The following is a 230686-nucleotide window of genomic DNA, read 5'->3' on the forward strand; positions in this document are numbered from 1 at the left end:
GCGTCATGTCCGTAGCCACCTAAGTATTCAGAAAAAGTGGACATTCCTTCATTTAACCATGACTCTTCGGCACCATCATTATCAGCATGGATTAAATGCTGCAGCTCATGAATCGTCGTTGCAAAAAAAGTAGATTCTAAGCGGGTCTCCCAGTTGGAGCTGTCTATCGTTACGATATTTCGATCAATATAATTTTCGATCGTTTGCCAGAAGAAACCTGCAACGAAAAAAGGATACTCCGGGTCTTCATAATTGTCATCCTGGATGTTATCGACGAGAATGATTGTTTTATCACTGCCTTCATAGTAATTATCAGGCAGCCCGACCATTTCTGGTAAAGTTGCATTACTGCCATCTAACGTATCAGGCATACCAAAAAATGATGTGTTTTTGGGATAAATATTACTATCAAATTCGTCTCGCAGTTTATCCACTTGTGATTGTGTGACAACATGGGCTGGCCTTGTATCGCCTTCAGGGAAAGATAAATCGTCAGCAACCCAGATTTCGACGTTGTCACCGACACTGCGTAATGTATAGGTTTTTAATGATAGGTTGCGATTTAAGAAGTATTTAGTACCACCGTCATAGGTGAATTTGGCGTCTGAAGCAGTTTGTGTAGTGGCGGCTTTCTCAGATGCAGGGAGCTGTCTCGCTTGCTTTTTCAGTTTCTGTTCCGCTTCATTGATAAAATTTTCGTTTTTAGATAGCTTGTTTAATTTTCCATCAATATCAATCCGGTCACCATAACGCTCGACATCCCAATCGGAAAGATCATTAGATTGTGCGAACACATTAGGTGCATAAAACAGAATCGAAAGTAAAACTACTACACTAGTAAATAATAACCTCGATAAAGCACTTCTTTTCATCTGTCATTTCCCCTCTCATCATATAAAATTGCATTTATTCTATCATGAGATGATGAGAGAAGGTATACTTATCAGCCAAGTTCATACAAAATATCTAGATGATGTCAGGTAATCTAGCAATAAAGTGAATCATATATCCCGGTTCAATTGAGAAGTGATAGAAGAGAATTTAAAGTTTAGTAGATAACGTTTGTGAATAATTTATTACCTATTGGATAAATTATCCATAAAAAAAGACTTTGAATGTAACGAAAACAAGTATTTCAATCCAGGTTCAATCGCGTCTTACCAAACGCCTTCCGGTATTCAGTAGGTGTTATTTTCTCGTGTTTCTTAAATAACCGCATGAAGTATTTCTCATCTTCAATTCCCACACTTTCTGCTATCACTTTAATGTTTTGGCGTGTACCTATAAGTAAATCCTTCGCTTTGGAAATCCGTAATGCATGAATATAGGATTGCAGTGTTTTCCCGGTTTTTTTCTTGAAATAACGTGACAGGTATTCCTTGTTGTAACTGAATCTGTCAGCTACAGTAGAAACGGTAATGCCGTTAAATGCATGAATACGTGCCCATTCTAAAATATGATTAATATTAATATCATTTTCATTGAAAGCGGATTCATGTATAGAAGAGTGAACAAAAGTCTGTTCGGAAAACTCGATCAATAGCGCAGTCATTAAATAATTGACGCTCATACGTGAGTAGTAGTTGGAATTATCCACGTCCAGTAATTGATTGGCCAAAATGTTGAGACGATCGGCAAACATCAACGATGAAAATTTCGGGAAATAAATACTTTTTATTTTTCTGCTCGCTTCTGGATTGGTACGAATGTGCAAGACCATATCATCGTTTATGGTGCATGCAGTCGAAATATTATCACATTCAAAATGAAACCAATAAAATGAAATGTGTTTATTGCAAATCTTATAGCCATTATGAACTTTATCTGGATACAAAAACAGGACATCTCCTGGTTGAACTTCATACTGCGTTCCGTCTTGTTCAATAAACAGTGTTTCGTTAACGCCAATGATCATTTCGTAGTTATTGATTGTCCTCCTCTTATGAGCCCAGTGTTGATCGGTTTCAAATAGTCCACCTGATATATAGTTAACAGGTGTTTCAATATCTAGTTTAATAAACGTCATTTATAGTAGACCTCACTCTCCGATTCTTTGTTTCATTATACCTTTTATAGCACCTAACTGAACAGTTTAAATGGAAAATTCAGCATGATCAGCTTTTATTTTATCCAGTCAAAAAAGTCCACATTTTGTTTGGATCTCGCTACTTACGTGATGCATGAACAATGCTAAAATGTTGTAAGCAAAAACAAATAGGATCTATCATCTTCATGTAAATCAGTAAAGGGAGTGGGAGTTTATGAGAACGAAAGAACAGACCTTATCTAAAATGAAGCCAATCCCATTAAAGGATGTATCGATTCATGATCCATTTTGGGGCCCATGGCAACAACTTGTGAAGAATTCTATCATTCCTTATCAATGGGATGCTTTAAATGATCGTATTCCAGGAGCAGAACCGAGCCGAACTATTGGAAATTTCGAAATGGCTGCAGATCGTAAACAAGGTACACACTATGGCATGGTCTTCCAGGATAGTGATTTGTATAAATGGATGGAGACAGTTGCTTTCTCTTTGCAAATTGATCGTGATCCTCACTGGGAAAACATAATGGATGACGTCATTGAATTGATAAAGGAAGCGCAGGAGGATGATGGTTACCTTCATACTTATTTTTCTGTCAATGAGCCAGACAAGAAATGGACGGATTTAAAAGAGGCACATGAATTGTATTGTGCTGGTCACTTGATTGAAGCGGCCGTGGCTTATTACAATGCGACAGGTAAGAAACAAATTATTGAGATAGTCAGTAAATTAGTCGACCATATCTCTGCAGTATTAGGGAATCGACCGAATCAAAAGAACGGATACCCGGGACATCCAGAGATTGAACTAGCGTTAATGAAACTGTATAACACAACAAAAGATCAAAAATACCTAGATTTGTGTCAATATTTTATCGAGGAAAGAGGGCAGCGAAATCCTGTTCATTATTATAATCAAGAATTAGAGCAAAAAGGTGTCGTTAAAAAATTAGATGATCGAAATTATGATTATTATCAAGCTCATTTACCGGTAAGAGAGCAAACTACAGCAGAAGGTCATGCCGTAAGGGCAACTTATTTATACAGTGGTATGGTCGATTTAGCTAATGAATTGGAAGATGAAGAGTTATTGGAAGTGTGTCGAGTCTTATGGGACAATACCGTCAACAAGCGGATGTATGTAACCGGAGGAATCGGTTCCTCTTCTCATGAAGAGCGTTTTACAGTAGATTATGATCTGCCTAATGACCGTGCCTATACCGAGACATGTGCTTCTATTGCTTTGATCATGTGGGCGCATCGCATGGTGCAAATCGAAGCAGACCATCAATACACTGATATTCTAGAGCGAGCATTATACAATGGGGCATTGAGTGGCATATCATTAGATGGTAAAGGATATTTCTATGTGAATCCACTGGAGGTCTGGCCACATACAGCAAACTGCCGCCATGATATGCAAACAGTCAAAACAACGAGACAGCAATGGTTTGGCTGTGCATGCTGTCCACCGAATATTGCAAGACTATTAGCATCACTTGGTGAATATATTTATTCAACGAATGATAAAGGGATATTTGTCCACTTATATATTGGTGGTCATACATCCTTTGAGATGGATGGACAGCGAGTAAATTTAGAACAAACATCAGAATATCCGTGGGATGGGAGAGTTACTTTTACCATTTCAACTGAGAAACCCACAACATTCACCTTATCCCCCCGAATTCCAGGCTGGTGCAGAAATGCTAAAATCGTCGTGAATGGCAAAGAAGAGACGGTACCTGTTAACAAGGGATATGCCAGCATAACAAGAGAATGGGAGGATGGAGATTCTGTTGAATTATTATTTGAGATGCCAGTAGAAGTAGTCCGAGCACATCCTGATGTTCGTAATAATGCTGGAAAAGTAGTATTACAGCGAGGGCCAGTTATTTACTGTTTAGAAGAAAACGATAATGGTTCAAATCTCCAGGATATACAGTTAAAGACAGATGAGCCCTTTACCGTACAGTATGAACCGGAATTATTAGAAGGCGTCAATGTGATAATCGGAAATGCTGTACAAACGGTAAGAAAATCAGTTGAAAATAACTTGTATTCGACGCAACGATATCCGGTCACAGATAGAAGCATAACCGCAATTCCTTACTATGCATGGAGTAACCGCGGAGAGAACGAAATGACAGTCTGGATACGAGAATTTTAATAAATGAAGAGAAAGGAACGGTTCTTTCGTTATTATTCGAAAGAACCGTTCCTTTTTTGTAAGCCAAAAATAACGTTCATTAAGAGAAATTCCAGAAGTGAAATAAAATCAAGATTTGAACAAGGAGTTCTCATAATACGGATTATGTAAACTAGCTGCATAGTGGTCATTTTGAATTGTTTCATCTGCTTTGATACCGCTCCGGCCAACCACTTCGCGTCCTGCGGGGTACGGCTGAAGCTAACTTTGTGAAGAAAGGCACTTCACAAAGTGGATCTTCAGCACCTGCACGTCCCGCGGGAGTCTACGTGGTTGGCCTACGCTACTGTATAGATTGTACAACTAATGTATGAAGTAGTATATTGATTCCTATCCTCATGTAACTATCTATAATAGCTGCTTACATTCTCAAATACGTTATGCATAGCACTGCTGCTTTTAGCTGTTCCTTACGTTGTAGAACTTCCCTTAAGCGTAGGAAATATGCGGAGACTCCCGTGGGATCAGTCGTATCCGAAAATCCCGCAGGAAAGCGGGTTTCTTTCCGAGGAAGTTGAGGCCGCCCCAACAGGACGCGGAGCATATTTCCGAAGCTTTGCTACACACATATGTCAAAATCACCAAATTGTAATACCTCCACTTTACATAATCCGTATTATAGTTAGCTTTATACATACTGGAGGTTTTTCTTGTTTTGTATAAAAATTGCGCTTTGAGGGAAAACAAGGATGAACTACTATAAAGATAATTGAGGGATTACTATGGTGCGAGCATCATTCTTTCAACGTTTAAGGACTAGAAAACAAGCCACGGAATCTTCAGATAAAAAGGTGATTTTGAGTTCACTCAGTCACAACTTAGATGATAATCTGCAGAATATGAAGCGGGTGCTTGGTGACTCTAGTGATTTGATAGTAAGAGAACTGCTTATTGGAAATTTGAATCAACGAGCAGCTATTATTTATCTCAGTGGAATTACTGACGAGAGAAGAATTAACAATAATATTCTGCAAATGATTCAATCTAATGTGAAATCGTTTGGAAATAATATTTTGGATGACATTGAGAAAGAAGTAATTTCCGTTACAGATACCCATCAGTCGGATGATCTGGATGACATAGCATTTAGCATCCTGAATGGCAATACTGCGTTTTTTATGGATGGAATTGAGCGCGTATTATTAATGGGTACTGCTGGAGGAAAAGAACGGGCGATTGAACAACCAGATTCGGAAACATTAATTCGTGGACCGAGAGAAGGATTTGTTGAAAGTATTCAAACGAATCTAGCCTTAATACGCCGAAACATTAAAGATCCGAATCTTCGTTTTAAAGAATTTGAAATTGGAGAACGGTCAAAACAGAAATTAGTTCTTTGTTATATAGAAGGTATTACAAATGAAAATATAATTACGGAAGTAAACAGAAGATTGGAAACGATAGATATTGATTATGCTTCGGATTCTGCTACTGTGGAGCAATGGATTGAGGACAGTTTCTTATCTCCATTTCCACAGCTTTTAGATACGGAACGTCCCGATCGGGTGATTTTTGAACTAATGCAAGGCAGAATAGCTATTCTGCTTGATGGTTCTCCTTTTGCGTTAATAGGACCTATTTCGATTGCGGATACCGTTCATTCTATGGAAGATTATAACCAGCGATGGTTAACCTCAAGTTTGTTGCGGCTGTTACGATTTTTGACTGTTATTATTTCACTTATCTTGCCAGCTTTATACATTGCACTTGTATCCTATCACCCAGGGATGATACCGATAACTTTAACCTATTCCATAGCTGCTACCAGGGAAGGAGTAGCATTCCCTACTGGAATTGAAGCCATCTTGATGGCTGTTACATTTGAAATATTACATGAAGCAGGGGTTCGCCTTCCGAAAATTATTGGTCAGACAATCGGAATTGTTGGAGGTTTAGTAATTGGTGAATCAGCAGTGAGTGCAGGAATTGTCAGTCCAATTATGGTTGTTGTAACAGCTCTGACCGCCATTTCATCTTTTAGTATTCCGATTTACAGTGCGACAGCGTCATTCAGAATCTTACGGTTTGCTTTTATGATAGCAGCCTCTTTTTTAGGTTTGTATGGAATTGCTTTAGCTTATATCATGGTAAATATTCATTTTGTCAATTTAAAGAGTATTGGTATGCCTTATTCGGTTCCATTTTCACCAGTATTTTTTAAAGATTTGAAAGACGTCGTGATACGTGCGCCAATTACTAATTTAACGCGACGTCCACGTTATTTAAAGCCGTTCGATAATCAATCAAAAAACACTAACCTTAAAAAAAGGAAGTAACGTGAATGAACACCTTCAAATATGCAGATGAGAAAATTAAAAGTAGCGATATTTTGATTGCTATTCCTGCTGTGGTGATAGGGATTGGCATATTACCGTTTCCACGTACACTTGCGAAAGAGATGACGACTTCAGATGGATGGGTCTCTATCCTGATTGCTGGACTTATTGTGATTGGAATTGTCTGGGGACTTGCAAAACTAGCCTCACAATTTCCGAATCAGTCCTTTATGATTTATGCATCTTCGTTAGTGTCAAAGCCGGTAGCAAAGATTTTAACCTTTCTTTATTTTATTTTTGGCATTTCCTTAACTAGTTTAGAGCTTCGTTCGGTAGCAGATGTATCTCATCAATATTTATTTGATCGTACGCCGATGGAAGTAATTATACTTACTTTTCTTTTAGTAGTGGTCAATGCTGTATCTGGCTCAAGAGCTGGGTTATTTAGACTCAACGCATTGTTTTTACCGTTTATTTTTTGCGTGACGGCTCTTTTAGTCTTGCTTTCCATTGGTTACATGGAAACCAAAAATCTATTCCCTGTTTTTAAAACAGACATGAAAGGATACCTCAAAGGTATTTCAGATAGTGGTTTATCATTTACAGGAATAAGTATTTTGCTTTTTTATATGTCACTAGTAAAAAATCCAAAGAAAGCTCCAAAGATGGCTGTATTCGGGATGTCTTCGGTAGTCGCGTTTTATATCTTAGTTTATATAACATGTATAGCGGTATTCGGTGACAGAGCAACAGAAGTGATGCGTTTTCCCATTATAGAGGTAGCGAAGACGATTGAGGTACCAGGCGGATTTTTTGAACGAGTGGAATCGATCTTTTTTGTTATTTGGTTAATGTCTTTATTTACTACAACAGCTATGGCATACGATATTGCCGTCATGGCAATGAATGCTATTTTTCCAAAAGTAAAAAAAGTTATGATAGTATTCATACTATCTCCTATTGTTTTTTTTATCTCAACCATTCCTAATAGCTTCATGGAAATTGTCAAATTTGCAAATTGGATTTCTTATTTTAGCTGGGCTCTAAATTTGCTAACTCTATCTTTATTATGGATCGCTTATTGGATAAAGGGGGCGAAGCAGCGTGAAACATAAATGTGTTACCATATTCTCTGGTATCATCATGTTGATGCTGCTCACGGCATGCTGGGATACTGTTGAGCTGGAGGACAGAGCATTTGTAGCTGGACAAGCTTTAGATATAGCGGAGCAACAAGAACAAGGTGATCAAACTACCTTTGAAATGACAGAACAATTAGTGGTTCCATCTGGTTTAGGGACAATTCTTCGACCAGGTGGTGGTCCTGCATTTCGAAATATATCAGAAGCAGGGCAAAGCTTATATGATATGGACACTAAAATTTCCAGGCAGATTAATCGGGTTAGTAATATTGAGCATTTAGAAATATCGTTGATTTCAAAAGAGATTGCAGAAAAGGAAGGTTTATTTCCGAAGATACTAGACGTATTTACTAGGCATCAGAAAATGAGAAGAGGTCTATTAATAGCTGTTACCGAAGAAAAAGCTGCAGACTATTTAAATGTTCAGCCGGAGCATGTGAAACTGCCCGCACGTTATCTTAGTGAACTGCTGGAGAATAAACGGGTACCCGTCACAACGGAACCTATTCGCATTGGGGATGTTCAGGAACATCTACTGAATAATCAGAGCTTTGTTATCCCGGTTCTTCAAATTGTCTCTGATAAAGTAGTTGAATATAAAGGTCTAGGAGTATTTCGTGGGCAGTCAGGTCAGATGACCGGTGTTCTAGCGGATGATCATGCGAAAGGTCGAAACATCATTGTAGGCGAAAATCAACAGGGAACTATCACAACAACTCTACTCAAAGAACCTATTACGTATTTTTTAGATAATGGAACTAGTAAATTTACATTAACGAATAGAGTGAAAGATAATTTACATTTTACTGTGGAGATTCATTTAAATGCAAGAATAGCTGAATATTTTGGATCAATGGAAATGTACAGCAAAAAAAATCAAAATAAATTAAAAAAGGCATTGGAGAAAAGAATCGAGAAAATAGCGCAGGACGCAGTAACTAAGGTGAAGGACGATTTACAAGTAGATATATTTACTTTTGATGATTACCTTCGTATCCATCACTACGATTTTTGGCAAGACATTAAACAGAATTGGGATACAGGAGAAAACTACTTTTCTAAAAGTACAATCAAGGTAGTAGTGGATGCCGATATAGAACAACCAGGAAACACCTACCAAGTGAAGAATAAGAAAGAAAGGAATTAATATGTGGAATCTAATTTCAGAAAGAATGCCATCCCTATTTACGATAGTCTGTACATTATTAGCATATGTAGTTCCTTATCTCATATATAAGATTAATCAACAAATTCATAAGGCATTGGATCCACCATGGAAGAAGGAAGATAAAAATAAGTTGGATCAATAATATAGGTGGAGCAGTTCAACAACATGAACTGCTCCATTTTTCTAATTATTGTCACTATCCATAATAGGAAGTTCCAACAATGATAAGAAGAATAAATAACACAACGATGAGGGTAAAGCCTTGACCATATCCATGTTCTTCACTCATTTACGATTCCTCCTTTCAACTATAATTATTATAGTTTATGTCGAAGGAAGTGTGCCGTTTAGTACATTTAATACTTAAAGCGCCTAATTTCTTAGTGTGTAGTATAAGCTGAATCAGCGCTGATGAAATAAGAAATGCAGGAGTCTTGTGTGAACTTCCTGATATCAAAAAACAGTATACACTGATCAAAATAAACAATTATAATCTCCATTATCATCAAATACAATAACATACAAGAAACAGATACAAGGTGCAGGTGCAATTGAACAAAGTGATAAAAGGAAGGATGAAAAGGATGAAAACAAAATTTTTTAGTCTATTTTTTTTAGTGTTATTAGTATTAGTCAGTTGCAGCAATAATGAAAGCGCTTCTAGTGGTGAGGGTGATAACACTGATAACGAAGACCGTCCAACGATTCATTTTATGACCAATTTATTAACACCGAATGTACCGAATGATAAGATTCTAACAAAGGTGGAAGAGGCTACTGGTTATAATTTAGAAATCGATTGGGTACCTGACAATAATTACAATGAAAGACTGAATACTGCTTTTGCAACAAACTCCTTGCCAGATGTAGTCGGGATTGGATTTCAACAAATTGATCAGTTTAAAGAAGCGATTCGCGATGGTCAGTTTTGGGAGATCGGACCATATTTAGAGGACTATGAGAATCTAAGTAAGTTGAAAGATGAAATAATTGATAATTCAAAAATAGATGGCAAAGTTTATGGATTATATCAAGGAAGACCTTTATCACGTTCTGGCATTATTTATCGAAAAGACTGGGCCGATAATCTTGGACTTTCAGCACCTACTACAACCGAAGAATTCTTTGAAATGGCCAAAGCATTTACCGAAGATGATCCGGATGGGAATGGAGAGGATGATACGATTGGTCTGACGGATCGAAGTGATCTGATATATGGTTCCTTTAAAACCATCGCTTCTTGGTTCGGAACACCGAACTATTGGGGAGTCAAAGAGGATGAAATCTTACCGCAATTTACGTTTCCGGAGTATATGGATACAATGAATTTCATGAAAGCATTACGCGACAATGGTTACATGAACAAAGACTTTCCGGTGACCAGTAAAGAAGATCAGACAGAGATGTTTAAAAATGGAACGGCTGGGCTTTATGTTGGTTCTATGTCTGATGTGAAGTCTATGTATGAAGATGCATCAAAGATTAATCCCGATGTAGAATATGATGTGCAAAATTATGTGGAAGGTCCTGATGGGGAATATGGGGTTTGGTCGATACCTGGATATGGTAGTTTAATGTTATTTCCTAAGTCCTCTGTCGAATCTGAAGAGGAACTAAAGGATATATTGACTTTTTATGATTATTTGATGACACCTGAAGTTGCTAACTTAGCATTATGGGGCGAAGAAGGGATGCATTATGAATTGATCGATGGGCAGGCGAAAGTGATTGATCAGGACAAATATGATGCAGAGGTAAGACCTTATAAAATATTTGAAATTGGTGAACCAGAAACAAGCGGAAAATATGAAGGTTATAATGATTATGAACCAGCTCTTAAAGCCAAAGAATTAGAAAAAGATAACGAAAATTACTTGATCGAAAACCCTACGGTTACGCTTGACTCGGAAACTTATGCTGCAAAAGCAGGAGAATTAGACCAAATTATGACTGATGCAACGTACCAATATATCCTTGGTGATATGGATGAAGAAGGATTCGAAGCAGCTATCGGGAAGTGGAAAGAAGCAGGAGGACAGGAAGCATTACAAGAATTTAATGAGAGCTATCAAAAGTAAAGAAACGCTGATGTGACAAAAGATTTTCAGGCAGATTAAGAGCCCGACATAATAAGAAATCATTCATGTTATGTTCGGACTCTCTCTCATGTCGTATACTGCGGATTAACTTCGTGTTTATTCGTAAAAAGTTTGAATTTATCCTTGGGGAAAATACTCTATTTCCTTTTAGTAATTTTGAACATTTCTGGAAAAGATCCGGAAATATGCTCCGGGCCCTGCTATTCTTACACAATAAAAATTTCAAATAGTCTCAACTGCATTAATTGAAAGTGTGGCAATAGAGAATGATATCGTTATTGTTTCCTGGGAGAATCCCTTCTGTTAAGTCCTAGCGTCGTTTTGGAATAAGGAAGATGAATGTTAGTTTGAGACGTGCTTCTTTCTGAATTCTGATGGGGTCATTCCTGCATATTTTTTAAAGGTTCGATAAAAATGCGGTGTGCTTTCAAATCCGATTTTATCTGCTATGAAGGCTATTGTATGATTTGTATGTAATAGTAATTCTTTGGACTGTAGGATCCGTTTTTTATTGATATATGCAGTTGGACCCATTCCGGTTAGCTGTTTAAAGACTCTGCTGAAGTGAGCGGGACTGACTAAAGATTCTTTAGCCAAGCTTGATAGGGAAATGTTCCGATTTATATTTTCTTCAATGTATACTAAGATGTGTTGCATCCAATCATAGGGCATATTTGTTTCTCCAGGTTTATCACGACTCTGATTTGCTTTAATTCTCGTCAATTCTAATAGGATGTGCTGTGTAAACAGCAGTGAGGCGTGAATGGATCCGATTTTTCTGGAAGATAACTCTTTATCAATATTACTTAAGTGATCCTCCAATATTAATTGCTCATTTTCAGTGAGCTGTATCTTGAAATTTTTCTCTTTTTTAACGGTTTCGATCAGGTACAAATAGGAAAAAGATTCATCGATTGCATTAGTATGAACCAAAGCTGAACTAAAGAAAATGACAGAAGAAGTGATTAAGTCGTTCTTGTCTGGCTTAGCGTGGTGTAACGTGTCTTTAGGGATAATAAACACATCCCCTTTGTTCATTTTGTAGAGGGTATTGTGAATGAAAAATAATCCGTTCCCATCGTGAACAAAAATAATTTCATGAAAATGATGTATATGGTCTGGTAGTTCATTTTGAGGTTTTTTACTGTTCTTATAGGTAAACGAATAAGGAAACAATTCATTGATCCTTGAAAGTTCAAAAGTAGATTTCACGTGATCACCTTCCCATTAATGAATAATGAATAGAAAAAAGGCTAGGAATTATTTATTTGATTATACCAAAAATGTTATCGATTACATATATGTTTACTGGAAGATTTTGAACTATGCAACAGAAACAAGAAACCGCCTAATTTAGGTCAAAAATAAACAGATGGGTAACAATATAGGCAATGTTATTTCGATTGATTACTGCTATGTTGAAGTTATTCATGAGTAAATGACGGGAGTAATTAACATGGAATGTATTGTATGCGAACAACCGAATAGTTTGGTGCAAACGAGCAGAACAACGCCATTAAAAGAAAAGGGGCAGGCAATAATTAATATCAAACGGATAGGAGTTTGTGGAACAGATCTTCATGCATATAAAGGAAATCAACCATTCTTTCAATATCCTCGAGTATTAGGGCATGAGTTAGCAGGAACAGTAGAATGGATTGATCAACATGCTACTAATATAAAGGAAGGGGATCGGGTTAGCATCATCCCCTACCTTGAATGTGGTACTTGTATCGCCTGCAGAAATAATAAGCCTAATTGTTGTATGGATCTGAAGGTTATCGGCGTGCATCTGGACGGTGGGATGTGTGAACAAATTTCCGTTCCCATTGAGCATTTGCTCGTAACAAATGATATATCTTTAGATGAGGCAGCGGTACTTGAGCCACTTAGTATTGGGGCACATGCTATCAAACGTTCCAGTCTAATTGCCGGTGATACGGTACTTGTTATAGGCGCAGGACCAATTGGCTTAGGGGTGATGGCTTTTGCCAAACAAGAAGGTGCTGAAGTTATTGCAATGGATGTAAATACAAATAGATTGGGTTTCTGCAGTGATTGGGCTCAAGTTGACCATCTTATCGATGCCGGGCAAGCGCCGTTGGATACCTTGTATGATTTAACAGGTGGAAATTTGCCATCCATTGTATTTGATGCAACAGGTCATTGTCTTTCAATGATGGAGGCATTTCAATATACTGCGCATGGCGGTGAATTAGTCTATGTAGGCTTAGTAAAGGACCACATCACTTTTTTTGATCCGGATTTTCATGCGAAGGAACTTTCTTTACTAGCTAGTCGAAATGCTACGAGGGATGATTTTGATTATGTTAAACGTTTCATACAAATGAATAAAATAAATATAGGTAACTATATCACACACCGTACAGCATTTAAATACACAGTTAACACCTTTAATGAATGGTTAGATCCTGAAACTAACGTGATAAAAGCAATAATAGAATTGTAAGTTATTAATTAGATGGAGAGGAGGGCATGGAAATGAGAATAGACGCACATCAGCATTACTGGAAAATTAGTCGAAATGATTATGGCTGGATTACACCAGAGGTTCCCACACTTTATCGTGATTTTTTAGAAGAGAATTTGATTCCACACCTGCAGAAACATAAGATTGACAAAACAATTGTCATTCAGGCAGCACCAACTATTGAAGAAACAGAGTTTATTTTATCCCAAAGTGAAAACTCGGAGGTCATTGCTGGAGTAGTAGGCTGGATAGATATAGAAGATCCTTCTTACAAAAGGCAACTTGAGTTATTTCTAGATCATCCAAAGTTTGTCGGGATACGCGTAATGATACAAGACATGCCTGACGCAAAAGTTATTTTAAAACGGAAATATATCGACGCATTCCATCATTTTGGAGAATTGGATTTACCTGTTGATTTATTAGTACATTCCAATCAACTTTCAGCCGTGGTTAAGCTACTTGATCAAGTGACAATTAGAGGTGTAATCGATCATATTGCAAAACCAGTTATAAAAGAAGGTACAACAGAGCCCTGGAGAAGTCATATGACAGAAATAGCAAAGCATCCAGCCATTTATTGTAAGCTATCCGGCATGGTGACAGAATCTGATCATACTCAATGGAAGTTGGAGGACTTTATTCCATATGTTCAGCACATAGTGAAGGTATTCGGATTGGATCGTTTGCTGTATGGTAGTGACTGGCCAGTTTGTCTACTGGCAGCAAGCTATGATGAAGTTATCCAAATTATCGAAAAAGTATTACCTGAAAATTTAACTGAGTCAGATAAGGTGAGGATTTTTGGTGAAAATGCTAAAACCTTTTATAAATTAGATGTTTAATTAGAATGTAATTCCAGGAGTGGATATCCATGAAATATCGAAGATTAGGTGAGACAGGTTTAGATGTTTCTGTGTTAAGTTTTGGTGCCTCCTCGTTAGGCTCTGTATTTAGAAAAGTTAAGGAAAAAGAAGGAATAAATACAGTGCATCGAGCATTTGATGGTGGAATTAATTATTTTGACGTGTCTCCATATTATGGTTTGACCAAGGCTGAAACGGTATTAGGTAAGGCAATGGAAGGTATGCCGCGAGATCAATTTATTTTATCAACGAAAGCAGGTCGGTATGGAGAGAATGATTTCGATTTTTCAAGACAAAGAATCATACAAAGTGCAGAAGAAAGCTTAACCCGTTTGCAGACAGATTATATTGATATGATGTTCTTGCATGATATTGAATTTGCCAATCATGCACAGATCATCCAAGAAGGAGTTCCAGCTCTTCAACAGCTTAAGGAAGAGGGAAAGATTCGTTACTTTGGCGTTTCGGGCCTTCCATTAACCGCATTCGAAAAAGTGTTAGCGCGCACAGATTTAGATGTTCTATTGTCTTATTGTCATTACTCGTTAAACGATACGTCCTTACTAAATATAGTATCATTATGTGATCAGAGAAAGGTGGGTTTAATTAACGCATCGCCAATTTCAATGGGATTGTTAAACGCACGTCCAGTAGCAGAGTGGCATCCGGCGGATAAGGAAATTATCTCCATCTGTAAGCATGCAGCATCATTCTGTGCAACGCAAGGTGAGGATTTGGCGAAACTTGCTATTCAGTTTGCAGTCCAGAATGAAAGAATTCCGACAACTCTAGTCAGTACGGCGAGTGAAGAAAATATTACAAATAATATTAAATGGATAGAAGAACCAATTAATCAAGATCTTCTAGGAAGTGTGTTAGATATATTAGAACCTATTCATAATAAAACGTGGTCCAGTGGTAAAGAAGAATGGCGTTAATGTTGATATAATAAATTAAGGACACTTTTAACAAATCATAAGAGGTGGTTAAACTTGCATCCAAATAATAAATGTTTATGGTATAAAGAACCTGCTGGTAACTGGAATGAAGCATTGCCAGTAGGGAATGGCCGAATAGGTGGTATGGTTTTTGGTCACGTTTCTAATGAAAGGATTCAGTTAAATGAGGATTCAATCTGGTATGGAGGACCAAGAGATAGGCTAAATCCTGATGCTTTTTCCCATTTGAATAGAGTTAGAGAGTTATTGGCAAATGGGAATTTATATGAAGCAGAAGAACTGGCTAAATTGAGTATGTCTGGTATTCCGAAGTCACAAAGACACTATGAACCTTTAGGTGAAATAAACATTGATTTTGATGAAATAAATAGATACAAAAATTATTATAGAGCGTTAGATTTAAATACTGCTATTGTAAATACTGAGTTTGTCACTAATAATATAACCTATCAAAGGGAAGTGTTTACTAGTTATCCGGATCAAGTGATGGTAATAAGGTTATCAGCAACGGAACAAAATTCTATATCCTTTCAAGCTAGTCTAGACCGGGGAAACACTAGAAACCTTGATACGACAGAACAGCTGTCTTCATCAAGTATTGTAATGGGTGGAGAAACTGGTGGAAGAGACGGTATTGCGTTTGCGGCGGTCTTAAAAGTTATAGCAGAGGATGGAGATGTCAGAGCATTAGGGAATCGTATATGTGTTAATCAAGCTAGTGAAGTTACCATATTGTTAACTGCTGCAACGACATATCGATTTGAAGATCCAAAAGAACAATGTGTCCATACGATATCTTGTGCTGCTAGAAAAGGATACTATGATTTAAGAAAAACACATATAACAGATTATCAAACATTATTTCAACGAGTTGAGTTAACACTTGCAGATCATTCCACATTGAAAAAGGATTTACCGACAGATGAGCGACTTAAATTACTGCAACAAGGAAAAATAGATCTCGGCCTGATCGATACATATTTTCATTTTGGCCGTTATCTGATGATTGCATCGAGCAGACCAAATTCTTTACCGGCTACTTTGCAAGGGATTTGGAATGATTTAATGTTCCCGCCCTGGGATAGTAAGTATACGATCAATATCAATGCACAGATGAATTATTGGCCGGCAGAAGTGTGTAATCTATCCGAATGCCATGTGCCTTTATTAAAGCATATCGAAAAAATGAAAAACTCAGGCAGAATAACAGCTAAGAAAATGTATAACTGCCGTGGATTCACCGCACATCATAATACGGATATTTGGGGAGATACAGCTCCACAGGATATTTATCCTCCGGCAAGTTATTGGCCAATGGGAGCAGCTTGGCTATGCTTACATTTGTGGGAACATTTTCAATATTCAACAGATGTCCCATATTTAAAACAGGCTTACGAAACGATGAAAGAAGCAGCTTTATTTTTTGTTGATTTTCTAATTGAGAACAACGATGGCTACTTGATTACAACGCCTTCTGTTTCTCCAGAAAACACGTATATATTACCTGATGGGGAGAAGGGCAGGTTATGTGAAGCGCCTTCTATGGACAGTCAAATCATTGATGCGCTTTTATCCAGTTGTATAAAAGCAAGTGATATATTAGGGATGGATAAAGAGTTTTCTCAACAACTATCAGAGTTAAGAGATAAGTTACCTCCAATAAAAATAGGAAAGCACGGTCAAATTCAAGAATGGCTAGAGGATTATGAAGAAGCTGAGCCTGGTCATCGTCATATCTCTCATTTATTTTCCTTACATCCCAGTAATCAGATTTCACCGATTACTACTCCTGCATTAGCCAAAGCAGCAGAAGTGACATTGAACAGAAGGTTAGCGCATGGTGGCGGACATACCGGCTGGAGCCGAGCCTGGATTATCAACATGTGGGCTCGTTTACATGATAGTGAAGCTGCTTATGACAATGTAGTAGAACTGTTAAAATCGTCTACACTGCCCAATTTATTCGACAACCATCCACCATTCCAAATTGACGGAAATTTTGGTGGAACTGCTGGCATTATAGAAATGATTGTGCAGAGCCAAAATGACGAAATTCATTTTCTTCCTGCTATTCCAAAAGCATGGGAAGATGGATATGTAAGGGGAGTAAAGGCTAGAGGAGGATATGAATTAGAGTTTGAATGGAAGCAGCATCAATTACAGTATATTAACATTCATGCTGTACAATCAGGAACCGTACGTATACGAGTAGATGCACCTGTAAAGGTTGACAACCAAGTAGTCACACAAAAGGATCACAATTTGTATGAGGTGTTAGTAGAAGCTGATCAAACTTCGTGTATTTTATTACATCCCGTTAGAAAGGTTATGAAATAAAAAGAGGCTGGGCATAAAATGTGTAAGCTAACAAACGTAATGATATAAAATTGTATTTTCATTTGGTGATTTTGACATTTTTACTGTGCTAAGGAAAAGCTCCGGAAATATGCTCCGCGTCCTGTGGGGCACGGCTTCAGCTAGGCTACTACTTGAACAATTTCTTTGTTGCCTTGTGCCGAGGAAGCTTAGTTCGAAGCGATACTAGTAGACACAGGCAAAGTGGATCCTCAGCTCGTGCTGACGCATGAGGAGTCTCCGCATATTTCCCACGCTTAAAGGAAGAGATACAATGCATGGAACAGCTAAAAGCATTGGCGCTAAGCAGTTTATGTACTTATATTAAATACTTTTGCAATAAATTGGTATAAACAGACCAATATGCTATCTCTTGCAACCGTTGTAGAACATTAACATTAGAGTAGGTCAACCAAATAGACTCCCGCGGGATTGTGCAGGTGCTGAAGATCCACTTTGTGAAACGATCTTCTTCACAAAGTTAGTTTCAGCCGTGCCCCGCAGGACGCGAAGTGGTTGGCCGGAGCGGAATTTTAGCACACTATATATGTCAATATGATCTCAAAGCTGATCATCATGTTCATTTTTCACGATTATATACGAAGTTACTTCATCGTTTATAGATAAGGTGTAAGAAGAATGCCGTACACTACATTGGTTTTATATAATCATAATCCATGTAGTGTGCGGCTTTTATTGAGGTTTAATCTTGTTCTCTGGCTCTTTCTGTTATTCGGTTAATCCTTCTTTAATCGTTTGGATATTCCATTTCATCATATCAATATAAGTATCTCCATCTTCACCGGTTTTTCCTAATGAATCGGTAAACACTTTACCCATAATCGGTACATCTGTCTCTGCCGATACTGCTTCCATACTGCGGGGGTCAATACTTGTTTCAAGGAATAATCCTTTTATTCCTTTATCGCTAATAATGTCAACAATTCTAGTAATTTGTTTAGGTGTTCCTTGATTCTCTTGGTTAATCTCCCAAATATATTCAGCCTGGAAGCCGTATGCTGCACTAAAGTATTTAAATGCACCTTCACTAGTCACTAATACACGCTCTTTTTCGGGGATTTCATTGTATTGCTCAATTGCATCCTGATGCAGCTCTTTCAATTGTGTGATATATTCTTCGGTATTTTTTTCATAGACGTCTTTATTGTCGGGATCGACTTCGATTAATCCGTCTCGTGCATTCTCCGCATATTGGATACCATTTTCAATATTTAACCAAGCATGTGGATCTTCTTCACCCTCATTCCCTTCTGTTGTTAAATACATTGGTTCCACGCCTTCACTCATTAGAAATACCGGCGCATCTTCTTCATCTTTTTCTGCTGTTTCCATTAAACGATCGAACCATGAATTACCTGCTTCCAGGTTTAATCCATTATAAAAAATGGCATCGGCATCTGTTGCCTTTTGGACATCTTCCGGTAGTGGGTCATATTCATGCGGATTGGATCCAATCGGTGCAAGGCTATGAATGTCAACTAAATCACCACCAACATTTTTAACGATGTCATAGATAATCGAATAAGTAGTGACCACTTGTACCTTCTCTTCGGTCTCTTCATTATTTGCATTTCCGCTTCCTTCACTTGTATTGCATGCAGTGATCAGCAGCAGTGTACATATACTTACAAAAAACGGTAAATAACTTCTTTTTTTCATAATTTCATTCCTCCTAAAAAAAGATTAATAGTTTAAGTCAAAGAGGCTTTTTTTCTTTTAGCTTTTATCGTTTTCCAAATTAAACCGTGTTTTGGTGCGAGCAAGAAGGCGATAATGAAAATGGCCGTTGACGATAACACAATCGTCGCTCCTGATGCTAGGTTATAAGTAAAACTGAAGAACAAGCCGACAATCGCTGATAAGACACCAATGCCTGCTGCAATAAAAATCATAACCCATAATCGCTCTGTCAACAGATAGGCTGTGGCAGCGGGAGTAATCAACATTGCTACAACTAATACAATACCCACTGTTTGCAGGGAAGCTACTGTTACCATGGTCAATAGCGTCATCAGGAAGTAGTGAATCAGTCTGACTGGCAAACCATAAGCTGCCCCCATGGTTTGGTCGAAGGAGGTGACCAATAGTTCTTTATAGAATAAATAAACTGCTAGGATGACAAATACACCGATTCCTAATGTCGTCCACATATCAGAGGAACGCACTGCTAACACATTGCCAAATAAAATATGGTACAAGTCTGTACTGCTTTTTAGCAAAGTAATCAGGATAATACCGCCAGCAAAGGCTGCTGTGAACATAATCCCGATCGATGTATCGTGCTTAATGCGACTGTTCTGTGAGACAAATCCGATAGCAAGTGCCGTTAAGACACCACTAAATACCGCCCCAAAGAAAAAGTTAATGCCAAACATATAAGAAATCGCTACTCCGGGAAGTACGGCATGAGAAATGGCATCACCCATCAAAGCCATTCCTCTTAAAATAATTAAGCAGCCGATCACACCACAGATAATACCAACCATGATGGAAGTAAATAATGCTTTTTGCAGAAAACCATATTCAAGTATAGCGTGTAAAAATTCCATTACAATGTCACCCCGATTTCATTCATGAACGCAAATTGCCCTTGATAAGCTCTCCCAATCACTTCCGGCTGAAATACTTCGTCAACAGAACCAAAACCGATCAATTCTTTATTCAATAGTATTAATTGATGAAAATAGTCGTTTGCCTTACTAAGATCATGGTGGACAACAATCACTGTTTTTCCTTGCTGGCAAAGCTCTTTCAGAATTTGGATTATCGTTTCTTCGCTGGAGACATCGACGCCTACAAAAGGCTCATCCAAGAAAAAAAGATCTGCTTGTTGTGCTAATGCTCTCGCAAGAAAAACGCGTTGCTGCTGTCCTCCTGAGAGCTCTCCGATTTGTCTTTTGCTAAACTCTTTCATTCCGACTTTGTCTAAACATTGAATCGCCCATTTCTTATCTTTTTTGCTAGGCCTTCTAAATAATTTTAAGTGTGGGTACGTACCTAGCAATACAGCATCTATGACGGTAATGGGGAAATCCCAATCAATATCAGAACGTTGCGGAACATATGCGATTTGTTTACGAGTATCTTTGATGGCTTTGCCCATTACCTTAACGCTGCCTTTGTCTCTAGGAATCAGATTCAGCATAGCTTTTAATAAAGTGGATTTACCTGCACCATTCGGTCCGATAATGCCGACTAGATTCCCGGAGTTAATAGATAAGCTAACTCCTTTGATCGCTTCATTCCCATGATACGAAACATGAAGATTATTGATTGAAAGTGCCTCACTACCCATATTCTTTCTCTCCTTTAAAAATTAGTAGTATATAATTTAATTTCTCTTTAGAAATAATATGTTATTAATCTAATTAAAATTCATTAAAGATAAAAAGTTTCCTTGATGAAAATTATATGCATAAAACTAAAAATGTCAACTGTTATTTGAAAATATTTTGTTGAGATCATGTGAAGTATGAGCAGGAGTAGCCCATTGTGAAAAGTTGATAGAGGGAAGAGCTGCTGTTGAATATGCTCAAAAATTAGAAAAAGGACAGACTATACCGCTTCCAAATCAGGTTAAGTTGGAATATAATGTACATATAAACGTTTTAAATTATCATTTTTAGTGATACACTATAAAATAGAATAGCTAATAATTAGAAAAGTTACGGACGAATCGGGTTCGTCTTCTTTTCAGTAAATCTTATCGAGTAAGGAAGGTAGAAATGAGCGACTCACATATGAAAACAGACGTGATTTTAATAGGTGCTGGAATTATGAGTGCGACATTAGGGTCGATGTTGAAAGAACTAGATCCTGATATGGATATTACTGTATTTGAAAGACTGGACAAAGCAGGGGATGAAAGCTCGAATGAATGGAATAATGCAGGTACCGGGCATTCTGCTTTGTGTGAGTTGAATTATACGAAGGAAAATGCGGATGGTACGATTGATATAACGAAGGCTTTGAAGATCAATGAACAATTTCAAGTTTCGAAACAGTTTTGGTCTTACTTAGTTAACAATCAACGCCTTACACGTCCAAGTGAATTTATTGAACCGTTGCCTCACATGAGTTTTGTTCGAGGTGAGAGCAATGTAAGGTTTTTAAAAAAGCGTTTTGAAGCGCTTTCCGAGAATCCGTTGTTTGAAGGGATGGAGTTTTCGGATGATCCGGAGAAATTAATGGATTGGACGCCATTAATGATGAAAGAGCGGAATAACTCAGAACCAATTGCGGCAACGAAGATTGATACTGGAACAGATGTGAATTTTGGCGCTTTAACGAGAAAGATGTTTGATCAGTTAGAAGAACAAAATGTATCGGTACAATATAAGCAAAATGTGGACGATATTAAACGGACAAGTGATGGTGGCTGGGAATTAAAGATCCGTAACGTGGACAGTGGAGAAGTTGTACGCCATACAGCTAAGTTTGTTTTTATTGGTGCAGGTGGAGGTAGTTTACACCTGTTACAGAAATCAGGTATCCCGGAAGGCCGCAATATCGGTGGTTTCCCAGTAAGTGGCTTATTTATGGTTTGTAAAAATCCTGATGTGGTGGCACAGCACCATGCAAAAGTATATGGGAAGGCAAAAGTTGGGGCTCCACCAATGTCTGTACCACACCTTGATACGAGATTTATTGAAAACAAAAAATCATTATTATTCGGACCTTTTGCTGGATTTTCGCCGAAATTCTTAAAGACTGGTTCAATGTTCGATTTAATTACATCAGTGAAGCCTGATAACCTGTTTACCATGTTAGCGGCAGGTGCGAAAAACATGTCGTTGACGAAATATCTTATTGAGCAAGTGATGTTGTCGAAGGAAAAACGAATGGAAGAGCTAAGAGAATTTGTTCCTGATGCCAAAAGTGAAGATTGGGATATTGTGATAGCAGGTCAACGGGTCCAAGTTATTAAAGATACGGATGCAGGAAAAGGGACATTGCAATTTGGAACAGAAGTGGTACATTCCGCAGATGGGACAATTGCTGCGTTACTAGGTGCATCACCAGGTGCTTCCACAGCTGTATCAGTCATGCTGCAAGTAATTAAAGAATGCTTTCCACATAAAATTGATGAATGGGAACCGAAGTTAAAAGAAATGATCCCTTCTTATGGTGAGGCTTTATTAGAAAACCCAGATTTAATTGAAGAAATCAAAACCACCACTGCGAAAGCATTGCAATTAAATGAGAGACCACAGTCAACAGACGATAACGATATTTTACAAGAAGTATAACTTGCTATAATAGCAAGTTGTACTTCTTTTTTGCACTTAATTGTGGAAAAATACTTATAATACGGGTTATGTAAACTTCATGATTTGCTCTTAGATCATTTTGAAATAGGACATCGGTTTTAGCAAAGCTCCTAAAAATTGCTCCACGTCCTGTGGGGATCGTCTAGTTTCCATAATCCGTATTATATCAATTGAATTTTGGACAATGATATATTTTTTGTTATCGAAAAATAAGTAAGAGAGAATGGATCTGGTTGAGACTAGTCAGGAGTATTCAATTAACCTGTGCTTATCTGAAGCGAATAGAAATATAGACGGCAAATTAGGATAATAAATAGATGAATTTCGTTATAGGTATTCTATGCATATTTAGTACAATAGAGGTATAGCAGAGCATCTTTCGCGAGTTAACTATAACAGGAGGGATCGTAATGAATTTGGACATGTTTCATCCAGCTGATCAATTAATGATGTTTATGGAAAGAATTTATCAAAGTGGACTGACAACAACATCTGGAGGCAATATTTCGATTAAAGATGAAGAAGGCGATATTTGGATTACACCTGCAGGAGTGGATAAAGGCAGCTTAACAAGAGATGATATGGTGTGTGTCAAACCAGATGGAACGAAGGAAGGTCTTCATAAGCCTTCAAGTGAATTTCCTTTTCATCAACTTATTTATCAGGCGAGACCAGATTTGAAAGCGATTGTACATGCGCACCCACCGGCACTTGTAGCATTTAGTATTGTGCGAAAAGCACCTAATACTAAGATTATGGCAAATGTGTATCAAACATGTGGTGAAGTCGCAATTGCCAAATACGGATTACCAGGCAGTAATGATCTAGGAGAAAAAATTGCAGCAGAATTCAAAAAGGGCTACCAATCCGTTATCCTTGAAAATCATGGTGTGGTAGTGGGAGACGATAATCTGTTTGATGCTTTCAAACGATTTGAAACATTGGATTTCTCGGCTCGCATTGAAGCAGAGGCTAATCGAATGGCTCCTGCCAAAGGGCTAGACACCGATACAATTGCCAAACACCAACACCAAAGTGAACTTGAAGAATTTGCTCCTGAATCATACAGCATTAAAGAAAGAGAGTTGCGTGCGAAGATGTGTAAGTTAATTCACCGTGCTTATAAACAAAAACTCTTTACGAGTACACAAGGCACTTTCTCTCAACGATTGACTGACGATTCGTTTTTGATAACTCCATATGATATCGATCGTCATTATTTAGAATCAAGTGATATTGTACGGATTGAAAAGGGAAAAAGAGAGCGTGGAAAGATACCAAGTCGATCTGCTCGTTTGCATCAGTATATTTATGAAAAACATCCGCATATTGAGTCGATCATTTTGGCCCATCCGCCTCATGTAATGGCTTTTGCGGTGACAGATGCTGTATTGGATTCGAAAACGATTCCGGAGAGTTATATTTTAATGCGTGAAATTCCAAAATTACCTGCAATTTCACCACATACTGATCCCGAAAAAGTAGCGGATGTATTCACACCTGCAACACCAATTGCTATTGTGGAGAATGAATGTGTTATTGTAACAGGATCTGATTTATTAAATGCTTTTGACCGCTTAGAGGTAGCAGATTACAGTGCTCGTGCATTAATTGTCTCAAAGGATTTAGGGGAAATTGTTCAAATAGATGACCAAAGTATTCACGAGCTGGAGAAGGAATTTGGTTTACCGAAATAAATAGAAAAAAAGCGATTTTTCGAGCCATTGCAACGAAAAATCGCTTTTTGTTTATCTCATGGATAACTTTTCTTTATTCTGTGGTAGTTTGATTTTCAGATGTAGAACCTTCGGTTGGTTCAGCTAATCCAAGTTCTGACTTCAGTTGTTGTGATGCTGTTCGTAAACCTTCTTCTGTTGGAACAAAGTAATAGGAACCACCGATTACTTGATCCGATCCTTCTATTTCGTATGTTTTAATGCCAGAAGCATTCATAGAAGAGTAAGATTGTTGTAATTGATAAATCTCTGTCGCACTTAGACTGGTTGTGATATTTTCACCTAAAATATCAGAAATTTCGCCAACCTTGAACAGTGTACCAGCAGAGATCGCCTGATCAATGGAAGCTTGTATAAATTGACGTTGTCTTTCCTCACGTGAATAGATCGCATTGACATCGCGTTTTCTCATTCGAACAAACGCTAGCGCTTCTTCTCCATCTAATTTCTTTGTTCCTTTTTCAAAGTAAATACGAGCGTCATTATCGTAGAAATTCTTCTCCCAGAAAGGTTCTTTAATATCTACAGTAACACCACCTAGAGCATCAACTATCTCTTTGAAACCATCAAAGTTAACCGTTACATACTCATCAATTGGTATATCTAATTCTTCTTCTACTTTTTCGACGGTTAATTTGTTAGCTCCATAACCTGTAATCGAACCATACGTATATGCGGCATTAATCTTGTGAGAACCAGCGTACTGACCAGCTTCCTCCTCGGTAAATTCTACTTGCGTGTCACGCGGAACAGAAGTCATTGTCATTTGTTCTGTATCAGGGTTAAGTGTCACAACAATTTGTGTATCAGCACGACCATTTTTACCATCTGTTTCATAGTCTTCCACACCGATTAACAGAATCGAAATCGGATCATCACCGATCGTTACTGCTTCTTCTCTTTTCTCTGACTTACCTTCAGGTCGATTCAATTCTTCATGAGAATCTTGAGCTGCGCCAAATACATTCGTTAAAATATAAACTCCAAATGCGATAATTACTAGGACAATGAATAATAAAAACCAAAGGATTCTTTTTTTCCATGACTTCTTCTTTTTACGTTTATCAGTTCTAAATTCAGCCAAATTACATACCTCGCTTACAATCTATTATTATATGAATTGCTTTTTTTCAGTAGAAACGTGCTTAAGTATACGCAATATGCGTAAACAAATCAAGTCCTTCCACAATAATTCTACAATATTGTAATAAAGTCTCCACTAATTATTCGACGAAATACTTCGAAAAAGGTTACAGTTTTACATAAAAAAATTCTTAATATACATATTAGCTCTGTATTTTTGCGGATTGGGGGTGTTTGCATCTATTTTTTATCAAAACTTGTTGTAATGGATGCCCATTGGGTTTTGAAACGTATCGAGATACCGTTATTTTTATTTAAAAGTATCTGGAATCATGTTAAAATAAAGCATATTATTCTCACTTGTATAATAGCAGGAATATGGCCTGCGAGTTTCTACCGGATTACCGTAAATAATCTGACTATGAGTGAGCAATGTCGAAACATGGTGAAGAACCCAAAGAACATTGCTCATCCTATGTCGAGAGCACTGTTTTTTTGGGTTTTTTAATTTTTTTAGAGGAGTGACAGCGATGGAATTATTACAAAAGAAAATTATAAAAGAGGGTATAGCCTTGTCGGATACCGTGTTAAAAGTGGATAATTTTTTAAATCATCAGATTGACCCGCAATTAATGAATGAAATAGGAAAAGAATTTGCTGCTCGTTTTAAAGGAGAAGGTATCACGAAAATTGTAACTCTTGAATCATCTGGGATTGCACCAGCTGTTATGACAGGCTTAGTACTTGATGTACCAGTTATTTTTGCACGTAAAAAGAAGTCTTTAACATTGACGGAAGGCTTAATCACATCTCAGGTGTACTCCTATACAAAGCAAGAAACGAACGATATTTCAATTGCGAGCAAATTTCTGAATGATCAGGATCATGTTCTAATTATTGATGACTTCCTGGCAAATGGACAGGCTGCTCTTGCGCTAGTTGATATTGTAGAAAAAACAAATGCATCCATAGCAGGTATAGGTATTGTCATCGAAAAAGCTTTTCAGGATGGTGGCAAATTTCTCTCAGAGAAAGGGTGCCGAGTGGAGTCACTAGCACGAATCCAATCATTAGCCAATCAAACGATTGAATTTGTAAATTGGGAAACATCAGTGAAGTAGCATTCTGTGCGTGGAGATGAAAAAGCAAAGGTAATGGTGTTAATAATACGGACTCTGTCAACTAGCTTAGTGGTGATTTTGAAATGATTCGTGTGCTTGGATACCGCTCCGGCCAATCACTTCTCGGGGCACGTCTGAAAATCCTGCGGGAGTCTACGTGATTGGCCTGCGCTATTGTGTTGGCTCTACAACTTATACAAGAGCTAGCACATTGAGCTGCTTATAATTGCCATGATAGCATTCGAATTCTACATAACAATATGCCTAGCACCACTGCTTTTTCTGTTCCATACATTGTAGAAATTCCTTAAAGCTTAGGAAATATGCGGAGATTCCGCATGCGTCAGCGCGAGCTGAACATCCACTTTGTCTGTGCCTGTGTCTACAAGTATCGCTTCGAAGCGATTTTACTCGGTACAAGGCAGCAGAGAAGTTATTTATCAAAATAAGCAGATCGAAACAGTTTACTTTACATAATCCGAATTATAGAAAGCTTTTTAAAATGTTAAGTTTAGATAAGGCTAAGCGGGTTTTACAAAAGTCTAACATGTAGCTATGATAATGCCCTCTCTGATCTATGAAATGATTTTTCCTGGTGTTGGTGCTGTTGGGTATGGTGGCACAAATTGCGACAAAATATATTGATAGATAGCTTCTGAGACTGTTGTTTTTTCATTTCGTAAACCTTGATTACCGAACAATACATTAAATTCGAGAATATAGTAGTTGCCATTGCTTACGAGTACGTCAAATCCGGCATGATTAACGGATAATGTTCTGGCAATGGACAGTACTATATCAAGTGCATCATCAGGTATAAATTCGTTACAAATATCTCCACCTCTTGCCACATTATGGAGAAATTCTCCCTCTGCGCCTACACGCCAATAGGCAGCGTGAATTTGATCACCTATGACACAAACACGTAGGTCTTTACCGTCATTCGGTAAGAATTCTTGCACGTACAAGGCATCATTTTGTTCTGCATAAGTGCGGAATTGCGCCTCATTTTCTATTAAAAACACACCTTGTCCCATTGAATTCTTTGCTTCTTTTGCAACGAAAGGATAAGGGAAAGTTTCTAGTATATTTCCTATATTTTGAGCTGTGTTTGCTAGTATTTCTGTATAAGGAACATGCTGTGGAGTGATGGCTTGTAATACTCTGGTCATTTCGATTTTATTTTCGCCAAGTAGCATTGTTTCCACATTAGGGAAGATAGCTTTCTTTAAACCATAAACGAGTGTTGGGACTTGCCAGGTTTCTGGAAATAATAATACGTCAGCGTTTTTGATCACTTCTATTTCTTTAAACATATGATCCGGTTTAATATAAGTGACACCTGGGATACCAATGGTACGAAAAGCATTAAACGATACTAATTTCATTTTTGTTCTCTCCATCTTTTTCACTTTATCAATCTTATAGTAGCACGTTTTCGAAAAAAAGCTAGATGCTATTTTTGCTAAAATTGTAAATTATTTGTGATGTATTGTGATGTATTAAAATTGGGTATAAGCCTACAGCTGTAGCATTACTTTCTAAATTGATGGAAGTTCTATATAATATAGTGAAGTAGATATTACTGTTTGGAGTGAAGTCCTTGGTTAATGAAAGATGGAATAACAATGATGAAGCAATCGGTATTTCCTTGCCGGAGCAAATTGCGAAATACATACTAAAAAAAATTATGAAAGGAGAGTTGGTACAAGGAGACAAAATTGTAGAAGAATATATTGCCTCTGAGCTTAAGACTAGTCGTGCCCCAGTAAGAGAAGCATTATATCTGCTGCAGGTTGATAATATTGTAGAACGTATTCCTAGAAGAGGTACAATCGTCAAATCCTTCACGGATAAGGAAATAAAAGAATATGCAGAAGTCATGGCCGGATTAATTCAAATGGCTTTCGATATGTCCAAAGACAATTGGAGAAATCCAGCCGTTGTCGCAATCCTTGACCAAAAACTAGACGCATTGAATGAAGTCTTTGTAAAGCGGAAGCTGATAGACTATCAACAGAAGGCGAACTTATTGACCAGCTATTTCTTCGAGGTAGCTGACAATAAAGCTTTAAGCAAATTTTATCATGAGTCCGTTTATATTCTGAACGTATTCGCTCAAGTAAAATGGAAGGTAGACACGATGGAACATTTTCATCCGCAAATCAGCTGTATTGTCGCTTTACTAAAAGCCTCAAAAATTGAAGATGCCAAAGCCATTGTGCCGAATTTATTAATGGATACATTAGAGTAGGAGAGGTCTGAAACCTCTCTTTTTTTACTGCAAAAAAAATATAAAAGTACAGTCATAGAAGTAACCATACTTAACAGGAAGATGGGTTCTTATAATATGGATTATGTCAAGTAGAACTGTCTGACATTGTGGTAATTTTGATAGATTTCATCTGCTTTGCAAAGCTCCGAAAATATGCCCCGCAGGACGCGAAGTGATTGGTCGGAGCGGTATCATACAACTAAAAACATTTCAAAATGACCTATCCGCTAGTTGACATAATCCATATTATAAGTAGTTGTATATTATTTTGTTAGTTAGGACCTAGTGGGCTTTCCCTGTTTTTTCTTACTGCAAAGAAATTATATAGTCACCACTTAGAACCTTAGCACGAAAGTTTTCGATCAAGATTGAGAAAATAAAAGTGTAGGTTCTTTTAATATAGTTTACATAATTTGTATTTTAGGTAGAGTTATATAATTTTTATTTATCGCTAATAAATAGCAGGTAACTAAATAACACAAACAAAATTGTCGACAATCTACAAAATGTACGATAAACTAGATATTGTTTCAAAAAAGGAGATGAGGAAATGGATTTCAATGGGAAAGTTGTATTAATCACGGGCGCAGCTGGTGGAATAGGAATTGCTGCTGCGAAAGCCTTTGCAAACCAAGGTGCTAAACTAGCATTAGTAGACTTATCAAAAAAAGCGATCGAAGCGAAGGCTGCTGATCTTAATACCGAAAATACGTTAATTCTTTCAGCAGACGTTACCAAGGAAGAAGATGTTATCCAATATGTTGAAGAAACAAAGAATAAATTTGGCAGCATAGATGTATTTATCAACAACGCTGGCATTAATGGAAAATTCGGCAATCTAGACGAACAGACCGAAGACAATTTTCAGGCAGTATTTGGGGTTAATGTGTTAGGTGCATTTTTGGGCTTAAAACATGTATTGCCGGTTATGAAGCAACAGGAAAGTGGTGCAATTGTCAATACTGCATCCAATGGTGGCTTGTTAGGTGCACCAGGGATGGGGATTTATGCGGCTTCCAAACATGCGGTAATTGGATTGAACAAAACAGCAGCACTAGAAGCAGCTTCATATGGTGTACGTGTGAATGCGGTGGCGCCATCAGGAGTAGATACAAAAATGATGAGATCGATCGAAACCAATGCGATGCCAGGCAGTGAAGAAAATGCGAGAACACAATTTGAAGCGAGTGTACCGATGAATCGTTATGCCACTGCGGAAGAAATTGCAGATCTAATGGTGTTTCTGGCATCAGATAAAGCATCTTTTATTTCCGGTGCATATTATCGAATTGACGGTGGTCAAGGCGCTACATCTGTATAAATGTAAATTTAATGATGGGGAGAGAATAAAGTATGATTCAATTAGAGGGGAAAGTAGCTGTAGTTACCGGAGGAGCATCTGGTATTGGATTAGCAACTGTGAAAGCTTTTACGAACAAAGGGGCTAAAGTTGTTATTGCAGATTTTAATGAAGAAGGGGGTAAGAAAGCGGAACAGGATTTAAAGGAACAAGGTTTAGATGTATTATTCGTTAAAGTAGATGTAGCAGATGAAGCTTCTGTTGAAAATATGGTTGCTGAAACGGTTAACACATATGGAACAGTACATGTTTTAGTGAATAATGCTGGTTTTGGTTCTATGAGTGCTTCACACGAGAGAACGTATCAAGATTACTTAAACATTGTGAATGTAAATCAAGGTGGTGTGTTCTTAGGATCAAAACATGCAATTAAAGAAATGTTGAAAAATGGTGGAGGTTCTATCATTAACACAGCTTCCATTCTTGGCTTTGTGGCTCAGCCAGAAGCATTACCGTACAATGCGGCAAAAGGTGCAGTTATCACTATGACAAAATCATTAGCAGTGGAATATGCTGATAAAAATATTCGTGTTAATGCTGTAGCACCTGGTTTTGTTGAATCAGGAGCAGTAAACAAAGAGGCACTAGGTGATTTCTACGATGGCTTAGTTGCTAAACATCCAATCGGACGACTTGGTGACCCGGAAGAAATTGCCCATGCGGTTATCTTTTTAGCAGAAAATGAATTCGTAACAGGAACAACTGTTACTGTAGATGGCGGGTATACAGCTATTTAATATAGAAAGGGGGCTGGTTATGTAGCCAGACCTCTTTAAAAGGCTGGTAAAGTAAATGTTTGTTCATTCCACACTTAATTGCCATTGTACGCCGAATTGATCGGTTAGTTTTGCGAAATGCTTGGTCCAAAAGGTTTCCTGTAATTCCATTTCGATGTTACCATTTTGCTTCAAAGTTTCATACGCATGTGTAATGAAATCTGCATCATTGCTAACAAGTGTTAAGTTAATATTATCGCCTTGGACAAAGGAACTATTGGGCATTACATCAGAGATCATGATTGGTGTACCATCCACTTCAATTTTAGCATGCAAAATGAGAGCTTTTGCCTCAACCGGGATATTACTTGTATCTCCAGGCATTTCACCATAAGTTTGCATCGAATCAGCTTCCGTTTGAAAAGCTTCTTCATAAAAATGTATGGCTTCACGTGCATTTCCATTTAACATCAAATAAGGATTAATCGGCATTTGTTTTCCTCCTTTTACAATAAATTCTCCATTAAAAGATATCATAGTACGGGCCAATTAACTAATATTTGTCATCACATTTTTGAAACCAATCATATAAACATTTCGTATCTGTTAATATAATAAGCGAACTATTTATATCGAGGAGTTGTCTGCATGTTTGATGTCATAATCATTACCGTAGCACTATACCTTTTCGTAACCATTATTGCTGTTCCATTTCAATATCGTTATTTGGTGGGTGTACTGGAAGAACAGCAACGCCTTAACCAATCAACAATAGAATATTATGAGAAGAAAGAATTCAGTGAACAACTGCTTCATGCCAATGCACAAAGTGGCTTTCTCATTTTGGCTAATTTGATTGCCTATCTGATATTGAAAATGAAAAAGCCAGTTCTATAATTTAATTAGTCAATGTAAATATGCATTGACGCCTTTGTGGACAAACATGTCAATCATCTCGGCAATCTGTTTTGGTGTTTGTTTCGTATTATTGGCTAGCCAGTCTTTAATAACCTGCATCGCACCACTTATTAAGAATGAGCTTAAATAGGCTGCCTCTTCTGATCGCATGTTTATTTTATGATCCATTACAAATTGTCTGGCAATGATGATAATACGATTCTCAAATTTTGTATCAGAATGTTTATTTAACAACGTCTGACACATGTTTTTTCTTTCTTTTATATATTCTAATAATTTTTCAAGCGTTTTTAATGCATCATCCTCTGATTCAACGCTAAATGCATCCAGATAACGATGTAAATCCTCCACTAACTCCTCTTCGATCTGCATCAGTAAGTCCGTTTGATCCTGATAATGTGTGTAGAAGGTAGAACGGTTGATATCTGCTTTGACACAAATTTCTTTCACGGTAATCGCAGAAATTGGTTTGTGCTGCAGTAAGTTTATCAGACTATCCTTCAGGACCATTCGTGTATATTTTTTTCTTCTATCAAGTTTCGCTGTCATGCGATAACCTCCTCTAAATTGTGAATTTTTTGTAACATTCCAACAAATCCTAGTAAATGTGTTGCTAATTGTACGTTTTTTCCAAAATTGTTTGTTGAATATCCAACACAGTGTCTATATAATATTAAAATGGACGATTGAAATTTGCAAGAGAGGATGAGCCATGATTGACCTTTCAACAAAGATAATTCGTTATAAAAAACCAATCGTAATTATATTCTTTATCCTGACGATAATCAGTGCCGTGGCAACATTAGGTGTCTCGATCAATTATAATATGGCTGATTACCTTCCGGAGGACTCACCATCAATGAATGCAGTTGATTTAATGGATGCAGAATTTGAATCAGGAGTCGAAAATGCACGTGTATTGCTAAACGATGTGAGCGTGCAGGAAGCGTTGGATTACAAGAAACAACTAGAAGAAATTGATGGAGTAAACGAAGTGATGTGGCTGGATGATGCCATTGATCTTAAAAAGCCGCTCGAAATGGCAGATAAGGATACAGTAGAAACCTACTACAAAGAAAGCAACGCATTAATCTCCTTACATATTCGGGAAGGTGATGAAGTAGCGATTACTGATAAGATTTATGAGTTGATCGGTGATGAGAATGCATTGGCTGGGGAAGCTGTAGATACTGCTTCTTCACAAAAAATGGCAGGTCAGGAGTCTGCCTATGCAGCCATGTTACTAGTGCCTATCATCATTATTATCCTGATTGTATCCACCAACTCATGGATGGAACCTGTATTCTTCTTAACCGCAATTGGGGTATCGGTGCTGATCAATCTCGGAACGAATATTTTCCTTGGAGAAATATCATTTGTGACCCAGTCCGTCGCACCAATATTGCAGCTGGCAGTCTCGCTCGATTATGCGATCTTTCTGTTACACAGTTTTTCTAATTTCCGTGATCGAGGCGAAGAACCAACTACGGCGATGCGCTCAGCGATGAAACAATCATTCTCTGCGATAACTGCAAGTGCCTCTACTACCTTCTTCGGTTTTATCGCACTAACCTTTATGAATTTTGAAATTGGTGCAGATTTGGGTGTTAATCTAGTAAAAGGTATTGTACTCAGCTTTATCAGTGTAATGGTCTTCTTGCCAGCATTGACGTTAACCTTTTATAAATGGATTGATAAAACACAGCATAAAGCGATCATTCCTCGTTTCAAAAATGTCGGAAGCCGTGTGCTGAAACTAAGAGTGCCTGTATTATTGTTCATTTTGTTACTGATTGTTCCTGCCTTTTTGGCACAAAGTAATACCAACTTCATTTACGGTACAGGAACACAACCGGAAGACACTCGAATTGGTCGTGATGATGCGATGATTGAAGATGTATTTGGAAAAATGACACCAATGGTATTACTAGTACCGCGTGGTGATGTTGCGAAAGAGGAAGAACTTGTTCAAGAATTGAAAGACATAGATGATGTGTCGAGCGTAATGGCTTATGTTAATACGGTTGATCCAGCCATTCCACCTGAATATTTGGGGGATTCTGTAACAAATCAATTTTATTCGGATAATTATGCCAGAATTATCCTGAATACAACAACAGATTCAGAAGGTGAGGAAGCATTCTCCTTAATCGAAACAGTAAGATCTGATATGGAAAGTTTTTATAATGGAGAAGGCTATTTGCTCGGTGAGAGCGTCACGTTATATGATATGAAAAGCGTCGTCCAGAAAGATAATGTAGTGGTTAACTTATTAACAGTTATTTCCATCGCGCTTGTGTTGTTAGTCACCTTCCGTTCATTAACGATTCCGATCGTATTACTGTTGACGATAGAAGCAGCTGTATGGATTAATTTAGCCGTTCCTTATTTTATGGATACATCACTGGTGTATGTCGGTTATCTGATCATTAGTACAGTCCAGCTGGCAGCAACGGTCGATTACGGGATTCTATTAACAGAAGCCTATAATGAAAACCGTAAAAAGATGCCAGCATTGCAGGCGATTAAGAAAACCATTAATGAGAAGATTTTCTCCATTATAATTTCTGCATCGATTTTATCAAGTGTTGGGTTCATATTATGGGCGACTTCTACCAATCCGATTGTGTCGTCCATCGGTCTGCTACTTGGACGTGGCGCATTACTGGCGTTTATCATGGTAGTAGTCTTCCTGCCAGCGATGCTTGTAATTTTTGATAAAGTGATTAAAAAAACGACATGGAAATCAAACTTTTATGAGGGGGAAGATAAATGATGAAAACAAAACGATTGGCTGTAATTGGTATGGCGACGCTATTAGTTTTTCCTGTCTCTCCCGTACATGCGCAGGATAATGTTGAAAAGGAAGAAGTTGTTTATGCAACGTTAGATCCAACTGGTAGTCAGAACGATATGTATGTCGTCAATAGCTTTGAATTATCTGAGCCAAGTGATGTGACAGATTACGGTGATTATACGAAAGTACAAAATTTAACAGATCAGACGGAGATTGCGAAAGACGGAAATGAGATGTCATTTTCTACTGATAATGATCAGTTCTACTATCAAGGTGACTTGGAAGACAAAGCATTGCCATGGAACTTTGACATTTCCTATACGCTAGATGGTGAGTCGATCAAGCCGGATCAATTACTTGGCAAAGATGGTCATGTGAAAATTGAGATAACACCCTCTGTCAATGAAAATGTTAATCAGGTGTTTAGTGAGAACTATTTGTTGCAAATTTCTGTAACAGTGGATGCTGCTCTATATCAAAATTTACAAGCACCTGAAGGTACACTGGCAAATGCAGGGAAAAATAAGCAAGTTTCATTTACGATGATGCCCGATCAGGTAAAAAGTTTTGTACTTGAAGCAGATGTCGAGAATTTTGAGTTAGAAGCAATTGATTTTTCAGCTGTTCCATCATCCATGTCAATCGAATCACCCAATATGGATGATGTGACCAAAGATTTTAAATCATTAGCAGATGCGACTGCGGAAGTGAATGATGGTGTCGGTGAGCTTGCAAATGGGATCAGTGAACTGAATAATGGTGTTGTACAGCTGCAGGATGGTTCTGCAGCGTACAAAAACGGCATTACTGAGCTTGATAATGGCTCTGATCAACTAGTGAACGGTTCTGCTTCTATTAAGAATGCATTAAATACAATGAAAAGCTCCTTAGACGTAGAACTAGGCGGAGCCGATTTTAGTGAACTGCAGAATGGTTTAGAAGAGATTGCAAAGGGATTAGATGAAGCAGCAGGCGGATTGACGCAATTGCAGGAAAATTATCAACAGGCGTATAATGCGCTGGAAGAGTCGATTAATGCTATTCCGTCCAACGTCTCAGAAGATGAAATGAAAGCTCTACAAGCGGCTGTAAAAGATAATGAGCAAAACGCTGCAGCATTAAAAAAGTTATTAAAAACGTATGAAGCAGCTCAAGCGGCTAAAGGGACATATGATCAAGTAAACAAAGCGTTCTCAGCGGTCAGTCCAACGCTAAAAGAAGTCGACGGTTCATTAACAAAAATGGCAGAATCAATAAGAACAATGGCTTCTGAGATGGCAAAAGCAACGGAAGATATGAATATTGAATCGTCCATTAATCAACTGACAGAAGGAATTACTCAACTTTCTAATAAGTATAATGATTTTCACTCCGGATTGGTTGAGTATACGAATGGTGTTGGTGAATTATCCAATGCATATGGAGAAGTGCATAGTGGTATTACGGAATTAGCTGATGGCACGCAAGAATTAGAGAACGGGGCTAACGAATTACATGATGGTACAACGGAATTAGCTGATTCTACAAGTGATTTACCAGATCAGGTACAACAGGAAATTGACGATATGATCAATGAATACGACAAATCTGATTTTGAAGCAGAATCATTCGTTTCTGATAAAAATGAAAATGTGAAATCTGTGCAGTTTGTTATCAAAACCGAAAGTATTACCTATGATGATGAGAATGAAGATGAAAATAGCGGTGAGTCAGAAGAAAAGAAAGGGATCTGGCAACGATTTTTAGATTTGTTCAGATAAAACAGTTTAATGTAATAGGAAGGCTGGAGAAGAACTAGCCTAATAAAAGTACCGATCGTTTTGGTGACGATCGGTACTTTTAGTTTGATGAAATAGTAGTGCGATGAAAATATAATTGTGGGTAATAACTTTAAGTGAAATACTGGCCAGCCGAAGAAGATAGTTCTTCAGACGGAAGGCGAGCCAGAAAAGGATCAGACGTGTGAAGAAGGCGCAACTTCAAGCGGAAGCCAGCCCAAAAAGGAATCAAACGTCTGAAGAAAGTGTAACTTCAGACGGAAGGCGAGCCAGAAAAGGATCAAACGTGTGAAGAAGGTGCAACTTCAAGCGGAAGTCAGTTCAAAAAGGAATCAAACGTCTGAAGAAAGTGTAACTTCAGACAGAAGACGAATTAGAAACGAATTAAACACATGAAAAATGGCTTCTTCAGCTGATGGATGCAAAAATCTTTAAAGAGATCAACTCGATTAAATCAGCTCAATAAAAGAAAGAAATACAATTTGCTGACCGATTTAATCAAACACCTTTTGAGCATAAGCTAATTTGTTTTCTGAACTAGGTATTCCTTATACACTAGAGGAAAGGAGAGTTGCACAATGAAACTAAGCGTTTTAGATCAGGCACCAATCTCAAGAGGGGATTCGCCAGATCTGACTCTTGCACATACACTCGAACTGGCACAATGGACAGAAAGCCTTGGGTATCACCGCTATTGGATTGCGGAACATCATAATACCAACGGATTAGCCAGTTCCTCTCCAGAAATAGTAATGACAAGGATTGCTTCTGTGACGAATTCAATTCGTGTCGGTTCTGGAGGAGTACTTTTGCCGCAATATAGTCCGTATAAAATTGCTGAAAATTTTAAAACGTTAGAGGCGTTTTTTCCAGGTAGGATTGATTTAGGTGTAGGCCGGTCTCCAGGGGGCTCACAATTAACACGTTCAGCGCTGACGGATAATCAGAATAAAAGTATGAAGGATTTTCCGCGGCAATTAACTGATTTACAAGGCTTTTTGCATAATGCATTACCGAGAGAGCATCCATTTCGTTTGGTGAAGGCAGGGCCGAGAATTAATCATTTGCCGCCGATTTGGGTGTTAGGTCTATCGGAAAGAGGCGCGATTCATGCAGCAGAAATTGGAGCAGGATTCGTATTCGGACATTTTATTAATCCAAAAAATGGCCACGCATCCATTCAAAGTTATAAAAAACATTTTCAACCCTCTGAAACGATGCCAGAACCGAAAGTTATAGCGTGTGTGTTCGTCGTATGTGCCGAAACTGAAAAAGAAGCAGAAGAATTAGCAATGACACAGGATAAATGGCTTTGGAGCGTTGGTAAAGGAGCAGATACAAAAGTACCTTCCATAGAGGAAGTGAAGAAAAAAGCATTTACAGAAGAACAAGTCTCTATGATACAACAAAACCGTGAACGATGTGTGATCGGAACACCCGATCAAGTAAAATCAGCATTACAAGAGTTACAGCATAAATACCAAGCCGATGAAATAATGGTGATCACCAACATTCACGATTTTGAAGCAAAAAAGAAATCTTACCAATTATTAGCTGAATTTGTTCAGCCTTCATAACTTTGCAGGTCTTGTAATGCCGGATATTCGTATAATCTGCCTTCATAAATCAATTCAAGTCTGTCATGGCTGCGAAAATGATCCGGTGTTACCATAGCAGGTAAAGTATCCCACAATTGGATACCTGACCGGTAAAGAATTTCAGCGACAAATTGGGAACAAAAATAAGAATTACTGAATTCAATGGGTTCTTTTAAAGACACACCAATGACACCTAGAATGTTGTATAAAAATTTCTGATCTTTTTTAATAAATACGTCCAGTATTCGTTTCATTTTGGAAAATTCCCGTTGCGTCACCTTTAGCCGATAAATCACGCAGGTAGTATTGGGATAGCGGCTGTATGTACCTGTGAGAATATCTTCCTTTACAAACCCGCCATGCAAAGGGTTCGCAGGTTTTTTCCGTCCGAAACTGTACATTTCCTTCAAATCCGGATCGAAGGAAAGAGAAGCATGATTATATGGCGCCTTTGTATAAGTTTTAATGACATTTGTAAAGAGTGTACCCGTATTGGATAACATAATATACACATATCGTTGTTCTGTCATCATGATCACCAGCTTTTTGCGAAAATTCTAGCCTTTTCATTATAACGTAAATACTGTAAAATGAATGCAGTTTTAAAAAAATAGGTGATCATATTGGGTGAAACGTACTGGATATTAATTGTAATAGGCTTGATCATGCTGGTGACTACCACTGTCTTTCATTTCGTTATGAAATGGCAATCTGCAAGGGATTTCTCATTAATCCGTTTTCGGATCAAGACGTGGTGGGGGATGTTTGGTATTTTTTGTGTGGCTACTTTATTTAATTCTACTATTTCGTTATGTGCTATTATGGTGCTTAGTTACTTTGCTTTGAAGGAATACTTTTCCATGATGAAGACGAGAAAGTCAGATCGACGACTTTTTTTATGGGCGTATCTCACAATTCCAATTCAATTTTATTGGATATACATTGGCTGGTATGGCATGTTTATTGTTTTCATTCCAATCTATGTTTTTTTATTTTTGCCATTACCAAGAATCATTGGAAAAGGGACAATAGGCTTCTTGCGATCCGTTAGTGTCACACAATGGGGCTTAATGCTGATGGTATTTGGTCTAAGTCACCTTGCTTTCTTCTCGGTAGCATCACCGGAATATGGAGCAAACCTTGTATTGTATCTGATTATATTGACGCAAATTAATGATGTCGTACAATATCTGGTTTCTTTATATATTGGCAGAAAAAAAGTGGCTCCAACAGCAAATTCTTATATTACCTGGGAAGGTCTTGCGGCAGGTGTTATAGCCACAATGTTGACTGCTTATCTTATTTATCGTTTTGTAACCCCATTTGATCTTCCTTTCGCTGTTCTTATGGGGTTGTTAATAAGTGTAGTCGGCTATTTTGGCAGTTTGACGATTTCTGTACTAAAAAGGGATCTATTGATCGGTAATAGGGAAAAAATGGAGCAGTTAAAAGGAAGGTATCTTCACCGAATCGACAGTTTAGCGTATACAGCGCCTGTCTTCTTTCATGTCGTACGATATTTTTTTGATTTTATGTAATAAGAAGCATACATCGATAACACAAAAAAGGCATTGCTTAGTTCGATGCCTTTTTGAATTTTAATGAACCATCATAGAGCTGCTTGGGTATGTAAGATGTTGTTTCACATTATTAATAGCGGTTTTCGCATTAGGTCCTTCTACAATAATTTGTATTTCATTTCCTTCATTTAATAAAAGAGAGAAGGTTACTAATTCCGTTAAATTGGTCAGTTCTACGATCTCATGATTGGCTAATAAATAGATGTCACCGTTGTAATTTTTTTGATAGGAGTGTATCGATATTGCTTCATTAACCGTTAATGTTTCCTGAAGTTGCAATTTTTCTGATAAAAATTCTTTCATGTTGTTTCCTCCTAGATAATTTGATAGTTAGTTATAACCCTTTTTGCTTTCGTTGAAACATACAAATTTAAATGGATTTACACAAGCCGATTATTATAAAAATGTCGACAGGTACTATATAATAGTATCTTAGTGATAAGGAGTGATAGGTATTAAAGAACAAGCTTTACATAACCCTACAGGAAAACAGCGACTTGGCCTTGCACTGCTTCTAGGGATGCTCGCGATGATGGGGCCGTTTAATATTGATATGTACTTACCAAGCTTACCGCAAATTGCAGATGATTTAGATGCACGTACATCGATCGTGCAATTAAGTCTAACTGCCTGTCTGATTGGTCTGGCACTTGGTCAGTTAGTTATTGGTCCAATTAGTGATGCACAGGGACGTAGAAAGCCAATTATATTTTTTCTTTCGTTGTTTGCTGTGTTCTCACTGGTTTGTGCTATTGCGCCAAACATTTATGTGCTGATTGGTGCAAGATTTCTGCAAGGTTTTACTGGGTCTGCAGGGGTTGTTCTGTCTCGGGCTGTCGTTCGGGATGTTTTTGACGGAAGAGCATTGACACAATTTTTCTCTCTATTAATGGTCATTAATGCAACTGCTCCTATGATAGCGCCGATATCAGGCGGTGGTGTATTATTATTACCAAATGCGACTTGGCATACAATTTTTATTTTCTTATGTGCGTTGGGTATCGTTATGGTAACCATTACTGCATTTAAATTACCAGAAACATTACCAGCAGAGAAGCGTTCTCCAAGTTCTATTTTAAAATCGGTGAAAACGATGGGAATGCTGATGAAAGATAAATCGTTTATAGGGTACGCTATCGTTGTATGCTTTGTACAGGGTGGGACGTTTGCCTATGTATCTGGAACACCTTTTATCTATCAGGATTTATATCATGTTTCTCCACAAGTATTCAGTATTTTATTTGGGGTAAATGGTTTGGCGATTATTCTGGGGAGCTTTTTAGTTGGTAAATTAAGCGATCATTTCGCTGAAAGAAATCTGCTTAGAACGGGGGTTATCATTTCACTTTGTGCTAATACTGTATTGTTGTTAGCGACGATCTTTCATTGGCCATTGTATATGATTGTAATTCCACTGTTTTTCCATTTAAGTTCTGTTGGTATTATTCTGACAAGTAGTTTCTCGCTAGCAATGGCAAATCAAAAACAACGTGCAGGTACTGCCAGTGCGTTATTAGGTATGCTGCCTTTGTTAATGGGAGCATTGGTCTCCCCTCTGGTAGGGCTTGATGAAACAACAGCAGTGCCAATGGGGGCAGTATTATTTACGAATTCCTTTATTGGTGCTATTATTTTCTTTTTATTTACGAAACCAGATATAAAACGGAGTTGATTTCTATCAACTCCGTTTTTTTGCAAATTCGGAAGTATAAAACTTTATCGGTGAAGAAGTTCGAGGATTTTAACTTTAGTATTCAATTTTATCTATTTTACTATCCCATAAATCGAAAGGAAGTTTTTCACTGTTTACATCGATTTTTCTCATATCTAAACTTCTGCTTTCAATATCTAATGCAATTTGATCATAAATATATTGATCATCAAACCCTATTCTGGCAGCTTCTTCTCTTGTGTTATAGTAATAAACCACTTTGGGACGAGCCCAATAAATGGCTCCTAAACACATCGGGCAAGGCTCACAGCTTGTATAAATTTCACAATCTGTTAATTGATAATCGTTTAAGTTCTTACATGCATCTCGTATCGCACTAATTTCTGCATGTGCAGATGGATCATTTGTAGATGTCACAACATTCGTTCCTTCTCCAACGATTACGTTATCCTTGACGACAACTGCTCCAAAGGGACCTCCTTTATTTGCTTCTACACTTCCGAATGCAATTTCCAAGGCATGTTTCATAAATTCTTTTTTCATCTTCCTTTCCCCCTTATAACCTATCATCATACTAAACTACTTATTATCATTATATGAATCATTTGTAATAAATGCTGACATAAAAATATCCAATTATCTCAATCTAATAATGATTCTTTAGATTAATCCCGGCCATTATAAGAGTTATTTACATAAGTCGACATATAGCTTATACTAAAAGAAAAAAACTTCAGAAAAAATTAGAAAATTGTAGAAATCTTGATCCCGACATAGTATAATATATGCAGAAAGGACCTAGCAATGAGAAATATTTATAGGTATGCGAACCTACTTAATGAAGAAAAAAGAACTACAGTATGGTTTTTGTGGTTATTTTATATCATATTCTTTGGGTATGAAATTATTAATAATTTTATGTTACCACAGATTCCTTGGGGTAGGCTTCCTGAACAACAAAACTTTTTAGACGGTGTACTCTACATAGCTATCATTTCATTGTTACCAATAGCTATTTTCTTATTGAAAAAGGATCGTCCAACAAATGTTAAGTATATCATTTTTTGTACTTATACTATTTTAAATTTATTAAGCGAACTAATTTATTATTTGAGTACAGATAATATTTATGCAAGTGGAAATATAGTTGAAATAGTTATTATAATATTTTCTCCTATTTTTGTTAACAAAAGATTTTTCTATCTAGTAATACTTGGTACAATTAGCAAATTTGTAGTTGTTGGTTTAATCTTAAATGATTCCGTTGTTTATTTACCTATAGTTATATTAATTTTACTGTCCATTGTAGCCTTTATTATTCTGAACAGATTTTTAGGGTATGTAGAAGCTTTTAAAGAAACATATGATAAGCAATTAGAAGGTATTGTGAAAGGTGTCATAGCGACATTAGAATTAAAAGATCCATACACAAGAGGGCATAGTGAAAGAGTAGCGGAATATGCTAATATTCTAGCAAAGGCTACTAAGTCACTGAATAGCAGTGATACAAAATATTTTTATTTTGCTTGTCTCTTGCATGATATCGGGAAAATACATATTCCGGATTCTATTCTGACTAAACCTGGTAGACTGACAAAAGCTGAATTCGATACTATTAAAGAACATCCTTCCGTTGGAGCTCAAGCAGTAAAACAAGTAGAAGGAATAAGTGAATATATTGCGGTTATTGAACAGCATCATGAAAGATGGGATGGAAATGGATATCCTTATGGTCTACAAGGAGAAGCAATAGATTATTTAGCTAGAATTACTTCAATTGCTGATGCATTTGATGCCATGACATCTTCCAGATCTTATCGTGATGCCATGCCTTTGGAGAAAGCGTATCAAAATATCATTGAAGGTAGTGGCACTCAGTTTGATCCGAATTTAGTGGAAATATTTAAAGATGTTTATCCAGACTGGGTCCGTTATCATACAAGCTATCAGGATTTAACTTAAAATCTAAATCTATTTGTAGAGGGGGGTTACTGCATGAGGATTAAAAAACTACAAAAATTAAAAGCTACTTGCTGGTGGTGCTGGTGGGGAACAGGAACTAAAATGTAAAAAGGGTGCTGTACTAGCATCCTTTTTTATTTAAAAGGATGATAAATTATGAAACTATCATTTGATACAAAGATACTGTTACATGAGCTTCATTACCGTAAGGAGAAAAAACATTTTATCGTGGAGAAGAACAGTACAGGTGATTTTTATGAGATGCCTGAAATATGTATTGAAGCGATAGAGAAGATCAACCAGCAACAATCACTTAAGAAAATTGAAGAAGACCTGATTTTGGCGTATCCCCAAGAAGAAGTCGATCTACTTTCCTTTGTGCAACAACTAATTGAGCTGGAACTTGTGAAAGAGGTAGATGGCGAAGAAGTATTTCATGACGGAATAAACCAAGCGGTAAGCGGATTTACCTGGTTACCGAGTAGCTTTGCTAGAATACTTTTCAACAAAGCAACTATCCCCTTACTCCTGCTATTATTTCTCGTTAATTTATTGTTATTTATAACCGATCATCGTTTAATGCCCCATTATACAGATATATTTCTGTTTCAATCGATGATTTCTAATATGGGATTATATATGCTTATTTCTCTAGTGTTAATCATTCTGCATGAACTTGGTCATATTCTTGCTCTTCGTTCCTATGATCTGCCTGCAAGTGTATCCGTAGGTCATCGAATGTATATTCTTGTGGTAGCAGAAACGGACTTAACAGCGGCTTGGAAATTAGAAGCACCACAACGCTATCGTTTGTTTTTGGGAGGAATGTTTATCGATCAGCTGCTATTACTGGCGGCAATTCTTACCAAGCTATCAGTGCCGGCTGGGGAAGAACTGTTTGCAGGAATCATTTCTATCGTTATATTAGACATCTTTATTAAAACGATATATCAATGTTCCATTTACATGAAGACGGACCTCTATTACGTATTGGAAAATGCAACGAGATGTTATAACTTAATGGAAAATGGTAAAAACGATTTGGCAAACTGGATTCCTTATTTAAAGAAAGATTCAACCACTGCTACATTTGAAGGGGAAGAAAAGATGGTAAGGATATATGGTATATTTTCCTTGATAGGTGTCTTATTTACCTTCAGTTTATTTGTTTTTTATTTTATACCTCAAGTGACATATATATTGAAAACGACATTGCCACATTTAGTTGACCCTGTTGATAATCCTTACTTTTGGGATGCTGTTGCAATCGTTCTGCAACTGTTGATTATGGCCGGTTTATTACTTTTCACTATTATTAAATCAAAAAAATCATCTTCCGTTTAGACGAACGTAAGTTACTATTTTCTCGATCTTGAATCTACTGTAGTAAGGAACTGTAGAGGAGGGGGAAAATGGATACTGCGAGAATCACCCCGTTCCGAGTGAAAACCAAGATGGAACAGATTGACAAGATTCCAGAAGGAATAAAAATGATCCGTGCACCCGCTAAATGGAAGAAAGGGTATAAGGGAAAAGGAGTAGTAACGGCCATTATCGATACTGGATGCCATACATCCCATCCTGATTTTAGCGGCAGAATTATCGGAGTGCGAAATTTTACAAAAGATGGCGACGATCGCGATGTGACCGACTATAACGGGCATGGTACACATGTAGCTGGTACGGTTGCAGCTAATTTTAATAAAAAAGGTGTTGTGGGCGTGGCCCCGTTATCAAGACTGTTGATCTTAAAAGCATTTAATAATGAGGGTGATGGCAGGCTGGATGACATAATCAATGCAATAGAATATGCGATTCATTGGCGTGGTCCGAGAAATGAAAAAGTTCGTATTATTTCTCTGTCATGTGGTACAACAGTTAAAGATGCCAGATTGCACCTTTCCATTCGAAGAGCTATTGCTAATAATATTATGGTTATTTGCGCTGCTGGTAATGAGGGGGACGGATACGTTAGAACGGATGAAAGAGTTTACCCAGGTTATTATAGCGAAGTAGTGCAAGTAGGTGCGGTTGACTTTAATGCCAATATGGCAGGATTTACGAATACAAATGATCAAATAGATCTGGTAGCTCCAGGTGTAGATATTGTCTCGACGTATTTAGATGATAAGTATGCAACCTTGTCTGGAACATCAATGGCAACACCGCATGTAGCAGGTGCAGCTGTGCTATTGATTGAACAGATGGAAAAAGAATTTGGACGGGCGCTCTCCGAACCAGAAATATATGCACAGTTGGTTAAATCTACTATGTCTATACGATACAGTAAAAGAGTGGAAGGTAATGGTCTGATTATGCTGGATGTTGAACAACAAGATTATTATCCACACTAAAAAAATCGAGCAGCAACTGCTCGATTTTTTCTTTATACTACCACTTCATTAATAATTTTCATTTCTTCGTGTTCTAACATATTTTTAGGAACAATATCTGTAACTTCTTTGCTCATATTGTGAACTAGATCTTCTGCTTCGTCTTTTTTGCCGACAATATAAATATGTTGCCAGTTGCGATTTTTCGCTACCTTATCCAGTGTTGAACCAATGCTTTTGTACCAGCGATATCGATTAGCTTCAAAGCGTGATTCAAATTGTTCTTGCTGGTTATTCTTACCACCTGTTCCCATAGATACACCTGCGCCATGTGGTCCGGTATGCTCTCGCCAATCCTCTGTATCCAAGTCCATTTCATATAGCTTGGTATCTTTTAATGTCCCTAGTTCTGTATCTAAGATTTTTATAGCCTCTTTTTGTGTTAAGATAATACCTGTCTCTGGGAATTGGTTGTACATTTCTTTCAATTGCTCTAACTTAGGCTGTTCCTCCCAGCTGAATTCAGTTTTCACAGGCATTTGAAATTTGTGAGCGAACCAGACTGATTCATCAGCATTTGCGATAATTACGACACTTTTGGCTAACTCTTGTTCATTATCATGCATGAATTGTTCTACTTTCTCTTTCACCGCCCAATAGTTTCTTTTTTCATCAGAATCGCCGTCTTCTTGCAAATAGTTCTCAAAGCTATTTAAGCCATTTTTTAAATGTAACTTCCATTCACCGCCTTGCTGATCAGGATCGGACGGATCTGTATTTAAATACATCGTAAATACTCGTTGTGGTTTTTCTAAATAAATTTGTTCTAATTTTTTGATCTCTTTATTAATATCCATCTTTCGAGCACTCTCCTTTAGTTTTGTTAACTTGTATTAGTGCTCTAACCGTTCTCTGCAAATATAAAACATCCAAGTCTTTAAATGAGTATTTTTACCTATGCACCTGAAATTATTTCCTTGGAAATGCTCAATAGTTTTGATACACTTTATCTAATTTAAACTGAAATTGATCAAGATGCACAATTCTAGCCTCCCGCAAGTATTCTTTTCCGTTAACGAATAATAATAATACTGGAGCTGTGAATATTGAGAATTTGCTTGCTAAGGAAGGTATCTCATCCACGATAACCTGACGTGTCACTATGCGGGGATATCTTTCCATGATTGTTTCTATTTGAGGAAGCAAGCTATGGCATACACTACAATTGTTCTTCGAAATATAAAGAAAAAATATATCTTCTTCTTGTAAGAAAAGGTTAATATCTTGTTCGCTTTTTAAAGTTTCAAACATACGTCTCACCTCGATGCTAAGTGTAGCATAGTGGTTTAATAATTGGAAAAGGAAGTGATCCAGATGTGTGGCAGATTCACTTTGGAGACATCGAAGGAAGTAATCGAGAGTGAATTGGGAATTGAACTGTATGACTACATTCCAAGTTATAACATCGCACCGACTCAGCAAGTGCTAGCATTGGTTGGTACAACTGAGGGGAAAAAAGCAGGATACTTACAGTGGGGATTAGTTCCTAGCTGGTCCAAAGATCCGAAGTTTGGAAGTAAAATGATCAATGCAAGAAGTGAAAGCGTAGATGAAAAACCTTCATTTAAACAATTATTAACTCGCCGTCGTTGCCTGATTGTAGCCGATAGTTTCTATGAATGGAAAAAAGATGGAGAAGAAAAACAACCTTATCGAATCACAGTTAATGATGGAGGATTATTTACTTTTGCCGGATTATGGGATAGGTGGCAGCAAGAAGATCAAATGCTAGTAACATGTACGATATTGACCACCAAGCCGAATGCGTTAATGGATTCCCTACATCACCGGATGCCAGTGATTTTGGGAGAGCAGGCACAAAACGACTGGCTTGATCCGAATATAGAAGATAAGCACTATTTAAAAGGGTTACTGCAACCATTTGAATCAACCACAATGGCAGCACATCCCGTATCTAAGCGAGTGAATAATCCCCGAAATAATGATCATGCATTAATAGAACCAGTTTCATGAAGACTATAAGAACAAGACGAAAAACTTGGCGCTTACCAAGTTTTTTTCTTTGTTCAGCAGAAAGTATATCATTAATGTAATGAAGAGCATTACGGAAATGAATCGTGTTCAAATGATAAAGTATAAGTGCTTATAATACGGATGGAACCTCATGACAATATATGTAATTTAGATAGGTATTCTTCACAAAGTTAGCTTCAGCCGTGCCCCGCAGGACGCGAAGTGGTTATCCTATCTCTAACACCCATTTCAAAATGACCACTAAGCTAGCATTACATAATCCGTATTATAGGTAGTCTTTAAAATACTCCTTATAAAAAGATAAGCTGTTCCCTTGACTAATGATACATTAGGGGGGTATAGTATATTTATAAACGCAAAAGGATGTGATTATTTGACAGATTCATTGCATCAGCACCCAAGTAAACCAAGGTCTAATGATGAAAAGCAAGCGGTGGTGAATCGATTAAAACGTATAGAAGGACAAGTTAGGGGTATACAAAAAATGATAGACGAAGATCGCTATTGTGTCGATATACTCGTGCAAATAAGTGCGATCAATGCTGCATTAAAAAAGGTTGGCTTTTCCATCACAGAAAGACATATTAAACATTGTGTCAGTGACGCCATTCTTTCAGGTGAAGGCGATCAGACAATTGAAGAGTTAATGGATGTTATGAAGCAATTTTCCAAGTAGGGGGGGATGAGTCTCATGTCTGACATACAAGAGATGCGTTTCGAAGTAACTGGAATGACATGCGCAGCTTGCTCCAATCGAATCGAAAAAGTTCTTAATAAAATGGATTATGTAGAGGCTCAAGTCAATTTAACGACGGAACAAGCAGCCGTATCGTATAATCCTGAAACAGTTACCTTTGAGGATATTCAAGCAAAAATTGAAAAAATAGGGTATGGAGTTAAGTGGGAACAGATCGATTTGGCGGTTGAAGGCATGACATGTGCAGCATGTGCAAATCGCATTGAAAAAGTATTAAATAAGCAGCAAGGTATACAAAAAGCAACGGTCAATCTAGCAACAGAAAGTGCATCTGTCCACTATCAGCCATCCATTATGGATACCGGCGATATGATCAACCGTATTCAGAAGCTAGGATATGATGCCAAAGTAAAAGAAGACAGTCGTGAACAAAGCACGCAAAAAGAAAAAGCACAACAGCAATTAAGAATGAAATTAATTATTTCTGCTGTGTTGACAATACCTCTTTTTGCGACAATGCTCATTCATCTATTTAATATACCATTACCTGGTATTCTTATGAATCCATGGTTTCAATTGGTGCTTGCCACCCCTGTTCAATTTTTCATAGGTTGGCGCTTTTATCGAGGAGCCTATAAAAATCTTCGTAATAAAACGGCAAACATGGATGTGCTGGTGGCATTGGGAACAAGCGTAGCTTACTTTTACAGTTTGTACGAGACTCTTCAGACTGTTAATCAGAAAGCGTATGAGCCACATCTTTATTTTGAAACGAGTGCTGTGATTATTACATTGATTCTTTTTGGTAAATATCTAGAAACAGCGGCTAAGAGCAAGACGACTACTGCGCTTAAAGCTTTGCTGGAATTGCAGGCAAAGGAAGCAAGAGTCATTCGGGAAAACAAAGAACACATGCTTCCGGTTAGTGAAGTAGTCGTTGGTGATCATATCATCGTAAAACCAGGAGAAAAAATACCGGTAGACGGTACCATAATCAAAGGACATACCTCCATTGATGAGTCGATGATTACTGGTGAGTCAATTCCAGTAGAAAAAAGCGAAGCAGACCAAGTGATTGGATCCACCATTAATAAACACGGATCGATTACTTTAGAAGCAACAAAGGTAGGGAAAGATACGGCGTTAGCTTCCATTATTAAAGTAGTGGAGGATGCCCAAGGATCAAAAGCACCGATTCAACGATTGGCTGATGTAATTGCTGGCTATTTCGTCCAAATCGTTGTGGCTATTGCTATCGTGACATTATTAATTTGGATGTTGTTTATTAGGCCGGGTGAGCTAGAACCAGCGTTACTTGCGATGATTGCGGTACTGGTGATTGCTTGTCCATGTGCTTTAGGATTAGCCACACCAACTTCTATCATGGTAGGGACAGGAAAAGCAGCAGAACTTGGTATTCTCTTTAAAGGCGGCGAGCACCTGGAACGAACACATCAACTGGATGCTGTTATTTTTGATAAGACCGGTACGTTAACAAATGGCAGACCTGAAGTGACGGATTATCAGGGAGATCGCCAAACATTGCAATTACTGGCAAGTGCTGAATATTATTCCGAGCATCCGTTAGCAGAAGCAATTGTAACTTATGCCAATCAACAACAATTAACACTGTCGGAACTTGATTCATTTGAGGCAGTACCAGGGAGAGGTATCCAAGCGGAAATAGAAGGTGAAAAGCTTTTAGCCGGGAATCGAAAATGGTTAGCGGAAAATGGTATTCAAATCGACACGATGGACGATACTGTGAAGGAGTATGAAAATGCTGGGAAAACGGCGATGCTAATTGCAATAAATGGTTCCTTAACAGGGGTAATTGCTGTTGCTGATACGATAAAAGATTCAGCGTCAGAAGCAATTCGCCGACTGCATGCACAGGGGTTAGAAGTTATGATGCTGACTGGCGATAACCAGACGACAGCCGAAGCAATTGCTGATCAGCTAGGCATCAAGCACGTATTCGCCGAAGTTTTACCAGAGCAAAAGGCGGAGAAAGTGAAAGAAGTACAACTATCAGGTAACTCCATTGCAATGGTAGGCGATGGAATCAATGATGCACCAGCACTGGCAGTTGCTGACATTGGTATTGCGATTGGAACGGGTACCGAAGTAGCAATTGAAGCTGCTGACGTTACAATCCTTGGTGGTGACTTATTATTACTTCCAAAAGCTATTCAGCTCAGTCATGCAACAATTCGCAACATCAGGCAAAACTTATTTTGGGCATTTGCCTACAATAGTGCCGGAATACCGATTGCAGCTGCTGGAATTTTAGCGCCATGGATTGCAGGCGCAGCAATGGCATTTAGTTCCGTCAGTGTAGTGACAAATGCACTTCGGTTAAAACGAGTAAAAATTTAATTTTGTAATAAGGAGAGATAGATAATGGAACAAACAACATTGCAAGTACAAGGTATGACATGTGGTCATTGTAAAGCTTCTGTAGAAGGAGCCTTAAAGGAATTAAAAGGTATCACCACAACAGAGGTTCATCTTGATAAAGGGACAGTAGATGTATCTTATGAAGAGAATCAAGTGAGTGTTGATGACATGAAAGAGGCAATTGAAGAGCAGGGGTATGATATTCAATAAGGCAAAAGCTGAACCATTGATTGGTTCAGCTTTTTTTATTAGAGTATATAGTAACTATTATAGATGCTAGTATCGCTACCAAGCTAGCTTTCTCGGCTACATCTTGTAGTGTTCAGCTAGCATTTCTTTTATGGCATAGCTGACCCCGTTTTTTAGATTGGTTTTTGTTGTATGTGTACAGGCCATTTTAATGTCGTCGTCGGCATTGCCCATCGCTACACCACGACCGGCTATCTTAAGCATCGACAAATCATTATAATTATCCCCGATAGCCATTACATCCTCTAACGCAACGTTTATCTGTTCCGCATAAGTTTGTAATGCTAACCCTTTTTGAGCATTGACATCGTTAAATTCCAGGTTAGAATGGCCGGATGAAGTTATGGTAAGTGTCTGTTCACCTTGTAAATCATTTGCCACTTTATCTAAATTCTTTTGTTCTAATGAGAAGGCTAATATTTTATAAACTTCTATATCCGAGCGATTAAACAACGCATCAAAATCATCCGTCATGATCATTTCTTCTTCTTGAAAACGGTCTGTAGCACGCTTTCGTAATGCATCAGTATCAAGATCAGGAAAGGCAGATTTGTTGATATCTACCATCACTTCAATGAATTGATCACGGCTTTTTGAGAAACCACCCTGATTCGTAAATACTTCAAAATAAATACCTTGAGTTTCGCAGGCTTGTTGAATGACTTTACAGATGGCTTTATCTAATGGGGCGGTTGATAAAATCTTTCCAGCTTTATTGTGCACCTTGGCCCCGTTTAGACAGATGATTGGACAGGATAAGCCGGCGCTTTCCAGAGGTTTTTTGGCTGCATTATAAGATCTGCCAGTGGCAACAATAACTTCTATACCATTATCTTTTGCCAATTGGATTGCCTCCATATTTTCTTGGCTTATTTCATGCTTTTCATTCAGTAAAGTTCCGTCTAAATCTGTGGCGATTAATTTCATATTATGTCCCCTAACTTTTTTTATACAATTATCATACTAGAGTAATGAATAGATGTCTTGTGTATTGTCTTAATGATGTTTTGGAGGTTGAGGCAAGCAAAGATGCGTCAAGAATGTCTCCTAGATGCAAGGAATACGAAATAGAAGAATACTGCGAAGTAATGACAATTTGTTGAGACTTCTTATGCTGACAAGCGTTGAAGTTATCTTGACAGATTTAGTGTGCTTGAATACCGCTCCGGCCAACCACTCCTGCGCTATAGTTTTTCTCTACAACTGATATACTATAGCTAGTATATAGATTGATATCCTTTAATGTCTAGTCAATACCTCATTCTTATGATGTATAATGTCTAGCAACACTGCTTTTTCTGTTTCAATCGTTGTAGGTTAAATTGATAACGCTTACTATATTTGCGGTTTTACGTGTTGACTTTTAATAGAAATTATATTATATTACTAAAGGCGAATGTTTAGTGAAGGTCAATAATAAAAGTTCGCCTTTAGGAGTGAATGACATGGAAAATGTATTTGATTACGAAGATATTCAATTAATTCCCGCAAAATGTATTGTGAACAGCAGAAGTGAATGTGATACTTCTATTCAATTTGGAAAACACACATTCCGTTTACCAGTAGTCCCTGCAAATATGCAAACCATTATAGATGAAAACATTGCACTATACCTTGCCGAACATGGTTATTTTTATATCATGCATCGTTTTGAGCCCGAAACAAGAAAGGCTTTCATTCAAATGATGCATGAGAAAACATTAATCAGCTCCATTAGTGTAGGAGTAAAAGAAGAAGAGTACAGCTTTATTGAAGAACTAGCAAACGAATCCTTGATTCCTGATTATATAACAATTGATATTGCTCACGGTCATTCAAACGCCGTGATTAACATGATTCAACATATAAAAAAACACCTGCCAGTCAGCTTTGTCATTGCTGGAAATGTCGGTACACCAGAAGCCGTTCGCGAATTAGAGAACGCTGGTGCTGATGCAACCAAGGTTGGTATTGGACCAGGGAAAGTATGTATTACCAAGGTAAAAACAGGCTTTGGTACAGGCGGTTGGCAACTGGCAGCACTAAGATGGTGTGCGAAAGCAGCGACAAAACCTATTATCGCTGATGGAGGTATTCGTACACATGGTGATATTGCCAAATCTGTGCGTTTCGGAGCTTCTATGGTTATGATTGGTTCCTTATTCGCCGGTCATGAAGAATCACCAGGTATAACGGTCGAACAAGATGGTAAGCTTTTTAAAGAATATTTCGGTTCCGCTTCCGAATTTCAAAAAGGCGAAAAGAAAAACGTTGAAGGTAAAAAAATCGTAGTTGAGTATAAAGGAAATTTGCAGGACACATTAACAGAAATGGAACAAGACCTGCAATCTTCTATTTCTTACGCAGGCGGTACTTCACTGCAAGCAATCGGAACTGTTGATTACGTAGTAGTGAAAAACTCTATTTTCAATGGTGATTGATTTGAAGAACAAATAAGCAACATGTGTCTGCTTCAAAGGTTTTTTAGTAAAATCTAAGCCGCAGATAACACGAATTGTGTTATCTGCGGCTTTTCTATTGTCACATGCTGCGAAGTAACTTTTTAAAAACGGCTCTATTATATATGTTGGGGTTTGAAAAAATTAAGCATAATAAAACACGCAAGCTCCTATATCCTTTACACTTGAATGGACTAGAAACAAACCAAAGGGATAGGAGATGCGTGTACATGCAGTTTAACATGAATTTACCAGGATTAGAAAGTGTTATTGTTACTAAGATGGAGGAGTTGGAGGGGACTTTTACTTACATATAAAGTTGCCTGTTAAGAAACACCGTTGTCCTGCTTGTGGGGAAAGAACAAGCCACGTCCATGACTATAGAATACAAAAGGTACAACACTTAAAGCTCTTTGAACGAACATCTTATCTGTTTTATAGGAAGCGAAGATACGTTTGTACTTGTGGAAAGAGGTTTCCTGAGAAAAACCAAGTTGTAGGGCGATATCAAAGACATTCAAAGGAATGGAATCAAGCCCTAGGGCTTCGTGTTATTCAGGGAAAAAACTTTAAAGATACTGCTGGTCAGTTCAGAACTTCTCAAACAACAGCTATTCGTCGATTTGATCAACTAGCAGCTACTAGTTTAAAAGAAGTGGACACGTTACCACCAGTAATAGCTATCGATGAATATAAAGGGGATACAACAGAAGGTAAATACCAAGTAATCATCGCAAATGGAGAAACAGGTGTCCCGCTTGATATATTACCGAATCGCTCTGTACGTACGATTAAAAAGTACTTAGCTAAAAAAGGATCTCAAGTAAAGATGGTTGTCATGGATATGAGCTAAAGCTTTAAGTCAGCAGTTCAAAAGGCTTTGCGGAACCCCATCATCATTGCAGATCGCTTCCACTTTTGTCGGTATATTTATTGGGCTTTAGAACGAGTGAGAAGACGTGTTCAAAAAGAATTCCATGATTACGACCGCAAAAAGTGCAAGCGTATGAAACACATTTTTTATAAACGATATGAAGAACTGAGTAGTAAGCAACACTGGTATTTAGACAGATATTTAGGCTTGTCGGAGGATTTACGACAGGCCTATGGTTTAAAGGAAGCATTCCGCTCCTGGTTTGAAGGAGCGAAAAAGGTTGGAACAAAAGATTTAGGTGAAGTAAAACAAGGACCGTATAACTATTACAAACAGGTAGAAAAAGCAGGACTAGATGAGTTCATCAAAGCCGCTGGTACACTCAAGAACTGGCAAGCAGAAGTTTTAAATAGTTTTGCCTTTGACTACAACACTGGATTTGTGGAGGGCCTAAATAACCAAACAAAGGTTATTAAACGTAATGCATTTGGCTTTAAACGATACGATCGATTAAGGTTACGTGTATTACTGCATCATCAATTTAAAAACCTAGATTTTCAAGTTGGTTAAGGGATAGGAGCAAAGATTCCTACCCCAACATTTGACGCAGAACCTTAAAAACAATCAAGCTAGTCAGAGACGTGTCAATTATTTATCAGGACCGTTTTAATCGTGTTGAGTGAACGGTTAGCTTTTATCCCATTATTGGGAGATTTAACAGAGGAAAAGCAGGAAGTGTTGCCTGACAGGTTATTACAGCAGCTTAACCAATCGGATTATCTTTTACCGCGGTAGAGAAAATGGAAGGGGAAGGGATGCACAAACTGAACAGCTTCATTCAAATGGTGCAGCTTTTAGGGTCCGAGTCAGTGATATCGTTTAATCCAATTCGAGTCCAAATTGTCAATGGATATGAAGGTTTCTCATCCATACAAAAAGCAAATAGTGTACAAGCTGCCATTAATCGTTTTTATTTTTCGTAATGTGTAATCTATTTTTCTATGTTATACTGTAGAATGTTACATAAATAATATACAAATCTGTGCATACAGGAGAGGTTCTAGCTATACCCTCTATAAAAAACTAAGGAGAATCATACCTGCCTTAGGTATGATTTTTTTAATATTTCGGGGTGTATCGGTATCTCTTTTTCAATAGGAAGGGGAATTAATTTTTTATGGAAAAAAATAATCGTGCAGTTGTCGTTTTTAGTGGGGGACAAGATAGTACAACTTGTCTGTTTTGGGCGATGAAACAATTTGACCACGTGGAATTGGTCACCTTTGATTATCAACAACGACATCACGCTGAAATAGAGGTGGCAAAAGAAATTGCCAATGAGCAAGGTTTAACACATCATGTATTAGATATGGCATTACTCAACCAATTAGCACCTAACGCACTAACCAGAAAAGAAATAGAGGTTTCCAATGAGACAGAAGATGAAGTACCGAATACATTTGTACCTGGTCGTAATCTATTATTCTTGTCCTTTGCAGCAATTCTTGCGAAACAGATTGATGCGAAGCATATAGTGACAGGAGTTTGCGAGACTGATTTTAGCGGATATCCGGATTGTCGCGATGTATTTGTGAAGTCGCTAAATGTGACACTTAATTTATCGATGGCAGATCAATTTGTCTTACATACGCCGCTAATGTGGTTGGATAAAGCACAGACTTGGGAACTGGCCGATCAATTAAGTGTATTGGAATACATCCGGGATAAAACGTTAACTTGTTACAACGGTATAAAAGGCAGTGGTTGCGGTGAATGCCCAGCCTGCCAGTTAAGACAAAGAGGATTGGATAAATATATGCAATCGACAGATGGAGTGAATAAGTAATGTTTGGTTTTCAAATTGTGGAAGAATTACAGAAAATAGATCAGGATATTAAGCGTGAACAATTAAAATATCATCGTAAACGCGTGATGGTAAGTAAAGAATTCACGTTTGATGCTGCTCATCATCTACATTGCTATGAAGGCAAATGTAAAAATTTGCATGGACATACCTATAAAGTGATTTTTGGTATTAGCGGTTATGTGAACGATATTGGTATTGTCATCGATTTTGGTGATATCAAGAAAATTTGGAAGGAACAAATAGAAGTTTTTCTGGATCATCGCTATTTAAATGAAACATTACCAAACATGAATACAACGGCAGAGAACATGGTAGTCTGGATTTTTGAAAAAATGGAAGAAGCATTAGCACATGATTCGAACGAGTGCAGAATGGAATTTGTCCGTTTATTTGAAACACCGACAAGCTATGCAGAAGCAAGACGGGAGTGGATGATAAGTGAATAAAGTGCCTGTCCTTGAAATATTCGGTCCAACGATTCAAGGTGAAGGGATGGTTGTTGGCAGAAAGACGATGTTTGTCCGTACTGCCGGCTGTGATTACAGTTGTGCCTGGTGTGATTCAAAATTCACTTGGGACGGTAGTGCAAAGGAGGACATAAACATGATGACAGCAGATAGCGTCTTTCAACGGTTGAAAGAGTTAGGTGACAATCAGTTTGATCATGTCACGATATCTGGAGGAAATCCTGCATTATTAAAAAGTATAGATGGTTTGATCGAAATTCTTCATGCAAATGAGATAGAGGTGGCACTTGAAACCCAAGGCAGCCGTTGGCAGGATTGGTTTGTCAAAATAGATGATTTGACAATCAGTCCCAAACCACCAAGCTCAAAAATGAAGACGGATTGGTCTGTATTAGATGATATTTTCGAACAATTAAAAGAACATCAACGTCTGAATCATACGAGTTTGAAGATAGTCGTTTTTGATCAAGAAGATTTGCATTTTGCTGAAGAATTGCATCAACGTTATCCTGCGATTGCTTTTTACTTGCAGGTAGGAAATGAAGATGTAGAGGAAGCAGGCACTGATCAGATCGCCAGTCGTTTACTGAACAGCTATCAGTGGCTTATCGATCAGGTGATGTCCAACGGGCGGTTAAATCGTGTTCATGTATTACCACAGCTTCATACGTTAGTGTGGGGTAATAAAAGAGGGGTATAGACTTTCTAAAGCGTGAAAGTGACATTGGGAGAGTTCAAACGTCTGAAGATAGGTTGAGTTCAGGCAGAGGGCGCATCAAGCGGTAACCACATCAAATATATCACAACTACATGAAGATAGCACCACTTCACTCGAAAGGAATACCAAAAGTATCTTGAAGATTCCTGAGCAGAAAAAATGCCTTAATGAGTTATCATTCAGGCATTTTATTTACGCTAGAAAAGTATAAAATTTTTACAATGAAAAGCTCGACGTAGTGGAAATTTATAGTACCAATTATAAGAAAAATTACGGCATTCGCTAATAGACGAGGCGAACACCGAGTTTTTCTAATAATTAGCGGGATTGAATTCGGTAAAGGTCGTATCTCTTTGTTCAGGATAAATGGTTTTACCTGCTATTTCATTGATGATTTGGATATTTCGATCAACAGCTAAGCCTAAATTCGTTGCGCCAGTACCGTGGGAATGCTCTAAGTTCGTTAACGTATAAAAATGATGATCGCGTTGGTTATCATCTTTGAAAGCAAGCTTGAATTGCTGATTTACTTTGTAGCGTTTATCATCTTCCCAAATAACTTTATCGCCGAATCTCTTGTAAAACCAGTCAGGTATGTTCGGTTTATAGCCGGTAGCTAAAATTAATTTTTCAGTCGAAAACGTAAATTTTTCATCTTTTTGCCATTGATTCGCTTTAACCTTTACCCCGAACCCTTCATTTTCAGCATGTTGAATTTCGGTTAGTGGTTGAATCGTAATGGGTAATTTCTTGTTACCTACCGAACGATGATACAATAATTCATGAATTTTATGTAACGTTTCGCCATCAATTCCTTTTCGCAATTGACCAAGGTGCTCCAGCGAATCCACACGCTCTTTGTAGGAAAGATTATGAAAATAATCGACATAGTCAGGGGTGAATACCTCCTGGCCAAGCTTCGAATTATCGAGCTGAAGAAAACCAGGGGAACGTGTATACCATGATAAATGATAATCAAAATGTTCCTGCAGCTTTAATAAATCATAAAAAATCTCGGAAGCACTTTGTCCCGAACCAACCACTGTAATATGCTTTGCTTTAATGGTGTGATCTTTATGATAGAGATATTGACTGGAGTGAAAGGCTTTTTCTGATTCTGTCTGATCGAGATCAACAGGAATGACAGGCTCGCCACCAGTTCCCATTACGACATGCTTTGCATAGTAAGATTTTGTCTGCTGCAGTCCCCAGTGATTAACAACAACCTCAAAATGATCACCATGATCAATGACATCTATTATTTCTGATTGGAAGTTACAGGTTGGCAGCTGATTGGCCACCCATTTTAAATAATCCGCATATTCCTTCCGCGGCATCTCAAATTTATGAAAAAAGAAAAATTTATATAAGCGGTTTTGTTCATGTAAATAATTTAAGAACGTATACTTACTAGTGGGATTCGCCAACGTGACCAAATCGGCCAGAAAGGACACTTGTAAATCAGTACCATTGATTAACATTCCAGGATGCCAAGCAAATTCTCCATTCTGGTCAAAGAATATTGTCTTCAAATCTGATCGTTCCGTCGTTAATGTTGCAAGACCGAGATTGTAGGGGCCAAGGCCGATCCCGATAACATCATATTGTTCCATATAATTCCCTCATTTATGTTTATTATCTCATAGTATAAACGGTATAAAAAAAATTATCTAATAATAGTTATAGAATGACATGGATCAATAAAAGAGGAGGTGAACGGAGTTGAGCAGCAGTGATGAACGATTGTTTGCCATGTTAATTTACTTACTTAGTTTTTTTACCACCATTCTCGGACCCTTAATTATCTGGTTGATGAAGCGAGATGAATCTGATTTTATTGACTATCATGGGAAAGAATATTTCAACTTCTTTATTTCATTTTCGATTTACGGCATTGTTAGCGGCATGTTGGTTTTTGTAGTAATAGGGGTAGCACTTCTTCCTCTAATCGGAATTGCCGCATTTGTTTTAACGATTATTGCACTAATTAAAGCGTATAATGGTGAAAAATATTCAATACCTTTAGTCATCCATTTGATTAAGTAATAGAGACTAAGCTATGCAAAAAGGTTCCACATCGGTATTGGATGAACGGAACCTTTTTTCCGGGAATGACATCTTTCTTACTCGCTAACTTCCACTTCTGTTTCCGTATGTTCGTGTAAACCGTCCTCATCATTAACATGAACGGTCATATCGTATGTGCCTGATTCAGGAAAGGCGAAAGTTCCTTTATATTCTCCGGCACTGACTTCTTCTGCATCTATCCATTCGTGCTTCTCGCTGCTCAATACGATTTCATACCGAACGCGTGCTCCTTCGTAAGCTGTTCCATCAGACATTAGCTGTACTGTTATTTCTTTGTCTTCATTAGCGGTAACACCATTCAATGGCTCCACTTTGATTTCAAAGCCGCTAGAATGTTCATGCTCATGTGACGTTTCCTCTTCTTCATGAGCTTCTGATTCTTGCTCGGTATTTTGCGCCTTTCCAGTTACAGAGATAGCTTTTTTCGGCATAGAGTGAATACCGTTAGCGGTAGTGTGAGCATAAAGTTCGTAATCTCCAGGTTCTGTAAAAGTAACTTCTGCTGTATATGTACCATCCTCATTATTCGTAGATTCTACCATTACCGAATTTTCTTCATCTTCAACATTCCAATATTCAAACATCATTTCTTCAGCATCCGTCACTTTTTCGCCGTTAGTCGTTGTAACCGTGGCTGATAGGGTGACGGCTTCGCCAGTTTCAGCTTGTTCAGGTAGAGCGAAGTTGACTTCTATTCCTTGTACTTCATCTTCTACTGTAGTGTCCTCTGTGTTGGAATTATCTGCACATGCGGAAAGAACAATAATTGCGCTTAACATTAACCAAAATAATTTTTTCATGCTTCAACCTCCGTCATTAAAAAGCTTATTCAAAAATACTATACGCTTTTTGAAAGCGATATTCAATGAAAATTGTATGACATTGAAAAATCAAATCGTAATTATTACTATTTACAAGATGTGAAGAATAGGCTATAATAACTTGTGTTGTTCAAACAAATACTTTGGGTTTTAAATCGTAATGATTATTATTTATTTTTAGTTGGAGGAGTAGTTCGATGAGAAAATTAATTGTATTATTATTTTTGCTGGGAATGGTTTTAATGGGCTGTAATACGGAAACTTCTGAATCAAATGGGGACGGCAGTTCGTCAGATAACGAGTCTATTAAAATATATGCAACATTATATCCTTTAGCATATTTTGCTGAGGAAATTGGCGGGGAACTAGTAGATGTAGAAACAATTTTACCTGCTGGAGCCGATCCACACAGTTATGAACCGACATCTAAAATGATGGTGGATATAGCAGCTAGTGATCTGTTTTTGTTTAATGGCGCTAACCTTGAATCCTATGCTGGTGAAATTGAAGAAGCACTGAAAGATGAGGATGTCTCGATGGTGGAAGCTGCAGATGGGGTAACCAGTATGGAGCACAGCCATTCACATGAGGAAGAATCAGAGCATGAACATGAACATGAAGAGTCTGAACATACAGAAAGCACAGAAGACGGCCATAATCATGGTGATGTAGATCCGCATTTGTGGCTGGATCCGGTTCGTGCAATTGAGATGGCGCGTAATATTAAAGATGCATTAGTATCTCAGGATCCTGACAACGAAGAATTCTTTACAGATAATTTCAATCAGTTAGAATCAAAGCTAACAGAATTGGATGAGTCTTTTCATAAGCAATTAGAGCAAGCTGCCAGTCATCAGATATTGGTCACTCATGCTGCCTATGGTTATTGGGAACAAAGCTATCATATTGAACAAATAGCTTTAACCGGATTATCGCCATCTGAAGAACCATCACAAAAAGAATTAGAGCAAATCATTGATCATGTGAAAGAAACCGATATTAACTATTTATTGTTCGAACAGAATGTCGAACCGAAAGTAGCGCAAGTTATTCAGTCTGAGACAAATTTGGAATCATTGGAATTGCACAACCTATCTGTTTTGACAGAAGAAGATATTGAAAACAACGAAACATATTTCACTTTAATGGAACGCAATTTAGAGGTATTAACCAAAGCATTGAATGATTAACGGAGTGGAAACACTTCGTTTTTTTAGCTTGGAAAGTATATAATTGCAGTCATTAAGGTGAATGGAAGATGAAAATTGTGTTCAAGTTTGGAAACAATAGGTGCTTATAAAATGGATTATGTCAGCTTAAATGGTAATACTGAAATGGTTTATGTGCTAGGATGTCGCTCCGGCCAATCACTTCCTGCGGGGCATATTTCTGGAGCTCTGTTAGTATATTACATATGTGTCAAAATAACCACAACTATAAAGTTTACATAATCTGTATTATAGGTAGCTTGATACATACTTAATTTAGATTTAATCCGGTTTTTACTTACGATAAGTCGCGAAAAAGCACTTCCCTGATACTCAAAATATACTGTTGTTTGTAACTATTTATCCATTGGAGACGACAAATCCAATAAAACAATGGAGGTAGATACTCGTGAAATATGTGATTTATTTAGTAATGCTTTTTGCTCTTGTAGCATGTGGTACGGCGAGCAACGGTAATGGCAGTGATGAGACACCTACGTCGACCGATCAAAATCAAATGATTGGCTATGTTTCCAAATTTGAGAATAACCGAGTATTGGTGACAGAAAATTATATTGCATCACAAACAGAAGAGATACCGATTGAAGAATTGTATGAACAAGCAGGAAATGCAATCTTTTTTAACCTTGAAAATATCGATAAAGAAGTAAGAGATTCATTGGCAATTGGTGAAAAAATTACAGTAACACACGGACCAATTGCAGAATCCTATCCAGCTCAAAGTAGTGCAACTGATATTGCAAGAGTGAAGGATTCAGACCATGATTTGATAGAGACACATGGAGAATATGAAAATTTGATTCATTTGGAAACATTTAGACAAGCAGTTCAGAATCAGCAAGTCAGTCACTTACGATTAATACGTCATACGACAGAGGGTGATCCAATCTATTACAACATTTCTTATGATGGCAATGAATTTAATATTTCTCGTGATAGTCGTAAAGACAGTTATGCTGGCTCAGGTGATATTATGAACGGTTTTACCTGTAAGCAATTGGAGAATTCATTAACAGAAGAAAATAACATTCGCTTTGACTTTACCAGTTGTGATCAACAAGAAAAACTTTCTTTTGAGGTGCCATACGTTGAGATAATGGTACCAAAGCAAACATATCAAAGTCTGGAGATAATCGTAGGTGACCAAAAAATACTAGAGAGTGATGATAAGGAGAAAATTAATAAAGTTATTGAGAAAATTAGAACAGGAACTCCAAAATCAGTTATGATCATGACGAAGATGGCTCCTGCGGGCGAATTGGTGTTAAAAGGAGAACAAGCAAACATTCGTTTCGATTTTTACAAGGATGGGAATCTGATTCGCTATAACACATTTATCGAAGCTGGAATAACAGTTGACTAAAAGATCCATATTAATCGTTATTTTACATTGGTTTTTGAATGCTATCAAAATATCAGCAATTGTTTTGAAGGTATCTGGTCTGAGCTAACTATTTGATAGAAAAGATTTAACCGTGTTACTATTACACTATCTCAGAATCGAGATATTGTGTAATTCCGTACGAATCTGGGAAAACTCCAAATGGAATCAATACAACGAGAAGGGAAGTAGAGAAGTGGTAAAAGTAGCAGTTATTTATTATAGTTCAACAGGTACTAATTATAAGCTGGCGAATTGGGCGGCAGACGCAATCAAGGAAGCTGGCGCAGAAGTGAAGGTTGTTCGTGCACAAGAAACAGCACCAAAACCAGCGATTGCATCAAATCCAAAATGGGAGCAGCATTTGCAAGATACTGAACATGTTCCTGAAGCTAGCTCTGACGATATTGAATGGGCGGACGCGATTATTTTCAGTATGCCGACTCGTTTCGGTGGTGTTCCTTCACAAATGAAACAATTTATTGATTCACAAGGTGGTTTATGGGCTGCTGGTAAGACAGCCAATAAAGTGGTTAGTGCGATGTCTTCTGCATCTAACCCACACGGCGGCCATGAAGCAACGTTGTTGAACTTTTATACATCGATGATGCACTGGGGAGCTATTATAGTCCCACCAGGATATACAGATCAATCAGCCTTTACATCAGGTGGAAATCCTTATGGAAACAGTGTAACACACACGCCGGATGGTGACTTCGTAGAAGATGTAGAGAATGCAGTGAAACATCAAGCTAAACGCGTTGTAGAAGTAGCAACAAAGATTCACGGATAATATACAGTATAAGGCGAACCTCAAACTAGAATGAGATTCGTCTTTGTTATACGTTTAAAAGTATAAAATTTTAGCGAAGCAGATCGACGTAGTGAAAATTTAGAATGTACAACGTATAAGTAAAACTTCGGCATTCGCTAAAGATAAGGCGAATGCCGAGTTTTTCTAAACAGGTAAGAAAGTATAAAATTTTAAGGTTTCGTACCGCTTTCTAACATGAACAGCCATGTCCAGCGCAAGCGCCCAGATACTAGGTGGCTTCCTACATCGCCCTACGATAAAGAAGACTTGCCGATTGGTGATAACCAGAGGCCTAGTCGACCTTATGCCCTTGGGCGAAAGTCATCAACATCACTTGCTCACCGTGATTCCTTTATCTCAGTTAATGCCGTCCAGTCGCTACGTTTCTAAACGGGCGCTTGCGCTTTTCTAATGCACTGAAGCAAAGCTGAGTAAATAAAACTTGAAGAAATGATCGAAATATGTCAAAGTAGATAATGGAAAATTAAATAGGAGATGTAGGGGGACCGGTGTTGCCGGTTGAGAAAGTTTCCGTGAGTTACTTGACCCTTAGAACCTGATCTGGTTAGTACCAGCGTAGGGAACATATGAGATAATTGAATCTATATGCGCCCTAGTCTGCTAAGTCTTGGGTGTTTCTTATATGTTCCCCCAAAAAAGAAAAAAGGGGGATTTTTTACGTGAAAAAAATAATATTCGCAGCACTTAGTGTATGTTTGGTGTTGGTAGGGTGTGGAGAAGAAGACAGCTCCTCAGAGAAAATGGAGGACGTAACTCTCGTTTTGGATTGGACACCAAATACCAATCATACTGGATTATATGTGGCCCAATCAAAAGGGTATTTTGAAGAGCAAGGAATGAATGTAGAAATTGTGATGCCAGGTGAAGCGGGGGCAGATCAAACCGTTGCTTCTGGGAAAGCTGAATTTGGTATCAGCTACCAAGAGTCTGTCACAGAAGCTAGAGTCCAGGATATTCCACTAGTATCGATTGCAGCAGTGATCCAGCATAATACGTCAGGTTTTGCTTCTCCGGTTGATAAAGGAATTACCTCACCAGCCGACTTTGCCGGGAAAACTTACGGTGGCTGGGGAGCACCAGTAGAATCTGCTGTGATTGACTCGTTAATGAAACAAGAAGGTGCATCTGTAGAGGATGTAGACATCGTCAATATGGGTAATACTGATTTCTTTACTGCGGTAGAAAGGGATATTGATTTTGCCTGGATTTATTATGGCTGGACAGGAATCGAAGCAGAATTGCGTGGAAAAGAATTAAATATGCTTTATTTAACCGATTATTCGGAGAACCTAGATTACTATACACCAGTCATTACAACAAATGAAAATATGATAGAGGAAAATCCGGAAACGATTAAGAAATTTGTAGTAGCTGTAAGCAAAGGATATCAATTCGCAACCGATAATCCAGACGAAGCTGCAGATATTCTGATTGAAGAGGTACCTGATCTAGATGAGGAATTAGTATATGCCAGTCAAAAATGGTTATCACCGAAATATCAAGATGATGCAGATAGATGGGGTGAGCAATCACAAGAAGTATGGCAGAATTATGCCGACTTTATGTATGAAAATGATCTGTTGGATCGAGAACTAGACGCAGAAGCAGCCTTTACCAATGAATTTTTACCCGAATAGGAGGGAGTATGATGGCAGAAGCATTAGTGAGTATACAAATTATACCAAAAACACCGAATGGAGAAGAGTCGATTCCATTTGTCGATGAAGCAATTTCTATTATTGATCAATCGGATGTTAACTACCATGTAGGACCATTAGAAACAACGATGGAAGGGGAGTTATCCGAGTTGTTCGCTGTTATCGAAAAAATGAATCAGCGCATGCATCAGTTAAATTGCCCCAGTGTAATATCGCAAGTGAAAATTTATTCGCGTCAAGATCGCCAGGCATCGATGACAGAATTAACGAAAAAATATCGTTAGAATGGAAAGTGGCCATAAAATGGGCGAAAGTAACCATAAAAGTATAAAGAGTGGCCATAGAACACTTGAAAGTGGCCATGAAAAAATTGAGGTAGGTTTTATGTGGAGAAAGTTATCATTACCAGTCATTATGATCGTCGGTATTCTACTTGTCTGGGAAGGATCCAGCCGATTTTTTCAAATACCTAGCTGGATTCTTCCTGCTCCAACAGAAATAGTGACAGAAGCAATACAAGGCTGGACGAATTTTCAGCAGCATGTTTGGGCGACGGTAAGTCTTACAACTGGTGGTTTTATTATAGGTACCGTGTTTGGTCTGGCGATCGCAATGCTCCTTCATTTATTGCCAAAAGTTAGAGAAGCTGTTTATCCATTGTTGATTTTATCTCAGAACATACCAATCATTGTTCTTGCTCCGCTTCTCGTTATTTGGTTCGGCTTTGGAATTACGCCAAAATTGCTCATTATTACGTTAGTTTGCTTTTTTCCAATTGCTGTCTCCACCTTAGACGGCTTCAATCAAACAGAGGCGGAATTGATTCATTATATGAAAATGGCTGGTGCAACCAAAAAACAAGTATTTACCAAGTTAGAATTACCGCACGCTGTACCGCAGATCTTTTCTGGTTTAAAGATATCGGCTACGTACAGTGTGATGGGGGCCGTAATATCAGAGTGGCTTGGTGCCAATAAAGGAATAGGTGTCTATATGACGTTGGCATCTTCTTCGTTTAGAACGGACCGCGTATTTGTAGCTATTTTTATTATCATGTTATTATGTTTTGTTTTCTTTTCGATTATTATTGGCTTAGAAAAAATGATTTTAAAATGGCGTCCATCTAAGGAGGAGTCATTATGAGTACGTTAGAATTAGTCAACATAAGTAAGAAGTTTCAGTCACAACAAGTGCTTTCTAATGTCAATCTAAAGGTTCGAAATGGTGAATTTGTGTCACTGTTAGGACCTTCCGGGAGTGGGAAGAGTACCATTTTTCATTTGATAGGTGGGTTATATTTACCTGATCAAGGAAGCATTCGTTTAAATAATCAGGAAATAAGCGGTCAAAAAGGATCGATTAGTTATATGCCACAGACGCCGTCCTTATTGCCGTGGAGAACGGTTTTAGAGAATGTTATACTTGGGGCTGAATTGCATCAGAAACCGGATAAACACAGAGCCGAGGAAATGCTTGAGCGGGCAGGATTAATTGAATATAGCGAAGCATACCCTCATGAATTATCAGGGGGGATGCGGCAGCGAGTTGCATTTGTGCGAAGTATCTTAAGTCCGCAGCCGTTCATTTGTCTGGACGAGCCTTTCTCTGCACTGGATGAATTTACGAGATTGGACATGCAAAAGTGGCTATTATCGATCTGGGAGGAGGAGCGGCCATCCGTATTATTTGTCACACATAATATTGAAGAAGCCATCTTCCTTTCCGATCGTATTCTGGTATTGGGTGCAAAACCTGCTCAAGTTAAAGCCGAATTTACAGTGGATTTTGCACGTCCCAGAAAAGAAGGAGTTACGTTAACGACAGAGTTCTTGCAATTGAAAAAGAATATTTATCAAACATTGCGTGGTGAATTAGATGATTGATAGCCATATTCATCTGGACTGGTATCAGGGAGATGAACAGAAACAAATACTGAAGAGCAAATCTATTGAAGGGTTCATTGCTGTATCAAGTGATTTGAAGAGTTGTCAAAAAGTGGCGCAGTTAGCTGCTCAACATGCTTTTGTTTTTCCCGCTTTTGGATGGCATCCTGAACAGCCTCTTCCAAATGAAGTGGAATTACAAGCGATTTTTGATTTAATCAGAGAGCACGCTGACCAGATTGCAGCTATCGGAGAAGTTGGTCTGCCCTATTACAGTAAGAAAAAGAATCCATCTCTTCCGATTGATCCTTACATTTCGATTTTGGAACGTTTTATCATAAGTGCAAAAGACCTCGATCTCCCTATCGTATTGCACGCCGTTTATGAAGATGCTGATATCGTTTGTGATCTATTAGAAAAGCATCATGTGGTTCGTGCTCATTTTCATTGGTTTAAAGGGTCAGCTGCCACCATGAACAGGATAATAGATAACGAATATTTTATCTCGGTTACTCCTGACTGTCTCTACGAAGATGAAATACAGCAAATAATACGGTGCTTTCCATTGGAGTTAATAATGATAGAAACAGATGGACCATGGCCATTTGAAGGTCCATTCGAGGGTCGCATGACACACCCTGAAATGATGAGAGACTCTCTTACTACCATTGCTGCAATTAAACAGCTTCCAGTGACCGAGGTGGAGGAAATAATAGAACGAAATACACGGGCGTTTTATTGTCTTGAATAAGACCGGATATCATTTGGCAGCAATCATCTTGCTATGATGATTGCTGCTTTTTGATGGATGATAATTTTCTATAATCAAACGGAAGAGACTACTCCCACAGCGCCGAACGCCTGTACAAGGCACATCTTCAAGCGTGTCAAAGTGCCAAGCGTCAGAACAAGCACAACTTCTTGCGGGATGGACTTCCCAAAAGCGTCATATGTCTGAACATTGACTAACACCAAAACCGCTGAACTAGCCTAACTAGAAACAGTACGATTTCGGTTAAGCCTAAAATCATTCACATGCGACACCATCAAGATCTCGATCCAAATGTTTTCCATATCCCTTATCTCCCTGATATAAAGGAGTGACTTCTGCTGTTTCTGCCTCTGAACAACTTCTATATATTTTTTCATCGGCATCAGTTTCTTCTATATGATGGAAACCATCCTCAGTTACATAATCCTCTATACTCCAAATTCCAATTTCATCAGCTTGAGCCTCTTGCTCCGCCTGTTCCATCCAGGTTTGATGGGTATAAGGAGGGTCATACACATATGCGTATCTAGCAAGACCATTTTCTAATAATAATTGATTGAAGTTTTCTCCATTTATCCAAATATAACCGAGCAGACGATCATATTTATCTCGTTTCGGTCCATCGAATTCCACTTGAACGGTTTCTCCTGCTAGTATTTCTTCTGCAAAGTCTGAAGCTTCCTCTCCGAATGGCTGTTTTGGTAAATCAGGATGTTTCGTTTCAGGGGTTCCACTAAAAGCAATCGAATATTCTCCTCTTTACCGTCTATTTCAATTTTTATCGTATCACCATCCACCACACGAATAACCTTCGCCTCAGCATCATACGCACCTTCACTGATGCTTTCCATTGTAGCGAGGTCGCAGCTGGTAAGAAAAATACCAGTTAGAAGTAATAATGTTAACGCTATTTTTTGAAACATGCTTGCACCGTCCTCTATATCTTTATACGCATTGAAAAATAGTTTACTATAGTACATGACAATTGAAAAGATAAAGTGAGGACTATGATGAAAAAATGGTTGCTGATAGTGTTTGCTGTTTGGTGTCTATGGTTCTTTATTCCTACCTCATACATAGTGATCGATGGATGGACAGATGAGAATAAGAAAGGAGATCTTGGTGTGGTATTTGGCAATAAGGTTAATGAAGATGGTAGTTTGTCGGATCGTTTAAAAGCAAGATTAGATAAAGCACTTGAATACTATCAATCAGAAATGATCGAAATAATACTTGTAAGCGGCGGAGTAGGTAAAGAAGGCTATGATGAAGCAAAAGTGATGGAGGAATACTTGATTCGCAAAGGAGTGAATTCAGAAGATATTTTTGTTGACAGTGAGGGATATAATACAAGAATGACAGCAGAAAATAGTTATCGTATAGCTAATGTGAATCAGCTGCCGGTTCAAAGTGTAACGGTTATCACACAATATTTTCATATTACTAGAGCGAAATTTACTATGAAGCAGGCTGATTTTCAAGATGCTGCAGGGACTCATGCGGAATAGACGTCTATTCGATTATACGTGAATTTCCCGCTTTCTATAAATACTGGCTATTGTCAGAGTAGATTATGAAAATTTTGTGAAGGTTGTTAAACATCGGTAGTATTTCCAATTAGAATCGTTATAATGGTAAAGTAGATATTGTTAGATTAAAAAGGTTCTGTTCTGGATATAAATGTATAATGTTACATAAGAACAGACTTGAAAGGAGCTTATATTGATGAAAAAACTAGTCCTAATATGCTTAACTCTTACACTTGCTCTGATTTTAGTAGCTTGTGGTGCCGGGGAAGAAGACAATGCCAGTGATAATAACCAGGATTCTGCAGCAACTGGCAGCGGCGAAACGGTTGATCTGATTGCGACGAACTGGAAATTTGATCAGGAAGAATATACAGTGCCAGCAGGTGAAGTGACGGTTAATCTCACGAGTAAAGAAGGGTTTCATGGTATTGTGATTGAAAATAGCGATGTGTCTATTGAAGGGGAAGGATCAGCTACTACAACGCTTGAACCTGGTGAATATACCATTAGATGTTCTGTTCCATGCGGCACGGGTCACAGCGAAATGACCGCTACACTTGTAGTACAATAAACTAATAGTAAAGGGATGGATTCTGCGTTGTCACGGCAACAAACAATCCGTCCTTTTTTGTGCTAAACAAGTAAAGTATATAATTACCTCATTAAAGCAGAATACCAAAGTTAGCTAAAATCGTGCCCTACAGGACGCGGAGCATATTTCCGGAGCTTTGCTATGCATATAAAATATTTCAAAATTACCACATTGTAATATAGTTTCACCTGACATAATCCCTATTATTTATAGATAGCCTTATATATGCTTAAGTTAGTTATGACTGTGTGGGGTTAAATCCGGCTTTTATTACTATCCGTATCAAATTACCAAATAGGAATGCGTTGATGCCGGGAACAGGATGATGTTAAACTGTATAGTAGGAATGGAATATTCGAAGGAATGAGGTTACTATGAGTATCGAAATTTTGTATGAAGATAATCATTTACTGATGGTTGAAAAACCGGTCAATTTGCCGGTTCAACAAGACCAAAGTAATGATGATGACTTATTAAATATATTGAAAGATGATATCAAATACCGCTATCAGAAACCTGGAAACGTCTACTTAGGGCTTGTTCACCGTTTAGATCGGCCAGTTGGAGGAGCGATGGTCTTCGCAAAAACATCAAAAGCAGCTTCCCGACTATCCGATACAATTCGCAAAAATGAAATAGACAAAACCTATTTGGCGGTTGTCAGAGGAGTTCCGGATGAAGCAACTGGCTATCTTGTTGATTATCTGGTAAAGGATAAAAAGCGAAACAAGGTTTCGGTGACATCATCGCAAACGAAGCAGGCAAAAAAAGCAGAGTTAGGCTACGAGCTTTTAGCAAGTGAAAATGGATTAAGCTTAGTGAAAATTCATCTTTACACGGGAAGGCCACATCAAATCCGTGTTCAGTTTGCTTCACGTAATATGCCGCTTTTTGGAGACCAAAAATATGGATCCAAACAAAATAAACCTGGACAGCAGATTTCATTATGGTCGCATCGGTTACGTTTTTATCATCCTGTTCGCCAAGAAGAAATTAGCAAAAAATCATTCCCTCCAGACAAGTATCCATGGTCGAAGTGGAATGATATTTTGTATGCATAATGGGAGAGGATGAAAGAAATGGAATTAGGAATTTATAGCCTGGGAGAATTATTATCGAATCCCAAGACAGGTCGCATCATGTCAGCCAATAACCGTATTAATGATCTTGTTGAAATGGCACAATATGCTGATCAGTCTGGAGTGGACGTATTTGGTGTCGGTGAACATCACCGGCTGGATTACGCCGTATCTACCCCGCAGATGCTGTTATCTGCCATATCACAGAGAACTGAATCGATTAGACTGACAGCATTAACTTCATTATTAAATACAGCAGATCCAGTCCGTTTATTTGAGGATTTTGCAACATTAGACCTTTTATCTGGTGGACGAGCAGAATTTACTGCAGGAAGGGGAGCGTTTGTAGAGGCATTTCCTTTATTCGGTTATAATGAAAAGCATTATGATGAGCTGTTTAGCGAGCATTTAGCTCTCTTTCTGCAGCTTAATCAACAGGAACAAGTTACTTGGGAAGGGACTTATCGTTCGAAATTAGATCAAGCAGAAATAGCGCCGCGACCTCTACAACAAGCTTTACCAGTATCGATTGGTGTAGGAGGTACGATCGAAAGTGCTGAACGTTCCGGGAAAAATGGATGTGGTTTAACAGTTGTAATGATCGGTGGGATTGCCAAAAAGTATCAGCCACTTGTTGCTCGTTATCGAGAAGTATTTAGCGGAGAGCAATCACCACACGTTGCAATTGCAGGGCATACGATGGTCCGTGAAACATTAGAGGAACTAGAAGAAGACTTTTACAGCTATTATGCGCATTATTGGGAGCATTTGACCAAACAGGGAATTGGTGGAGCGATGGGAGCAGCACGTACTGACATGGACTTTATTACAAGTGAAGAGTCAACATTAATGGTAGGTACTCCTGAACAAATAATTGCCAAAATCAAATACCAGTATCAATTATTTGGTCATGATCGTTTCCTGGCGCAAGTCGATTTTGGTGGACAACCAATCGAATCGGTAAAAGAAACGATCGATTTGTTAACGAAGAAAGTCATGCCTTATCTGCAAAAATAACGATGCATATGTTCCTTTAAGAGCTAATATGATAAAATAGAGCTTATCTGTAACCGCTTAACAAGAGAGGAGAAAAATATGGGTTCCAATAAAATACGCATTCCGTTACTAGTCGCATTAGTGATATTGATGATTTTAGATTTAACTGGTATTATATATGTTCCCGGTATCATCATTTTTATCATTGCGATTGCTCTTATATGGTATAACATACATATTAGAAGAAATCATAATCGTAATTGAAAGGACAATTAAAGTTGTCCTTTTTTGTTTGGATTCCTTTTTTATGGGTAAGTTAATATTATTTAGGAATGGAAGGTGACGTATTTGAATAATCAACGAATCGACTGGCCAACATTTATTGGGGCCCTTCTTTTATTAATCGCAGTTACAGTTCCTCTCGTTCTATTCCCTGAGGCGGGTAAAGAGTTCGTCAGTATGGCAAATACATTCTTAACGACGAACTTTGGTGTATTATATTTAGCGATGGGTTTGATTGTTTTTGCTTTTCTTATTTATGTAGCGTTCAGTAAAAATGGACATGTAAAACTAGGTGATGAAGGACAAAAGCCTGAGTTTAATTCTTTTTCCTGGGCAGCCATGCTCTTCGCTGCTGGTATTGGATCGAGTATTTTATATTGGTCCGTCATTGAGTGGGTCTATTATTATCAGGGACCACCCTTCGGTATTGAAGGAGAATCGAATGAAGCGATTCAATGGGCAACTGCTTACGGCATATTTCACTGGGGGCCGATTGCGTGGGCGATCTATACGTTACCAGCATTACCAATTGCTTACTTCTATTATGTACGGAAAAAACCAGTATTGAAAGTAAGTGAAGCAGTAAGACCGGTACTTGGACAATGGGTGGATGGCCCGATCGGTAAATTGATTGATGTACTGTTTATATTTGGTCTGTTAGGTGGTGCGGGTACTACGTTAGCATTAGGTACACCAATGATTGCTGAAGGTGTTCATTATTTGACAGGTATACCGGTAACATTAGGCATGCAGGCTTTGATTATGTTAATTTGTACCGTTATTTTTGCGATCAGTGCATATTCAGGACTGCAAAAAGGAATAAAGTTATTAAGTGATGTCAATTTATGGCTAGCATTATTTATTCTGGCCTTTATTTTTATTTTTGGACCGACACGCTTTATCATAGAGACGACTTTTAACGCAGTGGGAATATTGTTAGATAATTTCTTTAAAATGGCAACCTGGGTAGAACCATTCGGTGATCTGGCAGGATTTAAAGAGACAGGCTTTCCAGAAGGTTGGACCGTCTTTTACTGGGCATGGTGGCTTGTGTATGCACCCTTTGTTGGCTTATTCGTAGCTCGTATCTCCCGAGGTCGGACGATCAGAGAAATGATTATAGGGACAATGGTATACGGTACATTAGGCTGTGTATTATTTTTCGGAATCATGGGAAATTTTGGTCTGCACTTACAGCTGACAGGTCAATTTGATGCGATCAGTTATATGGATGCTAATGGGCCAGCAGCAACCATTATTGCTGTTATTGGACAATTACCGTTACCAAATCTAATGATTTTCCTATTTACAATTTTAGCTATTATTTTCCTCGCTACAACATTTGATTCTTCTTCTTTTATTTTGGCATCTGTTGTCCAAAAAGAAGTTGGGGATGAGCCGTTTAGGTGGAATCGTCTGTTCTGGGCTTTCACTCTTTGTATCATGCCGCTGGTATTAATGTTCTTGGGTGGATTAGATACGTTACAAACGGCCAGTATAGTCGGCGGTTTTCCATTAATCTTTATTATGTTCTTGTTGGCATGGTCTTTCATGAGAGCCTCGAACCGGGATATTACAGCTTCTGATGATTATGAATCACCAACCATTCATATAAAGAGATGGAAGAAAAAGAAGAAAAAATCCGCATTGGAAGTGTTGAAAGAAAAAGATCCAGATAAAAAGAATGATTAATCTGAAAGAGACAAGATCACATCGATGATCTTGTCTTTTTAATAAGGTAAGGGAAAGTATAAAATCCGTGGTACAAAGGGAATTTTAATGGGGCAAAGGAAAAAGTGCAGGTTCAGTGAGAGTAATTATTTAATCGTACAGTGCGGCTCAATCGGACAAAATTGAGGGTGGGAAGAGGGTGATTGGCCGATAGCAGAGCCTAATCGGACAAAACCAAGTTTGAGAAGCGGTGAAACGTCCGAAAGGCGAGCCCAAACGGACAAAACCGAGTTTGAGGAGTGGTGAAATGTCCGAAAGAAGAGCTCCATCGGACAAAATCAAGGCAAGCAGTAATAAAATGTCCGATAGAACCCCTCAATCCCCCAAATAAAAGAGCTGAGGCAAATGTCCGATAGATAAAACTTCCGTCAGATCAGCATCCGACGATCCTTCATCATCCTCTATAAAAACACACTCAGCTCCATCCCTGCTGCACCGTTAAAATGCTACAATAAAAAATAATAGAAAATGGATACTGACTTTACATATATTTTTCATAAGTGTCTTTACACATGTATGAAAATGTGTATAATAAAACTCATGACACGAAAGGTTAGGTGAGAGTAGTGAATCAGAAAGAGAAAATATGGGGACTGGTGATTTTGATCATCGTTTTTCTTGGATACTTCATTCCATATGCATTTTTGAGAGATGTAACAAAATGGTATGGAAGTTTTTTGATATGGTCGATTTTAGCTATCATTGTCATCATCGCCAATTACTATCTAGCGAAAAATTGGGGTGAGGAAGAATGAGTACGACCTTAGTTTGGTCAAGTATTTCGGTATATGTTGTTATTGCTATTATTATTGCTTATTTATCAAGAAGTGGTGACCAGAAAAGCATGGCAGGATATTTTCTGGGTGAACGCAAGCTGAATGGATTTGTATCCGCCTTAAGCTATAGTGCGACCACTTATAGTGCCTTTATGCTGGTAGGACTTGCAGGTTTGACCTATAACGGTGGAGTAGGCGGATTTGGATTTGAAATTATTTATTTTATGGGTGTTTCACTTGTAGCCATTTTTGGTCCAAGATTTTGGTTAGTAGGCAAAAAGTATGGCTATGTTACACCTTCGGAAATGTTGGGAGATCGTTATCAAAGTAAATGGGTAGCAATTGTCACTGCTATTTCGAGCTGTCTGTTTTTAATTCCATACAGTGCGGTTCAATTAACAGGTATCGGGTATCTGTTAGCGGGTGTCACGGACGGTGCCATTTCATTTACAACAGGTGTCGTGATTGCAACGGTATTAGCAATTGTTTTTTCTTATATTGCAGGTATTCGCTCTGTTGCCTGGACAGATTCATTGCAGTCGTTACTAATGATCACGACTTCTACATTAGTAGTGATCGTGATCATAGTCCATTTAGGCGGCATTGATGGCTTTTTTGATGCGATTGAAGCAAAAGATCCACAAGCATTAGCCGTTCCAGGTAATGGATTCTTTAATTTTTGGACATTTTTAGGTTTAACAATCCCGTGGTTTTTCTTCAGTATTTCTAATCCACAGGTTAGTCAACGACTCTTTATGCCTGCTTCCTTAAAAAGCATGCGACATATGTTGTTAGGGTTTCTAGTGTTCGGTTTTATCTATACGATTGTTTCTGTCGTCTGGGGCTTTTCCGCTTCTGTGTTATTTCCTGATTTAGAAAATGCTGATTTAGCTACACCGACACTCTTATCATCAGAGGTTGTACCACCTGTTTTAGGTGTGATTGTGATGGTTGGAATTATGGCAGCTGCTATTTCGACCATTGATTCGATATTGTTAACATTGTCTTCTTTATTTTCAAGAGACGTTTATCGCAATGTCACCGATCAGGCAGATGATAGTAAACAATTAATGGTAGGGAAGCTGGTCATTCCGGTAATTGCTGTTCTGGCATTTTTATTCGCGAAATTAGAGTTGGATTTAATTGCGGTCTTGTCTGTAGCTGCTTCTTCAGGATTGATCGTGGTTGTTCCGGCAATCATCGGCAGTTTCTTCTGGAAAAGAGGTACCGCACCTGGTGCAATCAGCAGTGTTGTACTGAGCAGCTTGCTCGTTATCTGGATTGAGTCAACAGATGGATTATTACTTGGCTTAAAATCTGGTATATGGGGACTTCTAACGGCAACCTTGTTATTCATTGTTGTAAGTCTTGTTACAGAAGCTCCGAAACAAAAAGCAGAAGAATTCACTCAATATGTTAGACAAAATATGAGAAGCAGTCGGTCATAATGAACGGCTGTTTCTTTACTTTTGTCGACAATTCGATTATACTGTGAAGGGTGAAATTATTTACCTGGGTAAATAATTAGGAGGGAATATATGGACACAAGTCATTTGTTGCACTTATATAATCAAAAATTGCGTCTGTTTCAAAATGAGCTAAATGAACAATTGAAGCCATTTGGTTTATTTCACTCTCAGTGGACGATATTGTATACGTTGTTTCAAAAGGAAGAGATGACACAGACAGAAATCTGGCAATATTTAAAAGTAGAAGCACCTACTATTACAAGAACACTAGTCCGCATGGAGAAGAATGGCTGGGTGAATCGGTCAATCGGACAGGATAAACGGGAACGTATTGTCACATTGACAAACAAAGCAAAATCTACTTATCCCGAAATAATGAAGCAGATAAAAGGAACAGAAGTGCAATTTTTGCAAAATCTGTCGCAACAGGAAAGACAACAATTCCAACAACTTCTAGAAAAACTATCATTAGAGAGAGGAATAATATGACAGAAAACAAAATCTGGACGAAAGATTTTATTAGCTTAGCAATCGTGAATTTATTCGTATTCATGAGCTTCTACACTTTACTAACAACCTTGCCATTGTTTGTAATGAATGAATGGAACGGTTCAGAAGCAGAGGGTGGCATGGTTGTGACTGCGATGTTATTAGCAGCCATATTGTTACGTCCATTCTCTGGGACTATTCTCAGTAAATATGGAAAGACGAAAGTATTGCTGATCAGTAATATATGTTTTGCGGTCACGATGGTTGTATATATATGGGTTGATTCCTATTATGCTTTACTGTTACTTCGTTTTATTCATGGCTTTTCTTTTGCCATAGTAACCACTGCGACTTCAGCATTGGCAGCGGATATTGTTCCAGCAGCAAAAAGAGGGGAAGGACTTGGCTATTTTACGATGTCGATGAACCTCGCTATTGTACTGGGACCATTTTTCGGGCTGAGTTTCATCCAAATTACTTCCTATAACAATCTATTTATCATTTTATCTATCTTTTCGATTTTGAGCGTGTTATCCACATTCTTGTTAAAAGTAGAGGATCCACCTGAACAAGAAATTACACCGTTTAACTGGAGAGAGTTACTGGAACGCCCCGTGTTACCGATAGCAGCAATAGGTTTATTAATATCATTTGCCTATGCAAGTATCGTTTCTTTCATTTCTGTTTTTGCCTCAGCGAGAGGACTTGATCAGGTTTCCAGCTATTTCTTTGCTGTCTTTGCGATTACGATGCTTTCCACCCGTCCTTTTTTAGGAAAACAATTTGATTTGAGAGGACCGCGAGCAGTTATCATCCCTTGTATGCTTTTGTTTGCAGCTGGATTTGTACTATTAAGTTTATCGCAGAACGCTTTTACCTTCCTGCTGGCGGCTGGAATAATCGGAATTGGCTATGGCTCGTTATTGCCTTTCTTCTTATCTATCTCTGTTTCAAAGGTTTCCTTATCAAGAAGTGGACATGCTACTGCAACGTTTCTGACCCTGTATGATGCTGGTATTGCTATAGGTTCCAGTGTATTAGGGATTGTTGCTTCGATGCTTGGATTTACACAAATGTTTATCCTTTTAGCGGTGTTTGTCTGCCTGATTATATGGATATTCTCCGTTTATATGACGAGGTCAACAAAGAAGATAACAGAGTAATTTTTAAGTTTTTGCAAATCTTTGGTCAGATGTTTGAATTTTCTAAAAATTAATTGAATCTCTATCATGGTTCCCCTAAAATAGAATTAGGTAATATAGAGGGGAGATACGCGCATGAGTGGGCAAGGTTTATTCGGAGAATTTGGCGGCAGTTACGTGCCGGAAGAATTAGGGGAAGTATTAGGTGTATTAGCAGAGGAATTTGAACAAGCTATCAAGGACCCGGCGTTTATTGAAGAGTTTAAAGAAGTATTGGCGGATTGTGTTGGAAGGGAGAATCCATTGACATTCGCCAGAAATTTGTCCCAACAACAACAAGGGGCAAAAATCTATTTGAAACGAGAAGATTTAAACCATACCGGTGCCCATAAGATTAATAATGCGATCGGACAAATATTACTTGCAAAGCGCATGGGAGCAAAACGAGTAATCGCTGAAACAGGAGCAGGACAACATGGTGTAGCAACAGCAACAGCTTGCGCAATGTTTGGGATGGATTGTACGATATACATGGGAAAACATGATATGAAGCGACAAGCTTTAAATGTGTTTCGGATGGAATTGTTAGGTGCAAAGGTAGAAAGTGTCGCAGTTGGTCAAGGAAGATTAAAAGATGCGGTCGATGCCGCTTTAGCAGATTTAGTGGAGAACTATGAAAATACGTTCTATTTACTAGGCTCTGCCGTAGGTCCACATCCTTTTCCTACCATGGTGAAATTCTTTCAGTCCGTGATCAGTGAAGAGTCAAAACGTCAGATTATTGATAAAGAAGGTAAGCTTCCGGCGGCAGTTGTAGCATGCGCAGGTGGTGGCAGTAATGCAATCGGTGCATTTGCCCACTATATTGAGGAAGAAACTGTCCGCCTGATTGGTGTAGAACCAGCTGAAGCACCATCATTGACGGAAGGGGTGCCAGCGGTTATACATGGCTTTAAATGTTTAACATTACTTGATGAAGAAGGCAATCCAAAGCCTACCTACTCTATAGCAGCTGGTTTGGATTACCCGGGTATTGGGCCGGAGCACAGCTATCTCAAAGAATCAGGACGGGCAGAATATGTAACGATTACGGGAGAAGAAGCGTTAGCTGCATTTAAATTGTTATCCGAAACAGAAGGTATCATTCCCGCATTGGAAAGTGCCCATGCTGTTGCATATGCCATCAAGCTGGCAAAAGACTTAGGGACAGAGGAGAGCATCATCGTGAATCTGTCAGGACGCGGTGATAAAGACGTTCAGCAAGTCTTTGAGATGGAGCATGGTGCCAAAGAGCAGGAGGTATAAAAGTGGCAGGTATTAAATTTGAAATTATCGAACAAATTGCTGTATTGTCAGAATCACAAAAAGGATGGCAGAAAGAAGTCAATCTTATCAGCTGGAATGATCGGGAACCAAAGTATGACATACGTGATTGGTCACCTGACCATGAAAAAATGGGAAAAGGCGTAACTCTGACAAAAGAAGAATGGCAAACTCTAAAAAATTTATAAAAAAACAAGCATCCTCTCTAAAGGATGCTTGTTTTTTGTATAACCTCCAACAAGGATGACGGCGGTTTTCAGCGATGATGGCAAAAAAAAAGATCACTTATATAGGCAGCAAAATTATTAAAAAAAGTTTGTCAGATTTTCTTACAATGTTATCGACGGATATTTGGGTTAGCGTGTAGGATAGTGAATAACAAGTGATGTAAAAAATAGTTACATGGAAAAGGGGAAATGAAAGATGGCAACAATAGCTCCAGAGAAAACATTGGACACCGTGGAAAAGTTAGAAGCAATTAAAGAAACTATTAAAACAAAAAATGTTGAATTATTACACTTACAATTTGTAGACATCGAAGGAACGTTGAAACAAGTTACAGTTACAGCTGAACAACTTGATGACGTAGTAGAAGGAGAAACAATGTTTGACGGTTCTTCTATTACAGGTTTTACACCTATTAACCAGTCTGACTTATACTTATTACCAGATTTAAATACATTTGCCGTGTTACCTTGGACGGAAGAAGAGGGATATTCTGAAGCACGATTCTTATGTAGTGTAACAAATCCGGATGGTACATTATTCGAAGGTGATCCACGTAATATATTAAAAAACACTGTAAATAAAGCAAAAGAAAAAGGTTTTTCTATTAATGTCGGTCCAGAACTAGAATTCTTCTTATTTGAAACAGACGAGAAGAATCAACCGACACAAACAGTGCATGATCAAGGTGGCTATTTCGAGCCTGCACCATACGATTTAGGCGAAAGAGTTCGTTTAGAAATCTATAAAACGTTGAAAAAAATGGGCTTTACTATTGAAGCTTCTCACCACGAAGTAGCAGAAGGTCAACACGAAATTAATTTCAAATTTGGTGATGCTTTAACAACGGCAGATAATGCCACTACTTTCAAATGGGTCGTAAAAACAGTAGCACAACAATTCGGATTGCGCGCAACTTTCATGCCGAAGCCTGTATTTGGTGCAAATGGTAACGGAATGCACGTAAATATGTCTTTATTTGATGAAAATGCTGGGAAAAACGCATTCTTCGATGATTCTGATTCTCGTCAATTATCTGAAACAGCCTATTCGTTTATTGCTGGATTACTCCACCACGTACCGTCGTTCGTAGCATTAACTAACCCATTAGTTAACTCTTACAAACGTCTAGTACCTGGTTATGAGGCACCTTGCTACATTGCATGGTCTTCGTCAAACCGTTCCGCATTAGTACGTATCCCGGCTACACGTGGAGCAGGTACTCGTGTTGAAATTCGTTGTCCAGACCCAAGTGCCAATCCATACTATGCATTTGCTAGTATTGCGGCTGCAGGAATCGACGGTGTGGAAAAATCATTACAAGCACCAGAAGAAACAGTTGATGATATCTTTAGCATGGATTTAGCAGAACGTGAAGAGCGTGGGATTGAAAACCTTCCAACGATGCTTGGTGAAGCGATAGAAGCTCTGAAAACAGGAGAAATTGGTAAAAAAGTTCTTGGAGATTTTGCTTTAAATGAATATGCTTCATTTAAACAAGATGAGTGGGACAGTTATCGAATCGCCGTAACGGAATGGGAACTTGATCGCTATCAGGCCAAATTTTAATGAAAGTAATAAATAGTCTGAATTCCAAACGGATTCAGACTATTTTTTTTGATTAAACCGTTTGCCACCGTTACAATAAATGTAAGGAGAGGAGAATGCACATGGATCCTTTAGATATAATGATGCATGTAGATAAAATAAAACCGCATTTTCAGGCAATTTTCAGCGCTGACAGCCATGAAGTGGTCGGTTATGAAGTGCTGGGACGACTGGAATTGGACGATCAATCTATTCGTTTAGGTCCTTTTTTCCGCGATCCTAATGTTCCCGATGATTTCAAAATGGAAATGGACCAAAAAATTCAAGATCTTGCGTTGCAGCAATATTTGGAACAAGGAATGGATGAACAGCTCTATATTAATGTTCATGCAGATTATTTTGCTTCCGACAAAGAGGATGAATATTTAGAGCATTTAATTGCTTATCAAGAAAATGGCCTTGACCTATCGAAAATCATTATAGAAATTACGGAGCACCATTTTGCAGGAGATATCGAAATTCTGTTACATACGTTTAAATACTTAAAAACATTGGGTATAAAGATAGCAATTGATGATTTAGGCAGGGGATCGAGTAATTTAGATCGGATCAGCTTAATGGAGCCGGATATTCTGAAAGTCGACTTAGAAGCATTGCAGAATGAATCCATGTCTACAGCGTTCCACGGTATTATTTACTCTCTATCCTTACTTTCACGTAAATTGGGTGCTGAATTATTATTTGATGGCATTTCATCTAACTACCACTTCCATTATGCTTGGCGAAATAATGGTCGCTATTATCAAGGTAGTTTTCTAGCTGAACCTGCTAATCAATTTGTGGAAAAAGGTCGTCTCAAAGAACGCTTTCGGCATGACATTCAGCAATTTATTCAAGTGGAACGAGCAAAGCTCACGACGAAATTTCAACTTACAACAACATTAAATCATCAAGTGCAGGAAAAATGGAAATTAATTAAGAAAAGTAAAAGTCTTGATGAACAGGTAGATGATTTAGCCAAAGAAATGGAGCATATTTTCTTTCGGATCTATGTGACAGATGAAGACGGATTTCAAAAAACAGTAAACTTCATCCATCTTGGACATGACTGGGTATGGGACGAAACCGTTAAGGGGAAAAATTGGAGTTGGCGCCCTTATTTTATCGAGAATGTAATTCGGATGAAGGAAGAAAAAACAGGTTTTTTATCTGAGCTCTATAATGACATTGAAACAGGAGAAAGAATTCGCACATTTTCTTTTCCTTTAGATGAGACTCTTTATTTGTTTATGGATGTCTCACCAATGTACTTAGATGAGCATCAAGACTTGTTGTGGTAAGAGGGAGGTACCTCAGTTGGCATCTCAACAGGCGATGATTATTGTAAATCCCAGTTCGGGCAGGGAAAAAGCACAACAATACAAAGATGATATAAAAGAGATATTGCAGCAACAAGATTACGAGGTTTCAGTAAGAGAGACGGAAAAAGCGTATGATGCCTTACAATTTGCCGAAGAAGCAAGTCAGTCAAAAATAGGTCTCGTCTCTGTTTTGGGTGGGGACGGAACTGTTAATGAAGTGATCAATGGCTTGGCAGAGAAGGAGTATCGGCCAATGCTTCATATTATTCCATTAGGCACGGTAAACAATTTCGCTAAAGCACTCAATATTCCTTTAAAGCCGGAAGAAGCTAGTCATGTGTTAAATGAAATGAATGCAAGGCCAGTCGATGTTGGTAAAATAAATGATCATTATTTTATGAATTTAGTTAACATTGGTGCCATTGCGGAAGCTACCTATCAAGTATCAGCAGATCAAAAATCAAAATTGGGACCACTTGCTTACTTTATTGAAGGAGTCAAGAAGTTTTCGGAACATGATATCTTTGCTGCGGAAATAGAGCATGATCAGCAAAAAGAAGCGTACCAGGTGATACTTATTATTATCGCTGTTACGGATACGTTAGCTGGAATCCAGCATGTATTATCTGAAGCAGAAGTGGACGATGGTTATTTACATGTCTATGCGATCAAGGATTTAACCAATTTGGAAAGTGTCTCGATGCTGACGCAATTTGTGAATGGTTCGTTAAAGGATCAACAACAGGTAGCTTATTGGAAAACAAAAGAAATTTCTGTTCACACAACCCCTTCAAAAATAACGAACATTGACGGGGATGAAGGAGAGTCCACACCGATCAAACTTTCCGTTTTAAAACAGCACATCAACATCTTGACATAAAACACCTGATACTTGTCAGGTGTTTTTATTTGTACCCAAAGAATGCATATCACTACTGTCATTATGGGGAAAGGAAGTAGTGTTGAAAAGTGAAAAAGTAAATGAAGGTTCTATGTAAACTATATAGTTGTGGTTATTTTGACATACGGAATGTGCTAAGTAAAGCTCCGGAAATATGCTTAAGGAAGTGCTAAAACGTATGGAAGAGCTAAAATCAGTGGTGCTAGGCATCTTATGTAGAATTCGAATGCTATTATGGCAATTATAATCAGCTCAATATGCTAGCTCTTGTATAAGTGCTTAGCTAGCATAATCCGTATTATAGGTACCTATATAATTTGACTAAATCCGGACTTGTTTTTTCTTCCTGTCTTGAACTAAGGGGTGTGGTGTTGTAGTGATACAAGCAGATATAGGTACAATCAAGTGGACTTGCAGACTGGATTCTATTTTTATACGGTTTTGTTGATGTGCATACCAGCAATACTTTTTTGCATGTATTTCGAAGAGACTTGAAAACGGTCATGATGGGACATGAAGATTATTTTATGTATAAAACAACACATTTTTGCCCTGTATACAGACATAGGGTTTCTAAAGAAATGGTTCATAATACGGATAGCCAAAAATCCTTTTTTGTTAGGTAAGGCAAAAAAGTATCATTGTTGGAAAAGAAGAACGATGCTATTATTTTGAAAACGCTTCCTGACAAAGGTGGAGTAAGGAGGAATAAAAAAGCATGCGAAACAATAGCCATCATTTCATCGATGCTAACCAAGCAAAGTCCGAAGTTTATAATTTTAATTATGAATGGCGGTTTAAACTGGCAGATTGTTTTCCGTTACAAGAGGCACTGGACACATGGAAGGATAAGAACGGAAGATGCTTTTATGAGAAGGAATACGAGGAACAAGATTGGCAAACTGTAGGTGTTCCTCACACCTATAACGATAAAGATTTATTTGTTTCAAGAATAGAGGATACCGGCAGTGGGCAGAAACGAACCTTTGCATTCTACAGAAAATGGTTTAAGTTGCCTGAGAAGCATTACAACAAAAAGGTCATGATTGAATTTGAAGGAATACGTCAAACTTGTTATTTGTATGTCAATGGCAAAATGGCAGGCTATTATGAGTCAGGTGTCGCCCCGTTTGGGTTCGATCTTACACCATACATCCACGACCAGAAAGACAATTTAATTGCTATTGCGACGGATAATACATCTTCCAGAAATTTAGATCACTTTGCTGCGGAAACTCCGAATAACGATGGAGCGATTCCAGGGGGGTTCATTGCATCGCTTCAACCAGATTCGATTTCAGAGGATAAACGTGGAGTAGGTTATTTTTGGAACGCCAATGATTTTAATCCGAGTATTGGTGGCCTTACGAAAAACATCAGGTTACACATTAAGCCTACGTTACATATTACCTTACCGATATACAGTAACCTCCAGACAAAAGGGGTGTATATTTATGGTTCTGATTTTGATATAGAGAATAAAAAGGCAATGATACATGTTCACGCAGAGATAAGAAATGAATCAGAAAGAGCGGAAGAAGTATCATTAGTATCCATTATTTATGATCATAGCGGTAAGGAAGTAGCAAAGGCATCTTCAGGATGTATAACAGTACAACAGACAAAGGCGCTAACTCCTTATTCACCATTATCGATTGTTCCAAGTGATGCTTATAAAAGAACGGGAAGGGGATATACGCCTGTACCGGAAGATCAAGTAGCTCCGACGGATACCGATTCTGTAGAGATCACACTTATAAAAAGCAATACAACTGGCTCTGATCTGCGCTTCTGGTCGCCGGATGACCCTTATTTATATACGGTTCAAACCTATTTGTTCTGTAATGGAGAAGTGCTAGATCAGGTAACGAATACTACGGGTTTTCGAAAAGTTTCCTATGATTTTGAAACTGGTCTGAAAATAAATGATCAACGAGTATGGTTAACCGGCTATGCGCAACGCGCTGCAAATGAATGGGCAGCCATCGGGACTGCGGTAGATTGGCTAAAAGATATTGATGCGCAGTTAATTCGTGAAAGTAATGCGAATCACATCCGCTTTATGCATGTAGCAGGCAGTCCGGCAGATATTCGGTCATTTGACCGGTATGGAGTGGTTTGTACACAACCTGCTGGTGACAAGGAAAGAGAAAATTTTGGCAGACAATGGGACCAACGTGTGGAACTTATGAGAGATGTCATCATTTATTTTAGGAATAATCCATCCATTTTGTTTTGGGAAGCTGGCAACAATTCAATTAATGCCGAACATATGAGAGAAATGCGATTATTAAAAGAAAAGCTCGATCCTTTCGGTGGCAGATACATGGGGTGTCGAACATTAAACACAGATGAACTTTTACAAGAGGCTGAATATGTAGGCACTATGCTAAATCGTCATGCTGGTCGTTATCAGTCTGAACAAATGCCTGTCACCGAGACAGAATATTTACGAGAAGAAGCACCAAGACGCGTCTGGGATGATTTTTCTCCACCAGATTTTGATTACGATAATCTTTGGTTGGGGCCAGGTGGACGAAAGCAAGTGGGAGCGGATTGTCATGACCTTACTTCAGAGGATCTCGCACTATATGCGGCAAAGGGTTATGCAGAGTTTTTCCACGATCGCATTGGTGGTGCTTCTGGAAAGAATTATTATACTGCTGCGGCTGCGTTATGCTGGACAGACTCTGCTCAGCACGGAAGGCAAGCAGCGAGCGAAAATGCCAGGATGAGTGGTCGTGTTGATCCGGTACGAATTAAAAAGCAAAATTTTGATGTATTCCGAACAATGCAGTCACCTGAAGCAACGGTCCATATTGTCGGACATTGGAATTACCCCGAAGAGAATGGAAGTAACTATCGTTATTCAGTAAAAGAATTTGATGGTACTTATTGGAGAAAAACCGGCAAATTTCAATATAGAAATCCACGTGACAAGACCGTGTATGTGATAGGCAGTTACGGTATAGCCAAAATTGAATTGTATATCAATCACCAGTTTTTGGCAGTATGCGATCAACCGTTGGATACATTTGTGTTTGCTTTCTATCATATTGATATTACACAGTCCGGTTCCATTACTGCTGTTGGCTACGATTATCAAGGAGAACAAGTGACGAATGATACAGTGGAGACCGTCTTGGAACCAACAAAAATAAAGCTTACTGCCCATACTGGTAATAGAGGATTATTAGCAGACGGAACCGATATTGCCTATGTGGACGTGGAAGTGGTAGATGAACATGGACGGATACATCCATTAGCAAATGACAAAATCGAATTTGTGCTTGAAGGAGGGGGTATTTTTCTTGGTGGTTATAATAGTGGCAGATTTAACGGCTATGGAAAAGCAGATAGTGTGATCCATCAGCATCATGTTTATGCAGAGTGCGGCAGTAACCGTGTATTTATACGGTCAACAAATCAAGCAGGAGTAGTAAAACTAATAGCTAAAATGAAAGGGATATCTGATCAAACGGTCGAGATTATCAGTCAAGCTGCCGATAGAAGAGCACTGTCACTTGAATACCCACAATATGAAACAGCATCTGTTGTGCAACCCAGTAATCAAAACTATCCATTCGAAGCAATAGCAGAAGCAGATGCTGTTAAATATCAGGAGCCGGATCATATATATTGTAAGGTTGTCGTCAACGGGCAAGAACCGAACACCTATGGCATTCTCAGTATCTATGAACATGGAAGTGTGTACAGCCCGATATTGTTTATTCTTGAGAGTATGAAAAAGGATTTTCCCCATTTATTTGACTATCAATACGATGAACAGAATGGGATTTTAACGATAGATTCATATGGTCGAACAATTGTAGCGGAGCAAGGCAGGACACATCTTTTGGTTGACGGTGAAGAAAATCTGCTGAATGGGGAGCCATATAAAGATTCAAATGGTGCTCTTATCGTAGAAATTAACGCGGTTATTTCTTATATCAAAGATGTCATTTCTTATTATGATGAGAAGGCGAGTTTGTTCCGAATAAATATACCTGTTTAGAAGGGAGTAATAAACAATGTCAAATAAAGTGAATGTATATTGGTTAGATCAAAAGCCAGTCGTCAACAGAGGCGTAACATGGGGAATACCTTGGGAAAAGGGACATTTAAAGAAAACAGATTCCTTAACCTTAACGGATAATCATGATGCGGAGATTCCTCTTCAAACATGGCCGACCGCATACTGGCCAGATGGCAGTGTGAAATGGACGGCACATGCGGTATCCTTAATGGATGATAGGTTGTCAGAAACCTATCAGGTGAAAAAAGGATTAGCCATCATCCCTGAGAACCCACTGACTGTAGAAAAGTCCGATGAATCGATTCAAATTAACACTGGGCATCTGATTTATAAAGTAAATACGTCAGGTGAACAAATTATCAGTCAAGTACACAATGGTGAACAACTTGTGTGTGAAGGTGGGTATTTGAAAGGAATAAAGGAATCCTTCACTGATACTGATGGCGTTGTAACGACAAGGCAAGAAGCTTTCTATAGTGATATAAATAGTGCGATTGTTGAACAAAGTGGTCCAGTTAGAGCTGTCGTGAAGATAACAGGACGACACAAAGTTGTTTCTGATCAACGTAAATGGCTGCCCTTTACGTTAAGGTTATATTTTTATGCGGGTCAATATACGATGAGAGCGGTGCATACGTTTATCTATGATGGTAATCCACATCAGGATTTTATTAAAGGGATCGGGATTGATTTTCGAATACCAATGCAAGGTCCATTATATAATCGGTATGTACGATTTGGAGGAGATGAAGGATTCTTTCGCGAATCACCAAAAGGGATGCTTACCTGGCGGACAAAAGGACATTACGAAACACTTTATCAAGACCAGATGGAAGGTAAGCCGATTCATTTTCTGGAGGAGGATCAAGCCTTTGTCAATTTGCTTGATGATGCTGCTACTTGGGAAAATTATAAATTGGTCCAGCAATCTGCTGATAGTTATGCTATTTCCAAACAAACGAAACATGGATGTTCCTGGGTTCATGCCGTTTCCGGAAATCGAGCAAATGGTGTCGCTTATATTGGAAGTGAATCAGGTGGAATGACCATAGGGGCACGTAATTTTTGGCAGAAGTACCCTTCCTCTTTTGAGGTAAAGGAGTTAGCTAAACAAACAAGTACGTTGTCCACATGGTTCTGGTCGCCTGATGTACCTTCGATGGATATGAGGCATTATGATACAGAAACACATGTAAAATCCTCCTATGAAGGTGCAGAAGAATTTCGCAGTACACCTTATGGAGTGGCCAATACAAATGAAATCACCGTGGGATTTTACTCATCTACGCCTGATCAAAAGGAGTTGCGGTCATTTGTTCGTGAGAAAGAATCTCCTGCGTTGTTGGTATGCGAGCCAACTTATTACCATCGAACAAGTGCATTAGGCGTTTGGAGTGTGAAGGATGCAAGCACTCCGACAAAAGCTAAACTGGAGCAAGCACTGGATGAAGTGGTGCAATATTATATGAATGAAGTGGAACAACGAGGCTGGTATGGTTTTTGGAATTACGGTGATGTGATGCATAGCTATGATCCAATCCGTCACGTATGGAAATACGACTTAGGTGGCTGTGCATGGCAGAACACAGAATTAGCTCCGAACTATTGGCTTTGGTACATGTTCTTACGATCAGGCCGTGATGATATTTTTCGTTTTGCTGAAGCGATGACAAGACATACAAGTGAAGTCGATGTATACCATATTGGTGAATATGCAGGTCTGGGCTCCAGGCATAATGTTGTCCACTGGGGCTGTGGCTGTAAGGAAGCACGAATTGGTGCAGCCGGTTTGCATAAAATCTATTATTATCTCACAGCGGATGAACGAATCGGAGACATTATGGACGAAGTAGTTAATGCTGATTACACGACAGAACATATACCTCCTATGAGGGCATATTTTCCCAAAGATCATTTCCCGACTCACGTAAGAAGTGGTCCTGATTGGGCCGCGTTTTGTTCCAATTGGCTAACACGGTGGGAACGTTATGAGGATACATCATTCCGTGATAAAATGTTGACAGGAATTAACTCGCTGAAAAATATGCCCTATCGCTTACTGACAGGACCTGTTTTCGGTTATGAACCTAGAACTGGTGATTTAATGTTCTTTGGTAATGAAAACCACGGACACCACTTAATTATGAGCATGGGTGGTGCACAGGTCTGGATGGAATTGGCGGAGGTTCTGGAAGACCCGGAATGGCTGGAAATGCTAGCTGAGTTTGGTGCATTTTATAATTTGCCAGCAGATGAAAAGGCAAAAAGGACAGATGGTGCAATCACAGGTGACAAGCCATGGGGAACGTCGATGCTTTCCTCAACGTTAGTAGCATTTGCAGCAGCATATAAACAAGATCCACAATTGGCGAAAGAGGCGTGGCAATATTTATTAGAAGATGATACACACTGGCAGATCAAATCACCGTTAAAATTAAATAAAACAAACGATTACGTAAAACCAATCTCAGAAGCGAAAAACATATCCACAAACACAGCTTCCCAATGGTCGCTAAATGTGATTGTATGTATGGAACTGATTGAACAGTACTTAGAACCCGCCATGCAAGAAAATACAACTTTGGCAAATAAGTATTAACTAGTAAAAAAATAAAATACGGTAACATTCAAAAATTGCATATTGCAGGAAAGGTATTCGCCCTTTATAGTGTCACTATAGTTGATAGAGGGAGAGGGGGAATGCCTTTTTTCTGAGAGATAAAACGAGGAATATAAAACTGCTCTCGATACAATTTATCAAGCAAGATGACTTTTATGGATACCACTCAATATGCTTCTCTTACAAAAATTGTAGAGCGGTATCCTTGTACAAAAAATTACAGCAAGGCTAGTAAATATAATTTGTATCTAATATAAATCTAACTTGGTAGAATCAAAAGTTCTTCTGTAGGTTTATACATGATGCAGCTATGGATTAGTTGTTGTTTTGTAAAACAATTTTAAATCTTTTCCCCACCTTGTGTAAAAGCGCTTACAATTGTGGTAATATAAATGTTGTGAGGTGGGGAAAATGGATTTCAAAAAAGTGATGAGAAATTGGAAATACTGGTTCTTAAATCGCTGGCAAAGCAGTTATTTTCGCAAAAGTTTTCTATTAATTCTTTTTATTACATCGATTCCAGGCATTATTTCAGGTATTGCTATTTATACATTTGGATTAAATTCTACTGAAAATGAATTGCGAAAAGTGCACGTAGAAGAAATAGATGAGCGCGCACAAAATATTGATGACCAATTAAACTATTTGGAAGAATCATTAACGTATTGGGCGTATGAACCAACATTTAATTATCAGTTGATTACCACAGATTTTGTTTATGAATTTCAAACGACAAGAGATATTATGCAGAAATTATTAATTCTTGAAGGCAGTCAGCCATTGATTAGCCATGTAGATCTCTTTGTAGAAACACACGATGGTCCGGTACTGTTTACACCGTATATGAATAAAATTACTAGTCAGGAGCAGCAAGAGGCTTATCATAGTTTTTTAGAATCATCAACTAACATATCGTGGTATCACAACGAGAAGCAGTTTGAGGAGACAGAATATGCAAATAATTTATTACTAGCTCATCAAATACCTGGAGTTGTAAATAGTTCATTCGGCGCGATTGTTGTTTCACTCGATAAGAAAAGCCTTACGCAAACATTGGAAACGTTAACACCATACAGTAACGGTGTAACTTTGTTAATGAACGAAAATGATGAAGTATTATTGTCAACGGAGAAAACAAACGATCAAGCATTTACGAGTAAGCTAGTCTCGATGTTTGCAAATAAGCAACAATCCGATCGTTCCTTTCAAATGGATTGGGATGACAAAACGTACTCCGTTTCATTCGGTACTTTTAATCGAGTTGGTTCTGAATGGACTTATGTTTCCGCTGCACCGATATCAGCTATTACGACCCCGATAATCACTATCTCTAAAGTTATCCTGATTGCCAGTCTTACGGTGTTAGGCTTAGCGTTTCTGCTAACATGGTTTGTATCAAACCGTTTGTATCAGCCGGTCAGAAAGTTAGCTAGCAGCTTTACTAATACAAATTCTGCGACACAAAAAGGCCCGAAAGACGAATTTAAACAAATTAGAGACCGGATTGATACTTTAACCTTTGAGAGTGAACAATTAGAGCGAAGAATAACGAAACAGATACCACAATTAAGACAAAACTTTCTCATTCAATTAACGAAGGGATATTTATATGATTTCGATGAATATGCTCTAAAGAGAAGAATGGAGAATTACAGATGGAAAGTGGACAATACGTCATTTGTTTTACTCGACATCCAATTAACAGGGATCGTTGCCAATGAAGAAAGGAAATACGAAGATGATAGTTTGCTAGCCTTTGCAATGGCAAATATTGCAGAAGACGTAACGAAAGAGTACATAGAACAATATGCCGTTCTTAATCAATATGACATGACAGCGACAATTTTTTTAATTGTTCCTGATCAAATATCAAATGTATCCGAATTATTACGAAGTCTTAGTGAAGACATAACGACTTCCATTAACCGTGTCTTAGCACGATATGTCACGATTACGATCAGCTCAAAAACACCTAAAATCAAAGATATTAATTTTCTGTTTGAAGAGATTGGAAGGGTCAAACGTTTCCGGGATTTTCACAAACAGAATCAGATTCTTATGTTAAATGAAGTCGAACAGAATGTGACGGGACATCAATTATTCTATCCATTTGAAATGGAAAAAGAAATTATCCAATCGATTAGAAGAGGAAAAATTAATGAAACAGAGACGTTGATTCTTCAATTCTTTGATCAGCTACTCGACAATAGTACAAAGGAAGTTAGTGTGCAAGCTGGCATGATGCAGCTGTATAGCGCCATTCAACACGAAATATTACTGTCAGGAGTGGATCCGGTCATTTTATTCAAGGGACGGAATATGTATGAAGAATTAGCACAACTTCGTGAAATGGAATGGGTAATCAAATGGCTGATCGAGCAGGTCATAACACCCTATGTTCACTACTTAGAAGATAACATGAATATGGAAATGAAGATGGTTGTCGATAAAATCGTAACGTACATCGAAGAGCATTATATGGAAGATATATCACTGGAGAGTTGTGCAGAGTATGTCAATGCCACATCGTATACGATCAGTAAAGCGTTTAAGAAAGTACACGGTGTTAATTTTATCGATTATTTAACTAAGCTAAGACTTGATAAAGCAAAAGAACTTTTATTACAAACGAATATGAAAATAAATGAAATTGCAGAAGAAGTGGGGTACAGACATAGTTATTTTAATAGGATATTTAAAAAACATGTAGGCTTGCCTCCAAGTCAATATCGCAAATCGAGGGCAAGCAATACTTAGGAGGAATACAAGTGGATGCTTTATATCAACAATTTCTTCAACCTGCAACAGAGTTTGCTCCAATGCCGTTCTGGTTTTGGAATGATCGTCTGGACAAAGCTGTGTTACGGGAGCAAATAGCAGATTTTCAACAAAAAGGGGTAGAAGGCTTCGTATTACACCCGCGTAAAGGGATTCCGGAACAGACGAAATATTTGTCAGATGAATTCATGGAATATGTCCGGTTCGCTGTGGAGGAAGCAGATCAACGGAACATGCACGTGATTTTGTATGATGAAGCGATGTACCCATCCGGTGCTGCGAATGGGAAAGTAGTGGAACAAGAACCCCGATTTGCAAGTCGAGGATTAAAGGTGCAGGAGATGAATGACTGGGATCAATCGATAGAAATCCCATTGGAGTCAGATGATCGAGTAGTTGCTGTATATTTAGCATTGAAAAATGAAAGCGAGGGATATGATGTTGACCATACGACATGTCTCTACCCATTAAATGCCCAAGTGGTTATGATTAACCGAGAGAAAGCAGTGGTGCCGGCTGAAGTGATCGATTCTTTCTTCCAAGCAAACAATCGGAAAAAAGAAGAATATGCTTGTCTATTTTTAATAGAAGGATATACGGAAGGAACGATTCGTGGTGTACATCCGGAACAGGATGATGGTGAGACGCATGCACCTCGCTCTGCAGATTTATTAAATCCGGCGGCAGTGCAATCCTTCATTAATTTGACTCATGAAAGATATAAAGAAATAGTAGGGGATTACTTTGGTAATACCATCTTTGCCATGTTTACGGATGAACCGGACATAACTGGAAGAAATTCAAAGCCTGGTTATCTGGCGTGGACGCAACATTTTGAAATCTCTCTGTATCATGAAGGGCTTCATGTCGAAGATCTGCCTGGGTTATTTTTTGATATTGGAGAGAAAACGTCTAGGATCAGGCAAACGTATCAAAAAGCAATCGACAAACGAATGCTCGAAAGCTACTACATACCAATTGCAGAATGGTGTAAAGAAAATCGATTGCATTTAACTGGTCATCCTGCGAAAAGTGATGATATCGGTTTGTTGAAGCCTTTTACTATTCCAGGTCAGGATGTTGTTTGGAGATGGGTTGCGCCAGAAGATGATCAAGGAATTACTGGTGAACACACCACTGCTGGTAAGTGTGGCAGTGATGCGGCCAGGCATTATGGCCGCAGAAGAAATTTAAATGAATATCTCGGTGTTTGTGGGGTGGATAACAGTTGGAATTTATCTGCATCTGATATGAAATGGTATACCGATTGGTTAGCGGTAAGAGGCGTTAACTTGTTTTGCCCTCACGCCTTTTACTATTCCGTTGAGGGTAGAGAAAGAAGCCATGAACGTCCGCCAGATGTAGGATTGAATAATGTGTGGTGGCCATACTATTCCTATTTCAGTACTTATATCAAACGGATAAGCTGGCTGATGACAGATAGTGTTAACCAAGCAGGTATAGCAATTTTGGCACTGGACCATTATTTACCATGGAAAGTGGCAGCTGCTTTTTATCAAAATCAAATTGAATTTAACTATGTACATGAATCGTTATTTAAAGACGAGAAGGTTACGGTAGAAAATGGGCGGCTAGTGATTGGTGATCAAAGCTATCAAGCTGTCTTAGTGGATGATATGGAATGGTCACAGCTTGATAGCAGTGTTTTGAAACAATTAAAGCTTTTTGCTGATCAAGGCGGCAAAGTCTATGTTGTTTCCGACACACTTCAGCAACCAGACTTTGAAACAATTTATGTAACCAGTGACGATAATAAGAAGTTAGCAGAACAGTTAGCCATGCATCGTTATACTGAACTAACAGGAGATCATCAAAACATTCGAATAACGAAAATTAATAAAGGTGGTCGACTGTTTTACTTTATGACAAATGAAGGAGAATCCAACTATAAAGGCGGCATCCAATTTGTGACAGATCAACCTGTTGAAGAATGGAACCCTTGGACAGGTGAAAGAAGTTTACTGATGAAATTAGATGACAATGACTACTATTTACATCTTCCGAGAAGAGAATCCATTATATGGGCAGTTGGTCATGAAGATGGCACGATTGAAACGAGGGCAAAAAGAAAAGCTGTCACTGAGGAATGGACGTCTACATTACAACCCCAAAACAAAGAGGGTGCATGGAATCGTTCAGAACTGTTGGACTGGAGTATGTGTGAAGAATTGCGGTACTTCTCAGGTACAATGGAATATCTATTCTGCTTTGAATATGACGGTGAAGATGTCGAGGAAATTGTTATTGACCTTGGAGAAGTCCATGAAATAGCGGAAGTAACGCTTAACGATTCACCATCAAAGGTGAAAATGTGGTCCCCTTATGACGTGACATTCTCATCTGATTATTTGTTGGATGGAAAGAACACTTTGCACGTTTTTGTTACCAACAACAGTGCAAATAAGATGGATCAGCAATTATTGCCATCAGGATTAGTCGGGCCAATAAAAATAATAGGGAAAAGGAATGAGTAAATGAATTCGAGTATTTTTTTGGCAAGTGACTCTACTTGCCAAACCTATACAAAAGAGCAAGCACCCCAAGCGGGATGGGGGCAATTTTTGCCCGAATATTTACCAGAATACACGATTTGCAATCACGCCATAGGTGGCAGGAGTTCACGAACGTTCATTGAAGAAGGTAGATTAAAAGATATCGAAAAAGAAATACAAAAAGGTGATTATCTGCTGATCCAAATGGGTCATAATGATGCAACAATACAAAAACCGGAAAGATACACCGATCCCTACACAGATTATAAGCAATATTTAAAACAATATATCGAAGTAGCGAGATCTCATTATGCCACTCCAGTCCTGATTACGCCAGTGGCACGCTTGCATTATGTATTAGGTGAATTTTTAATAGATTTCAACGATTATTGTAATGCAATGAAAGAAGTAGCGGAAGAGGAAGAATGTATCTTGCTGGATTTAATGTCGCTGAGCATTGCACATCTGACAGATGTTGGATTGGACCAAGCTACAACCTACTATATGGTAGATGTAAATGGAACAGATTATACTCATTTTACAGAACAAGGTGCGAACCAAATTGCTGCAATCATTGCGAAACAATTGCACTTGATTGTTACAGCCTGAGGATTTTTATACCCCTTACCAGCAAAGTAGGGGGATTTTCTTTCTTTTAAAGCAATGACAATACATACAATTTTGCATGGATACGGAGAACCACCTCCATACAAGCGTTTCGCGGTACTGTGCAAGAAAGTGTTAATCCGCTATAAAAGTGATATTTTTCTAATGTAAACCCTTATAACACTAGGTAGATCGATACAAATTGGGAGCCAGACAAAAATTGAATATTGATGGAAAAATGAAAGCGTTTTATATTTGGTTCATCGACACACATTACTTCCTTTCCAAATTTCAATGAAGAAAGGGTGGATGATGAAAGGCAAAAAAAAGAAATAAGTAATGTGCTCGTCAAAAACTTGTCAAACTATGGGAGGGTCAAGATGAAAGCAAAATGGTTTCGTTACGTTATTTTAGCATTTTTAGTCGTAGGGATTTTATTAGTCGCTGGTTGTAGTGATGATAGTGAAACAGCAGGCAATGATTCAGGTGGAGATTCAGATGGAGAAAGCTCTGGTGAAAAAATGAATTTGCGTGTTTTCGTACCAACTTTTTCTACAGAACCTCCAACAGATGAAAGTCCTGTATTAAAGAAAATTGAGGAGTACACGAATAAAGAAATCACAATGGAATGGGTGCCAAACAGTAACTTGGAGGATAAGTTTAACATTACGTTATCTTCCGGAGATCTTCCGCATGTGATGTATGTACCTAGTAAATCGCCAAGTTTTATTAGTGCAGTAGAAGATGGAGCATTCTGGGAGTTAGGACCTTATTTAGAAGATTATCCGAACTTAAGTCAAGCAAATGATATCATCTTAAATAATAGTTCTATTAATGGCAAGGTTTATGGTATATACCGTGCACGTGATTTAGGACGAAATGGTGTAATTATCCGCAAAGACTGGCTAGAGAATTTAGGGTTAGAAGAACCGAAGACGGTTGATGAATTCTATAATATGTTAAAAGCGTTTAAAGAAGAAGATCCTGATGGAAATGGACAAGATGATACGTACGGTATGGTAGTTTCCAAATATGAAGGCCCATGGGATGTAATGCAAACATGGTTCGGCGTACCTAATAAATGGGGTGAAGACGAAAATGGAGAGCTTTATCCAGCCTTTATGGATGATAACTATATGGAAGCCTTAGATTTCTTCAAAAAATTGTATGATGAAGGGCTTGTCAACGAAGACTTTGCGGTAATGGACCCTGCACAATGGTCGGAACCAGTTGTAGCTGGTGAAGCGGGGGTTCAGGTCAATGTACTTGATGAGGGTCACCGTATTCAAGAGAAAATCGTGGATGCAAATCCGGACAACGAGGATCCAATTACCGTAATAAAAACGGTAGAAACAGATGCAGGAGTACACAATTTACCAACTTCTGGATACTCTGGTATGTTGGCAGTATCGAAAACATCAGTAAAGTCTGAAGAAGAATTGAAGCAAGTATTAGATTTTCTTGACAAAATGAATGATGAAAAAGCACAAATTCTAGCAGAAAATGGTATCGAAGGACAACATTATGAAATCGTTGATGGAAAATACGAATCTAAGCTAGCTGATGATGCGGCTCTTAAAGCAGAAGTAGACGGTTTTAACCAAATGCTTATGTACCTTCCAGAACCTAAGTCACTAAAAGCAGAATCAACTCCTTTACGTGAGTTAGAAGAGAATTTAAAAGTCGAGAATGAAGATATCGTCGTACCGAATCCAGCAGAATCATATATTTCGGATGTTTATTCGAAGAAAGGTCAACAGCTGGACAATATCATTATCGATGCTCGTATTAAATATATTGTCGGTCAAATTGACGAAGCTGGACTTGAGGAAGCAGTGGAACGCTGGAAGAGCTCTGGTGGTACAGAGTACATGGAAGAAATCAACCAACTACATCAGGATGCTCAATAATCGATGCTGAACAGATAAGATGATAAAAGCAGGTTGGATGGCCTGCTTTTATCCTTATCAGCATGAGACATTCAAATTTTAGAGTAAGAGGGGATTCGATGGAAAATGTACAAGAGCAAACAGTAGATCAGCCTAAAAAGAAAAGTAAATGGAATCAAATCCTAAAGGAAAAATGGCTCTATTTCATGGTTCTGCCTGGGTTAATTTACTTTATTTTATTTAAATATGTCCCGATGTGGGGGATTGTCATCGCTTTTCAGGATTATTCACCCTTTCTTGGTGTATGGGAAAGTGAATGGGTCGGATTTGAACACTTTCAATATTTCTTTTCCAATCCAGACTTTTTACGATTACTGAGAAATACGTTTATTTTAGCACTTTATGATTTGGTGTTCTTTTTTCCAGCTCCAATCATTTTATCGTTAATGCTAAATGAAATTAGATTAAGTTTCTATAAGCGTACTTTACAAACTTTAGTATACGTCCCGCATTTTATGTCTTGGGTAATCATTGCCAGTGTCAGCTATGTTTTCTTAACTACTGGTGGTGGTGTCGTTAACGAATTACTTTCTGGTTTAATTGGTAAAGAAGTGAATTTCCTGTCTAGTCCGGATTGGTTTAGACCGATGATCATCGGACAAATCATGTGGAAAGAAACGGGCTGGGGTACCGTTATTTTCTTAGCAGCATTAGCTAGTGTCGATCAAGAACAATATGAAGCTGCAATCGTTGATGGTGCTGGTCGATTCCGTAGACTATGGCACGTAACTTTACCGGCTTTACGCAGTACTATTGTAATCTTGTTAATCTTGCGACTTGGTAACTTCTTAGATACAGGTTTTCAACAAATCTACTTAATGTCAAACTCGTTAAACCGTAGCGTTGCCGATGTATTTGATACGTATGTTTATTTTGTCGGTATAACGGAAGGGGCATTCAGTTATAGTACGGCAGTAGGTTTGTTTAAATCGATTGTCGGTATCGTATTAATAGTCGGTGCAGACAGATTAGCGAAGAAGGTTGGCGAGAGTGGGTTATTTTAAATTAGAAATTGAACGAATGGAACTGGAGGTATGAAACATGCACCGTATGCATAATACTGGCCCAGGTAGGGTTTTTGATATTTTTAATCACGTATTTTTAGCAATTGTAGGGATTGTCACCGTCGTTCCCTTTCTATATGTTGTTGGTGGTTCATTTGCAACGGAATCAGAGCTTGCGACCAGATCGTTTTTTATCATACCAAATGAAATTACAACCAATGCCTATGATTATATTTTTTCAACGAATGCCGTCCTGCGCAGCTTAGGTGTATCGATCCTGGTAACGGTAGTAGGAACAGTGATCAGTATGATTCTAACATTGACAATGGCTTATCCATTATCAAGAAAAACGATGGTAGGACGAAATTTAATTTTGAACCTGATTTTATTTTCAATGTTATTTAGTGGGGGAATGATTCCTACCTATCTACTTGTAAAAGGTTTAGGTTTACTGGATTCGATTTGGGCACTGATACTGCCACTTGCGATTAATCCTTTTAACTTGATCATCGTAAAAACATTCTTTCAACAATTACCTGAAGAATTAGAAGATGCTTCAAAAATTGATGGTTGTACTGAGTTTCAAACATTTTGGCGTGTCATGCTGCCATTATCGAAACCAGTTATCGCAACATTTACCTTGTTCTATGCTGTATTTTACTGGAATGATTTCTTCCAGGCATTATTGTATTTGACCGATACGACGAAATGGCCGATTCAATTATTATTACAACAATTAGTCATGGTAGCAAACACTGGTTTAGGTGATCTGCAGGAAGCTTCCTTGTATGAACCGCCTGAAGAGTCCGTGAAACTTGCCGTTATTGTGGTTGCGACGGTTCCGATATTATTATTTTATCCATTCTTACAGAAACACTTTGCCAAAGGTGTCATGCTAGGCTCTGTGAAAGGATAATACCAATGTATAAAAGTTAGCTCGGGCAGAAGATTACAACATTATTCTGCCCGGGAAAAGAAAGATTAGAACAAATGACTATCAAACAGGGCAGGGCAGGTAGTTGTTTGTTTCCGTCTTTCTATGAGGATGTTAAGGAGGGAATCAATCATGTTTAAAGTAGAAGAAATAATTTATGAAAATAGTCTGATAGGGGAAGCTGCAGTAGAAGATTGGATAACAGAAGGTCAAGTAAAAAAGACGACATGGAACGATAAACTATTGCTGGAGAATACGTTGGATCCCGATAAACATGGTGATCATGCTCACTGGCTACTGTGGTGCCCTGTTGAGTTTCCTGATCGAATTATGATTGAATGGGATTTTTACCCATTAGAAGAACCTGGTCTGTGTATGTTGTTTTTTGCAGCAAAAGGGAGAGAGGATAAAGATTTGTTCGATCCATCCCTTCCAAAGCGAACTGGCTATTATCCTGATTATCATTCTGGAGCGATCAACACGTTACATTTATCCTATTTTCGACATAAGCATGCAGAAGAAAGAGCCTTTCGCACATGTAATTTACGGAAAAGTCATGGATTTCATTTAGTCACGCAAGCGGCTGATCCATTGCCACCAGTAGATGATGCTATCTCTCCTTATCATATGAAACTCATTAAATATAACGAGTATGTCTTCTTTTATATTAATGATTTGCTTGTATTAGAGTGGGAGGATGATGGATCAACTTATGGTCCCGTTTATCAAGGTGGAAAAATCGGATTTCGTCAAATGGCTCCGATGAAAGCAGCTTATGCGAATTTATCAGTGAAAAAAGTACGAATGGTAACAGAATAGGAGGATCATCATGTTGGGGAATGGCTTTATCAGCAAATTTTATTTTTTCGGAGAAACTGTACTGCTTCTGTTATATGTGAATTTTTTGTGGGTGTGCTTTACATTAGCTGGTGCTGTGGTATTCGGTTTTGGACCAAGTACGGTTGCCATGTTCACCATTTTTAGAAGATGGTCGCAAGGGGAAGAAGATATTCCTGCATTTAAAGTATTTTGGCGGACTTACAAAAAAGAATTTATTCGCGCAAACGGATTAGGAATACTTATTTTGCTGTTTGCTTACATGCTATATATTAATTTTCATTTTTTACAGCTGGATAATGCAGCGCTGCAACAAGTAATGGAGAAAGTATTGATCTTTGTATCTATTGTACTAGGGATAATGGTGATTTATATTTTTCCAATGTATGTACATTACGACAACAAATTATATAATTACGTAAAAAATGCGATCCTGATAACGGTCTATTCCCCTATCCGAACGATTTATCTCGTCTCAGCATGTTTAACTTTATACTATTTATTTTTTAAATTACCGGTATTTCTCTTCTTCTTCGGAGGGAGTTTATCTAGTTTAGTCATCATGTGGATTGCTCATCGAACTTTTTTGCGATTGGAAATAAAACAAGAGCAGCTTCAGGAAACAGAAGCTTTATAATGGAGGTTAGTAGTGCATGACAGCAAAAACAAAGGAAGCGAATTTACTAGCGACACTCGATTTATCGAAAGCAGGGAAAAACTGCAAAATGTATCTAGGTGATTTGACGGGCAATGGAAGAATGGATGTACTGATGGTACAACCGAATGGTGGGATTGATGATCGTTATGTGCCACACCAGGTGGAGGCGATGACTGCATTTGATTTGAATGGTACGATGTTATGGCAAGTTGGTACGCCTAGTGAACAACCTGGCGGACCTGGCAGTGATTATCCGATTCAAATTTATGATCTTGATGGTGACGGTAGTAATGAAGTTCTTTGTGTGATGAAGGATCGATTTCTGATGATTAATGGGAAAACTGGCGTGACGAAAAATCAACACGTCTTACCTGATAGGTTTGCCCATGATTGTATTGTTATTGCCAATGTGTCTGGACATTCGTATCCACAGGATATCATTTTGAAAGATCGTTATCATCAAATGTGGGTGCTTAATAATCAATTTGAGTTGCTTTGGACGCACAAAGGCAACATAGGACACTTTCCCTGGGTTTTCGATTTCAATCAAGATGGGCGAGACGAAGTGATGGCTGGCTATGATTTTCTAAGTGCGGACGGTGAGCTGCTTTGGTCTTGTCATGATTTAGATGAGCACGCAGATTGTATTTGGGTAGGTAAAGTACAGGCAGAAAGTGATCAATATCAGTTAGTCATAGGTGGCAGTGTAACCGTACTTTATGATTGGCATGGTAATGAATGTTGGCGCTATGATGGATCAATTGAGTCGCAGCATGTCTGTTTAGGTAAATTTCGAAATGATGTGGATGGGTTGCAAGTAGCTGGTTTGGATCGGATTATCCGTGGGAAACATGCTTCCGACGGTAGAGATGGCATCTTTTTATTAGACGCAGATGGGAACGAGATTTGGAAGGAAGACCGAAAAACAGGTGGATGGTTAACAATTATTGATACGATCCGCAATTGGGATGACCATGAGCTGGATTATATTATCGCTTATCGCCGTGGTGGAGGTGTTCCTCCAACGATTTATGATGGCTATCAAAATGTTGTGACTAGTTTTCCTGTTGATGGTTATATCTGTTATGGTGATTTAACCGGTTCTGGTTATACCCAGGTTATTGTCTATGATCAAACGACTGCTTATGTTTATGGAAACAGTCAGGTGGATTTAACACAAACTGCGATTCACGGATTAACACAAACTGCGATTCACGGATTAACACAAACGAAACGGGATTATTCTGTAACGCTTTATCCAGGTGGGGAGTACTTAGACTAATACATACTCCAGAGTTAGCTCCCGTGTTGTTTTAAAATAATAGTTCTTTAGTCATTCGGTGTGATATGAAATCAGTTAAAACTCAAATCAAAAAGGTTCCGATCAACGTAATCGGAACCTTTGAATTGTAGAAATAATCCCCCAATAACCGGGCGGGATTAAGCCCGGTTTTTCTTACTGCTGCAAATTTTTATTATATTTTAAACTTACGCATCATATTTTGTAACTCTTCGGATAATTCTTTTAGCTGGTCAGAGGTTGTAACCAGTGATTCACTTACTTTTAACTGTTCTTCAGTTGTTGCAGAAACTTCCTCGCTAATGGCACTGGACTCTTCCGCAGTTGCACTGACTTGATGGATAGTGGATGTTAACACTTCCTGAGATTCGCGTAATTGCTGAATCGACCGGGTCACTTCCTGTATCTTTCCAGTAAAGGTGCTCATGCTGTCTCCAACACCATTTAAGATTAATTGTGTATCTTCTGCTTGTATTACCTGTTCTTTAAATCGTGGGGTCGCAGCTTCTAAGACTTGTAATGTTTCATTTACTTCATTAACAATACCTGTCGTGATTTCATCGACTTTATCAATGGAATCCTTCGATTGGGTGGATAATTTTCTAATTTCATCCGCCACGACCGCGAACCCTTGTCCAGCTTCACCAGCACGTGCTGCTTCGATTGCTGCATTCAAAGAAAGTAAATTTGTTTGCTGCGCAATATTAGTCAGCATTTCCATCACCTGGTTGATTTGTTCTGTACTTTCTTTCAACGTGTCTACTTTTGCCGCTAAAGCATTGGTCATTTGTTCTCCATCTTTAGTCTTTACTACTAATTCATTCATTTTTTCTAAACCTTCATGGCTGCGTTCCAATACTTCTACTGCATGATTTTCCATGACGCCATTATTTTGATAGACGTTTTCTACTTCATCATGAATGCTAGCTGCCAATGTGTTGCCTCTTTCTGCTTCGTCAGTTAATCCGGTGGCACCGCTGGCTATTTCCTCTGACGCTGCAGCAACCTCTTTAGCGGACTGGGATTGCATTTGTGAGATATCTGTTAACTCGATTGCGGCTTCCAGTACTTTATTAGCAGATGTTCTCGTCTGATTCATCATTACTCCAATATTTTCTAACATTTCATTAAAGCTGCTCGCAAGTAAACCAATTTCGTCCTTACGACTTCCTGCCTGCGAACGGACGGTAAGATCACCGTTTTTAGCAGATGCCATTTGATCTGAAATGGTCGCAATCGGACTAGCAATTAACTTGACTGTCCTTCGGGCGATAAATATGGATATTATAACAGCTAACAGGATGATCCCGATTGTCACGTAAAAGATATACGCTGTGTCCTTCGTTAATGCTTTTTGGGAAACGGATCCAACTAAATACCAGTCAGATGCTTCCGAAGCACTTTGGAACACTAATTGTCCATCATCGTTTATCATGTTCGCTTCAGTCTTAAAGTCTACTTCATAAGGATAGTCTTTTGAGATTTTTTCTAAATCTTGAGAGAAGACGATTTGGTTATTAGTATCAACAATATTAGCATCTCCATCTTCACCGAACTGGACTCCTTCCAGTGCAGTGGCGAACACGGCAGGGGTTAATTCAACGATTAATATATAATCTGTACCACTTATTCGTAACTTCTGAGCAAATGAAATCGTTGGTTCTTCGCTTGTTCCGGATACCCCTTTGCTTAAACCGCCAATCCATGCTGTCGGTCCATCATAATTAACTGCTTCTTTATACCAGTCATTAGCAAAAATTTCTTCCTCACTAATCGTTTGAGTTGAGGAGATAATACGTTCTTTTTCAGTATGTAACAAGTATAGACTGACGTTACTATCCACCGTGGTAATTTGTGTCAAGGCATCATCTACTTTACTTTTTAAGGAAAAATAATCGAAATTATTTGTTTTTTCATACGTATCAAGTTCACTTAACGTATTACTGAAGTTATCTGCCATTAATATTTCGGTAACACGATTTTTATACTGATTAATTAAATAGTCCAGTTTATCGGCTGATTGTGTAATCGTCTGTTCCGAAGCTTCCGTCACTTTTTCTTTTATAATTGCATTTGAAATAAAATAGGAAGCAATACCTACAATACATACACTGATTAATACCGTAGATAAAATATTAAATAGAATTTTTCTGCTGATAGAATGTTTTTTGGACACTGTAGCGTGATTTACAGCTGATTCTGTCTCCACAACATTATTATCCGCTTTCATTTTTTTCTTGCTAAAAAAAGAGAGTTTATTCCTTGTTGAGTTAAGAAAGTCCTTGGTTTTCCTGATCCCCAGCTTGTTTTTTCCTTTCCATTTCTTCGCCATCGTCCATCCTCCGCATTTAATAATTTAGTAAGTGCTTACAAAAGTAATGAATCTTTACAAATTATAAGCTGAATAATAAAAAAGTAATAGTACAATATGATTATAACATTAAACGGACTAAATATACGATAAGAAATTATTTTTTTAATTTTTTGTAAAAATACAAGACTATAGAACTATAGGAAAGTCATGAAAACTTAAGTCCACACTTATTGTAGTTTTGAAAAAAAGTTTGATACAATCAATTTAATATACTTGTTTCTGAAGAAAATCCACTATCATTCCTGAAGGGTGTATGATGACTAAACATAGGATCTATACGATGAGTTTCGCAGCTGTCTATCCTCATTATATTACGAAAACGGAGAAAAAAAGGTCGTACAAAAGCAGAAGTCGATGAAATTATTGGTTGGTTGACAGGTTATAGTCAGGAAGAGTTAGATGCGCATCTGGAAAAAAAGACAAACATTGAGAACTTTTTTTCGGAAGCTCCCCAAATGAATCCTTCACGTAATCTAATCAAAGGTGTTATCTGCGGTGTGCGAGTAGAAGATATCGAAGAACCATTGATGCAGGAGATTCGCTATTTGGATAAACTGATAAATGAGTTAGCAAAAGGAAAAGCGATGGAAAAGATTTTAAGGAAGTAATTATTATAAAAACTGATAAGATGTACTCTTAAATACAAAAAACGGGCTTGATACCTTTTATGAGATATCAAGCCCGTTTGATTTGTTTCAAGTTTATTTGCAACCGTCTCCGTCGCAATAGCTGCCTTGCTCTGTATTTAGACTTTCAAATGGCTGTTTTTTTTCTTCTTCCATTACTTTCTCAATTGCTTGCATAAATGTTTCAATTGGTTGCGCACCTGAAATAGCATATTTTTTGTTGAAGACAAAGAATGGTACGCCAGTTACACCTAAGCTTCTAGCTGTTTCTTCATCATTTCTGACGTCATTTGCATAGCTTGCTTCATCTTCGAGAATAGCTGCAACCTCATCATGATTAAAAGCTAATTCGTCTGTAATGGCAAGTAATGTCTCTTTGTCACTTAGATTTTTTGATAACGTAAAATAATTGTAAAGCATCGTGTCAACATATTCTGCTTCTCTATCTATCGTTGCTGCATATTTACTGATACGATGAGCATCAAACGTATTACCAGGCTTCATAGTGTCAAAAACAAAATCCAAGCCGACAGCTTTTGCTTGTTCACCGATCTGCTGATTAGCCTGCTTTGCCTGATCTAAAGACATATTGTATTTTTTCGCTAACATTTCATGTATATTTCCTCCTGCATACTTAGGTGTATCAGGATCAAGTTCAAAACTTTTATAATCTATGGTTACATCAATCGGATGTGGAAAGCGTTCAATCGCTTGTTCAAGTCTTTTTTTACCTATATAACAAAAAGGACATACAAAATCTGACCAAATTTCAATTTGCATGATAACACCTCACTTTGAATTCTATCCTATTCTGACATAAATACATGCCTCAGAAAAGGAATATGCTTAAGAAGAGGTATTATTTGTGTTGTTTATCGTCGTCTTCCGTGATTTTCTCAATGATTTCATCTTTGATCTCATCATAAATCTTATCTTTGAAATCATCATACAATTCATCTTTAAAATCTTCATAAAAATCGCTTTTCATATCTTGATATAAGTCGTCTTTTACATCATTACGAACATTATCAATGAACTCATCTTTAAAATCCTCGGTAAATTCATTTTTGAATTCACTTTTGACCCGTTTTTCTCTTCTGCGCCTTTTCAACCGCTGATCTATCTTCCAATCTTTGCCCAGTGTGATGGCGATCGATATGATCATGAGTATCATGATGATCGCGAACGGTAAAGCAGCTATGATGGAAGCGGTTTGTAATGCATTGAGTCCACCACCGCCACTAAACAATAACACGCTTGCTGCACCTGCAATTAATAGTCCCCAGACCACTTTTACTGACATTTTCGGTTCCAAATCACCGTTCGAAGTCATCGATCCAAGCACAAAGGAAGCAGAATCGGCTGAAGTGATAAAGAAAATCAAAATCAAGATTATTGCTAAAGTGTTGGTTATGAAGCTTAATGGCCACTCATTTAACATCGCAAACAGGGCTAATTCAACATCTGAGTTGATTAACTCATTAAGTCCACCAGCACCATACATTTCAACATTTAAACCGGTACCTCCAAAAGTTGTAAACCAAAGGAGCGCTAATAATGAAGGTACAATTAAAACACCTGCCATAAATTCTCGAATGGTACGTCCTTTCGATATTCTGGCAATGAAAATCCCCATAAATGGAGCCCATGATATATGCCAAGCCCAAAAGAAAATTGTATTGGTTCCGAGCCATTCACTTTCAGAAAATGGTGTTAACGTTAATGCCATTGGTACAACATTTGTTATATATCCACCGAGGGTGGTAACGAAGCTTTCCGCAATAAACAAAGTAGGACCTACTATGATAACAAATAAAAGCAGTAGTCCTGCTACAACGAGGTTGGCATTACTTAATATTTTGATCCCTTTATCCAACCCTCTGGCTGCTGATATTAAAAACAATACAGTCACAACACAAATGATAACGAGTTGTGTCCAAGGAGTGTTCGGAATTGGCGTAATATAAGATAACCCGCCAGTAATCTGCATCGCACTTAAACCGAAAGTCGTTGCAACCCCTGTACAAGTAGCGATAACAGCTAGCGTATCAATTGTTTTTCCTGCCCAGCCGTTGACACGATCTCCTAGCATTGGATAAAAAGCGGAGCTGATTAAGGCAGGACGGTCTTTACGATACTGTACGTAGGCTAGAGTCATCCCTACAATCGAGAATATTGCCCATGGATGCAGTGACCAGTGATAAGATCCGTAACGTAAACCTGCAAGAGCCGCTTCCCTTGTGCCGGGTTCATAACCGAGTGGAGGATCCATATAATAAAGTACAGGTTCGGCAACACCCCAGAAAACAAAGCCAACTCCAATTCCGGCAGCAAAAAGCATTCCGATCCAGGAAAACCAAGAATATTCAGGTCTGTCATCCGGCTTGCCAAGTCGTATTTTACCGTAAGGACTTAATGCCAATACAATAACGAAAAGCACAAATAGTGCAGTAATGAGCATATAGAACCATCCGAAATTGGTGATCATCCATTCTAGTCCAGTACTGGCAGCATCACTTAATGAGCTTGGAGAAAGTGCGCCCCATAATACAAATATCGCCACTAAAATTGCCGAAGCGATAAAAACAAATCCTATTTTTCCTGCTTTTTTGTCTAATTGATTAGTTGTCATATGTATGTCAGCAATAGGATAGCTGACAAGTTCCCCCTTTCAATTTAGTTATGGATTTCTAATTTCTGTTAATGAATATACACTTCTTGTACCCTAATTGTAGTTAAATAATCATCAGAATATGAAAATTGTTAACTACTTTTGTACACATTCCACTGATTATAGTAATGAGAGGATTACATGTCAAATGCCAAAGCAACTTCAGGAACTATCGCATAAACTACAGTGAGCCGATCATTTATCGAATGCTTTCGTGAGTGAAGACTCATTATCAAATCAGAGGAGGTGTTCAGGATGCCAGAAATTTTATATGCTTTAAAAGAAGATTTCTATTTCATAGTGCCTGCACTATGGTTTATCGGTTATGCCTGCAAAAGAACACCCTTTATTCCTGATTGGTTGATTATTTGGATTTTGCTGTGTATAGGCATACTCGCGTCAGGCAATTTGTATGGATGGACCATACAATCTATGGCAGATGGAGTCATAGTAACTGGCATGGCAGTGTTCAGTCATCAAATTGTAAAACAGACTTATCATAGAGATGGAAAAATATAAAAAGGAGGAAATAATATGGCAAAGTTTAAAGGGTATACGATTACTAGTCCGTATGGAAATCGGTCACATCCTATATCCAGCAGTAGTGATTTTCATTCTGGTGTAGATTTAGTGAAGTACCACAAGGCGCCAATTTCAGCTTTTACTTCTGGTACCGTAATTTATGCAGGTTTTGGAAATAATGGTACAGGCTTGGGCGGATATGGAAATGTAGTTTTGCTAAGAGATCGTAATAACAGGGAGCAAATGTATGCACACTTAGATTCAGTGGTGGTAACGAAAGGGCAAACAATTGCGCAAAATCAAGTGATAGGTTATCAGGGAAGTACAGGTTACGTGACAGGATCACATTTACATTATGAAGTGAGGAAAATAGTAGAAGCAAAACCGCCATATGGTTATCGTCCTGATAAGAAGTCATCTACACTCAATCCGATTCCGTATTTGAATAATTTTGATCTGGATGGCCTTCTGGAAACTGGAGACTCAGGTTCAGTGGTAAGAAAATTACAACGTGATTTAATAAAATTAGGTTTCGCACTACCTAAATACGGTGCAGATGGTGTATTTGGGCAAGAAACAGAATCTGCTGTTCGTTCCTTTCAATCGGCAGAAAATCTGGCGGTTGATGGGATTGTAGGACCCAACACAAATGCCAAGCTAGACAAACAAACTACCTTAGTATCTAATTATCCCGGCATCATTAAAAATGGTAGCAGAGGCGACGTTGTACGAATTATTCAGCGCCGGGTGTTTGCAAAGGCAGATGGTATCTTCGGAACACAAACAGAAAAAAAGGTGAAAGAATACCAACAACGAAATGGTCTAAAAGTAGATGGGATTGTTGGACCTAAAACATGGGGGAAGTTATTTGGGTAATTCTTCAGAAGGATGGCTGCTATTATGGCAGTCTTCTTTTTAACTTAAAAAGTCCATTTTCCTGTTTACACAAAACAGGATTATACATACGAAAATAAAAGAATAATAGAGAAAAATGAACATAAATGCGTTTTTTTACTGGTTTAATGATTGGCGTAATTATGGTATGATTCGATTTGTTCATTACGGCAAGTTTCTCAGATGCGATCTGAGAGTAAACGAATAGAAAGAGGTGCTTCATGAACTTATCGAAAATAAGACAGGATTGGTTCAGCAATATAAAAGGTGATATATTGTCCGGTATTGTTGTTGCGTTAGCATTAATTCCAGAGGCTATAGCCTTCTCTATTATTGCTGGTGTCGATCCAATGGTTGGTTTATATGCTTCCTTCTGTATGGCCGTTATCATTTCCTTTGTAGGAGGAAGACCTGGAATGATTTCAGCAGCAACGGGAGCAATGGCATTATTAATGGTGAATTTAGTTGCTGATCACGGATTGCAATATTTATTTGCAGCAACAATTCTAACAGGAATTATTCAAATTGTATTTGGTGTTTTTAAATTAGCAACGGTGATGAAATTTGTTCCACGTTCCGTGATGGTAGGGTTTGTCAATGCACTTGCTATCCTGATTTTTACAGCGCAACTTGACCATTTCAAAGGGGAAGGATTCGTGATGTATGTCCTAGTTGCATTGACACTTGCTATCATATACCTTTTTCCTAGAATAACAAAAGTGGTTCCATCAACTTTGGTAGCTATTATTGCTGTAACTGCTATTTCTTTATATTTTGGTTTTGACGTTCGAAGTGTAGGTGATTTAGGCAATTTAAGTTCTGATTTGCCAGCATTTCTCATTCCCGACATTCCATTAAATTTTGAAACATTAGCTATCATTTTTCCTTATTCCCTTTCATTAGCAGTAGTAGGCTTATTAGAATCATTGCTAACAGCTAATATAGTGGATGATATGACAGACACTGAAAGTAATAAAAATCAAGAAAGTCGAGGACAAGGGATTGCTAATATTGTAACAGGCTTTTTTGGAGGTATGGCTGGTTGTGCTATGATCGGACAATCTGTTATTAATGTCAAATCAGGTGGACGTGGAAGGCTGTCCACGTTTGTGGCAGGTATCTTCTTAATATTTTTAATATTTGTTTTAGGAGATGTTGTCGTCCGTATTCCAATGGCTGCTTTAGCAGGAGTCATGTTTATGGTATCCATTAGTACCTTTGACTGGTCATCCATCACCACCCTTCACAAAGTACCACGAACAGATGCAGTTGTAATGGTTGTAACAGTTCTGTCTGTGGTGATGACTCACAACTTGTCTATTGGTGTACTAGCAGGCGTGCTGTTAAGTGCGATTTTCTTTGCAGCGAAAATATCCAAGGTACAAGTAACCCAGATTATTGCGGTAGAAGGACAGAAAAGAATATATAAAGTAGATGGTCAAATTTTCTTTGCATCTGTTAATGATTTTGTAGACAAATTTAATTTTCAAGATGATATTAAGGAAGTGGAAATTGACTTAACCCATGCTCACTTGTGGGACGATTCTGCGGTAGGTGCTCTAGATAAAATAGAAATGAAATTCGAACAAAATGAAGTAAACGTCCAGTATGTCGGTTTAAATGATGAAAGTAAGTCACTGAAAAAGAAAATCGGTGGTTTATCGAAAGCTTCAGGCCACTAATCGATAAATGAGGTGAACGGATGTATCGAATAATATTATTAGCTTCTGACGGCTCCGAGCATTCATTACGTGCCGCATCACATGCTGTAGCATTAGCGAAAATTGAAAATAGCAAAATAGATGTTGTTTACGCAGTCGATGGCAAAACTTCAAAAGAAGATGTGTTACATGGTTTGGATAAATATCAGGTGTAGAAAGAGAGCTAAAATTAAAACCAGTGTTAGATGTGATGAAAGAGACAAGCATTGTATGTGAATCACATGTCATACACGGTGAACCTGGGCCTGCTATTGTCTCGTTTGCCAACGATCATTTCTACGATGTCTTTATAGTAGGAAGCAGAGGCTTGAATAAATTGCAAACGATGATTTTAGGAAGTGTCAGTTATAAAATAGCCAAACGAGCTCATTGCCCGGTACTAATCGTAAAATAATTCGATAAAAACAGCTAGCAACTGAATAGTGCTAGCTGTTGTTTTGTATGCACGACTGACAGACGAGAAATTCAACCAAAATTGAAAAATAAAAAGGATGAATTCTTATAATACGGATTATGTCAACATAGTGGTAATTTCGAAATGATTCTTGTGCTGGAGCGATTTCCTTGCAGATAACACATTTCAAAATGGTCATATCGATAAATTGTCTAGTTGACATAATCCGTATTATAGGTAGCTTGATTTATATATAAGCATTAAAGATGCTTTACTTCTTTCTATTCAAAGACCCAAATAATAGGTAATAAGACTTAACTTATCTTAAGGTATAGTAACGATCTGTGACATGTGGTAATATAGACTGATGCGAAAGATACTAGAAAAAAGAAGGGGACAACTATGCGAAAGTTACGACAGTTACGATTTAAGTTACCTGCTACTATGATTTTGTTACTCATTATCCCAATAAGTTTCGTTGGGTATATATCCTACCAACAGACAGAAATTTTAGAAAGAGCAATAGTACAGAAGGATGATATCGTTGAAATATCACCTAAATACAATAAAACCTTCGATAAATATGAAGCATTTTTATCTGACTTGTCTACATTAGAGGAAATAAACTATCAGAAGGTGCAGACGTCAGATCTTGAGGAATCAACTTCTTCTAATATGCCTGTGATGAACAACCCGAAATTAACGAGATTTTATGAAGCCTTTTTATCAGAACAAGCTAAAAATATGGAATATATACTTAATCTATATGTTGCCACACCTGATAATGCACTTTATATGGACAAAAATACAGATAATGCGGATTTATCTGGTTATAAAGCTACTGAAACAGATTGGTATTATAAAGCTACTGCTAATCCGGACCAATTAATCTGGTCAAAACCTTATTTAGATACGGCAACTGATAAACCAACTATTACATTAGCTCAAACCATTCAAGGAGATGATGGTTCCATTATCGGAGTAGTAGCTCTAGATTTTGATATGTATACCTTAGTATCTGATATGAGACAGGACCTTCTCCAATCTACCTTAATTACAATGGCCATAGCGGTTGTGATTGGGCTTTTAATCGTACTCCTTATTGTGAGATTAATTAATCGCAATATTGCCGTCGTTAAAACCGAGCTCAATTATTTAGCACAAGGTGATTTGTCCAGACCGGATGTTAAAGTAGAAGGAAAAGACGAATTTGAAGAATTAGCACAAGCTATGAATACATTGAAAGATAATCTATATGGAACTATTAATCAATTAATGATGGCAACTGGCCAGGTGTTAGGACAAAGCAGTACATTAAAGCAGTCCTCTGAACAAGTAAAAGAGGGCAGTGAACAAATAGCTGCAACAATGGAAGAATTATCTTCTGGAAGTGAGTCACAAGCAAGCCATGCTTCTGACTTGGCAAGTGCAATGGATCAATACAACCAGAGAGTGAACAGTGTTGTCGAATATGGGAACCAAATCGCAGGTGAATCAGCACAAGTAATGGATTTAAGCCAGCAAGGAAAACAAGCCATTGATAGTTCAGTTAATCAAATGAGAACGATTCATAAAATGGTACAGTCATCCTATCATAAAGTACAAGGATTGGATAAACGGACAGAAGAAATTGATAGTATTGTAGAAGTAATAAAAGAGATTGCTGACCAAACGAATTTGTTAGCGTTGAATGCAGCAATAGAAGCAGCAAGAGCGGGTGAATCTGGAAAAGGGTTTGCTGTTGTAGCTGATGAGGTAAGAAAACTGGCAGAACAAGTCACGAATTCTATTGCGGATATTACGAATCTGGTAGCAAATATTCAGACAGAGTCAAATCAAGTAGCACAATCGTTAGAAGCGGGATATCAGGAAGTAGAAAACGGTACGGAGCAAATGCGACATACAGGTGATAACTTCTCTACGATTAATCAATCGATCGCAGAAATGGTAAACCGTATCAAGCAAATGGGGAATAACTTAAAAGAGGTCAATGAACACAGCGCGGAAATGCATCGGTCAGTGGACGAAATTGCTGCTGTTAGTCAGGAATCTGCTGCTGCAGTTGAGGAAACAGCTGCATCAGCTGAAGAAACAAATCATTCAATGGAAGAAGTTTCGCGTAGTGCACAGGAATTAGAAGCTTTGGCAGGATCTTTAGAAAAGCAAATAGAAAAATTTAAAATAGTCTAAAAGGTTGAGCAACAGGAGCAGATCCATCACTTTATGACAAGTCTGCTCCTTTTTCTGATTAAAAAGCACTGTTAATTTGCGGTTATTTTTTTGTTTTTAGGTATAGTGTCCTAAGGATGGATATGGTATGATAATACCAACTAATATGATGTCAGTGAAACTAGGGGTGGCGATAGTGAAAAGCGCACTTCGAATTACGAGTGTCTATGTTTTGATTGGTGTTTTATGGATCCTTTTTTCTGACTTTTCCAACATAATTCTACAACGGTTAGCTTCTGCTTTATGGATAGATCAACATACATTCATGCATTTGATTTTCCTCACCATAACATCTTGTTTACTTTATTATTTAATACGAATACTAACAAAAAAATATGAAAAAGAATTACAATCACGAATTGTAACAGAGTTACTTGCTACAGAATCACTGGAAGAGAACCAAAGATTATTACACCTGTTTGACCAAATTTCCAGTGGGATAATTTTAGTTGATCCTGATCAAGCGGACGATCCCATCGTCTATGTGAATAAAGGATTTGAAGAGATTACCGGCTATACTGCAGATGAAGTGGTAGGACGGAATTGCAGGATTCTTCATGGTCGAAATACGCGGGAAGAAGATATTACCAGCGTTCAAAAAGCTTTAAATCAATTCCAATCAGTTCAGGTAGAAATAAAAAATTATAAAAAAAATGGCGATGAATTCTGGAATGAACTTAAAATTAAACCAGTAATGAATAAGGAGAAAAGATTTTTAATAGGCATTCAAAATGACATTACGGAAAAAAAGAATCAGTCTGTTCTAGTAGAAAACCAATTTCTGATCGTTAAAAAATTACTGGAACAATCAGATAAACAAAAAGCCTTTCGAGAAGTTTGTAAAATCGTAGATGAACAGACAGGCTACCAAAGTTTAATTTTTCAGAAGGACATTCAGACAATGCAATTGCGTACATATGCTACTTATTCCTTGCCACAGGAATTTTTAGATGAACTAATTGACTTCCCCATTAAAAAGAAGGAAGGAATTAGCGGGGAAGCCGCATTCTATAATAAAACTATCATCATCGATAATCTGTTATCACTTGAAAATACAAAATATGTAGATTTATCACAAAGGTACGGAATTCAGACAATCTGGTCGACACCAATCAATACAAGTACAGATGACGTCATTGGTGTCTTCACCCTATATCGCAAAAATCTTCATACTCCTTCGGAACAGGAAATAAGAGCGTTGGAAACCTATGCTTATATTATTGGACAAGTGATGGAGAATTTAAATTTCCAGGAAACGATTAAAGAGAGTAATTACCGTTTCCGATTAATTGCTGAAAATACTACAGATATTATTTGTCTGATCAATGCGAAAAAAGACTTGCAATATGTTTCACCATCGATCAAGCAATTAATAGGCAATAACATTTCACGTCATAATATTGAGAAAATGTTTAGTGACACTTCAAAACAGACGATTCAATATCTTATTCATTATTTATTATATGTTAAAGAAGAGGATAATACTGAAATAGAGGTAACAGATCACCGTGGTCATTTGAAATGGCTGGATGTGAAAGGAAAGCGTGTGGTTGATCAAAACAATGAAACAAGTTTGTTGTTTTTAGCAAGGGATGTAACGTCCAGAAAGCAATATCAGGAATCTTTAGATAGAATTCTTTACTTTGATCCGGTAACACAATTACCTAATAAATATAAGCTGAGAAAAGAGTTGGACTATCTAGTACAAGCAAAATATCGCTTTAACCTTCTGCTACTTGATTTTGATCAGATGAAAGAAATCAAAAGTATGTACGGAATAAAGGCTTGGGATTATGTGATGATGGAAATGTCAAAAAGGTTAAGGGACCACTTTCAACCAATCGTATTAGCACGGAGTGGGGAAGATGAGTTTTGTCTGATTACGAAACTTACTAAGAAACAGCTGGAACGGGTAATGCTGAAATTTTTCGACAAATTGAGACTCCCTTGGAGATATGAAGAGCAAGAATTTTTAGCTAGCGTATCGATAGGTGTGGTTTGTTATGAAAAGCAAACAGCAGATATGATGATTTTACAAGGGCAGGAAGCATTGCAGATAGCTAAAAGCTTTGGCAAAAATCAATTTTATTTTTATTTCAATGATCAAGCCAATGATAAAAACCGAGAGTTACATATTAAGCGATATTTATACCAAGCAATGGATCAAAAAGAATTGGAGTTATATTATCAGCCGCAAATCGACCTGAAAAAGGGTGAAATTACAGGGTTAGAAGCATTGTTACGATGGAATAATCAACAATTAGGTGTGGTATCACCAGGGGAATTTATTGGTGTAGCTGAAGAGACCGGATGGATCGTGCCAATAAGTGATTATGTGATGGAGAAAATCGTTGATGATATTGTAAAATGGAATAAACAGGGACATTATTTCCATGTGTCCATTAATATTTCTTACAAGCAAATGAAAGAAGCTGATTTTGTTGATAAAGTCAAAAATTTATTAGGAAAAAAAGGTTGTCCTGCACAACAAATCAGTTTTGAAATTACAGAGAGCTTATTATTAGAGGATTTAGAACTTTCCTTACATCTTCTGCATCAACTTCATACATTTGGAATTGGAATAGAGGTTGACGACTTCGGGGTTGGTTATTCCTCCTTAGCTTATTTGAAGAAATTCCCGATTGATGTATTGAAAATTGACCGGTCCTTTGTGATGGACCTTTTTCAAGATCATAAAAATACAGCGATTCTGCAAGCAATTATGGAGATGAGTAAAGCGCTTGAATTGAGCGTGATAGCAGAAGGTGTCGAAAACTTCGAACAAATAAAATTATTAGAAGAACTTGGTTGTCAGATATTCCAAGGTTACTGGTTTTCAAGACCGGTAAAACAAGAAGAACTTATATCAACTATACATTATATTAATCAAGAGAAACTAACAGCTTTTAGTTTATAAGAAACTGGGATAAAACAAAATGTTTATACTAGAGAACGACAATTAAGATATGACTGGGGAGTGTTCCAGATACATGTAATACAATGTTGAAGCGAACTGGGAAGTAATGACAAGTTTGTCTCAATAAGCATTGCGTTCATTTTGACAGACTATATGGAAATAGAGTTTTTTTCCTAACCATTAGATCGGATCGTTTTAAGAAGTGGAATAGCCGGACATAACGTGAATCTTTCATTCTGAGATGATGTTATGTTCGGCTTTTATTTTGACGAAAAATCGATCTAGTTTCTTTCTCCATCGGTAGTGAAAGAGACGCTTTTGTTATTGAAACCAAAGTCATGAAGTACTAAATCTCACCTTGCTTTTTGACCAAATTGAGCGGGGAACGTTCTAAGATAACATCCTTGATCATAACCTGCATGATAAAACATGTAAGTTTGTTCAATTATAGAATAAAGGTTGGTTTTGCCCGTTTTTCCTTAATTTCAGATATAAATCCAAAAATTACATCTTTATATAACTTTATTTATGTTTGTTTCTGTTTGACTTTTTGGGTGAAAAGGTTTATTCTTTTTTTAGTAAGTATAATGAAAGCGTTACAAAAGAGGGGGAGGAGAATAATGGTCCGCAAAGGCTTTTTAATGAAGGTGTACCCAGATATGCATGAAGAATATGAAAAACGCCATAACGAAATATGGCCAGAAATGGTAGAAGAATTGCATCGTCATGGGGCTAAAAATTATTCGATTTTTCTTGATAAAGAAACTAGCACGTTGTTTGGTTACGTAGAAATCGAAGATGAAGTGTTATGGAGCAAAATAGCCACCACTGAAATTAATAAAAAATGGTGGGACTTTATGGAACCAGTTATGGAAACGAATACAGATAATAGTCCAGTAACGACTGATTTACAAGAAGTATTTCATATGGACTAACACATATCATCTAACGGAGGTTTAACAAATGGGGAAAGCTATAAAAAGAAAAGAAACAACAGGATGGTTAGCAACAATAGCGATCGCTATGGCAAATTATATTGAAGCTGGGGCTATTATAGCTGCAGCCAGCAGTTTAACGTTATGGCAAACATATCTTGGCATTGACAGTGTAGGAGTAGGTTTACTAAGTGCATTAAGTGCAAACGCTTTAGGAGCTGCTGTTGGTGCACTTTTAGGTGGGTATATTACGGATAAATACGGTCGAAAAATCGTTTTTAATTACGATTTGCTAGTTTATATGTTTGGTATTTTATTAATTATGTTATCGTTTAACTTCCCGATGTTACTAATCGGTACAATTATTACTGGTGTCGCTGTTGGGGTTGCAGTACCTGTATCTTGGACTTACATCGCAGAAGAAGCACCTTCTAAACAACGTGCAGCACGAGTAGGAGCTTCACAATTAGCTTGGTCTATTGGACCGATGATTACTTTTGCGCTTGCAGTATTACTCGAGCCATTAGGATTATTAGGTTCTCGTATCATTTTCTTTCATTTGCTTGTGGTAGCCTTTGTCACATGGATTTTAAGACGTGGTTTACCAGAATCACGAATCTGGACAGAGGATAATTTGAAAAGACAGCAAGAACAGAAAAAGACTAAAATAAAGAAAAGCTCTTTAAAAGAGTTGTTTTCATTAGCAGTTAACAGACAAGCTTTATTCCTGCTAATCGGAATTTATTTATTCTGGAATTTAACTGCTGGTGCAATGGGTTACTTTATGCCGTATATTTATGAAAATGTAGGCGGTTTATCGAATGGACAAGCTAACTTACTTCAGGCATTCTTATGGATGTTTACCGTTCTGACAACATATTTCGGTTTTATGAAATTGGCGGATAAAGTAAGTCAGCGCTTCCTTTTTGGATTGGGTGCAGCAGTAGGTGTAGTAGCTTGGATCATTCTAACTTTTATGCCAATGAACTGGGTTTCATTAGTATTGTTTGTGGTGTTGTGGGGTTCAGCTGCAGGTATTGGTGCACAAGCATTTTATGCCCTGTGGACAAGCGAACTATTTATTACGCGTTACCGTGCTAGTGCGCAAGGTTTTATGTATTTCTTAGTACGTACCGGTATTGCTATTTGGTCCTTTATTTTGCCAATTTTAATGGATGCACTCAGCTTCACAGTAGCTGGTGTTGTAATGATTATATTCCTGGTTATTCATTTGATTATTGGTATAGCATTAGCGCCAAAAACAAGAGGAAAAACATTAGAACAAATTGAAGAAGAACGGTATGGGGTATAAAAACCATTGATGAAGGCGCTCGCTCTCGTAGCAGGCGTCTTTATATGTTAGATAAGGAAGTAGATAGCAACTGACATTATATTGATTGGCAGATGAGGATACCGTTAAACATTGTCTGTGTATTATAGGTAGCTTAATTAATGTTAATTGGTTTATGCTCAGCTTTTTTACAAAAGATTCTTATTAGATTACTAACTTGACAAAAATACCAACAGGGGTATATGATAAGTGTTGAGTGTTGTATTATTTTCCTCATTGCGACTCATTTAGTATGATAGAGATATATTTGATATAGAAAGGGGCGTCTTCATCATGGAATACGATGCAAAAGTAATCAACCGAATGAAACGGATTGAAGGACAGATCCGTGGATTAATTAAGATGATGGATGAAGGCAAGGATTGTAGAGATGTCGTTACGCAGATGTCTGCTTGTCGAAGTGCACTAGATAGAACGGCAGCATTAATCGTTAGTACAAATCTTGAAAAATGCATTCGAGAGGAACAGGAATCTGGTCAAAGCTCGGAAGATTTGATAAAAGAAGCGGTAAATTTACTAGTAAAGAGTCGTTAAATAATAAGGTAACTGTCTTATACGTTATATCTATTTTTGCGGGATAAGGCAGTTTCTTTCCATATTTTAATATACCTATACAGGTACAGGTAGAATGGGTGGTAGATATGTCAAACAAGAAAACCACGATAGTATTGTTCATGGAGACTATGATAAAGCGATGGCTGCCTATATTATAGCAAACAGAGCTGCTGCTTATGACCATGAGGTGGTCATTTTTCACACATTTTGGGGATTAAATGCGCTGCGAAAAGATGAACACCTTCATGTAAAAAAAGGATTACTAGAAGAAATATTTGGAAAAATGATGCCTAAAGGTGCAAACAAAATGGGATTGTCAAAAATGAATTATTTAGGCTTGGGACCACAAATGATTAAACATGTAATGAAGAAGCATAATGCTTTACCAGTACACGAGTTGGTGGAAATGGCGCAGGCGCAAGAAGTGAAATTGATTGCTTGCACAATGACAATGGATTTACTCGAATTACAAAAAGAAGAATTATTAGAAGACATTGAATATGCAGGGGTTGCAGCATATATTGATGATTCAGAAGATGGAAATATTACATTATTTATTTAAAATTGCTATACTAAGGATAGATAATTTATGGGAGGTATCAACATGAACGAAATTCAACCAAATCAACTAGCTGAAAAATTAAAAGAAGGAGAAAAACTTCATATCGTAGATGTTCGTGAGGATGAAGAAGTAGCACAAGGGATGATCCCAGGAGCAATACAAATCCGTTTAGGAGAAATACCAGATCGGTTGGATGAATTTGATCAGAACCAACATTACTATATGATCTGCCGTTCAGGTGCAAGAAGTGGACGTGCTACAGAATATCTAGAAGCAAATGGTATTAAAGCGACAAACATGACAGGTGGCATGCTAGCGTGGGAAGATGAAGTCGTATTACCATAAGGTGATAGCAGAGAAATCAGTTCGTGTTAATCGAACTGATTTCTCTTTCATGTATAGAAAGAATTTATTAAATAAATATCAAATGATATTGATTGTTTGATACTATTTATATTAAAATGGATAGGAATATAGTTTTGATAGAACTAAATAATTGGAAAGAAATGTGATAAAATAGTACTATATAATTAGAAAAGGCAAATCTATTGAAAAATAGAGACGCAAAACCACAGATCTAAGGTGAAATTTCACGACGATGGCTGGGTTACCTGATAAATATCACAGGGGAACCTATACATTTTTGTATGGGTTTTTTAGATGACATAATTTATATCCTCCTGTATGAAATATGTGAGCTAAGGTAATCAACTTCATTTTAATAGTATCTTAAAACGGTAATACCAGACAAGGAGCTTAGAATAATGCGCAATAGAGATTACAAGCTTGTTAGTTTATTTTTTTTTATACTTGCGTTGACTGTCATGGCGCAATATCTTTCCATCCCTTTGATCTTCGGTGTTACATTAAGCTTTTCGTCAATCCTCTACCTAGCTGCTATACGCATATTCGGTGTGCGATTCGCTCTTCTGTTAGTAAGTGTAATGAGCGGTATCACTTACTTCACGGGAATGGATAACGGCTTTGTTTTCTATAGCATAATAGAAGTATTACTAATTGGTTCTTTATATGTGACAAAAAGGAAAGACTTGTTCACCTGGAGTTTTGCGTATTCTTTATTGATATTTTTAGTATATTCTTTAATCGTCTTATTTTATTCAGATCTATTACCTCATTCCCGTGAATTGACAGATTTTCTAGTTGTACAATCGGTGACAGAAATATTGTTTGCTGCACTTGTTGCGGATATAGTTTGTGATTATCTACCTCTTGTACCGAAATTTAAGAAGTACTTTCGGCATCAGCATCGCTTATATTTTGGGCAAGTCATTTCACATATATTAATCTTTTCTGCAGTTCTTCCATTACTGATCATTATTTTAGTGAACACCAAAGAGATGGAGAATGATTTATATCAGCTTTATCACGAAGAGCATCAGCAGTTAATAGAGCAGGTTCAATATAAAATTGATGAAATGGATTCCACTGAAATTCAAAACTATGATTTGAATGCGATATCGGAAAAAGCAAGAATCAAGGAAGTATTTGATCATTTTATCGGACATACAAATAAACGAATTTTCATTCTAGACAAGGATAATCAATTATGGGTAGATGCTAATCAATTGACAGCTAAAACGAATATTGAATATTTTACAACTGGTTTTGTGAAAGAGATACATACGGATGGTTCCATTTGGCTGCCGATAAGAACTCCCACTATCTTTGATTGGGCACAAGGTTATTACATAGGTGAAATGAATTTTTTGAATAAAAGTACCTATCTGGTCATTCCGACGCAAAGTGAAGTATTGGAATTAACTCGTAACTTAATTGATTATTTACTATTTGCATTATTCGTATTGTTTGTGGCTTTATTCTTTGGCATGCTTGTCAATAGAATTTTATCAAATTCCTTAACTCGTCTTACCCAAATGACGAGTGATCTTCCTGAAAAAATGCAGCGACAGGAACGGTTCTTCTGGCGTGATACATCTATTTTTGAATTTTCGAAATTAGGATTAAATATTGAAAAAGTGGCAAATCGTCTTCAGTCGATGTTTATCGAAGTCAGAAAGAAAAATGAGCTATTAACTGCCCGAACAGATCAATTGATGGCATCAGAAGCAAAACTATACCAATTAGCACACTTTGATACATTAACTAATTTACCAAATCGGCATTCCTTTCACACGGATTTAAGTGAATGTTTAGATCGTGAGATCCGCGAAGAGCGCCTTGCTATTATTTTTATAGATTTAGATAAATTTAAACAAGTAAATGATACTCTCGGCCATAGTGGTGGGGATTTGCTTTTAAAAGTATTGGCAAAGAGATTAAAAGAATTTCAACGATCAAAGCCCGTTATTTTTTACCGTTTGGCCGGTGATGAATTTGTAGGTATTGTAGAAATAGCACAGAATGAAGAAGTCGACCAACTATGCGAAGAGTTACTATCAATTATTCAGCAGCCACTTCTGATTAATCAAAAAGAAATGCTTCTATCTGCCAGTATCGGATTGAGCTTCTTTCCGGATCACGGAAACACAATTGACGAATTATTGCACCATGCAGATACGCTAATGTATGAAGAGAAAAAGCTGCATCATAGAACGCTGGAAACAGCTAAGAAGACAGACAGTTGAAGGACGTTGGTAAAATGGATTTGCAAATGTTACTGAGCTGATTTGTAAGCCCTTTGTTTTCTGCGATGTTTGTGGTGGCAAGGTGCATCACGTATGAACAATTTTAGGTGAGCATTACAAAAAATTTGTCAGACACAGAATAGACTCGTATATATTAATCTTGCTTAGCAGATGCTAAGTGAGAGGTGATAAGAATGAATCCAAATAAAAAAGCAAAAGTCGGAGAAAAAAATTATCAACCCGACGATTATAAGCAAACAGATGAACTTAGCAAAGGTTTAGCAGAAACACATGAACAAGCCATTGACACTTTAAAAGAAGGATATAACGAAGAGGCCGAGAAAAAGGATTTCTAGTCAAATAAAAGCCGAACATAACACAAAATGTCATCAAGCATGCCTTTTGTTATGTTCGGCTTTTCTCTTTTGCTTTTTAAAATGCCGAGAAGTAACAGCTTGCCAAAGTATCAAGCTGAGTGCTCATCCAACGCTCCGAAAAACTCCCTTTCCGAGGGACTGCAAACTTTGAAAAGAAGATCGCTTTCCAAAGTGGAGCTTCAGTTCGCACTTTTTTAAGCAGAGTTTGATCCATGTTTTGGCGTGGTCCATCATTCAAAAATAACATAACATAGATGAAACGTATTTTTTTATCAAGTCCGACTGAGAATTAGAGACTGTTCCGAAAGAAATTGCTTGATTCGTATATTTCAGATATAATATTTTGTGCATTTTATGATATGATTAAGAGTGTGTTTCTGAAATTATTTTCTAAATATCGAATTAACGTCATATAGTATAAGTGATGTACGAATGTTATAAGTTGAGATTGAAAAGGGAGCGTTCAATTGTGTTTATCGAAGTCGGTCAATTAAACATACATTATAAACAAACTGGAGAGGGGCGCCCGATTGTGATGCTGCATGGTTGGGGAACGAGTCTCGATTTATTTGATGACCTGCAGCAGAAGCTGAGTAACCATTTTCAGGTTACTTCACTTGATTTTCCTGGATTTGGAGCGAGTGATGATCCGAGTGAATCATGGAATGTCGATCAATACACCGATTTTTTAGAGAAGTTTCTGCAAAAATTACAAATAACCAATCCTATTTTAATTGGTCATTCTTTTGGCGGACGGGTATCGATTAAGTATGCTGATCGTCATCAGCAAGGTGTGCACAAAATCATCTTGATAGGCAGTGCCGGAATCAAGCCGAAGCGCAAAGTAGATTATTATGTGAAAGTATACAGCTATAAAACATTAAAGAAAGTGCTTAGTTTACCGGGCATTAACCGGTATAAAGACGATATTATTGCGAAATATCGAGGAAAAGCAGGTTCGGCTGACTATCAAAATGCTTCACGTGTGATGCAGCAAACATTAAGCAAAGTCGTGAATGAAGATCTGCAGCATCATATGCCAAATATTAAAGCACCTACTTTACTTATTTGGGGAGCAAATGATACTGCTACACCCGTTAGTGATGCAAAGGTAATGGAACAGCTGATCCCTAATGCGGGTCTGGCCGTCATTGAAAATGCTACTCATTACGTGTTTCTTGAACACAAGCAGAGGGTAGCCATTATTATAGATACTTTTTTAGAAGAAGATAAAGGAGCAGTTTGATCATGCAAATCGTTTTAAGCCTATTGAGTGTCATATGGATCGCCTATCTGTTCTTCCGGGTAAAACAAGGCCTTCATATGTTGCAATTAAACAGTTATTTCAATAATCGTCTATATCGATGGATGACAGGGCATCGCATGCGTGTTTTTCCTATTAATGAATGGCTTGCGTTAGTCGTTTCCATTATTTATTATTTCACGGAAAATTGGATTGTCTTTTTGATCGTGTTATTAGGACTTTTCGTACCAAGAAACAAACAAGAGAAGAAAAAGCTTGTTGTAACAGCCCGTGTAAAACGTCTGATTATTACAATCTTCATTATTTATCTCTTTTTGATTGCTACTAGCTTACATTTTATCTGGAATGATTACCCATTAAGCTATGCTGTTTTTGTAATCGTATTAGGATCATTGTTTACATATGGTATTATTTTATTAGCAAATTTGATAAATCGTCCGATCGAAAATAGAATTAAAGAACACTATTATCAGGATGCGAAACGAATTATTGACAGTGCGACGAACACAGAAACGGTTGGTATTACAGGAAGTTTTGGAAAAACAAGCACGAAATTTATCTTGGATACAATCTTATCCTCTCATTTTAATACGTTGAAAACACCAAACAGTTTTAATACAAAAATCGGGGTTACTATTACCATCCGTAATTCTCTCAAGCCGTATCATGATGTGTTCATTGCGGAAATGGGCGCAAAAGAGCCAGGCAATATTCAGGAAATTTGTGAGCTCGTTAGTCATAAATATGCGATTCTAACTGCCATTGGTGAGCAGCATTTAGAAACCTTTAAAACATTAGAAAATATTAAAAAGACAAAATTTGAAATTGTCGAATCGTTACCAGAGGATGGTATCGCCTTTTTAAATGGTGATGACGAGAACATTATGTCTTATACGCCAAAGAATCCATGTCGCAAAGTTTATTTTGCGATTGATGATCAATCAGCTGATTATGTGGCATCTAACATACGTTTTCACAATAAAGGGACGACATTCACCGTTTCTAATAAAGCAGGAACATTGCATGCTGATTTTGAGACGAAATTATTAGGAAAGCATAATGTGTACAATATTCTAGCGGCGATAAGTGTTGCCTGGGAAATGAATGTGCCGTTAAATAAACTGCAGCTAGGTGTAAAGAAAATCCAAGCAGTTAAACACCGAATGGAAATTAAGAAAGGCTTCGGTAATTTGACAGTAATTGATGATAGTTTTAACTCTAATCCGACTGGTTCCCGAATGGCATTAGAAGTACTAGGAACAATGGAAGGCTTTAAAGTCCTTGTGACACCAGGTATGGTTGAGTTAGGTGATAAAGAGTTTGAATATAACAAAATGTTTGGACAGTATGCAGCCGATGCCTGTGATTATGTTATTTTAGTCGGTGCGAAACAAACCAAACCAATTCAGGATGGCCTTCGTGAGAAAAATTATCCAGAGGACCAACTGTTTATCGCTACAGATTTAAATCATGCAATATCTCAAATCCAGGCGTTGAATCGTCAGGACGCTATAATTTTACTAGAAAATGATTTGCCGGACACGTACAATGAGTAAACGTGTCTGGTTTAGAAATTGAAGGAGGAAAAGACTGTGAAAACAAAAGTAGCTGTCATTTTTGGTGGTGTATCAGTAGAGCACGAAGTATCGGTTATTTCGGCGCTACAGGCAATCAATGCCATGGACTCATCTAAATATGAAGCAATCCCAGTATATATAAGTAAATCACGTGAATGGTATACAGGTGATGTATTAAAAGATATTGAAAATTATAAAAATTTGGATCAGCTTTTTAAAGACGCTGACAAAGTCGTATTTGAACAGGAAAATGAGAATACAATTGTATTAAAGAAAAAAGAACGTTCTATGTTTTCCAAAGGTCTAATTACGAGCGTAGATGTGGTTTTCCCAGTTATTCATGGTACTAACGGGGAAGATGGTTCTTTACAAGGCTATTTGGAATTATTAGGCATTCCTTATGTAGGTTGTGATGTAGCTTCTTCTGCTGCTGGAATGGATAAAGTGATGATGAAACAAATTCTAAGAGATGCAGGTGTTCCGATCGTGGATTACCAATGGTTTTATGCAAGTCAGTGGCATGAAGACCAGGAGAAAATCAAGCAATTAGCGGAACAAGTAGGCTATCCAGTTATCGTGAAGCCTGCTAACTTAGGTTCAAGTGTCGGTATTTCCAAAGCGGCAAATGCAGAAGAATTGGAAGAAGCTATAGATCTCGCTGTTTCGTATAGTTTTAAAGTGATCATTGAGAAAATGGTGACAGATTTAACAGAAGTAAACTGTTCTGTTATCGGAGATTACGAACAGGTCGAAAGCTCTTTTTGTGAACAGGTGTTAAGTACAGACGAGATTCTCTCCTATGCTGATAAATACCAAAGCGGAGGAAAAAACGGTGATACGAAAGGGATGGGAAGTGTTAACCGGGTTATTCCTGCAGAAATTTCTGAAGATGCAACGATTAGAGTAAAACAATTAGCTGAACAAACATTTAAATTATTAAACGCTAGCGGTGTGTCCCGGATTGACTTTTTGTTGAATCCGGAAGGTAAAGTATTTGTTAATGAAATTAATACCATTCCTGGTTCTTTATCATTTTATTTATGGGAACCAACCGGTAAAAACTTTGAACAGTTAACTGATCAATTGATCCAGCTCGCATTAAAAAGGGAAAGAGAGCGTCAATCGATTCAATTCTCCATCGATACCAACCTTTTCTCTCTTCATAGTAAGAATGGTGGGTCAAAAGGGAAATAAAACGAAGCACAGAAAATCAATATGCATTTTCTGTGCTTTTTTATGACCAAAATAATAATTACTCTCAAAAGGGCAGAAGTAAATCTCGCTAAAGCTTACAAGAAATTCTTGTACTGATAATACGGATTATGTGAAGTGGAAGTGTAATGTCAACGTGGTAATTTTGAAAGTTTTATCTGCGTAGCAAGCTCAGGAAATATGCCCCGCAGGACGCGAAGTGGTTGGCCTGATCCGTATACAAGCACATGAATTATTTCAAAATTACCATTAAGTTGACATAAACCGAATTATTGGAAGTTTTGCTTAATGGATATTTATGTTAACATATTCTTGTCAAAGCCAAAAAGGAGAATGAATGGTGTTACAAATTAGTTTGATTATAGCAATGATTATTTCCATTATATACGTTATCCGCAAAAGGAAAAAAGCTGGTATCAAAGGGGTTAAGAGTTTTTTAACACCGTTCTGTTTTTACTTGAATGCAATCATCTATCTGATCGCCTACTGGTTTGATTCTATCGGAATAATCAGCTGGATGCTCATGATTCTTTTATTCATGATGGCTGCTTATTTTTCAAAATTCACCTCTGCATCTGCTAGCGATGGAAGTTGATGCGAAAGCACGATGTAGTCCGGGAAAAGGAATGAACCTTTGGAAAGTCTCCTCATAAAAGAGATTATAAAATTGCTAAACTACATAACAAATGAGTAAAAAGTATAAAAGGAGAGTTAAATGAAGTTCTTATATTTATTTCTTATTCTTATAGGTGTGATGTTTTTCGAAAAAATAAGCAATAAACTCTTAGGCATAAAGCCGATAAAGATTTGGAAAAACAGTGGGGGAAACTTGGACCGTTTGGGCAGGTTTATCATTATGTTCATTTTTCTTTGTGTTTTACCTTTTCTGGTTTGGAATGATATTAATATGAAATGGTATTGGATTACTTACTTCACTGTAATCATTGGATTTAGAGCGGTCCTCGAGTGGTTATATGTTAGAGAAACGAAGCAATATCGGACAACGATTCTTTCACTTGTTGTTGGGATCATCCTATTTATCAATTTAGATTATTTCATTCCAGGAGTATATTGAGTGAGGAGAGATAGCTAAATGGAACAGGAATTACTGAAGGTGTTTGACGAAAACGAAAAGCATACAGGAATTGCTTCTCGTGCAGATGTACATACATATGGTTATTGGCATGAAGTATTTCATTGCTGGTTTATCAGTAGAGAATCGAATACAGATTACGTATATATACAATTACGGAGTGATAGCAAAAAGGACTATCCAGGCCTTTTTGACATTACTGCAGCAGGTCATTTATTAGCGAATGAAACGGTTGAAGATGGGGTTAGGGAAATTGAAGAAGAATTAGGTGTTACACTTCGTTTTGATCAATTAAGTTCCTTAGGTATCATGAAGTATACCAATGTACAGCAGCATTTTATCGATAAAGAAATGGCAAATGTATTTTTAAATCAAGGATCCTTTGATTTGGAGGACTTTACGCTTCAGGAAGAAGAGGTAGCAGGCATAATAAAGGTCACTTTAAAGGATTTTGAGGATTTATGGCTCGGAGAAAAAGAACAGATCCACATGCAAGGTTTCACTGTGAAAGATAATACGAAAAAGTGGATCGAAGGGAACATTGGAAAAAATCATTTTGTACCACATCAAAGTTTGTTTTATGAGTCAGTAGTTGAACGAATCAAGCATCATATGGGTTAATTATTAATTATATAAGGGTGAAACGAGGAGAATCAGTTGGAAATCAAAAAAGATAATTTACAGGGGACAGAAATAAAAGAATTAATTATCGATCATTTAAAAAGCATGACATTGCATTCCCCACCGGAAAGTATCCATGCCCTAAACCTAGACGAATTACGAAAACCGGATATAACGTTCTGGGCGGTGTGGGAGGGGGAGCAATTACTTGGGTGTGGTGCATTAAAGGAGCTGAATGCGACAAATGGTGAGATAAAATCGATGAAAACCTCGTCTCAACATTTGCGAAAAGGGATCTCAACACATTTGTTGCAATTTATAATCGAAGAGGCGAAACGCAGAGGATATGCACGTCTTAGTTTAGAGACAGGTTCCATGGCTGCATTTGCCCCTGCGAGAAAGCTCTATAAAAAATTTGGTTTCCGTTATTGTGAGCCGTTCTCCGATTATAGAGAAGATGAGAATAGTGTTTTCATGACAAAAGAAATTAATGTCTGAACAGGTATACAACAAAAGGACGAGGATGATAGCATGTTAAAGTTATTACGCCAATTTATCGCAGTTATCGTTTTATTTACTTCTTTGTATAGTATTTTTTTAATAATCACACCGTTGTCCCATACATGCTATTTGGCCTTGGTATTTTAATGTTGATAATGGGTGTCGAAGGATGGAATGAACAAAAAGCCAAGGCATGCCTTTACTTTACTACGGCTATCCTTACGATGACTGTACTCATCCAAGATATTTATAGAATGATCAACATGTAAGGACCCACTATCCTCGGTAGATTTGCTTTAAATAAACTGAAGGGGACATCCCGGTAATTTTTTTAAAAACACGGCTGAAATAAAAAGGGTTCGCGAAACCTAACAGATCACTGACTTCCGATACATTATAATTTTCTTTTCGAAACAATTGAATCGCTTTTTCTATTATCCGCTCATTTTGATATTGAGTAATGCTCTTGCCTGTCTGTTGTTTAAATATTGTCGACAGATAGGCATAGTTCATGCCAAGGGTATCGGCAATTTCATCACTTGCCAGTTTATGATCATCATGATCATCCATTAATTGAATCATTTTTGCTACCATGCGATTAGATTTCTTATTGGTATAAGCTTCAAGGCGCTGTGTATATAACTCCAAAAAAAATTGATGAGCATGCATCGATAACAGCATCGGTCTCATTGGATGATGAGATTCATACCACTCGATTAATTGGTCGAGCTGTGTTTCTGCATACCCGGCATGTGCCACTTTACCATTCTTCGGCATCGTTACTTTCGTCTGATATTCATCCTGATGGATTAGAGAAGTTTTTCCGAAGGTATTATATTCAGGCAGCGATTGGTCTGGTTCGTTGTCGTAAAAATGTATAAAATACCAGTTCGAGCCTGGCTGATAGAAATCATCCCCCCAATGATGGACATTCTTTCTAAGAAAAAGATAGCTTCCTTTCGTTAGAATATATTCTTCTCCATCTTCGATAACTTGAAGTCTTCCCTTAGTTACATAAATAAATACATGTAAATCAGGCAGGACACGATCAGGGTGTTTTAAAATACCATCCCTGTCTTCCATTAGAGCAATTTCTTGAATGAGTGGGAGAGAATGATTGCAAATTGCTACGGAATGTTCCATGATTATCAACCTTTCTTTTACTGTTAATCATAGTCTATCATAATTCCAAAAAAAAGATATGTAATCAGATTAATAATGAATGTACTTTTGGTGAGATTCACTTCATACTAGAGGCAACGTTTCATTTTGGAGGTAGGTATTTATGCAAAATATTCGATTATTAGAGAGTATGTTTAATCAATCACAGCTTAAAGGTAAAGAGTATTTACTCAATTTAGATGTTGACCGTCTTATTGCGCCCTGTTACGAAGCAGCTGGCCAACAAGCGAAAAAAATACGTTATGGCGGATGGGAAGAAAAAGAAATAGCAGGGCATTCACTTGGTCACTGGCTATCAGCAGCTGCTGCTATGTACAGTGTCACGGAAGATTCTCAATTGAAAGAAAAAATAGATTACGCGCTAACAGAAATAGCGAACGTTCAATCCTTTGATGTGGATGGCTATGTCAGCGGTTTTCCAAGAGACTGTTTTGATCGAGTCTTTACTGGTGATTTTGAAGTGGGACATTTTAATCTGGGAGGATCATGGGTTCCGTGGTATTCAATTGATAAAATTTATGCGGGATTAATTGATGTTTATCAATTACTTAAAGATGATCGTGCACTGGAAATTGTGAAAAGGCTTGCTGATTGGGCTTATAATGGTTTAAGATATTTGAACGAAGAGCAATTTCAAAGAATGTTAATTTGTGAACACGGTGGGATGATGGAGGTTTTTGCTAATTTATATGTGTTAACAGAAGAGAAGAGATATCTAGAGTTAGCCGAACGCTTTTATCATCGGGCTGTGTTAGATCCGTTAGCTAACAAACAGGATGACTTAGAGGGGAAACATGCCAATACCCAATTCCCTAAAGTGATCGGGGCAGCTAAATTGTATAATATTACTGGAAATCAAAAATATAGAACAATTGCAGAGTATTTCTGGGATCAAGTCGTTCATTACCGGACTTATGCAATCGGGGGCAATAGTATAAGAGAACATTTCGGACCAGAGAACAATGAAGAGTTAGGAATTTTGACAACAGAAACTTGTAATACGTATAACATGCTAATTTTGACGGAATTACTATTTGAATGGAATCCTTCAGCTCATTACTATGATTATTACGAGCGGGCATTGTATAATCATATATTGGCTTCTCAAGATCCGGATTCAGGAATGAAAACATATTTTGTTTCGTCACAGCCTGGTCATTTTAAAGTATATCATTCTCATGATCACTCTTTTTGGTGTTGTACGGGAACTGGCATGGAAAACCCAGCAAGATACAATCGCCGAATTTTTGAAAGGATTGACAATCGTCTCTACGTTCATTTGTTTATTCCAGCTGAATGGAATGACGGTGAACTTATAGTTAATCAGCAAACCAAATTTCCTTATCATGAATCTACTACCATTCAAATGGAGAAGGCTGATGAGGGAATCAAGGAAATAGCAATTCGAAAGCCAACCTGGGCAGCTGGAGATATAGTAATTAAGCTTAACGGGCGAGTAGTAACACCTGTTGAATCTAATGGGTATCTGTTGATTCGAGCTGATTTTCGAAATGGTGATCAAATCACATGTTCACTGCCAATGAACCTGCACCGTTATTATGCTAAAGACGATCGTACAAAACAAGTTCTGATGTATGGACCGATTATTTTAGCTGGTGCATTAGGCAGAGAGAACTATCCTGAGAGAGATATATTGGAAGACCACTTAGCTTTAAACCATCATCCGTTAATCAACGTACCAACACTAGTTACAGACAGTCCACTGGAGGAACAAGTAACTTGTACGGATCAAGGCAGACTTTATTTCGAAACAGATGCGATTGGTTATCCCGGTCAGCAACGGATGAAGCTAAAGCCATTTTATGATATTCATCATGAGCGATATACAATTTATTGGTATGTGATGTCACATGCGCTTTATAAAGAGCGTGGAGATGCAGAATTAAAGCGAAAGGCGAAAGAGCAGCAAATTATTGTGGATGAAGTAACGCCTCATGAACAACAGCCAGAGATCGAACATCATATGCAAGCAGTCCGTTCAAGCTCCGGCTATAACAATGATGTGCATAGTGGTTGGCGTGATGCGCGAGATGGTGGCTATTTCAGCTACCAATTGAAAGTAGAGCAGGATCGGGAAATGTATTTATATGTTACGTATAATCGGGGTGATTTCACCATGGAGGAAAATGGTCGAAGTTATCAAAGACACTTTGATATTCTGTTGGAAGGAGAAGTTATTGCAACGGAGCACTTTACAAAACCAAACATCGGAGCATTATACGGAAAAAGGTATCCGATCCCATCACGTTTACTCGCAGATAAAGACTATGTAACCGTGACATTTTCTGCAAAGGAAGATGCTATTGCCGGTGGAGTTTATCATGTTCGAATGTTAAATGAAGCATCTTTTTTCTCCTGAAATAAATAAGAAGATCCCCCTTAGGAAAGAAAGGGGATCTTCTTTTTAGGTGGAGTAGGGTACCCTGCCTCTATTTATATTAGCTATAGAAAGAAGCACCAACAATAATTAACAAAATGAATAGTACAACGATTAAGGCAAAACCGCTGCCATATCCACCGCCGTAACCATATCCACTACCGTATCCACCGCATGGATTGCATCCGTAGTAACTCATCTAAAATCAACCTCCTTGTGTGTTATCACTATATAATGTATGTCTGTCATGGAAATAAGTTAGGGTAAATGACCATATTTTTAAAAAATGGGCGGTGAATAAGCCTGAAAAAAACATTGTTAGATATATTAACAAAAGTGTATTGGTATATAAATTCCTTTGTTATATTATATGTAACTTATTAGTTAGTGAATGTGGAAAGTTCATTAATTAATACAATACATGTAAGCCTAAAAATTAGTCCACTTTAGCCTGCTTATATGTATGATAGCTTGTTGCTCCCCTATCCATTTAAGGTGTCTGTTTTACAAAACACAAAAAAACCAGCTTTTGAAAAGAAGCTGGTTTTTTTGTGTGCTCTTATATCAGCGAAGATAGTATATAATCATCATTTGAAAGTAAAACATCTGCCCCCACAGGACGCGGAGCATATTTCCGGAGCTTTGCTAAGCACGTGAAAAATTTCAAAATAGCCAAATTGTTAAACAGTATCACTTTACATAACCCGTATTATTAAACTTAACTTATAGGATTTTTTAGTTACACAATACCAAGCGTTGCGAGTCCGTTGTAAATACCGGAGTCTTCAACGGAGGTTGTTTTATACTTAGCATAGGCAAATAATTCTGGATTGGCATTTCCCATTGCAAAGCTGTACTCGACGGCTTGTAACATTTGCTTATCGTTCATGCCATCACCAAATGCAATGGCTTGAGACGGTTCTATAGCTAACTGCTTCAAAGTATGTTGAATCGCAAAGCCTTTATTGACATTTTCACGAATGACATCATAGTTGTGTTCAAGTCCTTTGACATTAACTTGAGAAAAATAGATATTCTCGTTAGCAAGGTCATATAATACCGGTTCGTGCGGTTTCACATTCATGACGGTAATTCCCAGGATATCATCGCGAAAGTGCTGTTCATATAATTGACAATCCTTAAGATGGAAATAGTTGATAAATTCCTTTACATATTCTTTTGTCCTATTGGTTAACAGATTTAATCCCTTAGTATACAATATCATTTCATGTTGCTGTTGCTTGGCGACTTCCAGATAATGATCAATCATTGCGCCATCTAATGGTTCGTTCACCATGGTATTGCCGTTATAAATCGCATAGGCACCATTATAACCAATCAACGAATCGATTTGTAAGGTGTCGGCAATTTCATCAATCTCATGAAGTGGACGACCAGTAGCAAGAAAAACTTCTATTCCATTTGTCTGAGCTTGTTTCACTGCTTTTTTAGTAGATGCTTCTATGGAATGATCCTGCTTTAGGATAGTCCCGTCAATATCTAAGAATAAAGCTTTAAAGTTGTTCATCTTTTTCTCCTCGATTGTTGGATATGCTAAAATGTAAAGTTATTTAATTGCTCTCCGCTGGATTCCTCATAGCCTTTCATGTATTTAATACGGCGTTGGGCAGATGATTGATTGACCTGTTCATCAGCATGATAGGAAGAGCGGACAAGCGGTCCTGCTTCACAATGCCTAAAGCCTTTCGATAATGCAATCTGTTTTAATTCTTCAAATTCGTCTGGGTGATAATAGCGTTCTACATTTAAATGTTTCTTTGTTGGTTGCAAATATTGGCCAATTGTCATGATATCTACATTGTTAGCACGTAGGTCATCCATCGTTTCGATGATCTCCTCTTTTGTTTCTCCTAATCCTACCATTAGACTCGATTTGGTAGGTGTATTAGGGGCAATCTCCTTCACGCGACGCAATAATTCTAATGAGCGATCATACATGGCAATAGCACGAACTTTTTTCGTTAATCGCCGAACGGTTTCGATATTGTGGTTAAAAATATCAGGGGCACTGTCCATCAAATTATGTAAACTCTCATAATCCCCTTTCATATCAGAAGGTAATATTTCTATCGTACAGCCAGGTACTTTTGCTTTTATCTGTCTAACTGTTTCGGCGAAAACAGCGGCACCGCCGTCCTTTAAATCATCACGTGCAACCGCGGTTACTACCACATGCTTTAATCCCATAATTTCAACAGATTCAGCAACTCTGGCAGGCTCTCCCCAGTCTAATTCATTAGGGAGACCTGTTTTTACTGCACAGAATCGGCAACCTCTTGTACAAGTATCACCTAATATCATAAATGTAGCGGTTTTTCGTTCACTCCAACATTCATGTATATTCGGACACCTTGCCTCTTCGCATACAGTATTTAATCGTTTATCTCTCATTAAATGCTTCAAACGGTTATACGATTTGTTTGTATTAATTTTTATTTTGAGCCAATCAGGTTTACGCACATGTTCTTCTTTCTTCGCCATGACTTTCACTCCTATCTGGAAAGATTCCATTCATTCTGTAGATATTTGTTACGCATTAATGTTTCTATTTCCTGTTGCTGTTCTTCATTTAAGTGGAAGGCTTGCAATTGTATATCTAAGCCTTTTTCAAAACCGTTCTTGAAAGCATCCTGCGCTTCTGCCATCGAAATATTACGTTTAGCAGCATCGTTTAGTGAGATCGCTTTTCCTTGAAATGCTTCTCGTGCTCTTTGTTTGACTTGTTCATTCCGATAAATAAATAGATCATAGAGCTGGTGGTTATCGACTGTAAGTGGTATGGAACCATGCTGTAAGATTACTCCGTTTTTTCTGGTTTGTGCACTTCCTGCAGCTTTTTTACTGTCTACTACTAATTCATACCAGGAAGGTTCTTCGAAACAAACTGCCGATTGTGAGGATGACCGTTTGTCTTTAGGTATCGAAAAATCTGCTTCAATTCCTAATTCTTGAAAACCATTTAACAAGCCTTTGGATAGTACTAAGTACGCCTCTTTAACCGATCGAGGCATTTTAGGATGATCTTCTGAGACAATAATACTGTAGGTTAATTCATTATCATGCAGGACTGCTCTGCCACCAGTAAGTCTTCTGACCAAACCTATGTTGTGCCGATTTATGGCTTCCAAATCTATTTTATTCGTTGTCTTTTGGAAATATCCAATCGATAACCCAGCGGGCGTCCATTGGTAAAATCGAATAATGGGAGGAATCAGCTTTTCACTGTGCCATCGTAATAAACATTCATCTACCGCCATGTTATATGCAGGCGATTGTTTCCCTGTATCAATAAAGTACCAAGTTTCCGTCATCATATTCTTTTTTTCTCAAAAATTGTAGAGAAAAAAACAGTGCCTCCCTTCCTTTTATTATCAAATAAATCCATAATTTATGGTACATCCTGGATAACTATCTGTCAAAAAATTGAGATCATTATGAATATTATATCAATATGTTATAGTGGAATAGTCAGAGATGGGAGATAGAGATCATGAATGGTTTTAATGAACAATTTTTCATATCAATTGTTATCATTGCAATTGGTTATCTATTGAAAAGAATGAACATTGTAAAAGAAAAAGATGGAGAAGGTATTGCACGAGTTATCTTTAATTTGACGTTACCTTGTCTCATTATTGTTACTTTTAATGATATGGAGTTTACCCCTTCCTTATTTTATTTAATTGTTATCGCTTTTATTTATGGTGTCTTCAATGCTTTAGCAGGACTGTTTGTTTTCAGAAAACATAGCAAGGATATGAAAGGTACATTTGGTATGATGGTACCTGGTCTGAACATTGGTTTATTTGCTTATCCACTTGTAGAAGGTTTATTTGGCTTTGAAGGACTTCAATATTTTGGTATGTTTGATGTGGGAAATGCCTTTATTGTATTTGGTCTAAGCTATATCATTGCAGGAGTCTATGCTGGAAATGCAGGGATGTTGGAGACACGTTCGATTATTTTGAAACTGGCTAAATCGATTCCGCTACAAACCTATTTGATTATGTGTTTACTTAATATTTTCAACTTTTCCTTGCCGGACGAGGTATTGAATGTGACAAGTGTTATCTCTGTGGCGAATATGCCGCTGTCTTTATTACTGTTAGGGTTATATTTAAATTTTTCATTTGCGAAAGGTTATGGTAAGCTGCTGAGTAAATTTTTGTTAACCAAATATGGCATAGGGTTAATAAGCGGGTTCGCTTGTTATGTATGGTTGCCAGTGGAGGATATGTTTAAATTCACATTATTGATTGGCTTTATTTTGCCAACACCTGCATCGGTATTACCTTATGCGATTATGTTTGGTTATAATCAGCGAATGGTTGGTACGGCTTCTAACCTGACAATGATGATTAGTTTTCTGCTAATCTGGTGTATCGTGAATATTGTAGTTTAATAAGTTCATGGATTAATAGTGGAATAGAGGTGAAGGAATGAAAAAGCGTATTATATTTATTACAGGCGCGACAAAAGGCATTGGTCGTAACATGGCGCTTTATTTTGCCAAAAGAAATTATATTGTAATAGGAGCCGGTCGTGATGAGCAGCTGTTGAATGAAGTTCGTCAACAACTGCTTACGTATTCGGAAGAACACCGCATGGTAGCAATGGATGTGACGAAAATTGAAGAAGTCCATACAACGCTGTCTTATGTGTTGGATACATTTGGGAAGATCGATGTATGGATAAACAATGCTGGTTCTTTTCAGGCGATAGGACCTACATGGGAAGTCGGATCGAATGAGTTCACCCAGGATATCATGACCAACGTGATTGGAACGTACCATTGCTCTTCGGTGGTTACGCAAGCCATGCTTGAACAAGGTACTGGTAAAATTATTAATATTATTGGTGGTGGATCACGAACCGATTTTCCATACGGGAATGGTTATAGTACATCGAAGACCGCGATTGCAAGGTTCACAGAAAACTTAGCAGTCGAATTAAGCGATACAAATGTTGATGTATATGCCTTTGAACCAGGTTTGAATGATACAGACATGACCATGCACATAAGAAATAGTGAAGCAGGGAAGCAGTACTTATCAAAGGTGTCAGAACTTTTTGCGGAAGAGAAAGATGTAGCAGCACCTGTTTGGATAGAACGAATATTAGATGATCAAGTACTCGCATTTCAAGGTAGAATCATTACTGTTGATGATGAGCCGGACCAGCTACTCGAAACGCTAGATGAAAGGCAAGATTATCGATTGTTAAGATAGTGTTAAAAAGTGAATAATGAGGTGTTGCACATGTTTGATTTAACCGTTATGGAATGGATTATTATTATTTTTTCTGCTTTATTAATTGGATTTGCCAAAGCAGGTGTAGCAAGTATGGGTATTCTGGTAGTCACCATTTTTATGATGCTTTTCCCTGCACGTGAATCGATTGGCATTTTACTGCCATTACTTATCGTCGGTGATTTATTCGCAGTGATCTATTATCGTAGAAATGTTGTTTGGCGGTATTTATTTTCCCTTGTTCCTTGGGTACTGATCGGAATTTTAATAGGCTATGTTGTATTATTTTTTATTAGCAGTGAGCAATTGAAGCCTCTGATCGGAATTTTAGTACTTGCATTAATTGTTTTACATATTAGTCGTGAGAAAATGGGAGAGCGGTTCGTGGAAATGCTGCCTAAATCAAAATTGTTTACCTTTCTAATGGGAATAACAGCTGGTTTTGCCACAATGATTGGTAACGCAGCAGGAGGGGTCATGGCGATTTATTTAATCGTCAAAGGATTACCAAAGAAAGAATTCGTTGGTACAGGGGCTTGGTTCTTCTTATTTGTGAACTTAGTGAAAATGCCATTTTATTTATCATTAGGGATAGTGACCTGGGAAACGATAGCCTTTAATAGTAAACTTGTACCAGCAATTATTATTGGTGCATTAATAGGAGTAAAGGTGATCAAAATCATGCCACAAAAAGTGTTTCAAGTTCTCGTATTAGTCTTTGCTGCATTGGGTGCAATTCGGTTGATTATGGGTTAAATTGAAGCCGGAGTTAACACGGATTTATATTTTATATGTTCTTTTATTACCGATGAAACAGATTGATAGTGAAAATTTAGAACGTACAAAGCATAAGTAATGCCCTGGCACTCGATAAAGACAAAGCGAATGCCGGGTTTTTCTAATGAGAAAGTATATAAGTACAGTCATAGAAGTAATCATGCTGAACATGAAGATGGGTTCTTATAATATGGATTATGTCAACCAGCCTAGAAGTCATTTTGACATGTTTTTAGTGGTATGATACCGCTCCGGCCAACCACTTCGCGTCCCGCGGGGCACGGATGAAGCTAACTTTGTGAATAAGGTCGCTTCACAAAGTGGATCTTTAGCACCTGCACGTCCCGCGGGAGTCTACGTGGTTGGCCTACGCTGTGAAAGATACGCTACAACTTTTGTAAGAGCTAGCAAATTGAGCACATCCATAAATATCACAATATCATTTCATAACATAATGCCTAGGACCACCGCTTTTAGCTGTTTTATACGTTGTAGCACTTCCTTAAGCGCAGGAAATATGCGGAGACTCCCGTGGGATCAGTGCGAGCTGAAGATCCACTTTGAAAAGAAAAGAATTTTCTTTCCAAAGTTAGCTGAAGCCGTGCCCCACAGGACGCGGAGCATATTTCCGGAGCTAAAAGTAGAAAGCGGTGCCACGAGATTTGTATCGTTTAAAGAGAAAGGAAACAAAAGTGGGGAGCAGTCACCAAAGATTAGTATCGTTTAGCGAGAAAGGAGCCAAAAGTGGGGAGCAGACACCAGAGATTTGTAGTGTTTAAAAAGAAAGAAGACAAATGATGGTGTTTCCCGGCTGGTTTTGTCTCCTTCAAAAGTCTGTTCCATAGCCGCAGGCCGGCACATAGACTCTCACAGGGCGGAAAGTGGCTGGCAAAGGTGTCCTAGCACATGAATCATTCCAAAATGACAGCTATGGGCCACTTAACATAATCCATATTACAGGTAGTTGTATATTATTTATGTTTGTTAGGACCGGGTGAGCTTTCTCGGTTTTTCTTATATTGGCGTTAACCCCGGCTATTCTTGTATACTTGATCCTTATCATGCGAAATGGCAGGTTACAAAAGTATCAAGATGAGTGCTCATTCAACACGAACACGCTCCGGAAGGCAAGAGTATGCAGTCTTCCGGAGCGGTATCCTAGCCTCCAATAGATGCTCACCAATTTATCAATGTTTTGAAAAGGAACATGAACATATTGGTGTCCTGGCTTGTTTATGCTTATTTCGAAATGGATTCTTTAACACTGACTGTCAGGCTGTTGGTGATATCTGTTAGTAAATCATTAACGTCTTCTACGCCTACCGATAGACGGAATAATCGGTGACTAATACCTCGTGCTTCTCTTTCATGTGGAGGCATTGCTGCGTGAGACATTGTTGCAGGGTGGGACAATATCGACTCAACTGCACCTAAGCTGACGGCAAAGACTGGTATTGTCATATTACTTACAAATTGTTCAGGATCGATATGTTCTTGTAAAGTAAACGAAAGTACTGCTCCCGCACTTGTCGATTGACTGGCATGAATGGCAGCGCCAGGATGATTCTTTAATCCCGGATAATAGACATGGTCAATGCCTTCCAGCTCTGTTAAGTTTGAGGCAATTTTTTCTGCGGAGCTGGCACTTTTTTGAAAACGCGGTTCCAAGGTTTTCATTCCTTGCAGTAATTGATAGCAATCCTTTGCACCTAAGATAGCGCCGTACGTATTTTGAACAAATTTCAGTCTGCCAGCAAGTTCTTCACTTTTGGTCACTGCTAAGCCGGCTACAATATCACTGTGTCCTGATAAAAATTTAGTAGCACTGTGTAAGACGATATCAACACCTAAATCAAGTGGCTGCTGATATAAAGGCGTCATAAAAGTATTATCCAGAAACGTAAAACAGTCATTTTCTTTCGCTAATGATACAACAGCACGGATATCTGTTATTTGTAATAAAGGATTAGCAGGTGTTTCAATATAAATAACTTTAGTATTCGGCTGAATCGCTTCCTCCACCTCTGATAAGTTTGTCATATCGACAAAAGTATGTTCAATTGAAAATTGTGCTAACAATTTGGTGACAAATCGGAATGTACCACCATATACATCCTTACTGATGACAATATGATCTCCAGTTTCTAATAGCATAAATGCAGAAGATATAGCCGCCATTCCGGACGAAAAGGCAAAACCAGCAACCCCATTTTCCAACTTAGCAATCGTTGCTTCAAGCTGATCACGAGTTGGATTACCTGAGCGGCTATAATCATATGGGCCGAATTCATGTAACTCTTGCTGGTGGTAAGTAGAAGATACATAGATTGGTGGATTTACTGCTCCTGTATATTTCTCATGATAACCTTGCTGATTTCCTCCATGGGCTAATAATGTTTCTTTTTTATGTGTCATTTATTTCCCTCCTAATGCTTGATCTAGATCAGATTTAAGGTCTTCAATATTTTCAATTCCTACCGAAAAACGTAGTAATGTGTCGCTAATACCTCGACGTTCTAATTCATCTTTCGGGATATCAGCATGCGTCTGAGTTGTTGGATAGGTGATGAAGCTCTCCACACCTCCAAGACTCTCGGCAAAGGAAATGACTTTTAATTGTTCCAGAAACGGTGCAATTAGGCTATTATCAGTAACGCGAAAACTGATCATTGCTCCTTTTCCGGGGTATAAGACATCTCTCACTTTGTCATGTTCACGCAGAAAAGCTGCCAGAATCTGAGCGTTTTGCTGTTGGCGTTCTAATCGTAACGTCAAGGTTTTCATTCCTCTAATCAGTAACATACTATCCAATGGAGATAACACCGCTCCAATGGCATTATGTAAATAAAAAAGCTGCTCACCGAGCTCATGATCCTTGACAGCAACAAGTCCTGCTAAGACATCGTTATGGCCACCAAGGTACTTCGTTGCAGAATGTATGACAATATCTGCACCTTCCGTTAATGGCTGCTGCAGATATGGTGTATAGAACGTATTATCTACGATCAGCAAGGCATCATGCTTTTTGGCAATTGCCGCTATATACTGGATATCGATCTCCATTAACAATGGATTAGTCGGTGTTTCAATAAAGATTGCTTTCGTATTTGGGGTAATATGTCGTTCCACATTCTCCGGACTGACATATACTGGTGTAACTTGATAAGATTGCTGTAAGTGTTGAAATAAGCGGTAGCTGCCACCATAAATGTCTTCCGTTACGAGAATTTCGTCTCCATGTTTAAATAAGGAAAAGACTAATTGAATGGCAGCCATACCTGAAGAACAGGCAAATCCTTGCACACCTTTTTCTAATGAAGCGATTGCTTCTTCCACAATTTCCCGGGTAGGATTCGCTGTTCGCGTATAATCGTACCCGGTTGACTGTCCAAGCGTTGGATGCTGGTAAGCGGTAGATAAATAGATTGGTGCTTCTACTGCACCTGTTCGTGGATCTTTTCTGTTGCCAATTTGGGCAAGAATGGTTTCAATTTGATTCATATTATGTACATCCTTTCTATAAATAAAAAAAGAGGTCTTCGATAAGTAGAAGACCTCCTTTATGTCAGGCAGCATCTCTTATCTTTGGCAAAAACCATCTGGAATTAGCACCATACAATAGTTTGCTGGTTGCTGAGGTATCATCGGGCCAGTCCCTAAACCTCTCTTGATAAGATTATATTTTCATGGAAATTTAATACATTAATTGTACCTTATTTAGGAAGAAATTACAACAGTGATACAAAAAAATATTTTTATGGAACCCATTGACAATCCTTGTTCTATCTATTATAGTAAGTACAACACAAATTTAGTGGAAAATTATGAAAATAGTATAGCATCTTATCGAGAGAGAAGGAGGGAACTGGCCCTATGAATTCTCAGCAACAGGCTTTAAATGCACTGTGCTAAATCCAGCAGGTATAACTTGACAGATAAGTGGAACAGACTCCTACTTCATCGTCAAGTAGGATTTTTTATAGGTATTAATCCGAGTTTTCAGATGGGTAATAGTGTAATAGTATTAAAAATTGATAGACAATAGCTGAAAGTTGGGATGAAAGATGTTAACGTTCGTTGCGATTTTAGCTGCATGTTTGTTTGCCTTTAATATAGGAGCAAGTGGATCAGCAGCAAGTATGAGTATTGCTTATGGATCAAAAGTAATAAAAAAGCGAAAGCATGCATTATGGATTGCTGGAGCAGGTGCCATAACGGGGGCTGTTCTAGGAGGGGAGCATGTAACGAAGACGCTTGGTAAAGGAATAATTCCGGAATCGATATTGGATGTGAAAGTAGCCTGTATCATATTAGTCGTATCTGCTTTTACATTACTCATTACAAATTACATCGGCATCCCGCTATCGACTAGTGAAGTGACCGTAGGAGCTATTATTGGTGTTGGGATAAGCTATCAACAATTACATTTTCAAAACATATTAATGATCGTTTCTTTTTGGTTGATCGTTCCTTTAGCAGCTTTTCTGATTACATTGAGCTTAGAGAAAATTAGAAATAAATTTGCCAATCGTTTTACGATCCGGCCACCAGTAAAAGTATTAGCATGTTTATTGATTATAACTGGTGCGATTGAAGCGGTTGCTGCCGGTATGAATAATGTTGCAAATGCATTAGGCCCCTTGGTGGGAGCTGGTATTGCATCGATGGAAACGGGCTTGCCATTAATGGCGCTGGTGGTAGCGTTGGGAAGTATTTTTTTCGGGGGCAGAGTTATCGAAACCAATGCAAAAAAGATTACCTCCTTGTCACTTGGGAATGGTGTGGTAATTTCAGGAGCTACAGGTGGTCTTGTTGTCGCTGCTTCTTTACTTGGTGTCCCAATTCCGATGACACAGGTTACCACATCTGCGATTGTTGGTATCGGAGCGAGCAAAGATGTATCCTCGATTTGGAAGCAAAAGGTGATTCATCAAATTGCGAAAGTATGGGTTACCTCACCGATTGTCTCTCTTGTCATTTCCTTTATATTGACAGAGATTATCGTACAACAAAGTTTTGAACAGGTCGTATTAGTAGTATTATCGATCGTAGCAACTTATATTTTAGTTAGATACAGAGAAAAACCTGCAAAAGCAATTACAGGAAAAGGATGGGATCAACATGGGGAAAGTGTATTTAGTGGGAGCAGGACCAGGAGATGAAGAATTAATCACGGTAAAAGGTGTTCGAGCGATCAAGGAAGCAGATGTGATTCTGTATGATCGGCTTGTTAATCATTCATTATTAGATTATGCCAAGGCAGATGCTGAGCTGATTTTTTGTGGGAAAATGCCTCGGAAACATGGATTGATACAGGAGAAAATAAACGAGCAATTGATTTATCATGCTAAAAAAGGTAAAACGGTTACGAGATTAAAAGGAGGAGACCCTTTTATCTTCGGCCGTGGCGGGGAAGAAGCGCTACATTTAGAAGAACATCAAATAGAGTATGAAGTAGTACCAGGCATCACATCTGCTATAAGTGCTGCTGCCTATGCAGGAATACCTCTTACGCACAGGACGATCAGCGGTTCAGTAAGCTTTATCAATGGTTCTGACCCAGACGGAAAAACGGATGAACAATGGCGACACTTAGCACTTGGTGCTGATACACTATGCTTTTATATGGGAGTGCGAAAGTTTCCAATTATTTGTGAGAAATTAGTGCAAGCTGGCCTTGTAGAAACAACGCCAGTATCAATCATTCATTGGGGTACGTTTTCGCATCAGAAATCAATTGCAGCTGATTTGGCTACGGTATCTGAAAGGTTAGATGAAATCAGTAATCCGTCGATGATCGTGGTTGGGGAAGTCGTTAGATTAAGAGAAAAAATCCGTTGGTTTCAAGAACAAAAGGAAACCATTCAAACTTTCAGTTAAAAAGGATGACTAGTGATTTTATCATTACTAGTCATTTTTTGTTGCGTTTCGGAGTTGTTCCTGGTCTTTATCGAAGTTCCACGTTGGGTTTAGCCTATCGATTAGCTGTTGAAGCTGGACTTCATTTAAATCCTGTTGACCGGTGGAATGGTTAAGATAAGACTTTAATTCCCATTCTCCGCCTTTTTTATTTTCAAGCGCTTTCCACTTTACGGTAAATACATATTCCTGATTGGCAATGATGGCGTGGAATAGTAAGATGTCATTATGCAGAATAAAATTACTTAATTCCAATCAAAACACCTCCTTATCATCAGTATAGCATATACCGGAATCGTTTACATAGGAAGTTGGCCAATGGATATTCATCATTTTAGTGTCCCTGAATATAAAGGGAATAGAGGGAAGTATTCTTTATGACAGTAATTAAGGCAAACGATGCTGATGTGAAATTGTTGGCAAGATTGATGAGAGCAGAAGCTGAAGGTGATGGCCAGCTTGGAATGTTAATGGTGGGTAATGTTGGCGTTAACCGGGTGAAGGCAGCTTGTTTAGATTTTACTGACATTAATTCGATTAACCGGATGGTATATCAGAGTCCTGGTGGATTTGAAGCGACACAGAAAGGCTATTTTTATCAAAGGGCAAGGGAGAAAGATATTCGCTTAGCGAGAAGATCGATCGATGGTGAACGCACACATCCTGCTTCTAACTCATTATGGTTTTTCAGACCTGAGGGGAGCTGTCCAGCACAATGATATGGACAATGGAATTCCGGGCGTTTTAAAAGCCATTGCTTCTTCTCGCCGACCGATGCCGAGTGTCCATCTGTTTTTCAAACATTTTAAACAAAGAACCGGGATATTCTTATGGCGCAAAATATCCCTGTTCTTTAAGGTTTACAGAAGTGCTTATTTTCTTTTTAAGTAGAATCATTATTATCTACGCTTACTTGTGGGAAAAACCAAAGAATAATGAATGTTAACGTTCCGATCACGAATAGTCCTGTATAAACAGTATGTAATGCATAGGTTAAACCTTCCTGCATTGCTTCTAGTGTCTCTGCAGTAATTGACTCACGCATACCTTCATCTAACAATACATCTGTACTGGCAATGTCAAGATCTTCACCTTTTTGCTGATAATAGCCTTTTAACTGGATATTTAGAATACCACCGAGCAAAGCTGCACCAACCGCACTTCCAATAATTCGCATAAACATGTTAAGACTCGTAGCTACTCCTCGGGCATGCCAGGAGACTGTATTTTGAATCGAGACAATGAAGGTGGTAGAGGATAGCCCCATTCCAACTCCAACGATAAAGGAACTTAGCCCAGCATAAACAGGGCCTTTGTCTGCATCCAAAAGAAAGAATAAGAATGTACCGATGAATAATGCGAATCCACCGGCGAATGCCGTAAGTCGAAAGCCAATCTTAAGTACGAGATGTCCTGCCAGCGTCGCGGAGATAGGCCAGCCAATGGATAATGTACTTAATGTAAATCCGGCCACAATGGCGGATTCACCCATGACCCCTTGTACATATGTCGGAAGAAAACTGGACAAACCTAATATAATCATCCCAGACAGCAACGTGGCTAGATTAGCGATTACAATCAACTTGTTTTTCCATAAGTAAAGAGGCATCATTGCTGCTTTTGCTCGGTTCTCTTGCCAAATAAATAAAGAAATGGACACGAGAAACAAGATGATTAGACTAATATTCTCAAGAGATAACCAAGCCCAGCCAGAACCTGCTTGTACAAAGACGATAATTAAGGCTGAAATGGCAACGAAAAAAAGGCTTGATCCAAGATAGTCAACAGACTTTTGTTCAGTGTCAACTTTCTCATGAAAGAATAATACTACACCGAGTAAACCAATTATTCCGATAGGTATGTTCATCCAGAAAATCCAGGCCCAGTCAATAAATTGTACGATAATGCCACCAATTAAAGGCCCAACTACTGAAGAAATTCCCCAAACACTAGCAAGGTATCCTTGTACTTTCGCTCGTTCTTCGACTGTATACATATCACCAACAATGGTTGTAACAATAGGCTGAATTGCACCCGCGCCTAGTCCTTGTATAAGCCGGAATACAATTAGTGCTCCCATTGTTGGAGCAAATCCACAAGCAGTAGTTCCAAATAAGAAAATGAGCACACCAATGATAAATACAGGCTTTCTGCCGAATAAATCTGCTAATTTTCCATATATCATTGTGGTTACTGCCTGCATTAATAAAAAGCTTGAAAACACCCAGCTGTACAAGCTGAATCCACCTAGATCCGCTACAATGTTCGGCATTGCAGTTGCGACAATGGTACCTTCAATAGCAGCCATAAACATGGATAGCACTAATGAAGCAAGTACTAATGGTCGTTTCGTTTGCTGATCCACCATGATTCATCTGTCCTTTTTTAATAGTCTTTTTCCATTGTAACAGATATTCACAAATAAGTAGCTGATGAAGTAATTTAAAGGGTATGCAGGAAAGATTTATGATATGCTTAAAGAAAGCGATAACAAAAAAGGAAGGATACATATGTTACAGACACGATTAGATCATTTATTAGAGAAATTTGTTGCAAACGGCCCAACTGGTGTCGGTTTATCTGTTCAAAAGGAAAGTCAGGTTATATATGAGAATTATATCGGTTATGCCAATCTGGAAAAAGAAAAAAAGGTCACTGCCAATACGATCTATCGAATTTATTCGATGTCTAAAATCGTGACCTGTGTGGCAGCGCTTCAGCTGTGGGAGAAAGGTGAATTTCTGTTGACAGATCCGTTATCGGATTATTTACCAGAATTTAAAGAAATGGATGTACTGGTAGCTGGCAAACTAGTTAAAGCAGAAAGTCCGATAACTATTAAAGATTTATTTACGATGACATCCGGTATTACTTATGGCGGGGATGGATCAGAAGTAGAGCGGATGACAAGTCAGGTCATGCAGGAAGTACATGCTATTGAACGGCAGAAAGAGGTATCGCAGCTGCGATTATTTGCTGAAAAAATCAGTAACAATCCACTTGCCTTCCATCCCGGTACTCATTGGAGATATGGCTTAAGTCATGATGTCTTGGGTGCTTTGATTGAAGTGATTACAGGACTTTCCTTCGCTGAATATTTAAATACGTATATATTTACGCCACTGCAAATGAAGGATACGTTCTTTCAGGTTCCGATAGAAAAGAAGCATCGGCTTGCGACTTTCTATCAGCGTGATGAGGACGGTGTGCTGATAGAAAATACGTGGATTGACGAGCAAGCAGAGCCGGTGCCTATTATGGAAAGTGGTGGGGCGGGTCTTCATTCTACACTTGGTGACTATCAAAAGTTTGCTCATTGCCTAGCACTGGGAGGAAGTTATGATGGAGCGAGAATTATCAGCAATCCCACTCTCGATTTAATGGTACAAAATCACTTGCCAGAAGAGATGTTGCCTGAATTCGGCCTTCATTATCAACACGGTTATGGCTATGGACTTGGTGTGCGCGTTATGATAGACCAGACAATGGGTGGCAGCAATAGTTCAATAGGGGAATTTGGCTGGCCTGGTTTTGCAGGGACATATACGTCTATTGATAGAAACAAGCAAGTGTCAGCTGTCTATATGCAACAAATGCTTCCAAGTCTGGAATTCTATCATCAGCCTAGAATCCGCAATGTGATTTATAGTGCAATAGAATAAGAGGAGGAGAGCTATATGGCTTTATTGAAATGTGATTTTTTCTCAGAATTGTTGATGATAAGTACGTCAATGACAGTGATTTTGCCAGAAAATACGAACAATCAGATCGGCTTAAAAAATAATAAATACGATGGTAAAATCCCTGTACTCTATTTGCTTCATGGTTTAAGTGATGATCATACGGCTTGGACAAGAAGAACGTCGATTGAACGTTATGCTGCTGAATATGGGATCGCGATTGTCATGCCACAAGTCGATCATAGTTTCTATACTGATATGGCATTTGGCAAGCAATACTGGACATTTCTTTCCGAAGAACTGCCGAATGTCGTGCGATCGTTCTTTCCGATTTCTGACGCAAAAGAGGATAATTTTGTGGCGGGATTATCGATGGGAGGATATGGTGCATTTCGCTGGGCATTACGCAAACCAGAACAATTTACAGCCGCTGCCAGCCTGTCTGGAGTGATGGATCTAGCCTCACATGCAAAGCAGAAACAAGCGGATCAAAATCCGATAGCTAATGTGATGTATCTTGCATTCGGCAATCGTGATCTAGCCGGCACAGACCACGATTTATTTGCGTTATTAAGAAAAGAAGAAGAATTACCTGCATTATATCAGGCATGCGGGACAGAGGATTTTTTGTGGGAGGAGAACGAGAAATTCGCTCAATTTACCAACGAATATAATATCCCTGTGACTACTTCTTTTTCAGCTGGTGCACATGAATGGGGATTCTGGGATGAAAAAATTCAAGAAGTACTGGCATGGTTACCGTTGAAAAGCAAGTAATGTGAAAGGATGCTGCATGGCCAACCAATTTTTGTATGACGAAGCTTGAAGCTATAGAGCATCTTCGTTGTTGGCCTGCACATTGCTGATCAAACCGTTACACCTTTAGACAATTTAGGTTAATTATACCTTATAATTTATTAGTAAATAACACAATATTAAAAATCTCGAATGAAGATAAGGGGCTAGATGTAACACAACATCCACATCGCTACAAATTCGTGGTTTTAAAAAGAGAAGGTATAACTGCAATCATAAAAGCCAGGTGTAGAAGTAAGCATACTTTAAATGAGTGTGGGTTCTTATAATATGGATTATGTCAACTGGATCTATATGACGAAGTGGTAATATTGACATTTTTATAGTGCGTAACAACGATAGAAACAGCTTAAAGCAGTGGTGCTAAGCATTATGAAATGTTTAATTGTAGTATGAACACTTAATATGCTAGCTCTTGCATAAGTTGTAGAGTATTCACCATAGCGTAGGCCAACCACGTAGACTCCCGCGGGACGTGCAGGTGCTGAAGATCCACTTTGTGAAGCGCTCTTCTTCACAAAGTTAGCTTCAGCCGTGCCCCGCAGGACGCGAAGTGGTTGGCCGGAGCGTTATCCCAGCACATGAATCATTTCAAAATGGACATGATGATCTGTCTAGCTAGTTAACATAATCCATATTATTGTAACCTTTTTATATATTTAAGCTAGGGGTGTACAAGTATAGGAAAAACATCGGCACTCGCTAAGGCGAAGCGTATGAATGCCGATGTTTTTCTAACTTTCTTGCAGCGTACAGCTATTTTATTTTTCGTTAAAAATATCTGCTACAATCTGATATGAGTTTTTTCTCGCCTCATGATCGTAAATTTGTGAATTAATGATTACTTCATCTGTTTCTGTTTCTTCAATGAAAGTAGCTAATTTTTCACGCACTTGATCTTTATCACCAATTATTGTCGACTTACTATTTACAGATTTCTCAACAGATGCTTTCTCATAAATGGACCATTCGTCGTCAATGTTATCAATAGGAGGCATTAGTTTCGATGGAGCACCTCTGACTAAAGATAAGAATTGCTGCTGCTGTGACGTTGCTAACCACTTTGCTTTCTCTTCTGTTTCGGCAGCGATGATATTTACCCCTACCATTGCGTTCGGTTTACTTAACTGATTAGAAGGTTTAAAACGGTCACGATACAGACGTAGTGCTGGTATAGTGTAGTCCGGTGAGAAATGACTGGCGAAAGCAAATGGTAAGCCTTTTTCAGCAGCAAGGCGTGCGCTGAAATCACTGGAACCTAATAACCATAACGGTACATTTGCCCCCATGCCAGGAACAGCCTTCACTCGTGCCTCGCCAGCAAAGTATGCTTCAAGCTCTTCCACTTGATTCGGAAAATCATCTGCACTGCTGTTTAATGTTCTTCTTAAAGCATATGCTGTTGCTTGGTCACTCCCTGGAGCACGGCCTAAGCCCAAATCAATCCGGTCCGGGTATAATGCATCGAGAGTACCGAATTGTTCTGCGATCACTAATGGTGCATGATTTGGCAGCATAATACCTCCTGAGCCGACTCGAATCTTACTGGTGTGACTGGCAATATGACTGATAATCAAAGAAGTAGCGGAACTGGCGATGCCGGGCATGTTATGGTGTTCTGCTAACCAGTACCGATGATAACCTAATGATTCTACGTATTGTGCTAAATCTGCGCTGTTTTGAAAGGATAAACCTGGTTCATGTCCTTCGAGTACAGGTGCAAGGTCTAACACAGAAAATGTCACATTAGAAAAAGGATGAGACATTATGATCACTCCTTATAGATAAATTATATATTGTATGAACCTTGGACATTGTAATTTGTCTCAATGTAAAAAATGATACGCCTGTTTTCATACTTCGTCTAACAATTTGCTTATTTTTGATGTTGACAAATGTTTTATAGCAAATGAAACGGGTACAGCTTATATATCAATCTATTAAAATTACGAATGCTCAGACAAGGAGAGATAGAATGAAAGCATCAGAAGCTGTGATAGATATATTCAAAGAATGGAATATTGCACATGTTTATGGATATCCAGGTGACTCGATTAATCATTTAATTGAAGCCTTACGTACAGCAAAAGATGAGATTAAGTTTATTCAGGTTCGCCAGGAGGAGGTGGGCTCACTGGCTGCCTCAGCAGAAGCGAAATTAACCAATCATGTTGGTGTCTGCTTATCAATTGGAGGGCCTGGTGCTATTCATTTATTGAACAGAATGTATGACGCCAGAGAGGATGGGGCTCCATTAGTAGTAATTACCGGCCAGGTCTCCCATGATTTAGTTGGAACCGAAAATTTTCAGGAAGTTAATTTAGAAAGAATGTTTGATGATGTAGCGATTTTTAACAGAAGGGTAACATCACCTGAATTAGTACAGCCGCTGCTCAAGCAAGCCTTCAAAGAAGCCTATACTCAAAAAGGGGTAGCGGTACTAAGTATTCCAGACGATGTATTTAGTCAAACAGTCAAAAAAGATAAATTGCGCTCGATTGTGCATAGTAATTATCGACTTTTTCCAGATAAAGAGGATGTAAAACAGGCTGCTATGCTTCTCCAACAATCAAGAAAGCCAGTAATTCTTGCCGGAAAGGGAGCTATACCGGCACGTGAAGAGTTAGAAAAATTTGCTGAAAAGATTGCCGCACCTGTTGTTGTCTCGTTAAGAGGTAAAGGTGTGTTACCTGATGAACACCCTAATAATTTAGGGAATTTAGGCCAAATTGGTACCAAACCAGCTTATGAGGCAATGGCTGAAACTGATTTGCTGATTTTAATTGGTACTGCCTTTCCATACCGTGAGTTTCTTCCAGATGATGTATCAGCTATACAAATCGATATCGATCCTAGCAAAATTGGAAAATGGTATCCAGTCGACGTAGGGCTTGTTGGTTCCTCAAAAGAAATATTGGCAAGATTTAATGAGCAGCTGTTTTATGCGGAGAACCGTTCATTTTTAGAAGCTTGCCAAGAAAACATGGCTAATTGGTGGAAGCATTTGGATGGAATTGTCGCTGATAAAGAAGCATTACAAGGACCACAAGTGATTCACCAATTACAAGCTTTTGTGGAGGATGATGCCATTCTTTCTGTTGATGTAGGGAATGTAACGTCTTGGTCTGCACGATTTTTTAGAATGACCAATCAACAGTTTGTTATCTCAAGCTGGTTAGCTACGATGGGCTGTGGTCTGCCAGGTGCTATATCCGTAAAATTAACCCAACCAGAAAAACAAGTGTGGGCGATATGTGGTGATGGCGGCTTTTCGATGGTTATGCAAGATTTTCTGACAGCAGTCAAATACCAGTTGCCTATTACAGTACTCGTACTAAACAATGAAAAAATCGGTATGATCAAATACGAGCAAGAGCTAATTGGTAATATTCCGTACCAGACAGATATTGAACCGATGAATTATGCTGCGTTTGCTGACATATGTGGTGGTAAGGGGTATAGCGCCACTACTCAAGACGAACTACAGTCTGCTCTTGCAGCGTCAAAAGAAGATCAATTACCAACCATTATTGATGTGGAGATTGAGGATCGTGCTCCATTACCAGGAAAAATTGAATGGAATCAAGCAAAGGGTTATTCCAAGCATGTATGGGAAAAGCTTGTCGAACGTGAAGGAGAGCTTGACATGCCTTCATTAAAAACAGTACTGAAGCGGTTATTTTAAAGGAGTAATTGAATGAAAAGCTGTATTTATCTTTTGTTCATTACCAGTTTGTTAGTAAGTGGCTGTGATATTCGAGTATTAAATCCACAAAGTGATACAGCAGAAGCGCAAAGTAATCTTATTTACTTTAGCTTTCTGCTTATGCTTTTGGTTTTGATCGTTGTATTTGTAATGATGTTCCGTTTCGTTTCGAAGTATCGTGAAGAAAAAGTATCCTATGAAATCCCGAAACAAGAGGAAGGTAATCGAAAACTGGAGTTAACCTGGACGATTCTTCCTGTCGTATTATTAATCATCTTGGCTGTACCTACGGTTATTGTAACCTTTAATCAGTCTCCTAACGGCGATGTGCAGACTGAAAAATACAAAGATGCTGTTCATATCAAAGTAACGGCTAAAAGATATGAATGGCAATTCACTTATCCAAATGGAAAGAAAACTGTGAATGAATTATTTCTGCCTGCAAATAAGACGGTACGGTAGTTTTTCATTTGCGCTCAGAAGATGTTATTCACTCATTTTGGGTCCCTTCACTCGGTGGGAAAGTAGATGTTCGGCCTGATCAGGAAAATACACTGGTGTTAACCAATTTGAAATCAGGTAGCTATCGGGGAAAGTGTGCTGAATATTGTGGCACAAATCATACACTAATGACGTTTACGACAGAAGTAAAGCCGGCAGATGAATTTCAAGATTTTGCAGAGTCTTCATAAATCATGATAAAGAAGGAATGTATAGACATAGCATGGAAATCGCTGGGCAATCTTTATATCAACAATCAGATGTGGTCGCTGCATGGGCGTTCTCCATTATCGGTTTTGCGTGTATACTTTACTATCTTACAAAAAAGAGAAAATGGGGCACAATATGGAGTTACGTAACCACTACTAATCATCGGAAAATTGGGATGATGTATTTGCTTAGTGGCGTTATTTTCTTTCTTCGAGGTGGAATTGATGCTTTATTAATCCGAACGCAATTAATAGCTCCTGACATGAACTTCTGGGTTTTTCAGGGTGATAAATAAAATGGGCTTTTTACCACTCATGGTACTATTATGATATTTTTTGTGGCGATGCCTCTGTTAATCGGTTTAATGAATGTCGTGGTACCGCTTCAAATCGGTGCAAACGATTTAGCATTTCCGGTGATGAATTCCTTAAGCTTCTGGCTTTTTTTCAGTGGTGCAGTACTTTTTAATTTGTCTTTTTTCTTTGCCTCACCACCAAATGCAGGCTGGACAGCATATGCTCCATTAAGTGTTGCTGAATTTACTCCTGGAGCTGGAAACAGTTTCTACATATTCAGTCTGCAAATTTCTGGTATAGGCACGCTGTTAACTGCTGTTAATATGATGGTTACCATCTTGAGATTAAGAGCTCCTGGGATGAGAATGCTGCGAATGCCATTATTTACATGGGCGACCTTTGTGACATCTGCGTTGATTATCATCGCTTTTAGTGCATTATCTGTTGCGCTCTATCTACTGATGTTTGACCGAATGTTTGGTACAAGCTTTTTCGGATCAGATGAAGGTTATCCTGTATATTGGCAGCATTTGTTTTGGATTTTTGGTCATCCGGAAGTATATGTACTGGCACTTCCTGGTTTTGGGATTTTCTCAGATGTTATATCGACATTCTCAAAGAAACGGATTTTCGGCTATTCGTCCATGGTTCTTTCTATCATTCTTATAGGGTTTTTAGGCTTTATGGTCTGGGTTCACCACATGTTCACAGTGGGACTTGGACCAATGGTGAATACTTTTTTTGCAATTACAACGATGTTAATTGCGGTACCTACGGGGATTAAAGTATTTAATTGGTTATTTACAATGAGGAATGGAAGGATTCAATTTACCGTGCCGATGTTATTTGCGATCGGTTTTATCCCGTCCTTTGTGATGGGTGGGGTGACTGGTGTGATGTTGGCAGTTCCAGCAGCGGATTTCCAGTTTCATGACAGCTATTTTGTTGTAGGGCACTTTCACTATACTATTTTAGGTGCTACCGTTCTTGGAATTTTTGCAGGAATTTATTATTGGTATCCTAAAATTACCGGCAAAAAATTAAATGAGACATTAGGAAAATGGCATTTTTGGTTATTTGTGATCGGTTTTCATTTAACTTTCTTCCCGGTGCATTTCTCTGGATTGCAAGGAATGCCACGTCGAGTCTTCACTTATACAGAGGAAGATGGACTGTTTATATTTTAATTTCATCAGTACAATCGGTGCTTTCTTGATGGGAATAGGTATGTTGTTTTTTGTCTGGAACATCTATAAAACCTATCAATCTGGGAAAGCAGTTCGAGCAGATTGCTGGGATGGGAGGACGTTGGAGTGGACAGTTCCGTCACCGCCGACAAAAGAATTATTTGATCCACCACCAGTTGTGCCTGCGATCGATCCGCTATGGGATAGTAAAATCAATAAAAAACCGCTATCTCAAGCTGATCAGACTCGTCCAAGTCCTGTCTCAACAAAAACCATGATTACTCCAGTACTGGCAGGGATGCTTTTTATCTTCAGTCTCTCCATGATTTATCACTGGTTTTATCCTGCTATACTGACAGCGGCAGTAACATTGGCTGTAATCATTATCTTGTCATGCAAAGATAAACGTAAACAGGTGTATCAAGAAATGAGTGGGGAAGATAATAAGGAGTTGTTCCAGGATAAACGAATTGGTTTCTTTTTATATCTCATTATTGATATCACGATGTTTGCGATTCTGTTTGCTACTTACTTTATCTATACCCCGGGATCCATTGGGCCGAAACCTGAAGAAGTATTTGAAACAAAAACAGTAATTCTTTCCAGTGTATTTCTGCTGTCAAGTAGCGCTACTTTGCATTACAGTGAAGTGCAATATAGGAAGAAACAAAGCGGGCGCTTTTATATTGGCTGGTCGCTGACAGCATTATTAGGCTTAGCTTTCTTGAGGGTGGAGATCGATGAGTTTCATAAATATTGGACAGAGGGCTATCAAATAGACACCAATGTGTTTTTAGCTTCCTTCTATGTGCTGGTTGGACTTCATGCCGCACACGTAACGTTTGGTTTAGGTTGGATGATGCAGCTGTTAACCCAGTGGAGGCAAGCAAAATTGCCTTCGAGATTATATATGGAAAAACAGAAAATCTTCGGTTATTATTGGCATTTTGTAGATAGTATCTGGGTGTTTATTGTGTTGATTGTTTATCTGCCATACCTTATTTGAAAGGAAGTAAAAAATGGAAACGATACTTACAATTATATTAATTTGCCTTTTCATTATCGTGATTGTTATTCCTGCTCTCATGTTAATCAGGTTATATCTTCACGATAAAAAACAAGAGGAACATTCCGTCTTGCAAAATTATCCTATACTGGGGAAAATGCGTTATATCCTTGAGAAAATGGGGCCTGAATTAAGACAGTACCTGTTCAACAATGACAGAGAAGGAAAACCTTTTAACAGAAAACAATTTGAATACGTTAGTAAAGCGGGTAAATATCAAACGAGTTTAATGGGCTATGGAGCGGAAAGAGATTTTGATCAAGATGGTTACTATCTTGTGAATCATATGTTTCCAAGCTTGGATGAGGAAATGAAAATAACGCAGGAACCCACTATCAAAACAAAAATATATCAAATCAGTGAAGAAAATTTATTTAGCAGGAAGGAACAGTCGCAAGAAGTCGAAATAAATCCAGCATACTTGTCTGATGAAGATATGGTTGTACTTGGAAAAGATACAGTTCGACAACCTTTTCGTTTAAAAGGGATAATCGGTCAATCTGCCATGAGTTATGGATCGCTTGGCGAACATGCTATAACGGCATTGTCAGAAGGTTTAGGAATGGCTGGTGGAACGTGGATGAATACAGGTGAAGGAAGTGTTTCCCCTTACCATTTAAAAGGGGATGTTGATATTATTATGCAAATCAGTCCTGGATTGTTTGGTGTACGAGACCACGATGGCCATTTCTCTTGGGAGGAATACAAACATCATGCTGATACGGAACAAATAAAAGCCTTTGAACTTAAATTAGGGCAAGGTGCTAAAACACGTGGAGGACATGTTGACGGTGGAAAAATAACAGGAGAAATTGCCGAAATTCGTAAGGTGGAAGTAGGGAAAGATATTAATAGTCCTAATCGCTTTCGTGGAATTAGTAACCCGGAAGAACTACTTTCATTTCTGCAACAGCTGCGAGAAACAGGAGGAAAACCAGTAGGCATCAAACTAGTCGTCGGAAATCAAGTGGAAGTGGAGCGGTTAGCAGAAGCAATGAAGGAAACAGATATTGTCCCTGATTTCATAACGATCGATGGTAGTGAAGGTGGAACAGGAGCTTCCTATTATGCACTCGCCTATTCGGTGGGATTACCTGCATTTGCTGCAATACCAATGGTCCATGATTGTCTGGAAAGGTATCAATTGAGAGAGCGGACTAAAATTATCGCATCAGGAAAATTATTGACACCTGACAAAATTGCGATGGCACTCTGCCTAGGGGCAGATCTTATAAATATCGCAAGAGGATTTATGATCAGTGTCGGCTGCATTATGTCTCAAGTTTGTCACAAAAATACTTGTCCAGTTGGAGTGGCGACTACAGACGAATCCTTGCAGAAAGCGTTGATCATTGATGAGAAGAAATACCGTGTGTGTAATTATTTAGTGACACTTCGTCAAGGATTGTTTGATTTGGCAGCAGTTGCAGGGTTGGACAGTCCAACTAAATTAAATCGCAGGTATATAAACTATCATACAGATTTTAGACAATTTAATGATTGGCGTACAAACGAAACAACAACATAAAGAAAAAAGCACCGATGCTATGCACCGGTGCTTTTTTATACAGGCTACTTAATTAGTTTTTAACTACGTTAGCAGCTTGTGGTCCACGGTTACCTTCTTCGATATCGAAAGTTACACTTTGACCTTCTTCAAGTGTTTTAAAGCCTTCGCCTTGGATAGCAGAGAAGTGTACGAATACATCGTCTTGTCCTTCTACTTCGATAAATCCAAAACCTTTGTCAGCGTTGAACCATTTTACTGTACCTTGTACCATATTAATTTCCTCCTAGTGTGAACCGTTCACACAAATGTATTACTATTCTTGCTCTTGCCCCAAAACGAAAACTTAACGTTACGATACTTGAAGGTGTCATCGAACAAAATAGCTAAGGCAATTATAGCAAGCTAAATATTAAATTGCAAGTGTATGTTTCACAAAATCGTAAATTTTTCTCTGTACAACGATGGAGAACGGAACTGGCAGTATGTCTCTCGGTTTCTCATTAAAAATCAATTCCTTTTGGGGTGATAAATCATCTTGCCAATGGTAATGATTTTTAGTATGATATTATGATGGAAACAAGAGCTAACATGAAATGAGGGATTGTAATGAAAAGCTCCATTTACTCGTTGACTTTTGATCGATTACAAGAATGGCTGGTAGAGCATGGTCAGAAGAAATTCCGTGCAAAGCAAGTCTGGGATTGGTTATATAAGAAGAGAGTTGATACATTCGAAGAAATGTACAATTTAAATAAAGACTGTCAATTAGTGTTAGAAGAGAACTTTACAATGGGAACGTTAGAACAGGAAGTTAAGCAAGAGTCAAAAGATGGTACGATTAAATTTTTGTTTAAACTTACGGATGGCAACTTAATTGAGACCGTATTAATGAAGTTTAATTATGGATATTCGGTTTGTGTGACGACCCAGGTGGGGTGCAATATTGGCTGCTCTTTCTGTGCGAGTGGATTATTGACGAAGAATCGGGACTTATCTGCAGGAGAAATCGTTGAGCAAATAATGAATGTGCAAAAGCACTTAGATACGAAAGGAAAAGAAGAACGTGTTAGTCATATTGTTGTAATGGGAATCGGTGAGCCATTTGACAATTATGATAATACGATGAATTTTCTAAATATCGTAAACAATCAGCAAGGGTTATCCATTGGTGCCCGTCACATTACGGTATCTACTAGTGGTCTGGCGAAACGAATTTATGATTTTGCTGATGAGAATCTGCAAGTAAACCTTGCGTTGTCACTGCATGCGCCGAACAATGAGTTGCGTACAAGAATTATGAAAATCAACAAAGCATTCCCGCTTGAGAAGTTAATGCCTGCAATTGATTATTATCTCGAAAAAACGAACAGGCGGATTACCTTCGAGTATATTTTGCTTAAAGATGTGAATGATCATAAAGAAGAAGCGCAGCAACTTGTGAAATTATTGAAGGATAAGCGTCATTTATCCTATGTCAATCTAATTCCATATAATCCTGTTGATGAGCATAATCAGTACGATAGAAGTGAGAAAAAAGCTATTTTGGATTTCTATCAGGTGTTGCTGGAGAACGGAATTAACTGCGGTGTCCGTGTAGAGCACGGTACAGATATTGATGCAGCCTGTGGCCAATTACGGAGTAAACAAATCAAGAAAAATAAAGACAAACAATCTGTCTAAAAAGCACCCATTTGGGTGCTTTTTTTGTGCGTTAGAAAATTTGAACGATAAAGCAACTCAACGTAGCGAAAACTTAACAAGAACATAGCATAAGAAACTCCTTGATAATTGCTAAAAGACGACGAGGCGTTACTGAAAATTATGAAAGCTATATAATGACTCTCGTGAAGGTAAAATGCGCATTGTGTCAAGTGGACTGTGTGAAAATGTGGTGATTTTGCAGGTTTATATGTTTAACAAAGCTCAAAAGCTCAGGAAATATGCTCCACAGGACGCAAAATGATTGGCCGGCGGTGAATCGGTTCTGATTAGGCATGCGATATTACGTTTATGGATGTCTGCGGGTGAGAGTTTCTTGACAAATTTCAGACATTTCTTTAAACTATCAGAAAGTATAGAAGATAAAACAAACGTACTCATATATATGTATGAACGATGAAGAGGAATAGTAATAGAAGAAACAGGTTAAGAGAGATGGCGGTAGGTGCGAGCCATTCCTGTTCTTTTGTGAACTCGCCTCTGATGTTACAAAAGTGAAGGAATAGTAGCTTTTGTCGTAATCCGCGTTAAGGATGTTAAGTGAGTGTTTAACAACACTAATGTTGGGTGGTACCGCGGGAATCTCTCTCGTCCCATTTTGGGATAAGGGAGATTTTTTTGCGTTTAAGAACATATGATCGCGTTTTAGTTAATTGTTTAAGGAGGAAGTAGGAAATGTCATTTGACCATAACAAGATAGAAGAGAAATGGCGCAAATATTGGATTAACAATAAGACTTTTGCAACCAACACGCAATCAAATAAAGATAAGTTTTATGCGTTGGATATGTTTCCGTATCCATCAGGGGCCGGATTACATGTAGGCCACCCTGAAGGCTACACAGCGACTGATATTTTATCAAGAATGAAACGTATGCAGGGCTTTGAAGTGCTGCATCCAATCGGATGGGATGCATTTGGCTTACCAGCTGAACAGTATGCGTTGGATACCGGTAATGACCCGGCGATTTTTACTGAACAGAATATTCAAACTTTCCGCCGTCAAATTCAAGACTTGGGCTTTTCCTATGATTGGGATAGAGAAGTAAATACAACAGATCCTAACTATTATAAATGGACACAGTGGATTTTCTTAAAACTGTATGAAAAAGGTTTAGCATATGTGGATGAAGTTCCGGTAAACTGGTGCCCGGCACTGGGAACGGTACTTGCTAATGAAGAAGTTATTGATGGTAAGAGTGAACGTGGTGGTCACCCTGTTGAACGTAAGCCGATGAAACAATGGATGCTGAAAATTACTGCTTATGCTGATCGACTGTTAGAAGACCTTGATGAACTGGACTGGCCGGAAAGTATTAAAGATATGCAACGAAATTGGATTGGCCGTTCAGAAGGGGCTGAAGTTACGTTCGAAATTGCGGACTATCCAAATGATTTCACTGTTTTTACTACAAGACCTGATACGTTATTCGGTGCGACATATGCTGTGCTTGCGCCTGAACATCCATTAGTGAATAAAATCGTTTCAAATGAACAGCAACAAGATGTAACTGCATATATAGATAAGGTGAAAACAAAGAGTGATTTGGAAAGAACGGATCTTGCCAAGGATAAATCAGGTGTCTTTACCGGTGCATATGCGATTAATCCGATAAACGGTAAAAAATTACCTATTTGGGTAGCGGATTACGTACTTATGACATATGGATCAGGTGCGATCATGGCGGTTCCTGCTCATGATGAACGAGATTTTGAGTTTGCCAGGAAATTCGGTTTAGACATTATTCCTGTTCTGGAAGGAGGAAATATAGAAGCAGAAGCCTTCACAGGAGACGGTAAACATATTAATTCAGGGTTTTTAGATGGGTTGAATAAAGAAGATGCTATTAGTAAAGCGATCGACTGGTTGGAAGAAAAGAATGTAGGAAGTCGTAAAGTAACATATCGTCTGCGTGATTGGTTGTTCAGCCGTCAACGTTATTGGGGAGAACCAATTCCGATTATTCATTGGGAAGATGGTTCTATGTCAGCAGTTTCTGAAGATGAGTTACCAATTGTTTTACCAAAAACAATTGAGATAAAACCTTCTGGTACAGGAGAATCCCCTTTGGCGAACATTGATGAGTGGGTTAATGTGGTTGATCCTGAAACGGGTAGGAAAGGTCGCCGTGAGACGAATACTATGCCGCAATGGGCTGGTAGCTGCTGGTATTTTTTACGCTATGTAGACCCTCATAATTCCGAACAGTTAGCAGATTACGAAGCACTCAAAGAATGGTTGCCTGTAGATGTATATATTGGTGGTGCAGAACACGCGGTGTTGCACTTGCTATATGCTCGTTTCTGGCATAAATTCCTTTATGACATCGGAGTTGCACCAACGAAAGAGCCGTTCCAAAAATTGTATAACCAAGGAATGATTCTAGGGGAAAACAATGAAAAGATGAGTAAATCAAAAGGTAATGTTGTGAATCCAGATGAAATTGTCCAAACACATGGAGCCGACACCCTTAGATTATACGAAATGTTTATGGGACCACTAGACGCATCTGTTGCTTGGAGTACAAATGGTTTAGATGGCGCGCGCCGCTTTTTAGATCGCGTGTGGCGCTTGTTTGTTACAGATGATAACACGCTTTCTGATAAAATAACAGATGCAGACAGAACAGATGCTTTAGAGAAGGTCTATCATGAAACGGTAAAAACGGTAACGCAAAACTTTGAAGATTTACGTTTTAATACAGGGATTTCTCAAATGATGGTTTTTGTAAACGAAGCATATAAGGTTGATAAGATTCCGCGTAGCTATGTGGAAGGGTTAGTGAAATTGCTATCGCCTGTTGCGCCTCACTTATCAGAAGAATTATGGCAGTTGTTAGGCTATCAGGATACACTAGCTTATGCACAGTGGCCAACATATGATGAATTGAAGTTAGTGGAGAACGAAGTGGAAATTGTCATTCAAATTATGGGTAAAGTGAGAGCGAAAATGATGGTGGATAAGAACGCATCAAAAGAAGAAATTGAAAAGAAAGCTTTGGAAGATGAAACTATTAAGGAACGTATCGAAGGAAAGACAGTGCGAAAAGTTATTGTTGTACCTGGAAAGTTAGTCAATATTGTAGCTAATTAACACAAAACGAACGACTGCTTTATTATAGAAGCGGTCGTTCGTTTAATGTTAGCTCTTTTGTTTAATTCCATAATCATAAGCAGCCGGGTGATGGTGAACTATATAGGGAAAAATAAAAGTATTTGTATATATATACGATTATATAAGTTTTTTGAAAAAAAGTTGTTGACTTTTTAATAATATATCTGTAATATTATTTGAGTCGCCTCATAAGGAAACAACAAAAACTTATTGACATTAATTAAGCTATTTGCTATAATTTATTTGTCGCTTCAATGGGCGATTTGAACACGTTGATCTTTGAAAACTGAACAAAACAACCAGTATGAAATTAATAAACAAGCTAGCTTATAGAAGCGAGCGCAAGTCAACTTTATTGAGAGTTTGATCTTGGCTCAGGACGAACGCTGGCGGCGTGCCTAATACATGCAAGTCGAGCGCGGGAAGCTAACTGAATCCTTCGGGAGGACGTTAGTGGAACGAGCGGCGGACGGGTGAGTAACACGTGGGCAACCTGCCTGTAAGATTGGGATAACCCCGGGAAACCGGGGCTAATACCGGATAATACATTGCTTCGCATGAAGGAATGTTGAAAGATGGCCTCTGGCTATCACTTACAGATGGGCCCGCGGCGCATTAGCTAGTTGGTGAGGTAACGGCTCACCAAGGCAACGATGCGTAGCCGACCTGAGAGGGTGATCGGCCACACTGGGACTGAGACACGGCCCAGACTCCTACGGGAGGCAGCAGTAGGGAATCTTCCGCAATGGACGAAAGTCTGACGGAGCAACGCCGCGTGAACGAAGAAGGTTTTCGGATCGTAAAGTTCTGTTGTTAGGGAAGAACAAGTGCCGTTCAAACAGGGCGGCACCTTGACGGTACCTATCGAGGAAGCCCCGGCTAACTACGTGCCAGCAGCCGCGGTAATACGTAGGGGGCAAGCGTTGTCCGGAATTATTGGGCGTAAAGCGCGCGTAGGCGGTTTCTTAAGTCTGATGTGAAATCTTGCGGCTCAACCGCAAGCGGTCATTGGAAACTGGGGAACTTGAGTGCAGAAGAGGAGAGTGGAATTCCACGTGTAGCGGTGAAATGCGTAGATATGTGGAGGAACACCAGTGGCGAAGGCGACTCTCTGGTCTGTAACTGACGCTGAGGTGCGAAAGCGTGGGGAGCGAACAGGATTAGATACCCTGGTAGTCCACGCCGTAAACGATGAGTGCTAGGTGTTAGGGGGTTTCCGCCCCTTAGTGCTGCAGTTAACGCATTAAGCACTCCGCCTGGGGAGTACGGCCGCAAGGCTGAAACTCAAAAGAATTGACGGGGGCCCGCACAAGCGGTGGAGCATGTGGTTTAATTCGAAGCAACGCGAAGAACCTTACCAGGTCTTGACATCTTCGGATGTCCCTAGAGATAGGGAGTTCCCTTCGGGGACCGAATGACAGGTGGTGCATGGTTGTCGTCAGCTCGTGTCGTGAGATGTTGGGTTAAGTCCCGCAACGAGCGCAACCCTTGATCTTAGTTGCCAGCATTAAGTTGGGCACTCTAAGGTGACTGCCGGTGACAAACCGGAGGAAGGTGGGGATGACGTCAAATCATCATGCCCCTTATGACCTGGGCTACACACGTGCTACAATGGATGGTACAGAGGGCAGCGAAACCGCGAGGTCAAGCAAATCCCATAAAACCATTCTCAGTTCGGATTGCAGGCTGCAACTCGCCTGCATGAAGCCGGAATCGCTAGTAATCGTGGATCAGCATGCCACGGTGAATACGTTCCCGGGCCTTGTACACACCGCCCGTCACACCACGAGAGTTGGCAACACCCGAAGTCGGTGGGGTAACCTTTGGAGCCAGCCGCCGAAGGTGGGGCCAATGATTGGGGTGAAGTCGTAACAAGGTAGCCGTATCGGAAGGTGCGGCTGGATCACCTCCTTTCTAAGGATTTTAGGAACACCTTTTACAAGGTGACAAATCATACTTGGTTGTTTGGTTCAGTTTTGAGAGATCAATACTCTCTTGAACTTGTACCTTGAAAACTAGATAAGAGTAATCAGGACGTGGAAGCAACTGCTTGACAGCTGTGGAAACGAAACTGATGACAAGACATCAAACAATAACCAACTCGCTTTTCATTGAAATAAAGTAAGTATAGTTAAGTGAAGAAGGGCGCACGGTGGATGCCTTGGCACTAGGAGCCGATGAAGGACGGGACAAACACCGATATGTCTCGGGGAGCCGTACGTAGGCCTTGATCCGAGAATTTCCGAATGGGGAAACCCTCTGCTCGTCATGGAGTAGAACATTTATCTGAATCCATAGGATAAATGAGGCAGACCCGGGGAACTGAAACATCTCAGTACCCGGAGGAAGAGAAAGCAAACGCGATTTCCCGAGTAGCGGCGAGCGAAACGGAATTAGCCCAAACCAAAAAGCTTGCTTTTTGGGGTTGTAGGACACTCCTTTGGAGTTACAAAGAAATACATTAGACGAAGTGGTCTGGAAAGGCCCATCACAGAAGGTAACAATCCTGTAGTCGAAAATGTGTTTCCTCCGGAGTGGATCCTGAGTACGGCGGAACACGTGAAATTCCGTCGGAATCCGGGAGGACCATCTCCCAAGGCTAAATACTCCCTAGTGACCGATAGTGAACCAGTACCGTGAGGGAAAGGTGAAAAGCACCCCGGGAGGGGAGTGAAAGAGAACCTGAAACCGTGTGCCTACAAGTAGTCGGAGCCCTTTTATGGGTGACGGCGTACCTTTTGTAGAATGGACCGGCGAGTTACGATCCCCTGCAAGGTTAAGTGGAAGACACGGAGCCGCAGCGAAAGCGAGTCTGAACAGGGCGTTTTAGTAGGTGGTCGTAGACCCGAAACCGTGTGATCTACCCATGTCCAGGGTGAAGGTCAGGTAACACTGACTGGAGGCCCGAACCCACGCACGTTGAAAAGTGCGGGGATGAGGTGTGGGTAGGGGTGAAATGCCAATCGAACACGGAGATAGCTGGTTCTCTCCGAAATAGCTTTAGGGCTAGCCTCAAGGCATGTATGTTGGAGGTAGAGCACTGATTGGACTAGGGGCCCTTACCGGGTTACCGAATTCAGTCAAACTCCGAATGCCAATCATATTACCTTGGGAGTCAGACTATGGGTGATAAGGTTCATAGTCGAAAGGGAAACAGCCCAGACCGTCAGCTAAGGTCCCAAAGTATACGTTAAGTGGAAAAGGATGTGGCGTTGCATAGACAACCAGGATGTTGGCTTAGAAGCAGCCATCATTTAAAGAGTGCGTAATAGCTCACTGGTCGAGTGACGCTGCGCCGAAAATATACCGGGGCTAAACGTATCACCGAAGCTACGGATTGATCTACGATCAATGGTAGGAGAGCGTTCTAAGTGCAGCGAAGTCAGACCGTGAGGACTGGTGGAGCGCTTAGAAGTGAGAATGCCGGTATGAGTAGCGAAAAAGAAGTGAGAATCTTCTTCACCGAATGCCTAAGGTTTCCTGAGGAAGGCTCGTCCGCTCAGGGTTAGTCGGGGCCTAAGCCGAGGCCGAAAGGCGTAGGCGATGGACAACAGGTTGATATTCCTGTACCACCCAATTCCGTTTGAGTGATGGGGGGACGCAGAAGGATAAGGAATGCGCACCACTGGATGTGTGCGTTGAAGCAGTAAGTGAGTCAGATAGGCAAATCCGTCTGGCAATCACAAGCTGTGATCAGGAGGGAAATATAGTACCGAAGTTCCGGATTTCACGCTGCCAAGAAAAGCCTCTAGCAAGGAAAAGGGTGCCCGTACCGCAAACCGACACAGGTAGGCGAGGAGAGAATCCTAAGGTGATCGGGAGAACTCTCGTTAAGGAACTCGGCAAAATGACCCCGTAACTTCGGGAGAAGGGGTGCTTCTTTTGCGAGAAGCCGCAGTGAAAAGGCCCAAGCGACTGTTTAGCAAAAACACAGGTCTCTGCGAAGCCGTAAGGCGAAGTATAGGGGCTGACACCTGCCCGGTGCTGGAAGGTTAAGGGGATGCGTTAGCATTAGCGAAGCGTTGAACCGAAGCCCCAGTAAACGGCGGCCGTAACTATAACGGTCCTAAGGTAGCGAAATTCCTTGTCGGGTAAGTTCCGACCCGCACGAAAGGTGCAACGACTTGGGCACTGTCTCAACGAGAGACCCGGTGAAATTATACTATGCGTGAAGATGCGCATTACCCGCGACAGGACGGAAAGACCCCGTGGAGCTTTACTGTAGCCTGATATTGAATGTTGGTACAGCTTGTACAGGATAGGTGGGAGCCTGAGATACGTGAGCGCTAGCTTACGTGGAGGCGCCGGTGGGATACCACCCTGGCTGTATTGACCTTCTAACCCAGAACCGTGATCCGGTTCGGAGACAGTGTCAGGTGGGCAGTTTGACTGGGGCGGTCGCCTCCTAAAATGTAACGGAGGCGCCCAAAGGTTCCCTCAGAATGGTTGGAAATCATTCGCAGAGTGCAAAGGCAGAAGGGAGCTTGACTGCGAGACCTACAAGTCGAGCAGGGACGAAAGTCGGGCTTAGTGATCCGGCGGTACCGAATGGAAGGGCCGTCGCTCAACGGATAAAAGCTACCCCGGGGATAACAGGCTTATCTCCCCCAAGAGTCCACATCGACGGGGAGGTTTGGCACCTCGATGTCGGCTCATCGCATCCTGGGGCTGTAGTCGGTCCCAAGGGTTGGGCTGTTCGCCCATTAAAGCGGTACGCGAGCTGGGTTCAGAACGTCGTGAGACAGTTCGGTCCCTATCCGTCGTGGGCGTTGGAAGTTTGAGAGGAGCTGTCCTTAGTACGAGAGGACCGGGATGGACACACCGCTGGTGCACCAGTTGTTCTGCCAAGAGCATCGCTGGGTAGCTACGTGTGGAAGGGATAAGTGCTGAAAGCATCTAAGCATGAAGCCCCCCTCAAGATGAGACTTCCCATCACGTAAGTGAGTAAGATCCCTCAGAGACGATGAGGTTGATAGGTTCGAGGTGGAAGCATGGTGACATGTGAAGCTGACGAATACTAATAGATCGAGGACTTATCTATACAAATGTTTCTGATGTGCAACGGTTCGTTGATGTCTGTCTCTTGTCTTATCTAGTTTTTAGGGTGCAAACCCATGTAATAATATAGGATGATCGATTAAAATCGTCACATCCATGTGACAACATCGATCGACCAACATCCTTGTTGGTCTGGTAGCGATAGCGAAGAGGTCACACCTGTTCCCATGCCGAACACAGCAGTTAAGCTCTTCAGCGCCCATGGTAGTTGGGGCTCGCGCCCCTGCAAGAGTAGGACGTTGCCAGGCAGTTAAATCCCTTAGTCAATAGACTAAGGGATTTTTACATATTAAAAACCACTGTTAAAAGGAAAGAGCAAATTTATTTAATTCATCAATAATCTGTAAGGTAAAATGTGTTTGTATTAGAAAAATGTCAATAAGAGTGGATCTTACGAACACTTCATTAGGAAAAAGAAAAAATGGTCATAAGAATACATCTTATGACTACTTTTTCAAGAATTTAATATGAAATGGTCATAAATAGGACTCCAATGAATAAAAATTAACTCGAAAAGAAAAGTGTAGACAACATGTGTCTACACTTTTCTTTTAACTCAATGATTCCCATGCAGCATGCATCCCTGCTACACGCCCAGTTACCATAGCAGATGTGATATTATAACCGCCAGTATATCCATGAATATCAAGTACTTCACCACAAAAATATAAACCGTTCATCAATTTTGATTGCATAGTATTAGGAACTACTTCTTTAATAGAAACACCACCACCAGTAACAAATGCTTTTTTCAATGGCAGACTACTATGCACATAAAATGAAAATCCCTTTAAATCATCTATAAAATCTTCAAATTTTTCCCTGGAAATATTGGCATTTTTCAAAGTGAGTGATATCTCATTTCTATCTAAAAGAAAGTCGAGATATCGCTCTGGTACTAGACCTTTTACTGTATTTTTGAATGTTTTCTTCGGGTTTTCCTGCATTGTCTGTGTTAGTTGCTCTGTGAGTTTATGTTTGGTTTGATCTGGGAGTGCGTCAATATTCACATTGACTGCTTTTTCTCCATTCATGAATTGTTTTACAATGTATTGCGAACAACGTAAAACTGCTGGTCCCGAAATACCAAAATGTGTAAATAACATATCCATTTTGTGTTCAATAATTTGTTTGCCCTTATGATTGTAAACCGAGAGACCAATATTTCTTAAAGAGGTACCTTGTAATATACGCTTTTGGATAAAAGATTCATTAGACGTGATCGGTACTTCTGTTGGGTATAATTCAGTGATGGTGTGTCCGGCTTTTTTTGCCCATGGATACGCATCCCCTGTTGAGCCAGTGTGAGGGACAGCTTTACCTCCGGCAGCAATGATTACAGCTTTTGTCTTTATGTTTTCTTTGTTTTCTAAAATGATCTGATGCTCTTTCTCTCCGTAATCGATTGCTTTAACTGTTGTGTTTTTACGTACAGTCACATGGAGCTTGTCTAATTGCTCGAGAAGAGCATTAACAACATCGCTTGCTTTGTCACTGACAGGAAACATGCGACCGTGATCTTCTTCTTTTAAAGCGACGCCTAAGCCTTCAAAATAGTCGATAATGTCATAATTATCGAAAATGGAGAATGCACTGTATAAAAATCGGCCATTTCCGGGTATATGCTTGATGACTTCATCTGCTGGCAGGCGGTTGGTGACATTACATCTGCCTCCGCCAGAAATCGCTAATTTATTGCCTAATTTACTGCCTTTATCTATTAATAGGGTGTTGGCTCCTTGTTCAGCTGCAGCTATTGCAGCCATTAAACCGGAGGGACCTCCACCAATTACTGTAACATCTGTATTCATAGTTCTACTTCCTTCCGAAAAATTACTGTATGAAAAGTTTATCTTAATTGCGTCAGATTCACAAATTATCTGTCGAATATTTATACATTCAGACCTTTGCTATGTTAAAATAATAACGTTATCTATCTAAAAGAATTAAGGTGAATGTATGTCAAGCTCTAATTTCCTCCGTGGAACGCTCTTGCTGACAGTAGCAAGTTTTTTATCGAAATTTCTAGGAATGATTGTCGTTATTCCTTTAACCAATATGGTGGGCGAAACGGGAATGTCTTTGTATCAAATCGCTTATACACCATATACGATTATGTTAAGCGTCGCAACTGTCGGTGTACCGATGGCAGTTTCAAAATATGTAGCCAAGTACAATGCAATTGATGATTATTATACAAGTATGAAAATGTTAAGAGTTGGAACGCTGTTAATGTTTATCACCGGTTTTATTGCTTTTCTGATCATGTTTTTTGGTGCAGAACTATTTGCAAAATGGACATTAGGTGCAGACGGTTCTAAAAATATAACTATTGATGATGCAACATCAGCGATCAAAATGGTTAGTTTTGCTCTTATCATTATCCCTGGAATGTCAATTATGAGAGGGTTCTTTCAAGGAAATAACTCGATGGGACCAACATCTGTATCACAGGTGATCGAACAAATAGCTAGAGTTGTCTTTCTCATTTGTTCGGTGTTTATGGTACTATTTATTTTTGATAAAGAAATACCAACTGCCATTAATTTTGCAACCTTTTCTGCTTTTATCGGAGCAATTGCAGCATGGGTTGTCTTAATCATTTATTGGAAAAAACGCAAGCCAGTTTTAGATAAGGCTGTCGAACAGCAACAACAAATTAATGATATTCCTATTAAGGAAATGTTTAAGGAATTATTCCGATACTCAGGCCCTTTTGTATTGGTCGGGATTGCCATACCGTTATATCAACAAATCGATCAATTTACATTTTACCATGCGATGGAGAAAATCGGGAAGGGAGACATTGCTGATACTGCCTTTTCTGCTTTTGCTAGTCAAGGCCATAAATTAGTGATCATCCCTGTTACCATTGCAACAGGGATGTCATTAGCGCTCATCCCGGAAATATCTAAAGCGTATAATACAAATCAAATGGATAAATTAAAAGGACAAATTAATCAAGCCTTACAAATTATAATGTTTTTTGTCTTACCGGCAGTGGCAGGACTAGCAATACTTGCTGATCCGATATATGGTTCCTTGTTTGGAATGGATCAGCTGGATATCACGGGTTCCTTGTTTGCCTGGTACACGCCATTAGCGATAACTTTTGGTTTATTTACGATAACGTCATCGATTTTACAAGGGATCGAAAGACAGAATTTTACATTAATTAGTTTATCTGCGGGTCTATTAACAAAAATCTTGTTGACCTCATTATTTATACAGATATTTATGGCAAAAGGTGCGATTATTGCTACCATGCTTTCGACCACTATTGCGGTATTGCTGAATTTATGGCAAATTAAGCGATCAATTGATATCAATTATCGCAAATTTTATAAGTTATCGTTTTTAATGTTAATTTTCACAACGGTCATGATCATTGTCATTATGATCATTAAATTTATATTAGGTTTATTCCTCGATTATCAAACTGTTCGCAGTCATACCATAATCGTGATGATACTTGGAGTCAGTATTGGAGGAGGGGTGTACTTATATTTAGGGTATGCCTCTACATTGTTCGAACGCATTACAGGAAGAAGAATTGCAATCATAGACCGATTGCTTGGCAGATAAATAGAGGAGGTGCTGGATTATCCGACTGGATAAGTTTTTGGCAAATATGGGTTATGGAAGCCGAAAAGAAGTAAAAACATACGTGAAAAAGAAGAAGATTACCGTCAATAACCAAGTTGTCCGAAAGGCTGACATGCATATTGAACCTGAACAGGATGAGATCGCTTATAACGGCGAAATCATCGAATATAAAGTATATATCTATATCATGTTAAATAAGCCAGGAGGCTATTTGTCAGCAACAGAGGACAGTAAGCAAATGACGGTGCTCGATCTGATTGCGGAACGGGATAAGGTGTTAGATCCTTTTCCTGTTGGCCGCTTAGATAAGGATACAGAAGGATTACTGTTATTAACCAATGACGGACAGCTCGCACACGATTTATTATCACCTAGCAAACATATTACGAAAACGTATATCGCTAAACTGGATAGAGATATATCAGATCACGATGTACAATTGTTTGAAAAAGGAATTACGTTAGACGGCGGGTATGTCACAAAGCCGGCGGGACTTCGAAGGATAGAAGATAAGGAAGTAGAAATCAAGATAACAGAAGGCAAGTTTCATCAGATTAAACGAATGTTCGAATCACTTGATAACAAAGTGTTGTATCTCAAACGAGTTGCGATGGGAAATGTTCAGCTGGATGAAGATTTGAAGCTAGGAGAATATCGGGAATTAACGAAAGAGGAATGGCAGCAATTACAGCAGAAATAAAATACCAGTATAGGAATTATACTGGTAAAGGATATATAGTCATGAATTTTTAAGATATTTTCACTTTTTTATTTGTGATTTTCCAACTTCCCCGATTTGGACTGTTTACAAGCCCGTTGTATGCTAGCAAATGTAGATCTCGCTGCACGGTACGATCTGTAATACCAAACTCTTCTGCAATTCGACTCGTCGTGACTGGACCATTCTCTCTAATGAACAAATATACGGCCTTCACACGAGTTAGCATGCGGGTGGTTGATTGACTCAAAAAATCACTCCTTCAAAGTATTCAGTGAAACTTTGTTAAAGTATATTCATGATGTACTTATTATTTTACACTTGAATAAAAAATTTTTCTACAATTAAGCTACGAATTTACAGATAATTTATAAAATTTCGGAGGTGATCGGGTTGTATATTTTGAAGCAGGTACTTAAAAAAGTGATAAAAATTCCGAATTATTTATTATTTTTTTCTAGTATTTTTCTTGTGGTTGGAGCGTCCTGGCTAATTGTTATTCTTGAGGAAGAGACGTTTCACACCTTTTTTGATGGTTTCTGGTGGGTCATGACAACTGTAACAACAGTAGGATATGGTGACTTATATCCGGTAACGATAGCAGGAAGATGGCTTGCATTGTTTTTATATGTTATTGGTATAGGACTTATTGGAGTAGTGATCGGGAAAATTATTGACGGTTTAGCGATCTACCGAAAAAAACGACAAGAGGGTGATATCGTGTATAAAGGGAAAGGGCATTATATTATTATCGGATGGTCACAGAAGGCAAACTTTGCTATTAAAGAAATGCTGGCAACAAACGAGAATATAGAAATTATTATTATTGATCAGTTCGAAAAAGCACCTCTATTGGATTCAAATATTTATTACATAAAAGGAAATGCATCAGAAAAAGTGCCACTCGAAAAAGCAAATATTAAAGAGGCTAAATCTGTACTTGTTTTTGCTGATGATACGATACGTGATGGGCAGCTGGCAGACGGTAAATCATTGCTGATTGCCTCTACTATAGAAGAGATGGCACCTGAAGTTCATACAATCGTGGAAATAATGGAGGAAAGCCACATTAAGAATTTCCAATATATGAAGATAGATGAGTTTATTATTTCAAACGAAACGATTTCGTCGTTATTCGTTCGATCTGCATTTCAAAATGGGATTTCCAATATTTTTGGACAGTTGCTGCGACGTTCAGAAGGGGACGATCTATTTCAAGTTCCGAATTCTTCTGAGTGGAAAACGTATCGAGATGCTTTTGAAGCTTTGTTAAAACAAGGGGCCACTTTAGTGTCTGACCGTCATCAATTAAACATTAATCGCATGTTAGATCAGCCACTTCCTGATGATGCAGAATTATATGTCATTTGTGACCAAGATACGTTTGAGGAAATTGTAAGGAGTTGACCTCATGTCTTCCTATCAAGATAGACATTATTTCATTGCACTTGAATTGGATCATTCTGCCAAAGACTGGCTATATCAAATTCAACAACGGCTGGTACCACATGTTTCTTATAAACAATGGGTGCATCCTGATGACTTTCATATCACACTGCAATTTTTAGGGAGTGTAACGGAAAAGACTTTATTAGCCATCCGCACGCAATTAGAAAAAATCAATGTAGCACCATTTATGATTGAAATCGGAGGTTTAGCTACATTCGGTAAAGCAGATATGCCACGAGTTTTGTGGGTGGGCGTAGAGAAATCCGATAGCATTTTGCAATTACATCAACATGTAACTACAGCCATTTCTCCATATGTCAAAATAAATGAGAGAACTTACACTCCGCATATAACATTAGCAAAAAAATGGGCTACAGCTACACCAATATTGAATAAGCAAGTTTTGCTTGAACCAACCGGATCTAAAAAAGTTACGATCACCAAACTAGTCATTTATAAAATTAATCCGGAAAAGAAGCCAAAATATCATGTGTGGCGACAGTTTGAATGGAGGTGAAGAGTTGTCACAATTAATAAAACTTGATAACTATATTTCACGGTATGAGCGAAATATTTTTCATTATCCCAGCCAGTTTTCTCGATTGAAAACGGAAAACTGGAACCGGCTTAAACAACTTTGGCAGGACCAGTTATTATACAATGTATCGGCTGAAGCAAATCAGGAGGAGCCTCAGGACAGTTATTTTTCTAAGTGGCGTTCGTTCTTTAACAGTCGTTCTGAGATTGAAAATCAGTCAGATGAGGTCGAGATTCTTCCTAAGACAGAAGAAGCTTTAAAACAATATTTCCTGGACGCGTTATTTCCTTTTCAATTAAAATGGGCTTCGACAACGATTGATCGAATGTCATTTATCGATAAAACCTACAATCAGGATTTCCTGTTAAAATATTTTCTGCAACGTATACCGGATACACATTTACTGTTATATATGCCTGTTTTTCAATTGAAGAATGGTCCAATAGAAGGCGAAATTATATTAATTAGTCCATTAGAAATAGAAATCATAACACTAATCGAAAAATCAAGCACTCAACATATTATTCCCAATGATACAAGAACATGGTATGTGGATGAATTCAATGTTCAGAGTAAGGTTCTTAGTCCTATGATTGCTGTAAAAAGAACGGAAACTATTGTTCACAGTATTCTAAAAAAATACGGGTTGGATTATCCAGTGAAGAAAGTGATCCTGTCACGTACCAATACAATAGATTCTCAAACAGAGCCCTATCGGACGAAATATGTAGATGCTAATCAGCATGAAAACTGGCTAAAGCAAAAGCAAACATTATATACACCATTAAAGCATCAACAGTTAAAAGTAGCGGATGCCTTATTAAAACATTGTGAATCGGTAGCGGTTCGCAGACCGGAATGGCAACAGGAAGAATCGACACAAATTTTATGAAATAGACAATAATATTAATATTTTTTGTCGAAAATTAAATTTTCTCTTGAAATTATACCTTATTTTGCGTTAATCTATTAATACTAGTCCCTTTTTAGAGAGAGAAAGAGATTAACAGATTATCAAGAGGAATTGAGGGTGACAGCTTTGGAACACATTCTAGGTGAAGATTGGACAATTATACCTGCGGGCGGTTCAACAGGCGCGGCTTATTATGCCCAATCGGATCAGAAGAAATTATTCTTAAAACGCAATTCATCTCCATTTTTAGCTGTTTTATCGGCTCAGGGTATTGTTCCTAAATTAGTTTGGACGAAACGTTTAGAGAATGGTGATGTCGTTACAGCTCAACAATGGCTGGACGGAAAAGCTTTAAATATTGAAGAAATGCAGCACCCTAAAGTCGCTAAATTGTTAAGTAAAATCCATCATTCCTCTGAATTGTTAGACATGTTATTGCGTATTGAGAAATCTACGATCAACCCAGATCAAACGTTAGTGAGAGTGAAACAGTTCGTGCAAGGAAGCAAACAGGCGCGTCGTTCACTAACCATATATAAATCGCTAAAATATTTAGAGAAACGCTTATTTGATGTTTACTATGATCAGCAGGTCGTTTGTCACTGTGATTTAAACCATCATAACTGGATGCTTTCTGACAATGGAGAGCTTTATTTAATTGATTGGGATAATGCGCGTGTTGGAGATCCAGCAATGGATATCGGCCGTATTTTACAGTCCTATATACCGCAAGAGGATTGGGAGCAATGGCTGGCTCATTATGGAATTGAAAACAGTCGTCATCTTATGCAACGGATGCATTGGTATTTAATTATTGAAGAAATTATTGGCTATGTTTGGGCCGAAAATGGTTATCATAACGAAGAAGCTAATTCGCATCTGCATGAATTGAATCAGCTTCTTGATCAAATCAATAATTGGAATCTTTAATTACCTGTAACCATTGTTCAATATCGGACTGGTAGCTCGTAATATGGTCATCTAAATTTGTTGAAGTTGCTCCCTGTGAGCCATATTGATCAATACCCTCTAATATTTGACTCAGTTCATTATTGGGAAGCGATGGATTTTTTTGAAGAGATCTAATTATTCTTGATATTTGCTCACATTCGGAAGTGCTGCCACAGCATTCTTCCGCATGAAGGCTTAAAAGATCATGTAATAAATCTAATTGATTATTGATATTTAACGACATGTTATAAACCCCACCTTTAATTTTAGTATAACGAGCTGGAGTAATTTTATACGATGGACAATAAACTTGGCTTTTGCTTCTAAACTGGCAAAAGCCAAGTTTATGTATGATCGAAAATAAGGACAGACAAACTATAAACTAGACACTTCTCAAAAGGAGCGGAAACATGAGAGCGAGACATAAACCTTGGGCAGATGATTTTTTAAAGGAAAATACAGCTATTGTCGAATTAAACCCAGCATCACGTAAGGGGAATTGGAAGCAAGAGATAAGTGATGGCAAACCAATTCACTTGGAAATTGGAACTGGTAAGGGGAGTTTTATCGATGGAATGGCTGCCAACTATCCTTCGGTTCAATTTGTAGGAATGGAATTGGTGAAAAGTATCATTGTCTCGGCAGTAGAGAAAGTGAAAAATACAGGGCGTTCCAATGTAACGTTTATAAATGAAAATGCTGAAAAATTAACGGAGATATTTGCTGAAAACGAAGTGGATCAACTATTTTTGAATTTCTCAGATCCATGGCCAAAAAATCGTCACGAAAAAAGAAGGTTAACCTTTCATACTTTCTTATCACAATACCAGCAAATTCTAAAACCTGGTGGGCAATTGGTGATGAAATCTGATAACCGTGGGCTGTTTGAATATTCATTAGTTAGTTTATCCCAATTTGGCTGCACATTAGAAGAAGTAACTTTTGACTTGCATCAATTGGATGATCCGATGAATGTGATGACAGAATATGAGGAGAAATTCTCAGCAAAAGGGCAGCCGATTTATCGCTGTCGCGTTTCATTCCCAAAATAAATAGTTGAAGGCGGAAATGCAGTGATTTACAAATCAATTGTGTTTCCGCTTTTTTACGAGTGTAGTAAGCATGAATGGGAGAAAGGATTGATTCTGATAATACGGATTATGTCACCAGCATTGTGTTTGTTTTGAAATGCTGTTAGTGGTATGATGCCGCTCCGGCCAACCACTTCGCGTCCTGCGGGGCACGGCTGAAGCTAACTTTGTAAAGAAGACCGCTTTACAAAGTGGATCTTCAGCACCTGCACGTCCCTCGGGAGTCTACGTGGTTGGCCTACGCTAGGATAGGTACTCTACAACTATTGTAAGAGCTAGCATTTTGATCCATAACTAATTGTACATAAATAATGAATTCGTAACATAATACCTAGCACCACTGCTTTTAGCTGTACCATACGTTGTAGCTCTTCTTTAAGCGTAGGAAATATGTGGAGACTCCGCATGTATCAGCGCGAGCTGAAAATCGGAGCTTTGTTACGTTAATTAAACATTTCAAAATGGCTAAAATGTTATACAATTCCACTTTCCATAATCCGTTTTAATAGGTAGCTTCACATACAATTAAGGTATTTAGTCTCCGAATTTTTCTAATTGAAAATGAAATAGCGGAAAAAGCGTGACTTTGGAGCCGCTGCATTTCCCGCTAAAAAGAAATATTGAATAAATGGATCACATAAGTAAGTTTACCCATGTTGAGGAAAGATTTCGATCAATGTACCTGTATAGGCATCTACAAAAAATTCATACGGAATGTCTTTACCATCTATTTGTTTGGTTATACCGCCATGGTAGACATCATATTGGATATTATTTTTTTGATACAATTCTGGTTTCATATAGATCCAGGAGCCACTAACCTCGTATTGCTTTTGATATTTAGTTTTAACCATTTTCAAAACGTTCTCCGGTTTTAACTTCTGTTTTTGATCTAATTGTTTACCCAGTATGTAACCAGCAATAAATGCAATAGTTACAAAAAATATGCTTTTTCTTTTCATTTTTTCACTCCATCCTTATAAAATGAAAAATTATGTATATTCATCATAAGAATAATATGTAAGAAAATGCAAGTAATATGCCAATACATGTTCCAAGAACTCAGTGTATTTGCTTTTCGATTAAAGATGAATCATGGTATAGTGATTACTAGAAAGGATGACGTATGATGAATAAAGAAACATTACAATTATTTCGAACTTTAACGGAATTACCAGGTGCACCAGGTAATGAGCATCAGGTTCGTGCATTTATGAAGCAAGAATTAACGAAATATGCAGATGAATTGGTACGAGACCGTCTCGGTGGTGTCTTTGGTCACAAAAAAGGAAATGGACCAAAAGTGTTAGTTGCTGGCCATATGGATGAAGTGGCGTTTATGGTGACACAAATTACAGGAAACGGCATGATCCGTTTTCAGCCTTTGGGGGGCTGGTGGTCCCAAGTATTGTTATCACAACGAGTGGAAATACATACTGACGAAAAAGCAATCATCGGTGTAGTTGGATCGATACCACCACATAATTTAACAGCCGCTGAACGATCAAAACCGATGAAGCAAGAGAATATGTTAATCGATATAGGTGCTGATGATAAGGAAGATGTTATCAGAATGGGTATCAAACCGGGACAATCGATTATCCCGGTATCTGAATTTACACCGATGGCAAACGAGAAGAAGATTTTGGCCAAAGCATGGGATAACCGTTATGGCTGTGGTTTAGCTATTGAGTTATTAAAAGAATTACAGGGTCAAACCGTGCCGAATGACTTGTACAGTGGTGCTACTGTGCAAGAAGAAGTAGGTTTGCGCGGTGCCAAGGTGGCTGCAAATATGATTCAGCCAGATGTTTTCTATGCATTGGATGCCTCACCTGCGAATGACATGTCTGGCGATGATAAAGAATTTGGTCAGTTAGGAAAAGGGGCACTGCTTCGGATATTTGACCGTTCTATGATTACCCATCATGGCATGCGTGATTTTGTATTGGATACAGCAGAAACACACCAAATACCATATCAGTATTTTATATCACAGGGTGGAACAGATGCAGGTAGTGTGCATTTATCGAATCAAGGTGTGCCATCAGCAGTAGTGGGGATTTGTTCCCGGTATATCCATACACATGCATCAATCATTCATGTCGATGATTATCAGGCGGCTAAAGAGTTGCTGCTGAAGTTAATTAAAGCTACAGATCAATCCACTGTTGATACGATCAGAGAAGGGTAACAAAGATGAAGATCGTAACAGGTACGTTTAATCAAGCTAAAATGAATGCCGTTAAGGATGTCTTTTCAGAGGCAGAAGTGATCGGAGCTGATGTAGATTCCAAGGTGGATTCTCAGCCCAAGAGTGATGAAGAAACACTTGCTGGTGCTATCAACCGCGCAAAAGCAAGCAGACTGTACATTGAAGATGGTTATGGCGTTGGTCTGGAGGGTGGGGTGATGCCAATCAGTGACCAATTGTATCTTTGCAATTGGGGAGCACTTGTCACACCTGACCATCAATTGTTTGTTGCTAGTGGTGCAAGAATTCCGCTACCAGATGTTATCGCAGAGGCCGTCATGAATGGGGGAGAACTTGGACATGTCATGAAAGAATGGACAAAGATGCAAAATATCAGACATCATCAAGGTGCGATTGGTATTTTCACCAATGAGTGGGTATCCAGAAAGGAAATGTTTAGCCATGTAGTGAAATTGTTAGCTGGCCAACTAGCATATTCTACAAAGTCTGAATAAATGGCATAATTTTTCTCTTGTGAAATTTTCAAAAAATAGTATGATAGTAAAGGGGGTAAATAGGACTAAAATTCAGGAGGATTTATTATGAGAATGGAGAAATTTGGATTTCTTACTGTTTCGATATTGCTCATTTTCGTCATAGCTATGAGTATATGGTCTATTGAACCAACAGAAGAAGTCTTAACTGAAGCAGTTGATGCAGCAGAAAATCAATTTGAACAAGAAATAAAAGAACCTAATGAAGAGCTGGATCATTTCTCTTTATTTGTACCAGAAGGTTTTGAAGTAGAAGAACAATCACAGAATAATGTGATATTAACCAAAGATAATCAAACTTACATTCTGTTTTATAATAAATTGGAATCGGATACGAGTAAATTAAATTATGAAGCAGCAATGGAAATGGAAGATCATGACAAGCTTGTTTCATTTGAAGATCAAGATCGATTTGGTTATATTAATATTACAGAACGTGATGATCAATTTGAGGTACAACTTGGTGTCGGTGGAGTGAAAGTGACTACTATCAGCACAAAACAAGAATTAACAGAAAATGTGAATTCCATGATGAATATGGCTAATTCACTTGCATATGTAGAAGAGATGGGAGCATCGTAAAAATAATGAGAACATTAAAGACAGAACAAGAATATCATCAATTAAAGGGCGAAGAAAAAGTTATTTTTCTATTCTCAGCAGATTGGTGTCCAGACTGTCGAGTAATTGAACCAATCTTACCAGAAGTAGAGGAGAAATTCTCTGACTATCTATTCGTATATGTGGATAGAGATCAATTTATTGATATTTGTGTTGCCAATGATATTTTTGGCATACCAAGCTTTGTGGCATATGACCATGGAGAAGAATTAGGGCGTTTCGTCAGTAAGGACAGAAAAACACAAGAGCAAATCGAACAGTTTATTCAAGGTTTGTCGTAAAACAACGAAAGCAACAGGGATATTCCAGTCCAACAAAAGCCGAACATACCACGAAATGTCATCAAACGACCTACGCGTTATGTTCGGTTTTCTTTATATGTTTGAAAATGTAAGTGATGAAAAAACTCGAGTTAGCGTAGGTTAAAAATGTACAAAAATTAAGTAAACCTTTGGAACTTGCTAAAAGTATACAGTGTATTTGACGTGAAAAGTAAATATATAATCACAGTCATAATTGTAGATGCATTATGCTCACGATTAAGTATGGGTTCTTATAATACGGATTATGTAAAGTAGAGTCTTATGAAATAATGGTAATTTTGATATCTATTATCTGCTTAGCAAAGCTCCGGAAATATGCCCCACGGGAGTCTCCGCATATTCCTACGCTTAAGGAAGTGCTACAACGTTAGTGACAGTTAATTGCAGCAGTACCAAGCATTATGTCTTTGCAATTCCCGATGCTATTATTGATTGTTACTTATCGATAACGACTAAATGCTGAATCATACATTTAGTTGTAGAATACTTACATTAGCGCAGGCCAACCACGGAAACTCCTGCAGGAACAGCGCGAGCTGAAAATCCACTTTGTGAAGTGTTTTTCTTCACAAAGTTAGCTGAAGCCGTGCCCGCTGGATGCGGAGTGGTTGGCCGGAGCGATCTACTTGCACATAAAACATTTCAAAATAGTCATATCGATAAAATGTCTAGTTGACATAATCCGTATTATAGGTGAGCTTAAGATTCTTAAGTTAAACGGGTTTAGGCTAGCTTCTCTTTGTGTCTGGTAACAAAACAATGCTTGATCCAAAAAATATTCCATCTGCACAGCATGCTATTTTTCATTTGCTACAAAAAGTGTTACAATACATTTTAGTGTTTTCTTCCGTAAGAAGGAGGACGAAGGATATGAAAATAAATGCATTACAAATGAAAAGAAAACTCGATGAATTATTTGAACGTGATGAATGGAACGTTTCTTATAATAGAGATAAAAATATCTACCGTGTAGAATGGAAGGAATCGAAACAAGGTGTATCGATCAATATCCCTAATGTCATTGCAAAGTTTGAAAGAAGAGGGGATATTGCCCTGGAAGAATTGGAGTTTCATGTCAGTGAATCATTAAAAATGATGAACGAAGAGCATGAATTAGAAGGAAAAGAAAGTCACATTTATCCAGTAATCCGTGCGACATCTTTCCCTAAGAAAACCAAATCCGGTGTAAAACTTGTCTACACGGAACATACTGCCGAAACAAACGTATATTATGCGTTGGACTTAGGTACTACCTATCAATTAATAGATAATAACATGCTGGAGGAGCAGGGATGGTCATTGGACAGACTAAAAGAAGTCTCGCTCTTTAACATCCGGTCACTGTCTGTGGATTATAAAAAAGATACGGTAGCAGAGAATGATTTTTATTTCATCGCTTCACAGGACGGTTATGATGCCAGCAGAATTCTGAATGAAGTTTTTCTAGAAGAAATGGCTGCTAATGCGTTAGGTGAAGTGGTAGTTGCAGTACCACACCAGGATGTGCTGATCGTTGCAGATATCAAAAACGAAACAGGCTATGATATTATGGCACAAATGAATATGAAGTTTTTCGCAGAAGGCCGGGTACCAATCACTTCCTTACCATTCGTTTATGAGGATAAACATTTAGAACCTATCTTCATTTTAGCGAAAAACAAACCAAAAAATTAAGAGAGGAACAAGCAAATGTTTGTATATTATAATCAACAAGGTATTGGAGATGTTTTATTATTTCCGCTAAAGAATAGTGAGAAAGTAAGCTATCAGACTTATCAAGACGTCGTGCAAATTGTCGATGCAGAAAGCAATGAAATAGTTGGCTATAACATTTTTCATGCATCGAACTACTTTTCATCGTTAATAAATGGCAAGATAAAACTGACGGATGACATTGTAAGTGAAATAGCTAAGACATTTGAACAAAACAATGTACCTGAAAAGCTTGATATCGATCTTTCTCCTAAATTCGTCGTTGGTTATGTCAGTGATATTGCACAACATGATAATGCCGATAAACTCAAAGTTTGTCAGGTAGATGTTGGTTCAGAACAATTACAAATTGTTTGTGGAGCTCCGAATGTTGATAAAGGACAGAAAGTGGTTGTTGCCAAGGTCGGTGCAATCATGCCAAGTGGAATGGAGATCAAACCTACGAAGCTAAGAGGGGTTGATTCAGCTGGAATGATTTGTTCGCAGAAAGAATTAGGGCTGCCTAATGCTCCACAGGAGAAAGGAATTTATGTATTGCCAGCAGATCACGAAGTTGGCAGTGAATTTCAATTTTAGAACCTTTGTCTTATGACAGAGGTTCTTTACATGTTTACATGACTTTTTTGGTAAAAAAAATAAGCTATTACAACCAGTCTTTTCATGATAAAATAAGAAGAAGGTTCTCGATTGCAAAATCGTACATTTTTAAGGAAGCGAGCGTGAACGTACGATGTGGAAAAATATTAAAAAGAAATGGGAACATCTATTTGATGAAGAAGAGCCCGAGATCAGAAGACAAGTAAAACAGCAGGATGATGCTATCGTTCAACGAAAATCGATCGAAACAAAAATGGCTTATCAATATCCAAAAAGTAACAATACGGAAATTAGACAGAAACGTCAATCTGTACATACTAATAAAGAATACAAAAATAAAGAACAGTACAAACAAAGAGAAACGGAATCAGAGGTTAGGCACGAACCGTTTAAAGTGCAAGAAATTCCTTCACCGATACATGGATTCCGTCCCCGGATAAATCGAACAACGGAACGAGTGACACAAAATGAAGTAAACCCTGAGCCAGATAAATCAGATATGTTAAATATGCAAGCCGACCAAGAGCAAAAAGAAGATTTGCTAGTCGGGAAAGATCTTACAACAGATTCCAATACAAATGAGTTAGCTGATGAAGAACGGGAAAATGAACCAGTGATAGAAGAACCGGTTCTGGATGAGTCACCGCTTCCAAAAGAAAATGAGCAGCCAAATGATCAAAAAACAGTTCAGTTATCAAAAGTAATGGAAAAAAGGCAAAAAACAAGATCTGATCGTAAAGTAAGACCATTAAATGTAATGATGACGCCGAGAGATAAATGGCACCATGATCAAAAAAGACAAACAAAGGGACAGCAGGTAAAAAATGAGACTCCGCAGCAGCAACCAGTTCAACCTGTAACGCCGGTACAACCTGAAAAGCCTGTGCAAGGACAGTCCGATCATGTGGAACAACCTCATAGTGATATTAATAGTGATATTAATAGTGATATAAAAAGATCTGTGCCATTTCATTTACTTAATGACGTCGAGGAAGTGTCGCACAATCATGAAACATGGGTAGAAGAGCAGTCACAGAAACTGCAGACAACTTTACGCTATTTTAATATAAAAGCCAATGTTGTTGATGCTACACAAGGACCGTCTGTCACCAGGTTTGAAATACAGCCCGAACCAGGTGTTAAGGTTAGTAAGATTAAGAATTTAACGGATGATATTAAGCTGAATCTAGCGGCGAAAGATATACGTATGGAAGCACCGATACCAGGTAAAAACACAATAGGAATAGAAGTACCGAACGAGCAATCTGAACCAGTCTTTTTACAAAAAATGTTGGAAAGTGATGCGTTTCAGCATCAATCATCTCCGTTAACCGTTGCCCTTGGTGCGGATATCGAAGGACAATCGGTTGTAACAGATTTGAAGAAAATGCCTCACGGTTTGATAGCAGGGGCAACTGGATCGGGGAAAAGTGTATGCATTAATACTATCTTGATTAGTTTATTGTACAAAGCAAATCATCATGAAGTGAAATTTCTGCTGATTGATCCCAAGATGGTGGAGTTAACGCCATATAACGACATTCCACACCTCGTATCTCCAGTGATTACTGATGTGAAAGCTGCAACAGCTGCTCTTAAATGGGCAGTAGCAGAAATGGAAGACAGATATGAGAAGTTTGTCGCTGAAGGTGCGCGTGACATTAATCGTTTTAATGAAAAAATGAAACAGCAAAATCGACCAGAGGATCATCTTCCGTATATGGTCATTGTCATCGATGAGCTGGCTGATTTAATGATGACTTCACCTCAGGATGTTGAAGATGCTATCTGCCGAATTGCCCAAAAAGCAAGAGCATGTGGGATTCACTTGCTTATTGCTACGCAAAGACCGTCAGTCGACGTTATTACAGGATTGATAAAGGCGAATATACCGACTAGAATTGCGTTTAGTGTTTCATCTCAAGTAGATTCACGAACGATTTTAGATAACAGTGGAGCAGAGAAATTACTCGGTAAAGGCGACATGCTGTTTGTTGAAAGTGGCTCAAGTGATACGAAACGGATTCAAGGCGCTTTTGTATCTGACGATGAAATAGAAAGGATCACCAACTATGTTAAACAAATGGCTAGTCCAAATTATCTATTTGAGCAGGAGCAGCTAATTCAGCATACTACAGCAAGTGAAGAAACAGATGAGCTATATTCGGAAGCAATCCAGTTCGTTATGGATTATAATGGTGCAAGTGCTTCCTTATTACAACGTCGCTTCAAGATTGGTTATAATCGAGCAGCAAGATTAATTGACATGATGGAGGATAACGGCATTATTTCTGGACAAAATGGAAGTAAACAACGAGAAATCCTCGTGTCAAGCCAAGATATACGACAAAATAATTAAGGCATTTCGCATTAGATGAACATTCCGCGCATGCCCTGTATACACTATAGGTAAAAGATGGCTGGAAAGGGATTTTAACAAAAGACTTGACACATGAATAGATTTATAAGAAGATAAATCCTTGTGTGATTAAATTAAAACAAGTTAACAAACAATTGATGATAATGGAAAAAGTGATTGTGGTACACGATCCGTAAATTGTAAACAATGTTAAAGGATTTGTGTACCATCGGAAGTCAGACTTCTCGATTGCTTCTGAAGTGCAAGCGTAGCGAAAGTCTTACTTTATCTTTGATTTTGGAGGTTCTTTTTTATGGAAACTTACCATTTTATCGGAATCAAAGGAACTGGAATGAGTGCTCTGGCACAAATTCTAGTTGATTCTGGAATGAAAGTGCAAGGTTCAGATATTGAAAAATATATTTTTACTCAAGACGCGTTAGAACGGAAAAACATAAATATTATGCCTTTTTCGAAAGAAAATATACAAGAAGGTTTAACGATTATAGCAGGTAATGCTTTTAAAGATGACCATGAAGAAATTCAGAAAGCAAAAGAATTAGGTTTGCCATTTTACCGTTACCATGAATTTTTAGGAGAATGGATTAATCGTTATACAAGTATCGCAGTAACAGGAGCGCACGGCAAGACTTCAACGACAGGATTGCTGGCACATGTTTTGGATAAAAATAATCCGATCTCTTACTTGATTGGTGATGGTACTGGTAAAGGCTCAGAGGATAGTCAGTATTTCGTATTCGAGGCTTGTGAATATCGCAGGCACTTTCTAGCGTATCAACCTGACTATGCTATTATGACCAATATTGATTTTGATCATCCGGATTACTTTCATAGCATTGATGACGTTTTTGATTCCTTTCAGGAAATGGCAGACAAGGTGAAGAAGGGTATTGTAGCTTGTGGTGATGATGAGTATTTGCAAGCCATTCAAGCTAAAGTACCTGTGCTTTATTATGGACTGAATGATAGTAATGACTTCCATGCCAAAAATGTAAAGGTATCGGAAAAAGGGACCTGCTTTGATGTATTTGTACGGAACAATTTCTATGATACGTTTGAAATCAATGCATATGGAAATCATAATATTTTGAATGCATTATCAGTTATTACGATTTGTCATTATGAAGATTTCACAGCAGAACAAATAAAGGAAATTGTGTCTTTTCAAGGTGTGAAAAGAAGGTTTTCTGAGAAATCAGTACATGACCAAATTCTGATTGATGATTACGCACACCATCCAGTAGAGGTGGATGCCACAATTGAAGCGGCACATAAAAAATATCCTGACAAAGAAATTGTAGCGATATTTCAGCCGCACACCTATTCAAGAACGAAAACATTTCTGCATGAATTCAGTGAAGCGCTGTTGAAAGCTGACACCGTTTATTTATGCGATATTTTTGGTTCAGCAAGGGAATCTCAGGCAAACCTGACCATTCAAGATTTGCAAGACATTATCGAAAATAGTAAATTATTGGATATAGAAAATATTGATGTTTTGAAAGAGCATCAAAACAGTGTGCTCGTTTTCATGGGTGCTGGAGATATTCAAAAATATCAAGAGGCTTATGAAAAAACTTTTAAAAATTAAGAGGGATTCAACCGAACTTTGTAGAATGTATTATAAAGGAGGTTTGAATCCTTCTTTTTTACCTTTTTAAATGGTTAAGAGTATATAGCTGTGCCGGTGGGCTTTGTTTGCGCACAATTTGATTTTATTATAATGATAAAGTAATGTATTAGACAATTTTGGATACTTTTCGCGTGAATTTCTTGGAAATCTTGTTTAGAATATGGAATTAAGGGTATAACAAAACTATCAGTTTTTTTGCAATACATATAAAGGAGTGAAGTGCGCATGGAAATACTCTTATACTTAGCAGCAATTATAGCAGCAATAGCCTTCGCCGTTTTAGTTATCTATTTAGCGCAGGTTCTAAAGGAAGTAAAGCGTACAATGTCACATGTGGCAGATACCTTAGAAGGTTTAGAGAAACAAATGGAAGGTATCACAGTCGAGACCACCGCATTATTAAATAAGACTAATAAATTAGCGGAGGATATAAATGATAAAACTACTCGATTGAATACGTTAGTAGACGGTGTGAAAAACATTGGAGACAGTGTGAATGATTTTACGACTTCAATTAAAACCGTTTCACAATCTGTAAATAGAATTGCAGATGAAAATAAAGAAACAACAGCTCAAGCAATAAAGTGGAGCACTGTTGTAATGGAGTTATTTAATAAAAATAGAAATAAAAAAAAAGACAATGGAGGAATGAGAAATGACAAATCAACAAACACAAAACCAAAATGACAATGGTCAAAACATTAACAGTAAGGATTTTTTAATAGGTTCTTTAATCGGTGGAATTGTCGGAGCATCTTTAGCTTTAATTTTTGCTCCTAAATCAGGGAAAGAATTGAGAAGTGATCTTAATCATGGTGCCACATATGTAAAAGATCGCGCTAATGAATGGAAAGATGTTGCGTATGAAAAAGGAAATGAATGGGGGCACTATGCAAAAGAACAATCCCAAACATGGGGACAGACTCTTTCTGATAAGTCTCAGGATTTATCAACTAAATTAAAAGAAACAAAAGAAACCATCCAGGAGAAAATGACGAAAGACGAAGACCCTGAAAAAGCAGCAGAAGAGGTAGCACAAGCGATTGAAGAAGCTGCAGAGGCTGTAGAAGCTGAAAACAAAGAAACGAACGTATAAGGCATGAAATGGACTGTAGTAGCTACAGTCCATTTTACTATTCACACCACAATAGAAGGAGCATAATCAATGGATATCACTACTATTACTTCGCTAGAGGATTTTCAAAAAGTGACAGAAAACAATCATGATTTTGTTGTATTTAAGCATAGTTTGACCTGTCCAATTAGTGACGCTGCAAATCGTGAATTTGATCAGTACAGTCTGCAGGCAGATAAACCGCTGTATCGCTTATTTGTACAAGAGGCGAGAGAGCTTTCCAATTATATAGCGGATCACTATCAGATTAAACATGAATCACCACAAGTTATTTCTTTTACGAACCATGAGCCAACGTGGAATACCAGTCACTCAGCCATCACCGTCATTAACTTAAAAGAAAACATTTAAGAGACTGGAACAAGAGTATTTTAATCAAATTATAGCCGAACAAAACTACGAAATGTCTCCAACCGGCATTCGTGTTATGTTCGGCTTTTAGTTGTGCTAATGTTTAAGGAAAACACTTAATTCAATTTGCTTATTTCGCTAAGTGCTAAGCAAAGCTCCGGAAATATGCTCCGCGTCGTCGGCTTCAACTTTTTTAGAAAGCAAAGAGCACTTCTCTGCGGGATTTTCGGAAATGACTGCGCATGAGGGCGGAGGCCGCATATTTCCTACGCTTCAGTGAAGTGCTACAACGTTAGACACGGTTAATAGCTGTGGTTGGAAGGGAAAGTATCCTTACACAATAAGATTTTCAACATGGTCACCGCATAAAGCCTTTACTTATTGTAATTATTTCGCTGTTCCCTTAACTTCGGATTGATTACAGTATGATTTCTATTTGATCATTTGGTTGCAACTCCTCAAAAAAAGTTGCTGGATTTCCGTTGCGGATTAGCTCCACTCTTCCTTTTGCTTGAGATAGATCTAGCGAAATAAAACGGAAGATATCTTGAAAAATAAACGGGTCTGTTGATAATTTTTTTATTTGCAGCTTATCTTGATCGTGAATAACATCATCAAAGGCAAGCACTTCCCCATGTCGATATACGGATACTAACTCTTTTCGCAATGTTAGCGGCTTGTGATTATAGGTAATGATAAGCTCACGATAGGCTTGCACCTCTAATTTCGAGATAAGATCATCTACAGTAGGTTCTGATATCGAATATTCGATTAATTGATCACCATTTTTTAAAGTTTGATCCAGTCGTGCCTGCACGTTATTGAGCTGCAACGATTTGCTGAAATCCGCTAACACTAATTTCTGATCATCAACCCACACGGTGAAATCCTGATGAATGTTTTTATCTAATTGAAATTGCTGTAAGAAATCAGCTACCGTAATTTGAGAACGGTAAGCAATTTTATCTCCATCATTCAGTAAAGTGTCCATCTTTGCTGATCTGCCGTTAATTGTTAATGATGCATTTACTTGATAGGTGTTTTGATTGTAAAAGACTGTGATTGTATGTAGCTCACCGATGAATTCTCCTACTGTCATTAGTGCGTGCTTCCCATCATTTCCTTTTTCTATCAGCAGTGTATCACCATTATGGATGGTATCATCAACGTTCGCATTTTCACCATTTAATTGGATAGTTGGGGCTAGCCCAAATGTTCCTGGCAGTGTAACGGCTTTATCGTTGTATTCCACCATGGCAGCCATTCCGGGTTTTCCATATAATTTCTTAACATTAATTCCAGCGGCAAGCAGACAATCTGCAACCGTTAATGTTTTCATTTCAAACAGCCGTATAATACGATGATTGACAGTTACGCTAATGTAATGAACAGGATTTTGTTTGGCAGCAATCGCAATTCCAATTGGTGTAATAAATTCGGGACCAATCGGTAGGTTATCTTGTTTAGAAAGAAATGGTATGGCATCTACACCTCTGATTGCAACCCTGTTAGCCGGAAGATTTAGTTTAATGGCAAGTCGCTTGGCTAATTCTGGCGTTTGACTTCCACCTCCAACTAACATGACAGCTTTTGGCGGAGTCCCATTTAACTCAGTGATCTCTTCAGCAATCGATCCAGCAAGTGTATCGACAGCTGGTGCCACTTGTTCAATAAAATCAGGATACTCAATCGTTTGTTCAAATCCTAAAATATCTGAAACAGTTGCTTTCTTGTGTAGTGTAATCTCTTTCTTGAAATCCTCCGCTTGATTAAAATCTAATAAATATTGATCGCTAATAGCTTCTGTGATCTCATCACCAGCCTTCGGAACCATCCCATAAGCTGTAACGGTACCTTCTGACGTCAGTGCAATGTCACTAGTGCCAGCTCCTATATCTACGAGTGCAACATTTAATCTTCTCATGGAGGGAGGCATTAAGACATGAATGGCAGCGATCGGTTCTAATGTCAACGCTTCTAATTCTAAATCAGCACGTTGTAGTGCAGAGAGAAGGGACTCTACCACCACTTTTGGCAGAAATGTCGCAATGATTTCTACTTCTGCTTGTTCACCTTGTTGATCAATCAATGAACCTATTGTTTCTCCATCTAAGCTGTACTGGATTACGGAATAACCGACACAATAATAATCCATACTTGCATCTTCTTCTGTGGTAGCAAGTTGATATTGCGCTTTTTGAACTGCCTCCAATTCCAAAAAGAGGATATCCTCCTGATTCATTAAAGGCTGTTGTGTGATATCTTTAGCAGAAATGATTCTTTTCGTTTTTAATGCTCGACCCGCAGCAGCTACACAAACGCTATGCAATACGGTATTATGTTGGTTTTCTAAATGTAATTTGACCTGCTGAATCACTTTTGATACAGATACAATGTTATGTATTTGCCCATCTAACATCGAACGTTCCTGATGTTCCATCATATAATAATCAACTAATTTGTATTGGTCTTCATCTCTTTCCATTAAAAGACCGACGACTGATCTGGTACCGATATCAAGTGCGAAGAGTTGCTCATTCATTATTCTGTTATTCCTTTCTATTATGAAAAAATTATAAATATTCATTACTAAATGGTGACAATTCGACTTTTTTTAGCTATAATTATCCGTAATTCTATAGAAAGTATAACATTTTTTCTGGAATTTAAAATAGGACTAGGGGGATTTATAATGAGTAATGAGCAATTGGATCAGCTTCGCGAAAAGCTTGACCAGGTTAACTTAGAAATTCTTGAGTTAATTAACAAACGTGCTGAGCTAGTAAAAGAAACTGGCCAAGTAAAAGAAAAACAAGGTGCAAACCGAAGCTATGATCCTGTGCGTGAACGTGATATGTTAAATCTAATCACAAAGCACAATAATGGCCCGTTCGAAAATTCGACAATCGTTCACTTATTTAAAGAGATCTTCAAAGCAGGTCTTGAATTACAAGAAGATGACCATAGTAAGGCTTTGTTAGTATCTCGTAAGAAAAAACCAGAAGATACTGTAATTGATATAAATGGTGATAAATTCGGAGATGGTAACCAACACTTTATCTTTGGTCCATGTGCGGTGGAGAGTTATGAGCAGGTAGCTGAAGTTGCATCTGCTATTAAACAAGAGGGGCTTAAGTTAATCCGTGGTGGTGCATTTAAACCAAGAACATCTCCATATGATTTCCAAGGCTTAGGCTTTGAAGGCTTAGAAATCCTGAAGAAAGTTTCGGACGAATATGGTTTAGCAGTTGTCAGTGAAATTGTTAATCCTGCACATATAGAAGAAGCAGTTAATTATATCGATGTAATTCAAATCGGTGCTCGAAACATGCAGAACTTTGAATTGTTGAAAGCTGCTGGTGAAACGAATAAACCAGTATTACTAAAACGTGGTATGTCTGCGACCATTTCTGACTTCATTAATGCAGCGGAGTACATTAATTCAAAAGGTAACGGACAAATCATTCTTTGTGAACGAGGTATCCGTACCTATGAAAAAGCAACAAGAAACACATTAGATATTACGGCAGTGCCTATTCTAAAACAAGAAACACACTTGCCTGTTATGGTTGATGTGACACATTCTACCGGACGAAGGGATCTATTATTGCCGGCAGCAAAAGCAGCATTAGCAATTGGTGCAGATGGTGTCATGGCAGAAGTACACCCAGATCCAGCGGTAGCACTTTCTGACTCCGCTCAACAGATGGATATCCCAACATTCCATAACTTCATGAACGAACTATTAAACCAATAATCTAAAAAACTCCTGATCTTCAGGAGTTTTTTTACGTTAGGAAAATATGAAATTCTGGCGATGAAGAAGTTCAAGCTGGTAAAAAATTCAGGGTGTACTATGTATAAGAAAGAACTGTATATAATGTCAAGTACTATGGGAATAGCAGAAGTAAACCCCGATCAAGATGGACAAATGAAAGTTGGGGTCTGATAATATAAACTAGCTTTGTGCTTACTTTGAAACCTTTAACATGCTGGGAGACCGCTCCGGCCAACCACTTCCTGCGGGTACGGCTTCAGCTCGTACTGTCCCGCGGGAGTCTACGTGGTTGGCCTGCGCTTTGGACTTGTTCTACAACTAATGCTAGAGGTAGTATATGGAGTGGTATAAACGCGTGTTCATAGTACATCTAACAATTTATAATGCCTTGAACTACTGCTTTAAACTGTTCCAATCGTTGTAGAACTTCCTTTAGGCGCAGAAAATATGCGAAGACTCCCGTGGGATCAGTCGTGTGTGAAGACCCTACAGTGAGCGATTTTCCTCGCGAGGAGACTGAACCCGACCCCACAGGACGTGTAGCATATTTCCGGAGCTATGTTACGCATATACAACATTTCAAAATTACCATATTGTCATACAGTTTCACACTTTAAATATCCGTATTATAGGTAGTTTTATATGTTTACAAAGTAATTTTTTTATTTAATTCGTAATTTTGGTTTTCGTTTTTCCCAGTTAAGTCGTGATTCTTTTTGATCTGAGGAGCAATTGGGACAGATGAGCGCTCGGGAAGGGATGGGCATGCAGCAATACGGGCATTCTTTTTTTGTCATAGAATCCATTGGGTGCTGATGGGGTTTCTTCCAACGATTGATTTGCCTAACTACGATAAATACCGCAAAAAGTATAATGATAAAACGAACGACTGCTGTGAGAAACAATCCATAATTAATCGTAACTGCGCCTGCTTCTCTAGCAGCAGCGAGAGAGGAATAGACTCCGCCATTCAAGGTAATATATAAATCTTCAACATTTACTTTAGAATAGAATAGACCAATTGGCGGGAGCAAAATGTCTGTAACCAATGAGTCAATAAAGCCACTAAAGGCAGCTCCAAGTACCATCCCAACTCCCATGTCTATCGCACTTCCGCGGATGGCGAACTGACGAAATTCTTGTAACAAACCCATCTTGTCCACTCCTTTCTTCTTTTTCATCCTATGAATCAACAAGTGAAATATGTATGTCTATCATAAAATTCATAGGATTGTTTACAATAACGATTAGAAAAAAATGGATGTTTGAACATGCAGATGGAGGGAAGGGAAAGAAAGCTGCGATATATGATATCAGCAAGTTTCAGGATAAACACCAAAATGCTTGCTACTACAGCTTCATTTCTTGTATAGTATAGGGAATGGTTATGCTCTTAAAGCTAGAAATGAGCCATTAAGATAACGACAAGCATCATTTGCCAGCAGTTTTTGGAAAACGTTTCAGTTCATTTATGAAAAATTTTCATAAATGACATTAAATATTGTTAATTTTTGCACGAAATTTGTTATAATATCAGTGATATACATAAATAATGTAGATATCCAAACATTTATGCAGATATGTTTGTTATAGAGTAACTATATCGTTAATACAATAATGGAGGTTAGAACAATGAATGTAACAATTTATGATGTAGCTAGAGAAGCGAATGTCTCGATGGCTACTGTTTCACGAGTAGTGAATGGTAATCCGAACGTGAAACCAGCAACAAGAAAAAAGGTACTCAATACAATTGAGAGATTAGGATACAGACCAAATGCTGTCGCACGAGGACTAGCTAGTAAGAAAACTACTACAGTCGGTGTTATCATTCCGGATATCTCCAGCATTTTCTTTTCTGAGTTAGCAAGAGGTATTGATGACATTGCTACGATGTATAAATACAATATCATCTTAAGTAACTCGGATCAAAACAAAGAAAAAGAATTACGTCTGATCAATACAATGTTTGAAAAACAAGTAGACGGCTTAATTTACATGGGTGCAACCATTGGAGAAGATCATGTACAGCAGTTAAAAACATCACCAGTGCCTGTTGCACTTGCTGCAACGATTGATGCTACAGAAACGATTCCGTCTGTTAACATAGATTACGAACAAGCAGCATATGAAGCAACCTCTCTCTTAATTGAAAATGGTACAAAGCATCCTATTTACGTAACAGGTGCCGAGGATTCGGTAGTAAATGAAAGAAAATATGCAGGTTATGTAAAAGCAATTAAAGAAGCGAACAAAGAAGTGAATGAAGAATATGTGATCAAAGCAGAGTTCTCCTATGACTCAGGAGTAGATGCAGCTTCTAAAATTCTTGAAATTAATGATCATCCTAAAGCTGTCTTTGCAGCAACGGATGAGATTGCACTTGGTGTCATTCATGGTTTACAAGATAATGGCGTTAATGTTCCGGAAGATATGGAAGTGTTTGGTTTTGATAATACCAGATTAGCGACAATGGTTCGTCCGACTCTTTCTACAGTTGTTCAGCCAATGTATGATATTGGTGCGGTAGCGATGAGATTGTTGACAAAATTCATGAATAAAGAGACGGTTGAAGATCAAAATGTCGTATTACCACATCAAATTGTAAAAAGAAACTCAACAAAACAATCATAATGTCGATATAAAAACTAGGGTGCATGTTACACCCTAGTTTTATTAATTTATTAGAGCTTTTTCACTAGGGAGAGAAATCAAATGAGTAAAAAAGATATTTTAACTCCAATCGGCATTACGATAGGTTTTATCATGATTATGTTTGGAATAGTGAGCAGTGGTGGTGTTGGCGGTTTTGCGGGATTCATTCAAGGTTCATCGGTATTAATTGTTATTGGTGGGCTGGTAGCTGCATTGCTTGTTAATTTTAATATTGACCAAATTAAGACTACCAAGCATGTAATACAAGAAGCATTTAAACGCAATCAACATCAATTATCTGATTTAATAGAATTATTTGAGCGATTATCAGAAAGAGCACGTCGCGAAGGTTTATTAGCTTTAGAAAATGAATTAGAAGAAGTAGAAGACCCTTATATCCGCAAAGGTGTTTTGCTTGCTATCGATGGTATAGAGCCGGAGGTCATTACCGATATTATGAACGCAGAGGTTGATGCGATGGAAGATCGCCATTACCGTGGTCGCCTAATCATTGAAAAAGCAAGTGAATATGCACCAGCTTGGGGGATGGTAGGGACATTAATTGGGTTGATATTAATGTTGCAGAATCTAGAAGATCCCACAACTTTAGGACCGAGCATGGCTGTCGCATTATTGACCACATTTTATGGGTCTGTACTGGCTAATTTAGTTTTTATGCCGATGGCGGGGAAATTAGAAACAAAAACAAGTGAAGAAATATTTATGAAGCAAGTCATTATTGAAGGGGTTATAGGTGTTCAATCCGGTCAAAACCCTCGTATTTTAAAAGAAAAATTAAGTGCATTCTTGTCAGAAAAAGAAAAAAATAAAAAAGGCGCTGAAGTAGAAGGGGATTTTACGGAGGAGTCTTTTAATGAAGCGTAGAATCAAACGTCGTGAGAAAAAGGGTGCACCGAAATGGATGGTCACATATTCGGATATGGTGACATTAATTTTAGTTTTTTTCGTCTTGTTATTCTCCATGTCCCAAATAGATGTTGAAAAATTCAAGGCAATTGCAGAGGCATTTCGAAGTGAAACAATCTTCGAAGCAATGCCATCTGTAATCGAAAAGGAATTTCCTTCTGAGAATACAAAGGTAAACAGTGAAGAGTTCACGAAACCAGAAGAATTCGATTCAGAAACCAATCAAGCCGTTACAAACACAGAAGATGTACCTGATACGGATGAATTGGATGAATTACTTGCAGAAGTAGAAAGTTTTCTAAATAAGAATGACTTAAATAATGTCATTTCAGCAACGCGAACGAATCAAGGTGTCGTACTGGTATTACAAGAAAGTGTACTGTTTTTGTCTGGGGAAGCGGACATTTTAGACCCTGCCAAACCTTTCTTAAATAAAGTTAGCAAACTGCTTGCTAATATTCCTAATGAAGTAAGAGTGGAGGGACATACCGATAATCGACCAATTTCGAGTTATCGATATCCTTCTAACTGGGAATTGTCAGGTGCAAGAGCTAGCAGTGTTATCCGTTATATTCTTAATACTGGAGATTTTAATGAGTCACGCTTCATTGCAGCTGGATTTGGAGATACCAGACCTGTGGCAGCCAATGATAGTCCGGAAGGATGGAGCATCAATCGCAGGGTAGAAATTGTCATACTGGATTCAGAACAAGAAAATTAATACGTTTCTTTGAACATAGAACCTCATTTTATTCACCCAAATGCTAAAAATGAGAAAAAGAAAGGATGGGTGCTCATCCTTTCTTTTTATTTGTGATAAATTTCAAAACTTGTTGGTACATGATTTGATTTTGCTCGGAGATCTCGAGGCGTCTAGGAATTGCTTTGTATTGCTCACCTGAATCATGCCAGGAATTCGGTAAACGAACAGGGGATGATGGCTGCCAGTTATCAAGCCATTGCTGTGGAATAATTCCTTGAAAAATTTGATCCGTATTCATAATCTGCCATAATTGTGCCCACGCTCTTGGAACTACACGCCAAATATCATAGCCTCCGCCACCAAGTGCCACCCATTTTCCTCCTGTAAAACGATGCGCCAGGGAATGAATGATCTTCGGTATTTGCTCAAAAATATGTACTGTGCAATGGAGATGTGTTAAAGGATCTAAATAATGTGCATCAACACCGTGCTGGCTGACGATAATATCAGGTCGGAAATCCTCCGTAATGATTTCAATAGAAGTTCGAAACACTTCGAGAAAAGAATCATCCTCGGTAAAGGCATCAAGCGGAAAATTATAACACGAACCAAATCCCTGCTTGATTCCCCTCTCACTTGTCTTACCTGTTCCGGGATATAAATAACGTCCTGTTTCATGAAAGGAGACGGTACAGACATTTGGATCATCGTAGAAACAATGCTGTACACCATCACCATGATGAGCGTCGGTATCAATATATAAAACTTTTAATCCATATGTTTCTCGTAAGCCTTTAATTGCAACCGCAATATCATTAAAAATACAAAAACCCGAAGCACGAGAGGGGAAGCCATGGTGAAGTCCGCCTCCCAAATTAAGAGCGTGGACTGCTTTACCATCGGCTACCTGTTGGCAAGCTTCTACAGAACCAGCAACGGTCAATAAAGCGGCATCATACATTCCAGGAAAGCTCGGCGTGTCATTCGTACCGATGCCATACTTCTCCATGTTCACCGGCTCGGAACTGCTAGCTTTTTTGACTGCTTGAATGTAATCCTCTGAGTGGATGGTGTTTAATGTCGAACCAGCTATACGAGATGGCGATACCATTTGATCAGCAGACAAAGCGCCCTTTATCTCTAACAAGTCGATGGTAAGCAGTAATCTTCTCTGGTTGAATGGATGATCTTCATGAAATGAATATTGTTGATATTCGTCTGCGTAAATAAAAACTGTTCGATCAGTGCTCATGTTGATCCTCCCAATAAGGATATAGTACTTCATATTCACTCGATTCAAAATCTCGTACAACCATGATAGGATTCATTGTTTGAATACGGAATACCAACACTTTATAATTTTGCTGCTTCGGGTCAGGAAAGCTGTAAACGGATACAATTTTAATTTGCCGGATTGTAAAAAATTGACATACATCGGATAGAACACCAATCCGATCAGGTACTTTTATTTCTAACTGTGTACTTGGCGCGTGTGTACCAGTTAGTTGAATAAAAGCATAAAGAAAATCTTTTTCCGTGATCATACCTGTTAATTGCTTATTCTGAACTACTGGTAAACAAGCAAACTCTTTTTGGTAGAAGATGGAGGCTACTTCCTCAAAGAACTCATAAGGGTGAATCGTGACGACCGGATATGTCATAATCGCTGATATCGGCTTTTTTAGTAATTCTTTTTCAAATGATGGTTCAAGTATCGATGGACTGGCATCTCGAATATCACGATCTGATACGATGCCAATGACATGCCGCTCATTGTTTATTACTGGGATGTGGCGAATGTTATGTTCTTTCATTAGTTGTAAAGCGTGCAAAACAGTCGCTGATGAAGTTAACGTAATAACGTCTTCTTTCATAATATCTTTGACAAGCATGTACTCACTCCCTATTGAAGGAATCTTAATTTGTCGAAAATCTCAATATGTTCTTTAGGAACATTCTTTCCAATGCGGACCATTAAACAATTGGCTGGATGGGCCATGATTTCTGGTTCATTAGTAGGTGCAGGGTACAGATCACCGGCTTTCATCATCTTTTCCATAATCTTGCGGTAATCCCAAACACTTAATGTTGTATAATTTAAATCCCAATGCCAGTAATATTCAGTAGATAGAATGATATAATTCTCCATATGCTCATCTTTCATCGGTGTTTCTATTAAATGAGAACCTAATTTATTTCCCCTGTACGCAGGTGCAATTTCTATTGCTCCCAGCTCTAACATGTCTTGGTACGGGTATTTAGCCCATCTCTCAATCGGATCAGGATGCAGAAAGGTAACATACCCGATAATTTGATCTTGTACCGTAGCAATGAAAATCCTTGCTTCGGGCAATTCTGCAATTTCCTGTAATGCTTTCCATTGCTCAGGTGGTGGTCTGAAGGCGATCAGTTCGTGATGAAATTGTAAGTCAGCAATTTTAGTTTTTGAAACAGGACCTTCAATGTGAATAGGAGTATTGCGATTATATTTCTTGATGGATAGATAGTTTTTCGTATGTTTCACAAATGCGATCATCCTTTCAAGAGCCTATTTTTACCATTATAACGTAATATCCTGTATGTGAATAGTAAGAAGGAAGTAACAGGATTTTGTTGATTAGAAAAACTCGGCATTCGCCTCGTCTTTTAGTGAGTGTCGTAGTTTTTCTTATACTTGGTACACTCTAAATATTTACTACGTCGATCTTCTTCATTGCTAAAATTGTATACTCTGCTAACGTATAAAAAACTCCTATCACATTAATTAGTGATAGGAGTTTTTTACTTATTGGTTATCTTGATTGTTTTGTTCTGTGTCCTGTGCCTGATCATTTTGTTGTTCATTTTGATTATTTTCGTTCTGTTCCTGATTATTTTGCTCGGCTTCTTGCTCTTTATTATCGTTTTTCTTATTATCTTCTTTCTCTTTATTATCTTCTTTCTCTTTATTGTCTTCTTCTTTCTGCTCCGGCTTAGGTTCGGAGAAATCACCTTGCACGACGACATTACTTCCTGATGATTCCTGTCCGAAATAATCGACGGCACGAACCTGATAAACAGCTTTACTGCCCGGGATTGTGAACGAAGTCTCTATTGTGGAACCGATTCGTTTGAAATTTTTGTCGTCAGGGTTGTTTGCTCGGTAAATCCGGTAACCAACCACATCGGAACTCTTCGATTTGCTCCAGGATAATTTCTGATTATTTAATTTTAATCCACCTGGTGCATTTGGTGCTTTACCGTCATTCTTAACTTCTTGTTCATTAGGATATTTAATTTTTTCCCAAGCACCGCCTTTTCCAGCAGTTAACTGTTTGATATTGCTTAGCTCGGTATAGCCCATATCCTTTAACCAATCCGGATTAAAACTGAAGCCATTTCCGTCGGTAAATTCATCCGGTGATTTTTCACCTGCTAACACCACTTCGCCATCGATCGTTGCATAAGAATCCTGGATGAGACTATAGTCTTTCTTAGTTGGAACGAAATTAGCGTTATAAATATCTGTGTTAACTAATCCAAGTTCACTACATTCTTCAGAAGGCAGTAATCCTGATACAGCACAATACGAACGGGAAACAATACCACCAGGACTTTCAAATTTATTCGATGGCGCCATTAGATCAGGACGGATTTCGGTCGCTGCATTCACTAATTTCGCCCAGAATGTATTATTTCGACTACTGTATCCTTTGTCTAATTGTTGATTATAGTCATAGCCCATCCAGCTTCCTAACGTAACATTTGGATTTGTTGCGATAAACCAAGTGTCCTTGAAACCGTTGGAGGTACCTGTTTTTCCTGCCCAGTCCACGCTCTTATTTGTAAGATTAGCTCTACCTGCAGTACCAGTTCCGCGGGTTAATACATCGCGCATCATATCTAGCATTAAATAACTTGTTTGCGGACTGAAAACTTCGGTTTTTTCACTCTCATGCTGGTACAAGACTTCACCGTCTTTTGTTTCGATTTTTTCAATCATATAATCTTCTACGAAGGATCCCATATTACCGAATGTGGCATAGGCATTCGTGTTTTCCTCGACAGTTACACCGTTTGTGATCCCGCCTAGGACAACGGACAAATTGTGCTCATCTTTGTCTAGTAGTGATGAGAAGCCCATTTTAGATAGGAATTGATCCACAGGATTTTGATTAATAATTTGACTGTAAACATTCACTGCCGTTGCATTATGTGAACGGTATAATGCTTCTCGAACAGGAGTCAAACCGTAAAAACGTCCTGAATAGTTTCCAGGTGTATACGGTTTTGCTCCCGTTGGATAAGTTTTTTGTACATCTGCAATAACTGATCCAGGCTGGACAATTCCCCATTCCATCGCTGGTGCATACGCCACTAACGGTTTCATCGTACTACCGTTTTGTCTGTTGACCCTTGTGGCATGGTTTATTTGTGCAATATCAAAATCCCGGCCACCAACAAAACTGATAATTTTGCCTGTTCTGTTTTCAATTAATACACTTCCGGCCTGAACAGGCTGTTTACCCAGTTGTACCATTTCGCCAGTGTCTGGATCTTCTGTCATAATTGCTTCATTATCTTCATTACGAGCCAGTTTATCCTGTCCGTAATTATCATATTCAGCAGCTACCTTCTGAAAGGCATCATAGATTTCTTTATCAATAGTGGAATGGATTTTATAGCCGTTGCTGCTGATTTCTCTAGATGCTTTTATTTCGTATTCTTCTTTCAATGTTTCGCTGGAAGCTATTTCTTGCTGCGTGTAACCATCTTGTTCAGCGAGTACATATACTAATTTATCAATTGCCCGCTTTTGGATCTCTTCCATTAAATATGGGTATTTCTCCAATTGTGATTCTTCTGGTTGTTTGAAATCTGCTACAATGTCATATTCTAATGCTTTCTGGTACTCCTCCTGATTGATATAACCTGCTTCCAACATTCTGCTAAGTACGGATTTCATCCTGGTTAAGCCTGGTTCCAGCCCTTCTTCATTTTTTACACCACCACCATTAAGGAAAGGCGTGTAGTAAGACGGACTTTGCGGTAAACCAGCAATGAAAGCAGCCTGCGGAAGGTTTAATTCATCAGCATTTACGCCAAAAATACCATCAGCTGCGGTTTGAATTCCTGCAATGTTTTGCCCCGAAGAGTTACGACCGAATGGAACAATATTTAAATATGCTTCCAATATTTCATCTTTTTCAAAGAATAATTCCAAGCGCATCGCCAGCAACATTTCTTTTGCTTTCCGTTCGAAGGATACTTCGTTTGTTAAAATCTGATTTTTAATAATCTGTTGTGTTAATGTACTACCACCAGATTGCACGGAAGCATTCGTTACTTCTTGGAAAACCGCTCGTAACACAGCTTTTGGAACGATACCGTTGTGTGTTTCAAAATACTCATCTTCTGTCGCGATTACTGCATTTTGGACATATGTACTTACATGGTCCAGTGTGGTTTCATCACGGAGTATGTCTGCACTAACCTCTGACAGAAACACATCATTGGCAAAGTATAATTCAGATGTTTCTGCATAGTTGTAGATGGCACTCGCCATTTCTTCTTCACTTTGGACTTTTTCTTCATCCACCAGAGAAGCGAAATAACCAGCACCAAGTCCCGCAACAAAAAAGCCGCCAATCAGCCCAATTGCGATAAAAAATAATAGGATATTCCATATAATATGGTAACTGATTCTAGATGTACGCTGAATTACTTGTTTATTCCATAAATCCTTTAACGACTGCCATGTTTTTTGAAAAAATTCTTTTGCATTCATTCGTATATCCCCCTAAATATTCCACTATATATTATAGCACAGCCGTCAATCCAATTTACTTGAAAGTTGAAAAAATATTGCATTTTTCTTTTGTTTATGCTATTAATGTAATAACAATGAAACATTAGCAAAAATGATGATGGTTTGAAGTAGCAGTAGATTCCCTTTTTCAGCGAGCTGACGGTTGGTGTGAGTCAGTAGATAATCTGACTGTGAATTACGTTCCGGAGTTTCTTCATGATGAATGAAGACGGCAGGTCTCTGTCGTTAAGTCCTTAAGTGACAGTTCTAAAGGAGCTGTAACGAGGGTGGTACCGCGAATTAACTCGTCCCTTACTGGAGGGAGGAGTTTTTTTATTGTTAAAAAAAGGAGTAGATAGCATGCATATTTTAGACGAATTGGCTAAACGAGATTTAATTCAGCAAACAACAGATGATGAAGGATTGCGCAAGCATTTAGAGAATAACATTGTGACGCTGTACGCTGGCTTTGACCCGACAGCTGACAGCTTGCATATTGGCCATTTAGTACCGGTATTAATGCTAAAAAGATTCCAAAAAGCAGGTCACAGACCCATTGCTTTAATTGGTGGAGGTACTGGTCTTATTGGTGATCCAAGTGGTCGGTCAACCGAACGTTCTTTAAACAGTCCTGAAGTGGTAAAAGGTTTTAGTAATAAGATTAAAGAGCAGCTTACAGGTGTTCTGAATTTTGACCAAGGTGAAAACAGTGCAGTGGCCCGTAATAATCATGAATGGCTGTCGACGATGACGATCATTGAATTTTTGAGAGATATCGGGAAGCATTTCAGCATTAATTACATGCTGGCTAAAGATTCGGTGGAGTCAAGGTTGGAGAATGGTATTTCCTTTACTGAGTTCAGTTACATGATGTTACAATCGATCGACTTCTTGAATTTATACGAAAAAGAAAATTGTACGTTACAGCTTGGTGGTAGTGATCAATGGGGTAATATTACTGCGGGAATGGAATTAATTCGTCGCAAGCGTTTTGAGCAAAGCGAGGAAGAGGCAGAAGTATACGGATTGACTGTGCCGTTGATTACGAAAAGTGATGGTACGAAATTCGGTAAGACAGCAGGTGGAGCTGTATGGCTGGATCCGGAAAAAACAACACCGTACGAATTCTACCAGTTTTGGATTAATACCGATGATCGAGATGTCCTTCGTTTTATTAAATACTTCACCTTTATCGACTTTGATGAGATAGAAGCATTGGAGAAAGAGTTAGCTGAAGCACCTGAAAAGCGTATCCCACACAAACGTTTAGCAGAAGAAATGACTAAATTGATTCATGGCGAAGAAGCACTGAAACAGGCTCAGAAAATTACGGAAGCTCTATTTAGTGGAGAACTGAGCAGTTTAAATGCAGCAGAAATCGAACAAGGGTTTAAGGATGTGCCGTCTGTTACGATTGAAAATAAAGAGATAGCGTTAATTGAGCTCCTAGTTGAAGCAGGTATTTCTTCATCCAAGCGTCAGGCGCGTGAGGATATTAAAAATGGAGCGATTTACATCAACGGTATCCGTAACCAGGAATTAACCCATCAATTAACAGAACAGGATCGTATTGAAGATAAATTCACGATCATCAGACGAGGTAAAAAGAAATACTTCTTAATTCGCTTTTAAAGTAATTTAAAAAGGGTTCTGATCATTTAAGGATCAGAACCTTTTTTTGTTAAGTATGAAAAAATTTATCTTTCCTTAGAAAAACTAGCTATAATACGGATTATATATAGCATTGGGACCATTTTGATATAGTGTGTGTGCTGGGATATCGCTCCGGCCAACCACTTTGCGACCTGCTTCAGCACCTGCACGTCCCGCGGGAGTCTACGGAGATCACTGTAAAACATATTATGGAAATTAATTCTCCTACATAGATAGCTATAAACATGTTAAAAGTGGTTTCAATCTACCACTTTAATATGATATTTTGCATGAATTTTGGGATTCGATTTTCCTGTTGCAAATTTTTATGGACTTTTTCAGTGGCCTCGAGTCTACGTGGTTGGCCTACGTTATTGTTTCGCTCTACAACTAATGTAAGAGATAGCATTTTGAGTTTTATCCATACTTGATTAAATCATGTATAATGCCTAGTACAACTGCTTTTAGCTGTTCCAAAAATTGTAGCACTTCACTGAAGCGCAGGAAATATGCGGAGACTCCCGTGCCCCACAAGACGCAACCTGCTGTGAAGGTATTATGCATGATTTTTGTTCTTTGATCATATGAAATGATGAGGAGGGATTTATTTTATGCCGAGTGGAACACATTTTGTGCAGCTAGACTTACCGATCGGAAAAGTGTGGGATTTTGTCAGTGATTTCGAGAAATGGGCCGATTTAGTTCCTGGTTATATCGAGCATCGTGTGCAAGATGATTATCGCTCTGTCTGGAAATTTAAAGGCGAAGTAGCGAAAATCCACAAAACAATTACGCTCTATATTACTATTACCAAATGGGAAAAACCAAATTGTGTCAGCTTTTCTTTACAGGATAAAAGTAAAAACATTGTCGGTGAAGGATGTTTTAAGGCAAATGCTGAAGATGGAAAACATACAGATGTGACAGGAAGTTTGACGATCACAGCCAACGGTATCCTAGGACCAATGGTAAACGGCGTCATGAAAACATTCATTCCTAAAACAACCATTGAATTTACTGAAGAGGTAGCGAATCGAATGGTTGAAGAATCAGCTGTATCGAAGTAGCTACATATCCCTTATCCAGAAAAAGGATAAGGGATTTACTTGTTTTTTGATTCAAAATGTAATATATTGAACTTTTTGGGGTATATGTTTTGCAAAACGAAGAAAGGGGTTTATCAACATGAGTACTACTGAACAAATTGCCTCCAAAATTGTTGAATGGGGAAATTTAGTTTTATGGGATTACGTTCTGATTTATTTATTAATTGGAGCCGGATTATTTTTTACGTTACGTTCTAAATTCGTTCAGTTCCGATTATTCGGAGACATGTTTCGTGTTCTTTCAGAGGAAGCGGTTGAACAGAGTGGTAAAAAAGGTACCAATGCATTCCAGGCATTTAGTATTTCGATTGCATCAAGAGTTGGAACCGGTAACTTGGCAGGTGTCGCATTAGCTGTTGCACTTGGTGGTCCGGGCGCTGTATTTTGGATGTGGATAATTGCATTAGTAGGTATGGCAACAGCCTTTATCGAAAGTACGCTTGCACAGGTATACAAGGTGCCGGATAAAGACGGTTTTCGTGGCGGACCAGCTTATTATATGGAGAAAGCTTTGGGTCAAAAATGGATGGGGATTTTATTTTCCATCTTAATCACGTTTACATTCGGATTTATTTTTAATGCCGTTCAGGCGAACACAATATCTGCTGCTGTAGAAGAAGCATTTAACATCGATAAAGTGTGGACAGGTATTGTATTAGTGATTTTGGCAGGTATTATTATTTTTGGTGGCATTAAACGTATTGCAACTGTATCGGGAGTACTTGTGCCAATCATGGCTGTTATTTATATGGCTGTTGGTTTTTACGTTGTATTCACAAATATTACGGCGTTACCAGAGATTTTTATGCTAATCATCAAAAACGCTTTCGGATTAGAAGAAGTGTTTGGTGGGGGAGCGGGTGCCGCAATGATGTATGGTATTCGCCGAGGACTATTCTCTAATGAAGCCGGTATGGGTAGTGCGCCTAACGCAGCGGCTACAGCAGGCGTCAATCACCCGGTTAAGCAAGGTTTAGTTCAATCTCTGGCTGTATTTTTTGATACGATTGTCATTTGTAGTTTAACCGCGTTTATTATTATTCTGTACGATAATGTTGGTCAATCGTCAGCTGATGGTATCCAGTTAACACAAGTTGCTCTCAGTGCGCAAGTAGGGGAATGGGCATCGATCTTCCTGGCGCTTGTGATTTTCTTCTTTGCATTCAGTTCCGTGATCGGGAACTATTACTATGGTGAAACAAATGTGAGCTTTATGAATCCAAAAGGGGTATGGCTTAATGTTTACCGAGTAGTAGTACTAGCGATGGTTATGTTCGGATCACTTGCTTCGATTCAATTGGTATGGAATATGGCAGACTTATTCATGGCAATGATGGCAGTGGTTAACTTGATTGCTATTCTGTTATTAAGTAAAATTGCGTTCGATGTATTGCGCGATTACACGCAACAGAAAAAACAAGGCAAAGACCCGGTGTTCCACTATAAGAATGTAGAAGGATTAAAAAATGTTTCCTGGTGGGGAGCACAGGACGAAAAGCAAAAATAGAATATGAATGACACAACTTAACCGCAAGGACCAAATAATAGGAGTCCTTGCGGTTTTTGTATGAACATAAGTGAGAACCCGGGATTACCATCATTTCTAGCCACAGTTAGATGAAAATCATATAACGATATAAAGCTCATCGTTTCCCTGAAGTAAAGGTGCATTGTTATGAATCATGCCTTGTCATTTGTCCCTTTTCTCCAATATCCGGTCACTTATGGATTTATTTTCATTTATGAATTTTTTGTGTATATGGTGCAATAGATAGACAGCTCTTATCATCAAAGCTAACATTAGACTAATAGCAATGGATGGGAGATAAACGCTGATCCCTAAAATAATTAGCAGATAGCCTACGAATAAAATGAACAAAAATAACAAAAGGGTATACATTCCTGCACCTCCTTCTTCTATATCATTATAAAAGATAAGGGCAATCATTTCTACCTGCTTCGAGTACACAAAAAAGGGCATCCCATATGAGAATACCCTTACCTACTTCACGATTTAGTTGTCACTTTTAAGATATCCTTTTGAAGCAAGTTCATTCGCATATTTCTGCTCCAGCTGTTCAGCACCCTCTGCTCTTCCGGTTTTCCGTAAGTGGCTGAGGTAGCGGATTAAATCTTCGGTTTTGGCATGATACGGTCCGCCTTCTTTCATCACTGTCCACATCGGATCTGTATCGTACTTCATCGTGAACATCATATCATCATGCCATTGGTTCAGAAGGTAGACGGCATCTTTACATAAATCTCGACGTTCTTCAGCCAGGTTGTGTTGTTCATAAGGATCATTATCGAGATCAAACAGCATTTCCTTATCAAACAGGTGAAAGCCGTCGTGGTACGTGCGAATATATAGCCAGTTGTCAAAGCGGACACTTCGTTGACAGACATGGGCATTTTGGGAGAAGACCAAAAACGCTCGATCAGCGGAGCTACCGTTTCTCAGGACCGAAGCATAGCTTTGTCCGTCCCAGGTCGGGCGCTGTTCCTCTTCCAATAGATCTGCAATAGTGGGTAACAGGTCCAGATGATAATGAAGGCCATCATCAACATGATTTGCTTGTAAACCTGGCCATCGAATAATCATTGGTAAACGACAAGTCATTTGGTCAGCTGTACCATGTTCTGCATATATGCCAAGTTCGCCCAGGTTTTCACCATGATCTGCGGTTATGATAATCACCGTATCTTCTAAAATGTTCGCTTTATCCATTTGATTGAAAATTTCTCCTATATGGTCGTCCATATAACGTAATCCAGTATCATATCCATCGATCACTCTTCTTAGTCCTGCCATATCGGTAATCTCACCTGGATGACGAGGAAAGGATGGGTTATCATAGTTATCATACATATTGATTTCTCTGGCAGAATGTGGACCAATACTTTGTAAATGCTGCTTTAGTACATCTTCCGATAACCAAGCTGGAAGCGACTCATTTTCAAAGGGATTACCGTAATCTTCCGGTGCCCGGTATGGAGTATGAGGATCCCAATAATTTACATACAAAAACCAATCTTCCTCTCCACTATTACGTTCGAGCCAATCTAATACAATGGGAGTGATTTCTTCAGCCGACTCATCACCGGTTTTTCCCGTGTTATACATTTCGGTGAAGCCGGCATAAAATTGCCAGGAAGCATGTCGTTCTGCAAATGGACTGATAAGTGCTGTTTTCATACCGTTACGGCGGAAAATAGTTGGAAAACTATCAGATTTTAATCGGTCGTGAAACTCTCGCTCTTTACCTTCTATCCTCATATCTCCGGCAGTGCCGCCATGACCGATATTTCCAGTATGGATACCGAATTGGCCGGTCATAAGCGCGTTTCTGGATGGTGCACAAGGTGCGTCTGTTGTGTAATAATTCGTAAAGCGTACTCCTTCATTGGCAATACGGTCGATATTCGGTGTTGTCTCACGATGATATCCGTAACATCCTAAATGATCAGCTCTCGTAGAATCTAAATCTAACAATAATACACGCATGATTTGCCTCCATTTCAATGAATGTATTCGTTCACATTTTGATCTATGTGTTATATAACCACCAGTAAAGTTCTTTCGTTTCATATGCCGCAACCCACGAATCATGTCCTACCTCCGGATAAACGGTGAGTTGAACATTGGCACCAAGTTGTTGAAGATTAGTCACGATCTGTTTCGTTTCATCAATCGGAACCACTTCATCCAGGGCGCCGTGAAATGCCCAAATCGGCAAATGCTTTAGTTTGACTAATGCATGCTGCACCTGCTCTTCTGAATAAATCTCATGAAATGACCCTTTTCGGTGAGTGGGAAGGGTGATGGAACCACATACAGGTGCCATAGCGTGAAAAAGGTCAGGGTATTGCAGTGCCAAATTCCAGGCTCCGATTCCTCCCATACTCATGCCTGTTAAGCAGATGCTGTTGACATCAATCTCATATTCGTTTGTAATAAAATCTATGAACAGCTTCAAATCTGTTAGATGCTCTGTCCAGTAAGAATCCTGCGGACATTGAGGTGACACTGTCACAAATGGGAAGTCGTGAAAATCCTTTTGATCTAAAAGTTTTGGCAGTCCATGTTGCTTCAGTAACGCCAAATCATAACCACGTTCGCCCGCACCGTGTAAAAAAAGCAATAGCGGATATTTACACGGTCCTTCCAATATATATCGATCTGGTACATGGACGAGATAGGGGAGAGGGGTGGAACCACCGGTAAATATCATTTCTTTTTGCAAGAGCTATCACCCTTTTTTATTGTTTTTTTAGCATAACGGATTTTCGTTCGATTAACTCAGTTGATAATTTGTAATGGCTGTTAATATTCTTTCCTTCTAATAGTTGAAAAATGAGATGTACAGCTAAAGCACCTACCTCATACTTTGGTTGTTTGATCGTGGTTAAAGGCGGGTGTACGTATTCAGCCAATTGAATGTCATCAAAGCCGATAATCGAGATATCCTCCGGTATCCGAATATTTTTCTCCTGGAAAGCTTGTAAACCACCTATTGCCATTTCATCATTCCCATAAAAAATCGCATCAGGCAGTTCCCCTTGGGCGATTAATAATTTCGTTGCTTTATATCCACCTTCTTTGGTGAAATATCCAATTGAGTTCCATTTTGAATGACTAGGCAGTTGATATTGCTCCAACGCCTGTTTGTAGCCATCGAATCGTTTCTGGTTATCAAGCGAGGCACTAGGTCCGCCAATATAAGCAATATTTTCGTGACCGTGCTTAATGAGACATTCTGTTGCGATGAAACCGCCTTCTGTATTATCTACTTCAACATGGTAAACATTTTCATCTATTAAGTCCCGGTCGAGAACAATCACGGGAAAACCAGCTTGTGCTGATTCGATTGTAATCGCGTCACTAATGTTGTGGGCGAGTATTATCGCACCATCGACCCGTTTTTCCTTCAGGAATTTGACTGCTGTCGATTGTTGATCACCGATGGAACTGCATGCAATCAAATCAAAGCCGTTGGCAGTGGTCACATCTTGTACTCCTTTAATCAATTCCGAATAATATGGGCCGGATAAATCACTGAGAATCAATGCAATCGTATTTGTTTTGGTTCTTTTTAAATCAGAAGCGATACCATTTTTCTTATAGTTGAGTTGTCTTGCTGCTTCTTCGACTCGCTCCTTCGTCGCTGTACTAATGCGTTTACTGTTATTAAGTGCATAGGAGGCAGTGGATACTGCCACACCTGCTAATTTTGCTACATCTTTAATCGTTGCCATTGTCTTTCCTCCATCACTACACAATATATTACCTATATTACGTTATTTGGAATAGATTTTTAAGGGCTTTATTTAATTCCAGATACATTAAAGCCTTCGATGATGTATTTCTGGAAGATAGTAAAAATGATAAGAATCGGCAGTACCATGAATGTAGAACCTGCCATTTGCAGTCCATAATTGGTTACATTCTGATCCTGCAATAATGCAAGTCCGACGGATAACGTGTACAATGCTTCATCATTGGCGACAATCAGTGGCCATAGGAAACTGTTCCATGCACCGATAAAGGTTAAGATCACCTGAACTGCTAATATCGGCATCGATAGTGGAATGATTATCCTGGTGAAAATGTAAAATTCACCAGCGCCATCCAAGCGCGCTGCCTCTATTAGATCGTCTGGAATGGTTACCATAAACTGTCGGATTAAGAAAATGTTAAAAGCGGCAATCAAACCGGGCAGGATAATCCCGCTCATTGTATTGGTTAAACCCATTTCATTTAATAGTAAATAGGTCGGGATCATCGTCACTTGACCGGGCAGCATCATTGTAAGTAACACGACAATAAACCAGGCCTCCTTACCTTTGAACTGAAATTTCCCAAAGCCGTAACCTGCCATTGTGTTTAAAAATAAGCCAATCATCGAACATGCGACGATAATCAGAGTATTGATTAAATAGACATCAAAATTCAAGTTTTGAAATAAATGGACGTAATGCTCTATCGTTGGATCCTGTGGAAAAAGGGTAGGGGGAATGCTCAGTACTTCCCGCTCTGTTTTGAATGAACTTAACACCATCCAGATGAATGGAAGCGAGACGAGCAATCCGCCAACTGTCATAATGGCAAGTACAATTGTTTTTTCCAATTTATTTCGTATATACACAATTGTTCACCTCACAGTGTTTGGTCTGATTTTCTGAATTTAAATTGAACAAGGGTTGCGACAATGATGATCGCAAATAAGATAAACGAAGCGGCAGCACCATATCCAAATTCGTTATATTGGAACCCTTCCTGATAAATAAACAATGCAATTGAGTTAGTACCATTTAAAGGTCCACCATCTGTCATCACGAACGGCTCTTCAAAGAACTGCAGCCAGCCGATTAGTGTAGTGACCGTCACAAAGAAAGTAGCAAAACTCATTGATGGAATGGTGATCTTGATTAATTTCTGCCATCTGTTGGCGCCATCAATGTCCGCCGCTTCATAATATACCCTAGGAATTGCCTGCAGTGCTGCCAGAAAGATAAGCATGCTCACGCCATTACTCTTCCAAACGGCCAGAAGAATCAGTGACAATTTAGCCACAAGAGGATCTTCTAACCAGGGGACTTTGTCAATATCGACTAACGATAAGAGGTAATTGAATAAGCCGTATTCCTGATTATAAAGAAATCCCCAAACAACAGCGATGGCGACAATATTAGTAACGGATGGTACGTAATAAATCACTCGAAAGGTAGATGCCAGCCAGCTTCCTATCAGATTGAGGAAAAAGGCAATCATAAAGGAGCTTCCAACTGCTAACGGAACCCCGATAATGACATAAAATATGGTGTTACCAATAGATTCAAGAAATTTCTTATCACTAAACAGGTCGGCATAGTTATCAAAAGCGATAACATTTATTTTGGACCAATTTGCCAATCCGATTAAATTGGTATCCGTAAAGCTAATGCCGAATGCAATTAAGATCGGTACAAATGAAAAAATGATTAACAGCAAAACCGCTGGGCCAATAAATAGAAACGGTGTCCACTTGGACTTCATTCGATTTCCTCCTCTCGTGGATCTACCTGGTATGTTGCGAGGAAACCCCTCGCAACTTCCCGGTTATCTGTCTAAAATCTCCGCAGCTTTTGTCTGAAATTCTTCGAGCGCTTGATCAATATCCGCTCCTCCACGATTAATTTCTTCTAAAGAGGTCAATATTTCCTGACCTAGACGCTCGTATTCTGGAATTAACGGTAATGGTTGTGTTGATTTCAGTTGTTCCCCGAATGTACTTACCATTTCATCGTCAGCCAGTGCCGGATCTTCCCATGCACTTAAATTGGCAGGTAATTCACTATTTGCTTTATACCATTCCACCTGTGTTTCTGGATCTGCCATCCAATTGATGAAATCAAGGGACTTGTCGACTTTTTCGGAATTATGGAAGATAGAAAGGTGTGCACCGCCCATCATTGATTTGTTATTTTCTGCGGATGGCATCAGACGCACATCCCATTTTCCTTCAATATCCGGTGCGCGTTCCTTGATCATTCCGATATCCCATGGTCCGCTAATGAACATTGGTTTAGAGCCGTCAGAAAAGGCTTGGAAAAATTCCTTGCCTTCACCTGTTTGGGATAATTCTTCTTCATAGAATAAATGGTGCAATTCAATTGCTTCTTTAAATCCTTTTGATTGGAAGTTGTCTGCACCGTTTCCGATTTCATAATTCCATCCTTGTTCCCAAGCAAGAATAAAAGGGAACTGTGGATCGGTGGTAGGTAAATCAATTGCATACTGTTCATCCCCGCGAGCGGCTAATTGTCTTGATGCATTAATCATTTCATCCCAAGTAGCCGGACCTTCCGGGTAGCCAACATCCGCTAAAATATCCGTACGATAGAATAATGCCCTCGTATCGACATACCATGGAATACCAATCGTTTGCTCTTTATATTTCGTCGTACCTATTGCGCTCTCATAAAAATTGTCATCAGCAAGATTATCATAATCATCCAGATACTCTGTCAGGTCGAGAAATGTACTAGCCTCTGCGAATTCTGCAACCCATGTGGTACCAATTTGTAATACATCCGGACCTTCTCCAGACGCAACAGCAGTTAATAACTTATCATGCGCATTGTCCCAAGGAATGACCTGGACATCAACGTTGACACCAGCTTCTTCTTCATATTGTGGAACAAAATCTTTTAAAGCTTTCGACATTGTCCAGACTGTAATCGTATTTTCATCCGATGATCCTCCTTCCGTTGTCGAATCATCAGAACATGCAGCAACAAATAAAATGAAACCAAACATTAACGCTAACATCAGCTTTTTAGTGGTTAACAATTTGATCACTCCTATTGATAGATTTTCGTACATAATGTAAAAAACTTTGTGACCTATCACCTCAACATGTAATAGTTTGTTGAAACGTTTCGACAAATCCATTATAAAACAAGATGTAATCGGTTTCAAGTTTTTTGTAAAAAAATTTATTTTTAATGATTTACATTATGTATTAACTATTAATTGTTATTTAATTAATTTTACAAACAAGTGTTGAAACGTTTCGAATTATGTTTTATAGTAGTAATAGAATGTAAAGGATTACATACTGATTTTTTGGAGGAGGTAACAGGATGAAAAACATCCAACATCTATTAGAGCAAATGACCTTGCAAGAGAAAATCGATCAATTAACTCAATTGGCTGCTCCTTTTTTTAAAGGCGCAGAGGATGCAGGAGCCATTACAGGACCAATGATGAATATGGAAGTAGAAGATGATAATATACGGAATGCAGGTTCCGTACTCGGTGCATCTGGAGCGAGAAATATAAAATCTATTCAAGAACAACATTTAGCGGAAAATCGCCTCAGTATACCGCTTTTGTTTATGTCTGATGTGGTACATGGTTATAAAACCATCTTTCCTATTCCTTTAGCGATTGGTTGCTCGTGGAATCTTGAGCTTGCAGAAGACAGTGCGCGAATCGCGGCATTAGAATCAGCTGTATCTGGTATCCATGTAACTTTTGCGCCGATGGTAGATTTAGTAAGGGATCCAAGATGGGGGCGAGTAACGGAAACAACAGGTGAGGATCCTTTGCTGAACAGTTTGTTTGCTAAAGCGCAAGTCCGTGGTTTTCAAGGAGAGGATGTAGCGAATGATTTAGAACGTGTGGCTGCATGTGTGAAGCATTTCGCTGGTTACGGTGCGGTGGAAGGAGGACGTGATTACAATACGGTTAATATGTCTGATCGCCAATTGCACGAAATCTATTTACCAGCGTACAAAGCCGCTTTGGATCAAGGCTGTAAAATGGTGATGTCTTCTTTTAATGTCATTGACGGCATTCCGGCAACTGCGAACCAGACTTTAATGAGAGATGTCTTGCGTGAGCAATGGCAATTCGATGGAGTCGTGATTTCTGATTGGGGGGCTGTTAAAGAATTAATCGCGCATGGTGTTGCAGCAGATAAAGGGGAAGCTGGATTAAAGGCGGTCCTTGCTGGAACAGACATTGAAATGATGACTGACTGTTATTCCAGCTATTTAAAAGAATATGTTGAAAATAGCATGCTATCGGAAGCGATCATTGATGAAGCGGTATTACGTATTTTAAAGTTAAAAGAAGAATTAGGCTTGTTTGAAAATCCGTATAGAGGTGCTGATGAACAATTAGAAAAAGAAATAATACTTTCAGATCAGCACCGAGCATCGGCAAGAGAATTAGCAGTAGAATCAACAGTCTTATTGAAAAATGAACAGGTCCTCCCATTAGACTGCACTCAGAAAGTCGCGCTTATCGGACCTTATGCTGACAGCGGGAATATTCTAGGGCAATGGTCTTGGTTAGGGTCAAAAGACGATTCCATCACAATGCTAGAAGCAATGAAAGGTAAAGCTGAAAATGAAGTGTTTTTCGCAGAGGGATGTCGTATTGAAGACGAAATAGAAAATGGTTTTGAAGATGCGAAACAAAAAGCAGCTCAAGCAGATGTAGTAATCGTTGCTGTAGGGGAAGACCCACTTATGAGCGGTGAAGCAGGTTCACGAACGAATATTAAATTGCCAGAACCACAATTAAGCTTAATCACAGAACTGAAAAAATTAGGTAAACCAATCGTCACCGTTTTATTTAATGGCCGACCTCTGGATTTACACGGAGTTATCGAAAATTCAGATGCTGTCGTGGAAGCTTGGTTCCCTGGAACGGAAGGAGGGCAGGCGATTGCGGATTTGATCTATGGCGACGAGAATTTTTCTGGAAAATTATCGATGTCGATCCCGCATTCAGCAGGGCAAATACCAGTCTATTATAACCATTACTCCACAGGAAGACCAAAAGGAGCGCCAGATGCACAGGAGAGATACGTGTCACAATATTTGGATAGCCCAAACGGACCGTTATTCCCATTTGGATACGGTCTAAGCTATACCAGCTTTGAATATGGTGACGTGCAGCTCTCAACAGATGTTTTGACAAAAGATGCTGAATTAACGATCACTGTTTCTGTTAGAAATTCCGGTGAGCTAACTGGAAAAGAAGTGGTGCAGTTGTATGTACAGGATGTCATTGGTGAGGTGGTTCGTCCGGTGAAGGAATTAAAGGGATTCCAAAAAGTAGAGTTTTTGCCTGGTGAGGAAAAGGAAATTACCTTTGTCCTGTCAGAAGAAGACTTTCGTTATTATCATTCCGATATGACATACAAAAGTGATCCAGGAGAGTTTATTGTATATGCAGGAAGGGACAGTTTGACGGATATGGGAACTTCCTTCGTGTTAAAATAAAGTTAAGAAAAGGAGTCATCGACATCGTAGTGTCGGTGGCTTTTTTATCTGGTAATTTGTAAAAAAAGTATTGCTTTTATCCGTTCTGTTCGATAAGTTAAAAGAGATTAGAAAAAAATGTTAATAATATTTGTGATTTCGGTCTGCACTTTTGGAATTTGAACGGAGAGTAGTTTGTGATGTTGTTTTTGTTGTAATATCGTTAACTTGTACCTGGAGTAATTATATTTCATATGGCTATGGTGTTATTTATTTGGTAAGGGTGGGATTAACATGGTGAAAATTAAAAGCGCAGAAAGAGAACATATCGAAGGGATTTCGACAGTATGCTGTGAAGGATGTAGAGACACGTACAAAGGTATCAGAAGTGACGTGAATATCGAAAGAAATAACCAATTATTCTACAATTATACACGATAGCCAAAGAACTAGATGAGTCAAATGGGTGGGATGGTTATATTGTAGAAGTGGAGGATGGAGTAGTTCTAGGAGCGATTGGCGGTGGAATGGCTGGAGTAGACACAAGTGAAGTATATGTGCTTTATGTAGACGTGGGGGAGGAGAGGAGAAGGGATAGGTGCAAAATTGTTAGAGTATCTGTCTCATATTCAGCGTCGAAAGGGGTCTAAGGAACAATGGGATTCTGTTCAAAAAGGAAATAGCAAAGGTATGAAGCAAAAGGATTTGAATTCAAGCATGAAAAAGAAGCATTTTCTAATGAACGAGGTGAAGGTTACGTATCCTTGAGGTATGTCAGAAGATTATAGTTGATGCTGGTTTCTATTACGTTACTCTGTAATTTTCTTTGTTTGTGGAAAATACATAATTTGAGGTGATATTGTTGAATAAGACGCATTTTATTATATTGGGGAGTATTGTTTTGGCAACTATCTTGGGAGTTTTTGGTCAAAGTTTTGCTTATTTTTTTAGTGACCAAATCATTGGATCATCTCCAGTATTTAACTTAACAGCAATTACTATATTAAGTGTAATATTGTATTTGAACTCATTTGTTGCAACTATACTTCAATATAAAAAGAGAAAAATAGAAAAAAATACAATGGAAGTGTATCTGTCTATATTTGTGGTGTTTGGCTTATTTACCAGTGGTTGGTCTGTGTTTGTGCTAGCTATGTGGTGGGGGTAATGCAAGAAATACATTTATAATTTGATTCGGGTCCCTGATGCTGAACAGGAAATTCTAAATTTATAACAGAAAACCCTAGAAACATTAATAAAATCAACGTTTCTAGGGTTTTTAATACTGCTAAAGAATATTTTCTGAAATTAACGAGAGTAGAACTCAACAATAAGTGCTTCGTTGATTTCAGCTGGTAATTCAGAACGCTCTGGTAAGCGAGTGAAAGTACCTTCTAATTTGTCTTCGTCGAAAGTTACGAATTCAGGTGTGAATGTGTTAGCCTCAATAGCTTCCTTGATGATGTCAAGGCTTTGAGATTTTTCACGAACACCAATTACTTGACCAGGTTTTACTTGGTAAGATGGGATATCAACGCGTCCGCCATCTACTGTAACGTGACCATGGTTTACTAATTGCCGTGCTTGGCGACGAGTGCGTGCAAGACCTAAACGGTAAACAAGGTTATCTAAACGTGATTCAAGAAGAATCATGAAGTTTTCACCATGGATACCTTTGATCGTACCAGCGCGATCAAATAAGTTGCGGAATTGACGTTCAGTCACTCCGTACATGAAACGTAATTTTTGTTTTTCTTGTAGTTGTAAACCATATTCAGATAGTTTACGACGTTGGTTAGGTCCGTGTTGACCTGGTGCGTAAGGGCGTTTGTCTAACTCCTTACCAGTACCTGTTAACGAGATACCAAGACGACGAGACTTTTTCCATACAGAACCTGTATAGCGAGCCATAGTGCATCTTCTCCTTTATATATGAAATTTGCATAAAATAAGACAGTGTGTCCCTCACATAACAGCTATTTTGTATTCATGTATCTTCGCCCTAGTAGCAGAGAGTTACGGGATACACCTTACTGTTTAAACAGATAAGGAACAAAATAGTCAGCCAGCGGTTCACATAGGCTACCTTTTTTACACAAAGTTCATTATATGATGTTAGGAGACTAATGTCAACAGGAACTTACCTTGCTTAAATATATTTTTCTAATGTTTGAACGAACTGCTCCAAATATTGTTGATCTGTTTCATCAAAGTGGTTTTTACTAGGACTATCGATATCTAATACGCCGAAGACTTCTCCATCCTTCAAAATAGGTACGACAATCTCAGACTGGCTGGCAGCATCACAGGCAATATGACCAGGGAACTGATGCACATCTGCTACTAATTGTGTTTGTTTTTCCGATACGGCTGTTCCGCAAACACCTTTTCCGCTCTTAATACGAACACAGGCCGGTAAGCCTTGGAATGGTCCTAATACAAGTTCATCTTCTTTCCATAAATAAAAGCCTACCCAGTTCACATCATTTAAAAATTGATTCAATAATGCCGATGCATTAGATAGATTAGCGATAACATCCGGCTCATCTTGTAGTAATGCGTCTAACTGTTTTATCACAATTGGGTAGTTTTGTGCTTTGTTGCCTTCATAATTTTTTGTTTCAAACATGTACTCCCACTCCCTTGGTGAATAGTTATTGTGGATTTTTTTAATCATACAATAGATCTATTAGTGTGACAAATGTTCGAGCTTAGATAAAAAAATGCTTTTTTCGATAAAAATATTCAAAAAATAGTAAAATTCTTAGCAAAAAGCCATAGAAACATGGTATCATAACAAGTAATCATATAGACGTGTTTATCTTACTAGATAAATGGAAAGTTATCGGGTGTTTTTGAAGGAGGATTACTTATGTTGTTGGAATTCGTGATCGGCGGAATTCTTGTTATTATCGCATTATTGATTATCGGACTGATCTTTAGGAAAAAGGTCTATGATCAGGTTGACCGACTGGAAGCATGGAAGATGGAAATCATGCACCGGAATGTGACAGAAGAGTTGGCGAAAGTAAAGAAATTAAATCTGTCAGGTGAAACCCAGGTCAATTTTGAGCGATGGAAGGATAACTGGGATATGATACTTACTCGTGATCTGCCAGATATGGAGGAATATTTGTTAGATGCAGAGGAAGCAGCAGATAAGTTTCGAATCAAAGCATCCAGAAAGAACCTTCAGCATGTAACAGATGCACTTCAGGCGATCGAGAAGAATATCGAAGAAATGTATAAGGAGCTGGATTATTTACTTGATTCAGAGAAATATACACGACAGGAATTAGAAGAATTAGAACCACAGATCAAAGAACTAAAGAAGCACCTTTTACATAATCGCACACAATACGGACGTGCTGAAATTGTGTACGAATCAGAATTAACGAAGATGGAAAAAAGGCTATCGGAGTATGCAGTATTAACGAGTGAAGGTAATTATATCGAAGCACAAGGTCTGATTCAGTCGTTAAAGGCAGAGCTAGAAACAATCGAAGAAAAGATCACGTCTTTTCCAACGATTTATCGTCAAAGTAAACAGCACATTCCGGAGTTAATGAAAGATTTAATACGCGGAATGGCAGAAATGGAAGAAGAGGGTTATCGTGTTCAGCAATTCGGTTTCGAAAAGGAATTGAAACAATACGAAACAATGTTAAAAAACGCCATTAGACAGTTGGAAAATGGGGAAATAGACACAATCGAGGAATCATTTGAACAAATGGAAGACCGCATCAATGAAATGTTCCAACTGTTAGAAAAAGAAGCGAAGTCTAAATCGATTGTGGAAAGTCATATGCCGAATGTCAAACAACAATTAGCCGATATCCAAGAAGAAGTAGCGAACACGAAGCAGCAAATTCAAGAACTTCAACAAACATATTTCCTTGAAGAATCCGAATTAGAAATGTTTCTAAGTGTAGAGAAGTGGCTGGAAAAAGTCGAAAATCAATTTGAACAAATTGAACAAGATTATGTTGACAAAAAAGCGAATCACTTAGAAATAAAAGATAAATTGGATACTCTTTCCGAGGAACTGGAAAAGCTTAATAAAGCACAGCAAGACTTCCAATCACAGATTTCTGATTTACGTAAAGATGAAATGGAAGCGAAAGAAAAAATTACTGAATTAAAGAAACAACTTATTTATACGAGTAAGCAACTGCAAAAAAGTAATATTCCTGGTGTACCTTCTTTCATAGTCAATGCATTAGATGAATCAACAGATAAGTGTGAGATGGTATTGCATCATCTTCAAAAACACCCGTTGGACATGGGCAAAGTACAGCATAGTATTACAGAAGCGAATAAATCGGTGGATCATTTCGTCGGCCAAACTAATATGCTGTTGGACCAGGCAAGACTTGTGGAGCTTGCGATTCAATTTGGTAATCGATACCGTAGTTCGCACCCTGTTCTTTCAGCTCAGCTATCCGAAGCGGAGCAACTGTTTAGAGATTATAAATATGAAAATGCATTGGAAACAGCTGTGAAAGCATTAGAAGAAGTGGATCCAAATGCAATGGAAAAAATCGAAAAAATGGATCAGGCATTTCAACAGATGGCTAACTAACTAACTAGTACTTAAAGGTGGAGATTGTATGAAGTGGCTGCTATCGGCTTTAGCTGTCGTTACACTTAGTGTATGGTCAATGGTTCTGTTTTTTTATCTGGACCATCAGGATACCAATTATGTTGCAGCAGCAAATCATGTAGCTTTTAAGCATCAGGATCAGACGAAATATACGAATTTTGTTTTTCAGTTTTCTGAATCACATTACTCGCCATTTAATAAGGAGACCTCTGTTACAGAAGTGGAATCTAACCAATCCGCTTCCGACGACATATCCTCCTCATTATCTGGCCTGTCGCTGTCACTAACAGCTGATAATAAAGTTTCCATTGATGAATTATTAACAGCATTAGAAATCGATTAATAAATAGCGAGCCTAACACAAAAGTATATGTGTTAAATGAATAGCCGGACATAACATGAATGTTAATCAAGTAATCCTCGTGTTATGTTCAGCTTTTTTCTTATGTCGTAAACATAAAGTGCAAAGTAACTTCTTAATATAATCGCGAAAAATGAACGTGATGATCAGCTATGAGATCATATTGACATACTTAATACCGCTCCGGCCAACCACTTCACGTCCTTCAGCCTCTGCACAATCCCGCGGAAGTCTACGCGGTTGGCCTACGCTAGGATAGGTACTCTACAACTTTTGTAAGAGTTAGTATTTTGAGCGCATCTCTAATCGTCCATAAATAATAGTATTTGAATAAAAACATAATGCCTAGAACCACTGCATTTAGTTATTATTCCTTACGTTGTAGCACTTCCTTAAGCGTAGGAAATATGCGGAGACTCCGCATGCCTCAGCGCGAGCTGAAGATCCACTTTGTTTGTGCCTGTGTCTAAAAGCATCGCTTCGAAGTGATTTCCCTTGGCACACGGCAGCAAAGAAGAAGTTCAAGTTTTAGTCTAGCTGAAGCCGTGCTCCACAGGACGAGTAGCATATTTCCGAAGCTTTTCTTAGCACAGTAAAAATGTCAGAATCACCAAATGAAAATACAACCTTATATCATTAGGGAAAAGTAATTTTACTTAGCATAAAATTTGCTACATAACAAAAATGGCATTACTTGGCAGTTTTCTTCAACTTCGAATTGCATGTTCGTTTAATGGCATACACTTTGCACCAGCAATAGTATAAATATTCTAGCACTGCTAGGCATAACTTATTTTCACTAACGGAAAAATGTGATAAGATATGGCAATGTTAACAGAAAAAAGAGGGATAATGGATGATATATCTAGATAATAGTGCAACAACAAGACCAAACCTACAAGTACTGGAAAGCTTTACGAAAGCATCCAGTCAATTTTTTGGCAACCCGTCTTCGATACACGGCATAGGTATGGATGCGGAAAGACTGCTTCGTAAGTCGCGCGAGCAAGCAGCATCCATTTTGAAAGTCCAGCCAAATGAAATTATTTTCACGGCAGGTGGTACAGAAGGGAATAATATCGCAATCAAAGGAACTGCGCTAGCGCATCAAAAGAGGGGAAAACATATCATTACCACTGCAATCGAGCATCCATCAGTATTGGAAGCGTGTCAAGGTCTGGAGTCACTCGGCTTTGAAGTGACGTATCTTCCGGTAAATGCTGAGGGTTTTGTTGAGGCTGAATACGTCAAAAAGGCAATGCGAAAAGATACCATTTTAGTATCGATTATGCATGTAAATAATGAAATAGGCACCATTCAACCGATCGAGGAGATTGGGGCGATTGTGAAGAATTATCCGAAAGCATTGTTTCATGTTGACCATGTTCAAGGTTTTGGGAAAGTCCCGTTAAATATAGAGAAAAGTCATATTGATTTGTGCACTATCTCTGCTCACAAAATTCATGGGTTAAAAGGGACAGGATTATTAGTTGTCAGAAACGGAGTGCGTTTGTTTTCTTTAGCGCATGGTGGCGGTCAAGAGCAGTCGATTCGATCAGGTACAGAAAATGTAGCAGGTATTGTATCTTTCGTTAAAGCAATGCGCCTGGCTAATGAGAAGCAAAGCGAAACGGCAAGTAATTTAACTGAATTAAAAAAGTATCTAATCGAGCAATTACAATCGAGTGCTAAGGTTAAACTAAATACACCTGCAAACAACAGTGCGCCACATATTGTCAACTTCTCCGTTCCGGGTTTTAAGCCAGAAGTGATGATTCATGCACTGGAAGAATCAGATATCTATATTTCAACGAAATCAGCTTGCTCCTCCAAAAGTGCTGACGAAAGTGCCGTGCTGATAGCATGTGGTAAAAATCGTTCCATTGCTACATCAGGATTGAGAGTCAGTATGTCATATGAAACAACAAAAGAAGAGATTGTCTTCTTCAGTCAACAGCTAGAAAATGTCATTCAAAAATTAAGTGAAGTAATGGGGTAGATAGAAATGCAATATGATCACATTATAATAAGATATGGTGAATTAGGATTAAAAGGCCGTAATCGAAAAATATTTACGACACAGCTAGCTAAAAACGTGCGAAAAGCATTACGTCATTTTCCTGCGATTAAAGTAGATAAGCTGCGAGATCGTATGTATATCGTGTTAAACGGAGAAGATCCAGAACCGATAATGGAAATCTGCCGAAAGATTTTCGGTATTCAGAATATGAGTTTGGCAGTAAAAGTTGCCAATGAGCCTGAAAGAATCAAAGAAGAGGCATTACGATTATTAAAAGAAACAAAAAATGTTCGAACTTTCAAAGTCACTACGAAACGATCTAACAAGGAGTTTCCGATTGGTTCACAAGAGTTTAATCAAGTACTTGGTGGACATTTATTAGTAAATACGGATGACATTACCGTCGATGTACATCACCCTGATCTTGAGATTACCGTAGATATACGTGCAGAAGCAACGTATTTAACATCCAGAAAAATTCCTGGCGCTGGTGGGCTGCCAGTTGGTTCTTCCGGTAAATCACTTCTATTGTTATCAGGAGGAATTGATAGTCCGGTAGCTGGTTATTTAACGATGAAGCGTGGCGTACAGATAGAAGCGATTCATTTCCATTCACCGCCGTATACGAGTGAACGCGCAAAGGAAAAAGTAGTCGATTTGGCTGAGAAATTAGCTTCCTACGGGCACTCTGTAAAAATTCATGTGGTGCCTTTCACGGCATTGCAACAAAAAATTCACCGCGAAATTCCGCACGGTTATTCGATGACGGTGATGCGCAGAATGATGATGCGTATAAGCGAAAGAGTGGCAGAACGTAATGGTATTTTATCACTAGTCACTGGTGAAAGTCTTGGACAAGTAGCAAGCCAAACGATGGAGAGTATGCATGCGATCAATGCGGTGACAAATTTTCCGGTCATTCGTCCGCTAGTCGCCATGGATAAAGACGAAATTATCTCCATATCGGAGGCCATTGATATGTATGATATTTCAATCAGACCTTTTGAAGACTGTTGTACTGTCTTTGTGCCAAAGCAGCCAAAAACCAAACCGAGGCTGGAAAAGGTTGAACAATTTGAAGGTAATATGACGTTTGATCAAGATATAGAAGAGATATTAAATGCCATCGAAACCATTGAAGTAGAGGCAACAGATCAAGCAGAAGAACAGTTGGAAGACTTGCTCTAATGATTGGGTAAATTAACAACAACTACCAGAAAAAAAATTGCATGAGATCGCCTCCTCGAGCGCATCATAGTAGTGTAGTCAAGAGGAGGTGAATGACAATGGCGAACAGTTCTAACAACTTAGTAGTACCAGGAGTAAGCCAAGCACTTGATCAAATGAAATATGAGATCGCACAAGAATTTGGTGTAAGCTTAGGTGCTGATACAACTTCAAGAGCAAACGGTTCAGTTGGTGGTGAAATCACTAAACGTCTAGTACAAATGGCTGAACAACAAATGGGTGGCCAAGCTAAATAATGAATTGAATAAAATAAAGGATAGTGCTCAGGTGCACTATCCTTTTCTTCGTCTTGAGTTTTTGCTATTCTTTAAGTATTAACAGAAGATTTCAAAGCATAGGCAAGGTGATAGAATGTCTACACTTTTTTATGGTGGTACCATTTATACAATGATTGAACCAGGAGCAACGGTAGAGGCTGTTATCGTTGAGAATGGTAAAATCAAAGACGCTGGCGAAGAGCCATATCTTAGAAATACATATCACATAGAACAACAGTATCATTTGCAAGGCGCTGTTATGTATCCTGGCTTTGTTGACAGTCACTTACACATTGCAGGGCACGGGGAGAAATTGTTGCACTTGGACCTTTCATTAATGACGTCGGCTGAGGAAGTACTGGAGGCGCTTGCTCAAAAAGTCCACGACTTAGAGCCTGGGGAATGGCTGATTGCAGATGGTTGGAATGAAAATCAGTGGCAGGAACCACGAATTATCGATAAATATGAACTAGATCAGATTTCCAGTGATCATCCCATGATTTTAACACGTGTTTGCCGTCATGCGATTATCGTCAATTCAAAAGCATTAGCGCTAGCAGGGATCCAAGCAGACACGGAAGATCCGCAAGGTGGAAAAATCATACGAGATGAGACAGGAGAACCGACAGGCTATTTACTCGATCAGGCGCAGGAAATGATCAAAGAAATTATTCCGACTATTTCTGAAGCTTTGTTGCAGAAAACGATAAAAGTAGCGATTGAAGATTTGTTGCGGCTAGGTTTGACAGGTGGTCACACAGAGGATCTTTCTTACTATGGTGGTTTTGACCGAACATTAAGAGCGTATCAGGAAGTTGTGCCAAGACAGTATAAGTTTAGAGCACATTTATTGGTTCACCATCTTGTTTTCGATGATATGTTAGCGCAAGGTTATCGTTATGGTCAAGGTGGTGACTTCACATCACTTGGTGCGATGAAAATATTTTCAGATGGTGCTTTAGGTGGTGCAACTGCTTGGTTAAGTGATCCGTATGAAGATGATCCGGATAATATTGGCATCCCCATCCACACAAGGAAAAATCTAGAAATATGGTTTCAAAAAGCAAGGAAGTTCGGTTTCCCAGTGGCGGTACATGCAATCGGGGACAGAGCGGTAGAGGAAGTGGTTAACTGTATCATTAAATATCCTCTGACAAATGGTTTGCGTGACCGTATTATTCATGCGCAAATTATGAATCAGAAGCTTCTGACACAGTTGAAAGGATTGAACGCTGTACTGGATATTCAACCCTCCTTTGTTGCTTCTGATTTTCCATGGGTCAAGGATAGAATTGGTGACGAAAGAACGAGAGCCTCTTATCCTTGGAAAACGTATTTAGAGGAAGGAATTGCTTGTGCGGGTGGTTCTGATGCTCCGATTGAACAAGTGAACCCGTTATTAGGTATACAAGCAGCGGTAACCCGGCGATCTGCGATAGACGGTAAGGTGTATGGAAAGGAACAACAACTTTCTGTTTTTGATGCAATCTCTTTATATACAAGAGGAAGTGCCTATGTCATTCATCATGAATATGACAGAGGGATGATTCTGCCGGAATATGTGGCAGACTTCACAATATTAGAACAAGACCTGTTTCAGAACGATCCCGAACTTTTCCATGAAATTGAAGTACAAGCTACGATTGTCGATGGGGAAGTAATGTATCAAAAAACAGAGGATTAAAGGTGCCTCTGTTTTTTTGATAAAGTATATAATTACCACATTAAAGCCGAATCACAAAAATTTCCGCTTAAGATTGAGAAAATAAAAGTGTAGGTACTTATAATACGGATTATATAAAGTGTAGCAGTATGTCAATTTTGTACTTTTGATAGGTTTTCTATGCTAACAAAGCTCCGGAAATATGCTCCGCGTCCTGTGGGGTCGGCCTCAACTCGAAAAGAAGCTCGCTTTCCTGCGGGATTTTCGGAAACGACTGATCCCACGGGACGCAAAGTGATTGGCCGGAGCGATATACTAGCACATGAATCATTTTAAAATTATTACGTAAGCTAGTTGTTATAATCCGTATTAAGGAAGTTGTATATACTTATGTTAGTTAGGACCGGGACAGTGTATACCCGGTTTTTCTTACCAGGTAAGAAAGTATAAAAGTAAAGTCATAGAAGTAAACATGCTAAACATGATTGATGGGTTCTTATAATATGGATTATGTCAAGTAGAACTGACTGACATTGTGTTAATTTTGATAGATTTCATCTGCTTAGCAAAGCTCCGGAAATATGCTTCGCGTCCTGTGGGGCACGGAGTGGTTGGCCGGAGCGGTCTCCCAGCATATGAAATATTTCAAAGTTACCACTGTGTTAGTTGACATAATCCATATTATAGGTAGTTATATATTATTTATGTTAGTTAGGGCCAGGTGGGCTTTCCCGGTTTTTCCATTACTGAATCTTTACTCAATTTATTGGATAAACGTCTCCTTAGAGAAACGTCCGTTGAACACGGTCCCAGAAGGAGTTGTTTTTCAGTTTGACCGTCTTAATCCGTTTATCGCTCAATTGCATGGTCAATGATTTAATATTTCGGATCGAATAAGCTTCGTTATCCAAGCCGACAATCGGGTAATCATTTCCGTCTTGCACCACTTCTAAACGGAGGGTGCGGTCTTTGTTAAGAATGAATGAAGAGCCGAGTGTACGGTAGCGATTGTTGTTTAAGGAAGCAAGTTCCGTTACTTGAAAACAAGGAATTTTCGGATCGATGACAGCCCCTCTTGTTGACTTATTATATCCTGTACTACCAGTAGGTGTGGCAACAATCAGTCCGTCCCCGCGAAAACGTTCAAAGAAATTATCATCAATATAGACATCCATCACAATGGTTTTGATAACAGCAGAGCGAATCGTTGCTTCATTGAGGCAATGAAAAGTGGATCGACCATTAATATTTACATCGATTGTTGGGAAACGGCGAACCTCGATATTTTCTTCTTTCACAGCTTCAATCATTGTACTGTACTCATCAAGGTTAAAGTCGCAATACAATCCGGACTCATCAGCCTGTGTCATGCCAACGTATAAACAATCCTGCCGAAAATTAGTGTTGCGTACTGCCTGAAGAAATTCACCGTCACCACCGATGCTAATGATAATATTTGCCTCTTTCGATTCCTCAACTACTTCAAATCCTTGATCCCTTACATATTGAAATAATATTTCTAATTTGTTACTGATATCTTTCTGCTTCTTGTAATAGAAAAAAATATTTCGTCTTTTATCCATCAATTTGCCTCCTAATTCCTTATGTAATTACTTTCATCTTATCATGTAAATTCGATCAATCCCATTGATAACCTTCATTATTTTGTTCTATTTAACGCGAGTTTATGACTAATCTTGTTATTCCTCGTAAATAATAGATCATGAGGTGAGTTTATGATAATCATTGGACTGATTGCCTTTCTATTCATTGTCTTATTGACATGCCTGCTTCTTATTGCATTCATTAAACTATATGTCTTTTTTGCATGGCAATGGGATGAAGAGGGGAAAATGTTTGAAGTAAAGGTGAAGGTTTTGCGTATGGTAGTATATAAGAAAACAGTCGATTTAACAGGAAGTGAAAAAATAAAATCTACAGATTCTGAAACAAATTGGAAAGAAGTGATCCCGCTAGGGAAAGAGATAATTAAAATGGCGACGATTGAGAAGGTGGAAACAGAAACCGTTGTAGCTACCAATGATCCTTCTTTTACTGCTCATTTGTATGTTGTCTTGCAAACACTGAAACACCGGCTGCTTGCGCAGTACCCTAGAAAAGACTTTCTCCTCAGTGTAGGAGCTGATTTTGAGCAGGAGAGTTTAGAATCATTTGGTGAATGCATGATTTCCATGAAATTGAGCAAGACTATCAAAGAAATAAACAAGATGAAGAAGTTAATGAAAGGAGCAAATAACTAATGGCAGATAATAATAATAACAATAACGAAAACGTACATCCTCTCGAAGGTTTCATGTCATTGACAATGGAAAGCCTCAAGCAATTAATTGAAGTAGATACAGCAATCGGTAAGCCAATTGACGTACCAGATGGAAGTGTAATCATTCCATTGTCACAAGTGAAATTTGGTTTTGCATCTGGAGGTAGTGAGTTTGTCCCAGGTGGTCAAAAAGGAAATAATCAATCAGAATCGATCATACCGTTTGGTGGAGGTAGCGGTGGAGGGGTATCGATTACGCCGACTGCTTTCGTTGTAGCTAATAAAGAAGGTGTAAAGTTGATGCCGGTTCACGAATCCTCAAGTGCATATGAAAAAGTATTAGAGAAATGTCCACAGTTGATTGACCAGGTGATGGATATGTTGAAACAGAAAAAAGATTCAGGTAAAGACAGCAATGACATTTAATGCTTCTCAGTAGACATAATGAATTCACTGCCTTCATAATAGATAGGCAGTGAATTCATTATGTACATGTTGGAGGGAAGTAGTGTGACGTTTGAAGTAGATAAGGCGTTTACGTACTTAGATCAATTAGCAATGTCTATAGAGAAAACAGAAGAAGAAACGTATTTAGATAGTCTTGTATTCGCATTGCGTGCGATTCAGACAGAAGAAGAATTAGCTTTTCCTGATGCTGAAACGGAAGAAAGTGTTGTGAAGTTGAAGGAGCTCTTTTATCAGGAGAATCCTGCCAAAGAGTCGATTCGAAAAGTGATTCAGCTAGCCTTGATTAAAGGCATGAAAGGTTCAACACAGCAGCAGCATGTCGTTACACCCGATTCAGTTGCGATGTTTATTGGTTATTTTCTGCAGAAATTATTAAATGATAAGAAGCAGTTTCGACTATTTGATCCTGCCAGTGGTGCCGGAAATCTTTTAACAGCGGTTATGAATCAGGTGAGTGCAGAAGCAGAAGGATATGGTAGTGAAATTGATACTACTTTAATTCAGTTAGCAGTAGAAAGTGCAAACTTACAGCAATTATCGATCGAATTTTTCCATCAAGATGCATTAATGCCGTTATTATTAGATCCAGCCGATGCTGTGGTTGCCGATCTGCCTGTAGGCTATTATCCTAATGATGAGCAAGCTGCTCAATTTGATCTGCAAGCTGAGGAAGGGCACTCCTATGCTCATCATTTATTTATCGAACAGAGCTTGCGTTATACAAAAGAAGCAGGTTATTTAGTTTTTGTTATTCCTAACTTCTTATTCACGAGTGAACAAAGTGAGCAACTGCAAGCATTTTTACGTAAAGAAGCACATATATTGGCGATGTTGCAATTACCATTATCGATGTTCTCGTCTGAACAGCATGCAAAAAGTATCTTAGTTCTACAAAAGCAAGGTAATAATACGAAGGCCCCGAAACAGACATTAATGGCACAATTACCTTCTTTTAAAGATGTAAATGCTACTCATAATATGTTGCGTAAAATTGATGGCTGGTTCAAGACGGAAGCGGAGAAATAGTCTGAAAATAAAAAATTCTGAAAGCAAACGTTACCATTTAACATTCCGGTTGCAAACTTGTCCTGACGGTGTTTTAATGAGTATGGGAATGTAAGGAGCTATTATATATACGTACATAGCTTGCAGGATAAGGAAATGAAAGGATTGAATATATTGAGTAAAATTTTAGCAGTTAACGCCGGAAGTTCTTCCCTTAAATTTCAACTGATTGAAATGCCGGAAGAAAAAGTATTGTCAAAAGGATTAGTGGAACGAATTGGGATTGATGATT

The 230686-nt window shown here is 38.5% G+C and carries 195 protein-coding genes, 3 rRNA genes, 5 pseudogenes, 6 riboswitches and 2 other annotated features (2 of these 211 running past the window's edge); of the genes and pseudogenes, 149 read left to right on the forward strand and 54 right to left on the reverse strand.

Features of this window, described 5'->3' with window-relative positions; all coding sequences use genetic code 11:
* Nucleotides 1-872, reverse strand: the start of a protein-coding gene (locus MUN88_RS12780) for a choice-of-anchor J domain-containing protein (RefSeq protein ID WP_244715618.1). It extends 1216 nt beyond the left edge of the window; 872 of the gene's 2088 nt are visible here — the first part of the coding sequence; the start codon lies at nt 870-872; its stop codon lies off the left edge, out of view.
* Nucleotides 873-1135: 263 nt separating this feature from the next.
* Complete coding sequence (locus MUN88_RS12785; protein WP_244715620.1) at nt 1136-2026, reverse strand: AraC family transcriptional regulator; 891 nt, start codon at nt 2024-2026, stop codon at nt 1136-1138.
* Nucleotides 2027-2261: 235 nt separating this feature from the next.
* Here MUN88_RS12785 and MUN88_RS12790 point away from each other — a divergent pair, with 235 nt between their 5' ends.
* The 4 genes from MUN88_RS12790 to MUN88_RS12805 all read left to right on the forward strand — a co-directional run bounded on the left by MUN88_RS12790 (nt 2262) and on the right by MUN88_RS12805 (nt 8821).
* Complete coding sequence (locus tag MUN88_RS12790) at nt 2262-4217, forward strand: glycoside hydrolase family 127 protein (RefSeq protein WP_244715622.1); 1956 nt, start codon at nt 2262-2264, stop codon at nt 4215-4217.
* A gap of 761 nt (nt 4218-4978) precedes the next feature.
* Nucleotides 4979-6532, forward strand: a complete 1554-nt coding sequence (locus MUN88_RS12795) for a spore germination protein (RefSeq protein ID WP_244715624.1) — start codon at nt 4979-4981, stop codon at nt 6530-6532.
* A gap of 5 nt (nt 6533-6537) precedes the next feature.
* Nucleotides 6538-7647, forward strand: a complete 1110-nt coding sequence (locus tag MUN88_RS12800; protein ID WP_244715626.1) for a GerAB/ArcD/ProY family transporter — start codon at nt 6538-6540, stop codon at nt 7645-7647.
* Nucleotides 7637-8821, forward strand: a complete 1185-nt coding sequence (locus MUN88_RS12805; RefSeq protein ID WP_244715628.1) for a Ger(x)C family spore germination protein — start codon at nt 7637-7639, stop codon at nt 8819-8821. Before MUN88_RS12800 ends, MUN88_RS12805 begins: the two co-directional genes overlap by 11 nt.
* A gap of 217 nt (nt 8822-9038) precedes the next feature.
* On the opposite strand, the gene MUN88_RS12810 is transcribed toward MUN88_RS12805, so the two are convergent.
* On the reverse strand, nt 9039-9131 hold the full coding sequence (locus MUN88_RS12810; RefSeq protein ID WP_244715630.1) for a YjcZ family sporulation protein: 93 nt from the start codon (nt 9129-9131) through the stop codon (nt 9039-9041).
* Between the two features lie 286 nt (nt 9132-9417).
* On the opposite strand from MUN88_RS12810, the gene MUN88_RS12815 reads away from it, so the two are divergent.
* Nucleotides 9418-10920, forward strand: a complete 1503-nt coding sequence (locus MUN88_RS12815) for an extracellular solute-binding protein (RefSeq protein WP_369809993.1) — start codon at nt 9418-9420, stop codon at nt 10918-10920.
* 363 nt (nt 10921-11283) lie between these two features.
* On the opposite strand, the gene MUN88_RS12820 is transcribed toward MUN88_RS12815, so the two are convergent.
* Nucleotides 11284-12153, reverse strand: coding sequence for an AraC family transcriptional regulator (locus MUN88_RS12820; protein ID WP_244715634.1), 870 nt, complete (start codon nt 12151-12153; stop codon nt 11284-11286).
* A 244-nt stretch (nt 12154-12397) separates the two neighbouring features.
* On the opposite strand from MUN88_RS12820, the gene MUN88_RS12825 reads away from it, so the two are divergent.
* Genes MUN88_RS12825 through MUN88_RS12840 form a run of 4 tightly spaced genes read left to right on the forward strand, consistent with a single transcriptional unit; the run spans nt 12398 to nt 17594 of the window.
* Entirely contained in the window at nt 12398-13411 is a 1014-nt protein-coding gene (locus MUN88_RS12825; RefSeq protein ID WP_244715636.1) for a zinc-binding alcohol dehydrogenase family protein, read from the forward strand.
* Between the two features lie 32 nt (nt 13412-13443).
* Nucleotides 13444-14277 carry an amidohydrolase family protein gene (locus MUN88_RS12830; RefSeq protein WP_244715638.1) on the forward strand — a complete coding sequence of 278 codons (834 nt, stop codon included), beginning with the start codon at nt 13444-13446 and terminating at the stop codon, nt 14275-14277.
* A 29-nt stretch (nt 14278-14306) separates the two neighbouring features.
* Entirely contained in the window at nt 14307-15236 is a 930-nt protein-coding gene (locus tag MUN88_RS12835) for an aldo/keto reductase (protein WP_244715640.1), read from the forward strand.
* A gap of 54 nt (nt 15237-15290) precedes the next feature.
* Nucleotides 15291-17594: a glycoside hydrolase family 95 protein gene (locus tag MUN88_RS12840; protein WP_244715642.1), complete on the forward strand. Its 2304-nt coding sequence runs from the start codon at nt 15291-15293 to the stop codon at nt 17592-17594.
* Nucleotides 17595-18341: 747 nt separating this feature from the next.
* Here MUN88_RS12840 and MUN88_RS12845 read toward each other — a convergent pair.
* From MUN88_RS12845 to MUN88_RS12855, 3 genes are read right to left on the reverse strand one after another with little or no spacing between them, the layout of a single operon-like run.
* On the reverse strand, nt 18342-19292 hold the full coding sequence (locus MUN88_RS12845) for a metal ABC transporter substrate-binding protein (protein ID WP_244715644.1): 951 nt from the start codon (nt 19290-19292) through the stop codon (nt 18342-18344).
* A 32-nt stretch (nt 19293-19324) separates the two neighbouring features.
* Nucleotides 19325-20182: a metal ABC transporter permease gene (locus MUN88_RS12850; protein ID WP_244715646.1), complete on the reverse strand. Its 858-nt coding sequence runs from the start codon at nt 20180-20182 to the stop codon at nt 19325-19327.
* Nucleotides 20182-20928, reverse strand: coding sequence for a metal ABC transporter ATP-binding protein (locus tag MUN88_RS12855; RefSeq protein WP_244715648.1), 747 nt, complete (start codon nt 20926-20928; stop codon nt 20182-20184). Before MUN88_RS12855 ends, MUN88_RS12850 begins: the two co-directional genes overlap by 1 nt.
* A 430-nt stretch (nt 20929-21358) precedes the next feature.
* On the opposite strand from MUN88_RS12855, the gene MUN88_RS12860 reads away from it, so the two are divergent.
* Both MUN88_RS12860 and MUN88_RS12865 read left to right on the forward strand, forming a co-directional pair.
* Complete coding sequence (locus MUN88_RS12860; RefSeq protein WP_244715650.1) at nt 21359-22882, forward strand: malate:quinone oxidoreductase; 1524 nt, start codon at nt 21359-21361, stop codon at nt 22880-22882.
* A 431-nt stretch (nt 22883-23313) separates the two neighbouring features.
* Nucleotides 23314-24600 carry a class II aldolase/adducin family protein gene (locus MUN88_RS12865; RefSeq protein ID WP_244715652.1) on the forward strand — a complete coding sequence of 429 codons (1287 nt, stop codon included), beginning with the start codon at nt 23314-23316 and terminating at the stop codon, nt 24598-24600.
* Nucleotides 24601-24673: 73 nt separating this feature from the next.
* Here the strand turns inward: MUN88_RS12865 and MUN88_RS12870 are convergent, their stop codons facing one another.
* The gene (locus MUN88_RS12870) at nt 24674-25723 is read right to left on the reverse strand and encodes an LCP family protein (RefSeq protein WP_244715654.1); all 1050 of its coding nucleotides are present in this window, start codon (nt 25721-25723) and stop codon (nt 24674-24676) included.
* A gap of 339 nt (nt 25724-26062) precedes the next feature.
* Nucleotides 26063-26164: riboswitch (purine riboswitch) on the forward strand.
* Between the two features lie 88 nt (nt 26165-26252).
* Here MUN88_RS12870 and MUN88_RS12875 point away from each other — a divergent pair.
* Entirely contained in the window at nt 26253-26843 is a 591-nt protein-coding gene (locus MUN88_RS12875; protein ID WP_244715656.1) for a xanthine phosphoribosyltransferase, read from the forward strand.
* Nucleotides 26844-27418: 575 nt separating this feature from the next.
* On the opposite strand, the gene MUN88_RS12880 is transcribed toward MUN88_RS12875, so the two are convergent.
* Entirely contained in the window at nt 27419-28231 is an 813-nt protein-coding gene (locus MUN88_RS12880; protein ID WP_244715658.1) for an ATP-grasp domain-containing protein, read from the reverse strand.
* A 215-nt stretch (nt 28232-28446) separates the two neighbouring features.
* Between MUN88_RS12880 and MUN88_RS12885 the strand changes: the two genes are divergently transcribed.
* The 3 genes from MUN88_RS12885 (at nt 28447) to MUN88_RS12895 (ending at nt 31215) form a co-directional block, all read left to right on the forward strand.
* Nucleotides 28447-29097, forward strand: coding sequence for a GntR family transcriptional regulator (locus MUN88_RS12885; protein ID WP_244715660.1), 651 nt, complete (start codon nt 28447-28449; stop codon nt 29095-29097).
* A gap of 571 nt (nt 29098-29668) precedes the next feature.
* The gene (locus tag MUN88_RS12890) at nt 29669-30439 is read left to right on the forward strand and encodes an SDR family NAD(P)-dependent oxidoreductase (protein WP_244715662.1); all 771 of its coding nucleotides are present in this window, start codon (nt 29669-29671) and stop codon (nt 30437-30439) included.
* A 32-nt stretch (nt 30440-30471) separates the two neighbouring features.
* A complete protein-coding gene (locus tag MUN88_RS12895; RefSeq protein WP_244715664.1) occupies nt 30472-31215 on the forward strand; it encodes an SDR family NAD(P)-dependent oxidoreductase in 744 nt (247 codons plus the stop codon).
* A gap of 63 nt (nt 31216-31278) precedes the next feature.
* Here MUN88_RS12895 and MUN88_RS12900 read toward each other — a convergent pair whose 3' ends face one another.
* A complete protein-coding gene (locus tag MUN88_RS12900; RefSeq protein WP_244715666.1) occupies nt 31279-31686 on the reverse strand; it encodes a VOC family protein in 408 nt (135 codons plus the stop codon).
* A 156-nt stretch (nt 31687-31842) separates the two neighbouring features.
* On the opposite strand from MUN88_RS12900, the gene MUN88_RS12905 reads away from it, so the two are divergent.
* Nucleotides 31843-32091 (forward strand): DUF3949 domain-containing protein, encoded by a 249-nt coding sequence (locus tag MUN88_RS12905; protein ID WP_244715668.1) that lies wholly within the window; start codon nt 31843-31845, stop codon nt 32089-32091.
* A gap of 9 nt (nt 32092-32100) precedes the next feature.
* On the opposite strand, the gene MUN88_RS12910 is transcribed toward MUN88_RS12905, so the two are convergent.
* Nucleotides 32101-32661, reverse strand: coding sequence for a TetR/AcrR family transcriptional regulator (locus tag MUN88_RS12910; RefSeq protein WP_244715670.1), 561 nt, complete (start codon nt 32659-32661; stop codon nt 32101-32103).
* A gap of 163 nt (nt 32662-32824) precedes the next feature.
* Between MUN88_RS12910 and MUN88_RS12915 the strand changes: the two genes are divergently transcribed.
* The 3 genes from MUN88_RS12915 (at nt 32825) to MUN88_RS12925 (ending at nt 38264) form a co-directional block, all read left to right on the forward strand.
* Nucleotides 32825-34888 carry an efflux RND transporter permease subunit gene (locus MUN88_RS12915; RefSeq protein ID WP_244715672.1) on the forward strand — a complete coding sequence of 688 codons (2064 nt, stop codon included), beginning with the start codon at nt 32825-32827 and terminating at the stop codon, nt 34886-34888.
* Nucleotides 34885-36669: a methyl-accepting chemotaxis protein gene (locus tag MUN88_RS12920; RefSeq protein WP_244715674.1), complete on the forward strand. Its 1785-nt coding sequence runs from the start codon at nt 34885-34887 to the stop codon at nt 36667-36669. The genes MUN88_RS12915 and MUN88_RS12920 overlap by 4 nt, the downstream gene beginning before the upstream one ends.
* 596 nt (nt 36670-37265) lie before the next feature.
* A complete protein-coding gene (locus tag MUN88_RS12925; RefSeq protein WP_244715676.1) occupies nt 37266-38264 on the forward strand; it encodes an LLM class flavin-dependent oxidoreductase in 999 nt (332 codons plus the stop codon).
* Here MUN88_RS12925 and MUN88_RS12930 read toward each other — a convergent pair.
* Nucleotides 38252-38815, reverse strand: a complete 564-nt coding sequence (locus tag MUN88_RS12930; RefSeq protein WP_244724507.1) for a hypothetical protein — start codon at nt 38813-38815, stop codon at nt 38252-38254. The genes MUN88_RS12925 and MUN88_RS12930 overlap by 13 nt on opposite strands.
* 93 nt (nt 38816-38908) lie before the next feature.
* Between MUN88_RS12930 and MUN88_RS12935 the strand changes: the two genes are divergently transcribed.
* Nucleotides 38909-39823 (forward strand): phosphatidate cytidylyltransferase, encoded by a 915-nt coding sequence (locus MUN88_RS12935; RefSeq protein WP_369809885.1) that lies wholly within the window; start codon nt 38909-38911, stop codon nt 39821-39823.
* Between the two features lie 60 nt (nt 39824-39883).
* Here the strand turns inward: MUN88_RS12935 and MUN88_RS12940 are convergent, their stop codons facing one another.
* The gene (locus tag MUN88_RS12940) at nt 39884-40168 is read right to left on the reverse strand and encodes a hypothetical protein (RefSeq protein WP_244715678.1); all 285 of its coding nucleotides are present in this window, start codon (nt 40166-40168) and stop codon (nt 39884-39886) included.
* A 217-nt stretch (nt 40169-40385) separates the two neighbouring features.
* Between MUN88_RS12940 and MUN88_RS12945 the strand changes: the two genes are divergently transcribed.
* Nucleotides 40386-41537 carry a multidrug effflux MFS transporter gene (locus tag MUN88_RS12945; protein WP_244724513.1) on the forward strand — a complete coding sequence of 384 codons (1152 nt, stop codon included), beginning with the start codon at nt 40386-40388 and terminating at the stop codon, nt 41535-41537.
* 75 nt (nt 41538-41612) lie between these two features.
* Here the strand turns inward: MUN88_RS12945 and MUN88_RS12950 are convergent, their stop codons facing one another.
* On the reverse strand, nt 41613-42080 hold the full coding sequence (locus MUN88_RS12950) for a nucleoside deaminase (RefSeq protein WP_244715680.1): 468 nt from the start codon (nt 42078-42080) through the stop codon (nt 41613-41615).
* 261 nt (nt 42081-42341) lie between these two features.
* Between MUN88_RS12950 and MUN88_RS12955 the strand changes: the two genes are divergently transcribed.
* The 3 genes from MUN88_RS12955 (at nt 42342) to MUN88_RS12965 (ending at nt 45853) form a co-directional block, all read left to right on the forward strand.
* Nucleotides 42342-43499, forward strand: a complete 1158-nt coding sequence (locus tag MUN88_RS12955; protein ID WP_244715682.1) for an HD-GYP domain-containing protein — start codon at nt 42342-42344, stop codon at nt 43497-43499.
* A gap of 156 nt (nt 43500-43655) precedes the next feature.
* Complete coding sequence (locus tag MUN88_RS12960) at nt 43656-44843, forward strand: peptidase (protein ID WP_244715684.1); 1188 nt, start codon at nt 43656-43658, stop codon at nt 44841-44843.
* A 68-nt stretch (nt 44844-44911) separates the two neighbouring features.
* A complete protein-coding gene (locus MUN88_RS12965) occupies nt 44912-45853 on the forward strand; it encodes a S8 family peptidase (RefSeq protein WP_244715686.1) in 942 nt (313 codons plus the stop codon).
* 32 nt (nt 45854-45885) lie between these two features.
* On the opposite strand, the gene MUN88_RS12970 is transcribed toward MUN88_RS12965, so the two are convergent.
* Complete coding sequence (locus MUN88_RS12970) at nt 45886-46689, reverse strand: VLRF1 family aeRF1-type release factor (RefSeq protein WP_244715688.1); 804 nt, start codon at nt 46687-46689, stop codon at nt 45886-45888.
* 130 nt (nt 46690-46819) lie between these two features.
* Complete coding sequence (locus MUN88_RS12975; protein ID WP_244715690.1) at nt 46820-47143, reverse strand: thioredoxin family protein; 324 nt, start codon at nt 47141-47143, stop codon at nt 46820-46822.
* Nucleotides 47144-47185: 42 nt separating this feature from the next.
* Here MUN88_RS12975 and MUN88_RS12980 point away from each other — a divergent pair, with 42 nt between their 5' ends.
* The 4 genes from MUN88_RS12980 (at nt 47186) to copZ (ending at nt 51194) form a co-directional block, all read left to right on the forward strand.
* Nucleotides 47186-47866: an SOS response-associated peptidase gene (locus tag MUN88_RS12980; RefSeq protein WP_369809886.1), complete on the forward strand. Its 681-nt coding sequence runs from the start codon at nt 47186-47188 to the stop codon at nt 47864-47866.
* Between the two features lie 394 nt (nt 47867-48260).
* Nucleotides 48261-48563, forward strand: a complete 303-nt coding sequence (locus tag MUN88_RS12985; RefSeq protein ID WP_244715692.1) for a metal-sensing transcriptional repressor — start codon at nt 48261-48263, stop codon at nt 48561-48563.
* A gap of 15 nt (nt 48564-48578) precedes the next feature.
* The gene (locus MUN88_RS12990; RefSeq protein WP_244715695.1) at nt 48579-50963 is read left to right on the forward strand and encodes a heavy metal translocating P-type ATPase; all 2385 of its coding nucleotides are present in this window, start codon (nt 48579-48581) and stop codon (nt 50961-50963) included.
* A gap of 24 nt (nt 50964-50987) precedes the next feature.
* Complete coding sequence (gene copZ / locus MUN88_RS12995; RefSeq protein WP_244715697.1) at nt 50988-51194, forward strand: copper chaperone CopZ; 207 nt, start codon at nt 50988-50990, stop codon at nt 51192-51194.
* 96 nt (nt 51195-51290) lie between these two features.
* Here the strand turns inward: copZ and MUN88_RS13000 are convergent, their stop codons facing one another.
* Nucleotides 51291-52160 (reverse strand): Cof-type HAD-IIB family hydrolase, encoded by an 870-nt coding sequence (locus MUN88_RS13000; protein ID WP_244715699.1) that lies wholly within the window; start codon nt 52158-52160, stop codon nt 51291-51293.
* A 518-nt stretch (nt 52161-52678) separates the two neighbouring features.
* On the opposite strand from MUN88_RS13000, the gene guaC reads away from it, so the two are divergent.
* The 6 genes and pseudogenes from guaC to queE all read left to right on the forward strand — a co-directional run bounded on the left by guaC (nt 52679) and on the right by queE (nt 57579).
* Nucleotides 52679-53653, forward strand: a complete 975-nt coding sequence (gene guaC / locus MUN88_RS13005; RefSeq protein ID WP_244715701.1) for a GMP reductase — start codon at nt 52679-52681, stop codon at nt 53651-53653.
* A 242-nt stretch (nt 53654-53895) separates the two neighbouring features.
* Nucleotides 53896-55115 (forward strand): annotated as a pseudogene (locus MUN88_RS13010) (ISL3 family transposase).
* Nucleotides 55116-55360: 245 nt separating this feature from the next.
* A complete protein-coding gene (locus tag MUN88_RS13015) occupies nt 55361-55528 on the forward strand; it encodes a hypothetical protein (protein ID WP_244715703.1) in 168 nt (55 codons plus the stop codon).
* 65 nt (nt 55529-55593) lie between these two features.
* Nucleotides 55594-55638: riboswitch (PreQ1 riboswitch) on the forward strand.
* A gap of 84 nt (nt 55639-55722) precedes the next feature.
* Entirely contained in the window at nt 55723-56391 is a 669-nt protein-coding gene (queC, locus tag MUN88_RS13020; RefSeq protein ID WP_244715705.1) for a 7-cyano-7-deazaguanine synthase QueC, read from the forward strand.
* Entirely contained in the window at nt 56391-56858 is a 468-nt protein-coding gene (queD, locus tag MUN88_RS13025) for a 6-carboxytetrahydropterin synthase QueD (protein ID WP_244715707.1), read from the forward strand. The genes queC and queD overlap by 1 nt, the downstream gene beginning before the upstream one ends.
* A complete protein-coding gene (gene queE / locus MUN88_RS13030) occupies nt 56851-57579 on the forward strand; it encodes a 7-carboxy-7-deazaguanine synthase QueE (protein WP_244715709.1) in 729 nt (242 codons plus the stop codon). Before queD ends, queE begins: the two co-directional genes overlap by 8 nt.
* A 329-nt stretch (nt 57580-57908) precedes the next feature.
* Here the strand turns inward: queE and MUN88_RS13035 are convergent, their stop codons facing one another.
* On the reverse strand, nt 57909-59210 hold the full coding sequence (locus tag MUN88_RS13035; protein ID WP_244715711.1) for a lysine N(6)-hydroxylase/L-ornithine N(5)-oxygenase family protein: 1302 nt from the start codon (nt 59208-59210) through the stop codon (nt 57909-57911).
* Nucleotides 59211-59319: 109 nt separating this feature from the next.
* Between MUN88_RS13035 and MUN88_RS13040 the strand changes: the two genes are divergently transcribed.
* The gene (locus tag MUN88_RS13040; RefSeq protein ID WP_244715713.1) at nt 59320-59643 is read left to right on the forward strand and encodes a DUF4870 domain-containing protein; all 324 of its coding nucleotides are present in this window, start codon (nt 59320-59322) and stop codon (nt 59641-59643) included.
* Nucleotides 59644-59720: 77 nt separating this feature from the next.
* Here MUN88_RS13040 and MUN88_RS13045 read toward each other — a convergent pair whose 3' ends face one another.
* Nucleotides 59721-60485, reverse strand: a complete 765-nt coding sequence (locus tag MUN88_RS13045) for a FixH family protein (protein WP_244715715.1) — start codon at nt 60483-60485, stop codon at nt 59721-59723.
* A gap of 218 nt (nt 60486-60703) precedes the next feature.
* Here MUN88_RS13045 and MUN88_RS13050 point away from each other — a divergent pair, with 218 nt between their 5' ends.
* The 8 genes from MUN88_RS13050 (at nt 60704) to MUN88_RS13085 (ending at nt 68243) form a co-directional block, all read left to right on the forward strand.
* Nucleotides 60704-61696 (forward strand): metal ABC transporter solute-binding protein, Zn/Mn family, encoded by a 993-nt coding sequence (locus tag MUN88_RS13050; protein WP_244715717.1) that lies wholly within the window; start codon nt 60704-60706, stop codon nt 61694-61696.
* A gap of 427 nt (nt 61697-62123) precedes the next feature.
* Nucleotides 62124-63098 carry a DUF4362 domain-containing protein gene (locus MUN88_RS13055; RefSeq protein ID WP_244715719.1) on the forward strand — a complete coding sequence of 325 codons (975 nt, stop codon included), beginning with the start codon at nt 62124-62126 and terminating at the stop codon, nt 63096-63098.
* A gap of 214 nt (nt 63099-63312) precedes the next feature.
* Complete coding sequence (wrbA, locus tag MUN88_RS13060; protein ID WP_244715721.1) at nt 63313-63909, forward strand: NAD(P)H:quinone oxidoreductase; 597 nt, start codon at nt 63313-63315, stop codon at nt 63907-63909.
* 510 nt (nt 63910-64419) lie between these two features.
* Nucleotides 64420-64530, forward strand: a riboswitch (TPP riboswitch).
* A gap of 80 nt (nt 64531-64610) precedes the next feature.
* Nucleotides 64611-65588 (forward strand): ABC transporter substrate-binding protein, encoded by a 978-nt coding sequence (locus MUN88_RS13065; protein ID WP_244715723.1) that lies wholly within the window; start codon nt 64611-64613, stop codon nt 65586-65588.
* Nucleotides 65589-65599: 11 nt separating this feature from the next.
* On the forward strand, nt 65600-65893 hold the full coding sequence (locus MUN88_RS13070; RefSeq protein WP_244724519.1) for a thiamine-binding protein: 294 nt from the start codon (nt 65600-65602) through the stop codon (nt 65891-65893).
* A 100-nt stretch (nt 65894-65993) separates the two neighbouring features.
* Nucleotides 65994-66752, forward strand: a complete 759-nt coding sequence (locus tag MUN88_RS13075; protein WP_244724521.1) for an ABC transporter permease — start codon at nt 65994-65996, stop codon at nt 66750-66752.
* Nucleotides 66749-67492 (forward strand): ABC transporter ATP-binding protein, encoded by a 744-nt coding sequence (locus tag MUN88_RS13080; RefSeq protein WP_244715725.1) that lies wholly within the window; start codon nt 66749-66751, stop codon nt 67490-67492. The genes MUN88_RS13075 and MUN88_RS13080 overlap by 4 nt, the downstream gene beginning before the upstream one ends.
* Nucleotides 67485-68243, forward strand: coding sequence for a TatD family hydrolase (locus MUN88_RS13085; protein WP_244715727.1), 759 nt, complete (start codon nt 67485-67487; stop codon nt 68241-68243). Before MUN88_RS13080 ends, MUN88_RS13085 begins: the two co-directional genes overlap by 8 nt.
* Before the next feature lie 276 nt (nt 68244-68519).
* Here the strand turns inward: MUN88_RS13085 and MUN88_RS13090 are convergent, their stop codons facing one another.
* Complete coding sequence (locus tag MUN88_RS13090) at nt 68520-69008, reverse strand: thermonuclease family protein (RefSeq protein ID WP_244724524.1); 489 nt, start codon at nt 69006-69008, stop codon at nt 68520-68522.
* The gene (locus MUN88_RS13095) at nt 68915-69187 is read right to left on the reverse strand and encodes a thermonuclease family protein (protein WP_244715729.1); all 273 of its coding nucleotides are present in this window, start codon (nt 69185-69187) and stop codon (nt 68915-68917) included. The genes MUN88_RS13090 and MUN88_RS13095 overlap by 94 nt, the downstream gene beginning before the upstream one ends.
* Before the next feature lie 84 nt (nt 69188-69271).
* Here MUN88_RS13095 and MUN88_RS13100 point away from each other — a divergent pair, with 84 nt between their 5' ends.
* From MUN88_RS13100 to MUN88_RS13225, 26 genes are all read left to right on the forward strand, one after another.
* On the forward strand, nt 69272-69772 hold the full coding sequence (locus tag MUN88_RS13100; RefSeq protein WP_244715731.1) for a SanA/YdcF family protein: 501 nt from the start codon (nt 69272-69274) through the stop codon (nt 69770-69772).
* A 217-nt stretch (nt 69773-69989) separates the two neighbouring features.
* Nucleotides 69990-70364: a cupredoxin domain-containing protein gene (locus MUN88_RS13105; RefSeq protein ID WP_244715733.1), complete on the forward strand. Its 375-nt coding sequence runs from the start codon at nt 69990-69992 to the stop codon at nt 70362-70364.
* 395 nt (nt 70365-70759) lie between these two features.
* The gene (locus MUN88_RS13110; protein WP_244715735.1) at nt 70760-71446 is read left to right on the forward strand and encodes an RluA family pseudouridine synthase; all 687 of its coding nucleotides are present in this window, start codon (nt 70760-70762) and stop codon (nt 71444-71446) included.
* 18 nt (nt 71447-71464) lie between these two features.
* Nucleotides 71465-72481: an LLM class flavin-dependent oxidoreductase gene (locus MUN88_RS13115; RefSeq protein WP_244715737.1), complete on the forward strand. Its 1017-nt coding sequence runs from the start codon at nt 71465-71467 to the stop codon at nt 72479-72481.
* A 78-nt stretch (nt 72482-72559) separates the two neighbouring features.
* Nucleotides 72560-72724 carry a hypothetical protein gene (locus MUN88_RS13120; RefSeq protein ID WP_244715739.1) on the forward strand — a complete coding sequence of 55 codons (165 nt, stop codon included), beginning with the start codon at nt 72560-72562 and terminating at the stop codon, nt 72722-72724.
* A gap of 84 nt (nt 72725-72808) precedes the next feature.
* Nucleotides 72809-74434, forward strand: a complete 1626-nt coding sequence (locus tag MUN88_RS13125) for a BCCT family transporter (RefSeq protein WP_244715741.1) — start codon at nt 72809-72811, stop codon at nt 74432-74434.
* A gap of 605 nt (nt 74435-75039) precedes the next feature.
* A complete protein-coding gene (locus MUN88_RS13130) occupies nt 75040-75228 on the forward strand; it encodes a hypothetical protein (protein WP_244715743.1) in 189 nt (62 codons plus the stop codon).
* Complete coding sequence (locus tag MUN88_RS13135; protein WP_244715745.1) at nt 75225-76697, forward strand: sodium:solute symporter family protein; 1473 nt, start codon at nt 75225-75227, stop codon at nt 76695-76697. The genes MUN88_RS13130 and MUN88_RS13135 overlap by 4 nt, the downstream gene beginning before the upstream one ends.
* 90 nt (nt 76698-76787) lie before the next feature.
* Entirely contained in the window at nt 76788-77207 is a 420-nt protein-coding gene (locus MUN88_RS13140; protein WP_244715747.1) for a MarR family winged helix-turn-helix transcriptional regulator, read from the forward strand.
* Nucleotides 77204-78370: an MFS transporter gene (locus MUN88_RS13145; protein ID WP_244715749.1), complete on the forward strand. Its 1167-nt coding sequence runs from the start codon at nt 77204-77206 to the stop codon at nt 78368-78370. Before MUN88_RS13140 ends, MUN88_RS13145 begins: the two co-directional genes overlap by 4 nt.
* A 114-nt stretch (nt 78371-78484) precedes the next feature.
* On the forward strand, nt 78485-79654 hold the full coding sequence (gene trpB / locus MUN88_RS13150) for a tryptophan synthase subunit beta (protein WP_244715751.1): 1170 nt from the start codon (nt 78485-78487) through the stop codon (nt 79652-79654).
* Nucleotides 79655-79656: 2 nt separating this feature from the next.
* Nucleotides 79657-79860, forward strand: a complete 204-nt coding sequence (locus MUN88_RS13155) for a YdbC family protein (protein ID WP_244715753.1) — start codon at nt 79657-79659, stop codon at nt 79858-79860.
* A gap of 235 nt (nt 79861-80095) precedes the next feature.
* A complete protein-coding gene (gene glnA / locus MUN88_RS13160; RefSeq protein WP_244715755.1) occupies nt 80096-81466 on the forward strand; it encodes a type I glutamate--ammonia ligase in 1371 nt (456 codons plus the stop codon).
* A 101-nt stretch (nt 81467-81567) separates the two neighbouring features.
* Nucleotides 81568-82785 (forward strand): EAL domain-containing protein, encoded by a 1218-nt coding sequence (locus MUN88_RS13165; protein WP_244715757.1) that lies wholly within the window; start codon nt 81568-81570, stop codon nt 82783-82785.
* Nucleotides 82786-82801: 16 nt separating this feature from the next.
* The gene (locus MUN88_RS13170; protein WP_244715759.1) at nt 82802-83686 is read left to right on the forward strand and encodes a diacylglycerol/lipid kinase family protein; all 885 of its coding nucleotides are present in this window, start codon (nt 82802-82804) and stop codon (nt 83684-83686) included.
* A 739-nt stretch (nt 83687-84425) separates the two neighbouring features.
* Entirely contained in the window at nt 84426-87722 is a 3297-nt protein-coding gene (locus MUN88_RS13175) for a glycoside hydrolase family 2 protein (protein WP_244715761.1), read from the forward strand.
* Nucleotides 87723-87738: 16 nt separating this feature from the next.
* Nucleotides 87739-90342, forward strand: a complete 2604-nt coding sequence (locus MUN88_RS13180) for an exo-rhamnogalacturonan lyase family protein (RefSeq protein ID WP_244715763.1) — start codon at nt 87739-87741, stop codon at nt 90340-90342.
* Nucleotides 90343-90774: 432 nt separating this feature from the next.
* Nucleotides 90775-93120 carry a helix-turn-helix domain-containing protein gene (locus tag MUN88_RS13185; protein WP_244715765.1) on the forward strand — a complete coding sequence of 782 codons (2346 nt, stop codon included), beginning with the start codon at nt 90775-90777 and terminating at the stop codon, nt 93118-93120.
* A gap of 11 nt (nt 93121-93131) precedes the next feature.
* Nucleotides 93132-95636, forward strand: coding sequence for a glycosyl hydrolase (locus MUN88_RS13190; RefSeq protein WP_244715767.1), 2505 nt, complete (start codon nt 93132-93134; stop codon nt 95634-95636).
* A complete protein-coding gene (locus MUN88_RS13195; protein ID WP_244715769.1) occupies nt 95637-96263 on the forward strand; it encodes a rhamnogalacturonan acetylesterase in 627 nt (208 codons plus the stop codon).
* 377 nt (nt 96264-96640) lie between these two features.
* The gene (locus MUN88_RS13200) at nt 96641-98170 is read left to right on the forward strand and encodes an extracellular solute-binding protein (protein WP_244715771.1); all 1530 of its coding nucleotides are present in this window, start codon (nt 96641-96643) and stop codon (nt 98168-98170) included.
* A gap of 98 nt (nt 98171-98268) precedes the next feature.
* A complete protein-coding gene (locus MUN88_RS13205; RefSeq protein WP_244715773.1) occupies nt 98269-99213 on the forward strand; it encodes an ABC transporter permease in 945 nt (314 codons plus the stop codon).
* 37 nt (nt 99214-99250) lie between these two features.
* A complete protein-coding gene (locus MUN88_RS13210; RefSeq protein ID WP_244715775.1) occupies nt 99251-100129 on the forward strand; it encodes a carbohydrate ABC transporter permease in 879 nt (292 codons plus the stop codon).
* A gap of 150 nt (nt 100130-100279) precedes the next feature.
* Nucleotides 100280-100966 carry a DUF1961 family protein gene (locus MUN88_RS13215; RefSeq protein WP_244715777.1) on the forward strand — a complete coding sequence of 229 codons (687 nt, stop codon included), beginning with the start codon at nt 100280-100282 and terminating at the stop codon, nt 100964-100966.
* A gap of 10 nt (nt 100967-100976) precedes the next feature.
* On the forward strand, nt 100977-101621 hold the full coding sequence (locus MUN88_RS13220) for a YesL family protein (RefSeq protein WP_244715779.1): 645 nt from the start codon (nt 100977-100979) through the stop codon (nt 101619-101621).
* Between the two features lie 16 nt (nt 101622-101637).
* Complete coding sequence (locus MUN88_RS13225; protein WP_244715781.1) at nt 101638-102924, forward strand: hypothetical protein; 1287 nt, start codon at nt 101638-101640, stop codon at nt 102922-102924.
* A 193-nt stretch (nt 102925-103117) separates the two neighbouring features.
* Here the strand turns inward: MUN88_RS13225 and MUN88_RS13230 are convergent, their stop codons facing one another.
* Nucleotides 103118-105274 (reverse strand): methyl-accepting chemotaxis protein, encoded by a 2157-nt coding sequence (locus tag MUN88_RS13230; RefSeq protein ID WP_244715783.1) that lies wholly within the window; start codon nt 105272-105274, stop codon nt 103118-103120.
* Nucleotides 105275-105572: 298 nt separating this feature from the next.
* Here MUN88_RS13230 and MUN88_RS13235 point away from each other — a divergent pair.
* A pseudogene (locus MUN88_RS13235) lies at nt 105573-105924 on the forward strand (DUF2200 domain-containing protein).
* Nucleotides 105925-106017: 93 nt separating this feature from the next.
* On the opposite strand, the gene MUN88_RS13240 reads toward MUN88_RS13235, so the two are convergent.
* Together MUN88_RS13240 and MUN88_RS13245 are read right to left on the reverse strand one after the other, a co-directional pair.
* A complete protein-coding gene (locus tag MUN88_RS13240) occupies nt 106018-106722 on the reverse strand; it encodes a DsbA family oxidoreductase (protein ID WP_244715785.1) in 705 nt (234 codons plus the stop codon).
* Nucleotides 106723-106801: 79 nt separating this feature from the next.
* Nucleotides 106802-108574, reverse strand: coding sequence for a BCCT family transporter (locus MUN88_RS13245; protein WP_244715787.1), 1773 nt, complete (start codon nt 108572-108574; stop codon nt 106802-106804).
* Between the two features lie 294 nt (nt 108575-108868).
* Here MUN88_RS13245 and MUN88_RS13250 point away from each other — a divergent pair, with 294 nt between their 5' ends.
* From MUN88_RS13250 to MUN88_RS13345, 20 genes and pseudogenes are all read left to right on the forward strand, one after another.
* A complete protein-coding gene (locus MUN88_RS13250) occupies nt 108869-109132 on the forward strand; it encodes a phage holin family protein (protein ID WP_244715789.1) in 264 nt (87 codons plus the stop codon).
* Nucleotides 109133-109147: 15 nt separating this feature from the next.
* Nucleotides 109148-110011, forward strand: coding sequence for a peptidoglycan-binding protein (locus MUN88_RS13255; protein WP_244715791.1), 864 nt, complete (start codon nt 109148-109150; stop codon nt 110009-110011).
* Nucleotides 110012-110250: 239 nt separating this feature from the next.
* Nucleotides 110251-111711, forward strand: a complete 1461-nt coding sequence (locus MUN88_RS13260; protein WP_244715793.1) for a SulP family inorganic anion transporter — start codon at nt 110251-110253, stop codon at nt 111709-111711.
* A 20-nt stretch (nt 111712-111731) separates the two neighbouring features.
* A pseudogene (locus MUN88_RS13265) lies at nt 111732-112144 on the forward strand (universal stress protein).
* A 402-nt stretch (nt 112145-112546) separates the two neighbouring features.
* The gene (locus tag MUN88_RS13270) at nt 112547-114334 is read left to right on the forward strand and encodes a methyl-accepting chemotaxis protein (protein ID WP_244715795.1); all 1788 of its coding nucleotides are present in this window, start codon (nt 112547-112549) and stop codon (nt 114332-114334) included.
* A 127-nt stretch (nt 114335-114461) separates the two neighbouring features.
* On the forward strand, nt 114462-117290 hold the full coding sequence (locus MUN88_RS13275; protein WP_244715797.1) for an EAL domain-containing protein: 2829 nt from the start codon (nt 114462-114464) through the stop codon (nt 117288-117290).
* 620 nt (nt 117291-117910) lie between these two features.
* Nucleotides 117911-118225: an L-rhamnose mutarotase gene (gene rhaM / locus MUN88_RS13280; protein ID WP_244715799.1), complete on the forward strand. Its 315-nt coding sequence runs from the start codon at nt 117911-117913 to the stop codon at nt 118223-118225.
* 28 nt (nt 118226-118253) lie between these two features.
* Entirely contained in the window at nt 118254-119537 is a 1284-nt protein-coding gene (locus MUN88_RS13285; RefSeq protein WP_244715802.1) for an MFS transporter, read from the forward strand.
* A 312-nt stretch (nt 119538-119849) separates the two neighbouring features.
* Nucleotides 119850-120110 (forward strand): metal-sensitive transcriptional regulator, encoded by a 261-nt coding sequence (locus MUN88_RS13290; protein ID WP_244715804.1) that lies wholly within the window; start codon nt 119850-119852, stop codon nt 120108-120110.
* 107 nt (nt 120111-120217) lie between these two features.
* Nucleotides 120218-120693: pseudogene (locus MUN88_RS13295) on the forward strand (DsrE/DsrF/DrsH-like family protein).
* A gap of 42 nt (nt 120694-120735) precedes the next feature.
* Complete coding sequence (locus MUN88_RS13300) at nt 120736-121038, forward strand: rhodanese-like domain-containing protein (RefSeq protein ID WP_244715806.1); 303 nt, start codon at nt 120736-120738, stop codon at nt 121036-121038.
* 183 nt (nt 121039-121221) lie between these two features.
* Nucleotides 121222-121308: riboswitch (cyclic di-GMP riboswitch) on the forward strand.
* A gap of 149 nt (nt 121309-121457) precedes the next feature.
* Nucleotides 121458-123299, forward strand: coding sequence for a diguanylate cyclase domain-containing protein (locus tag MUN88_RS13305; RefSeq protein WP_244715808.1), 1842 nt, complete (start codon nt 121458-121460; stop codon nt 123297-123299).
* Between the two features lie 194 nt (nt 123300-123493).
* A complete protein-coding gene (locus MUN88_RS13310; protein ID WP_244715810.1) occupies nt 123494-123655 on the forward strand; it encodes a YozQ family protein in 162 nt (53 codons plus the stop codon).
* 490 nt (nt 123656-124145) lie between these two features.
* Nucleotides 124146-124922, forward strand: coding sequence for an alpha/beta fold hydrolase (locus tag MUN88_RS13315; protein WP_244715812.1), 777 nt, complete (start codon nt 124146-124148; stop codon nt 124920-124922).
* A gap of 2 nt (nt 124923-124924) precedes the next feature.
* Nucleotides 124925-126496, forward strand: coding sequence for a UDP-N-acetylmuramoyl-tripeptide--D-alanyl-D-alanine ligase (locus MUN88_RS13320; RefSeq protein ID WP_244715814.1), 1572 nt, complete (start codon nt 124925-124927; stop codon nt 126494-126496).
* Nucleotides 126497-126532: 36 nt separating this feature from the next.
* Nucleotides 126533-127711 (forward strand): D-alanine--D-alanine ligase family protein, encoded by a 1179-nt coding sequence (locus tag MUN88_RS13325; RefSeq protein ID WP_244715816.1) that lies wholly within the window; start codon nt 126533-126535, stop codon nt 127709-127711.
* 355 nt (nt 127712-128066) lie between these two features.
* Nucleotides 128067-128324: a hypothetical protein gene (locus MUN88_RS13330; protein WP_244715818.1), complete on the forward strand. Its 258-nt coding sequence runs from the start codon at nt 128067-128069 to the stop codon at nt 128322-128324.
* A gap of 120 nt (nt 128325-128444) precedes the next feature.
* The gene (locus tag MUN88_RS13335) at nt 128445-128804 is read left to right on the forward strand and encodes a DUF4181 domain-containing protein (RefSeq protein ID WP_244715820.1); all 360 of its coding nucleotides are present in this window, start codon (nt 128445-128447) and stop codon (nt 128802-128804) included.
* An 18-nt stretch (nt 128805-128822) separates the two neighbouring features.
* Nucleotides 128823-129443 carry an NUDIX hydrolase gene (locus MUN88_RS13340; RefSeq protein ID WP_244715822.1) on the forward strand — a complete coding sequence of 207 codons (621 nt, stop codon included), beginning with the start codon at nt 128823-128825 and terminating at the stop codon, nt 129441-129443.
* A 36-nt stretch (nt 129444-129479) separates the two neighbouring features.
* Nucleotides 129480-129941: a GNAT family N-acetyltransferase gene (locus MUN88_RS13345; RefSeq protein ID WP_244715824.1), complete on the forward strand. Its 462-nt coding sequence runs from the start codon at nt 129480-129482 to the stop codon at nt 129939-129941.
* A gap of 279 nt (nt 129942-130220) precedes the next feature.
* Here MUN88_RS13345 and MUN88_RS13350 read toward each other — a convergent pair whose 3' ends face one another.
* Nucleotides 130221-131087: a helix-turn-helix domain-containing protein gene (locus MUN88_RS13350; protein WP_244715826.1), complete on the reverse strand. Its 867-nt coding sequence runs from the start codon at nt 131085-131087 to the stop codon at nt 130221-130223.
* A 142-nt stretch (nt 131088-131229) separates the two neighbouring features.
* Between MUN88_RS13350 and MUN88_RS13355 the strand changes: the two genes are divergently transcribed.
* On the forward strand, nt 131230-133506 hold the full coding sequence (locus MUN88_RS13355) for a glycoside hydrolase family 127 protein (protein WP_244715828.1): 2277 nt from the start codon (nt 131230-131232) through the stop codon (nt 133504-133506).
* A 79-nt stretch (nt 133507-133585) separates the two neighbouring features.
* On the opposite strand, the gene MUN88_RS13360 is transcribed toward MUN88_RS13355, so the two are convergent.
* The 4 genes from MUN88_RS13360 to lipM form a co-directional block, all read right to left on the reverse strand.
* Nucleotides 133586-133723, reverse strand: coding sequence for a YjcZ family sporulation protein (locus tag MUN88_RS13360; protein ID WP_244715830.1), 138 nt, complete (start codon nt 133721-133723; stop codon nt 133586-133588).
* Between the two features lie 540 nt (nt 133724-134263).
* Nucleotides 134264-135052 (reverse strand): Cof-type HAD-IIB family hydrolase, encoded by a 789-nt coding sequence (locus tag MUN88_RS13365; RefSeq protein WP_244715832.1) that lies wholly within the window; start codon nt 135050-135052, stop codon nt 134264-134266.
* A 26-nt stretch (nt 135053-135078) separates the two neighbouring features.
* On the reverse strand, nt 135079-136026 hold the full coding sequence (lipA, locus tag MUN88_RS13370; protein WP_244715834.1) for a lipoyl synthase: 948 nt from the start codon (nt 136024-136026) through the stop codon (nt 135079-135081).
* A gap of 11 nt (nt 136027-136037) precedes the next feature.
* Nucleotides 136038-136859 carry a lipoate--protein ligase family protein gene (gene lipM / locus MUN88_RS13375; RefSeq protein WP_244715836.1) on the reverse strand — a complete coding sequence of 274 codons (822 nt, stop codon included), beginning with the start codon at nt 136857-136859 and terminating at the stop codon, nt 136038-136040.
* 176 nt (nt 136860-137035) lie between these two features.
* On the opposite strand from lipM, the gene MUN88_RS13380 reads away from it, so the two are divergent.
* From MUN88_RS13380 to MUN88_RS13390, 3 genes are read left to right on the forward strand one after another with little or no spacing between them, the layout of a single operon-like run.
* Entirely contained in the window at nt 137036-137947 is a 912-nt protein-coding gene (locus MUN88_RS13380) for an AEC family transporter (protein WP_244715838.1), read from the forward strand.
* A 37-nt stretch (nt 137948-137984) separates the two neighbouring features.
* Nucleotides 137985-138773, forward strand: coding sequence for an SDR family NAD(P)-dependent oxidoreductase (locus MUN88_RS13385; RefSeq protein ID WP_244715840.1), 789 nt, complete (start codon nt 137985-137987; stop codon nt 138771-138773).
* A 30-nt stretch (nt 138774-138803) separates the two neighbouring features.
* Nucleotides 138804-139550 carry a sulfite exporter TauE/SafE family protein gene (locus tag MUN88_RS13390; RefSeq protein ID WP_244715842.1) on the forward strand — a complete coding sequence of 249 codons (747 nt, stop codon included), beginning with the start codon at nt 138804-138806 and terminating at the stop codon, nt 139548-139550.
* Nucleotides 139551-140810: 1260 nt separating this feature from the next.
* Here the strand turns inward: MUN88_RS13390 and MUN88_RS13395 are convergent.
* Nucleotides 140811-141986 carry an aminotransferase class I/II-fold pyridoxal phosphate-dependent enzyme gene (locus MUN88_RS13395; RefSeq protein ID WP_244715844.1) on the reverse strand — a complete coding sequence of 392 codons (1176 nt, stop codon included), beginning with the start codon at nt 141984-141986 and terminating at the stop codon, nt 140811-140813.
* The gene (locus MUN88_RS13400; RefSeq protein ID WP_244715846.1) at nt 141987-143072 is read right to left on the reverse strand and encodes a methionine biosynthesis PLP-dependent protein; all 1086 of its coding nucleotides are present in this window, start codon (nt 143070-143072) and stop codon (nt 141987-141989) included. It lies immediately after the preceding gene.
* A 75-nt stretch (nt 143073-143147) separates the two neighbouring features.
* Nucleotides 143148-143248: riboswitch (SAM riboswitch) on the reverse strand.
* A gap of 163 nt (nt 143249-143411) precedes the next feature.
* A riboswitch (SAM riboswitch) is annotated at nt 143412-143513 on the forward strand.
* A gap of 122 nt (nt 143514-143635) precedes the next feature.
* Here MUN88_RS13400 and MUN88_RS13405 point away from each other — a divergent pair.
* On the forward strand, nt 143636-144733 hold the full coding sequence (locus MUN88_RS13405) for an inorganic phosphate transporter (RefSeq protein ID WP_244715848.1): 1098 nt from the start codon (nt 143636-143638) through the stop codon (nt 144731-144733).
* Nucleotides 144693-145451 carry a uroporphyrinogen-III C-methyltransferase gene (gene cobA / locus MUN88_RS13410; RefSeq protein WP_244715850.1) on the forward strand — a complete coding sequence of 253 codons (759 nt, stop codon included), beginning with the start codon at nt 144693-144695 and terminating at the stop codon, nt 145449-145451. Before MUN88_RS13405 ends, cobA begins: the two co-directional genes overlap by 41 nt.
* Before the next feature lie 27 nt (nt 145452-145478).
* On the opposite strand, the gene MUN88_RS13415 is transcribed toward cobA, so the two are convergent.
* Nucleotides 145479-145745: a hypothetical protein gene (locus MUN88_RS13415; RefSeq protein WP_244715852.1), complete on the reverse strand. Its 267-nt coding sequence runs from the start codon at nt 145743-145745 to the stop codon at nt 145479-145481.
* A 122-nt stretch (nt 145746-145867) separates the two neighbouring features.
* Between MUN88_RS13415 and MUN88_RS13420 the strand changes: the two are divergent.
* Nucleotides 145868-146299 (forward strand): annotated as a pseudogene (locus MUN88_RS13420) (cell wall hydrolase).
* A gap of 74 nt (nt 146300-146373) precedes the next feature.
* Here the strand turns inward: MUN88_RS13420 and MUN88_RS13425 are convergent.
* Nucleotides 146374-147858, reverse strand: a complete 1485-nt coding sequence (locus MUN88_RS13425; protein ID WP_244715853.1) for an MDR family MFS transporter — start codon at nt 147856-147858, stop codon at nt 146374-146376.
* A gap of 142 nt (nt 147859-148000) precedes the next feature.
* On the opposite strand from MUN88_RS13425, the gene MUN88_RS13430 reads away from it, so the two are divergent.
* Nucleotides 148001-149152, forward strand: coding sequence for a serine hydrolase domain-containing protein (locus MUN88_RS13430; protein WP_244715855.1), 1152 nt, complete (start codon nt 148001-148003; stop codon nt 149150-149152).
* A 15-nt stretch (nt 149153-149167) separates the two neighbouring features.
* A complete protein-coding gene (locus tag MUN88_RS13435) occupies nt 149168-149947 on the forward strand; it encodes an alpha/beta hydrolase (RefSeq protein WP_244715858.1) in 780 nt (259 codons plus the stop codon).
* Between the two features lie 800 nt (nt 149948-150747).
* Here MUN88_RS13435 and MUN88_RS13440 read toward each other — a convergent pair.
* Nucleotides 150748-151752, reverse strand: a complete 1005-nt coding sequence (locus tag MUN88_RS13440) for an LLM class flavin-dependent oxidoreductase (protein WP_244715860.1) — start codon at nt 151750-151752, stop codon at nt 150748-150750.
* Nucleotides 151753-151961: 209 nt separating this feature from the next.
* Here MUN88_RS13440 and MUN88_RS13445 point away from each other — a divergent pair, with 209 nt between their 5' ends.
* The 7 genes from MUN88_RS13445 to MUN88_RS13475 are packed head-to-tail and all read left to right on the forward strand — an operon-like array spanning nt 151962 to nt 158480.
* Complete coding sequence (locus MUN88_RS13445; protein WP_244715862.1) at nt 151962-153671, forward strand: pyruvate oxidase; 1710 nt, start codon at nt 151962-151964, stop codon at nt 153669-153671.
* Between the two features lie 12 nt (nt 153672-153683).
* Nucleotides 153684-154154, forward strand: a complete 471-nt coding sequence (locus tag MUN88_RS13450; RefSeq protein ID WP_244715864.1) for a cytochrome c oxidase subunit II transmembrane domain-containing protein — start codon at nt 153684-153686, stop codon at nt 154152-154154.
* Nucleotides 154155-154162: 8 nt separating this feature from the next.
* Nucleotides 154163-154384 carry a cytochrome c oxidase subunit II gene (locus tag MUN88_RS13455; RefSeq protein WP_244715866.1) on the forward strand — a complete coding sequence of 74 codons (222 nt, stop codon included), beginning with the start codon at nt 154163-154165 and terminating at the stop codon, nt 154382-154384.
* A gap of 17 nt (nt 154385-154401) precedes the next feature.
* Nucleotides 154402-154698 carry a hypothetical protein gene (locus MUN88_RS13460; protein WP_244715868.1) on the forward strand — a complete coding sequence of 99 codons (297 nt, stop codon included), beginning with the start codon at nt 154402-154404 and terminating at the stop codon, nt 154696-154698.
* 30 nt (nt 154699-154728) lie between these two features.
* A complete protein-coding gene (locus MUN88_RS13465) occupies nt 154729-155886 on the forward strand; it encodes a cbb3-type cytochrome c oxidase subunit I (RefSeq protein ID WP_244715870.1) in 1158 nt (385 codons plus the stop codon).
* A complete protein-coding gene (locus MUN88_RS13470) occupies nt 155867-156892 on the forward strand; it encodes a cytochrome c oxidase subunit 3 (RefSeq protein ID WP_244715872.1) in 1026 nt (341 codons plus the stop codon). Before MUN88_RS13465 ends, MUN88_RS13470 begins: the two co-directional genes overlap by 20 nt.
* A gap of 13 nt (nt 156893-156905) precedes the next feature.
* The gene (locus tag MUN88_RS13475) at nt 156906-158480 is read left to right on the forward strand and encodes an FMN-binding glutamate synthase family protein (RefSeq protein ID WP_244715874.1); all 1575 of its coding nucleotides are present in this window, start codon (nt 156906-156908) and stop codon (nt 158478-158480) included.
* 52 nt (nt 158481-158532) lie between these two features.
* On the opposite strand, the gene MUN88_RS13480 is transcribed toward MUN88_RS13475, so the two are convergent.
* Entirely contained in the window at nt 158533-158733 is a 201-nt protein-coding gene (locus MUN88_RS13480; RefSeq protein WP_018934369.1) for a cold-shock protein, read from the reverse strand.
* A gap of 335 nt (nt 158734-159068) precedes the next feature.
* Between MUN88_RS13480 and rlmN the strand changes: the two genes are divergently transcribed.
* The 5 genes from rlmN (at nt 159069) to rrf (ending at nt 168601) form a co-directional block, all read left to right on the forward strand.
* Nucleotides 159069-160142 (forward strand): dual-specificity RNA methyltransferase RlmN, encoded by a 1074-nt coding sequence (rlmN, locus tag MUN88_RS13485; RefSeq protein ID WP_244715876.1) that lies wholly within the window; start codon nt 159069-159071, stop codon nt 160140-160142.
* A gap of 426 nt (nt 160143-160568) precedes the next feature.
* Nucleotides 160569-160780 (forward strand) — a binding site (T-box leader).
* Nucleotides 160781-160856: 76 nt separating this feature from the next.
* Nucleotides 160857-163274, forward strand: coding sequence for a leucine--tRNA ligase (gene leuS, locus MUN88_RS13490; RefSeq protein WP_244715878.1), 2418 nt, complete (start codon nt 160857-160859; stop codon nt 163272-163274).
* 372 nt (nt 163275-163646) lie between these two features.
* Nucleotides 163647-165209, forward strand: a 16S ribosomal RNA gene (locus MUN88_RS13495).
* 215 nt (nt 165210-165424) lie between these two features.
* A 23S ribosomal RNA gene (locus MUN88_RS13500) occupies nt 165425-168336 on the forward strand.
* 148 nt (nt 168337-168484) lie between these two features.
* A 5S ribosomal RNA gene (rrf, locus tag MUN88_RS13505) occupies nt 168485-168601 on the forward strand.
* The 16S, 23S and 5S rRNA genes sit together here, the layout of an rRNA operon.
* A gap of 303 nt (nt 168602-168904) precedes the next feature.
* Here the strand turns inward: rrf and MUN88_RS13510 are convergent.
* The gene (locus tag MUN88_RS13510; RefSeq protein WP_244715880.1) at nt 168905-170164 is read right to left on the reverse strand and encodes a BaiN/RdsA family NAD(P)/FAD-dependent oxidoreductase; all 1260 of its coding nucleotides are present in this window, start codon (nt 170162-170164) and stop codon (nt 168905-168907) included.
* A 148-nt stretch (nt 170165-170312) separates the two neighbouring features.
* Between MUN88_RS13510 and MUN88_RS13515 the strand changes: the two genes are divergently transcribed.
* Both MUN88_RS13515 and MUN88_RS13520 read left to right on the forward strand, forming a co-directional pair.
* Nucleotides 170313-171938, forward strand: a complete 1626-nt coding sequence (locus MUN88_RS13515; protein WP_244715882.1) for a putative polysaccharide biosynthesis protein — start codon at nt 170313-170315, stop codon at nt 171936-171938.
* A gap of 82 nt (nt 171939-172020) precedes the next feature.
* Nucleotides 172021-172659, forward strand: coding sequence for a 16S rRNA pseudouridine(516) synthase (locus MUN88_RS13520; protein ID WP_369809887.1), 639 nt, complete (start codon nt 172021-172023; stop codon nt 172657-172659).
* 49 nt (nt 172660-172708) lie between these two features.
* Here MUN88_RS13520 and MUN88_RS13525 read toward each other — a convergent pair whose 3' ends face one another.
* Nucleotides 172709-172927: an HTH domain-containing protein gene (locus tag MUN88_RS13525; RefSeq protein WP_244715884.1), complete on the reverse strand. Its 219-nt coding sequence runs from the start codon at nt 172925-172927 to the stop codon at nt 172709-172711.
* A gap of 143 nt (nt 172928-173070) precedes the next feature.
* On the opposite strand from MUN88_RS13525, the gene MUN88_RS13530 reads away from it, so the two are divergent.
* The 4 genes from MUN88_RS13530 (at nt 173071) to MUN88_RS13545 (ending at nt 176507) form a co-directional block, all read left to right on the forward strand.
* The gene (locus MUN88_RS13530; RefSeq protein ID WP_244715886.1) at nt 173071-174084 is read left to right on the forward strand and encodes a potassium channel family protein; all 1014 of its coding nucleotides are present in this window, start codon (nt 173071-173073) and stop codon (nt 174082-174084) included.
* Between the two features lie 4 nt (nt 174085-174088).
* Complete coding sequence (gene thpR / locus MUN88_RS13535) at nt 174089-174643, forward strand: RNA 2',3'-cyclic phosphodiesterase (protein ID WP_244715888.1); 555 nt, start codon at nt 174089-174091, stop codon at nt 174641-174643.
* A gap of 4 nt (nt 174644-174647) precedes the next feature.
* The gene (locus MUN88_RS13540) at nt 174648-175556 is read left to right on the forward strand and encodes an NERD domain-containing protein (protein ID WP_244715890.1); all 909 of its coding nucleotides are present in this window, start codon (nt 174648-174650) and stop codon (nt 175554-175556) included.
* Nucleotides 175557-175703: 147 nt separating this feature from the next.
* The gene (locus tag MUN88_RS13545) at nt 175704-176507 is read left to right on the forward strand and encodes a phosphotransferase (RefSeq protein ID WP_369809994.1); all 804 of its coding nucleotides are present in this window, start codon (nt 175704-175706) and stop codon (nt 176505-176507) included.
* Here MUN88_RS13545 and MUN88_RS13550 read toward each other — a convergent pair.
* A complete protein-coding gene (locus MUN88_RS13550; RefSeq protein ID WP_244715894.1) occupies nt 176488-176772 on the reverse strand; it encodes a YtzH-like family protein in 285 nt (94 codons plus the stop codon). The two genes, MUN88_RS13545 and MUN88_RS13550, sit on opposite strands and share 20 nt — an antisense overlap.
* A gap of 166 nt (nt 176773-176938) precedes the next feature.
* Here MUN88_RS13550 and trmB point away from each other — a divergent pair, with 166 nt between their 5' ends.
* Nucleotides 176939-177580: a tRNA (guanosine(46)-N7)-methyltransferase TrmB gene (trmB, locus tag MUN88_RS13555; RefSeq protein ID WP_244715896.1), complete on the forward strand. Its 642-nt coding sequence runs from the start codon at nt 176939-176941 to the stop codon at nt 177578-177580.
* A 686-nt stretch (nt 177581-178266) separates the two neighbouring features.
* Here the strand turns inward: trmB and MUN88_RS13560 are convergent.
* Entirely contained in the window at nt 178267-178581 is a 315-nt protein-coding gene (locus MUN88_RS13560) for a PepSY domain-containing protein (protein WP_244715898.1), read from the reverse strand.
* A gap of 167 nt (nt 178582-178748) precedes the next feature.
* Here MUN88_RS13560 and MUN88_RS13565 point away from each other — a divergent pair, with 167 nt between their 5' ends.
* The 11 genes from MUN88_RS13565 (at nt 178749) to ytxJ (ending at nt 189120) form a co-directional block, all read left to right on the forward strand.
* Nucleotides 178749-179813 (forward strand): M42 family metallopeptidase, encoded by a 1065-nt coding sequence (locus MUN88_RS13565; RefSeq protein WP_244724529.1) that lies wholly within the window; start codon nt 178749-178751, stop codon nt 179811-179813.
* A gap of 5 nt (nt 179814-179818) precedes the next feature.
* On the forward strand, nt 179819-180328 hold the full coding sequence (locus MUN88_RS13570; RefSeq protein ID WP_244715900.1) for a DUF84 family protein: 510 nt from the start codon (nt 179819-179821) through the stop codon (nt 180326-180328).
* Nucleotides 180329-180415: 87 nt separating this feature from the next.
* Nucleotides 180416-180949, forward strand: coding sequence for a hypothetical protein (locus tag MUN88_RS13575; RefSeq protein WP_244715902.1), 534 nt, complete (start codon nt 180416-180418; stop codon nt 180947-180949).
* A 5-nt stretch (nt 180950-180954) separates the two neighbouring features.
* Entirely contained in the window at nt 180955-181269 is a 315-nt protein-coding gene (locus MUN88_RS13580; RefSeq protein WP_244715904.1) for a thioredoxin family protein, read from the forward strand.
* A 912-nt stretch (nt 181270-182181) separates the two neighbouring features.
* The gene (locus MUN88_RS13585; RefSeq protein ID WP_244715906.1) at nt 182182-182985 is read left to right on the forward strand and encodes a DUF1444 domain-containing protein; all 804 of its coding nucleotides are present in this window, start codon (nt 182182-182184) and stop codon (nt 182983-182985) included.
* Between the two features lie 15 nt (nt 182986-183000).
* Nucleotides 183001-183600: a YtpR family tRNA-binding protein gene (ytpR, locus tag MUN88_RS13590; protein WP_244715908.1), complete on the forward strand. Its 600-nt coding sequence runs from the start codon at nt 183001-183003 to the stop codon at nt 183598-183600.
* A gap of 154 nt (nt 183601-183754) precedes the next feature.
* The gene (locus MUN88_RS13595; RefSeq protein ID WP_244715910.1) at nt 183755-185980 is read left to right on the forward strand and encodes a DNA translocase FtsK; all 2226 of its coding nucleotides are present in this window, start codon (nt 183755-183757) and stop codon (nt 185978-185980) included.
* A gap of 313 nt (nt 185981-186293) precedes the next feature.
* Nucleotides 186294-187592 (forward strand): UDP-N-acetylmuramate--L-alanine ligase, encoded by a 1299-nt coding sequence (gene murC / locus MUN88_RS13600; RefSeq protein WP_244715912.1) that lies wholly within the window; start codon nt 186294-186296, stop codon nt 187590-187592.
* A 267-nt stretch (nt 187593-187859) separates the two neighbouring features.
* Complete coding sequence (locus MUN88_RS13605) at nt 187860-188321, forward strand: DUF948 domain-containing protein (protein WP_244715914.1); 462 nt, start codon at nt 187860-187862, stop codon at nt 188319-188321.
* Complete coding sequence (locus MUN88_RS13610) at nt 188290-188730, forward strand: YtxH domain-containing protein (protein WP_244715916.1); 441 nt, start codon at nt 188290-188292, stop codon at nt 188728-188730. Before MUN88_RS13605 ends, MUN88_RS13610 begins: the two co-directional genes overlap by 32 nt.
* Before the next feature lie 69 nt (nt 188731-188799).
* Nucleotides 188800-189120: a bacillithiol system redox-active protein YtxJ gene (gene ytxJ / locus MUN88_RS13615; RefSeq protein WP_244715918.1), complete on the forward strand. Its 321-nt coding sequence runs from the start codon at nt 188800-188802 to the stop codon at nt 189118-189120.
* Between the two features lie 418 nt (nt 189121-189538).
* On the opposite strand, the gene pilM is transcribed toward ytxJ, so the two are convergent.
* Complete coding sequence (gene pilM / locus MUN88_RS13620) at nt 189539-191662, reverse strand: pilus assembly protein PilM (protein WP_244715920.1); 2124 nt, start codon at nt 191660-191662, stop codon at nt 189539-189541.
* A gap of 150 nt (nt 191663-191812) precedes the next feature.
* Here pilM and MUN88_RS13625 point away from each other — a divergent pair, with 150 nt between their 5' ends.
* The gene (locus tag MUN88_RS13625) at nt 191813-192877 is read left to right on the forward strand and encodes a bifunctional 3-deoxy-7-phosphoheptulonate synthase/chorismate mutase (protein ID WP_244715922.1); all 1065 of its coding nucleotides are present in this window, start codon (nt 191813-191815) and stop codon (nt 192875-192877) included.
* A gap of 683 nt (nt 192878-193560) precedes the next feature.
* Here the strand turns inward: MUN88_RS13625 and mscL are convergent.
* Nucleotides 193561-194052, reverse strand: a complete 492-nt coding sequence (mscL, locus tag MUN88_RS13630; protein WP_244715924.1) for a large conductance mechanosensitive channel protein MscL — start codon at nt 194050-194052, stop codon at nt 193561-193563.
* 478 nt (nt 194053-194530) lie between these two features.
* Between mscL and ccpA the strand changes: the two genes are divergently transcribed.
* From ccpA to motS, 3 genes are all read left to right on the forward strand, one after another.
* A complete protein-coding gene (ccpA, locus tag MUN88_RS13635) occupies nt 194531-195532 on the forward strand; it encodes a catabolite control protein A (protein ID WP_244715926.1) in 1002 nt (333 codons plus the stop codon).
* Nucleotides 195533-195613: 81 nt separating this feature from the next.
* On the forward strand, nt 195614-196438 hold the full coding sequence (motP, locus tag MUN88_RS13640; protein ID WP_244715929.1) for a flagellar motor protein MotP: 825 nt from the start codon (nt 195614-195616) through the stop codon (nt 196436-196438).
* Entirely contained in the window at nt 196428-197201 is a 774-nt protein-coding gene (gene motS / locus MUN88_RS13645; protein WP_244715931.1) for a flagellar motor protein MotS, read from the forward strand. The genes motP and motS overlap by 11 nt, the downstream gene beginning before the upstream one ends.
* Before the next feature lie 73 nt (nt 197202-197274).
* Here motS and MUN88_RS13650 read toward each other — a convergent pair whose 3' ends face one another.
* The 4 genes from MUN88_RS13650 to MUN88_RS13665 form a co-directional block, all read right to left on the reverse strand.
* Nucleotides 197275-198435, reverse strand: coding sequence for an acetoin utilization protein AcuC (locus MUN88_RS13650; RefSeq protein WP_244715933.1), 1161 nt, complete (start codon nt 198433-198435; stop codon nt 197275-197277).
* On the reverse strand, nt 198425-199075 hold the full coding sequence (locus MUN88_RS13655; RefSeq protein ID WP_244715935.1) for a CBS and ACT domain-containing protein: 651 nt from the start codon (nt 199073-199075) through the stop codon (nt 198425-198427). Before MUN88_RS13655 ends, MUN88_RS13650 begins: the two co-directional genes overlap by 11 nt.
* Nucleotides 199076-199086: 11 nt before the next feature.
* Nucleotides 199087-199707: a GNAT family N-acetyltransferase gene (locus MUN88_RS13660; RefSeq protein ID WP_244715938.1), complete on the reverse strand. Its 621-nt coding sequence runs from the start codon at nt 199705-199707 to the stop codon at nt 199087-199089.
* Nucleotides 199708-199968: 261 nt separating this feature from the next.
* On the reverse strand, nt 199969-202950 hold the full coding sequence (locus tag MUN88_RS13665; protein WP_244715941.1) for a transglycosylase domain-containing protein: 2982 nt from the start codon (nt 202948-202950) through the stop codon (nt 199969-199971).
* 127 nt (nt 202951-203077) lie between these two features.
* Nucleotides 203078-203287: a binding site (T-box leader), on the forward strand.
* A 44-nt stretch (nt 203288-203331) separates the two neighbouring features.
* Here MUN88_RS13665 and tyrS point away from each other — a divergent pair.
* The 3 genes from tyrS to MUN88_RS13680 all read left to right on the forward strand — a co-directional run bounded on the left by tyrS (nt 203332) and on the right by MUN88_RS13680 (nt 207237).
* The gene (gene tyrS / locus MUN88_RS13670; RefSeq protein WP_244724530.1) at nt 203332-204603 is read left to right on the forward strand and encodes a tyrosine--tRNA ligase; all 1272 of its coding nucleotides are present in this window, start codon (nt 203332-203334) and stop codon (nt 204601-204603) included.
* A gap of 632 nt (nt 204604-205235) precedes the next feature.
* The gene (locus MUN88_RS13675; protein WP_244715943.1) at nt 205236-205691 is read left to right on the forward strand and encodes an SRPBCC family protein; all 456 of its coding nucleotides are present in this window, start codon (nt 205236-205238) and stop codon (nt 205689-205691) included.
* Nucleotides 205692-205809: 118 nt separating this feature from the next.
* Nucleotides 205810-207237 carry an alanine/glycine:cation symporter family protein gene (locus tag MUN88_RS13680; protein WP_244715945.1) on the forward strand — a complete coding sequence of 476 codons (1428 nt, stop codon included), beginning with the start codon at nt 205810-205812 and terminating at the stop codon, nt 207235-207237.
* Nucleotides 207238-207744: 507 nt separating this feature from the next.
* Here the strand turns inward: MUN88_RS13680 and MUN88_RS13685 are convergent.
* The 6 genes from MUN88_RS13685 to MUN88_RS13710 form a co-directional block, all read right to left on the reverse strand.
* Nucleotides 207745-209235 (reverse strand): sulfatase family protein, encoded by a 1491-nt coding sequence (locus tag MUN88_RS13685; protein ID WP_244715947.1) that lies wholly within the window; start codon nt 209233-209235, stop codon nt 207745-207747.
* Nucleotides 209236-209278: 43 nt separating this feature from the next.
* Complete coding sequence (locus MUN88_RS13690; RefSeq protein ID WP_244715949.1) at nt 209279-209974, reverse strand: carboxylesterase family protein; 696 nt, start codon at nt 209972-209974, stop codon at nt 209279-209281.
* Between the two features lie 16 nt (nt 209975-209990).
* Nucleotides 209991-210986: a LacI family DNA-binding transcriptional regulator gene (locus MUN88_RS13695; RefSeq protein ID WP_244715951.1), complete on the reverse strand. Its 996-nt coding sequence runs from the start codon at nt 210984-210986 to the stop codon at nt 209991-209993.
* 68 nt (nt 210987-211054) lie between these two features.
* Nucleotides 211055-211831: a carbohydrate ABC transporter permease gene (locus MUN88_RS13700; RefSeq protein ID WP_244724532.1), complete on the reverse strand. Its 777-nt coding sequence runs from the start codon at nt 211829-211831 to the stop codon at nt 211055-211057.
* A gap of 56 nt (nt 211832-211887) precedes the next feature.
* Nucleotides 211888-212766, reverse strand: coding sequence for a carbohydrate ABC transporter permease (locus MUN88_RS13705; RefSeq protein ID WP_244715953.1), 879 nt, complete (start codon nt 212764-212766; stop codon nt 211888-211890).
* 63 nt (nt 212767-212829) lie between these two features.
* A complete protein-coding gene (locus MUN88_RS13710) occupies nt 212830-214062 on the reverse strand; it encodes an extracellular solute-binding protein (RefSeq protein ID WP_244715955.1) in 1233 nt (410 codons plus the stop codon).
* A gap of 293 nt (nt 214063-214355) precedes the next feature.
* On the opposite strand from MUN88_RS13710, the gene MUN88_RS13715 reads away from it, so the two are divergent.
* The 3 genes from MUN88_RS13715 to MUN88_RS13725 all read left to right on the forward strand — a co-directional run bounded on the left by MUN88_RS13715 (nt 214356) and on the right by MUN88_RS13725 (nt 217656).
* Complete coding sequence (locus MUN88_RS13715; RefSeq protein WP_244715957.1) at nt 214356-216509, forward strand: glycoside hydrolase family 3 N-terminal domain-containing protein; 2154 nt, start codon at nt 214356-214358, stop codon at nt 216507-216509.
* Between the two features lie 273 nt (nt 216510-216782).
* Nucleotides 216783-216929 (forward strand): hypothetical protein, encoded by a 147-nt coding sequence (locus tag MUN88_RS13720; RefSeq protein WP_244715959.1) that lies wholly within the window; start codon nt 216783-216785, stop codon nt 216927-216929.
* Nucleotides 216930-217389: 460 nt separating this feature from the next.
* Entirely contained in the window at nt 217390-217656 is a 267-nt protein-coding gene (locus MUN88_RS13725) for a hypothetical protein (RefSeq protein WP_244715961.1), read from the forward strand.
* Nucleotides 217657-217796: 140 nt separating this feature from the next.
* Here the strand turns inward: MUN88_RS13725 and rpsD are convergent, their stop codons facing one another.
* Nucleotides 217797-218399 (reverse strand): 30S ribosomal protein S4, encoded by a 603-nt coding sequence (gene rpsD / locus MUN88_RS13730; RefSeq protein ID WP_244715963.1) that lies wholly within the window; start codon nt 218397-218399, stop codon nt 217797-217799.
* A 238-nt stretch (nt 218400-218637) separates the two neighbouring features.
* Nucleotides 218638-219117, reverse strand: coding sequence for a free L-methionine (R)-S-oxide reductase MsrC (gene msrC, locus MUN88_RS13735; RefSeq protein WP_244715991.1), 480 nt, complete (start codon nt 219115-219117; stop codon nt 218638-218640).
* A 243-nt stretch (nt 219118-219360) separates the two neighbouring features.
* Between msrC and ezrA the strand changes: the two genes are divergently transcribed.
* The 6 genes from ezrA (at nt 219361) to MUN88_RS13765 (ending at nt 226661) form a co-directional block, all read left to right on the forward strand.
* On the forward strand, nt 219361-221070 hold the full coding sequence (gene ezrA, locus MUN88_RS13740; protein ID WP_244715993.1) for a septation ring formation regulator EzrA: 1710 nt from the start codon (nt 219361-219363) through the stop codon (nt 221068-221070).
* Between the two features lie 28 nt (nt 221071-221098).
* On the forward strand, nt 221099-221434 hold the full coding sequence (locus MUN88_RS13745) for a hypothetical protein (RefSeq protein ID WP_244715995.1): 336 nt from the start codon (nt 221099-221101) through the stop codon (nt 221432-221434).
* 874 nt (nt 221435-222308) lie between these two features.
* Nucleotides 222309-223451: a cysteine desulfurase family protein gene (locus MUN88_RS13750; protein ID WP_244715997.1), complete on the forward strand. Its 1143-nt coding sequence runs from the start codon at nt 222309-222311 to the stop codon at nt 223449-223451.
* 6 nt (nt 223452-223457) lie between these two features.
* Nucleotides 223458-224660, forward strand: a complete 1203-nt coding sequence (thiI, locus tag MUN88_RS13755) for a tRNA uracil 4-sulfurtransferase ThiI (RefSeq protein ID WP_244715999.1) — start codon at nt 223458-223460, stop codon at nt 224658-224660.
* 92 nt (nt 224661-224752) lie between these two features.
* Nucleotides 224753-224956: an alpha/beta-type small acid-soluble spore protein gene (locus MUN88_RS13760; protein ID WP_305852466.1), complete on the forward strand. Its 204-nt coding sequence runs from the start codon at nt 224753-224755 to the stop codon at nt 224954-224956.
* 115 nt (nt 224957-225071) lie between these two features.
* Nucleotides 225072-226661, forward strand: a complete 1590-nt coding sequence (locus MUN88_RS13765) for an amidohydrolase (RefSeq protein WP_244716003.1) — start codon at nt 225072-225074, stop codon at nt 226659-226661.
* A 761-nt stretch (nt 226662-227422) separates the two neighbouring features.
* On the opposite strand, the gene MUN88_RS13770 is transcribed toward MUN88_RS13765, so the two are convergent.
* The gene (locus tag MUN88_RS13770) at nt 227423-228223 is read right to left on the reverse strand and encodes an NAD kinase (RefSeq protein ID WP_244716005.1); all 801 of its coding nucleotides are present in this window, start codon (nt 228221-228223) and stop codon (nt 227423-227425) included.
* Nucleotides 228224-228376: 153 nt separating this feature from the next.
* On the opposite strand from MUN88_RS13770, the gene MUN88_RS13775 reads away from it, so the two are divergent.
* The 4 genes from MUN88_RS13775 to MUN88_RS13790 form a co-directional block, all read left to right on the forward strand.
* Complete coding sequence (locus MUN88_RS13775) at nt 228377-228901, forward strand: hypothetical protein (RefSeq protein WP_244716007.1); 525 nt, start codon at nt 228377-228379, stop codon at nt 228899-228901.
* The gene (gene ytfJ / locus MUN88_RS13780) at nt 228901-229347 is read left to right on the forward strand and encodes a GerW family sporulation protein (RefSeq protein WP_244716009.1); all 447 of its coding nucleotides are present in this window, start codon (nt 228901-228903) and stop codon (nt 229345-229347) included. The genes MUN88_RS13775 and ytfJ overlap by 1 nt, the downstream gene beginning before the upstream one ends.
* An 84-nt stretch (nt 229348-229431) precedes the next feature.
* Nucleotides 229432-230415 (forward strand): class I SAM-dependent methyltransferase, encoded by a 984-nt coding sequence (locus MUN88_RS13785; RefSeq protein WP_244716011.1) that lies wholly within the window; start codon nt 229432-229434, stop codon nt 230413-230415.
* A gap of 153 nt (nt 230416-230568) precedes the next feature.
* On the forward strand, nt 230569-230686 hold the 5' end (the start) of the coding sequence (locus MUN88_RS13790; RefSeq protein ID WP_244716013.1) for an acetate kinase. 1070 nt of this gene lie beyond the right edge of the window; only the first 118 of its 1188 coding nucleotides appear in the window; its start codon is at nt 230569-230571; its stop codon lies beyond the right edge, outside the window.

The sequence above is a fragment of the Gracilibacillus caseinilyticus genome (assembly GCF_022919115.1).
Classification (GTDB): domain Bacteria; phylum Bacillota; class Bacilli; order Bacillales; family Amphibacillaceae; genus Gracilibacillus; species Gracilibacillus caseinilyticus.

What these genes read in the sequence shown, in the direction of transcription:
- MUN88_RS12785 (WP_244715620.1), bottom strand. Translation starts at nt 2,026, where the DNA reads ATGACGTTTATTAAACTAGATATTGAAACACCTGTTAACTATATATCA.
- MUN88_RS12790 (WP_244715622.1), top strand. Translation starts at nt 2,262, where the DNA reads ATGAGAACGAAAGAACAGACCTTATCTAAAATGAAGCCAATCCCATTA.
- MUN88_RS12795 (WP_244715624.1), top strand. Translation starts at nt 4,979, where the DNA reads ATGGTGCGAGCATCATTCTTTCAACGTTTAAGGACTAGAAAACAAGCC.
- MUN88_RS12800 (WP_244715626.1), top strand. Translation starts at nt 6,538, where the DNA reads ATGAACACCTTCAAATATGCAGATGAGAAAATTAAAAGTAGCGATATT.
- MUN88_RS12810 (WP_244715630.1), bottom strand. Translation starts at nt 9,131, where the DNA reads ATGAGTGAAGAACATGGATATGGTCAAGGCTTTACCCTCATCGTTGTG.
- MUN88_RS12815 (WP_369809993.1), top strand. Translation starts at nt 9,418, where the DNA reads ATGAAAAGGATGAAAACAAAATTTTTTAGTCTATTTTTTTTAGTGTTA.
- MUN88_RS12825 (WP_244715636.1), top strand. Translation starts at nt 12,398, where the DNA reads ATGGAATGTATTGTATGCGAACAACCGAATAGTTTGGTGCAAACGAGC.
- MUN88_RS12830 (WP_244715638.1), top strand. Translation starts at nt 13,444, where the DNA reads ATGAGAATAGACGCACATCAGCATTACTGGAAAATTAGTCGAAATGAT.
- MUN88_RS12835 (WP_244715640.1), top strand. Translation starts at nt 14,307, where the DNA reads ATGAAATATCGAAGATTAGGTGAGACAGGTTTAGATGTTTCTGTGTTA.
- MUN88_RS12845 (WP_244715644.1), bottom strand. Translation starts at nt 19,292, where the DNA reads ATGAAAAAAAGAAGTTATTTACCGTTTTTTGTAAGTATATGTACACTG.
- MUN88_RS12850 (WP_244715646.1), bottom strand. Translation starts at nt 20,182, where the DNA reads ATGGAATTTTTACACGCTATACTTGAATATGGTTTTCTGCAAAAAGCA.
- MUN88_RS12855 (WP_244715648.1), bottom strand. Translation starts at nt 20,928, where the DNA reads ATGGGTAGTGAGGCACTTTCAATCAATAATCTTCATGTTTCGTATCAT.
- MUN88_RS12860 (WP_244715650.1), top strand. Translation starts at nt 21,359, where the DNA reads ATGAGCGACTCACATATGAAAACAGACGTGATTTTAATAGGTGCTGGA.
- MUN88_RS12865 (WP_244715652.1), top strand. Translation starts at nt 23,314, where the DNA reads ATGAATTTGGACATGTTTCATCCAGCTGATCAATTAATGATGTTTATG.
- MUN88_RS12875 (WP_244715656.1), top strand. Translation starts at nt 26,253, where the DNA reads ATGGAATTATTACAAAAGAAAATTATAAAAGAGGGTATAGCCTTGTCG.
- MUN88_RS12880 (WP_244715658.1), bottom strand. Translation starts at nt 28,231, where the DNA reads ATGAAATTAGTATCGTTTAATGCTTTTCGTACCATTGGTATCCCAGGT.
- MUN88_RS12890 (WP_244715662.1), top strand. Translation starts at nt 29,669, where the DNA reads ATGGATTTCAATGGGAAAGTTGTATTAATCACGGGCGCAGCTGGTGGA.
- MUN88_RS12895 (WP_244715664.1), top strand. Translation starts at nt 30,472, where the DNA reads ATGATTCAATTAGAGGGGAAAGTAGCTGTAGTTACCGGAGGAGCATCT.
- MUN88_RS12900 (WP_244715666.1), bottom strand. Translation starts at nt 31,686, where the DNA reads ATGCCGATTAATCCTTATTTGATGTTAAATGGAAATGCACGTGAAGCC.
- MUN88_RS12905 (WP_244715668.1), top strand. Translation starts at nt 31,843, where the DNA reads ATGTTTGATGTCATAATCATTACCGTAGCACTATACCTTTTCGTAACC.
- MUN88_RS12910 (WP_244715670.1), bottom strand. Translation starts at nt 32,661, where the DNA reads ATGACAGCGAAACTTGATAGAAGAAAAAAATATACACGAATGGTCCTG.
- MUN88_RS12915 (WP_244715672.1), top strand. Translation starts at nt 32,825, where the DNA reads ATGATTGACCTTTCAACAAAGATAATTCGTTATAAAAAACCAATCGTA.
- MUN88_RS12920 (WP_244715674.1), top strand. Translation starts at nt 34,885, where the DNA reads ATGATGAAAACAAAACGATTGGCTGTAATTGGTATGGCGACGCTATTA.
- MUN88_RS12925 (WP_244715676.1), top strand. Translation starts at nt 37,266, where the DNA reads ATGAAACTAAGCGTTTTAGATCAGGCACCAATCTCAAGAGGGGATTCG.
- MUN88_RS12930 (WP_244724507.1), bottom strand. Translation starts at nt 38,815, where the DNA reads ATGACAGAACAACGATATGTGTATATTATGTTATCCAATACGGGTACA.
- MUN88_RS12940 (WP_244715678.1), bottom strand. Translation starts at nt 40,168, where the DNA reads ATGAAAGAATTTTTATCAGAAAAATTGCAACTTCAGGAAACATTAACG.
- MUN88_RS12945 (WP_244724513.1), top strand. Translation starts at nt 40,386, where the DNA reads ATGCTCGCGATGATGGGGCCGTTTAATATTGATATGTACTTACCAAGC.
- MUN88_RS12950 (WP_244715680.1), bottom strand. Translation starts at nt 42,080, where the DNA reads ATGAAAAAAGAATTTATGAAACATGCCTTGGAAATTGCATTCGGAAGT.
- MUN88_RS12955 (WP_244715682.1), top strand. Translation starts at nt 42,342, where the DNA reads ATGAGAAATATTTATAGGTATGCGAACCTACTTAATGAAGAAAAAAGA.
- MUN88_RS12960 (WP_244715684.1), top strand. Translation starts at nt 43,656, where the DNA reads ATGAAACTATCATTTGATACAAAGATACTGTTACATGAGCTTCATTAC.
- MUN88_RS12965 (WP_244715686.1), top strand. Translation starts at nt 44,912, where the DNA reads ATGGATACTGCGAGAATCACCCCGTTCCGAGTGAAAACCAAGATGGAA.
- MUN88_RS12970 (WP_244715688.1), bottom strand. Translation starts at nt 46,689, where the DNA reads ATGGATATTAATAAAGAGATCAAAAAATTAGAACAAATTTATTTAGAA.
- MUN88_RS12975 (WP_244715690.1), bottom strand. Translation starts at nt 47,143, where the DNA reads ATGTTTGAAACTTTAAAAAGCGAACAAGATATTAACCTTTTCTTACAA.
- MUN88_RS12990 (WP_244715695.1), top strand. Translation starts at nt 48,579, where the DNA reads ATGTCTGACATACAAGAGATGCGTTTCGAAGTAACTGGAATGACATGC.
- copZ (WP_244715697.1), top strand. Translation starts at nt 50,988, where the DNA reads ATGGAACAAACAACATTGCAAGTACAAGGTATGACATGTGGTCATTGT.
- MUN88_RS13000 (WP_244715699.1), bottom strand. Translation starts at nt 52,160, where the DNA reads ATGAAATTAATCGCCACAGATTTAGACGGAACTTTACTGAATGAAAAG.
- guaC (WP_244715701.1), top strand. Translation starts at nt 52,679, where the DNA reads ATGGAAAATGTATTTGATTACGAAGATATTCAATTAATTCCCGCAAAA.
- MUN88_RS13015 (WP_244715703.1), top strand. Translation starts at nt 55,361, where the DNA reads ATGCACAAACTGAACAGCTTCATTCAAATGGTGCAGCTTTTAGGGTCC.
- queC (WP_244715705.1), top strand. Translation starts at nt 55,723, where the DNA reads ATGGAAAAAAATAATCGTGCAGTTGTCGTTTTTAGTGGGGGACAAGAT.
- queD (WP_244715707.1), top strand. Translation starts at nt 56,391, where the DNA reads ATGTTTGGTTTTCAAATTGTGGAAGAATTACAGAAAATAGATCAGGAT.
- MUN88_RS13035 (WP_244715711.1), bottom strand. Translation starts at nt 59,210, where the DNA reads ATGGAACAATATGATGTTATCGGGATCGGCCTTGGCCCCTACAATCTC.
- MUN88_RS13045 (WP_244715715.1), bottom strand. Translation starts at nt 60,485, where the DNA reads ATGAAAAAATTATTTTGGTTAATGTTAAGCGCAATTATTGTTCTTTCC.
- MUN88_RS13050 (WP_244715717.1), top strand. Translation starts at nt 60,704, where the DNA reads ATGAGAAAATTAATTGTATTATTATTTTTGCTGGGAATGGTTTTAATG.
- MUN88_RS13070 (WP_244724519.1), top strand. Translation starts at nt 65,600, where the DNA reads ATGGCAGAAGCATTAGTGAGTATACAAATTATACCAAAAACACCGAAT.
- MUN88_RS13075 (WP_244724521.1), top strand. Translation starts at nt 65,994, where the DNA reads ATGTGGAGAAAGTTATCATTACCAGTCATTATGATCGTCGGTATTCTA.
- MUN88_RS13080 (WP_244715725.1), top strand. Translation starts at nt 66,749, where the DNA reads ATGAGTACGTTAGAATTAGTCAACATAAGTAAGAAGTTTCAGTCACAA.
- MUN88_RS13085 (WP_244715727.1), top strand. Translation starts at nt 67,485, where the DNA reads ATGATTGATAGCCATATTCATCTGGACTGGTATCAGGGAGATGAACAG.
- MUN88_RS13095 (WP_244715729.1), bottom strand. Translation starts at nt 69,187, where the DNA reads ATGTTTCAAAAAATAGCGTTAACATTATTACTTCTAACTGGTATTTTT.
- MUN88_RS13100 (WP_244715731.1), top strand. Translation starts at nt 69,272, where the DNA reads ATGATGAAAAAATGGTTGCTGATAGTGTTTGCTGTTTGGTGTCTATGG.
- MUN88_RS13105 (WP_244715733.1), top strand. Translation starts at nt 69,990, where the DNA reads ATGAAAAAACTAGTCCTAATATGCTTAACTCTTACACTTGCTCTGATT.
- MUN88_RS13110 (WP_244715735.1), top strand. Translation starts at nt 70,760, where the DNA reads ATGAGTATCGAAATTTTGTATGAAGATAATCATTTACTGATGGTTGAA.
- MUN88_RS13115 (WP_244715737.1), top strand. Translation starts at nt 71,465, where the DNA reads ATGGAATTAGGAATTTATAGCCTGGGAGAATTATTATCGAATCCCAAG.
- MUN88_RS13120 (WP_244715739.1), top strand. Translation starts at nt 72,560, where the DNA reads ATGGGTTCCAATAAAATACGCATTCCGTTACTAGTCGCATTAGTGATA.
- MUN88_RS13135 (WP_244715745.1), top strand. Translation starts at nt 75,225, where the DNA reads ATGAGTACGACCTTAGTTTGGTCAAGTATTTCGGTATATGTTGTTATT.
- MUN88_RS13140 (WP_244715747.1), top strand. Translation starts at nt 76,788, where the DNA reads ATGGACACAAGTCATTTGTTGCACTTATATAATCAAAAATTGCGTCTG.
- MUN88_RS13145 (WP_244715749.1), top strand. Translation starts at nt 77,204, where the DNA reads ATGACAGAAAACAAAATCTGGACGAAAGATTTTATTAGCTTAGCAATC.
- trpB (WP_244715751.1), top strand. Translation starts at nt 78,485, where the DNA reads ATGAGTGGGCAAGGTTTATTCGGAGAATTTGGCGGCAGTTACGTGCCG.
- glnA (WP_244715755.1), top strand. Translation starts at nt 80,096, where the DNA reads ATGGCAACAATAGCTCCAGAGAAAACATTGGACACCGTGGAAAAGTTA.
- MUN88_RS13165 (WP_244715757.1), top strand. Translation starts at nt 81,568, where the DNA reads ATGGATCCTTTAGATATAATGATGCATGTAGATAAAATAAAACCGCAT.
- MUN88_RS13175 (WP_244715761.1), top strand. Translation starts at nt 84,426, where the DNA reads ATGCGAAACAATAGCCATCATTTCATCGATGCTAACCAAGCAAAGTCC.
- MUN88_RS13180 (WP_244715763.1), top strand. Translation starts at nt 87,739, where the DNA reads ATGTCAAATAAAGTGAATGTATATTGGTTAGATCAAAAGCCAGTCGTC.
- MUN88_RS13185 (WP_244715765.1), top strand. Translation starts at nt 90,775, where the DNA reads ATGGATTTCAAAAAAGTGATGAGAAATTGGAAATACTGGTTCTTAAAT.
- MUN88_RS13195 (WP_244715769.1), top strand. Translation starts at nt 95,637, where the DNA reads ATGAATTCGAGTATTTTTTTGGCAAGTGACTCTACTTGCCAAACCTAT.
- MUN88_RS13200 (WP_244715771.1), top strand. Translation starts at nt 96,641, where the DNA reads ATGAAAGCAAAATGGTTTCGTTACGTTATTTTAGCATTTTTAGTCGTA.
- MUN88_RS13205 (WP_244715773.1), top strand. Translation starts at nt 98,269, where the DNA reads ATGGAAAATGTACAAGAGCAAACAGTAGATCAGCCTAAAAAGAAAAGT.
- MUN88_RS13210 (WP_244715775.1), top strand. Translation starts at nt 99,251, where the DNA reads ATGCACCGTATGCATAATACTGGCCCAGGTAGGGTTTTTGATATTTTT.
- MUN88_RS13215 (WP_244715777.1), top strand. Translation starts at nt 100,280, where the DNA reads ATGTTTAAAGTAGAAGAAATAATTTATGAAAATAGTCTGATAGGGGAA.
- MUN88_RS13220 (WP_244715779.1), top strand. Translation starts at nt 100,977, where the DNA reads ATGTTGGGGAATGGCTTTATCAGCAAATTTTATTTTTTCGGAGAAACT.
- MUN88_RS13225 (WP_244715781.1), top strand. Translation starts at nt 101,638, where the DNA reads ATGACAGCAAAAACAAAGGAAGCGAATTTACTAGCGACACTCGATTTA.
- MUN88_RS13230 (WP_244715783.1), bottom strand. Translation starts at nt 105,274, where the DNA reads ATGGCGAAGAAATGGAAAGGAAAAAACAAGCTGGGGATCAGGAAAACC.
- MUN88_RS13240 (WP_244715785.1), bottom strand. Translation starts at nt 106,722, where the DNA reads ATGCAAATTGAAATTTGGTCAGATTTTGTATGTCCTTTTTGTTATATA.
- MUN88_RS13245 (WP_244715787.1), bottom strand. Translation starts at nt 108,574, where the DNA reads ATGACAACTAATCAATTAGACAAAAAAGCAGGAAAAATAGGATTTGTT.
- MUN88_RS13250 (WP_244715789.1), top strand. Translation starts at nt 108,869, where the DNA reads ATGCCAGAAATTTTATATGCTTTAAAAGAAGATTTCTATTTCATAGTG.
- MUN88_RS13255 (WP_244715791.1), top strand. Translation starts at nt 109,148, where the DNA reads ATGGCAAAGTTTAAAGGGTATACGATTACTAGTCCGTATGGAAATCGG.
- MUN88_RS13260 (WP_244715793.1), top strand. Translation starts at nt 110,251, where the DNA reads ATGAACTTATCGAAAATAAGACAGGATTGGTTCAGCAATATAAAAGGT.
- MUN88_RS13270 (WP_244715795.1), top strand. Translation starts at nt 112,547, where the DNA reads ATGCGAAAGTTACGACAGTTACGATTTAAGTTACCTGCTACTATGATT.
- MUN88_RS13275 (WP_244715797.1), top strand. Translation starts at nt 114,462, where the DNA reads ATGATAATACCAACTAATATGATGTCAGTGAAACTAGGGGTGGCGATA.
- rhaM (WP_244715799.1), top strand. Translation starts at nt 117,911, where the DNA reads ATGGTCCGCAAAGGCTTTTTAATGAAGGTGTACCCAGATATGCATGAA.
- MUN88_RS13285 (WP_244715802.1), top strand. Translation starts at nt 118,254, where the DNA reads ATGGGGAAAGCTATAAAAAGAAAAGAAACAACAGGATGGTTAGCAACA.
- MUN88_RS13290 (WP_244715804.1), top strand. Translation starts at nt 119,850, where the DNA reads ATGGAATACGATGCAAAAGTAATCAACCGAATGAAACGGATTGAAGGA.
- MUN88_RS13300 (WP_244715806.1), top strand. Translation starts at nt 120,736, where the DNA reads ATGAACGAAATTCAACCAAATCAACTAGCTGAAAAATTAAAAGAAGGA.
- MUN88_RS13305 (WP_244715808.1), top strand. Translation starts at nt 121,458, where the DNA reads ATGCGCAATAGAGATTACAAGCTTGTTAGTTTATTTTTTTTTATACTT.
- MUN88_RS13310 (WP_244715810.1), top strand. Translation starts at nt 123,494, where the DNA reads ATGAATCCAAATAAAAAAGCAAAAGTCGGAGAAAAAAATTATCAACCC.
- MUN88_RS13320 (WP_244715814.1), top strand. Translation starts at nt 124,925, where the DNA reads ATGCAAATCGTTTTAAGCCTATTGAGTGTCATATGGATCGCCTATCTG.
- MUN88_RS13330 (WP_244715818.1), top strand. Translation starts at nt 128,067, where the DNA reads ATGGTGTTACAAATTAGTTTGATTATAGCAATGATTATTTCCATTATA.
- MUN88_RS13335 (WP_244715820.1), top strand. Translation starts at nt 128,445, where the DNA reads ATGAAGTTCTTATATTTATTTCTTATTCTTATAGGTGTGATGTTTTTC.
- MUN88_RS13340 (WP_244715822.1), top strand. Translation starts at nt 128,823, where the DNA reads ATGGAACAGGAATTACTGAAGGTGTTTGACGAAAACGAAAAGCATACA.
- MUN88_RS13350 (WP_244715826.1), bottom strand. Translation starts at nt 131,087, where the DNA reads ATGGAACATTCCGTAGCAATTTGCAATCATTCTCTCCCACTCATTCAA.
- MUN88_RS13355 (WP_244715828.1), top strand. Translation starts at nt 131,230, where the DNA reads ATGCAAAATATTCGATTATTAGAGAGTATGTTTAATCAATCACAGCTT.
- MUN88_RS13360 (WP_244715830.1), bottom strand. Translation starts at nt 133,723, where the DNA reads ATGAGTTACTACGGATGCAATCCATGCGGTGGATACGGTAGTGGATAT.
- MUN88_RS13365 (WP_244715832.1), bottom strand. Translation starts at nt 135,052, where the DNA reads ATGAACAACTTTAAAGCTTTATTCTTAGATATTGACGGGACTATCCTA.
- lipA (WP_244715834.1), bottom strand. Translation starts at nt 136,026, where the DNA reads ATGGCGAAGAAAGAAGAACATGTGCGTAAACCTGATTGGCTCAAAATA.
- lipM (WP_244715836.1), bottom strand. Translation starts at nt 136,859, where the DNA reads ATGATGACGGAAACTTGGTACTTTATTGATACAGGGAAACAATCGCCT.
- MUN88_RS13380 (WP_244715838.1), top strand. Translation starts at nt 137,036, where the DNA reads ATGAATGGTTTTAATGAACAATTTTTCATATCAATTGTTATCATTGCA.
- MUN88_RS13385 (WP_244715840.1), top strand. Translation starts at nt 137,985, where the DNA reads ATGAAAAAGCGTATTATATTTATTACAGGCGCGACAAAAGGCATTGGT.
- MUN88_RS13390 (WP_244715842.1), top strand. Translation starts at nt 138,804, where the DNA reads ATGTTTGATTTAACCGTTATGGAATGGATTATTATTATTTTTTCTGCT.
- MUN88_RS13395 (WP_244715844.1), bottom strand. Translation starts at nt 141,986, where the DNA reads ATGACACATAAAAAAGAAACATTATTAGCCCATGGAGGAAATCAGCAA.
- MUN88_RS13400 (WP_244715846.1), bottom strand. Translation starts at nt 143,072, where the DNA reads ATGAATCAAATTGAAACCATTCTTGCCCAAATTGGCAACAGAAAAGAT.
- MUN88_RS13405 (WP_244715848.1), top strand. Translation starts at nt 143,636, where the DNA reads ATGTTAACGTTCGTTGCGATTTTAGCTGCATGTTTGTTTGCCTTTAAT.
- cobA (WP_244715850.1), top strand. Translation starts at nt 144,693, where the DNA reads ATGGGGAAAGTGTATTTAGTGGGAGCAGGACCAGGAGATGAAGAATTA.
- MUN88_RS13425 (WP_244715853.1), bottom strand. Translation starts at nt 147,858, where the DNA reads ATGGTGGATCAGCAAACGAAACGACCATTAGTACTTGCTTCATTAGTG.
- MUN88_RS13430 (WP_244715855.1), top strand. Translation starts at nt 148,001, where the DNA reads ATGTTACAGACACGATTAGATCATTTATTAGAGAAATTTGTTGCAAAC.
- MUN88_RS13435 (WP_244715858.1), top strand. Translation starts at nt 149,168, where the DNA reads ATGGCTTTATTGAAATGTGATTTTTTCTCAGAATTGTTGATGATAAGT.
- MUN88_RS13440 (WP_244715860.1), bottom strand. Translation starts at nt 151,752, where the DNA reads ATGTCTCATCCTTTTTCTAATGTGACATTTTCTGTGTTAGACCTTGCA.
- MUN88_RS13445 (WP_244715862.1), top strand. Translation starts at nt 151,962, where the DNA reads ATGAAAGCATCAGAAGCTGTGATAGATATATTCAAAGAATGGAATATT.
- MUN88_RS13450 (WP_244715864.1), top strand. Translation starts at nt 153,684, where the DNA reads ATGAAAAGCTGTATTTATCTTTTGTTCATTACCAGTTTGTTAGTAAGT.
- MUN88_RS13460 (WP_244715868.1), top strand. Translation starts at nt 154,402, where the DNA reads ATGTATAGACATAGCATGGAAATCGCTGGGCAATCTTTATATCAACAA.
- MUN88_RS13465 (WP_244715870.1), top strand. Translation starts at nt 154,729, where the DNA reads ATGATATTTTTTGTGGCGATGCCTCTGTTAATCGGTTTAATGAATGTC.
- MUN88_RS13470 (WP_244715872.1), top strand. Translation starts at nt 155,867, where the DNA reads ATGGACTGTTTATATTTTAATTTCATCAGTACAATCGGTGCTTTCTTG.
- MUN88_RS13475 (WP_244715874.1), top strand. Translation starts at nt 156,906, where the DNA reads ATGGAAACGATACTTACAATTATATTAATTTGCCTTTTCATTATCGTG.
- MUN88_RS13480 (WP_018934369.1), bottom strand. Translation starts at nt 158,733, where the DNA reads ATGGTACAAGGTACAGTAAAATGGTTCAACGCTGACAAAGGTTTTGGA.
- rlmN (WP_244715876.1), top strand. Translation starts at nt 159,069, where the DNA reads ATGAAAAGCTCCATTTACTCGTTGACTTTTGATCGATTACAAGAATGG.
- leuS (WP_244715878.1), top strand. Translation starts at nt 160,857, where the DNA reads ATGTCATTTGACCATAACAAGATAGAAGAGAAATGGCGCAAATATTGG.
- MUN88_RS13510 (WP_244715880.1), bottom strand. Translation starts at nt 170,164, where the DNA reads ATGAATACAGATGTTACAGTAATTGGTGGAGGTCCCTCCGGTTTAATG.
- MUN88_RS13515 (WP_244715882.1), top strand. Translation starts at nt 170,313, where the DNA reads ATGTCAAGCTCTAATTTCCTCCGTGGAACGCTCTTGCTGACAGTAGCA.
- thpR (WP_244715888.1), top strand. Translation starts at nt 174,089, where the DNA reads ATGTCTTCCTATCAAGATAGACATTATTTCATTGCACTTGAATTGGAT.
- MUN88_RS13550 (WP_244715894.1), bottom strand. Translation starts at nt 176,772, where the DNA reads ATGTCGTTAAATATCAATAATCAATTAGATTTATTACATGATCTTTTA.
- trmB (WP_244715896.1), top strand. Translation starts at nt 176,939, where the DNA reads ATGAGAGCGAGACATAAACCTTGGGCAGATGATTTTTTAAAGGAAAAT.
- MUN88_RS13560 (WP_244715898.1), bottom strand. Translation starts at nt 178,581, where the DNA reads ATGAAAAGAAAAAGCATATTTTTTGTAACTATTGCATTTATTGCTGGT.
- MUN88_RS13565 (WP_244724529.1), top strand. Translation starts at nt 178,749, where the DNA reads ATGAATAAAGAAACATTACAATTATTTCGAACTTTAACGGAATTACCA.
- MUN88_RS13570 (WP_244715900.1), top strand. Translation starts at nt 179,819, where the DNA reads ATGAAGATCGTAACAGGTACGTTTAATCAAGCTAAAATGAATGCCGTT.
- MUN88_RS13575 (WP_244715902.1), top strand. Translation starts at nt 180,416, where the DNA reads ATGAGAATGGAGAAATTTGGATTTCTTACTGTTTCGATATTGCTCATT.
- MUN88_RS13580 (WP_244715904.1), top strand. Translation starts at nt 180,955, where the DNA reads ATGAGAACATTAAAGACAGAACAAGAATATCATCAATTAAAGGGCGAA.
- MUN88_RS13585 (WP_244715906.1), top strand. Translation starts at nt 182,182, where the DNA reads ATGAAAATAAATGCATTACAAATGAAAAGAAAACTCGATGAATTATTT.
- ytpR (WP_244715908.1), top strand. Translation starts at nt 183,001, where the DNA reads ATGTTTGTATATTATAATCAACAAGGTATTGGAGATGTTTTATTATTT.
- MUN88_RS13595 (WP_244715910.1), top strand. Translation starts at nt 183,755, where the DNA reads ATGTGGAAAAATATTAAAAAGAAATGGGAACATCTATTTGATGAAGAA.
- murC (WP_244715912.1), top strand. Translation starts at nt 186,294, where the DNA reads ATGGAAACTTACCATTTTATCGGAATCAAAGGAACTGGAATGAGTGCT.
- MUN88_RS13605 (WP_244715914.1), top strand. Translation starts at nt 187,860, where the DNA reads ATGGAAATACTCTTATACTTAGCAGCAATTATAGCAGCAATAGCCTTC.
- MUN88_RS13610 (WP_244715916.1), top strand. Translation starts at nt 188,290, where the DNA reads ATGACAAATCAACAAACACAAAACCAAAATGACAATGGTCAAAACATT.
- ytxJ (WP_244715918.1), top strand. Translation starts at nt 188,800, where the DNA reads ATGGATATCACTACTATTACTTCGCTAGAGGATTTTCAAAAAGTGACA.
- pilM (WP_244715920.1), bottom strand. Translation starts at nt 191,662, where the DNA reads ATGAATGAGCAACTCTTCGCACTTGATATCGGTACCAGATCAGTCGTC.
- MUN88_RS13625 (WP_244715922.1), top strand. Translation starts at nt 191,813, where the DNA reads ATGAGTAATGAGCAATTGGATCAGCTTCGCGAAAAGCTTGACCAGGTT.
- mscL (WP_244715924.1), bottom strand. Translation starts at nt 194,052, where the DNA reads ATGGGTTTGTTACAAGAATTTCGTCAGTTCGCCATCCGCGGAAGTGCG.
- ccpA (WP_244715926.1), top strand. Translation starts at nt 194,531, where the DNA reads ATGAATGTAACAATTTATGATGTAGCTAGAGAAGCGAATGTCTCGATG.
- motP (WP_244715929.1), top strand. Translation starts at nt 195,614, where the DNA reads ATGAGTAAAAAAGATATTTTAACTCCAATCGGCATTACGATAGGTTTT.
- motS (WP_244715931.1), top strand. Translation starts at nt 196,428, where the DNA reads ATGAAGCGTAGAATCAAACGTCGTGAGAAAAAGGGTGCACCGAAATGG.
- MUN88_RS13650 (WP_244715933.1), bottom strand. Translation starts at nt 198,435, where the DNA reads ATGAGCACTGATCGAACAGTTTTTATTTACGCAGACGAATATCAACAA.
- MUN88_RS13655 (WP_244715935.1), bottom strand. Translation starts at nt 199,075, where the DNA reads ATGCTTGTCAAAGATATTATGAAAGAAGACGTTATTACGTTAACTTCA.
- MUN88_RS13665 (WP_244715941.1), bottom strand. Translation starts at nt 202,950, where the DNA reads ATGAATGCAAAAGAATTTTTTCAAAAAACATGGCAGTCGTTAAAGGAT.
- tyrS (WP_244724530.1), top strand. Translation starts at nt 203,332, where the DNA reads ATGCATATTTTAGACGAATTGGCTAAACGAGATTTAATTCAGCAAACA.
- MUN88_RS13675 (WP_244715943.1), top strand. Translation starts at nt 205,236, where the DNA reads ATGCCGAGTGGAACACATTTTGTGCAGCTAGACTTACCGATCGGAAAA.
- MUN88_RS13680 (WP_244715945.1), top strand. Translation starts at nt 205,810, where the DNA reads ATGAGTACTACTGAACAAATTGCCTCCAAAATTGTTGAATGGGGAAAT.
- MUN88_RS13685 (WP_244715947.1), bottom strand. Translation starts at nt 209,235, where the DNA reads ATGCGTGTATTATTGTTAGATTTAGATTCTACGAGAGCTGATCATTTA.
- MUN88_RS13695 (WP_244715951.1), bottom strand. Translation starts at nt 210,986, where the DNA reads ATGGCAACGATTAAAGATGTAGCAAAATTAGCAGGTGTGGCAGTATCC.
- MUN88_RS13700 (WP_244724532.1), bottom strand. Translation starts at nt 211,831, where the DNA reads ATGACAGTTGGCGGATTGCTCGTCTCGCTTCCATTCATCTGGATGGTG.
- MUN88_RS13705 (WP_244715953.1), bottom strand. Translation starts at nt 212,766, where the DNA reads ATGAAGTCCAAGTGGACACCGTTTCTATTTATTGGCCCAGCGGTTTTG.
- MUN88_RS13715 (WP_244715957.1), top strand. Translation starts at nt 214,356, where the DNA reads ATGAAAAACATCCAACATCTATTAGAGCAAATGACCTTGCAAGAGAAA.
- MUN88_RS13720 (WP_244715959.1), top strand. Translation starts at nt 216,783, where the DNA reads ATGGTGAAAATTAAAAGCGCAGAAAGAGAACATATCGAAGGGATTTCG.
- rpsD (WP_244715963.1), bottom strand. Translation starts at nt 218,399, where the DNA reads ATGGCTCGCTATACAGGTTCTGTATGGAAAAAGTCTCGTCGTCTTGGT.
- msrC (WP_244715991.1), bottom strand. Translation starts at nt 219,117, where the DNA reads ATGTTTGAAACAAAAAATTATGAAGGCAACAAAGCACAAAACTACCCA.
- ezrA (WP_244715993.1), top strand. Translation starts at nt 219,361, where the DNA reads ATGTTGTTGGAATTCGTGATCGGCGGAATTCTTGTTATTATCGCATTA.
- MUN88_RS13745 (WP_244715995.1), top strand. Translation starts at nt 221,099, where the DNA reads ATGAAGTGGCTGCTATCGGCTTTAGCTGTCGTTACACTTAGTGTATGG.
- MUN88_RS13750 (WP_244715997.1), top strand. Translation starts at nt 222,309, where the DNA reads ATGATATATCTAGATAATAGTGCAACAACAAGACCAAACCTACAAGTA.
- thiI (WP_244715999.1), top strand. Translation starts at nt 223,458, where the DNA reads ATGCAATATGATCACATTATAATAAGATATGGTGAATTAGGATTAAAA.
- MUN88_RS13760 (WP_305852466.1), top strand. Translation starts at nt 224,753, where the DNA reads ATGACAATGGCGAACAGTTCTAACAACTTAGTAGTACCAGGAGTAAGC.
- MUN88_RS13765 (WP_244716003.1), top strand. Translation starts at nt 225,072, where the DNA reads ATGTCTACACTTTTTTATGGTGGTACCATTTATACAATGATTGAACCA.
- MUN88_RS13770 (WP_244716005.1), bottom strand. Translation starts at nt 228,223, where the DNA reads ATGGATAAAAGACGAAATATTTTTTTCTATTACAAGAAGCAGAAAGAT.
- MUN88_RS13775 (WP_244716007.1), top strand. Translation starts at nt 228,377, where the DNA reads ATGATAATCATTGGACTGATTGCCTTTCTATTCATTGTCTTATTGACA.
- ytfJ (WP_244716009.1), top strand. Translation starts at nt 228,901, where the DNA reads ATGGCAGATAATAATAATAACAATAACGAAAACGTACATCCTCTCGAA.